The organism is Enterobacter sp. WPR_3_1, from assembly GCF_003635055.1.
Classification (GTDB): Bacteria; Pseudomonadota; Gammaproteobacteria; order Enterobacterales; family Enterobacteriaceae; genus Enterobacter; species Enterobacter ludwigii.
The window spans coordinates 115,343-346,028 of the sequence record NZ_RBXU01000010.1; the positions used below are offsets into that span (position 1 = coordinate 115,343).

At 54.8% G+C, this 230,686-nt stretch carries 223 protein-coding genes, 3 tRNA genes, 3 pseudogenes, 1 riboswitch and 1 other annotated feature (2 of these 231 cut by a window edge); of the genes and pseudogenes, 110 read left to right on the forward strand and 119 right to left on the reverse strand.

Features of this window, described 5'->3' with window-relative positions; genetic code table 11:
- The 14 genes from murG to leuO all read right to left on the reverse strand — a co-directional run.
- Positions 1–270: the 5' portion of an undecaprenyldiphospho-muramoylpentapeptide beta-N-acetylglucosaminyltransferase gene (murG, locus tag BJ887_RS12160; protein ID WP_121339914.1), read on the reverse strand. The gene continues 795 nt to the left of window position 1, outside the view; the window shows 270 of its 1,065 coding nt (coding positions 1–270); its start codon is at positions 268–270; its stop codon lies off the left edge, out of view.
- Positions 267–1,511 carry a cell division protein FtsW gene (gene ftsW / locus BJ887_RS12165; protein ID WP_014168628.1) on the reverse strand — a complete coding sequence of 415 codons (1,245 nt, stop codon included), beginning with the start codon at positions 1,509–1,511 and terminating at the stop codon, positions 267–269. The genes murG and ftsW overlap by 4 nt, the downstream gene beginning before the upstream one ends.
- A complete protein-coding gene (murD, locus tag BJ887_RS12170; protein ID WP_025205419.1) occupies positions 1,511–2,827 on the reverse strand; it encodes a UDP-N-acetylmuramoyl-L-alanine--D-glutamate ligase in 1,317 nt (438 codons plus the stop codon). Before murD ends, ftsW begins: the two co-directional genes overlap by 1 nt.
- Positions 2,828–2,829: 2 nt before the next feature.
- Positions 2,830–3,912, reverse strand: a complete 1,083-nt coding sequence (gene mraY, locus BJ887_RS12175; RefSeq protein WP_008501985.1) for a phospho-N-acetylmuramoyl-pentapeptide-transferase — start codon at positions 3,910–3,912, stop codon at positions 2,830–2,832.
- Complete coding sequence (gene murF / locus BJ887_RS12180) at positions 3,906–5,264, reverse strand: UDP-N-acetylmuramoyl-tripeptide--D-alanyl-D-alanine ligase (RefSeq protein WP_044857284.1); 1,359 nt, start codon at positions 5,262–5,264, stop codon at positions 3,906–3,908. The genes mraY and murF overlap by 7 nt, the downstream gene beginning before the upstream one ends.
- Entirely contained in the window at positions 5,261–6,748 is a 1,488-nt protein-coding gene (gene murE / locus BJ887_RS12185; protein ID WP_032679622.1) for a UDP-N-acetylmuramoyl-L-alanyl-D-glutamate--2,6-diaminopimelate ligase, read from the reverse strand. The genes murF and murE overlap by 4 nt, the downstream gene beginning before the upstream one ends.
- Positions 6,735–8,501: a peptidoglycan glycosyltransferase FtsI gene (locus tag BJ887_RS12190; RefSeq protein ID WP_014168624.1), complete on the reverse strand. Its 1,767-nt coding sequence runs from the start codon at positions 8,499–8,501 to the stop codon at positions 6,735–6,737. Before BJ887_RS12190 ends, murE begins: the two co-directional genes overlap by 14 nt.
- 15 nt (positions 8,502–8,516) lie before the next feature.
- Positions 8,517–8,882 carry a cell division protein FtsL gene (ftsL, locus tag BJ887_RS12195; protein ID WP_008501989.1) on the reverse strand — a complete coding sequence of 122 codons (366 nt, stop codon included), beginning with the start codon at positions 8,880–8,882 and terminating at the stop codon, positions 8,517–8,519.
- Complete coding sequence (rsmH, locus tag BJ887_RS12200) at positions 8,879–9,820, reverse strand: 16S rRNA (cytosine(1402)-N(4))-methyltransferase RsmH (RefSeq protein WP_014168623.1); 942 nt, start codon at positions 9,818–9,820, stop codon at positions 8,879–8,881. Before rsmH ends, ftsL begins: the two co-directional genes overlap by 4 nt.
- A 2-nt stretch (positions 9,821–9,822) precedes the next feature.
- On the reverse strand, positions 9,823–10,281 hold the full coding sequence (gene mraZ, locus BJ887_RS12205) for a division/cell wall cluster transcriptional repressor MraZ (protein WP_025205427.1): 459 nt from the start codon (positions 10,279–10,281) through the stop codon (positions 9,823–9,825).
- Between the two features lie 598 nt (positions 10,282–10,879).
- Positions 10,880–11,887 (reverse strand): catabolite repressor/activator, encoded by a 1,008-nt coding sequence (cra, locus tag BJ887_RS12210; RefSeq protein WP_014168621.1) that lies wholly within the window; start codon positions 11,885–11,887, stop codon positions 10,880–10,882.
- Between the two features lie 179 nt (positions 11,888–12,066).
- Entirely contained in the window at positions 12,067–12,558 is a 492-nt protein-coding gene (ilvN, locus tag BJ887_RS12215; protein ID WP_003856371.1) for an acetolactate synthase small subunit, read from the reverse strand.
- A gap of 1 nt (position 12,559) precedes the next feature.
- Positions 12,560–14,284 (reverse strand): acetolactate synthase 3 large subunit, encoded by a 1,725-nt coding sequence (gene ilvI / locus BJ887_RS12220; protein ID WP_014168620.1) that lies wholly within the window; start codon positions 14,282–14,284, stop codon positions 12,560–12,562.
- A 380-nt stretch (positions 14,285–14,664) separates the two neighbouring features.
- Positions 14,665–15,609, reverse strand: a complete 945-nt coding sequence (gene leuO / locus BJ887_RS12225) for a transcriptional regulator LeuO (protein WP_032669418.1) — start codon at positions 15,607–15,609, stop codon at positions 14,665–14,667.
- Between the two features lie 635 nt (positions 15,610–16,244).
- Between leuO and leuL the strand changes: the two genes are divergently transcribed.
- The 5 genes from leuL (at position 16,245) to leuD (ending at position 21,104) form a co-directional block, all read left to right on the forward strand.
- Positions 16,245–16,331 carry a leu operon leader peptide gene (gene leuL, locus BJ887_RS23335; protein WP_071530973.1) on the forward strand — a complete coding sequence of 29 codons (87 nt, stop codon included), beginning with the start codon at positions 16,245–16,247 and terminating at the stop codon, positions 16,329–16,331.
- Positions 16,332–16,422: 91 nt separating this feature from the next.
- Entirely contained in the window at positions 16,423–17,994 is a 1,572-nt protein-coding gene (gene leuA / locus BJ887_RS12235; protein ID WP_014168617.1) for a 2-isopropylmalate synthase, read from the forward strand.
- Positions 17,994–19,085, forward strand: coding sequence for a 3-isopropylmalate dehydrogenase (gene leuB, locus BJ887_RS12240; protein WP_020882572.1), 1,092 nt, complete (start codon positions 17,994–17,996; stop codon positions 19,083–19,085). The genes leuA and leuB overlap by 1 nt, the downstream gene beginning before the upstream one ends.
- 2 nt (positions 19,086–19,087) lie before the next feature.
- Positions 19,088–20,488, forward strand: coding sequence for a 3-isopropylmalate dehydratase large subunit (gene leuC / locus BJ887_RS12245; protein ID WP_020882571.1), 1,401 nt, complete (start codon positions 19,088–19,090; stop codon positions 20,486–20,488).
- A gap of 10 nt (positions 20,489–20,498) precedes the next feature.
- Positions 20,499–21,104 (forward strand): 3-isopropylmalate dehydratase small subunit, encoded by a 606-nt coding sequence (leuD, locus tag BJ887_RS12250; RefSeq protein ID WP_014168614.1) that lies wholly within the window; start codon positions 20,499–20,501, stop codon positions 21,102–21,104.
- 201 nt (positions 21,105–21,305) lie between these two features.
- On the opposite strand, the gene BJ887_RS12255 is transcribed toward leuD, so the two are convergent.
- Positions 21,306–22,484 (reverse strand): sugar efflux transporter, encoded by a 1,179-nt coding sequence (locus BJ887_RS12255; protein ID WP_020882570.1) that lies wholly within the window; start codon positions 22,482–22,484, stop codon positions 21,306–21,308.
- A gap of 119 nt (positions 22,485–22,603) precedes the next feature.
- Positions 22,604–22,756 carry a glucose uptake inhibitor SgrT gene (sgrT, locus tag BJ887_RS12260; protein WP_121339915.1) on the reverse strand — a complete coding sequence of 51 codons (153 nt, stop codon included), beginning with the start codon at positions 22,754–22,756 and terminating at the stop codon, positions 22,604–22,606.
- An 88-nt stretch (positions 22,757–22,844) separates the two neighbouring features.
- Here sgrT and sgrR point away from each other — a divergent pair, with 88 nt between their 5' ends.
- The 4 genes from sgrR to thiQ all read left to right on the forward strand — a co-directional run bounded on the left by sgrR (position 22,845) and on the right by thiQ (position 27,923).
- On the forward strand, positions 22,845–24,500 hold the full coding sequence (gene sgrR / locus BJ887_RS12265; protein WP_121339916.1) for an HTH-type transcriptional regulator SgrR: 1,656 nt from the start codon (positions 22,845–22,847) through the stop codon (positions 24,498–24,500).
- A gap of 36 nt (positions 24,501–24,536) precedes the next feature.
- Positions 24,537–24,637, forward strand: a riboswitch (TPP riboswitch).
- Between the two features lie 31 nt (positions 24,638–24,668).
- Complete coding sequence (gene thiB, locus BJ887_RS12270) at positions 24,669–25,652, forward strand: thiamine ABC transporter substrate binding subunit (protein ID WP_032679618.1); 984 nt, start codon at positions 24,669–24,671, stop codon at positions 25,650–25,652.
- The gene (thiP, locus tag BJ887_RS12275; protein ID WP_032679617.1) at positions 25,628–27,238 is read left to right on the forward strand and encodes a thiamine/thiamine pyrophosphate ABC transporter permease ThiP; all 1,611 of its coding nucleotides are present in this window, start codon (positions 25,628–25,630) and stop codon (positions 27,236–27,238) included. The genes thiB and thiP overlap by 25 nt, the downstream gene beginning before the upstream one ends.
- Positions 27,222–27,923, forward strand: coding sequence for a thiamine ABC transporter ATP-binding protein ThiQ (gene thiQ / locus BJ887_RS12280; protein ID WP_121339917.1), 702 nt, complete (start codon positions 27,222–27,224; stop codon positions 27,921–27,923). The genes thiP and thiQ overlap by 17 nt, the downstream gene beginning before the upstream one ends.
- A gap of 27 nt (positions 27,924–27,950) precedes the next feature.
- On the opposite strand, the gene BJ887_RS12285 is transcribed toward thiQ, so the two are convergent.
- On the reverse strand, positions 27,951–28,718 hold the full coding sequence (locus BJ887_RS12285; protein ID WP_014168607.1) for a DedA family protein: 768 nt from the start codon (positions 28,716–28,718) through the stop codon (positions 27,951–27,953).
- Between the two features lie 128 nt (positions 28,719–28,846).
- The gene (araC, locus tag BJ887_RS12290; RefSeq protein ID WP_025205437.1) at positions 28,847–29,692 is read right to left on the reverse strand and encodes an arabinose operon transcriptional regulator AraC; all 846 of its coding nucleotides are present in this window, start codon (positions 29,690–29,692) and stop codon (positions 28,847–28,849) included.
- A gap of 336 nt (positions 29,693–30,028) precedes the next feature.
- On the opposite strand from araC, the gene araB reads away from it, so the two are divergent.
- From araB to rluA, 6 genes are all read left to right on the forward strand, one after another.
- The gene (gene araB / locus BJ887_RS12295) at positions 30,029–31,738 is read left to right on the forward strand and encodes a ribulokinase (RefSeq protein ID WP_032681674.1); all 1,710 of its coding nucleotides are present in this window, start codon (positions 30,029–30,031) and stop codon (positions 31,736–31,738) included.
- A 10-nt stretch (positions 31,739–31,748) separates the two neighbouring features.
- Entirely contained in the window at positions 31,749–33,251 is a 1,503-nt protein-coding gene (araA, locus tag BJ887_RS12300; RefSeq protein WP_014168604.1) for an L-arabinose isomerase, read from the forward strand.
- A gap of 52 nt (positions 33,252–33,303) precedes the next feature.
- Entirely contained in the window at positions 33,304–33,999 is a 696-nt protein-coding gene (araD, locus tag BJ887_RS12305) for an L-ribulose-5-phosphate 4-epimerase (protein ID WP_047743399.1), read from the forward strand.
- Between the two features lie 74 nt (positions 34,000–34,073).
- Positions 34,074–36,431, forward strand: a complete 2,358-nt coding sequence (gene polB / locus BJ887_RS12310) for a DNA polymerase II (protein ID WP_032679614.1) — start codon at positions 34,074–34,076, stop codon at positions 36,429–36,431.
- A 128-nt stretch (positions 36,432–36,559) separates the two neighbouring features.
- Positions 36,560–39,466 (forward strand): RNA polymerase-associated protein RapA, encoded by a 2,907-nt coding sequence (rapA, locus tag BJ887_RS12315; protein WP_121339918.1) that lies wholly within the window; start codon positions 36,560–36,562, stop codon positions 39,464–39,466.
- A gap of 12 nt (positions 39,467–39,478) precedes the next feature.
- A complete protein-coding gene (gene rluA / locus BJ887_RS12320) occupies positions 39,479–40,138 on the forward strand; it encodes a bifunctional tRNA pseudouridine(32) synthase/23S rRNA pseudouridine(746) synthase RluA (RefSeq protein ID WP_014168600.1) in 660 nt (219 codons plus the stop codon).
- Between the two features lie 30 nt (positions 40,139–40,168).
- Here rluA and djlA read toward each other — a convergent pair whose 3' ends face one another.
- Complete coding sequence (gene djlA, locus BJ887_RS12325; protein WP_014168599.1) at positions 40,169–40,984, reverse strand: co-chaperone DjlA; 816 nt, start codon at positions 40,982–40,984, stop codon at positions 40,169–40,171.
- Positions 40,985–41,223: 239 nt separating this feature from the next.
- On the opposite strand from djlA, the gene lptD reads away from it, so the two are divergent.
- From lptD to apaH, 6 genes are read left to right on the forward strand one after another with little or no spacing between them, the layout of a single operon-like run.
- The gene (gene lptD / locus BJ887_RS12330; RefSeq protein WP_121339919.1) at positions 41,224–43,575 is read left to right on the forward strand and encodes an LPS assembly protein LptD; all 2,352 of its coding nucleotides are present in this window, start codon (positions 41,224–41,226) and stop codon (positions 43,573–43,575) included.
- A 53-nt stretch (positions 43,576–43,628) separates the two neighbouring features.
- Positions 43,629–44,915 (forward strand): peptidylprolyl isomerase SurA, encoded by a 1,287-nt coding sequence (gene surA / locus BJ887_RS12335; protein ID WP_014168597.1) that lies wholly within the window; start codon positions 43,629–43,631, stop codon positions 44,913–44,915.
- Positions 44,915–45,901, forward strand: coding sequence for a 4-hydroxythreonine-4-phosphate dehydrogenase PdxA (gene pdxA, locus BJ887_RS12340; protein WP_020882559.1), 987 nt, complete (start codon positions 44,915–44,917; stop codon positions 45,899–45,901). Before surA ends, pdxA begins: the two co-directional genes overlap by 1 nt.
- The gene (gene rsmA / locus BJ887_RS12345; RefSeq protein ID WP_014168595.1) at positions 45,898–46,719 is read left to right on the forward strand and encodes a 16S rRNA (adenine(1518)-N(6)/adenine(1519)-N(6))-dimethyltransferase RsmA; all 822 of its coding nucleotides are present in this window, start codon (positions 45,898–45,900) and stop codon (positions 46,717–46,719) included. Before pdxA ends, rsmA begins: the two co-directional genes overlap by 4 nt.
- Before the next feature lie 3 nt (positions 46,720–46,722).
- The gene (gene apaG / locus BJ887_RS12350; RefSeq protein ID WP_014168594.1) at positions 46,723–47,100 is read left to right on the forward strand and encodes a Co2+/Mg2+ efflux protein ApaG; all 378 of its coding nucleotides are present in this window, start codon (positions 46,723–46,725) and stop codon (positions 47,098–47,100) included.
- A 4-nt stretch (positions 47,101–47,104) separates the two neighbouring features.
- Positions 47,105–47,953, forward strand: coding sequence for a bis(5'-nucleosyl)-tetraphosphatase (symmetrical) ApaH (gene apaH, locus BJ887_RS12355; protein WP_121339920.1), 849 nt, complete (start codon positions 47,105–47,107; stop codon positions 47,951–47,953).
- A gap of 39 nt (positions 47,954–47,992) precedes the next feature.
- Here apaH and folA read toward each other — a convergent pair whose 3' ends face one another.
- The 8 genes from folA to BJ887_RS12400 all read right to left on the reverse strand — a co-directional run bounded on the left by folA (position 47,993) and on the right by BJ887_RS12400 (position 58,261).
- On the reverse strand, positions 47,993–48,472 hold the full coding sequence (gene folA / locus BJ887_RS12360; RefSeq protein WP_008502023.1) for a type 3 dihydrofolate reductase: 480 nt from the start codon (positions 48,470–48,472) through the stop codon (positions 47,993–47,995).
- A 114-nt stretch (positions 48,473–48,586) separates the two neighbouring features.
- On the reverse strand, positions 48,587–50,452 hold the full coding sequence (kefC, locus tag BJ887_RS12370; RefSeq protein ID WP_121339921.1) for a glutathione-regulated potassium-efflux system protein KefC: 1,866 nt from the start codon (positions 50,450–50,452) through the stop codon (positions 48,587–48,589).
- Positions 50,445–50,975, reverse strand: coding sequence for a glutathione-regulated potassium-efflux system oxidoreductase KefF (gene kefF, locus BJ887_RS12375; protein ID WP_020882557.1), 531 nt, complete (start codon positions 50,973–50,975; stop codon positions 50,445–50,447). Before kefF ends, kefC begins: the two co-directional genes overlap by 8 nt.
- A gap of 105 nt (positions 50,976–51,080) precedes the next feature.
- A complete protein-coding gene (locus BJ887_RS12380; RefSeq protein WP_010427047.1) occupies positions 51,081–51,314 on the reverse strand; it encodes a YgdI/YgdR family lipoprotein in 234 nt (77 codons plus the stop codon).
- Positions 51,315–51,452: 138 nt separating this feature from the next.
- Entirely contained in the window at positions 51,453–54,677 is a 3,225-nt protein-coding gene (gene carB, locus BJ887_RS12385) for a carbamoyl-phosphate synthase large subunit (protein WP_014168589.1), read from the reverse strand.
- Between the two features lie 18 nt (positions 54,678–54,695).
- Positions 54,696–55,844 carry a glutamine-hydrolyzing carbamoyl-phosphate synthase small subunit gene (gene carA, locus BJ887_RS12390; RefSeq protein WP_020882556.1) on the reverse strand — a complete coding sequence of 383 codons (1,149 nt, stop codon included), beginning with the start codon at positions 55,842–55,844 and terminating at the stop codon, positions 54,696–54,698.
- A gap of 454 nt (positions 55,845–56,298) precedes the next feature.
- Positions 56,299–57,120 (reverse strand): 4-hydroxy-tetrahydrodipicolinate reductase, encoded by an 822-nt coding sequence (gene dapB, locus BJ887_RS12395; RefSeq protein ID WP_121339922.1) that lies wholly within the window; start codon positions 57,118–57,120, stop codon positions 56,299–56,301.
- Between the two features lie 133 nt (positions 57,121–57,253).
- The gene (locus tag BJ887_RS12400) at positions 57,254–58,261 is read right to left on the reverse strand and encodes a LacI family DNA-binding transcriptional regulator (protein WP_121339923.1); all 1,008 of its coding nucleotides are present in this window, start codon (positions 58,259–58,261) and stop codon (positions 57,254–57,256) included.
- A 188-nt stretch (positions 58,262–58,449) separates the two neighbouring features.
- Between BJ887_RS12400 and BJ887_RS12405 the strand changes: the two genes are divergently transcribed.
- From BJ887_RS12405 to BJ887_RS12425, 5 genes are read left to right on the forward strand one after another with little or no spacing between them, the layout of a single operon-like run.
- The gene (locus tag BJ887_RS12405; protein ID WP_121339924.1) at positions 58,450–60,192 is read left to right on the forward strand and encodes a class I mannose-6-phosphate isomerase; all 1,743 of its coding nucleotides are present in this window, start codon (positions 58,450–58,452) and stop codon (positions 60,190–60,192) included.
- A gap of 2 nt (positions 60,193–60,194) precedes the next feature.
- A complete protein-coding gene (locus tag BJ887_RS12410; RefSeq protein WP_032681681.1) occupies positions 60,195–60,623 on the forward strand; it encodes a PTS sugar transporter subunit IIA in 429 nt (142 codons plus the stop codon).
- A 9-nt stretch (positions 60,624–60,632) separates the two neighbouring features.
- Entirely contained in the window at positions 60,633–61,127 is a 495-nt protein-coding gene (locus tag BJ887_RS12415; protein WP_032679607.1) for a PTS sugar transporter subunit IIB, read from the forward strand.
- 10 nt (positions 61,128–61,137) lie between these two features.
- Positions 61,138–61,935 (forward strand): PTS sugar transporter subunit IIC, encoded by a 798-nt coding sequence (locus BJ887_RS12420; protein ID WP_121339925.1) that lies wholly within the window; start codon positions 61,138–61,140, stop codon positions 61,933–61,935.
- Complete coding sequence (locus tag BJ887_RS12425; RefSeq protein ID WP_040018597.1) at positions 61,935–62,753, forward strand: PTS system mannose/fructose/sorbose family transporter subunit IID; 819 nt, start codon at positions 61,935–61,937, stop codon at positions 62,751–62,753. Before BJ887_RS12420 ends, BJ887_RS12425 begins: the two co-directional genes overlap by 1 nt.
- A gap of 26 nt (positions 62,754–62,779) precedes the next feature.
- Here the strand turns inward: BJ887_RS12425 and BJ887_RS12430 are convergent, their stop codons facing one another.
- From BJ887_RS12430 to BJ887_RS12465, 8 genes and pseudogenes are all read right to left on the reverse strand, one after another.
- Complete coding sequence (locus BJ887_RS12430) at positions 62,780–63,550, reverse strand: glucose-6-phosphate isomerase family protein (RefSeq protein WP_121339926.1); 771 nt, start codon at positions 63,548–63,550, stop codon at positions 62,780–62,782.
- Positions 63,543–64,097 (reverse strand): glucose-6-phosphate isomerase family protein, encoded by a 555-nt coding sequence (locus tag BJ887_RS12435; protein WP_121339927.1) that lies wholly within the window; start codon positions 64,095–64,097, stop codon positions 63,543–63,545. The genes BJ887_RS12430 and BJ887_RS12435 overlap by 8 nt, the downstream gene beginning before the upstream one ends.
- A gap of 158 nt (positions 64,098–64,255) precedes the next feature.
- A complete protein-coding gene (ispH, locus tag BJ887_RS12440) occupies positions 64,256–65,206 on the reverse strand; it encodes a 4-hydroxy-3-methylbut-2-enyl diphosphate reductase (protein ID WP_020882547.1) in 951 nt (316 codons plus the stop codon).
- Between the two features lies 1 nt (position 65,207).
- A complete protein-coding gene (gene fkpB, locus BJ887_RS12445) occupies positions 65,208–65,657 on the reverse strand; it encodes an FKBP-type peptidyl-prolyl cis-trans isomerase (protein WP_020882546.1) in 450 nt (149 codons plus the stop codon).
- 92 nt (positions 65,658–65,749) lie between these two features.
- On the reverse strand, positions 65,750–66,250 hold the full coding sequence (gene lspA, locus BJ887_RS12450; RefSeq protein ID WP_020882545.1) for a signal peptidase II: 501 nt from the start codon (positions 66,248–66,250) through the stop codon (positions 65,750–65,752).
- Positions 66,250–69,066 (reverse strand): isoleucine--tRNA ligase, encoded by a 2,817-nt coding sequence (gene ileS / locus BJ887_RS12455; protein WP_121339928.1) that lies wholly within the window; start codon positions 69,064–69,066, stop codon positions 66,250–66,252. Before ileS ends, lspA begins: the two co-directional genes overlap by 1 nt.
- Before the next feature lie 34 nt (positions 69,067–69,100).
- Complete coding sequence (ribF, locus tag BJ887_RS12460) at positions 69,101–70,039, reverse strand: bifunctional riboflavin kinase/FAD synthetase (protein ID WP_014168574.1); 939 nt, start codon at positions 70,037–70,039, stop codon at positions 69,101–69,103.
- Between the two features lie 7 nt (positions 70,040–70,046).
- Positions 70,047–70,265 (reverse strand): annotated as a pseudogene (locus BJ887_RS12465) (DUF2575 domain-containing protein).
- Positions 70,266–70,367: 102 nt separating this feature from the next.
- On the opposite strand from BJ887_RS12465, the gene rpsT reads away from it, so the two are divergent.
- A complete protein-coding gene (gene rpsT, locus BJ887_RS12470) occupies positions 70,368–70,631 on the forward strand; it encodes a 30S ribosomal protein S20 (protein ID WP_008502037.1) in 264 nt (87 codons plus the stop codon).
- Between the two features lie 59 nt (positions 70,632–70,690).
- Here the strand turns inward: rpsT and nhaR are convergent, their stop codons facing one another.
- From nhaR to dnaK, 4 genes are all read right to left on the reverse strand, one after another.
- Positions 70,691–71,590 carry a transcriptional activator NhaR gene (nhaR, locus tag BJ887_RS12475; RefSeq protein ID WP_014168572.1) on the reverse strand — a complete coding sequence of 300 codons (900 nt, stop codon included), beginning with the start codon at positions 71,588–71,590 and terminating at the stop codon, positions 70,691–70,693.
- Between the two features lie 57 nt (positions 71,591–71,647).
- Complete coding sequence (gene nhaA / locus BJ887_RS12480; protein WP_014168571.1) at positions 71,648–72,823, reverse strand: Na+/H+ antiporter NhaA; 1,176 nt, start codon at positions 72,821–72,823, stop codon at positions 71,648–71,650.
- Positions 72,824–73,005: 182 nt separating this feature from the next.
- The gene (gene dnaJ, locus BJ887_RS12485; RefSeq protein WP_020882543.1) at positions 73,006–74,151 is read right to left on the reverse strand and encodes a molecular chaperone DnaJ; all 1,146 of its coding nucleotides are present in this window, start codon (positions 74,149–74,151) and stop codon (positions 73,006–73,008) included.
- Positions 74,152–74,238: 87 nt separating this feature from the next.
- Positions 74,239–76,152, reverse strand: a complete 1,914-nt coding sequence (gene dnaK, locus BJ887_RS12490) for a molecular chaperone DnaK (RefSeq protein WP_014168568.1) — start codon at positions 76,150–76,152, stop codon at positions 74,239–74,241.
- A 297-nt stretch (positions 76,153–76,449) separates the two neighbouring features.
- On the opposite strand from dnaK, the gene satP reads away from it, so the two are divergent.
- Positions 76,450–77,016, forward strand: coding sequence for an acetate uptake transporter (gene satP / locus BJ887_RS12495; RefSeq protein ID WP_020882542.1), 567 nt, complete (start codon positions 76,450–76,452; stop codon positions 77,014–77,016).
- Here the strand turns inward: satP and BJ887_RS12500 are convergent.
- The 3 genes from BJ887_RS12500 to tal all read right to left on the reverse strand — a co-directional run bounded on the left by BJ887_RS12500 (position 76,993) and on the right by tal (position 80,090).
- Positions 76,993–78,315 carry an MFS transporter gene (locus BJ887_RS12500; RefSeq protein WP_121339929.1) on the reverse strand — a complete coding sequence of 441 codons (1,323 nt, stop codon included), beginning with the start codon at positions 78,313–78,315 and terminating at the stop codon, positions 76,993–76,995. The two genes, satP and BJ887_RS12500, sit on opposite strands and share 24 nt — an antisense overlap.
- Before the next feature lie 122 nt (positions 78,316–78,437).
- Positions 78,438–79,025: a molybdopterin adenylyltransferase gene (mog, locus tag BJ887_RS12505; protein WP_020882540.1), complete on the reverse strand. Its 588-nt coding sequence runs from the start codon at positions 79,023–79,025 to the stop codon at positions 78,438–78,440.
- A 111-nt stretch (positions 79,026–79,136) separates the two neighbouring features.
- Entirely contained in the window at positions 79,137–80,090 is a 954-nt protein-coding gene (gene tal, locus BJ887_RS12510) for a transaldolase (RefSeq protein WP_014168563.1), read from the reverse strand.
- Positions 80,091–80,352: 262 nt separating this feature from the next.
- On the opposite strand from tal, the gene BJ887_RS12515 reads away from it, so the two are divergent.
- Entirely contained in the window at positions 80,353–81,783 is a 1,431-nt protein-coding gene (locus BJ887_RS12515; protein ID WP_032681687.1) for a sodium:alanine symporter family protein, read from the forward strand.
- 66 nt (positions 81,784–81,849) lie between these two features.
- The gene (yaaA, locus tag BJ887_RS12520; protein WP_121339930.1) at positions 81,850–82,623 is read left to right on the forward strand and encodes a peroxide stress protein YaaA; all 774 of its coding nucleotides are present in this window, start codon (positions 81,850–81,852) and stop codon (positions 82,621–82,623) included.
- 31 nt (positions 82,624–82,654) lie between these two features.
- Here the strand turns inward: yaaA and BJ887_RS12525 are convergent, their stop codons facing one another.
- The 7 genes from BJ887_RS12525 to yjjY all read right to left on the reverse strand — a co-directional run bounded on the left by BJ887_RS12525 (position 82,655) and on the right by yjjY (position 89,439).
- A complete protein-coding gene (locus BJ887_RS12525; RefSeq protein WP_020882537.1) occupies positions 82,655–82,954 on the reverse strand; it encodes a DUF2502 domain-containing protein in 300 nt (99 codons plus the stop codon).
- A 211-nt stretch (positions 82,955–83,165) separates the two neighbouring features.
- Positions 83,166–84,452, reverse strand: a complete 1,287-nt coding sequence (gene thrC / locus BJ887_RS12530) for a threonine synthase (protein WP_050737513.1) — start codon at positions 84,450–84,452, stop codon at positions 83,166–83,168.
- Positions 84,453–84,455: 3 nt separating this feature from the next.
- Positions 84,456–85,385, reverse strand: coding sequence for a homoserine kinase (thrB, locus tag BJ887_RS12535; RefSeq protein WP_014168558.1), 930 nt, complete (start codon positions 85,383–85,385; stop codon positions 84,456–84,458).
- 1 nt (position 85,386) lies between these two features.
- On the reverse strand, positions 85,387–87,849 hold the full coding sequence (gene thrA, locus BJ887_RS12540) for a bifunctional aspartate kinase/homoserine dehydrogenase I (RefSeq protein ID WP_121339931.1): 2,463 nt from the start codon (positions 87,847–87,849) through the stop codon (positions 85,387–85,389).
- Positions 87,850–87,873: 24 nt separating this feature from the next.
- Positions 87,874–87,994: a sequence feature (Thr leader region), on the reverse strand.
- A complete protein-coding gene (thrL, locus tag BJ887_RS12545; protein ID WP_229216845.1) occupies positions 87,930–88,001 on the reverse strand; it encodes a thr operon leader peptide in 72 nt (23 codons plus the stop codon). (Overlaps the previous feature by 65 nt.)
- A 211-nt stretch (positions 88,002–88,212) precedes the next feature.
- Positions 88,213–88,899 carry a tRNA/rRNA methyltransferase gene (locus tag BJ887_RS12550; protein ID WP_032679596.1) on the reverse strand — a complete coding sequence of 229 codons (687 nt, stop codon included), beginning with the start codon at positions 88,897–88,899 and terminating at the stop codon, positions 88,213–88,215.
- 399 nt (positions 88,900–89,298) lie between these two features.
- Positions 89,299–89,439 carry a protein YjjY gene (gene yjjY / locus BJ887_RS12555; protein ID WP_001541509.1) on the reverse strand — a complete coding sequence of 47 codons (141 nt, stop codon included), beginning with the start codon at positions 89,437–89,439 and terminating at the stop codon, positions 89,299–89,301.
- 95 nt (positions 89,440–89,534) lie between these two features.
- Here yjjY and arcA point away from each other — a divergent pair, with 95 nt between their 5' ends.
- On the forward strand, positions 89,535–90,251 hold the full coding sequence (gene arcA / locus BJ887_RS12560) for a two-component system response regulator ArcA (protein ID WP_003856501.1): 717 nt from the start codon (positions 89,535–89,537) through the stop codon (positions 90,249–90,251).
- Between the two features lie 43 nt (positions 90,252–90,294).
- Here the strand turns inward: arcA and creD are convergent, their stop codons facing one another.
- The 4 genes from creD to creA are packed head-to-tail and all read right to left on the reverse strand — an operon-like array spanning position 90,295 to position 94,302.
- On the reverse strand, positions 90,295–91,647 hold the full coding sequence (gene creD / locus BJ887_RS12565; protein ID WP_050737516.1) for a cell envelope integrity protein CreD: 1,353 nt from the start codon (positions 91,645–91,647) through the stop codon (positions 90,295–90,297).
- A 56-nt stretch (positions 91,648–91,703) separates the two neighbouring features.
- Positions 91,704–93,128, reverse strand: a complete 1,425-nt coding sequence (creC, locus tag BJ887_RS12570) for a two-component system sensor histidine kinase CreC (RefSeq protein ID WP_049023052.1) — start codon at positions 93,126–93,128, stop codon at positions 91,704–91,706.
- A complete protein-coding gene (gene creB / locus BJ887_RS12575; protein ID WP_044857571.1) occupies positions 93,128–93,817 on the reverse strand; it encodes a two-component system response regulator CreB in 690 nt (229 codons plus the stop codon). Before creB ends, creC begins: the two co-directional genes overlap by 1 nt.
- A gap of 14 nt (positions 93,818–93,831) precedes the next feature.
- The gene (creA, locus tag BJ887_RS12580) at positions 93,832–94,302 is read right to left on the reverse strand and encodes a protein CreA (RefSeq protein ID WP_014168552.1); all 471 of its coding nucleotides are present in this window, start codon (positions 94,300–94,302) and stop codon (positions 93,832–93,834) included.
- A 211-nt stretch (positions 94,303–94,513) separates the two neighbouring features.
- Between creA and robA the strand changes: the two genes are divergently transcribed.
- Positions 94,514–95,383, forward strand: a complete 870-nt coding sequence (robA, locus tag BJ887_RS12585; protein ID WP_014168551.1) for an MDR efflux pump AcrAB transcriptional activator RobA — start codon at positions 94,514–94,516, stop codon at positions 95,381–95,383.
- Here the strand turns inward: robA and gpmB are convergent.
- Positions 95,380–96,027 carry a 2,3-diphosphoglycerate-dependent phosphoglycerate mutase GpmB gene (gpmB, locus tag BJ887_RS12590; protein ID WP_014168550.1) on the reverse strand — a complete coding sequence of 216 codons (648 nt, stop codon included), beginning with the start codon at positions 96,025–96,027 and terminating at the stop codon, positions 95,380–95,382. The two genes, robA and gpmB, sit on opposite strands and share 4 nt — an antisense overlap.
- A 49-nt stretch (positions 96,028–96,076) precedes the next feature.
- Between gpmB and yjjX the strand changes: the two genes are divergently transcribed.
- The gene (gene yjjX, locus BJ887_RS12595; RefSeq protein WP_014168549.1) at positions 96,077–96,592 is read left to right on the forward strand and encodes an inosine/xanthosine triphosphatase; all 516 of its coding nucleotides are present in this window, start codon (positions 96,077–96,079) and stop codon (positions 96,590–96,592) included.
- Here the strand turns inward: yjjX and trpR are convergent.
- Both trpR and sltY read right to left on the reverse strand, forming a co-directional pair.
- Positions 96,583–96,912 (reverse strand): trp operon repressor, encoded by a 330-nt coding sequence (trpR, locus tag BJ887_RS12600; protein ID WP_020885267.1) that lies wholly within the window; start codon positions 96,910–96,912, stop codon positions 96,583–96,585. The two genes, yjjX and trpR, sit on opposite strands and share 10 nt — an antisense overlap.
- A 54-nt stretch (positions 96,913–96,966) precedes the next feature.
- A complete protein-coding gene (gene sltY, locus BJ887_RS12605) occupies positions 96,967–98,904 on the reverse strand; it encodes a murein transglycosylase (protein WP_047356956.1) in 1,938 nt (645 codons plus the stop codon).
- A 227-nt stretch (positions 98,905–99,131) separates the two neighbouring features.
- Here sltY and ettA point away from each other — a divergent pair, with 227 nt between their 5' ends.
- Complete coding sequence (gene ettA, locus BJ887_RS12610) at positions 99,132–100,799, forward strand: energy-dependent translational throttle protein EttA (protein WP_014168546.1); 1,668 nt, start codon at positions 99,132–99,134, stop codon at positions 100,797–100,799.
- 67 nt (positions 100,800–100,866) lie between these two features.
- Here the strand turns inward: ettA and BJ887_RS12615 are convergent, their stop codons facing one another.
- Positions 100,867–101,766: a LysR family transcriptional regulator gene (locus tag BJ887_RS12615; protein ID WP_025205491.1), complete on the reverse strand. Its 900-nt coding sequence runs from the start codon at positions 101,764–101,766 to the stop codon at positions 100,867–100,869.
- 108 nt (positions 101,767–101,874) lie between these two features.
- On the opposite strand from BJ887_RS12615, the gene BJ887_RS12620 reads away from it, so the two are divergent.
- Positions 101,875–102,876, forward strand: coding sequence for a zinc-binding alcohol dehydrogenase family protein (locus tag BJ887_RS12620; protein WP_020885270.1), 1,002 nt, complete (start codon positions 101,875–101,877; stop codon positions 102,874–102,876).
- Positions 102,877–102,934: 58 nt separating this feature from the next.
- Here the strand turns inward: BJ887_RS12620 and nadR are convergent, their stop codons facing one another.
- Genes nadR through serB form a run of 3 tightly spaced genes read right to left on the reverse strand, consistent with a single transcriptional unit; the run spans position 102,935 to position 106,568 of the window.
- The gene (gene nadR, locus BJ887_RS12625) at positions 102,935–104,167 is read right to left on the reverse strand and encodes a multifunctional transcriptional regulator/nicotinamide-nucleotide adenylyltransferase/ribosylnicotinamide kinase NadR (protein ID WP_014168543.1); all 1,233 of its coding nucleotides are present in this window, start codon (positions 104,165–104,167) and stop codon (positions 102,935–102,937) included.
- Between the two features lie 35 nt (positions 104,168–104,202).
- Complete coding sequence (gene radA, locus BJ887_RS12630) at positions 104,203–105,588, reverse strand: DNA repair protein RadA (protein ID WP_014168542.1); 1,386 nt, start codon at positions 105,586–105,588, stop codon at positions 104,203–104,205.
- A gap of 11 nt (positions 105,589–105,599) precedes the next feature.
- Positions 105,600–106,568: a phosphoserine phosphatase gene (gene serB / locus BJ887_RS12635; protein ID WP_020885272.1), complete on the reverse strand. Its 969-nt coding sequence runs from the start codon at positions 106,566–106,568 to the stop codon at positions 105,600–105,602.
- A gap of 117 nt (positions 106,569–106,685) precedes the next feature.
- Here serB and BJ887_RS12640 point away from each other — a divergent pair, with 117 nt between their 5' ends.
- The 9 genes from BJ887_RS12640 to BJ887_RS12680 all read left to right on the forward strand — a co-directional run bounded on the left by BJ887_RS12640 (position 106,686) and on the right by BJ887_RS12680 (position 116,031).
- Positions 106,686–107,330, forward strand: a complete 645-nt coding sequence (locus BJ887_RS12640; RefSeq protein ID WP_121339933.1) for a YtjB family periplasmic protein — start codon at positions 106,686–106,688, stop codon at positions 107,328–107,330.
- A 39-nt stretch (positions 107,331–107,369) separates the two neighbouring features.
- Complete coding sequence (gene lplA / locus BJ887_RS12645; RefSeq protein ID WP_014168539.1) at positions 107,370–108,386, forward strand: lipoate--protein ligase LplA; 1,017 nt, start codon at positions 107,370–107,372, stop codon at positions 108,384–108,386.
- A 408-nt stretch (positions 108,387–108,794) separates the two neighbouring features.
- A complete protein-coding gene (locus BJ887_RS12650) occupies positions 108,795–109,487 on the forward strand; it encodes a DUF1120 domain-containing protein (protein ID WP_121339934.1) in 693 nt (230 codons plus the stop codon).
- Between the two features lie 271 nt (positions 109,488–109,758).
- Positions 109,759–110,469, forward strand: a complete 711-nt coding sequence (locus BJ887_RS12655; RefSeq protein ID WP_047743362.1) for a DUF1120 domain-containing protein — start codon at positions 109,759–109,761, stop codon at positions 110,467–110,469.
- 251 nt (positions 110,470–110,720) lie between these two features.
- Complete coding sequence (locus BJ887_RS12660; RefSeq protein ID WP_079231430.1) at positions 110,721–111,437, forward strand: DUF1120 domain-containing protein; 717 nt, start codon at positions 110,721–110,723, stop codon at positions 111,435–111,437.
- A 71-nt stretch (positions 111,438–111,508) separates the two neighbouring features.
- Positions 111,509–112,213: a fimbria/pilus chaperone family protein gene (locus tag BJ887_RS12665; protein ID WP_044867940.1), complete on the forward strand. Its 705-nt coding sequence runs from the start codon at positions 111,509–111,511 to the stop codon at positions 112,211–112,213.
- A gap of 15 nt (positions 112,214–112,228) precedes the next feature.
- Positions 112,229–114,643 carry a fimbrial biogenesis usher protein gene (locus BJ887_RS12670; protein WP_121339935.1) on the forward strand — a complete coding sequence of 805 codons (2,415 nt, stop codon included), beginning with the start codon at positions 112,229–112,231 and terminating at the stop codon, positions 114,641–114,643.
- A complete protein-coding gene (locus tag BJ887_RS12675) occupies positions 114,640–115,209 on the forward strand; it encodes a hypothetical protein (RefSeq protein WP_229216842.1) in 570 nt (189 codons plus the stop codon). The genes BJ887_RS12670 and BJ887_RS12675 overlap by 4 nt, the downstream gene beginning before the upstream one ends.
- A 117-nt stretch (positions 115,210–115,326) precedes the next feature.
- On the forward strand, positions 115,327–116,031 hold the full coding sequence (locus BJ887_RS12680) for a DUF1120 domain-containing protein (protein WP_068795231.1): 705 nt from the start codon (positions 115,327–115,329) through the stop codon (positions 116,029–116,031).
- Positions 116,032–116,077: 46 nt separating this feature from the next.
- Here BJ887_RS12680 and deoD read toward each other — a convergent pair whose 3' ends face one another.
- The 4 genes from deoD to deoC all read right to left on the reverse strand — a co-directional run bounded on the left by deoD (position 116,078) and on the right by deoC (position 120,340).
- Positions 116,078–116,800, reverse strand: a complete 723-nt coding sequence (gene deoD / locus BJ887_RS12685; RefSeq protein WP_013095492.1) for a purine-nucleoside phosphorylase — start codon at positions 116,798–116,800, stop codon at positions 116,078–116,080.
- A gap of 104 nt (positions 116,801–116,904) precedes the next feature.
- Positions 116,905–118,128, reverse strand: a complete 1,224-nt coding sequence (gene deoB, locus BJ887_RS12690; protein ID WP_020885280.1) for a phosphopentomutase — start codon at positions 118,126–118,128, stop codon at positions 116,905–116,907.
- A gap of 53 nt (positions 118,129–118,181) precedes the next feature.
- Positions 118,182–119,504 carry a thymidine phosphorylase gene (gene deoA, locus BJ887_RS12695; protein WP_020885281.1) on the reverse strand — a complete coding sequence of 441 codons (1,323 nt, stop codon included), beginning with the start codon at positions 119,502–119,504 and terminating at the stop codon, positions 118,182–118,184.
- Between the two features lie 56 nt (positions 119,505–119,560).
- Positions 119,561–120,340 (reverse strand): deoxyribose-phosphate aldolase, encoded by a 780-nt coding sequence (gene deoC / locus BJ887_RS12700; RefSeq protein WP_020885282.1) that lies wholly within the window; start codon positions 120,338–120,340, stop codon positions 119,561–119,563.
- A 261-nt stretch (positions 120,341–120,601) separates the two neighbouring features.
- On the opposite strand from deoC, the gene BJ887_RS12705 reads away from it, so the two are divergent.
- Both BJ887_RS12705 and BJ887_RS12710 read left to right on the forward strand, forming a co-directional pair.
- A complete protein-coding gene (locus tag BJ887_RS12705; protein ID WP_121339937.1) occupies positions 120,602–122,149 on the forward strand; it encodes a YjjI family glycine radical enzyme in 1,548 nt (515 codons plus the stop codon).
- On the forward strand, positions 122,124–122,984 hold the full coding sequence (locus BJ887_RS12710; protein ID WP_121339938.1) for a YjjW family glycine radical enzyme activase: 861 nt from the start codon (positions 122,124–122,126) through the stop codon (positions 122,982–122,984). The genes BJ887_RS12705 and BJ887_RS12710 overlap by 26 nt, the downstream gene beginning before the upstream one ends.
- On the opposite strand, the gene BJ887_RS12715 is transcribed toward BJ887_RS12710, so the two are convergent.
- The 8 genes from BJ887_RS12715 to BJ887_RS12750 form a co-directional block, all read right to left on the reverse strand.
- Positions 122,979–123,761, reverse strand: coding sequence for a TatD family hydrolase (locus BJ887_RS12715; RefSeq protein WP_047356946.1), 783 nt, complete (start codon positions 123,759–123,761; stop codon positions 122,979–122,981). The two genes, BJ887_RS12710 and BJ887_RS12715, sit on opposite strands and share 6 nt — an antisense overlap.
- Entirely contained in the window at positions 123,758–124,810 is a 1,053-nt protein-coding gene (locus BJ887_RS12720; RefSeq protein ID WP_020885286.1) for a patatin family protein, read from the reverse strand. Before BJ887_RS12720 ends, BJ887_RS12715 begins: the two co-directional genes overlap by 4 nt.
- 120 nt (positions 124,811–124,930) lie before the next feature.
- Positions 124,931–125,092, reverse strand: a complete 162-nt coding sequence (locus tag BJ887_RS12725; RefSeq protein WP_003856556.1) for a DUF1328 domain-containing protein — start codon at positions 125,090–125,092, stop codon at positions 124,931–124,933.
- Positions 125,093–125,221: 129 nt separating this feature from the next.
- A complete protein-coding gene (osmY, locus tag BJ887_RS12730) occupies positions 125,222–125,839 on the reverse strand; it encodes a molecular chaperone OsmY (RefSeq protein ID WP_020885287.1) in 618 nt (205 codons plus the stop codon).
- A gap of 303 nt (positions 125,840–126,142) precedes the next feature.
- Positions 126,143–127,732, reverse strand: a complete 1,590-nt coding sequence (gene prfC, locus BJ887_RS12735) for a peptide chain release factor 3 (protein ID WP_014168520.1) — start codon at positions 127,730–127,732, stop codon at positions 126,143–126,145.
- A gap of 91 nt (positions 127,733–127,823) precedes the next feature.
- A complete protein-coding gene (gene yjjG, locus BJ887_RS12740) occupies positions 127,824–128,501 on the reverse strand; it encodes a pyrimidine 5'-nucleotidase (protein ID WP_014168519.1) in 678 nt (225 codons plus the stop codon).
- A gap of 19 nt (positions 128,502–128,520) precedes the next feature.
- Positions 128,521–128,964, reverse strand: a complete 444-nt coding sequence (gene rimI / locus BJ887_RS12745; RefSeq protein WP_014168518.1) for a ribosomal protein S18-alanine N-acetyltransferase — start codon at positions 128,962–128,964, stop codon at positions 128,521–128,523.
- Positions 128,933–129,346 (reverse strand): DNA polymerase III subunit psi, encoded by a 414-nt coding sequence (locus BJ887_RS12750; RefSeq protein WP_014168517.1) that lies wholly within the window; start codon positions 129,344–129,346, stop codon positions 128,933–128,935. The genes rimI and BJ887_RS12750 overlap by 32 nt, the downstream gene beginning before the upstream one ends.
- 102 nt (positions 129,347–129,448) lie before the next feature.
- On the opposite strand from BJ887_RS12750, the gene rsmC reads away from it, so the two are divergent.
- From rsmC to BJ887_RS12770, 4 genes are all read left to right on the forward strand, one after another.
- Positions 129,449–130,477: a 16S rRNA (guanine(1207)-N(2))-methyltransferase RsmC gene (gene rsmC, locus BJ887_RS12755; protein WP_014168516.1), complete on the forward strand. Its 1,029-nt coding sequence runs from the start codon at positions 129,449–129,451 to the stop codon at positions 130,475–130,477.
- A 173-nt stretch (positions 130,478–130,650) separates the two neighbouring features.
- Positions 130,651–130,737, forward strand: a tRNA-Leu gene (locus tag BJ887_RS12760).
- Positions 130,738–130,765: 28 nt separating this feature from the next.
- Positions 130,766–130,852 (forward strand) — tRNA-Leu (locus BJ887_RS12765).
- A 32-nt stretch (positions 130,853–130,884) separates the two neighbouring features.
- Positions 130,885–130,971: transfer RNA gene (locus tag BJ887_RS12770), tRNA-Leu, on the forward strand.
- 40 nt (positions 130,972–131,011) lie between these two features.
- Here the strand turns inward: BJ887_RS12770 and BJ887_RS12775 are convergent.
- A complete protein-coding gene (locus BJ887_RS12775; RefSeq protein ID WP_229216843.1) occupies positions 131,012–131,281 on the reverse strand; it encodes a DUF1435 domain-containing protein in 270 nt (89 codons plus the stop codon).
- A gap of 215 nt (positions 131,282–131,496) precedes the next feature.
- On the opposite strand from BJ887_RS12775, the gene BJ887_RS12780 reads away from it, so the two are divergent.
- Together BJ887_RS12780 and fhuF are read left to right on the forward strand one after the other, a co-directional pair.
- Positions 131,497–132,561: a GGDEF domain-containing protein gene (locus tag BJ887_RS12780; protein WP_025205608.1), complete on the forward strand. Its 1,065-nt coding sequence runs from the start codon at positions 131,497–131,499 to the stop codon at positions 132,559–132,561.
- A gap of 94 nt (positions 132,562–132,655) precedes the next feature.
- The gene (gene fhuF / locus BJ887_RS12785; RefSeq protein WP_020885292.1) at positions 132,656–133,444 is read left to right on the forward strand and encodes a siderophore-iron reductase FhuF; all 789 of its coding nucleotides are present in this window, start codon (positions 132,656–132,658) and stop codon (positions 133,442–133,444) included.
- Positions 133,445–133,491: 47 nt separating this feature from the next.
- Here the strand turns inward: fhuF and BJ887_RS12790 are convergent, their stop codons facing one another.
- Positions 133,492–134,838 carry a PTS cellobiose transporter subunit IIC gene (locus tag BJ887_RS12790; RefSeq protein WP_014168512.1) on the reverse strand — a complete coding sequence of 449 codons (1,347 nt, stop codon included), beginning with the start codon at positions 134,836–134,838 and terminating at the stop codon, positions 133,492–133,494.
- A gap of 328 nt (positions 134,839–135,166) precedes the next feature.
- Here BJ887_RS12790 and BJ887_RS12795 point away from each other — a divergent pair, with 328 nt between their 5' ends.
- Positions 135,167–135,625, forward strand: coding sequence for a YbaK/EbsC family protein (locus BJ887_RS12795; protein ID WP_014168511.1), 459 nt, complete (start codon positions 135,167–135,169; stop codon positions 135,623–135,625).
- Between the two features lie 38 nt (positions 135,626–135,663).
- On the opposite strand, the gene bglJ is transcribed toward BJ887_RS12795, so the two are convergent.
- Entirely contained in the window at positions 135,664–136,299 is a 636-nt protein-coding gene (gene bglJ, locus BJ887_RS12800) for a DNA-binding transcriptional activator BglJ (protein WP_032681707.1), read from the reverse strand.
- The gene (locus BJ887_RS12805; protein WP_014168509.1) at positions 136,296–137,033 is read right to left on the reverse strand and encodes a LuxR C-terminal-related transcriptional regulator; all 738 of its coding nucleotides are present in this window, start codon (positions 137,031–137,033) and stop codon (positions 136,296–136,298) included. Before BJ887_RS12805 ends, bglJ begins: the two co-directional genes overlap by 4 nt.
- A 411-nt stretch (positions 137,034–137,444) precedes the next feature.
- On the opposite strand from BJ887_RS12805, the gene BJ887_RS12810 reads away from it, so the two are divergent.
- The 13 genes from BJ887_RS12810 (at position 137,445) to BJ887_RS12875 (ending at position 147,781) form a co-directional block, all read left to right on the forward strand.
- Complete coding sequence (locus BJ887_RS12810; protein WP_014168508.1) at positions 137,445–138,221, forward strand: threonine/serine exporter ThrE family protein; 777 nt, start codon at positions 137,445–137,447, stop codon at positions 138,219–138,221.
- On the forward strand, positions 138,212–138,685 hold the full coding sequence (locus BJ887_RS12815; protein WP_020885295.1) for a threonine/serine exporter: 474 nt from the start codon (positions 138,212–138,214) through the stop codon (positions 138,683–138,685). The genes BJ887_RS12810 and BJ887_RS12815 overlap by 10 nt, the downstream gene beginning before the upstream one ends.
- A 67-nt stretch (positions 138,686–138,752) precedes the next feature.
- On the forward strand, positions 138,753–139,394 hold the full coding sequence (locus BJ887_RS12820) for a TetR family transcriptional regulator (RefSeq protein ID WP_020885296.1): 642 nt from the start codon (positions 138,753–138,755) through the stop codon (positions 139,392–139,394).
- 41 nt (positions 139,395–139,435) lie between these two features.
- Entirely contained in the window at positions 139,436–139,888 is a 453-nt protein-coding gene (locus tag BJ887_RS12825) for a MarR family winged helix-turn-helix transcriptional regulator (protein WP_014168505.1), read from the forward strand.
- 84 nt (positions 139,889–139,972) lie between these two features.
- Positions 139,973–140,401, forward strand: a complete 429-nt coding sequence (locus tag BJ887_RS12830) for an organic hydroperoxide resistance protein (protein WP_032679577.1) — start codon at positions 139,973–139,975, stop codon at positions 140,399–140,401.
- A gap of 148 nt (positions 140,402–140,549) precedes the next feature.
- Positions 140,550–141,095, forward strand: coding sequence for a primosomal protein DnaT (gene dnaT / locus BJ887_RS12835; RefSeq protein WP_025205613.1), 546 nt, complete (start codon positions 140,550–140,552; stop codon positions 141,093–141,095).
- Positions 141,092–141,829, forward strand: a complete 738-nt coding sequence (dnaC, locus tag BJ887_RS12840; protein ID WP_014168503.1) for a DNA replication protein DnaC — start codon at positions 141,092–141,094, stop codon at positions 141,827–141,829. Before dnaT ends, dnaC begins: the two co-directional genes overlap by 4 nt.
- An 85-nt stretch (positions 141,830–141,914) precedes the next feature.
- Entirely contained in the window at positions 141,915–142,397 is a 483-nt protein-coding gene (locus BJ887_RS12845; RefSeq protein ID WP_020885299.1) for a DUF2501 domain-containing protein, read from the forward strand.
- A gap of 269 nt (positions 142,398–142,666) precedes the next feature.
- A complete protein-coding gene (opgB, locus tag BJ887_RS12850; RefSeq protein ID WP_014168500.1) occupies positions 142,667–144,958 on the forward strand; it encodes a phosphatidylglycerol--membrane-oligosaccharide glycerophosphotransferase in 2,292 nt (763 codons plus the stop codon).
- 261 nt (positions 144,959–145,219) lie between these two features.
- Positions 145,220–145,759: a helix-turn-helix transcriptional regulator gene (locus BJ887_RS12855; protein WP_040018564.1), complete on the forward strand. Its 540-nt coding sequence runs from the start codon at positions 145,220–145,222 to the stop codon at positions 145,757–145,759.
- Positions 145,760–146,029: 270 nt separating this feature from the next.
- Complete coding sequence (locus tag BJ887_RS12865) at positions 146,030–146,770, forward strand: winged helix-turn-helix domain-containing protein (protein WP_121339939.1); 741 nt, start codon at positions 146,030–146,032, stop codon at positions 146,768–146,770.
- A 1-nt stretch (position 146,771) separates the two neighbouring features.
- The gene (locus tag BJ887_RS12870) at positions 146,772–147,245 is read left to right on the forward strand and encodes a hypothetical protein (protein ID WP_020885303.1); all 474 of its coding nucleotides are present in this window, start codon (positions 146,772–146,774) and stop codon (positions 147,243–147,245) included.
- Between the two features lie 29 nt (positions 147,246–147,274).
- Complete coding sequence (locus BJ887_RS12875) at positions 147,275–147,781, forward strand: GNAT family N-acetyltransferase (protein ID WP_121339940.1); 507 nt, start codon at positions 147,275–147,277, stop codon at positions 147,779–147,781.
- 68 nt (positions 147,782–147,849) lie between these two features.
- Here the strand turns inward: BJ887_RS12875 and tsr are convergent, their stop codons facing one another.
- Both tsr and hpaR read right to left on the reverse strand, forming a co-directional pair.
- Positions 147,850–149,514 carry a methyl-accepting chemotaxis protein gene (tsr, locus tag BJ887_RS12880; protein ID WP_032682055.1) on the reverse strand — a complete coding sequence of 555 codons (1,665 nt, stop codon included), beginning with the start codon at positions 149,512–149,514 and terminating at the stop codon, positions 147,850–147,852.
- An 85-nt stretch (positions 149,515–149,599) separates the two neighbouring features.
- Positions 149,600–150,040, reverse strand: a complete 441-nt coding sequence (gene hpaR, locus BJ887_RS12885) for a homoprotocatechuate degradation operon regulator HpaR (RefSeq protein ID WP_014168494.1) — start codon at positions 150,038–150,040, stop codon at positions 149,600–149,602.
- A gap of 269 nt (positions 150,041–150,309) precedes the next feature.
- Here hpaR and hpaG point away from each other — a divergent pair, with 269 nt between their 5' ends.
- From hpaG to yjiA, 14 genes are all read left to right on the forward strand, one after another.
- The gene (gene hpaG / locus BJ887_RS12890) at positions 150,310–151,587 is read left to right on the forward strand and encodes a 4-hydroxyphenylacetate degradation bifunctional isomerase/decarboxylase (protein ID WP_121339941.1); all 1,278 of its coding nucleotides are present in this window, start codon (positions 150,310–150,312) and stop codon (positions 151,585–151,587) included.
- The gene (hpaE, locus tag BJ887_RS12895) at positions 151,584–153,050 is read left to right on the forward strand and encodes a 5-carboxymethyl-2-hydroxymuconate semialdehyde dehydrogenase (protein WP_014168491.1); all 1,467 of its coding nucleotides are present in this window, start codon (positions 151,584–151,586) and stop codon (positions 153,048–153,050) included. The genes hpaG and hpaE overlap by 4 nt, the downstream gene beginning before the upstream one ends.
- Positions 153,051–153,052: 2 nt before the next feature.
- The gene (gene hpaD / locus BJ887_RS12900; protein ID WP_020885307.1) at positions 153,053–153,910 is read left to right on the forward strand and encodes a 3,4-dihydroxyphenylacetate 2,3-dioxygenase; all 858 of its coding nucleotides are present in this window, start codon (positions 153,053–153,055) and stop codon (positions 153,908–153,910) included.
- A 9-nt stretch (positions 153,911–153,919) separates the two neighbouring features.
- Positions 153,920–154,300 (forward strand): 5-carboxymethyl-2-hydroxymuconate Delta-isomerase, encoded by a 381-nt coding sequence (locus BJ887_RS12905; RefSeq protein WP_059306539.1) that lies wholly within the window; start codon positions 153,920–153,922, stop codon positions 154,298–154,300.
- 78 nt (positions 154,301–154,378) lie between these two features.
- Positions 154,379–155,182, forward strand: coding sequence for a 2-oxo-hept-4-ene-1,7-dioate hydratase (gene hpaH / locus BJ887_RS12910; RefSeq protein ID WP_014168488.1), 804 nt, complete (start codon positions 154,379–154,381; stop codon positions 155,180–155,182).
- Positions 155,183–155,191: 9 nt separating this feature from the next.
- Complete coding sequence (gene hpaI / locus BJ887_RS12915; protein WP_032681713.1) at positions 155,192–155,989, forward strand: 4-hydroxy-2-oxoheptanedioate aldolase; 798 nt, start codon at positions 155,192–155,194, stop codon at positions 155,987–155,989.
- Between the two features lie 21 nt (positions 155,990–156,010).
- The gene (hpaX, locus tag BJ887_RS12920; protein ID WP_020885310.1) at positions 156,011–157,363 is read left to right on the forward strand and encodes a 4-hydroxyphenylacetate permease; all 1,353 of its coding nucleotides are present in this window, start codon (positions 156,011–156,013) and stop codon (positions 157,361–157,363) included.
- Between the two features lie 9 nt (positions 157,364–157,372).
- Positions 157,373–158,284, forward strand: coding sequence for a 4-hydroxyphenylacetate catabolism regulatory protein HpaA (gene hpaA / locus BJ887_RS12925; protein WP_121339942.1), 912 nt, complete (start codon positions 157,373–157,375; stop codon positions 158,282–158,284).
- Positions 158,285–158,448: 164 nt separating this feature from the next.
- Positions 158,449–160,011 carry a 4-hydroxyphenylacetate 3-monooxygenase, oxygenase component gene (gene hpaB / locus BJ887_RS12930; protein WP_121339943.1) on the forward strand — a complete coding sequence of 521 codons (1,563 nt, stop codon included), beginning with the start codon at positions 158,449–158,451 and terminating at the stop codon, positions 160,009–160,011.
- Positions 160,012–160,028: 17 nt separating this feature from the next.
- Positions 160,029–160,538, forward strand: coding sequence for a 4-hydroxyphenylacetate 3-monooxygenase reductase subunit (locus BJ887_RS12935; RefSeq protein WP_014168481.1), 510 nt, complete (start codon positions 160,029–160,031; stop codon positions 160,536–160,538).
- Between the two features lie 178 nt (positions 160,539–160,716).
- A complete protein-coding gene (locus tag BJ887_RS12940; protein WP_047955011.1) occupies positions 160,717–161,634 on the forward strand; it encodes a YafY family protein in 918 nt (305 codons plus the stop codon).
- A 190-nt stretch (positions 161,635–161,824) separates the two neighbouring features.
- A complete protein-coding gene (locus tag BJ887_RS12945; protein WP_020885314.1) occupies positions 161,825–163,978 on the forward strand; it encodes a carbon starvation CstA family protein in 2,154 nt (717 codons plus the stop codon).
- Between the two features lie 96 nt (positions 163,979–164,074).
- Positions 164,075–164,278: a YbdD/YjiX family protein gene (locus tag BJ887_RS12950; protein ID WP_003856610.1), complete on the forward strand. Its 204-nt coding sequence runs from the start codon at positions 164,075–164,077 to the stop codon at positions 164,276–164,278.
- A 10-nt stretch (positions 164,279–164,288) separates the two neighbouring features.
- Positions 164,289–165,242, forward strand: coding sequence for a GTPase (gene yjiA / locus BJ887_RS12955; RefSeq protein ID WP_121339944.1), 954 nt, complete (start codon positions 164,289–164,291; stop codon positions 165,240–165,242).
- 46 nt (positions 165,243–165,288) lie between these two features.
- Here yjiA and BJ887_RS12960 read toward each other — a convergent pair whose 3' ends face one another.
- Positions 165,289–166,647, reverse strand: a complete 1,359-nt coding sequence (locus BJ887_RS12960) for an esterase-like activity of phytase family protein (protein ID WP_229216844.1) — start codon at positions 166,645–166,647, stop codon at positions 165,289–165,291.
- 412 nt (positions 166,648–167,059) lie between these two features.
- Here BJ887_RS12960 and BJ887_RS12965 point away from each other — a divergent pair, with 412 nt between their 5' ends.
- Positions 167,060–167,605: a YfaZ family outer membrane protein gene (locus BJ887_RS12965; RefSeq protein ID WP_014168475.1), complete on the forward strand. Its 546-nt coding sequence runs from the start codon at positions 167,060–167,062 to the stop codon at positions 167,603–167,605.
- Positions 167,605–167,925, forward strand: coding sequence for a hypothetical protein (locus BJ887_RS12970; RefSeq protein ID WP_032679568.1), 321 nt, complete (start codon positions 167,605–167,607; stop codon positions 167,923–167,925). Before BJ887_RS12965 ends, BJ887_RS12970 begins: the two co-directional genes overlap by 1 nt.
- Positions 167,926–167,969: 44 nt before the next feature.
- Here BJ887_RS12970 and BJ887_RS12975 read toward each other — a convergent pair whose 3' ends face one another.
- On the reverse strand, positions 167,970–169,340 hold the full coding sequence (locus BJ887_RS12975) for an NAD-dependent succinate-semialdehyde dehydrogenase (RefSeq protein WP_121339946.1): 1,371 nt from the start codon (positions 169,338–169,340) through the stop codon (positions 167,970–167,972).
- Positions 169,341–169,494: 154 nt separating this feature from the next.
- Here BJ887_RS12975 and BJ887_RS12980 point away from each other — a divergent pair, with 154 nt between their 5' ends.
- From BJ887_RS12980 to BJ887_RS12990, 3 genes are read left to right on the forward strand one after another with little or no spacing between them, the layout of a single operon-like run.
- A complete protein-coding gene (locus BJ887_RS12980) occupies positions 169,495–170,247 on the forward strand; it encodes an AraC family transcriptional regulator (RefSeq protein WP_121339947.1) in 753 nt (250 codons plus the stop codon).
- Positions 170,248–170,286: 39 nt separating this feature from the next.
- Positions 170,287–170,940 carry a LysE family translocator gene (locus BJ887_RS12985; protein ID WP_047743322.1) on the forward strand — a complete coding sequence of 218 codons (654 nt, stop codon included), beginning with the start codon at positions 170,287–170,289 and terminating at the stop codon, positions 170,938–170,940.
- 3 nt (positions 170,941–170,943) lie between these two features.
- Positions 170,944–172,215, forward strand: coding sequence for a DUF445 domain-containing protein (locus BJ887_RS12990; RefSeq protein WP_014168469.1), 1,272 nt, complete (start codon positions 170,944–170,946; stop codon positions 172,213–172,215).
- Here the strand turns inward: BJ887_RS12990 and BJ887_RS12995 are convergent.
- The 7 genes from BJ887_RS12995 to BJ887_RS13025 form a co-directional block, all read right to left on the reverse strand.
- Positions 172,212–173,288: a DUF2955 domain-containing protein gene (locus tag BJ887_RS12995; RefSeq protein WP_025205646.1), complete on the reverse strand. Its 1,077-nt coding sequence runs from the start codon at positions 173,286–173,288 to the stop codon at positions 172,212–172,214. The genes BJ887_RS12990 and BJ887_RS12995 overlap by 4 nt on opposite strands.
- Positions 173,278–174,345: an HlyD family secretion protein gene (locus BJ887_RS13000; RefSeq protein WP_086533213.1), complete on the reverse strand. Its 1,068-nt coding sequence runs from the start codon at positions 174,343–174,345 to the stop codon at positions 173,278–173,280. Before BJ887_RS13000 ends, BJ887_RS12995 begins: the two co-directional genes overlap by 11 nt.
- Positions 174,342–174,812 carry a MarR family winged helix-turn-helix transcriptional regulator gene (locus BJ887_RS13005; protein WP_121339948.1) on the reverse strand — a complete coding sequence of 157 codons (471 nt, stop codon included), beginning with the start codon at positions 174,810–174,812 and terminating at the stop codon, positions 174,342–174,344. Before BJ887_RS13005 ends, BJ887_RS13000 begins: the two co-directional genes overlap by 4 nt.
- A gap of 135 nt (positions 174,813–174,947) precedes the next feature.
- Complete coding sequence (locus tag BJ887_RS13010; protein ID WP_047955002.1) at positions 174,948–175,643, reverse strand: helix-turn-helix transcriptional regulator; 696 nt, start codon at positions 175,641–175,643, stop codon at positions 174,948–174,950.
- Positions 175,636–176,013, reverse strand: coding sequence for a hypothetical protein (locus BJ887_RS13015; RefSeq protein ID WP_032679564.1), 378 nt, complete (start codon positions 176,011–176,013; stop codon positions 175,636–175,638). Before BJ887_RS13015 ends, BJ887_RS13010 begins: the two co-directional genes overlap by 8 nt.
- Entirely contained in the window at positions 176,006–176,329 is a 324-nt protein-coding gene (locus tag BJ887_RS13020; RefSeq protein ID WP_014168463.1) for an antibiotic biosynthesis monooxygenase, read from the reverse strand. Before BJ887_RS13020 ends, BJ887_RS13015 begins: the two co-directional genes overlap by 8 nt.
- A gap of 108 nt (positions 176,330–176,437) precedes the next feature.
- Positions 176,438–177,853 carry an aldehyde dehydrogenase family protein gene (locus tag BJ887_RS13025; RefSeq protein WP_121339949.1) on the reverse strand — a complete coding sequence of 472 codons (1,416 nt, stop codon included), beginning with the start codon at positions 177,851–177,853 and terminating at the stop codon, positions 176,438–176,440.
- A gap of 100 nt (positions 177,854–177,953) precedes the next feature.
- Here BJ887_RS13025 and BJ887_RS13030 point away from each other — a divergent pair, with 100 nt between their 5' ends.
- On the forward strand, positions 177,954–178,856 hold the full coding sequence (locus tag BJ887_RS13030) for a LysR family transcriptional regulator (protein ID WP_020885327.1): 903 nt from the start codon (positions 177,954–177,956) through the stop codon (positions 178,854–178,856).
- On the opposite strand, the gene BJ887_RS13035 is transcribed toward BJ887_RS13030, so the two are convergent.
- The gene (locus tag BJ887_RS13035) at positions 178,843–179,322 is read right to left on the reverse strand and encodes a carboxymuconolactone decarboxylase family protein (RefSeq protein WP_020885328.1); all 480 of its coding nucleotides are present in this window, start codon (positions 179,320–179,322) and stop codon (positions 178,843–178,845) included. The two genes, BJ887_RS13030 and BJ887_RS13035, sit on opposite strands and share 14 nt — an antisense overlap.
- Positions 179,323–179,424: 102 nt before the next feature.
- Here BJ887_RS13035 and BJ887_RS13040 point away from each other — a divergent pair, with 102 nt between their 5' ends.
- Both BJ887_RS13040 and BJ887_RS13045 read left to right on the forward strand, forming a co-directional pair.
- On the forward strand, positions 179,425–180,813 hold the full coding sequence (locus BJ887_RS13040; protein WP_014168459.1) for a PLP-dependent aminotransferase family protein: 1,389 nt from the start codon (positions 179,425–179,427) through the stop codon (positions 180,811–180,813).
- Positions 180,814–180,894: 81 nt separating this feature from the next.
- The gene (locus tag BJ887_RS13045) at positions 180,895–181,149 is read left to right on the forward strand and encodes a DUF4282 domain-containing protein (protein ID WP_020885330.1); all 255 of its coding nucleotides are present in this window, start codon (positions 180,895–180,897) and stop codon (positions 181,147–181,149) included.
- A gap of 59 nt (positions 181,150–181,208) precedes the next feature.
- Here BJ887_RS13045 and BJ887_RS13050 read toward each other — a convergent pair whose 3' ends face one another.
- A complete protein-coding gene (locus BJ887_RS13050) occupies positions 181,209–181,370 on the reverse strand; it encodes a DUF1127 domain-containing protein (RefSeq protein WP_014168457.1) in 162 nt (53 codons plus the stop codon).
- 176 nt (positions 181,371–181,546) lie between these two features.
- Here BJ887_RS13050 and BJ887_RS13055 point away from each other — a divergent pair, with 176 nt between their 5' ends.
- Positions 181,547–182,962 carry a PLP-dependent aminotransferase family protein gene (locus BJ887_RS13055; protein ID WP_121339950.1) on the forward strand — a complete coding sequence of 472 codons (1,416 nt, stop codon included), beginning with the start codon at positions 181,547–181,549 and terminating at the stop codon, positions 182,960–182,962.
- 66 nt (positions 182,963–183,028) lie between these two features.
- Here BJ887_RS13055 and foxA read toward each other — a convergent pair whose 3' ends face one another.
- From foxA to BJ887_RS13070, 3 genes are all read right to left on the reverse strand, one after another.
- Positions 183,029–185,137 (reverse strand): ferrioxamine B receptor FoxA, encoded by a 2,109-nt coding sequence (foxA, locus tag BJ887_RS13060; RefSeq protein ID WP_113656621.1) that lies wholly within the window; start codon positions 185,135–185,137, stop codon positions 183,029–183,031.
- 121 nt (positions 185,138–185,258) lie between these two features.
- Positions 185,259–186,212: an AraC family transcriptional regulator gene (locus tag BJ887_RS13065; RefSeq protein WP_121339951.1), complete on the reverse strand. Its 954-nt coding sequence runs from the start codon at positions 186,210–186,212 to the stop codon at positions 185,259–185,261.
- Between the two features lie 138 nt (positions 186,213–186,350).
- Complete coding sequence (locus BJ887_RS13070; protein ID WP_020885334.1) at positions 186,351–186,584, reverse strand: DUF2171 domain-containing protein; 234 nt, start codon at positions 186,582–186,584, stop codon at positions 186,351–186,353.
- Positions 186,585–186,813: 229 nt separating this feature from the next.
- Between BJ887_RS13070 and BJ887_RS13075 the strand changes: the two genes are divergently transcribed.
- Entirely contained in the window at positions 186,814–187,008 is a 195-nt protein-coding gene (locus BJ887_RS13075; RefSeq protein WP_014168453.1) for a DUF2767 family protein, read from the forward strand.
- Between the two features lie 38 nt (positions 187,009–187,046).
- Here BJ887_RS13075 and BJ887_RS13080 read toward each other — a convergent pair whose 3' ends face one another.
- The 3 genes from BJ887_RS13080 to BJ887_RS13090 form a co-directional block, all read right to left on the reverse strand.
- Entirely contained in the window at positions 187,047–188,168 is a 1,122-nt protein-coding gene (locus tag BJ887_RS13080) for a cupin domain-containing protein (protein ID WP_032679556.1), read from the reverse strand.
- A gap of 115 nt (positions 188,169–188,283) precedes the next feature.
- On the reverse strand, positions 188,284–188,886 hold the full coding sequence (locus BJ887_RS13085; protein WP_121339952.1) for an ATP-dependent Clp protease proteolytic subunit: 603 nt from the start codon (positions 188,884–188,886) through the stop codon (positions 188,284–188,286).
- A 63-nt stretch (positions 188,887–188,949) separates the two neighbouring features.
- On the reverse strand, positions 188,950–189,720 hold the full coding sequence (locus BJ887_RS13090) for a DeoR/GlpR family DNA-binding transcription regulator (protein ID WP_121339953.1): 771 nt from the start codon (positions 189,718–189,720) through the stop codon (positions 188,950–188,952).
- A gap of 93 nt (positions 189,721–189,813) precedes the next feature.
- Between BJ887_RS13090 and BJ887_RS13095 the strand changes: the two genes are divergently transcribed.
- Positions 189,814–190,200 (forward strand): VOC family protein, encoded by a 387-nt coding sequence (locus BJ887_RS13095; RefSeq protein ID WP_020885338.1) that lies wholly within the window; start codon positions 189,814–189,816, stop codon positions 190,198–190,200.
- A gap of 33 nt (positions 190,201–190,233) precedes the next feature.
- On the opposite strand, the gene BJ887_RS13100 is transcribed toward BJ887_RS13095, so the two are convergent.
- Positions 190,234–191,628 carry an MFS transporter gene (locus BJ887_RS13100; protein ID WP_020885339.1) on the reverse strand — a complete coding sequence of 465 codons (1,395 nt, stop codon included), beginning with the start codon at positions 191,626–191,628 and terminating at the stop codon, positions 190,234–190,236.
- A 45-nt stretch (positions 191,629–191,673) separates the two neighbouring features.
- Positions 191,674–192,762: a cellulase family glycosylhydrolase gene (locus tag BJ887_RS13105; RefSeq protein WP_032679554.1), complete on the reverse strand. Its 1,089-nt coding sequence runs from the start codon at positions 192,760–192,762 to the stop codon at positions 191,674–191,676.
- Between the two features lie 185 nt (positions 192,763–192,947).
- Here BJ887_RS13105 and BJ887_RS13110 point away from each other — a divergent pair, with 185 nt between their 5' ends.
- On the forward strand, positions 192,948–193,955 hold the full coding sequence (locus tag BJ887_RS13110; RefSeq protein WP_032679553.1) for a LacI family DNA-binding transcriptional regulator: 1,008 nt from the start codon (positions 192,948–192,950) through the stop codon (positions 193,953–193,955).
- Here the strand turns inward: BJ887_RS13110 and fosA are convergent.
- A complete protein-coding gene (gene fosA / locus BJ887_RS13115; protein WP_032679775.1) occupies positions 193,941–194,366 on the reverse strand; it encodes a FosA/FosA2 family fosfomycin resistance glutathione transferase in 426 nt (141 codons plus the stop codon). The genes BJ887_RS13110 and fosA overlap by 15 nt on opposite strands.
- Positions 194,367–194,565: 199 nt before the next feature.
- Between fosA and trpS the strand changes: the two genes are divergently transcribed.
- Entirely contained in the window at positions 194,566–195,567 is a 1,002-nt protein-coding gene (gene trpS, locus BJ887_RS13120) for a tryptophan--tRNA ligase (protein WP_032679552.1), read from the forward strand.
- A 209-nt stretch (positions 195,568–195,776) separates the two neighbouring features.
- Here trpS and BJ887_RS13125 read toward each other — a convergent pair whose 3' ends face one another.
- The 6 genes from BJ887_RS13125 to BJ887_RS13150 all read right to left on the reverse strand — a co-directional run bounded on the left by BJ887_RS13125 (position 195,777) and on the right by BJ887_RS13150 (position 203,419).
- Positions 195,777–196,727: an aminoimidazole riboside kinase gene (locus BJ887_RS13125; protein WP_032679551.1), complete on the reverse strand. Its 951-nt coding sequence runs from the start codon at positions 196,725–196,727 to the stop codon at positions 195,777–195,779.
- Positions 196,728–196,835: 108 nt separating this feature from the next.
- On the reverse strand, positions 196,836–197,849 hold the full coding sequence (locus BJ887_RS13130; protein WP_020885345.1) for an OmpG porin family protein: 1,014 nt from the start codon (positions 197,847–197,849) through the stop codon (positions 196,836–196,838).
- A gap of 12 nt (positions 197,850–197,861) precedes the next feature.
- Entirely contained in the window at positions 197,862–199,355 is a 1,494-nt protein-coding gene (locus BJ887_RS13135; RefSeq protein WP_121339954.1) for a glycoside hydrolase family 32 protein, read from the reverse strand.
- A 14-nt stretch (positions 199,356–199,369) separates the two neighbouring features.
- A complete protein-coding gene (locus BJ887_RS13140) occupies positions 199,370–200,635 on the reverse strand; it encodes an OmpG porin family protein (RefSeq protein ID WP_014168438.1) in 1,266 nt (421 codons plus the stop codon).
- A gap of 92 nt (positions 200,636–200,727) precedes the next feature.
- Positions 200,728–202,161 (reverse strand): glycoside hydrolase family 32 protein, encoded by a 1,434-nt coding sequence (locus tag BJ887_RS13145; protein ID WP_121339955.1) that lies wholly within the window; start codon positions 202,159–202,161, stop codon positions 200,728–200,730.
- A 19-nt stretch (positions 202,162–202,180) separates the two neighbouring features.
- A complete protein-coding gene (locus BJ887_RS13150; RefSeq protein ID WP_014168436.1) occupies positions 202,181–203,419 on the reverse strand; it encodes an MFS transporter in 1,239 nt (412 codons plus the stop codon).
- Positions 203,420–203,660: 241 nt separating this feature from the next.
- Here BJ887_RS13150 and BJ887_RS13155 point away from each other — a divergent pair, with 241 nt between their 5' ends.
- The 4 genes from BJ887_RS13155 to BJ887_RS13175 all read left to right on the forward strand — a co-directional run bounded on the left by BJ887_RS13155 (position 203,661) and on the right by BJ887_RS13175 (position 206,582).
- Positions 203,661–204,656: a LacI family DNA-binding transcriptional regulator gene (locus BJ887_RS13155; RefSeq protein ID WP_020885349.1), complete on the forward strand. Its 996-nt coding sequence runs from the start codon at positions 203,661–203,663 to the stop codon at positions 204,654–204,656.
- Positions 204,657–204,706: 50 nt separating this feature from the next.
- A complete protein-coding gene (locus BJ887_RS13160) occupies positions 204,707–205,279 on the forward strand; it encodes a DUF1349 domain-containing protein (RefSeq protein ID WP_032679548.1) in 573 nt (190 codons plus the stop codon).
- 288 nt (positions 205,280–205,567) lie between these two features.
- Positions 205,568–205,825: a YjhX family toxin gene (locus tag BJ887_RS13170; protein ID WP_014168433.1), complete on the forward strand. Its 258-nt coding sequence runs from the start codon at positions 205,568–205,570 to the stop codon at positions 205,823–205,825.
- A gap of 10 nt (positions 205,826–205,835) precedes the next feature.
- Positions 205,836–206,582: a cyclopropane-fatty-acyl-phospholipid synthase family protein gene (locus tag BJ887_RS13175; RefSeq protein WP_040018526.1), complete on the forward strand. Its 747-nt coding sequence runs from the start codon at positions 205,836–205,838 to the stop codon at positions 206,580–206,582.
- Between the two features lie 95 nt (positions 206,583–206,677).
- Here the strand turns inward: BJ887_RS13175 and BJ887_RS13180 are convergent, their stop codons facing one another.
- Positions 206,678–207,130 (reverse strand): SymE family type I addiction module toxin, encoded by a 453-nt coding sequence (locus tag BJ887_RS13180; RefSeq protein WP_074147066.1) that lies wholly within the window; start codon positions 207,128–207,130, stop codon positions 206,678–206,680.
- Positions 207,131–207,430: 300 nt separating this feature from the next.
- Between BJ887_RS13180 and BJ887_RS13185 the strand changes: the two genes are divergently transcribed.
- Positions 207,431–208,306 carry a phosphorothioated DNA-binding restriction endonuclease gene (locus BJ887_RS13185; RefSeq protein ID WP_121339956.1) on the forward strand — a complete coding sequence of 292 codons (876 nt, stop codon included), beginning with the start codon at positions 207,431–207,433 and terminating at the stop codon, positions 208,304–208,306.
- A 180-nt stretch (positions 208,307–208,486) separates the two neighbouring features.
- On the opposite strand, the gene BJ887_RS13190 is transcribed toward BJ887_RS13185, so the two are convergent.
- The 10 genes from BJ887_RS13190 to BJ887_RS13235 all read right to left on the reverse strand — a co-directional run bounded on the left by BJ887_RS13190 (position 208,487) and on the right by BJ887_RS13235 (position 215,297).
- Complete coding sequence (locus tag BJ887_RS13190) at positions 208,487–209,494, reverse strand: restriction endonuclease (protein ID WP_000528271.1); 1,008 nt, start codon at positions 209,492–209,494, stop codon at positions 208,487–208,489.
- A gap of 254 nt (positions 209,495–209,748) precedes the next feature.
- Positions 209,749–210,090 carry a TA system toxin CbtA family protein gene (locus BJ887_RS13195; protein ID WP_001616568.1) on the reverse strand — a complete coding sequence of 114 codons (342 nt, stop codon included), beginning with the start codon at positions 210,088–210,090 and terminating at the stop codon, positions 209,749–209,751.
- 20 nt (positions 210,091–210,110) lie between these two features.
- Complete coding sequence (locus BJ887_RS13200; RefSeq protein ID WP_053274373.1) at positions 210,111–210,452, reverse strand: type IV toxin-antitoxin system YeeU family antitoxin; 342 nt, start codon at positions 210,450–210,452, stop codon at positions 210,111–210,113.
- 10 nt (positions 210,453–210,462) lie between these two features.
- The gene (gene radC, locus BJ887_RS13205) at positions 210,463–211,005 is read right to left on the reverse strand and encodes a DNA repair protein RadC (protein WP_096002210.1); all 543 of its coding nucleotides are present in this window, start codon (positions 211,003–211,005) and stop codon (positions 210,463–210,465) included.
- Between the two features lie 12 nt (positions 211,006–211,017).
- Positions 211,018–211,458, reverse strand: a complete 441-nt coding sequence (locus BJ887_RS13210; RefSeq protein WP_121339957.1) for an antirestriction protein — start codon at positions 211,456–211,458, stop codon at positions 211,018–211,020.
- Between the two features lie 30 nt (positions 211,459–211,488).
- Positions 211,489–212,310 carry a DUF932 domain-containing protein gene (locus BJ887_RS13215; RefSeq protein ID WP_121339958.1) on the reverse strand — a complete coding sequence of 274 codons (822 nt, stop codon included), beginning with the start codon at positions 212,308–212,310 and terminating at the stop codon, positions 211,489–211,491.
- A 119-nt stretch (positions 212,311–212,429) separates the two neighbouring features.
- Positions 212,430–212,903, reverse strand: a complete 474-nt coding sequence (locus BJ887_RS13220) for a hypothetical protein (RefSeq protein WP_121339959.1) — start codon at positions 212,901–212,903, stop codon at positions 212,430–212,432.
- A gap of 70 nt (positions 212,904–212,973) precedes the next feature.
- Positions 212,974–213,426, reverse strand: coding sequence for a hypothetical protein (locus BJ887_RS13225; protein ID WP_121339960.1), 453 nt, complete (start codon positions 213,424–213,426; stop codon positions 212,974–212,976).
- A gap of 35 nt (positions 213,427–213,461) precedes the next feature.
- Positions 213,462–214,178, reverse strand: coding sequence for a YafY family protein (locus BJ887_RS13230; RefSeq protein WP_087696569.1), 717 nt, complete (start codon positions 214,176–214,178; stop codon positions 213,462–213,464).
- 243 nt (positions 214,179–214,421) lie between these two features.
- On the reverse strand, positions 214,422–215,297 hold the full coding sequence (locus BJ887_RS13235; protein WP_049594267.1) for a GTPase family protein: 876 nt from the start codon (positions 215,295–215,297) through the stop codon (positions 214,422–214,424).
- 471 nt (positions 215,298–215,768) lie between these two features.
- Between BJ887_RS13235 and BJ887_RS13240 the strand changes: the two genes are divergently transcribed.
- On the forward strand, positions 215,769–216,995 hold the full coding sequence (locus tag BJ887_RS13240) for a deoxyguanosinetriphosphate triphosphohydrolase family protein (RefSeq protein WP_074026065.1): 1,227 nt from the start codon (positions 215,769–215,771) through the stop codon (positions 216,993–216,995).
- Between the two features lie 417 nt (positions 216,996–217,412).
- Here the strand turns inward: BJ887_RS13240 and BJ887_RS13245 are convergent, their stop codons facing one another.
- Positions 217,413–218,462 carry a DUF6516 family protein gene (locus BJ887_RS13245; protein ID WP_121339961.1) on the reverse strand — a complete coding sequence of 350 codons (1,050 nt, stop codon included), beginning with the start codon at positions 218,460–218,462 and terminating at the stop codon, positions 217,413–217,415.
- Positions 218,463–218,793: 331 nt separating this feature from the next.
- On the reverse strand, positions 218,794–219,711 hold the full coding sequence (locus BJ887_RS13250; RefSeq protein ID WP_121339962.1) for a hypothetical protein: 918 nt from the start codon (positions 219,709–219,711) through the stop codon (positions 218,794–218,796).
- A 416-nt stretch (positions 219,712–220,127) separates the two neighbouring features.
- Here BJ887_RS13250 and BJ887_RS13255 point away from each other — a divergent pair, with 416 nt between their 5' ends.
- Positions 220,128–220,706: an inovirus-type Gp2 protein gene (locus tag BJ887_RS13255; protein ID WP_121339963.1), complete on the forward strand. Its 579-nt coding sequence runs from the start codon at positions 220,128–220,130 to the stop codon at positions 220,704–220,706.
- A 107-nt stretch (positions 220,707–220,813) separates the two neighbouring features.
- A complete protein-coding gene (locus BJ887_RS13260; protein ID WP_072123577.1) occupies positions 220,814–221,023 on the forward strand; it encodes an AlpA family transcriptional regulator in 210 nt (69 codons plus the stop codon).
- 219 nt (positions 221,024–221,242) lie between these two features.
- Here BJ887_RS13260 and BJ887_RS13265 read toward each other — a convergent pair whose 3' ends face one another.
- Positions 221,243–221,851 (reverse strand): DUF1062 domain-containing protein, encoded by a 609-nt coding sequence (locus BJ887_RS13265; protein WP_121339964.1) that lies wholly within the window; start codon positions 221,849–221,851, stop codon positions 221,243–221,245.
- 295 nt (positions 221,852–222,146) lie between these two features.
- Between BJ887_RS13265 and BJ887_RS13270 the strand changes: the two genes are divergently transcribed.
- From BJ887_RS13270 to BJ887_RS13305, 7 genes and pseudogenes are all read left to right on the forward strand, one after another.
- Complete coding sequence (locus BJ887_RS13270) at positions 222,147–222,398, forward strand: zinc ribbon domain-containing protein (RefSeq protein WP_121339965.1); 252 nt, start codon at positions 222,147–222,149, stop codon at positions 222,396–222,398.
- Positions 222,399–222,478: 80 nt separating this feature from the next.
- Complete coding sequence (locus BJ887_RS13275; protein ID WP_121339966.1) at positions 222,479–223,735, forward strand: MFS transporter; 1,257 nt, start codon at positions 222,479–222,481, stop codon at positions 223,733–223,735.
- Between the two features lie 24 nt (positions 223,736–223,759).
- Positions 223,760–224,176, forward strand: a pseudogene (locus tag BJ887_RS13280) (VOC family protein).
- Between the two features lie 280 nt (positions 224,177–224,456).
- Positions 224,457–224,714: a YjhX family toxin gene (locus BJ887_RS13290; protein WP_121339967.1), complete on the forward strand. Its 258-nt coding sequence runs from the start codon at positions 224,457–224,459 to the stop codon at positions 224,712–224,714.
- A 7-nt stretch (positions 224,715–224,721) separates the two neighbouring features.
- Positions 224,722–226,362 (forward strand): class I SAM-dependent methyltransferase, encoded by a 1,641-nt coding sequence (locus BJ887_RS13295; RefSeq protein WP_121339968.1) that lies wholly within the window; start codon positions 224,722–224,724, stop codon positions 226,360–226,362.
- A gap of 127 nt (positions 226,363–226,489) precedes the next feature.
- A complete protein-coding gene (locus BJ887_RS13300; RefSeq protein ID WP_121339969.1) occupies positions 226,490–226,747 on the forward strand; it encodes a zinc ribbon domain-containing protein in 258 nt (85 codons plus the stop codon).
- Positions 226,748–226,793: 46 nt separating this feature from the next.
- A pseudogene (locus tag BJ887_RS13305) lies at positions 226,794–227,165 on the forward strand (VOC family protein).
- Positions 227,166–227,426: 261 nt separating this feature from the next.
- Here the strand turns inward: BJ887_RS13305 and BJ887_RS13310 are convergent.
- On the reverse strand, positions 227,427–228,434 hold the full coding sequence (locus BJ887_RS13310; protein WP_096927839.1) for a DUF4917 family protein: 1,008 nt from the start codon (positions 228,432–228,434) through the stop codon (positions 227,427–227,429).
- 278 nt (positions 228,435–228,712) lie between these two features.
- On the opposite strand from BJ887_RS13310, the gene BJ887_RS13315 reads away from it, so the two are divergent.
- On the forward strand, positions 228,713–229,930 hold the full coding sequence (locus tag BJ887_RS13315) for a DNA cytosine methyltransferase (RefSeq protein ID WP_096927840.1): 1,218 nt from the start codon (positions 228,713–228,715) through the stop codon (positions 229,928–229,930).
- Between the two features lie 17 nt (positions 229,931–229,947).
- On the forward strand, positions 229,948–230,686 hold the 5' end (the start) of the coding sequence (locus BJ887_RS13320; protein WP_121339970.1) for a hypothetical protein. 1,820 nt of this gene lie beyond the right edge of the window; 739 of the gene's 2,559 nt are visible here — the first part of the coding sequence; the start codon lies at positions 229,948–229,950; its stop codon lies off the right edge, out of view.

Here is a 230,686-nt window from a genome sequence, read left to right on the forward strand (position 1 = left end):
CATGATGGCGCGCGCCTGACGCCAGGCGTTGAAAATACGCACCGGTGCCAGAAGCTGGGCCTTAATGCCTTTTCCGCGTAAGCCGGAAATGCGAATAAAGTCGATCTCAATACCGTGCTTCGGTACCAGGTCGGCTTCCATGCGGTCCGCGGTTCCCAGCCAGCGTACCTGCCAGCCCTGATCCATTAAATGGTGCGCAACTGCGAGCCCCGGGAACACATGTCCACCGGTACCGCCTGCCATCACCATTAACCGCTTCGGTTGATTCATCGTGAACCTCGTGTAAACGCCTGGGCTTTTTCCAGACGCGTTTCATAATCTATGCGTAACAACATCATGATGGCCGTCGACATAATCAGCAGACTGGAACCACCATAACTGATCAACGGCAACGTCAGGCCTTTGGTCGGCAGCATACCCGCTGCGGCCCCGACGTTAACCAATGCCTGGAAACTAAACCAGATACCTATTGAGCAGGCTAAGAAACCTGAAAAGCGGTGATCGATCTCCAGCGCTTTTCGCCCAATCGACATGGCGCGGAAAGCGACGAAGAATACCATTAATAGCGCTAATACCACACCGATATAACCCAGTTCTTCCCCAATAATGGAGAAGATGAAGTCAGTGTGCGCTTCGGGTAAATACTCCAGTTTCTGTACCGAGTTGCCCAGCCCCTGACCCCAGACTTCACCGCGACCAAAAGCCATCAGCGACTGCGTCAGCTGATAACCGCTGCCAAACGGGTCTTCCCACGGGTTCCAGAATGAGGTCACACGGCGGATACGGTAAGGCTCGGCGAGGATCAGCAGCACAACCGCTGAGATACCCATTCCGATGATGGCGATGAACTGCCACAGCTTCGCCCCGGCCAGGAACAGCATTGCCAGCGTGGTGACAAACAGCACGACCACGGTACCAAGGTCAGGCTGCGCCAGCAGTAAGACCGCCAGCACCAGAATAACGCCCATGGGTTTTAAGAAGCCGCGCAGGTTATTACGCACTTCATCCACTTTACGTACCAGGTAGTTAGCCAGGTAGCAGAACAGGGAGAGCTTGGTAAATTCCGCGGGCTGAATACGCAGTGGGCCAAAGGCAATCCAGCGCGATGCCCCGTTTACGGAGCTCCCCACCACCAGTACGATCAGCAGCATAATGATGGAGGCGATCAGCATCGCGGTACTGTGCCGCTGCCAGAACTCCATCGGCAGACGTAATGTCACCAGCGCCAGACAGAATGCCAGGATGATGTACAGGCCATCACGTTTCGCAAACAGGAACGGATCGTTCGCCAGTCGCTGCCCGACAGGCATGGACGCCGAGGTCACCATGATAAAACCAACCGCCGCCAGCCCCAGAGTGAGCCAGAAGAGCGTACGGTCGTACATGACCAGGCTGTCGTTATCTTTTTGACGAGAGCCCATCACCCAGCCTTTGAGTGCCGCAAACACCCACGCCAGAACGCCAAATCCTGGCAGGCGCGGCATTTTCAGGCGAGGGAGAGATAAACGCATCAGCCTAACTCCTTCGCCAGACGGGTAAAGAGATCGCCACGCTGTTCGAAATTCTTGAATTGATCGAGGCTGGCGCAGGCCGGAGAGAGCAGCACCATATCACCCGGCTTCACGCGAGGGGCAATCAGCCGCATCGCCTGCTCCATGGTCTCGGTTTGCTCGGCAATGTCAGGACGCAGCTCAGCCAGCTCACTGCCGTCGCGACCAAAGCAGTACAAGCGGATATTATTCCCGGCGAGATACGGTTTCAGCGTGGAGAAATCCGCCGATTTACCGTCGCCGCCCAGCAGTAAATGCAGGGTACCTTCAACGTGCAGGCCGTTCAGGGCGGCCTCGGTACTGCCGACGTTGGTGGCTTTTGAGTCGTTAATCCAGCGCACACCGTTGTGCTCCAGCGCCAGCTGGAAACGGTGCGCCAGGCCGGTAAAGGTGGTCAATGCTTGCAGGCTGGACGAACGCGGCAGCCCTACGGCATCCGCCAGCGCCAGCGCCGCCAGAGCATTGGTGTAGTTATGCTGGCCGGTAAGCTTCATCTCTTTCACGTTCAGCACTTTCTCACCCTTCACGCGCAGCCAGGTTTCGCCCAACTGACGGTTAAGATGATAGTCACCCATGGTGATGCCAAAGCTAATGCAGCGATCGTCCGCCCCGCGCACCGGCATGGTCAGGGCGTCATCCGCGTTGACGACGCAGACCTTCGCATTTTCATAAATGCGCAGTTTGGCGGCGCGGTACTGCTGCAGACCAAACGGATAGCGATCCATATGATCTTCAGTAACGTTAAGGATCGTCGCCGCGGCCGCACGAAGGCTGGAGGTCGTTTCCAGCTGGAAGCTGGAAAGCTCGAGGACGTACAATTCACAGCCCTTATCCAGCAGCATTAGCGCTGGCAGGCCAATATTGCCTCCCACGCCCACGTTCATGCCCGCCGCTTTCGCCATCTCACCCACAAGGGTGGTGACGGTGCTTTTACCGTTAGAGCCGGTAATCGCGATAACGGGTGCCTGCGCTTCACGGCAGAACAACTCAATATCACCGACAATCTCAACGCCCGCATCGGCCGCGGCGCTGAGTGAAGGATGCGCCAGCGCCATACCGGGGCTGGCGACAATCAGATCGGCTGCCAGCAGCCAGTCATCATTCAGACCACCAAGGTGGCGTTCAACCTGTTCCGGCAGTTTATCCAGACCCGGCGGAGAAACACGCGTATCCATTACGCGCGGCGTCACGCCGCGCGCGAGGAAAAAGTCCACGCAGGAGAGGCCTGTCAGCCCCAACCCGATGATAACGACTTTTTTGCCCTGGTAATCTGCCATGATTAACGTACCTTCAGCGTTGCCAGGCCAATCAGCACCAGCATCAGCGAAATAATCCAGAAGCGCACAATCACGCGCGGTTCCGGCCAGCCTTTCAGTTCATAGTGATGGTGAATCGGTGCCATACGGAAGATGCGCTGACCGCGCAGCTTGAAGGACCCGACCTGCAAAATCACTGAAAGGGTTTCAACCACAAATACCCCACCCATAATCACCAGCAGGAACTCCTGGCGCAGCAGTACGGCAATAATGCCCAGCGCGCCGCCCAGAGCCAGTGAACCGACGTCACCCATAAAGACCTGCGCCGGGTAGGTGTTGAACCACAGGAAGCCCAGTCCCGCCCCGACAATCGCCGTACAGACGATAACCAGTTCGCCTGCGTGTCGCAGGTATGGAATGTGCAAATAGTTAGCAAAGTTCATGTTACCGGTGGCCCACGCCACCAGCGCAAAACCGGCGGCGACGAAGACGGTTGGCATAATCGCCAGGCCATCCAGACCGTCGGTCAGGTTTACGGCGTTACCGGTGCCCACGATGACGAAGTAGGCCAGCAGAATGTAGAACAGCCCCAGTTGCGGCATCACATCTTTAAAGAACGGCACCACCAGCTCGGTGGCGGGTGTGTCTTTTCCTGCCAGATACAGCGCGAAGGCCACACCCAGCGCAATCACCGACATCCAGAAGTATTTCCAGCGGGCGATCAGACCTTTGGTGTCTTTACGCACGACCTTGCGGTAATCATCAACAAACCCAATGATGCCGTAGCCCACCAGCACGGTAAGTACGCACCAGACGTACGGGTTAGAGGGATAAGCCCACAGCAGTACGGAAACAACGATCGCGGTCAGGATCATGATCCCGCCCATGGTCGGCGTACCCCGCTTGCTGAAGTGCGACTCCGGACCGTCGTTACGCACAACCTGACCGAAGGAGAGTTTTTGCAGACGGGCAATCATGCGCGGGCCCATCCACAAAGAGATGAACAGCGCAGTCAGCAGGCTGACAATGGCGCGAAACGTCAGATAGGAAAAGACGTTAAAGCCTGAATAATATTTGACCAAATGTTCGGCCAGCCAAACTAACATGTCCCGTTCTCCTGTAATGCGTGCACAACCTCTTCCATGGCGGCACTACGTGAACCTTTCACTAACACAGTCACAATTTGTTTTTCTGTCATCAATGCCTTAAGGCGTTCAATCAGCGCGGCTTTATCGGCAAAGTGCTCGCCAACACCGCTGGCATGGCTAATCGCCTGGCTCAGTTTTCCGGCGCTCAGCACGCAATCAATACCTGCCGCTTTCGCCGCGTCCCCCACCTGGACATGACACGCTTCGCTTTCATCACCCAGCTCAGCCATATCGCCCACCACCAGCACGCGATAACCTGGCATCTCAGACAACACCTGCACCGCCGCGGTCATTGAGCCGACGTTCGCGTTATAGGAGTCATCCAGAAGCAGTTTGTTTTCCGCAAGCTGGATCGGGAACAGACGCCCCGGCACGGCTTTTAAATTTGCCAGACCGGTTTTAATCGCCTGATGCGACGCACCAACCGCCATCGACAGCGCCGCTGCCGCGAGCGCATTGGCGATATTATGACGACCCGGCAATGGCAGAAGCACCTCAATGCCCCCGGTTGGGGTATTAAGGGTGAATTCCGTGCCATGCGAAGTCACATGAATATTGGTCGCGGTAAAATCACTGTTGGCCGCATTCGGCGAGAAGCGCCAGGTCTTGCGGGAACCAATGATCTGTTGCCAGTTCAGCCAGTCATTGTTGTCGGCATTCATAATGGCGATACCGTCTTCCGGCAGGCCGGTATAGATCTCGCCTTTAGCTTTCGCCACGCCTTCCAGCGAACCAAAACCTTCCAGATGTGCAGCGGCCAGGTTATTCACCAGCGCTGCTTCCGGGCGCGTCAGGCTCACGGTCCAGGCGATTTCGCCCTGGTGGTTTGCCCCTAACTCGATCACGGCAAATTCATGCTCTTTGGTCAGGCGAAGTAATGTCATCGGCACGCCGATATCATTGTTAAGGTTGCCTGCCGTATAAAGCGTATTTCCGCACTGGCTCAGGATGGCCGCAGTCATCTCTTTCACAGAGGTTTTGCCTGATGAACCGGTCAGCGCGACGACGCGCGTCGGCACCTGCTGACGAACCCAGGCCGCCAGCTCGCCGAATGCCAGACGGGTATCTTTCACCACGATCTGCGGCAGATCGACAGCGAGTTTACGGCTGACCAGCAGCGCCCCTGCACCATTCTCCCTGGCCTGTTGTGCAAAATCATGCGCGTCAAAACGTTCGCCCTTCAGCGCCACAAACAGACAACCCGGGGTCACTTTGCGGGTATCGGTCGTTACGGCATCGATGGTCAAATCGTGACCCAGCAGCTCGCCCTGCAGTACCGCAGCGGCCTGACTTAAGGTGATGCTAATCATGCCACGACTCCCAGCAGACGCGCGGCCGTGACGCGGTCCGAATAATCGAGACGACGGTTGCCAACAATCTGATAATCCTCATGGCCTTTCCCGGCCAGCAGCACAACGTCGTTTTCCTGAGCCTGCATGATGGCGTTGGTCACGGCTTCCGCACGGCCTTCCACCACGCGAGCGCGGCCTGCATCCAGCATGCCCGACAGAATGTCGTTAATAATGGCGCGCGGCTCTTCAGTACGCGGGTTGTCATCGGTTACAACCGGAATATCCGCGAACTGTTCAGCAATGGCACCCATCAGTGGACGTTTGCCCTTATCACGGTCGCCACCGCAGCCAAACACACACCAGAGCTTACCGGTGCAGTGCAGACGCGCCGCTTCCAGTGCTTTTTCCAGTGCGTCCGGCGTGTGGGCATAATCGACCACCACGGTCGGTTTGCCCGGTGCGCTGAACACTTCCATACGGCCACATACCGGCTGCAGACGCTCGGCCGTTTCCAGCAGCGCGTTCATCGGATAACCCAGCGCCAGCAGCGTCGCCAGCGCCAGCAGCAGGTTGCTGACGTTAAACGCGCCCATCAGACGGCTTTCAATTTCACCGTCACCCCATGAGGAGGTAAAACGAATGGTGGCGCCACTGTCGTGATAATCCACCGCAACCGCCTTCAGCCAGCGGCCGTGGCAGTTCGGGTTGATATGGTCTTCCATCGACACCGCAACCGCATCCGGCAGCTTCGCCAGCCAGCGGCGACCGACTTCGTCGTCAGCGTTGATAATGGCCTGTCCGCTATGGTGGGTGGAGTAGAGCAGCCATTTCGCCGCTTCGTAATGCTCCATATCACCATGATAATCAAGGTGATCGCGGCTCAGGTTAGTGAATACTGAGGCGGCAAACTTCAGCGCCGCCACGCGGTGCTGCACCAGACCGTGGGAAGAGACTTCCATCGCGGCAAAGGTTGCCCCCTGCCCTGCCAGGCCGGCCAGCACGTGCTGTACGTCGACTGCGGAGCCGGTGGTGTTTTCGGTCGGGCTCACTTTGCCCAACAGACCGTTACCGACAGTTCCCATGACCGCACCGGTTTCACCCAGCAGCTGCGCCCACTGCGCCATGAGCTGCGTGGTTGTGGTTTTGCCGTTTGTACCTGTCACGCCCACCAGACGCAGCCGATCGGACGGTTCGTGATAGAAACGTCCGGCCAGCGCAGAGAGACGCTCGTTTAACTGGCTGAGATAGATGACCGGCACCCCGTGCATTTCACGGATTTCACCGTCGGTTGCCTCATCTTTGGCCTCAGCAATAATGGCAGCAACACCTTGCGCAATCGCCTGCGGGATATAACGACGCCCGTCCGCCTGATGACCGACCACCGCCACAAAAAGATCGCCAGAAGCAGCCGCACGGCTGTCCAGTACCATCTCTCGCAGTGCTCGCTCCGGTGCATTAGGCACCCACGGAGCGAGAAGGTCGCGCAAATTACGATCTGCCACCTGTACCCTCGCCTTGATTAATTACAAATTCACTTTTCTCACCCGTTGCCAGCGCATCCGGTTCGATGTTCATGGTGCGCAACACGCCGCCCATGATGGCCCCGAACACAGGCGCGGAAACGGCGCCGCCGTAGTATTTACCCGCCTGTGGATCGTTAATGACGACCACCAGCGCAAAACGCGGATTACTGGCAGGCGCAACGCCTGCGGTATAGGCAATGTATTTGTTGATGTAACGGCCGTCTGGCCCCACTTTTTTCGCGGTACCGGTTTTGATGGCGATGCGATAGCCTTTAATCGCTGCCTTCACGCCGCCGCCGCCAGGCAGCGCCACGCTTTCCATCATATGAACGACGGTACGCACGATGGATTCCGGGAAGATACGCTCACCTGGAACCGGTGGATCAACTTTGGTAATGGACAGCGGACGATAGACGCCATAGCTGCCAATCGTTGCGTAGACTCGCGCTAACTGTAACGGCGTTACCATTAGCCCGTAGCCGAAAGAGAAGGTGGCCCTCTCTATGTCAGACCACCGTTGTTTTTGAGGATATAAGCCACTGCGTTCTCCGACCAACCCCAAATTGGTCGCCTTTCCAAGCCCAAAACGTGAGTAAGTCTCTACTAACGCTGAGGACGGCATCGCTAACGCCAGCTTTGAAACGCCAACGTTACTCGACTTCTGTAAAACCCCGGTCAGGGTCAATTCGCTGTAGCGCGCCACGTCTTTAATCTCGTGGCCGTTAATACGGTAAGGGATCGTGTTCAGAACCGTGTTTTCATTGACGATGCCACGTTGGAGCGCCGTCATGACCACCATCGGTTTTACCGTGGAGCCCGGTTCGAACACGTCGGTAATTGCCCGGTTACGCATCGCATCTTTTGCGGTGCCGGTAAAGTTGTTCGGGTTATAGGACGGACTGTTGGCCATCGCCAGCACTTCGCCCGTACTGACGTCCACCAGCACGGCGCTGCCGGATTCCGCCTTGTTGAAGGCGACGGCGTTGTTCAGCTCGCGGTAGACCAATGCCTGCAGACGCTCATCAATACTCAGCGCCAGGTTGTGTGCCGCCTGACTGTCCGTGGAAGAGATATCTTCGATAACGCGGCCGTAGCGGTCTTTACGAACAATTCGCTCGCCAGGCTGGCCGGTGAGCCATTTATCGAAGCTTTTTTCAACGCCCTCAATCCCCTGGCTATCAACGTTGGTAAAGCCAATGAGGTGAGCGGTTACTTCGCCGGAAGGATAGTAGCGGCGGGATTCTTCACGAAGGTGAATACCCGGCAGCTTCAGCTTACGAATGTAGTCCGCCATGTCAGGGTTGACCTGACGCGCCAGATAGATAAAACGCCCTTTTGGATTGGCGTTGACGCGGGAAGCGAGCTGATCCAGCGGCATTTTCAGGGCATCCGAGAGCGCCTTCCAGCGGTTATCAAGCGTAATGCCACCCGCATCGTGCAGCTCTTTCGGATCGGCCCAGATGGCTTTAACCGGTACGCTCACGGCCAGTGGACGGCCTGATCGGTCGGTGATCATCCCGCGGGACGTCGACACTTCCTGAACGCGAAGGGAACGCATGTCGCCCTGTCGAACCAGCATGTCAGGGGCGATGATTTGCAACCACGCCACGCGTCCCAGCAGGAAACCCAGCGCCAGTAAAATGCAGCCGCAAAGCAACGCAAAACGCCAACTGATAAAGTTGGCCTGTTCTTCCTGACGTTTTGGTTTAAGCGTTTTTGCCGCTGCTCTCATGCGTCGCGTTTTCCCTTATTTTTGTACTACAATATTTTCCTGAGAAGGATCAACATGCTGCAATTGCAGCTTTTCCGTTGCGATCCGTTCAACCCGGCTGTGATCGCCGAGCGCATTTTCTTCAAGGATCAGGTTTCGCCATTCAATATCCAGCGCATCGCGTTCCAGTACCATCTGCTCGCGTTGCGCAGTTAATAAGCGTGTGTGGTGGGCAGTCGTGACCACCGTGACGGCCGTGACAATGATGCAAATGAACAGACAGAGTGGCAGTTTCCCAAACCGCAAAAGATCGTCGCCGATCACGCCAGGCAAGGCATGGCGCTCGTTGCTTCCTAACGAATCCTTAACTTTGCTTAGGGTCTCTGTCACTCTGCCGATCATGCGTTCGTCCTCTCTGCAACACGCAGCACTGAACTACGGGCGCGTGGATTCTGTGCCACTTCTTCTTCGCCCGGCATCAACTTGCCTAATGCTCGCAACTGACGGCCACCCAGCTTCCTGAGTTGTTCTTCCGTCATCGGCAGCCCCGCTGGAACCTGTGGACCGCGGCTTTGTTCACGCATAAAGCGCTTCACAATGCGGTCTTCCAGCGAATGGAAGCTGATGATGGATAACCGCCCACCCGGGGCCAGCACGTCGAGCGAGCTTTTTAGCGCCAGCTCTATTTCCTCCAGTTCACTGTTTACCCAGATGCGAACCGCCTGGAAGGTACGGGTCGCGGGATGTTTGTGCTTATCCTTCACCGGCGTCGCCGCCGCGATCACCTCGGCCAGCTCTTTCGTGCGGGTCATCGGCTCAATGCGATTACGCTCAACGATGGCGCGCGCGATACGCTTGCCAAAACGCTCCTCGCCGAAGGTTTTGATCACCCAGGCAATATCCGCTTCGTCCGCGGTTTGTAACCACTCGGCGGCAGACTGACCGCGAGTCGGATCCATGCGCATGTCCAGTGGACCATCGCGCATAAAGGAGAAGCCGCGTTCAGCATCATCAAGCTGGGGTGAAGAGACGCCAAGATCGAGAAGGATTCCGTCGATCTTGCCCGTCAGGCCGCGCTCGGCAACATAATCAGCAAGCGCAGAGAAAGGTCCATGCACGATGGAAAAGCGTGGGTCATCGATGGTTTGCGCAACGGCAATCGCCTGCGGATCGCGATCGATTGCCAGCAGACGCCCTTCCGCTCCAAGCTGGGAGAGGATTAAACGCGAGTGGCCACCGCGACCAAAAGTGCCATCAATGTAGATGCCGTCCGGACGAATATTCAGGCCGTTAACGGCCTCATCCAGCAGCACCGTTTTATGTTTGTAATTTTCCATCATATTTATAGAGACAAGTCCTGCAGCCGTTCCGATAATGTCGCGGAATCAGACTGCTCAGCGTCGATATCTTCCTTGACCTGTTGATACCAGGTCGTTTCATCCCACAGTTCAAACTTGTTGAACTGCCCGACCAGCATCACTTCTTTGGTCAGACCGGCATGTTGCCGTAACACAGGGGCAATCAGTAACCGGCCTGCGCTATCCATCTGACATTCACTGGCATGTCCCAATAACAACCGCTGCACGCGGCGTTCCTGCGGGTTCATGCTCGACAGTCGCGACAGCTTTTGCTCAATAATTTCCCATTCAGGTAAGGGGTAAAGCAGCAGGCAGGGGGAGTTGATGTCAATGGTGCAAACCATTTGACCCGTAGCGTTCTCAATCAGCTGGTCGCGGTATCGGGTTGGTACCGATAAACGCCCTTTGCTGTCGAGATTGACTAACGTAGCTCCACGGAACATGCCAGTCTCACCCCTCCTCACCACTTTAACCCACAAATTCCCACCTAAAGGAGTTTACGGAGCGAGGGAAAAGCTTGTCAAGCCAGGACTCTCCCTATACAGGCCCGAAAGGCCTCTATTTACAGAGATAAACAGTCCTGGTTAATAACTGCACAACTGGCGAGGCAAAATTAACGTTATGAATATTTGTAAGAAAAAAACCGAATATGCACACTAGCGTTAAGGCTCACTCAATATCATCGCAGATAAATATAAAGTGTCAGTTTGCGACGCGGGCAGCATTTTATGACAGATTCTCAGGGGATAACAGCGCCAGATTCACCCCAGGGCTCGCGAAACGCGGCGGTTGCCGTGCAAGCTGGCACAGGAGAAGGAAAAACGTCTGAATATTCATCGCCGGAAGAGGGTTTGTAACAAAATAATACAAAGACAGGCATTTAAAATCGTTTAAACGTCCTTTAAAGGAACCATTAAACGCCAAAATGAATTAAGAAAAATAGCAGAAAGTAAATTCGCAAGAATTATCCTAATTTCTCTACGGGAATTATCCCGGCGAATTATTTCGTCAAAAGGGGGCAGATTTCTCCGCCCCGTCATTTCATTTATGGCGGCTCAAAATTCCGCGATGGTAAAGATTACGTTTAATACGCGTCAGACCCGGCTTCGGTTTACGCGGCTCGTCCAGACTTGCCAGCACAATTTCCAGCACGCGTTCAGCCACATCACGATGGCGTTGAGCCACCGCCAGAACCGGGCACTGGAGGAAGTCGAGCAGCTCGTTATCACCGAAGGTCGCGATGGCCAGGTCGGAAGGCAGCTTACCCTCACGGCGTAAGGTCACATCCATCACCCCCTGCAGCAGAGCAAATGAGGTGGTGAATAGCGCCTGCGGCATCGGGTGCGTTTCCAGCCATTTCTCGAAAAGCTGTGCGGCCGCTTCACGTTCATAGCTGTTGGCATAGAGGTAGTGCACCTCACGGGGATCGTCTTTCCAGGCGGTTCTGAACCCCTGTTCACGCAGGAAGCTGACTGACAGTTCAGGCAGCGCCCCCAGATACAGCACCGTTTCAGCCGGGAAGGTTCTCAGCTCTGCCGCCAGCATCTCGGCATCATCCTGATCGGCACCGACGACGCTCGTGAAATGCTCCCTGTCGAGCGCACGATCCAGCGCCACAATCGGGAATGGGTCGTTCGCCCAGCGCTGATAAAACGGGTGTTCAGGCGGTAAAGAGGTGGAGACGATGATGGCATCGACCTGACGCTGGAGCAGATGCTCAATACAGCGCATCTCGTTGTCGGGCTGGTCTTCCGAGCAGGCAATCAGCAACTGATAGCCACGCTGGCGCGCCTGACGTTCAAGATAGTTGGCGATACGGGTATAGCTGGTGTTTTCCAGATCCGGGATCACCAGGCCAATAGAGCGGGTGCGTCCGGCACGCAGGCCAGCTGCGACAGCATTCGGATGGTAGTTATGTTCACGAACCACCGCCATAACTTTTTCAACGGTCTTATCGCTGACACGGTACTGCTTTGCTTTACCGTTAATCACATAGCTGGCCGTTGTTCGTGACACGCCGGCTAGCCGGGCGATTTCATCCAGTTTCACAATTGCCCCTTAAAAAATGAAAAGAGTCCATGGCCTTGGCAAGGTTATGGTTAAATCTTTTAACATCTAAACGCAGAATAGCCTTCGCGGCAACCGCTTTTATCTCTGTTGTCGGCTGATTACACAAAAAAAAGCCCGGCTTTGGTGACCGGGCAGAAAGAGGCGAACCTTTTAGACAACTAACGCATGATCTTATCGCCGCGTGACAGGCCAACAACACCCGATCTCGCAACCTCAACAATTTTTGCCACATCCCGCACAGATGCCAGGAAGGCATCCAGCTTGTCACTCGTTCCGGCCAGCTGAACCGTATATATAGAAGGCGTGACGTCTATAATCTGCCCACGGAAGATATCCGTGTTACGTTTCACTTCCTCACGCCCGTAACCGCTGGCCTGGATTTTCACCAACATGACCTCTCGCTCAACGTAGGCACCCTGCCCCAGCTCGCTGACGCGCAGAACATCGACCAGCTTATGCAGCTGTTTCTCGATCTGCTCAAGCACTTTGGCATCGCCGACGGTCTGGATGGTCATGCGCGACAGCGTCGGATCGTCAGTCGGCGCAACGGTCAGGCTTTCAATGTTATAGCCGCGCTGTGCAAAAAGGCCAATGACGCGCGACAGTGCGCCAGACTCGTTTTCCAGTAAAACAGATAATATCCGGCGCATATCAGGTTCTCTCCGTTTTGCTTAACCACATTTCATCCATACCACCACCGCGAATATGCATCGGGTATACGTGCTCGGTGCCATCAACAATGACATCCATAAAAACGAGGCGGTTATTTTTAACGTGCTCAAGCGCTTCACCGAGCTTCGTTTCCAGCTCTGCCGGATCGGTTACTCGCATCCCAATATGGCCGTAGGCTTCAGCCAGACGAACAAAGTCCGGCAGTGACGTCATGTAGGACTGAGAGTGACGACCAGAGTAGATCATATCCTGCCACTGCTTCACCATCCCGAGATAACCATTATTCAGGTTCAGCACCAGTACCGGCAGCTCATACTGAAGGGCCGTCGACAGCTCCTGGATGTTCATCTGAATACTGCCGTCTCCCGTCACGCAGACGACGGTTTCGTCAGGCAGAGCCAGCTTGACGCCCAGTGCGGCAGGCAAGCCAAAGCCCATCGTTCCTAACCCTCCGGAGTTAATCCAGTGGCGCGGTTTATCAAACGGATAATAAAGGGCGGCAAACATCTGATGCTGACCCACGTCAGACGTCACGTATGCCTCGCCTTTCGTCAGCCGCCAGATAGTTTCGATCACCGCCTGCGGCTTAATGCTGTCGCTTTGCGTGTCATACTTCAGGCACTGACGCGCGCGCCATTGTTCGATCTGCTGCCACCAGTCACGGATCTCATCCAGCGGCTGGGAAGGCGGCTCCTGTGCCAGCAGATCCAGCATTTGCTCCAGCACCTGGCGGGCATCACCGACGATCGGCACATCCGCAGACACCGTTTTCGAAATCGAGGTGGGATCGATATCAATATGAAGCACGGTGGCGTTCGGGCAGTATTTCGCCAGATTGTTGGTGGTGCGATCGTCAAAGCGCACGCCGACGGCAAAGATCACATCGGAATGGTGCATCGTCATGTTGGCTTCATAGGTACCGTGCATACCCAGCATACCCAGAGCCTGACGGTGAGTTGCCGGGAAAGCACCCAGCCCCATCAGCGACGACGCAACGGGAAGATTGAGTTTCTCGATAAGCTCCCGAAGCTGCCCTTCACAGGCAGAATTGATTGCCCCGCCACCGACATAGACTACCGGTTTTTTGGCGGCCAGCAGCGTTTGCAAGGCACGTTTGATCTGCCCCTTGTGGCCCTGCGTCGTTGGGTTGTATGAGCGCATGCTCACCGACTCCGGCCAGACATAAGGAAGCTTGTTCGCCGGGTTCAAGATATCTTTCGGCAGATCGACCACCACCGGGCCGGGACGCCCGCTTGCTGCCAGCCAGAAGGCTTTTTTCAATATCCCCGGGATGTCTTCAGTTTGCTTAACCAGGAAGCTGTGCTTCACAACGGGACGTGAAATTCCCACCATGTCGCACTCCTGGAACGCGTCGTAGCCGATCAGTGACGTCGCCACCTGGCCGGAAAGAATAACCAGCGGGATAGAGTCCATATACGCCGTGGCAATGCCGGTGATGGCGTTTGTCGCGCCGGGACCGGACGTCACTAATACCACGCCTACTTCACCTGTCGCACGGGCCAGCCCGTCAGCCATATGCACCGCCGCCTGCTCGTGGCGTACTAAAACATGGTCAATGCCGCCTACCGTATGAAGCGCATCATAAATATCCAGGACTGCGCCTCCGGGATAACCGAACACTTGCTTCACGCCCTGATCGATTAACGATCGGACGACCATTTCCGCGCCAGACAACATCTCCATGCTTTGCCTCCAGGCATTTTGTTATAGACGAGCTGCAGAATTCATTTCCGCACCGTCTTACGACTGGGTTAAACCAATCTTATATTTTGCAGAGTGATCGTTACCTTAACCGCTCGTTATGAGGCAGGCAATTAGCAGACCGGGTGAGCTAAACGGTTCGCAAAGCAGAAAAAACAGGTATTAAGGAAGGATATGGTCAATTCATCTGGTATTAGAGGATGAGATGATTAATCATCGCTGAAAAGCGCGTCGATTCAGGAAATCATCTATTTTTGCGAGCCAGAGAGCAGTAAGAAAAAATTCACAACAGAATAAAATAACAATAATAGAGAAAAAACCAGGATAAATCACACGCGAAGATGCAATTTATCCTGATGCGCTTATCGACGGCAAATACTGATCAGCAACTCTTCCATCCACTGGTGCCCTTTATCCCGACCGGCGGCTTCATGCCAGGAGAGATAGCAGGTACGGCTATTCAGCTTGAGCGGCAACGGCAACATTTGCAGTTGTAGTTGACCGGAAAACTCTTCAGCCAGCCAGCGTGGTGCAATAGCCACCAGATGTGTCTGCGAGACCACGTTCAATACGCTGACCATTGCCATTCCCTGATAAGCAACGCTTGCCTGTTTATCCGCCGTGTCATACCACGGCAGGCTAAAGGAAGCATATCTGTCGAGCGCAACAACAGCATGCTGCTCGCTATAAACATCACTTTCCCGAAGCGGAGAATTGAGTCGGGGGTGTTTTTTACTGGCGACCAACACCATTTCATCTTTAAACAGCGGAACGCAAGAAAATTCAGGACGTCGAAATTCTTCATATCCCAGAACGAACTCGGTCTCCTGATAGCGTAACTGATGCTCTGTGTTTTGATTTAAGGATGATTTAAAAACCAGATGGATATTGGGAGCGATCTCTTCAACTTTATTATAAATAATCGACGTCAAATAATTATCTAACGGACTGCAAACACAAAGATTGAATACACGCTCACTGCTTAAAGGTTCAAAGCCTGACCCTGGCAGCTCGTTCTGAACCAGCTGCAACGCCTGACGGATAGAGCCGAATAACTGGAATGCCCGTGCGGTAGGCTGTATTCCTCTCCCGTAACGAACGAATAACTCGTCGTTAAACATAACCTTAAGTCTGGCGACAGCATTACTGACCGCGGGCTGAGACATCCCCAACGTATGGGCCGCCCGGGTGATATTCTGCTCCTGCATGACAGCATCAAATACCGTGAGCAGATTAAGGTCCACCGTACGTAACTGCGGTTTAATCCCATCAGTAGTTTGAGGTTGTTTAATATTAATTTCTGGCACTTCTGACTCCACTGTCACGCTACACTCCCTTTGCCAACGTACTGTAATAATTCCGAAGAATATGATTTACCATGCATATACGATCAGCGAAAGAGAATTATTTTAAATTCGGAAAATATAAAGAACAGTTTAGCGAAAATGACTTTTCGCCACTGACAAACGATAAAATAAACACCACTGCAAATGATATGCTTCACTTTAGGATTTGAATGAAACCATAAACTAGACCAATATACAATCGCCAGCGGGTTAATGATGTCTTAAGTATTATTAAACTGTTATTGCAACCCCGATTAAATAAGTTAACAATCTGTAATAACCATTAGACATCCGAAGTGATAAAAAACATTCACCGCATTTATAACTTAATGATATCAAACCCATTTGCGTCCCATACAATTGGGTAGCGAACTTTTAATTTATTCATCACAATTATATTCAATTATTTCTGCAACCTTTTTCTCAGTCCAAAATTAGACAATTTGTAGGGTCGGAAAAGCAAAACCCAGCACAATTAGCTAAAGCACATATCCTGTCAACCAGGCCAGCCGGGTGCGTTTTTGCCTGCAGGGGTTGACATGCACAGTCGTATCCAGTACCACTAAAAGCATATTGAATTTAACGGAGCACGATTCATGATTCGCACCATTCGTTTCACCGGTCTACTACTACTAAACGCATCCACTGTGCGCGGTAGACTGGCGGGCGAAATTCAGCGTTGAATCGTCACCAGTAAGACTAAAAACCCGCGCCACTGCGCGGGTTTTTTTATGCTCGTAGCAAGGCGCCCTAAGACTGACAAGGACCTAACCCATGAGCCAGCAAGTCATTATTTTCGATACAACTTTACGTGACGGTGAACAGGCATTACAGGCAAGCCTGAGTGTGAAAGAGAAACTGCAGATCGCGCTGGCTCTCGAACGTATGGGTGTCGACGTGATGGAGGTCGGTTTCCCTGTCTCTTCTCCGGGTGACTTCGAATCCGTGCAGACCATAGCGCGTACCATCAAGAACAGCCGCGTCTGTGGCCTGGCACGCTGTGTGGAAAAAGATATCGATGTTGCAGCCGAGTCGTTGAAGGTTGCCGAAGCATTCCGTATTCATACCTTTATTGCTACCTCTCCTATGCACATTGCCACCAAGCTGCGCAGCACGCTGGATGAGGTCATTGAGCGCGCGGTCTACATGGTCAAACGTGCCCGTAACTACACGGATGACGTTGAATTCTCCTGTGAAGATGCTGGCCGTACGCCGATTGAAGATTTGGCGCGCGTGGTGGAAGCTGCCATCAATGCGGGCGCTAAAACCATCAATATCCCGGACACTGTCGGCTACACCATGCCGTTTGAGTTCTCCAACATCATTACCGGTCTGTATGAACGCGTACCAAACATTGATCAAGCGATTATCTCCGTACATACCCACGACGACCTGGGGCTGGCCGTTGGCAACGCCATCGCGGCGGTGCACGCCGGTGCACGTCAGGTAGAAGGCGCGATGAACGGCATCGGTGAACGTGCAGGTAACTGTTCACTGGAAGAAGTGATCATGGCGATCAAAGTGCGCAAAGACATCATGAATGTGCATACCCGCATCAATCACAACGAAATCTGGCGTACCAGCCAGACCGTCAGCCAGATCTGCAACATGCCCATCCCGGCTAACAAGGCGATTGTGGGTACCGGCGCTTTTGCGCACTCCTCAGGTATTCATCAGGATGGCGTGCTGAAAAACCGTGAAAACTACGAAATCATGACCCCGGAATCCATCGGCCTGAACCAGGTTCAGTTGAACCTGACCTCCCGTTCCGGTCGTGCGGCGGTGAAACACCGTATGGAAGAGATGGGTTATAAGGACAGCGATTACAACATGGATCAGCTGTACGACGCCTTCCTGAAGCTGGCCGATAAAAAAGGTCAGGTATTCGACTATGACCTGGAAGCGCTGGCCTTCATCAATAAACAGCAGGAAGAGCCTGAGCACTTCCGCCTCGATTACTTCAGCGTGCAGTCAGGCTCCAGCGACATTGCGACTGCCTCGGTCAAACTGGCCTGTGGCGAAGACATTAAGGCCGAAGCGGCAAACGGCAATGGCCCGGTTGATGCCATTTACCGCGCAATTAACCGCGTCACCGAATACGACGTAGAGCTGGTGAAATATGACCTGACAGCCAAGGGCCACGGTGAGAATGCCCTGGGTCAGGTTGATATCGTGGTCACCCACAATGGCCGTCGTTTCCACGGTGTGGGCCTGGCGACGGATATTGTTGAATCCTCCGCGAAGGCGATGGTCCACGTGCTGAACAACATCTGGCGCGCCGCTGAAGTTGAAAAAGAGTTGCAACGCAAAGCTCAGAATAAAGAGAACAACAAGGAAACCGTGTAATGTCGAAGAATTACCATATTGCTGTGTTACCGGGTGACGGTATTGGCCCGGAAGTGATGGCACAGGCGCTGAAAGTACTGGAAGCCGTTCGTTCACGTTTTGCGATGAAAATCTCCACCAGCCACTATGATGTGGGCGGTATCGCCATCGATAATCACGGTACTCCGCTGCCAAAAGCGACCGTTGAAGGGTGTGAAAATGCGGATGCAGTGCTGTTTGGCTCCGTGGGTGGCCCTAAATGGGAACACCTGCCGCCCGCCGGGCAGCCTGAGCGCGGCGCGCTGCTGCCACTGCGTAAACATTTTAAATTGTTCAGCAACCTGCGTCCGGCGAAGCTGTACCAGGGGCTGGAAACGTTCTGTCCGCTGCGTGCAGATATCGCGGCTAACGGCTTTGACATCCTGTGCGTGCGTGAACTGACCGGCGGGATCTACTTCGGGCAGCCTAAAGGGCGCGAAGGCAGCGGTCAGCATGAAAAAGCCTTTGATACTGAGGTCTATCACCGATTTGAAATTGAACGTATCGCCCATATCGCCTTTGAGTCGGCGCGCAAACGTCGTCATAAAGTGACGTCTATCGATAAAGCGAACGTTCTGCAGTCTTCTATTTTGTGGCGTGAAATCGTCAGTGAAGTCGCGAAACAGTATCCGGATGTCGAACTGTCCCATATGTACATCGACAACGCGACCATGCAGCTGATTAAAGATCCGTCGCAGTTTGACGTTCTGCTGTGTTCCAACCTGTTCGGCGATATTCTCTCGGACGAGTGCGCAATGATCACAGGCTCTATGGGGATGTTGCCATCAGCCAGCCTCAATGAAGAGGGATTTGGCCTGTACGAACCTGCAGGCGGCTCCGCGCCCGATATCGCCGGCAAAAACATTGCCAACCCGATTGCGCAGATCCTCTCCCTGGCCTTGCTGTTGCGCTACAGCCTTGATGCCGGTGATGCAGCAACCGCAATTGAAAACGCCATTAACCGTGCGTTAGAAGAAGGTGTCCGTACCGGTGATTTAGCACGCGGCACGGCGGCAGTCAGTACCGATGAAATGGGCGACATTATTGCCCGCTATGTCGCTGAAGGGGTGTAATCATGGCGAAAACGTTATATGAAAAATTGTTTGATGCGCACGTAGTTTACGAGGCACCAAACGAAACCCCACTGTTGTATATCGATCGCCATCTGGTGCACGAGGTTACCTCCCCTCAGGCATTCGACGGACTGCGTGCGCATAAGCGCCCGGTGCGCCAGCCAGGTAAAACCTTCGCGACAATGGATCACAACGTCTCCACGCAAACCAAAGATATCAATGCGTCGGGTGAAATGGCGCGTATCCAGATGCAGGAGCTGATCAAAAACTGCAATGAATTTGGCGTCGAGCTCTACGATCTGAACCACCCGTATCAGGGTATCGTCCACGTGATGGGGCCAGAACAGGGCATCACCCTGCCAGGCATGACCATTGTCTGCGGTGACTCCCACACGGCCACCCACGGCGCGTTTGGGGCCCTGGCGTTCGGTATTGGTACCTCTGAAGTTGAACATGTTCTGGCGACGCAGACCCTGAAACAGGGCCGCGCCAAAACCATGAAGATTGAAGTGAAAGGCAAAGCGGCCCCGGGCATTACCGCCAAAGACATCGTGCTGGCCATCATCGGTAAAACCGGCAGCGCAGGCGGCACCGGTCACGTGGTTGAATTCTGCGGTGAAGCCATCCAGGCACTGAGCATGGAGGGCCGAATGACGCTCTGCAACATGGCCATTGAGATGGGGGCAAAAGCGGGCCTGGTTGCGCCAGACGAAACAACCTTCAGCTATGTGAAGGGCCGTCTGCACGCGCCGAAAGACCAGGATTTTATTGAGGCGGTTGCGTACTGGAAAACCCTGAAAACCGACGATGGTGCGACGTTTGACACCGTGGTTACGCTGCAGGCGGAAGACATTGCGCCACAGGTCACCTGGGGAACCAACCCGGGCCAGGTGATTTCCGTTAACGATAATATTCCTGACCCGGCCTCTTTCAGCGATCCGGTCGAGCGCGCCAGTGCGGAAAAAGCGCTGGCCTATATGGGTCTGAAGCCAGGCATTCCGTTGACTGACGTGACCATTGATAAAGTGTTTATCGGCTCCTGCACCAACTCCCGTATCGAAGATTTACGCGCGGCGGCCGAGATTGCCAAAGGCCGTAAAGTGGCACCGGGCGTTCAGGCGCTGGTCGTGCCGGGTTCCGGCCCGGTGAAAGCCCAGGCGGAAGCCGAAGGCCTGGATAAGATCTTTATCGAAGCGGGCTTCGAATGGCGCCTGCCTGGCTGCTCCATGTGCCTGGCCATGAACAATGACCGCCTGAATCCTGGCGAGCGTTGTGCCTCCACCAGTAACCGTAACTTTGAAGGCCGCCAGGGCCGCGGTGGGCGTACTCACCTGGTCAGCCCGGCAATGGCCGCCGCTGCGGCAGTGACCGGTCATTTCGCCGATATTCGCAGCCTGAAATAAGGAGACAATCATGGCAGAGAAATTTACCCAACATACGGGCCGGGTTGTCCCACTGGACGCCGCTAACGTCGACACTGACGCCATCATTCCAAAGCAGTTTTTGCAGAAGGTGACCCGTACCGGGTTTGGCGCGCATCTGTTTAACGACTGGCGCTTCCTGGACGACAAAGGCGAAGTGCCCAATCCCGAGTTCGTGCTGAACTTCCCGGAATTTAAAGGCGCATCGATTCTGCTGGCGCGTGAAAACTTTGGCTGCGGCTCTTCCCGTGAACATGCACCCTGGGCGCTCACCGACTACGGGTTCAAAGTGGTTATCGCCCCAAGCTTTGCCGATATCTTCTACGGCAACAGCTTCAATAACCAGCTGCTGCCGGTGACGCTGAGCGATGCGCAGGTGGACGAATTGTTCGCCCTGGTGAAGGCAAATCCTGGGATTTCGTTTGAAGTGGATCTGGAAGCGGAAGTGGTGAAAGCGGGTGATAAATCCTACAGCTTCAGCATTGACGCCTTTCGTCGTCACTGCATGCTGAATGGCCTGGACAGTATTGGCCTGACGCTGCAGCACGAAGATGCCATCTCCGCTTATGAGCAAAAACAGCCTGCGTTTATGGGGTAGGCTGCGTACCATCCCGGTGAAGATCAACATCGTCCAACAAAATGGTGCAGTACACCATCAGTGTTAATTGATGTGGGCCTCATCACTGTTTGCCTCTTGCGTCAGCCTGAGGCAAACAGCCTCGGCTCCCGCCACGCACTTTATGCGCCTTCTCAGACCCTGTCAGAAAATCGTTTTATTTCGTGAAGCAGCCTTTCAGAATCACACATCTTTTACCCGGCAGGTTAGCACCAGCGTCACCACGGAAATGGCCGCAATCATCCAGTACACTGACGCGTGACCGTAGGTTTGTGACAACGCCCCCTGAATCACCCCTGCCAGAATAACGCCCGTTGAAATGCTGTTGGTAAAGAGCGTAGTGGCAGAGCCTGCCCGTCCCGGCATTAAGTCCTGGAACCAGAGCATCCCAATCCCGGCCACGATGCCAATAAACACGGCGTTAAACAGCTGCAACGCAAGCAGTGCTTCGCGCGAATGGAAGACGATCAGCCCCAGATAAAAAAGCACTCCCGCCGCCACGGCGACGATCATCATGCGGCGCTTTCCAAAACGCTTAACGTAATAACCCGCCAGGATCATCGCCGGAATTTCCAGGCCGGCAGCCGTCCCCATCAGGATCCCCGCAAGCTTGTCCGGCAACCCCAGATCGCTGCTGATCCACAGCGGCATATCAATGATGTACATGGTGTTGCAGGTCCACATCAGCATGGACGCGATAAACAGCATGCGGACGTTTTTATCCTGCCAGCCGCTCACCTGGGTGATGGGTTTATCGGTCGTCTGCTCCACTCGCGCCACCGAGGGTAGCGCAAAGGCAATCAGTATCAGGCTGATGACAAAAATGCCGGCAGCGATGGAAAACATGGTGGTAAAGCCATAGTTCAGCGCCAACATAAACGCCAGCGGCGGGCCGATCACCCAGGCCAGAGAGAGCTGCGCACGCATGACCGAGCTGAACATCACCACTTCCCGCGCCGAGTTATCCGCGTATTCACGGGCCAGCGCGAACAGCTGCGGCATGGCGGTATTGGCGAGCGACGCCAGAAGCACGCCGCAGGTAATCAGCGTCAGGTAATGGCGATTGAAGGCAAACAGCAGCGCGTTACCCACGGCCATGGCGCAGCAAAAGAGGATCAGTTTGCGACGATCGCCCCGATTGTCCGATCGTTTTGCCAGTGCCAGACTGACCAGGATCCCGGCGATGGCGTTCACGGTATAAAACAGCCCCACCCAAAACGGCTGCGCCCCCACCTCACGGCTGAGAAACAGACTCAGCGTCGGAGCCTGCAATGCCCCCGCCACGCCCATCATAAAGGCCACCAGCATAAAAGCGGCATACACGCCGTTCAGGCGTCGCCCCATCGTCATCAACCAGAGCATGCGCAAGTCCTTGTGAAAGCGAATCGAAAGTGGGTGAATAGTAAACGAAAAAAGCCAGCAAAAACATTTTGCTGGCGGGTGATAAGCACCAATACTCAGTCACACATGATCGAGGCGAGTTAGCAAGAAGAGGTCGGTTTCGTAACGTCCCACTGCATCAGATCTTCCAGGATTTTCAACCGTTGCTCTGCACACTGGCGGTCCAGCCAGGACGCTCCCTGCGTCGCTGAAAAATAACGCTGATAAAACTGACGTGCGGTAGACCTCTTCATAATTTACCTCCTCACTTCATCGGGAAGAATTATTGGCCTAATATAGGGATTAATAAATTGCTGATTTTTTGTCAGGAGTTCCCCTTTTATGCCATCTGGTCGTCTGCAACAACAATTTATCCGCCTCTGGCAATGCTGCGAGGGGCGATCGCAGGAGACCACGCTGAACGAGCTGGCGGACCTGCTCAGCTGTTCGCGCCGGCACATGCGCACGCTGCTTAATACCATGCAGAAGCAGGGCTGGCTCAACTGGGAGGCCGAGGCGGGTCGCGGAAAACGCTCCCGCCTGACCTTCCTGTATACCGGGCTGGCGTTGCAGCAGCAGCGAGCGGAAGACCTGCTGGAACAGGACCGCATCGACCAGCTGGTGCAGCTGGTGGGGGACAAAGCGGCAGTACGTCAGATGCTGGTGTCGCATCTCGGGCGCAGCTTTCGTCAGGGTCGCCACATTCTGCGGGTGCTCTACTATCGACCGATGAAAAACCTGTTACCCGGCACGGCGTTACGCCGCTCTGAAACCCATATGGCCCGACAAATATTCAGCGGCCTGACGCGCATAAATGAGGAAAATGGGGAACTGGAAGCGGATATTGCGCACCACTGGCAGCAACTTTCTCCTCTTCACTGGCGCTTCTTTCTACGTCCTGGTATTCATTTCCATCACGGCCGCGAGCTGGAGATGGTCGATGTGATTGCCTCTTTAGAGCGCGCCTGCACGCTACCGCTCTATTCCCATATTTCACGCGTTCACTCCCCTACGGCATGGACACTGGATGTTGAACTGTCTCAGCCGGACAAATGGCTTCCGTGGCTGCTGGGCTATGTACCGTCGATGATTTTGCCCGGTGAATGGGAGTCGATGAATAATTTTGCCAGCCTGCCGATTGGCACCGGCCCCTACTCTGTATCGCGCAATAACAACAACCAGCTGAAAATCCGCGCTTTTGATGACTATTTTGGCTACCGGGCGCTGATCGACGAAGTGAACGTGTGGGTATTACCGGATCTCAACGAAGAGCTGAGCGCCGGGCTGACGCTGGAAGGGCCTACCACGGGCGAAAAGGCCGTGGAGAGCCGGCTCGAAGAAGGGTGCTACTACCTGCTGTTCGACAGCCGTACCCATCGCGGGGCAAACCATGAAGTGCGCAAATGGATAAGCCACGTGTTGTCGCCCTCCAGCCTGATTTATCATGCGGAGGAGCAGTACCAGACCTACTGGTTCCCGGCGTATGGTCTGCTTCCTCGCTGGCATCACGCCCGTCCGACATACTGCGACAAGCCCGCCGGACTGGAGTCCATCACCCTGACCTACTATCGCGAGCACGTTGAACACCGCTTTATCGCCAGAATCATGACCCGACTGCTGGCCGCCGTTGGGGTGAGGCTGGATGTCAAAGAGGTGGATTACGATGAATGGCATCAGGGGGAGATCGTCAGCGACATCTGGCTCAACAGCGCCAACTTTACCCTGCCGCTTGATTTCTCGCTCTTCTCTCACCTGTATGAGGTCCCGCTTATCCAGCACTGCATAGACCGGGACTGGCAGCAGGACGCGGCCCGCTGGCGCGCCGGCGACATGAATCTGGCCTCATGGTGCCAGCAGTTGCTGGCTGAACAAGCGATCGTGCCGTTGATCCATCACTGGCTGATGATCCAGGGGCAGCGTAGTATGCGCGGTGTCAGAATGAATACGCTGGGCTGGTTTGATTTTAAATCCGCCTGGTTTTCCCCGCCGGAGCCATAACACTTTCGTAATATTTGCCAAATCATTACAATAGCGCCGTTCTCAACGGGGTGCTGCATCACTGATGTGCGCTGAGATAATACCCGTCGAACCTGATCCGGATAACGCCGGCGAAGGGATTTGAGGCTGTCACTCAAAATCCTTTGCCACTCAACCTTGAGGTGCAAAGTGTTAAAAAAAGTTCTCCCCCTTCTGGCGCTGTTTGCGCTGCCTGCCGTCGCGAAGCCCGTCCTGACGGTCTACACCTACGACTCCTTCTCAGCCGACTGGGGTCCGGGTCCGGTGGTGAAAAAAGCCTTTGAAGCTGACTGTCAGTGCGAACTGAAGTTCGTGGCGCTAGAAGATGGCGTCTCTCTGCTTAACCGCCTGCGCATGGAAGGCAAAAACAGTAAAGCCGATGTGGTGCTTGGGCTGGATAACAACCTGCTGGAGGCCGCCTCGAAAACCAAACTGTTTGCCAAAAGCGGCGTCGCCACCGATGCCGTCAGCGTCCCGGGCGGCTGGCAGAACGACACCTTTGTGCCGTTCGATTACGGTTACTTCGCGTTTGTTTACGACAAAAACAAGCTTAAAAACCCGCCGAAAAGCCTGAAGGAACTGGTCGAAAGCGAGCAGAAATGGCGCGTTATTTATGAAGATCCTCGCACCAGTACGCCAGGCCTGGGGCTGCTGCTGTGGATGCAGAAAGTCTACGGCGATGACGCTCCGCAAGCGTGGCAGAAGCTGGCCGCCAAAACCGTCACCGTGACAAAAGGCTGGAGCGAAGCCTACGGTCTGTTCCTGAAAGGGGAAAGTGATCTGGTTCTGAGCTACACCACCTCCCCGGCTTACCACATCATCGCCGAGAAAAAAGACAATTACGCCGCCGCCAGTTTTGCTGAAGGGCACTATCTGCAGGTCGAAGTGGCAGCCCGCACGGCATCCAGCAAACAGCCCGAACTGGCCGAGAAGTTCCTGAAATTTATGGTCTCCCCGGCATTCCAGAACGCTATTCCAGCGGGTAACTGGATGTACCCCGTGACCAGCGTGGCGTTGCCAGCGGGCTTTGAGAAACTGACCAAACCGCAAACCTCGCTGGAGTTTACGCCTCAGCAGGTTGCCGCGCAGCGAGCAGCATGGGTAAGTGAATGGCAACGCGCCGTCAGCCGTTAATTCCCGGCTGGTTAATTCCTGGGCTGCTCGCCGCCGTATTGATGGTGGCGGTCAGTCTGGGCGCATTCCTTGCCTTGTGGTTTAACGCGCCAGAGAGCGACCTGTTCGCGCTCTGGCACGACAGTTATCTCTGGCACGTTATCCGTTTCTCTTTCTGGCAGGCCTTTCTCTCTGCGCTGCTGTCGGTTATCCCCGCCATTTTCCTGGCACGCGCGCTTTATCGCCGCCGTTTCCCCGGCAGGCAGGCCCTGCTGCGCCTGTGCGCCATGACGCTGATCCTGCCGGTCCTGGTGGCCGTGTTTGGCATCCTGAGCGTCTATGGCCGTCAGGGGTGGCTGGCTTCACTTTTCAGCCTGCTGGGTCTGGAGTGGCGCTTCTCGCCCTACGGACTGAAGGGCATTCTGCTGGCGCACGTCTTTTTCAATATGCCGATGGCGACCAGACTCTTTCTACAGGCACTGGAAAACATCCCCGGTGAACAGCGCCAGCTTGCCGCCCAGTTGGGCATGCGCGGCGTATCCTTCTTCCGCCTGGTCGAATGGCCGTGGCTGCGTCGTCAGATCCCGCCGGTTGCGGCTCTGATCTTTATGCTCTGTTTCGCCAGTTTTGCCACCGTGCTTTCACTCGGCGGCGGCCCGCAGGCCACCACCATCGAACTGGCAATTTACCAGGCGCTCAGTTACGACTATGACCCCGGCCGCGCCGCGCTGCTGGCGATGGTGCAGATGGTTTGCTGCCTGTGCCTTGTGCTGCTGAGCCAGCGTCTGAGCAAAGCCATCCCGCCGGGCAGTAATCAGATAACCGGCTGGCGCGACCCGCAGGACAGCATGCATAGCCGAATTGCTGACCTGCTGCTTATCACGCTGGCGCTGCTGCTTCTGCTTCCGCCACTGATGGCCGTCATCGTCGATGGCCTGAACCTGAATCTCGTTACCGTGTTGCAGCAGCCCGTTCTCTGGCAGGCAACGTGGACCTCGTTACGGATCGCGCTGGCCGCCGGGCTGCTGTGTGTCATGCTGACCATGATGCTTTTATGGAGCAGCCGCGAGCTTTACGCGCGTCAGGCCCGTAAAGCCGGGCATGCCCTGGAGCTGACAGGCATGCTGATCCTGGCGATGCCCGGCATTGTACTGGCGACGGGGTTCTTTTTACTGTTCAACAGCACTATTGGCCTGCCGGAAAACGCCGACGGCATCGTGATTTTCACCAATGCCCTGATGGCGATCCCCTACGCGCTGAAGGTGCTGGAAAATCCGATGCGAGACATCAACAGCCGCTACGCGCTGCTGTGCCAGTCGCTCGGTCTGCAGGGCTGGCAGCGGCTAAAGATTATCGAACTGCGTGCGCTGAAACGCCCGCTGGCCCAGGCCCTGGCCTTCGCCTGTGTGCTCTCAATTGGTGATTTTGGTGTCGTGGCGCTCTTCGGTAATGAAGATTTCCGCACCCTCCCGTACTGGCTGTACCAGCAAATTGGCTCCTATCGTAGCCAGGAGGGAGCCGTCACGGCGCTGCTGTTACTGGTGCTCTGCTTTGCCTTATTTACCGTTATCGAAAAACTTCCGGGGCGTAATGTTAAAACTGACTGATGTAACCTGGCTCTACCAGCATCTGCCAATGCGCTTCTCCCTTTCGGTTCGTCAGGGAGAGATGATTGCGGTTCTGGGTCCGAGCGGGGCCGGAAAGAGTACTTTGCTCAATCTGATTGCCGGTTTTCTGCAACCGGCCAGCGGGTCGATAGTGATTGAAAACAGCGACCATACGCGCACGCCACCCGCCCGACGTCCGGTGTCGATGCTGTTCCAGGAAAATAATCTGTTCATGCATCTGACGGTGCGGCAAAACATCGCCCTGGGTATGGATCCTGGCCTGAAACTCAACGACGGTCAGCGCCAGAAGCTGGAGCTGATTGCCGCTCAGATGGGCATTACCGCGTTTATTGACCGCCTCCCCGAAGCCCTCTCCGGCGGGCAGCGTCAGCGGGTGGCGCTGGCGCGCTGCCTGGTGCGCGAGCAGCCCATACTGCTTCTGGATGAGCCCTTCTCTGCACTCGATCCTGCCTTGCGCCAGGAGATGCTTACCCTGGTGCAGGACGTGTGCCAGCGTCAGCAACTGACAATGCTGATGGTTTCGCACAGCATTGAGGATGCCGCGCGGATTGCGCCACGATCGGTGGTCATTGCAGAAGGGCGAATTGCCTGGGATGGCGGCACTGAGGAACTGCTCAGCGGTCACGCAGGGGCGTCTTCATTGTTGGGCATTAGTGCGGGCTGACCCTCTCCCACGGGAGAGGGAAACAGATTAACGGCTCACCACCTTCAAGAGGATTTCACCGTACACCGGCATCAGCGGGTGGCGAATCAGGGCGACCAGCGCCACCACGGCAACCCCCAGCATTAACGGCGCGAGCCACAACAGGCGCGAGCGTGGCAGATAACGCGTCAGGCGATCAACATTCGCTTTCGCGCTGCGCCACAGTCGCCAGCACAACCAGGCAGCGATCCACAACAGCAGGGCCGTAGCCAGCAACAACCACTTAAACTCACCGCTTTGCATTCCGTCAGGAATATCAACGGTGGCCCCAGCCAGGATCCCCGGCAGAAAGTAGAACGGCGGCCAGAAAACACAGCCGATGATGTTCGGCACCACGAATTTCGCAACAGGCAGATCCAGCATCCCCGCGACCATCGGCACCAGCGGACGCGTTGGTCCAACAAAGCGACCCACGAGGATCGTGAACATGCTGTGTTGATGCAGCGCGTGTTCGGTTTTATCCAGCAAGGCTTTGTTCTTTTTCATGAACGACCAGCGGTGAAGCGGTTTCTTAAAGCGCCAGCCCAGCCAGAAGGAGATCCAGTCGCCAAGTAAACAGCCGATAATCCCCGCCATCCACGCCTGCCAGAAATTCACTTCACCGCTGCCAATCAACGCGCCCAGCCCCGCCATCATCACCGTGCCGGGGAGGATCAACCCAACAAGTGCAAGCGATTCCAGAAACGCCACCAGCGCAACGGCGATAAGCGAATACATAACGGACTGGGTGATAAAATGTTCCAGCAATGCCTGCATAACTATTCCGGTCAGAAAACGAATCAGGGATTCTGCTTAGCGCCCTGCACCGCGTCAAGACAACAATTGTCTGAATAGTTTACAGGTTGCTTCCACAGTTCACCTGCTTGTTTATCTTTTTTTACCGTTTATTCACATCCTGCCCGGAATTCACTGGGGCTGGCACCGGTGCATTTTTTAAATACCCGGGAGAAATAGAGCTGATCTTCAAAGCCCACATTGCGCCCCACGGTGGCAATGGGCATGCGGGTGGTGCTGAGCAGGAGCTTCGCCTGGCTGATACGCTGGTCCTCACGCCAGCTCAGGACGCTAACGCCCAACTGCTGACGGAACAGATGTGACAGCCGCGACGGTGAGAGACACACATGCTGGGCGACGCTGGCGATATCGAACTGGCTGTCGGCCAGATGGTCGCTGATGTACTGGCAGGCGTCGCGCACGCGGTTGTCCAGCGGAGGATTAAGTGACGCGTTTATCGCCTCCATCCGGCGCAACAGCACCTGTTCAAGCAGGTTAATCGCCAGCAGTTCGGCATACCGGCCACCCGCCTGCCCCGCTTCAATAATTTGGGCAAAGAGTTCGCGGAACTGCGCCAGATGAACCTCGTCCGGGCGATAAAAACCGGTGTGCGCAAAAATAGCCGGCCACGAGAGCCACTCCTGCCAGTAGGCGCGCGGGCGGAAGTAGACCCACTGGTGATACCACTCTTTGGCCTCCGGGTGGCGCCCGTAGTGGTGGATCTCCCCCGGCGGAAACAGCAGCATATCGCCCGGACGGCAGACAAACTGCTGATCGTTATTTTTGATAATCCCTTCCCCACGCACCGTCAGGTTCAGAATATACCCTTTCATCCCGAGCGGTCGGTCGACGTAAAAATCGAGATATCCCTCAGCCTCGATAGGGGTCAGCCCCGCCACCAGGTGAGCATTAAACGAGTAGCCCGGTAATAAGGGATCGTTTTGCGTTTCGGCCATAGATTCAGTTCTCCCAAGGGTCCTGAAGGAAACCAATTGTCCATATCGATAAAAGCAGTATAAAAATGGCCCGCGAAAAGATCCAAAAAGCATCACGCCTCTTTTACGTCCGCCATGTTTCAGCCTTTCCCCCTGATTTGTCCGCCCACGGGGGCAGATCAGCAGTAACAAAAGTGTCTATAAGTGCGGCAGAAATGTCCACATTGATTATTTGCACGGCGTCACACTTTCTATTGCAACAGCAATTTAGTCCATAAGATTAGCGGATCCTGCCTGACGATTTTCGCCTCCAGTCTCTAATGTTCTCTCATACCTGTTTTTTGATGGAGCAACACCATGGCAATTGCGATTGGCCTCGATTTTGGCAGCGACTCGGTTCGCGCTCTGGCAGTGGACTGTACAAGCGGCCAGGAAATAGCAACCAGCGTTGAGTGGTACCCACGCTGGCAAGAGGGGCGCTACTGCGATGCGCCAAATAACCAGTTCCGTCACCATCCACGTGACTACATTGAGTCGATGGAAGCGGCAATCAAAACCGTGCTGGCTGAACTGACCGACGCCCAGCGGGCAGAGATCGTCGGGATTGGCGTCGACAGTACCGGCTCAACGCCTGCCCCTGTGGATGCCGAAGGCCATGTTCTGGCGCTGCGTCCGGAGTTTGCTGATAACCCAAACGCCATGTTCGTGCTGTGGAAAGATCACACCGCCGTTGAAGAGGCCGAAGCCATTACCCGCTTGTGTCACCAGCCAGGGAAAACGGACTACTCGCGCTACATCGGCGGTATTTACTCCAGTGAATGGTTCTGGGCCAAGATCCTCCACGTAACCCGCGCGGACGCATCCGTTGCGCAGGCCGCGGTATCGTGGATTGAACTGTGCGACTGGGTACCAGCCCTGCTCTCCGGTACCACGCGTCCGCAGGATATCCGCCGCGGACGCTGCAGCGCCGGACACAAATCCCTGTGGCATGAAAGCTGGGGTGGCCTGCCACCGGCGGCGTTCTTCGATGAACTCGATCCCGTCATCAACAAGAGTCTGCAATACCCGCTGTTCACCGACACCTTCACCGCCGATATTCCGGTGGGTACGCTTTGTGAAGAGTGGGCGACGCGCCTGGGTCTGCCGCAAAACGTGGCCATCTCCGGCGGGGCGTTTGACTGTCACATGGGCGCGGTGGGTGCCGGTGCCCAGCCAAACACGCTGGTGAAGGTAATCGGCACCTCCACCTGCGACATTCTTACCGCGGATAAAGCCAGCGTAGGCGATCGGGCGGTAAAAGGCATCTGCGGCCAGGTTGACGGTAGCGTCGTACCGGAGTTTATCGGTCTGGAAGCGGGTCAGTCCGCCTTTGGCGATATCTACGCCTGGTTTGGCCGCGTGCTGGGCTGGCCGCTGGATCAGCTGGCGGCGGCGCATCCTGAGCTGAAGACCCAGATTGCCGAAAGTAAAAAGCAGCTTTTGCCGCAGCTCACCGCCGCGTGGGCAAAGAATCCTTCTCTCGATCACCTGCCGGTAGTGCTCGACTGGTTCAACGGTCGCCGTACGCCATTTGCCAACCAGCGCCTGAAAGGGGTGATCACCGATCTTAACCTCGCTACCGACGCGCCAGCGCTGTTTGGCGGCCTGATTGCCGCAACTGCTTTTGGGGCGCGCGCCATTATGGAGTGCTTCACCGAGCAGGGCATCGACGTCAACAACGTGATGGCACTGGGCGGCATCGCCCGTAAAAACCCGGTAATCATGCAAGCCTGTTGTGACGTGCTGAACCGTCCGCTGCAGATTGTCGCCTCCGATCAGTGCTGTGCCCTCGGGGCAGCGATCTTCGCGGCCGTTGCGGCAGGCGTTCATGCCGATATCCCGACCGCGCAGCAGCACATGGCGAGCGCTGTCGAAAATACCCTCCAGCCGCGTGCTCAGCAGGCGCAGCGTTTTGAACAGCTTTATCAGCGCTATCAGCAATGGGCAAAAAGCGCCGAACTTCACTATCTCCCTGTCGCCGCCCCGGCCAAACACACCGCGGACACTACGGCAACCCTGACACATTAAGGACACAATAATGACCATTTTTAATAATTATGAAGTGTGGTTTGTCATTGGCAGCCAACATCTGTACGGGCCGGAAGCGCTGCAACAGGTGACGAAACATGCTGAGCACGTGGTCAACGCGCTCAATGCAGAGGCTAAACTGCCGTGCAAACTGGTGCTCAAACCGCTCGGCACGACCCCGGATGAGATCACGAACATCTGCCGCGACGCGAACTACGACGATAAATGCGCTGGCATGGTGGTGTGGCTGCACACCTTCTCGCCGGCCAAAATGTGGATCAACGGTCTGGCCATCCTCAATAAACCACTGATGCAGTTCCATACCCAGTTCAACGCGTCCCTGCCGTGGGACAGCATTGATATGGACTTTATGAACCTGAACCAGACCGCGCACGGCGGCCGCGAGTTCGGCTTTATCGGCGCACGTATGCGCCAGCAGCATGCGGTCGTTACCGGCCACTGGCAGGATCAGCATGCGCAAAAACGTATCGGCTCCTGGATGCGCCAGGCGGTGTCCCGACAAGATACTCGTCACCTGAAAGTGGTGCGTTTCGGCGACAACATGCGTGAAGTGGCGGTCACCGACGGCGATAAAGTTGCCGCACAGATTAAATTTGGTTTCTCGGTGAATACCTGGGCCGTGGGCGACCTGGTGCAGGTGGTGAATGAAATCAGCGATGGCGACGTAAGCGCGCTGGTCGACGAATACGAAAGCAGCTACCGTCTGACCCCTGCGGCACAAATTCACGGTGACAAACGCCAGAACGTGCTGGATGCAGCACGTATCGAGCTGGGCATGAAACGCTTCCTGGAACAGGGTGGCTTCCATGCCTTTACCACCACCTTTGAAGACCTCCACGGCCTGAAACAACTGCCCGGCCTGGCGGTACAACGTCTGATGCAGCAGGGCTACGGCTTTGCCGGCGAAGGCGACTGGAAAACTGCCGCTCTGCTTCGCATTATGAAAGTGATGTCAACCGGTCTGCAGGGCGGCACCTCCTTTATGGAGGACTACACCTACCACTTCGAAAACGGCAACGACCTGGTACTGGGCTCGCATATGCTGGAAGTGTGTCCTTCCATTGCCGTTGAAGAGAAACCGATCCTCGACGTGCAGTACCTTGGCATTGGCGGAAAAGCCGACCCGGCACGTCTGATCTTCAACACCCGTACCGGTCCTGCCATCAACGCCAGCCTCATTGACCTGGGCGACCGTTTCCGCCTGCTGGTGAACTGTGTGGATGCGGTTGAAACCCCGCATTCTCTGCCAAAACTGCCGGTCGCCAACGCCCTGTGGAAAGCGCAGCCTGACCTGCCAACCGCCTCGGAAGCCTGGATCCTGGCCGGTGGCGCGCACCACACCGTCTTCAGCCACGCGCTGGATCTGAACGACATGCGTCAGTTCGCCGAACTGCACGACATCGAACTGACCGTCATTGATAACGATACCCGCCTGCCCGCGTTCAAAGACGCGCTGCGCTGGAACGAAGTCTATTACGGTTCAAAACGTTAACAGGGGAACCTTTGGCCTGCCGCAGGGCGGGCCTCTTTTCCTGGAGGATTGCATGTTAGAAGATCTCAAACGTCAGGTACTGGAAGCCAACCTGGCGCTGCCCAAACACAATCTGGTGACGCTGACCTGGGGCAACGTCAGCGCCGTTGATCGCGAGCACGGCGTCTTCGTGATAAAGCCGTCAGGGGTGGATTACACGGTAATGACCGCAGAAGATATGGTTGTCGTCAGCATCGCCACGGGCGAAGTGGTGGAAGGAAAGAAAAAACCCTCCTCCGACACGCCAACGCATCGCCTGCTCTACCAGGCCTTCCCGACCATTGGCGGTATTGTGCATACCCATTCGCGTCATGCGACCATCTGGGCGCAGGCCGGCCAGTCCATTCCGGCGACCGGAACCACGCACGCAGACTACTTTTACGGCACCATTCCCTGCACCCGTTTGATGACTGATGAAGAGATCAACGGCGAGTATGAGTGGGAAACCGGCAACGTTATCGTCGAAACGTTTGAAAAACAGGGTATCGACGCTGCGCAAATGCCCGGCGTGCTGGTGCACTCCCATGGACCTTTTGCCTGGGGCAAAAACGCCGAAGATGCGGTACATAACGCGATTGTGCTGGAAGAGGTCGCGTATATGGGCATTTTCTGCCGCCAGCTGTCTCCGCAACTTCCGGATATGCAGCCAACCCTGCTGGATAAACACTACCTGCGTAAACATGGCGCAAAAGCCTATTACGGGCAGTAAACTGTATATATACCCAGCATAAAATATTCAACCAGGCTATAATCAAGCCTGGTTTTGTTTTATGGGATAGCGGCGTGGCGCAGGCGCAAGAAGGTTTTTTACTTACCCGACACTGGCGGGATACTCCTCAGGGCACCGAGGTGGCATTCTGGCTGGCGACGGACAACGGCCCGCTGCACGTGACCCTGCCGCCGCAGGAGTCCGTGGCTTTTATCCCGAACGATCACGTTGAGAAAGTAAAGCAACTGCTGCGCGGTGAAAATGGCTGGCGCCTGACGCCGCTTGAACTGAAAGATTTCCACCGTCAGCCCGTACATGGCCTTTACTGCCGCGCCCATCGCCAGCTGATGCGTTATGAAAAACTGCTGCGCGACGCTGGCGTGACGCTGTACGAAGCCGATATCCGCCCGCCAGAACGTTTTCTGATGGAGCGGTTTATTACTGCCCCCGTCTGGGTCGACGGCACCGCGCAAAACGGCAGCCTTATTAACGCCCGTCTCAAACCCAACCCCACCTACCGGCCGCCGTTGAAATGGGTCTCGCTGGATATCGAAACCACTCGCCACGGTGAGCTGTACTGTATCGGCCTTGAAGGCTGCGGGGATCGGGTTGTTTATATGCTTGGCCCCCCGAATGGCAACGCGTCCGCGCTGGATTTCCGGCTGGAGTATGTCAACAGCCGGCCACAGCTTCTGGAAAAGCTAAACCAGTGGTTTGCCGATCGCGATCCCGATGTGTTGATCGGCTGGAACGTGGTGCAGTTCGATCTGCGCGTGCTGCAAAAACATGCTGAACGTTACCGCATCCCCCTGATGCTGGGGCGCGGAAACAGCGAGCTGGAATGGCGCGAGCACGGTTTTAAAAACGGTGTGTTTTTCGCGCAGGCCAATGGCCGCCTGATTATCGACGGCATTGAGGCGCTCAAATCTGCCTTCTGGAATTTTTCCTCTTTCTCTCTGGAAGCGGTGGCGCAGGAGCTGCTCGGCGAAGGGAAATCCATCGACAATCCGTGGGACAGGATGGATGAAATCGACCGGCGCTTTAACGAAGACAAACCGGCGCTCGCCACCTACAACCTGAAAGATTGTGAGCTGGTGACGCAGATTTTCCACAAAACGGAGATCATGCCCTTCCTGCTCGAGCGCGCGACGGTGAACGGCCTCGCCGCTGACCGGCACGGTGGCTCCGTGGCCGCCTTTAGCCACCTCTATTTCCCGCGTATGCACCGGGCGGGCTATGTCGCCCCCAACCTCGGTGATGTGCCGCCGCAGGCAAGCCCAGGCGGTTACGTGATGGATTCCCGGCCCGGGTTGTATGACTCCGTGCTGGTGCTGGACTACAAAAGCCTCTATCCGTCCATTATTCGCACCTTCCTGATCGATCCCGTTGGGCTGGTGGAAGGGATGGCGCAGCCTGACGATTTGCACAGCACAGAAGGTTTTCTCGGGGCCCGCTTCTCACGGGAAAAGCACTGTCTGCCGGAAATCGTGGGAAACATCTGGCACGGTCGCGACGAGGCTAAGCGTCATGGCAACAAGCCCCTTTCTCAGGCGCTGAAAATTATCATGAACGCGTTTTACGGGGTTCTGGGGACCAGCGCCTGCCGCTTCTTCGACCCACGACTGGCGTCATCTATCACCATGCGCGGGCACGACATCATGCGCCAGACCAAAGCGTTGATTGAATCCCAGGGTTATGACGTTATTTACGGCGATACGGATTCCACCTTTGTCTGGCTTAAGGGCGCGCATTCAGAAGAGGATGCCGCGCGAATCGGCAAATCACTGGTGACTTTTGTGAACGCCTGGTGGCAGGAAAGTTTGCAAAAAGAGCGGTTAAGCAGCGCGTTAGAACTGGAGTTTGAAACCCATTTCAGCCGCTTTTTAATGCCCACCATTCGCGGTACCGACCAGGGCAGTAAGAAGCGCTACGCCGGTCTTATTCAGGAAGGTGATAAGCAGCGAATGGTCTTTAAAGGGCTGGAAACCGTACGCACCGACTGGACGCCACTGGCACAGCAGTTTCAGCAAACGCTTTATCTGCGTATCTTTCGCAACGAGCCTTATCAGGACTACGTGCGTGAAACAATTGCCAGTCTGATGGCCGGTGAACTCGACGCCCAGCTGGTGTACCGCAAGCGCCTGCGCCGCCCGCTGGCGGAATACCAGCGCAACGTTCCGCCGCACGTCCGCGCGGCGCGTCTGGCGGATGAGGAGAACGTGCGCCGGGGGCGTGCCCCACAGTATCAGAACCGGGGAACCATCAAATACCTCTGGACCACCAGCGGCCCGGAACCCGTGGATTACCAGCACTCGCCTCTGGATTACGAGCACTATCTTACGCGTCAGCTTCAGCCGGTCGCGGACGGAATTTTGCCCTTCATCGACGACGACTTTGCTACACTAGTGACAGGGCAACTTGGCCTATTTTGACACGTGACGAAATGGCTGCCATCCAGTACCATAGCGCCCTTTCCATTCCCGGACCCATTTTTCAATGACTGTCTTTTTTGACGGTGGTTGAACTATTGCCTGCAATTTACGATTAGAGCCGAACAAATATGCCTTTTACACTTGGTCAACGCTGGATCAGCGATACAGAAAGCGAACTTGGATTAGGAACCGTGGTTGCCGTGGATGCACGAATGGTTACCCTCCTTTTCCCTGCTACCGGTGAAAACCGCCTGTACGCCCGCAATGATTCCCCTGTGACCCGCGTGATGTTCAACCCGGGTGACACCGTGACCAGCCACGACGGCTGGCAGCTAAAGGTCGAAGACGTAAAAGAAGAGAATGGACTGCTCGCCTACATCGGGACTCGCCTGGACACCGACGAGGCCAATGTTCTCCTGCGTGAGGTGCTGCTCGACAGCAAACTGGTATTCAGTAAGCCGCAGGATCGCCTGTTTGCCGGGCAAATCGACCGTATGGATCGCTTCTCCCTGCGCTATCGCGCACGCAAGTTCCAGAGTGAACAGTACCGTATGCCGTGGAGCGGCCTGCGCGGTCAGCGTACCAGTCTTATTCCCCACCAGCTGAACATCGCCCATGACGTGGGCCGCCGTCACGCACCTCGCGTTCTGCTGGCAGATGAAGTGGGCCTGGGGAAAACCATTGAAGCGGGCATGATCCTGCATCAACAGCTGCTTTCCGGCGCAGCCGAACGCGTACTGATTGTGGTACCCGAAACCCTGCAGCATCAATGGCTGGTCGAGATGCTGCGCCGCTTTAACCTGCGTTTCGCTCTGTTTGATGACGAGCGCTATGCAGAAGCCCAGCACGATGCGGACAACCCGTTTGAAACGGAACAGCTGGTGATCTGCTCTCTGGATTTCGTACGCCGCAGCAAGCAACGTCTTGAGCATCTGTGCGACGCCGAATGGGACCTGATGGTGGTCGATGAAGCGCACCATCTGGTCTGGAGCGAAGATGCACCAAGCCGGGAATACATGGCTATCGAACAGCTTGCCGAGCGCGTGCCAGGCGTCCTGCTGCTGACCGCAACGCCGGAGCAATTAGGTCTGGAGAGCCACTTCGCCCGTTTGCGCCTGCTCGATCCAAACCGCTTCCATGACTTTGAGCAGTTCGTTGAAGAGCAAAATAACTACCGTCCGGTCGCCGATGCCGTTGCCCTGCTGCTGGCGGGTAAACATCTCTCGAATGACGAGCTCAACACCCTGAGCGATCTGATTGGCGAGCAGGATATTGAGCCTCTGCTGCAGGCGGCCAACAGCGACAGTGACAACGCGGATTCCGCGCGTAAAGAACTGATCGATATGCTGATGGATCGCCACGGCACCAGCCGCGTCCTGTTCCGTAACACCCGTAACGGGGTGAAAGGTTTCCCGAAACGCGAACTGCATACCATCAAATTGCCACTGCCGACGCAGTACCAGACGGCCATTAAAGTTTCCGGCATTATGGGCGCGCGCAAAACTGCAGAAGAGCGTGCACGCGACATGCTCTACCCGGAACAGATTTACCAGGAATTTGAAGGCGATACCGGCACCTGGTGGAACTTCGACCCGCGTGTTGAGTGGCTGATGGGCTATTTGACCGCGCACCGTTCTCAGAAAGTGCTGGTGATCTGCGCCAAAGCAGCCACCGCACTGCAGCTGGAGCAGGTCCTGCGCGAACGCGAAGGTATTCGCGCCGCCGTGTTCCACGAAGGGATGTCCATCGTCGAGCGTGACCGTGCCGCGGCATGGTTTGCAGAAGAGGACAGCGGTGCCCAGGTTCTGCTGTGCTCTGAAATCGGGTCTGAAGGCCGTAACTTCCAGTTTGCCAGCAACCTGGTGATGTTCGATTTGCCGTTCAATCCGGATCTGCTGGAACAGCGTATCGGCCGTCTGGATCGTATTGGCCAGGCGCATGATATTCAGATCCATGTTCCTTACCTGGAAAAAACCGCTCAGTCCGTACTGGTGCGTTGGTTCCACGAAGGTCTGGATGCGTTTGAGCATACCTGTCCGACCGGTCGCCCGATTTACGATCAGGTGCACGCCGATCTGATCGGCTATCTGGCTGCGCCAGAGAACACCGACGGGTTTGATGAACTGATCAAAGCCTGCCGTGATAAGCATGAAGCGCTGAAATCTCAGCTGGAACAGGGCCGTGACCGCCTGCTGGAGATCCACTCCAATGGCGGTGAAAAAGCCCAGGCGCTCGCTGAAAGCATTGAAGAGCAGGATGATGACACCAGCCTGATCAGCTTCTCCATGAACCTGTTCGACATCGTTGGCATAAATCAGGACGATCGTGGCGAGAATTTGATTGTCCTGACCCCGTCCGACCATATGCTGGTCCCGGATTTCCCTGGCCTGCCGGAAGATGGATGCACCATCACCTTTGAACGTGATGTGGCGCTGTCGCGCGAAGATGCACAGTTCATCACCTGGGAGCACCCGCTGATCCGCAACGGTCTGGATTTGATCCTCTCAGGCGATACCGGCAGCAGCACCATCTCGTTGTTGAAAAACAAAGCGCTGCCAGTGGGTACTCTGTTGCTGGAACTGATTTACGTTGTCGAAGCGCAGGCGCCGAAACAGCTGCAGCTCAACCGCTTCCTGCCGTCAACGCCTGTGCGTCTGCTGCTGGACAAAAACGGCACGAACCTCGCCGCTCAGGTTGAATTCGAGAGCTTTAACCGCCAGCTGAGCGCCGTGAACCGTCATACCGGCAGTAAGCTGGTCAACGCGGTACAGCAGGATGTGCACGCTATTCTGCAGCTGGGTGAAACGCAGATCGAAAAAGCGGCCCGGGCGCTGATTGATGCCGCACGTCAAGAAGCCGACGACAAACTGTCCGCGGAACTCTCCCGTCTGGAAGCGTTGAAAGCGGTAAACCCAAACATCCGCGATGACGAACTGGCGGCGATCGAGAGCAACCGTCAGCAGGTGCTGGAAAGCCTTAATCAGGCTGGCTGGCGTCTGGATGCCCTGCGTCTTATCGTTGTGACGCATCAGTAAACGGAGCGCAAGATGGTGATGGAGCCTTACAATCCACCTCAGGATCCCTGGCTGGTGGTGCTTTATCAGGATGAGCACATTATGGTGGTCAACAAGCCCAGCGGCTTGTTGTCCGTGCCAGGGCGTCTGGATGAGCACAAAGACAGTGTGATGACGCGTATTCAGCGCGATTATCCTCAGGCGGAGTCTGTCCATCGTCTGGACATGGCCACCAGCGGTGTGATTGTAGTGGCGCTGAATAAAGCGGCGGAACGCGAACTGAAACGCCAGTTCCGCGATCGCGAGCCGAAAAAACAGTATGTCGCACGTGTCTGGGGGCATCCTCAACCGGCGGAAGGTCTGGTGGATTTACCGCTGATCTGCGACTGGCCAAACCGACCAAAACAAAAGGTCTGTTACGAAACCGGCAAAGCAGCGCAAACCGAGTATGAAGTGCTGGAGTACGCGCCAGATAACACTGCGCGCGTGCTGCTTAAGCCGATTACCGGGCGCTCGCACCAGCTGCGTGTCCATATGCTTGCGCTGGGGCACCCGATTCTGGGGGACAGATTTTACGCGCCGCCCGATGCACTGGCGCTGGCGCCACGCCTGCAGCTGCATGCGCAGACGCTCACCATCACCCATCCGGTTTTTGGCAATGCAATGACGTTTAAAGCCCCAGTCGACTTCTGAAAAAAAGGCCCGACAGTGTCGGGCCTTTTTTTATTTGAAACTTTTCTTCTCTTTAATCAACTCGTACGCTTTCTGAATTTCCTGCGCTTTTTGCTTCGCCATCTCCATCATCTCCGGCGGTAAGCCTTTCGCGACCAGTTTGTCCGGGTGGTGCTCACTCATCAGCTTACGATAGGCACGCTTGATGGTGGTTACATCGTCCGATGGCTTCACCCCCAGCACGTTACAGGCATCCTCCAGCGTCGGCCCCCGCTGCGCCTGCTGCCAGGCACCGCCAGAGGACTGCTGGTGATAGCCGCCGCCAAACTGCGCACCGCCCTGCATCATGCGCAGGAACTGGTCGAACTGCATACGGGAGATGCCCAGTTCTTCCGCAATAACGTATAAAACATCGCGTTCATTCGGATGAAGTGAACCATCGGCAAACGCCGCCTGGATTTGGATCTCCAGAAACATCCGAATTAAATCAAAACGGCCGAAGCAGATGCTGCGGAACTGACGCATTTTATCGCGCAGCGGATAATTATCCGCTTTACCGATGCGAAACGCATTTTGTGCCGCGAGACGGGAGTCACCATGCAGATTCATGCGGTCCATAAAGACGCTGGCTATCTGAATATCGGCTTCCGTCACACGCCCTTTTGATTTGGTTAAGTGCCCCATCACCTCAAACGTGGTGGAGAAAAAGAGGGACTGACGCTCACGCTGATTGGCAAACCAGGCCATTTTGCGGCTGCGAGCCTTATCAAACATATGGCCGATAATAAGCCCCAGTACGATCCCCCAGAACCCGGCACCCATGATGATGGCGAACGCAACGCCGATTATTTTACCCCAATACTGCATATACTCCCCGGTTAGTCATGTTCCTGGCCGACGCAACGTCATCATCACAGTGTTCAAGCCACGGTCAATTGAAGGACATCGCCTATAATTTGCTTTATCATACTCGTCATTCGATAGCGAGCCTAACACTCTGGCGCGCAAACGGGCAGGATTAACGCTGGTACTGCGCTGATGAGTAAGATAGTCTCTGAGCGTTTGTAAGCCGTAGCCACTGATGACGGAACAATAAAATACAACGTATGAAAAAACGTATCCCCACCCTCCTGGCCACAATGATTGGCACCGCCCTGTACAGCCAACAGGGACTGGCGGCCGATCTCGCCTCGCAGTGTATGCTTGGCGTCCCAAGTTATAATCGTCCACTGGTAAAGGGCGATACGAATAGCTTGCCGGTAACCATTACTGCCGATAGCTCTAAAGGCACATATCCTGACAATGCGACATTTACTGGCAATGTGGATATTAACCAGGGCAACAGCCGTCTGCAGGCAGATGAAGTGCAATTACACCAGAAGCAGCCGGAAGGTGCGGCCGAGCCGGTACGAACGGTGGATGCGCTGGGTAATGTGCACTATGACGACAATCAGGTCATCCTGAAAGGTCCGAAAGCCTGGTCAAACCTGAATACTAAAGACACTAACGTCTGGGAAGGTGATTACCAGATGGTAGGTCGCCAGGGGCGCGGTGATGCAGACCTGATGAAACAGCGCGGCGAAAACCGCTATACGATTCTCGAAAACGGCTCCTTCACGTCCTGTCTGCCCGGGTCTAATACCTGGAGCGTGGTCGGAAGTGAAGTCATCCATGATCGTGAAGAGCAGGTTGCCGAGATCTGGAACGCCCGCTTTAAGCTCGGTCCGGTACCTGTTTTCTACAGCCCTTACCTGCAGCTTCCTGTGGGTGACAAACGCCGCTCAGGTTTCCTGATCCCGAATGCCAAATACAGCACCACGAACTACTTTGAGTTCTATCTGCCGTATTACTGGAACATCGCGCCCAACATGGACGCCACGATCACGCCGCACTATATCCATAAGCGCGGCAACGTTATGTGGGAAAACGAGTTCCGCTACCTGACGCAGGCGGGTACTGGCCTGATGGAACTGGATTATCTGCCGTCGGACAAAGTCTTCCAGGATGAGCATCCAACAGAAGGTGATAAACACCGCTGGTTGTTCTACTGGCAACATGCCGGGGTAATGGACCAGGTCTGGCGGTTTAACGTCGACTACACCAAAGTCAGCGACCCTTACTATTTCAACGACTTTGACTCCAAATACGGGTCCAGTACCGATGGCTACGCCACGCAGAAATTCAGCGTGGGATACGCTATTCAGAACTTCAACGCCACGGTCTCTACCAAGCAGTTCCAGGTCTTTGATACCCAGACGAGAAGCACTTATGGTGCAGAACCGCAGCTGGACGTTAACTGGTACCAGAACGATGTTGGTCCGTTTGACACCCGCGTGTACGCCCAGGCCGTGCACTTCGTTAACACCAACTCGGATATGCCGGAATCCACGCGTGTTCACCTCGAGCCAACCATCAATTTGCCGGTGTCAAATGACTGGTCGAGCCTGAATACCGAGGCCAAACTGATGGCCACCCATTACCAGCAGAAGAATCTTGACTGGTATAACACCCGTTACGGCACCGATCTCGAAGAATCCGTGAACCGCGTCCTGCCGCAGTTCAAAATGGACGGAAAACTGATCTTCGAACGCGATATGGGTCTTCTGGCGGAGGGTTATACCCAGACGCTTGAGCCACGTATGCAGTATCTGTACGTCCCGTATCGCGATCAGAGCAACATTCAGAACTATGACTCCTCATTCCTGCAGTCTGACTACAGCGGTCTGTTCCGCGACCGTACCTACGGTGGCCTCGACCGTATTGCGTCAGCAAACCAGTTAACGACCGGCGTCACAACACGCGTTTATGATGATGCCGCCGTTGAACGTTTTAACGTTTCTGTTGGTCAAATCTACTATTTCACCGAGTCCCGGACCGGTGATGACAACATTAACTGGGAGAAAGACGACAAAACGGGTTCTCTGGTGTGGGCGGGTGATACCTACTGGCGTATGAGCGATCGCTGGGGTTTACGCGGGGGTGTGCAGTACGATACGCGTCTCAACAACGTTGCGACAAGCAGTGCGGCGATTGAATACCGTCGTGATGAAGACCGTATGCTGCAGTTGACCTATCGTTACGCCAGCCCGGAATATATTCAGGCCACGTTGCCAAACTATGCAACCGCGGAACAGTACAAAGACGGCATCTCGCAGGTGGGTGGCGCAGCGAGCTGGCCAATCGCCGATCGCTGGTCAATCGTCGGTGCTTACTACTTTGACACCAACACCAGTAAACCTGCTGACCAGATGGTTGGTCTGCAATATAACTCCTGCTGCTACGCGCTGCGTGTCGGTTACGAACGTAAGCTTAACGGCTGGAATACTGAGAATAATCAGAGCAAATACGATAACGTGATTGGCTTTAATGTCGAACTGCGCGGCCTGAGCTCCAACTACGGCCTGGGCACGCAGCAGATGCTGCGCTCGAACATTCTGCCGTACCGCAGTTCCTTGTAATGTGCTTAATTTGCAACGTAATCCGCTTTGCGGTTAATTGAAATGGAAAAAGTATGAAGAACTGGAAAACGCTGCTGCTCGGTGTCGCTATGGTTGCGAATACCAGCTTCGCGGCCCCCCAGGTTGTTGATAAGGTCGCCGCTGTGGTTAACAACGGCGTCGTGCTCGAAAGCGACGTTGACGGTTTGATGAAATCTGTGAAGCTCAATTCGGGTGAAGCAGGTCAGCAACTTCCGGATGACGCAACCCTGCGCCATCAGATCCTGGAACGTCTGATCATGGATCAGATTGTCCTGCAAATGGGTCAGAAAATGGGTGTGAAGGTCACTGACGAGCAGCTCGATCAGGCCATTGCTAACATCGCGAAGCAGAACAACATGAGCCTGGACCAGATGCGCAGCCGTCTGGCCTATGATGGCATCAGCTATGCAACGTACCGTAATCAGATCCGTAAAGAGATGCTGATTTCGGAAGTGCGTAACAATGAAGTCCGCCGCCGCGTCACGATCCTGCCTCAGGAAGTGGACGCGCTGGCAAAACAGGTGGGTAACCAGAACGACGCCAGCACCGAACTGAACCTGAGCCACATTCTGATCCCGCTGCCAGAGAACCCAACCTCCGACCAGGCTGCGGAAGCTGAAAGCCAGGCGCGTTCGATTGTCGAGCAGGCACGTAACGGCGGTGACTTTGGCAAACTGGCCATCACCTACTCCGCTGACCAACAGGCGCTGAAAGGCGGCCAGATGGGCTGGGGACGTATCCAGGAGCTGCCTTCCATCTTTGCCCAGGCGCTGAGCACGGCGAAGAAAGGTGACATCGTGGGTCCCATTCGTTCAGGCGTGGGCTTCCACATCCTGAAAGTGAACGATCTGCGCGGTCAGAGTCAGAACATTTCGGTTACCGAAGTTCACGCTCGCCATATTCTCCTCAAGCCGTCACCTATCATGACTGACGATCAGGCGCGCGTGAAACTGCAACAGATTGCTGCAGACATCAAGAGCGGAAAAACCTCGTTTGCGAATGCCGCGAAAGAGTTCTCTCAGGATCCCGGCTCTGCTAATCAGGGCGGCGATCTGGGCTGGGCGGCCGCGGATATCTACGATCCTGCGTTCCGTGACGCACTGATGAAGCTGAACAAAGGCCAGATGAGCGCCCCGGTGCACTCCTCCTTCGGCTGGCATCTGATCGAACTGTTGGATACCCGCAATGTTGATAAAACGGACGCGGCGCAGAAAGACAGAGCCTACCGCATGCTGTTTAACCGTAAGTTCTCTGAAGAAGCAGCAACCTGGATGCAGGAACAACGCGCCAGCGCTTATGTGAAAGTACTGAGCAACTAATGAAACAGCATCGTGTTGTGATCACTCCCGGCGAACCTGCCGGGATTGGGCCTGACCTCGTTGTCCAGCTCGCCCAGCGCAGCTGGCCGGTGGAACTGGTTGTCTGTGCTGATGCAACACTGTTACAAGACCGGGCAACGCTGCTCGGTCTGCCTTTAACGCTCATCCCCTACGTTGAAGGCCAGCAGCCTGCACCACAGCAAGCCGGCACGCTTACGCTTCTTCCTGTTCCACTTCGTACTCCCGTCATCCCGGGTCAGCTCAGTACCGAAAACGGCCACTATGTTGTAGAGACGCTGGCGCGTGCCTGCGACGGTTGCCTGAAGGGCGAATTTGCCGCCCTGATCACCGGTCCCGTGCACAAAGGCGTTATCAACGAGGCGGGGATACCGTTTACCGGGCACACGGAGTTCTTTGAAGAGCGCTCGCACAGCCCGAAAGTGGTCATGATGCTGGCGACAGAAGCAATGCGCGTTGCCCTCGTGACGACCCATTTGCCCATCAGGGCCATTCCGGATGCCATTACTCCGTCTCTTTTACGGGAGATCATTGGGATCCTGCATCACGACCTGCAAACCAAATTCGGCATCAAACAGCCGCACGTCCTGGTCTGCGGCCTGAACCCGCACGCCGGTGAAGGCGGACATATGGGTACCGAAGAGATCGACACCATTATTCCGGTGCTTGAAGAAATGCGGGCAAAAGGGATGAACTTAAGCGGGCCGTTGCCTGCCGATACCCTTTTCCAGCCAAAATACCTGGATAATGCGGACGCCGTGCTCGCGATGTACCACGATCAAGGCCTGCCCGTGCTAAAATACCAGGGCTTTGGCCGCGGGGTGAATATCACCCTCGGTTTACCTTTTATTCGAACGTCCGTTGACCACGGTACTGCGCTGGATCTGGCAGGCCAGGGGAAAGCGGATGTCGGCAGTTTTATTACGGCGCTTAATCTCGCCATCAAAATGATTGTTAATACTCAATGACTAATCGAGTCCATCAGGGCCACTTAGCCCGAAAACGCTTCGGGCAAAACTTCCTCAACGATCAGTTCGTGATCGACAGTATCGTGTCTGCCATTAATCCGCAGAAAGGTCAGGCTATGGTCGAAATCGGCCCGGGTCTTGCCGCTCTGACTGAACCCGTAGGCGAACGCCTGGACGAACTGACCGTTATCGAACTCGATCGCGATCTCGCCGCACGCCTGCAAACTCATCCGTTCCTGGGGCCAAAGCTGACGATTTATCAGCAGGATGCCATGACCATGAACTTTGGTGAGCTGTCGGAAAAAATGGGCCAACCGCTGCGCGTGTTCGGTAACCTGCCGTACAACATTTCCACACCGCTAATGTTCCACCTGTTTAGCTATACTGATGCCATTGCCGACATGCACTTCATGTTGCAAAAAGAGGTGGTTAACCGTCTGGTTGCAGGGCCGAACAGTAAAGCGTATGGTCGTTTGAGCGTGATGGCGCAATATTTCTGCAACGTGATCCCGGTGCTCGAAGTACCGCCAACCGCCTTTACGCCGCCACCAAAAGTGGACTCTGCGGTAGTGCGTCTTGTACCGCATAAAATAATGCCGTACCCGGTGAAAGACCTGCGCGTGCTGAGCCGCATTACTACGGAAGCGTTTAACCAGCGCCGTAAAACGATCCGTAACAGCCTGGGCAATCTGTTTACCGTTGAAGTGCTGACTGAGTTGGGTATTGACCCGGCAATGCGTGCAGAAAATATTTCCGTAGAACAGTACTGCAAGCTGGCTAATTACATCAGCGAAAATGCGCCGCCGAAGGAGAGTTAAGCCATGATTGATTCGCCCCGCGTATGTGTCCATGTACAAAGCGTTTATGTTGAATCCCAGTCCTCACCGGATGAAGAACGTTTTGTCTTCGCTTACACCGTGACCATTCGCAATCTGGGGCGGATGCCTGTGCAACTGCTTGGGCGCTACTGGCTTATCACCAACGGCAACGGCCGCGAAATCGAAGTTCAGGGTGAAGGTGTGGTTGGTGAACAGCCCCACATCGACCCTGGCGAAGAGTATCAATATACCAGCGGTGCCGTGATCGAAACGCCGCTGGGCACCATGCAGGGCCATTACGAAATGGTCGACGTCGATGGCAATGTGTTCCGCGTTGCTATTCCTGTGTTCCGTCTCGCCGTTACAACACTCATTCATTAATCTAATGTTTACATATCTGATTGGCGACGTTCACGGTTGCTACGATGAACTGATCGCATTGTTAAAACAGGTCGACTTTACGCCTGGACAAGATACGCTCTGGCTGACGGGCGATTTAGTGGCGCGTGGCCCTGGCTCGCTGGACGTTCTACGCTTCGTCAAATCACTGGGCGACAGCGTGCGCATGGTACTGGGCAATCACGATCTGCATTTGCTGGCCGTCTTTGCCGGGATCAGTCGCAACAAACCCAAAGATCGTCTCTCGCCTTTGCTGGAAGCCCCGGACGCGGATGTTCTCATCAACTGGCTACGCCGCCAGCCGCTGCTGCAGATCGATGAAGAGAAAAAACTGGTCATGGCGCATGCCGGGATCACCCCTCAGTGGGATCTTGAGACGGCGAAAACCTGTGCGCGTGACGTTGAAGCGGTGCTGGCAAGCGACTCGTATCCTTTCTTCCTCGACGCGATGTACGGCGATATGCCGAATCACTGGAGCGAAGATCTTAGCGGTCTGGCCCGCCTGCGCTTTATTACGAACGCTTTCACCCGCATGCGTTTTTGCTTCCCGAACGGGCAACTGGATATGTATTGCAAAGAGACACCGGAAAGCGCCCCTGCGCCTCTTAAACCGTGGTTTGCCATTCCCGGTCCGGTGACCAACGCCTATAACGTGGTGTTTGGCCACTGGGCGTCGCTTGAAGGAAAAGGCACACCGGAGGGGATCTACGGTCTCGATACCGGCTGCTGCTGGGGTGGAGAGTTAACCTGCTTGCGCTGGGAAGATAAAACGTACTTTGTTCAGCCATCCAACCGACAGCTGGACTTAGGGGAAGACGAGGCCGTTGCCTCCTGATGAGGATTTCCCTCCCCCGGACGGGAGAGGGAAATTCACTTAGCGACGTTCCAGAATTTCGAAGCAGTAGCTGTGGGAGTTCTGCGCATCCGCGTCGTGGAATTCACTGAAGACAGATTCCCACTCATCAGGATCGTAGTCCGGGAAATGCGTATCCCCTTCCACTTCCGCATCAATGTGGGTCAGATACAGCTTCTGTGCTTTCGGCAGGAACTGTTCGTACACACGCCCACCGCCAATCACCATGATCTCTTCGGCATTACCGCATGCGGCAATGGCCTCGTCTACGGACTTCACCCATTCGACGCGATCGTCAGTGCCAGGCTGGCTACTGATAACGATATTTTTACGGCCCGGTAATGGACGACCAATCGACTCCCAGGTCAGGCGGCCCATCACTACCGGCTTGTTTAACGTAGTACGTTTAAACCATGCGAGATCGGCAGGCAGGTTCCACGGCATGGCATTTTCCATACCGATAACACGGTCCACCGCCAGCGCTGCAATCAGACTGATCATTGAAAATTTCCCGGATGCAAAAAATTGCCGCCACTATACGGAAAGCTTAATCTTTCGTCGACTGGCGGCTGAGTAAAGATAGAGAAATTTTTTAATATTGCTGGCAACTCCACTTCACGCGGAAGGTTTACTCTCCGGTTCGTCCGCCGGATCGCCGGTATGCTTGCCCTCTTCCGTGCCCTGCCAGCCGTGACGCTGGATAAGCGACAGGTGATTGCGGTCCTCGTTAATGATTTCCGTCAGCATCGCGCTGGTGCGTTTAAACACCGCTGCACGCTCGGTGGCTGTGCTGCCCGCCATCGCCGCCATCTCTTCCACCATCTCGGTGTTAAAGCGGCGGAACAGGTCCGCACGTTCACGGGCTTCATAGGCCCCTAGCCCCAGATTTTCCAGCGCCATCCGGCCAGACTTGAGCGCACCTTCGAACGTTTCACGCTCTGGCGCCTCCACACCTGCCTGACGCAGCCGGATGTAGTGATCCACATCGCGGGCGCGAGAGATAATGGTCAGCTCGGGGAAGTGTTCCTTGACCAGCTCCACCATCTGCATGCTGGTCTCCGGATCGTCGATCGCGTTAATCAACACTTCCGCTTTCGCCGCCCCGGCGGATTCCAGCAGATCGACACGGGTCGCATCCCCGTAAAACACTTTCATGTCGAATTTCCGCAGGGTCTCAACATGGTCGGGATCGTGGTCGAGGATCACCATTTTGACCCCGCTCGACAACAGCAAACGGCCCACGATCTGCCCGAAGCGACCAAACCCGGCGATGATCACCCGCGGCTGCTCCTCGTCGATCTCATCGGCTTCGCGTTCTTGCTCGCTCCCCGTTTTTTCCAGACGCGCCAGCACCACCAGCAGAACAGGCGTTGCGGCCATCGACAGTGCGACGGCAAGCGTCAGCGCTTTCGCCCACTCAGCATCCAGTACGTAGGCCATCTGTGCCGCGCCAAAGACCACGAATGCAAACTCACTCCCCTGCCCCAGCAGTACGGCAAACCAACGACGCTGCTTGTTGGGCACCTTTAATGGACGCGCTATCAGCCACAACATGCCCATCTTAATGACCAGGAAACCGACCAGCAGGATGAGGATCCGCAGCGGATGCGTTACCAGAGTGCCAAAGTCGATAGACATCCCCACGCCGATGAAAAACAGCCCCAGCAATAATCCCTTAAACGGCTCGATATCACTTTCCAGCGCATGGCGATATTCAGAACTGGCCAGCAGCACCCCTGCCAGGAACGCCCCCATAGCCATCGATAGGCCGGCTTCCTCGAGCAGCAAACCAAAGCCAAACACCAGGAACAGCGCAACGGCACTGAAAACTTCACGCAGGCCGGAGCGAGCGACAAAGCGCAGCAACGGACGGGTCACGTAGCGGCCAAGCAGAATAACCAGCGCCAGGGCACCAACCACTTTCAGCGCAGAAAGCGCAAAAGCCCCCATGGTCGTTGAAGCACCGCTTGCGGCCAGCAGCGGGATCATCGCCACCAGCGGGATGGCGGCAATATCCTGGAACAGCAGCACCGAAAACGCGCTGCGCCCCATCTGAGAGACCGTCAGGTTGCGCTCGTTCATTGCCTGCATGGCAATGGCCGTAGAAGAGAGTGCCAGCGTCAGGCCGATGAGTGTCGCGACTTTCCAGTCCATGCCCAGCAGGATACAGAACCCACCCAGCAGCAGACCACAGGCCACCATCTGCAACGCTCCCCCACCAAATACCGAAGCACGCAGTTTCCATAACCGCCGGGGATCCAACTCCAGGCCAATTACAAACAGCATCAGCACGACGCCGATCTCAGCGAAATGGAGAATCGCCTCGGCATCGGTCACCAGACGGAAGCCCCACGGTCCAATGACACAGCCGGCAATGAGGTAACCCAGCACCGAACCCAGCCCCAGACGTACCGCCACGGGCACAATCAGCGCAGCCGCGCCGAGGTAAATCAGCGCCTGTATCAGCGTATGGCTATCCATTGTTCGCCTCCTGCCACTCAAGTAACCGTTGTTTATAATGGCGTGCCTGCGCCTGCAACGTCTCATCATCGCAAACGAACGTACAGTGCATCGCAAAAGGAGGGAGCCAGTTCAGCCCACAATAGAGCGCCGTCGCCTGCAGCGGCTGTGACAGCACCTCAAAGCCCGGGAAAGCACCAATATCGAAGTGGCTTTCTCCCCCGCCGGTGGTCACGGCCCACATCAGGCTTTTACCTTTAAGCGCGTGACCGTTGTGGCCGTACGCCCAGCCGTGGGAAAAGACTTTATCGATCCACAGCTTGAGGAGCGGAGGGGTGCTGTACCATTGCATCGGATGCTGCCAGATAATTAAATCGGCACGAGAGAGCGCCTCCTGTTCGGCGGCGATATCGATATTAAAATCGGGATAAAGTTGATAGAGGGAACGTATCTCTACGTTATCAAGCGTCCTTACCTGCTCAAGCATCCGTTTATTTGCATGCGAGTGATGCGGATACGGATGTGCGTAAATTATCAGAATCATTAATTAGCCTGTTGTTTTACTGCCTTCTTTTACCAAAAGAGTGTAGTCAGTAATTCAACAGGCTAATAGTGAATATTATTGACGGGCTAACGTCAGAAATCTGAACTAGTTATCCAGTTCGCCCATGGATTTCACCTGGTCACGGTTGATCTGTTCAGTTTGACCCGTTTCGGCGTTTTTATAGGAAACCAGACCGGTGTCATCATCGACCTGCGGCTTACCGTCAGTCACTATCGTACGGCCATCCGTGGTTTTTACTGCCTGATTAGATGAACAGCCCGCAACGGTAAACATGGCGGTGGCAGCCAGAACGGACGCGATCAGAAGTTTATTTTGCATGGTGTTTTCCCCTGCTCTCAGTTGAATTTCGTTATCGACCTAACCATTTTAGGCTAACTGACTGAATGCGGTTGGAAAACCAGAAGGTTCTGAAGGTGGGAATAATACCCGGCAGCGAATACTGCCGGGTATGTTGGCTTACTTGTTAATCTGAGCGTGCATTTCCTGAACGGAAATCACCTTCTCGGTGGCATCGGCGTTCAGTGCCATCGCGGTGGCGAAACCACCGTTAAGGGTGGTGTCGTAATGCACTTTGTACTGCAGCGCGCTGCGGCGAATCAGCTTGGAGTCTTCAATCGCCTGACGACCTGCGGTGGTGTTAATGATGTAGGTGTATTCGCCATTCTTGATGCGATCCTGAATGTGCGGACGACCTTCATGCACCTTGTTCACCAGACGCGGATTAATGCCCGCTTCACCCAGCACAATGGCCGTGCCGTGGGTGGCATCCAGCTCGAAGCCCTGTTTCAGCAGCTTAGCCGCAAGGTCAACCACGCGCTCTTTATCACCTTCGCGAACAGAGAGCAGCGCACGGCCAGATTTTTTCATGGTGGAGTTACTGCCTAACTGCGCCTTCGCGAACGCTTCTGCGAAGGTGCGGCCCACGCCCATCACTTCCCCGGTAGAACGCATTTCTGGCCCTAACAGCGGGTCGACGCCCGGGAATTTGTTGAACGGCAGTACCACTTCTTTCACCGAGTAGTACGGTGGGATAATTTCTTTCGTCACGCCCTGCTGTGCCAGCGTCTGGCCCGCCATCACGCGCGCCGCCACTTTCGCCAGCGGAACACCGGTAGCTTTAGAGACGAACGGTACGGTACGTGCTGCACGCGGGTTCACTTCAATCAGGTAGACTTCGTTGTCTTTGACAGCGAACTGGACGTTCATCAGACCGCGAACCTGCAGTTCGAAGGCCAGCTTCTGCACCTGCTGGCGCATCACGTCCTGAATTTCCTGGCTCAGGGTGTACGCTGGCAGGGAACATGCGGAGTCACCGGAGTGAACGCCTGCCTGTTCGATGTGCTCCATGATACCGCCAATCAGCACCATTTCGCCGTCACAGATGGCATCCACATCCACTTCAACGGCATCGTCGAGGAAGCGGTCGAGCAGAACCGGCGCATCGTTGGACACGCTCACTGCCGTCTGGAAGTAGCGACGCAGGTCAGCTTCGTCGTAGACGATTTCCATCGCGCGGCCGCCCAGCACGTACGAAGGACGTACCACCAGCGGGTAGCCAATCTCTTTCGCCTTCTCAACAGCCATCTCGATAGCGGTGACGGTGGCATTGGCCGGCTGTTTCAGCTTCAGACGGTCAACCGCCTGCTGGAAACGTTCACGGTCTTCTGCACGGTCGATTGCATCCGGGCTGGTACCGATTACCGGCACACCAGCGGCTTCCAGCGCGCGCGCCAGTTTCAGTGGGGTCTGGCCACCGTATTGCACGATAACGCCTTTAGGCTTCTCGATACGCACGATTTCCAGCACATCTTCCAGCGTTACCGGCTCAAAGTAGAGGCGGTCGGAGGTATCGTAGTCGGTCGACACGGTTTCCGGGTTACAGTTGACCATGATGGTCTCGTAACCGTCTTCGCGCAGTGCCAGGGAGGCGTGAACGCAGCAGTAGTCAAACTCGATGCCCTGGCCGATACGGTTAGGACCGCCGCCCAGCACCATAATCTTGTCGCGGTCGACGGACGGATTCGCTTCACACTCATCTTCATACGTGGAGTACATGTAAGCGGTGTCGGTCGCGAACTCCGCTGCACAGGTATCCACGCGTTTGTAGACCGGGTGCAAGTCATACTGGTCACGCAGCTTGCGGATTTCCGCTTCACGTACGCCCGCCAGTTTGGCCAGACGCGCATCGGCGAAGCCTTTACGCTTCAGTACGCGCAGGAAGTCAGCGTCCAGGCCATTGATGCCCAGGTCCGCGACTCTTTCTTCCAGACGTACCAGCTCTTCAATCTGCACCAGGAACCAGCGGTCGATGTTGGTCAGGTTGAACACGCCATCAACAGAGAGGCCCGCACGGAACGCATCGGCGATGTACCAGATACGCTCTGCGCCTGCGTCTTTCAGCTCGCGGCGAATTTTGGTCAGCGCTTCAGGGTCTTCCAGGCTCACTTTCGGGTCAAAACCCGTGGCTCCCACTTCCAGGCCGCGCAGCGCTTTCTGCAGGGATTCCTGCTGAGTACGCCCAATCGCCATCACTTCGCCAACAGATTTCATCTGCGTGGTCAGACGGTCGTTTGCGCCAGCGAACTTCTCGAAGTTAAAGCGAGGGATCTTGGTCACGACGTAGTCGATGGACGGCTCGAAGGACGCTGGAGTGCGGCCACCGGTGATGTCGTTCATCAGCTCATCGAGGGTATATCCCACCGCCAGTTTCGCGGCCACTTTCGCAATCGGGAAGCCGGTGGCTTTCGAGGCCAGCGCGGAGGAACGAGAAACACGCGGGTTCATTTCGATAACAATCAGGCGACCGTTTTTCGGGTTCACCGCAAACTGAACGTTAGAGCCACCCGTTTCTACGCCGATTTCACGCAGTACCGCCATCGAGGCGTTACGCATGATTTGATACTCTTTGTCGGTCAGCGTCTGGGCTGGCGCTACGGTGATGGAGTCGCCGGTGTGGATACCCATCGCATCGAAGTTTTCGATGGAGCAGACGATGATGCAGTTGTCGTTTTTATCACGCACCACTTCCATCTCGTACTCTTTCCAGCCAATCAGCGATTCATCAATCAGCAGCTCTTTGGTGGGGGAGAGATCCAGACCGCGTTCACAAATCTCTTCGAACTCTTCGCGGTTGTAGGCGATACCGCCGCCGGTGCCACCCATGGTGAAGGATGGACGGATGATGCACGGATAACCAACGTCAGCCGCCACAGCCAGCGCTTCTTCCATGGTATGTGCGATACCGGAACGCGCAGTGTCGAGGCCGATTTTCTTCATCGCCACGTCGAAGCGACGACGGTCTTCAGCTTTATCAATGGCATCGGCTGTCGCACCAATCATGGTCACGCCGAACTCTTCCAGCACGCCCTGACGCTCCAGCTCCAGCGCGCAGTTCAGCGCCGTCTGGCCGCCCATGGTAGGCAGAACCGCGTCCGGACGCTCTTTTTCGATGATTTTGCGTACCACTTCCCAGTGAATCGGCTCGATGTAGGTTGCATCAGCCATTTCCGGGTCGGTCATGATGGTGGCCGGGTTAGAGTTCACCAGAATAACGCGGTAACCCTCTTCGCGCAGGGCTTTACACGCCTGGGCACCGGAGTAGTCGAATTCGCAGGCCTGGCCGATCACAATCGGGCCAGCGCCAAGGATCAGGATGCTTTTTATGTCTGTACGTTTTGGCATGGTCTTCTCGGCTCCTGATTATTTAGCGGTCTTACGGTATTGCTCAATAAGTTCGATGAAGTGATCGAACAGCGGTGCGGCATCGTGCGGGCCCGGGCTGGCTTCAGGGTGGCCCTGGAAGCTGAACGCTGGCTTATCGGTACGATGAATCCCCTGCAGGGTGCCATCGAACAGAGACTTGTGGGTCACGCGCAGGTTAGCCGGCATTGACGCCTCATCCACTGCGAAGCCGTGGTTCTGTGCCGTAATCATTACCGTGTTGTTATCGATATCTTTCACCGGGTGGTTCCCACCGTGGTGACCGAACTTCATCTTCACTGTGTTAGCACCGCTCGCCAGCGCCAGCAGCTGATGACCCAGACAAATGCCGAATACCGGGATATCGGTTTCCAGGAAGGATTTGATGGCGTCGATAGCGTAATCGCACGGTGCCGGGTCGCCAGGACCGTTGGACAGGAAGATACCGTCCGGATTCATCTTCAGTACCTCTTCAGCAGAGGTTTTCGCCGGGACGACCGTCAGGCGGCAGCCGCGGTCGACCAGCATACGCAGGATGTTGCGCTTGGCACCAAAATCGTACGCCACCACGTGGAATGGCAGGTCGCTCTCTTTTTTCGCTTCCGGCAGGTCTCCCGCCAGCGTCCAGCTTCCCTGCGTCCAGCTGTAGGCTTCTGCTGTGGTCACTTCTTTCGCCAGGTCCATGCCGTTCAGACCCGGGAAAGCTTTCGCTTTTTCCAGCGCCAGGGCTGCATCGAGGTTATCTCCTGCGATGATACAACCGTTTTGTGCACCCTTCTCGCGCAGCAGACGCGTCAGCTTACGGGTATCGATATCAGCAATCGCCACGATGTTATGGCGCTTCAGGTAGGAAGAGAGGTCCTCGGTATTGCGGTAGTTGCTGGCAATCAGCGGCAGGTCGCGAATGACCAGGCCTTGCGCATGTACCTGAGAGGATTCTTCGTCAGCAGCATTGGTGCCGACATTGCCGATATGAGGATAAGTAAGAGTAACGATTTGGCGAGAATAGGAAGGATCAGTGAGGATTTCTTGATAACCGGTCATTGAAGTATTGAAAACGACTTCCCCAACCGCCGAACCCGTTGCCCCTATGGCCCGACCGATAAACTGGGTTCCGTCTTCCAGAACCAATAGCGCTGACTTAATCAAAACACCCTCCAGAGAATATTCACTCACTTTATTTGCATATTAATTCATAACCGCGTCATGAATCAATGCAAATGTGTTGCCAGCGGATTTTTGGCAAACGGCGGCATTCTGGGGATTTGGTGGCTAAAAGTCAACTTAAAAGGGAGATTTGTCATATTCTTTTGCGAGCCTGAGAGAGCCAGGAGAGCTTAAGCGGCAAAAAGATCAGGTAAATCACTGCGGGAAACGCTTGCGCGGCAAGTTTAATGGGAAAGGCCGCTTCGTGGCATCAAAAAGTGGACCAGACGGTCAAAATTTACATTCAGATAACACAAAACACGTGGAAGAGATGAACTTTAGTGTAAAAATTAATAAAATTACCATGAAATACATAAAATAAAAGGGCAATAAAATATTGCCCTATGCAATCAAAGCCTTACGACTGCAATAACCACATCACGATGGGTAATAACGATTACAAATTGTTGAGATCGAGCACATCTCGCATATCAAAAAGACCCTCTTTCTTGCCTTTTAACCACAAGGCGGAGCGTACAGCGCCATTTGCAAACGTCATCCGGCTGGATGCCTTATGCGTAATCTCGACGCGTTCCCCAATATCGGCGAACATCGCCGTATGTTCGCCGACGATATCGCCCGCGCGGACGGTAGCAAAACCAATCGTGCCGGGAACACGTTCACCGGTGTACCCTTCACGGGTGTAGACCGCGCAGTCTTTCAAATCTTTATCCAGTGCATGAGCAATCGCTTCCCCCATCGCCAGCGCCGTACCAGATGGCGCGTCGACTTTATAACGATGGTGCGCTTCAACAATCTCAATGTCGGTATAACTGCCCATGACCTTCGCTGCCTTCTCCAGCAGCTTCAGCATGACGTTCACCCCCACGCTAAAGTTTGCGGCGAAGACAATCGCAATCTCGTGTGAGGCATCCTGAATGGCCTGCTTCCCGGCATCATCAAAACCGGTGGTGCCGATCACCATTCCTTTACCGTGCTGACGGCAAAATGCCAGATGCGTGAGCGTGCCTTCCGGACGGGTAAAATCGATGAACACATCAAAGTCATCTTTTACCGCCTCCAGGCTGCTCTGCACGGTAACGCCTGTCTTACCCGCGCCCGCCAGCTCACCCGCGTCAGCGCCAAGCAACGATGAGCCGTCACGCTCCAGCGCCGCGCCCAGTGCCACGCCATCCATCTGTAGTGCCGCCTGAATCAGCTGGCGACCCATACGTCCACCCGCGCCCGCAATGGCGACACGGATCTGTGCATCATGCATAGTTATTCTCTTACGTTAAAATGATGTAAACCGTTTTCAGATTAACCAGCCTTTGCAGATGCTGCCAACTGAAAACGACGATAATTAGAATTTAATGATAAACAGGAAGAAATATCAGCAAAAGGCATAATCTTCAGCGAAAACCGCACGATTCGCGGACCACCAGCGCGGGCGGTAAAATAATGCGTTTCGCCGGCTCCCGGTTCCCCTGTATCCGGCTGAAAAGCAACTCGCCGGCCTTACGCCCTATCTCCTTCGCGGCAACGGAGACGGTAGTCAGTGCAGGCTGTACCAGCCCGGCCTCGGTAATATCGTCAAAGCCCACCAGGGCAAAATGGCGTCCCGGCTCGCGCCCCATTTTGCGTATACACTGCATAACGCCAAGGGCAACAATGTCCTGATAACACACTGCCGCGGTAATCTGCGGATGGTTCATCAACAACGCTTCCGCCACGCGCGCGCCATCACTCTGGCTTGCCTGTGAGGTGACGATCCATTCGGGATTCGGCGTTACACCATACTCCAGTAATTTACTGGTAAATCCGCCGATACGCTGAGCGCGAGACCCCGAATTCAGGCTACCGCCGATAAAGGCAATCTGACGATGCCCCATCCTCAGAAGATGCTCTGTCGCCATTTGGGTGCCAAGGAAGTTATCGGTTCCCACAAAATCAAAGTCCGGATCGTTTAGCGGTCGCACGACCATAATTGCCGGAATATTGCGTCGCTTAAGACCATCGAAAAAGGCCTGCGGAGTTTCTCGCGCGGCACACAGCACCATGCCACAGACGTTGTTACGCATCAGCGAATCCACAAACTTTTGCTGTCGCTCGGACGACTCTTCGCTGTTTGCCAGAAACAGCAGAAGGTCGTGGCGTTCCATCTCATGGCTTAGACCTGCCGTCATTTCGCCATAAAAAGGGTTCGTGATGTCATGCAACAGGAGCCCCACCTGATTACTGCTGCGGTTTCGCAGGTTGGCTGCCGTCTGATTGTAAACATAGCCCGATTCATCCAGCGCCTGAAGTACGCGCTCCCGGGTCCGTTGCGAGATCCGCCCTTTATTACACAGCACCATTGATACGGTGGCGGTTGAAACCCCGGCGCGTTTTGCCACATCAGCCAGCGTGATACCCGTCATGATCGCTCCTTGTCGTTCACATCAGATTAATCGAATAACCTTAATTTTGCACTTTTGCGCGTGAGCCTCTTCACATAATGGCCGCCTTTTCGCCACTTATCGCCAGAACTGGCGGGTTAATCGCGTTAATCACCCTTCCCAAACAAGGTTAATCGAATAACCTTAAGCAACGAAGACGGAGAGAAAAGATGGCAACTTACGATAAATTCCCGGAAGTCGCAGTAGAGGGGTATGACGATTGTGCCTGGCAGGGCTGGGACGCGATTGTGCGCGAGCTTACCCACAGAGCGGGTCAATATACACGCACCGTGCTGGTCATTGACTGCTACCCCGGCGTCAGGCTGGAGGAACTGGAGACAAAACTGCTGCCAGCATTGGGGGCCACGCTGACGCTCAATGCCGAACAGATGCGTCTCGACGAACATGCTTTAAGCGGGTTGCTGGCCCGACATCTCACTGACGACCGCGTCTTCGGCGTGCTCTCCTGCCACCAGCTCGAGGAATTCATCGACCCGGTGAAACGCGAGGCGTTGCAGGCGCAGGTCGAACTGTGCCGCGAAGGGATAATCGTTATTTACGGGCCGGGTGCCGCGCTGGTTAATGCAGGCGATATTCTGGTCTACGCCGATTTACCGCGCTGGGAGATCCAGCAGCGCATGCGCAGCGGTGAACTGGCTAACTGGGGCGCAGCGAACCAACACGAGGATATTCTGCGTCGCTACAAACGCGCCTTTTTCATTGAGTGGCGCGTATTCGATCGTCACAAAACCCCGCTGCTACGGCGTACTGATTATCTCCTGGATACCACCCAGGCGGATGATCCGGCGATGGTCGGCGGCGATGCGCTGCGCGCCGGGTTGCAACACACCACTCAACGTCCTTTTCGTGTAGTGCCCTTTTTCGACCCCGGCGTCTGGGGCGGACAATGGATGAAACAGAAATTCGATCTCGATCCCTCTGCGCCTAACTACGCATGGTGTTTTGACTGCGTGCCCGAGGAAAACAGCCTGTTGCTTCGTTACGGCGCGGTGCGGATCGAGATCCCCTCTCAGGATTTGGTGCTGCTGCACCCCCGGGCGCTGCTGGGTGAAAAAGTGCATGCCCGTTTTGGCGCGGAATTTCCCATCCGCTTTGATCTGCTAGATACCTTCGGCGGGCAGAACCTGAGTTTTCAGGTGCATCCGACCACGGAGTACATACAGCAGCATTTTGGTATGCATTACACCCAGGATGAGAGCTATTACATCCTTGAGGCAGAGCCAGGGGCTCAGGTGTATCTGGGGACCCGAACGGGTACCCGGCCCGAAGCGATGATGGACGACCTCAGACGGGCCAGCCGCGGTGAAAAGCCGTTCGACGACGCCCGCTTCGTCAATCATCTTGCGGCGAACAAGCACGATCATTTTTTGATCCCCGCCGGTACGGTTCACTGTTCTGGAGCAGGAACCGTGGTACTTGAGATCAGCGCCACGCCTTACATTTTCACCTTCAAGCTCTGGGACTGGGGACGGCTGGGGATGGATGGGCAGCCCCGCCCGGTTCATCTGGCGCATGGCGAAAAGGTGATCGACTGGCAACGCGATACGCAGTGGGTCGAACAGCATCTTGTGAATCAGTGTGAACCCCTCGGCGAAGGCACCGGCTGGCGCGAAGAGCGGACCGGGCTTCACGAACGTGAATTCATCGAAACGCGTCGCCACTGGTTCAGTGAACCGGTGACGCACTCCCCCCACGGAGGCATGAATGTCCTTAATCTTGTTGAAGGTGAAGAGGCGACGGTAGACAGCCCCGGCGGCGCATTCGCCCCCTTCGTCGTGCACTACGCAGAAACGTTTATCGTCCCTGCTGACGCAGGCGAATACCGTATTTCTCCGTCAGGGCCGAGCTGCGGTAAATCCATTGCCACCATTAAAGCCTGGGTAAGAGGTTAACCATGATTCACATTATTGTGGCGACACACGGCCCGCTGGCCACCGCCCTGCTGGAAAGCGGAAAAATGGTGTATGGCGATCTTCCTCATCGACAGGCGGTATGTCTGAACGCACAGGCTGGCATAGCGGGGTTTCGCCGTGATTTCGCTGCGGCATACCACCGCGCAGATGCGGGCGCAGACGGCATCGTCGTCCTGTGCGATATGCAGAGCGGAACGCCCTGGAATGTGGCCTGCGAATACGCGTTTAATCCCCAGACGCACCCGCCGGTCGCCGTGGTGGCAGGAGTCAACTTCCCCATGCTCTTGCTCACCGACGACATCCTGATGGCCCGGGATGTCCATGCCGCCGCCGCGCAGCTCATCGAATTAACGCAGCCCACCCTGGTTCAGGCAAAACGGGTGGAATCCGCCCAGAACGACGATTTCTAAGGAGCTTATATGAGCATTTCGTTTGTACGTATTGACGACCGGGTGATCCACGGGCAGCTCGTCACACGCTGGGCCAAAGAGCTGCCCTGTGATGGCATCGTGGCAATTGACGATGCCGTCGCGGCCGATCCGCTGCTCTCGTCGGTAATGAAAGGCGCGGTGTCAGATACCAGAGTGTGGCTGTTCGATACCCTGACCGCCATCGAAAAGCTGCCGAAAGTGATTGCCAGCGATAAGCGCTACTTCGTGATTGGCAAATCGCCTGTCACCCTGCAACGTCTTGAACAGGCAGGCATAAGCCTGAAGAACGGCAATGGCAAAATTAACGTCGGGCCAATGAGTGCCCGCGCCAATACCACCACCATTGGCCCTAATCAGTCCGTAACGCCAGAGGAGGCAGCAGCCTTTGACTGGCTGACTGAACAGGGGCATGCCATCGAGTTTCGTCTGGTGCCCGATGCCAGTTTTTACAACTGGCAGGACGCCCGGCAAAAACTGAAATAAGGAGCGCATGATGATTTTCGAAGCTTCTCTCATCGGTCTGCTTTGCTATCTCGGTGCACTCAGTAGTCCCTGGCTGTTTGGCCTGACGGGCGGCTGGTATCTCATCTCCCGCCCGCTGGTTTCGGGGATGCTGGTGGGCCTGATTCTGGGCGACGTTAAAACCGGGATCATGATTGGTGTGGCGGTGCAGGCCGTTTATATCGCGATGGTCACCCCCGGCGGTTCAATGCCTGCCGATCTCAATTTTGTCGCTTATCCTGCTATCGCGCTGGGGATTCTGTCGGGCAAAGGGCCAGAGGTGGCCGTGGCGCTGGCGGCGACCATTGGCATTGCCGGAACGATACTGTTTAACGCCATGATGGTATTGAACTCGTTCTGGAACCACCGCGCCGACGTGGCGCTTGAGCTCGGGGATGAGCGCGGAATTTATTTTAACAGCGCGGTCTGGCCGCAGGTGATGAACTTTGTTCTGCGCTTTGTGCCGACGTTTATCGCCGTCTATTTTGGCGCACAGTACATCAGCGGGTTTATGGACAGTCTGCCCGGCATCGTGCTTTCGACCATGAACGTGCTGGGGGGCATCTTACCGGCCGTTGGGATCGCCATCCTGCTTAAGCAGATCATCAAAAGCTACAGCATGCTGATCTACTTCCTGGTGGGCTTCATATGCATTGTGTTCCTGAAGCTCAACATGGTGGCGCTGGTGATTGTGGGCACCCTGCTGGCGTTAATTCATTACAACTACAAGCCGGAAGCGCCGCAGGCTGTCACGCCGGGTAGGCCCGCCGACGATGAGGATGAATTCTGATGGAAGACCGTAAACTGACCCGAAAAGATCTGCGCCGCTGCTGGCGAGCGTGGATGATGCATAACCTCTCTTCGATGAGCTTCGAGCGTCTGGAATCGTTCGGCTTCTGTCTGAGCATGTTACCGGTCGCCAAAAAACTCTACCCGGATGCCGCCCAGCGCACCGAGATGCTGCGCCGCCACGCCTCGTTTTACAACACGGAGCCGCAGATCGGTGCCATCGTAAACGGTATGGCGCTTGGGCTGGAAGAGAAAAAAGCCAACGGCGAGCCCATTGATGGCGAAACGATCAATACCCTGAAGGTGGGGCTGATGGGACCAATCGCGGGGATTGGTGACTCAATGATCCCCGGCATGCTGATCCCCATTTTGCTGAGCATCGGTATGGCGCTTGCCGCCGGAGGAAATGTTCTTGGCCCGTTGTTCTACACCGTCGCCTGGCTGGCCATCATTATCCCGGGATCCTGGTTTCTGTTTCTGAAAGGCTACCAGATGGGCTCAGGGTCGGTCGAGATGCTGGTGAGCAGCAAGTCAACGCGACTGCGCGAAGCTTTGTCTCTGCTGGGTGTATTTGTGATGGGCGGCGTGGCGGCAAGCTACGTTAAGCTGGGCACCGGACTGGAATTTATCACCCGTGACGGGGTTAACATCCATGTTCAGCAGATGCTTGACGGTATCTTCCCGCAGCTATTACCGCTTCTGGTGGTTCTGGGCACCTGGTATCTGATGGCGAAACGTGGCGTCTCCCCGGTCAGGGCCATGATTGTGTTGCTTGCGCTGGCGGCGCTGGGCGTCGCATCAGGTCTGTTTGCCGGATAAGACAGCCGGGGCAATGCCCCGGTTTTTTATGGGTGGAAGTTATGCCACAGTTCGGCCACTTTATCCGGGCGAGAGATAAACTGAAAGCGAGCAGGATCGGCAATAAATTGCGTATAGACAGGCTCATCCGTCAGGCCGAATTCGCTGTAGCGACGCGGTGTAATTATCTGTAGCCGCCCCGGCAGATAATGCGTGTTGTGCTGCCAGATGATATGGCTCCCCTGCAGCAGCGGATACCAGGCCAGTCCTTTACGCGCCCGCACGGCATCATATTCAAAACCATATTCCCTGTCGCACCACGCACCGAAGGTCAGCGGTTCATCCGGCGAGGCAGAGATAGTGGCATGCCCCCAGCCGGGCGGAACCAGCACCTTTTCACCCGGCCCGGCCAGTACGGCGAAACAGCGCCCGGGATCGTCCGCAACATACTCCTGCATATAGATAATGGCGCGCCCCTGCCAGATTTCATACAGCTCGGGCGGAGACCAGCCGCTGTGACGGCTTTTACGGTGAACATGCCCCTGGCTGCGGATCGGCTCTTCACCCAGCGTTCCCGTCGCGTAGGTCACGACCCCAAACAGCAGCATGCGTTTTTTCAGCTCCTGCCGGTCTGCCAGACGGGCGACATCCATCGCAATAGCATAAACGTCTTCCGGCCCTGAGCAGTCAGGGTCCCGTAACGACGCGCGGATCTCATCAAGCTTACGGATCTCTGGCATCGGGCCAGTGACGTCCTCACCGTAGCTGAACCCCAGCGGGTGCCGGGTGATGGTCATGTCGAGTCCAAAGTTATCCATTCTGAACCTCCCAGCCACCGTCAGTGGCCAATACCCGCACGGCAAAACCGTGGGGTAACGCGGCATAGTCGTGTCCGGCGACGGCGGGCCAGACCGCGAGTGAAGAGAGCGTGGTCTCACCGGTATTGATTAAACGGTGGGCGGTAAAAGGCGCAATAATATGGACGGATCCCGGCATCACGCACTCCAGATGGGTTTCGCCGGATGTCGTCTGGAGTAAAAGCAGGCCACTTCCCCGCAGTCCAAAATAGACTTCGCCCTGTTCACGACGTTGATGAAAATGGCCGCGGGTCATAAAAAATTCCCGGCCAATTTTACCTGCATGTAAATGGGTAACGCCGACAAACAACGCCCCTTCTTGTGCAGGCGATTCCAGCATTTCGACGTCATACACCGTCTGATGCGGATCGCATTGTGCCCAGGCGTCTCGATCGGCAAACAAACCATTGAGATCGGCAAGGCGTGTGGATTTGAGAATAAGTGCGCCGCGGGCAAGTGTACTACTGGCCCAGGCCACCAGAGGCGGCAGGATAATATCTGAAGTCATCGTCTTCTCCGGCCCGAGGAGAACAACCCGCCCAGCATAACAATTTAAACGATTAACCTGCGCATCAAAGGCGCAATGTGTCAGGTGAATCACAGTTAATCAGCAATAAAAATGCCGGCCACTGACGTGGCCGGCATTCGGGTCATGTGCGAGGAAACTTACTCGACTTCGCGTGCGTCGATACGCAGCTCTTTCGGGACCTCGAAAACAATGTTCTCTTCGCGTCCTTCCAGCGGGACCGCTTCGCCGCCGCCCAGTTCCTGCAGACGGGAAATCACGTTCTGCACCAGGATATCAGGTGCCGAGGCGCCGGCGGTTACCCCGACACAGGCCACGTTTTTCACCCACGCTTCCTGGATATCGCTGGAATCATCAATCAGATAGGCCGCTTTCCCCATTCGCTGCGCAAGTTCAGCCAGACGGTTGGAGTTAGAGGAGTTTTTCGAACCGACAACCAGCACCACGTCCGCCTGTTCAGCCAGAGCACGCACCGCTTCCTGGCGATTGGTGGTGGCGTAGCAAATGTCGTCCTTACGCGGGCCGACGATTTTCGGGAAGCGCTGGCGCAGGGCGTCAATCACGTCCGACGTATCGTCAACGGAGAGCGTCGTCTGGGTCATAAACGAGAGACGCGTTTCATTTTTGACGTTCAGCGTAAACACATCTTCCGGCGACTCCACCAGGTACATCCCCCCTTCCGGGTTGCTGTACTGGCCCATGGTACCTTCGACTTCCGGGTGGCCGGCATGGCCAATCAGGATCGACTCTTCACCACGACGGCTGGCGCGCGCCACTTCCATGTGCACTTTGGTCACTAATGGGCAGGTGGCGTCGAACACGGTCAGATCGCGGCTTTTCGCTTCGTTACGCACCGCCTGAGAAACCCCGTGCGCGGAGAAAATCAGGATCGCGCCGTCAGGCACTTCGCTGATCTGCTCAATGAAGATCGCGCCACGCTCGCGCAGGCTGTCGACGACATAACGGTTATGCACCACTTCGTGACGCACATAAATCGGCGCGCCGTAAATCTCGAGCGCGTTTTCAACAATGCTGATAGCGCGGTCTACACCGGCGCAAAAGCCGCGCGGGTTAGCCAACAGGATCTGCATTTCAGGCCTCCAGTACCGGATCGATCTCCAGCACTTCAATATCAAAATGGACGGTGCGCCCGGCAAGCGGATGGTTGAAGTCAACGGTGATGGAGTCACCATTGATTTCGCGGATCACGCCAGGCATTTCGCTGCCATCCATAGCGGTAAAGAGCATGATCGCCCCGATTTCCGGCTCACCTGCATCCATAAACTCGCGGCGCGAGAAGTACTGAACAAGGTCCGGGCTTGGCACGCCAAACGCGGCATCCGGCTCCAGCGAAAATGCCTTTTTCTCGCCTTCTTTCAGGCCAAGCAGCTGTTGCTCAAGACCTTCAGACAAAGAGGTGTCGCCGAGACGAAACAGGGCGGGTTTGCCGTTATTGCGGGTGGATTCAGCCGTGGAGCCATCATCCAGTTTCAGCGTGAAATGAACGAGAACCGCGCTGTTGCTCTGTACGGATTTAGACATGCAAATTGCTCGCTTGTTTTGACCCACCGGTGAGAGACGGGAGGCCAGACATTCTGTAGGCCGGGGGCGCATGCGCCACCCGGCATTTACATTTAAGCCTGTTTCTTCGCGGCCGCGTTCGGCAAGAAGCCTTCCAGCACGATTAACGCCGCGCCGATGCAAATTGCGCTGTCGGCGAGGTTAAAGGTCGCGAAGTGCCAGTCGCCGACATAGAAGTCGATCATATCGACCACAAAGCCGTGCCACAGGCGATCAAACAGGTTGCCCAGCGCGCCACCGATAATCAGCGCATAGGCGATGTTATTTAGCTTTTGTGTTGCCTTCGAACGGTACATCAGCAGCGATAGCACCACACAGATACCGATAGCGATACCTGCAAAGAACCAGCGCTGCCAGCCACCGCTGTCAGCAAGGAAACTAAACGCCGCACCGTAGTTACGTGCGTAATGCAGGTTAAGCGACGGGAACAGCGACACCGTCTCCCCCAGAGCAAAATTCTGGAGGATCAGGAACTTGCTGCCCAGATCGATAATCAGCACTACCACCACCAGCCACAGCCAGCGCAGTCCTGTTGAACAGAGAGTTTTACTCATCAGGCAAACTTACGTTTCTCGCCGTCACCGGCGACGTTGCTGACACAGCGTCCGCAGATATCTGCGTGTTCCGCCACCTGGCCGACATCAGTGGTGTAATGCCAGCAACGCGGGCATTTATCACCTTCGGCTTTGCTCAGTGCGACTTTCAGTCCTTTGAGCAGTTCGCTCTGCTGTGCATCAGCAGACGCCTGGGCATAATCCGCAACTTTCGCACCGGAGGTCAACAGGACAAATCGTAATTCATCGCCCAGCGCCGTCAGTTTCGCCGCCAGCTCTGGCTCGGCGTACAGGGTAACTGCCGCTTCCAGCGAGCCGCCGACTTTCTTGTCAGCACGCGCCTGCTCGATAACCTTGTTCACTTCGCCACGCACTTTCAGCAGATCGTCCCAGAAGGCATCGTTCATCGCTTCGGTGCTGGAGAGATCGAACAGACCTTCATACCACTCGCCGGTGAAGACATACTTCTCACGGTCGCCTGGCAGGTAACCCCAGATTTCATCTGCGGTGAAGGACATGATCGGTGCCATCCAGCGAACCAGCGCTTCTGCGATGTGGAACAGCGCAGTCTGGCAGCTACGACGCGCCACGCTGTCCGCTTTCGCGGTGTACTGGCGGTCTTTGATGATGTCGAGGTAGAACGAGCCCATCTCAATGGAGCAGAAGCGCATCAGACGCTGCACCACTTCGTGGAAATCGTAAGATTCGTAAGCCTTCAGGATATCTTCCTGTGCCGCTTTCGCGCAGCCTACTGCCCAGCGATCCAGCACCACCATCTCTTCCGGTTTCACCATATCTTTTACCGGATCGAACCCGTTCAGGTTCGCCAGCAGGAAGCGCGCGGTGTTACGGATACGACGATAGCTGTCGGCAGCACGTTTCAGGATCTCGTCCGACACCGCCATTTCGCCGGTATAGTCGGTAGAAGCAACCCACAGACGCAGAATGTCCGCGCCCAGTTTGTTCATCACATCCTGCGGAGAGACGGTGTTACCGATCGATTTAGACATCTTACGGCCCTGACCATCCACGGTGAAACCGTGGGTCAGCACCTGGCGATACGGTGCTTTACCTTTCATGGCGGTGGAAATCATCAGCGATGACATGAACCAGCCACGGTGTTGGTCAGAACCTTCCAGGTACATATCTGCCGCGTGGCCGGCAAATTCCGGACGCACGTCAACAACAGACGCGTGCGTTGAACCGGAGTCAAACCACACGTCCAGGGTATCAGGCACTTTCTCGTAGTTGTCTGCATCAGCGCCCAGGATGTCGCGGGAATCGAGATCCCACCATGCCTGAATGCCGTCAACTTCAACACGCTTCGCGACTTCTTCCATCAGTGCCAGGGTGTTCGGGTGCAGTTCCTGTGTCTCTTTGTGCACGAACAGAGACATTGGTACGCCCCAAGTACGCTGACGGGAGATACACCAGTCAGGACGGTTAGCGACCATGGATTCGATACGCGCCTGACCCCAGTCCGGGATCCACTGCACGCCTTTGATCTCTTTCAGGGACTGCTCGCGCAGGCCTTTCTGATCCATGCTGATGAACCACTGTGGGGTCGCACGGAAGATGATCGGTGATTTGTGACGCCAGCAGCACGGATAGCTGTGCTGCATTTTCTCAACGTGCAGCAGCGCGCCGCTGGTGCGCAGCATGTCAACGATGATGTCGTTTGCTTTGAAGACGTTGATACCGTCCAGCGCCGGGTAGGTACCAGGCAGGTAAGAGCCGTCAGGACCCACCGGGTTCGCGATTTCAAGACCGTATTTCAGGCTGATGCTGTAGTCGTCAGGACCGTGGCCACCGGCGGTATGTACCGCACCGGTACCCGCATCCAGCGTCACGTGATCGCCCAGGATCGCCGGCACATTGAAGTCAAGGAACGGGTGTTTGAAGCGCATCAGCTCCAGCGCGTCACCTTTCACGGTGCCCAGCACGGTGTAGTCGGCGATGTTCGCGCGTTTCAGCACGCTTTCGACCAGATCTTTCGCCAGGATCAGCGCCTGACCGTCAACCTGCACCAGCGCGTACTCGAACTCACCGGACAGGGAGATCGCGCGGTTTGCTGGCAGCGTCCACGGGGTGGTGGTCCAGATAACCAGCGAGATGGGGCCGTTGACAGAGGTCACGCCAAATTTGGCTTTCACCGCCTCCTGATCGACCGCGTGGAAGGCCACGTCGATAGACGGAGAGGTTTTGTCGTAATACTCCACTTCCGCTTCTGCCAGCGCAGAACGGCAGTCCACGCACCAGTGCACCGGCTTCGCGCCTTTGTGCAGATGGCCGTTACCGATGATTTTACCCAGCGCACGGATGATGTTGGCTTCGGTTTTGAAGTCCATGGTCAGGTACGGACGTGACCAGTCACCCAGCACGCCCAGGCGGATAAAGTCCTGACGCTGACCGTCAACCTGCGTAGCCGCGTATTCGCGACATTTTGCGCGGAATTCTGCCGCGGTGAACTTCTCACCCGGCTTACCAAACTCTTGCTCAACTTTCAGTTCGATTGGCAGACCATGGCAGTCCCAGCCCGGAACGTAAGGCGAGTCATATCCCGCGAGGCCTTTGGACTTCACGATAATGTCTTTCAGAATCTTGTTTACAGAGTGACCAATATGAATGCTGCCATTCGCATATGGAGGGCCATCATGCAGAATGAAGGTTTTTTTGCCTTTTTTGGCTGCACGGATGATGCCGTACAGGTCATCATCGGTCCAACGCGCCAGCATTCCCGGTTCGCGCTTGGCGAGATCGCCGCGCATCGGGAACCCTGTTTCCGGCAAATTCAGGGTTGATTTATAGTCACTCATCAGATTCTCGGTTCCGTATTTTTCACGTAGGCATTTAAGCCGGGTTTACTCGCCCAAAAAACTCGCGGGCCGTTAATTCATCTCGCGCGATTTGCGCCTTTAGTTCATCCAGCGAAGCAAATCGCTGCTCATTGCGTATTTTTTTACGCAGTATCACATCTATATGGCGACCATAAAGGTCCATTACAACGTCCAGTAGGTGCACTTCTAATTGTTGACGGACACCGGCGACTGTAGGACGTGTGCCAATATTGGCGACACCGAAATACGGTTTATCGCCCAGACCAGCCACTTCCACCGCATATACCCCTTTAACCGGGGAGACCTGACGACGTAGCGGTATATTCGCCGTCGGGAAACCTATGGTGCGGCCCAGCGCATCGCCATGGACCACACGGCCTGAAATGCTAAACGGATGTCCCAGCAGCGTTTCCGCCGTATCCAGTTCATCGTTGGCCAGCGCCTGACGCACCGCAGTGCTGCTAACCCGGACGCCGCCTTCGCAAAAGGTCATTGCGCTGGTGACATCAAAGCCGTACTCGAGGCCAGCCTTCTGTAATAGCAAGAAATCGCCCTGACGACCAGCGCCAAAGCGGAAATCATCCCCCACGGCCAGAAACTGCACGCCAAGGCGCCTGACCAGCAGGTCACTGACGAAATTTTGTGCTGTGAGCGCGGCAAAGCGGCGATCGAAACGCACGCACAATACGTAGTCCACCCCGGACTCTGCCAGGTAGCGCAACTTCTCGCGCAGGCGAGTGAGGCGAGCCGGTGATTTATCGCCGGCAAACAGCTCCAGCGGCTGCGGCTCAAAAATCATCACTACAACGGGCAGGCCACGCGCCTCCCCTTCTTTACGCAATCCCTGCAGCAGCGCCTGATGACCACGATGCACGCCGTCGAAATTACCAATGGTCAGCACGCACCCGTGCGGTGCTCTGCTGAGATTATGTATGCCGCGTATCAGCTTCATGTCTGGCTCAAAACAGTGAAAATCGCCAAAGTATACCTTGTACAGCGGTTAAGGTTAACCGGCGATTGTTCGCGCAAAACAGAAAGCCGTAATGATTTCATCAGGCTGACCTTTCACAGCAAAAAAATCTGCCCGTGAACTGCGTTTTTTGTGCCGAAAAGCTGTATTCACGAGCGACAAGCTGGTAGAATCCTGCGCCATCACTACGTAACGTAGCGTCGCCAATCAACGGCGCTTATTTGCACAAATCCATTGACAAAAGAAGGTATAGAGGGCATATTCCTCGGCCTTTGAATTGTCCACATAGATCATATTTGGGAGTTGGACCTTGGCTAATATCAAATCAGCTAAGAAACGTGCTATCCAGTCTGAAAAGGCTCGTAAGCACAATGCAAGCCGTCGCTCTATGATGCGTACTTTCATCAAGAAAGTATACGCAGCTATCGAAGCTGGCGACAAAGCTGCTGCGCAGAACGCATTTAATGAAATGCAACCAATCGTGGATCGTCAGGCTGCTAAAGGTCTGATCCACAAAAACAAAGCAGCGCGTCATAAAGCAAACCTGACCGCGCAGATCAACAAACTGGCTTAATCGCCACTTGTTGTTGCTTGTTTTAAAAGAACCCGCTTAACGCGGGTTTTTTTATATCTTCAGATTGCCGGTGGCGTAAACAGCGCCGAGTAGTCGCGGTTACAGATGCGCTGTACTGCCGGATGTTGAATCATCCTTTCTGCAAATATCGCGTGATACTCCTCCATCACGTTATCGACCCGGCCAATCTCCGTAATCTTGTTATCTGAATAGAGATCGTGCACGTACAGCGTCGGTGCAACGAAGATGGCGTTATGCGCCTCACCAAAGGCTTTCATTAGCGCCGCATCGTCAAACTCGCCGAGGATCTCCACCTTCAGTCCCTGAGAGTTAAACCAGTTCAGCAGTTTGCGCCCAAGCATGGAGCGCCGGCCTGGCACCAGCAAACGACGCTCCTCCAGACAGGCAGGAAACGGTTTTTCCGGCGGCGGGTTAATGCACCAGAAGCTGACCCCGCATTCGCCAATCTTCACCGAGAACAGCCCTTCCTGCTGCGTAGAGTCGATCGGGCAGTCCGAGATAATCATATCCAGCTTATGCTGGCTCAGCTGCTCCAGCAGCATCTCGTGCGTGGATTCAAAACAGCGCAGATGGATTTGCTCATCTTCGACCACCGCCGCATCCAGCACGCCGCTGACCAGCCGTTTTGACAACGCATCCGCCACGCCGACGTCAAAGAGCAGGTTTGACTCTTTGCGGTAGTTAACGATATCCAGCATCTCCTGACTTAAGGTAAACATCTTATCCGCGTAGCGGAAAACCAGTTCGCCCAGCTCACTTGGCTCAATCCCACGGCCCTTGCGCTTAAAGAGCTTGCCCTGTAGCCGCTCTTCCAGCGCCTTGATTTGCCCGGTGATGGTCTGCGGCGTCAGGTAGAGCGCCTCTGCCGCCCCCACGACCGAGCCCTGCTTATAGACGTGCCAGAAGTAGTAAAGGTGGTTGTAATTCAAATGAGACATCGTGTCTTCGCTCCCTGATCGTGTAGCGGGAGAAGGTGTTCTTCTCCCGGTTTCCTGTTATGCCTGAACGACCGGTCCGGACAGTTTGACCTTCAATAAGGTATAGCCAGTGACTGCGGCCAGTAACGATCCGATAAGGATGCCCAGCTTCGCCCAGACGATAAGCTCAGGCGCATGGGCACCAAAAGCCAGCGTTGAGATAAAGATCGACATGGTAAACCCAATGCCGCACAGCACGCCCACCGCCATGATCTGCTTAAACGTAGTACCGTGCGGCAGTGACGCCAGCTTCAGCTTCAGCGCCAGCCAGCAGAACAGGCTAATGCCCAGCGGTTTACCAATAAACAGTCCGGCAATAATGCCCAGCGGCAACATTGAGGTCAGTCCCTCAAGGGTTACCCCTTCCAGCGAAACGCCTGCATTAGCGAAAGCAAACAGCGGCAGGATCATAAAGGCGACCCACGGGTGCAGTACATGCTCCAGCTGTTTAGCAGGCGATTTCCCCTCCTGCGGCTTAAGCGGAACGAAGAAGCCGACGATGACCCCGGCGAGCGTAGCGTGCACGCCTGATTTCAGTACCGCGGTCCACAGCACCATCCCCACCAGCACGTAGATCCCGATGCGGCGCACGTTGCAAATGTTCAACAGCGCCAGTACCGCAATCGCTCCTGCGGCAACGCTCAACGACAGGATCGACAGGTCGCTGGTGTAGAACAGCGCAATAATGACAATCGCGCCCAGGTCATCAATGATCGCCAGCGCCATCAGGAAGATTTTCAGTGCCACCGGCACGCGGCTTCCCAGCAAGGCCAGCACACCCAGGGCAAACGCGATATCCGTTGCCGCCGGAATGGCCCAGCCGTGACGCGATACTGGATCCTGCCAGGTGAACGCCAGGAAGAGCAACGCCGGAATGACCATCCCCCCGAATGCGGCAATCACCGGGAACGCGGCACGCTGACGGCTGGCAAGCGAGCCCAGGACCAGCTCACGCTTAACCTCCAGCCCTACCAGCAGGAAAAACACGGCCATCAGTGCATCGTTGATCCACAGCAGCATGTTCTTATTAATTTCCAGCGCCCCGACTTTCAGCTCGACGGGAGTTTCCAGAAACGCGTGGTAAAAGTCGCGTGTGAAACCCATATTGGCCAGCGCCATCGCGGCCGCAGCGGCAATAATCAGGATGATGCCGCCTGATGCTTCACTGCTAAAAAAACGGTGTATTAATTTCACGTAGGCTCTCTCTTACAGCAATACTTCGGTAAAACCATAATACCAGGCCAAACAGCTCGGCAAAAGCAGATTAATGTTGAGTATATATTCAGTTTTACCGAATGATAGCCATGAGGACAGCTACAAAAAGAAAAAGCCCGAAATCGCTTCCGGGCTTTTTGAGATGAACACCAGCTAACGGATCAGCGGGTCAAATCGTCGAAGAATTTTTTGACGCCATCGAAGAAGCTTTTGGAGCGCGGGCTGTTTTTCTCACCCGTCGGGCCGCCAAAACTTTCCTGCAGCTCTTTCAGCAGCTGTTTCTGCTTGTCGTTCAGGCCAACCGGGGTTTCAACCACCACGCGGCACAGCAGGTCGCCCTGCGCACCACCGCGAACGGATTTAACACCTTTACCACGCATGCGGAACAGCTTGCCGGTCTGGGTTTCGCCTGGAACCTTCAGATTGACGCGACCATCAAGCGTTGGCACTTCAATTTCGCCACCGAGTGCCGCCATGGCGAAGTTGATGGGCACTTCACAGTACAGGTTGTTGCCTTCACGCTCAAAGATGGCGTGCTGCTTGACCTGAACCTGAACGTACAGATCGCCTGCTGGTGCACCGTGCTCGCCGGCCTCACCTTCACCTGCCAGACGGATACGGTCGCCCGTGTCCACGCCTGCCGGGATTTTAACGGACAGCGTCTTGGTTTTCTCAACGCGACCATGGCCGTGGCATTTTGTGCAGGGGTCTTTAATCAGCGTACCGCGACCATGACAGTGCGGACACGCCTGCTGCACGGCGAAGAAGCCCTGACGCATCTGTACCTGACCGGAACCGTGACAGGTTGGACAGGTTTGCGGCTGGGTGCCTGCTTTCGCGCCGCTGCCGTGGCAAACGTCACACTCTTCCAGCGTCGGAATACGGATCTCTTTGGTGACGCCGCGTACGGCCTCTTCCAGCGTCAGATCCATGTTGTAGCGCAGGTCGGCGCCGCGCGCCGCGCGCTGACGGCCACGACCGCCGCCAAAAATGTCGCCGAAAACATCGCCAAAGATATCGCTGAAGTCAGCGCCGCCGCCAAAGCCGCCGCCACCGAATCCACCGCCGCCCATGCCGCCTTGTTCGAAGGCTGCGTGACCGTACTGGTCATAGGCCGCACGTTTCTGTGCATCGGTCAGGACTTCGTAGGCTTCTTTGATCTCTTTAAATTTGGCTTCAGCCTCTTTGTCACCCTGGTTGCGGTCCGGGTGGAATTTCATGGCCAGGCGCTTATACGCCTTTTTGATTTCACGCTCTTCCGCAGTTTTCGGAACGCCTAAAATCTCGTAATAGTCTTGCTTTGCCATTGGTTTTTTTAAGCCCCTTAACATGCGAGCACGGGCGTGGAGAGTTCTCCTACGCCCGTGCCGATTAATTACCCTGCATCAGGGCGATTATTTTTTGTCTTTCACTTCTTCGAACTCAGCGTCGACAACGTCGTCGTCTTTCGCGTTGTTCTGAGAAGCGTCAGCGCCAGCCTGCTGTTGGGCGTGCTGCTGCTGAGCGATTTCCATCAGCTTCTGAGAAGCCTGTGCCAGCTCCTGCATCTTCGCTTCGATATCCGCTTTATCTTCGCCTTTCAGAGACGTTTCCAGCGCGCTCAGTGCAGCTTCGATAGCCGTTTTGTCTTCAGCTGGCAGTTTATCGCCGGCTTCTTCAACCTGCTTACGGGTGCTGTGCAGCAGATGGTCGCCCTGGTTGCGGGTCTGAACCAGCTCTTCGAACTTACGGTCAGATTCCGCGTTTGCTTCTGCTTCACGAACCATTTTCTGGATCTCTTCTTCGTTCAGACCGGAAGAGGCCTTAATGGTGATCTTCTGCTCTTTACCGCTGTTTTTGTCTTTCGCGGAAACGTGCAGGATACCATCAGCATCGATATCGAAGGTTACTTCGATCTGCGGCATACCGCGTGGCGCCGGGTTGATGCCATCCAGGTTGAACTGACCCAGTGACTTGTTATCCGCCGCACGCTTACGCTCACCCTGCAGCACATGGATGGTTACTGCAGACTGGTTGTCTTCAGCTGTAGAGAACACCTGGCTGTGCTTAGTAGGGATAGTGGTGTTTTTGGTGATAAGCGCCGTCATCACACCGCCCATGGTTTCGATACCCAGAGACAGCGGGGTAACGTCCAGCAGCAGAACGTCTTTCACATCACCCGTCAACACACCACCCTGAACGGCAGCACCGATAGCCACTGCTTCGTCCGGGTTAACGTCTTTACGTGGCTCTTTACCAAAGAATTCAGCCACTTTCTTCTGAACCATTGGCATACGGGTCTGGCCACCGACGAGGATAACGTCGTTGATATCAGACACGGACAGGCCAGCATCCTGCAGAGCAACTTTCAGTGGCTCGATGGAACGGTTCACCAGGTCTTCTACCAGGCTTTCCAGTTTCGCACGGGTCACTTTAATGTTCATGTGTTTAGGACCGGTCGCGTCTGCAGTGATATACGGCAGGTTCACGTCGGTCTGCTGAGCGGAAGACAGTTCGATCTTCGCTTTCTCAGCGGCTTCTTTCAGGCGCTGCATTGCCAGCGGGTCGTTACGCAGGTCAATGCCCTGATCTTTCTTAAACTCGTCAACGAGGTAGTTGATCAGACGGGTATCGAAGTCTTCACCACCCAGGTGGGTATCACCGTTGGTTGCCAGAACTTCGAAGGTTTTTTCGCCATCAACTTCGTCGATTTCGATAATAGAGATATCGAAAGTACCACCACCCAGGTCGTAAACCGCGATAGTACGGTTGCCAACTTCTTTATCCAGACCGTAAGCCAGTGCCGCTGCGGTTGGTTCGTTGATGATACGTTTTACTTCCAGACCTGCGATACGGCCAGCATCTTTCGTTGCCTGACGCTGAGCATCGTTGAAGTAAGCAGGAACGGTGATAACAGCTTCAGTTACCGGTTCACCCAGGTAATCTTCTGCGGTTTTCTTCATTTTTTTCAGCACTTCAGCAGAGATCTGCGGTGGTGCCGTTTTGGTGCCTTTCACATCAAGCCATGCATCGCCGTTATCTGCTGCGATGATTTTGTAAGGCATGATAGAAACGTCACGCTGAACTTCTTCGTCCTGGAAGCGGCGGCCAATCAGGCGTTTAATCGCAAACAGGGTATTTTGCGGGTTTGTCACTGCCTGACGTTTAGCCGGCTGACCAACCAGAGTTTCACCATCCTGGGTATAAGCAATGATAGAAGGCGTGGTGCGATCGCCCTCGGCGTTCTCCAGCACGCGTGCGGTAGTGCCATCCATAATCGCTACACAAGAGTTGGTAGTACCCAGGTCGATACCAATAATTTTACCCATCTAAACGTCTCCACTTAAAATTCAGTCAACATGTGGTTGTGTACCTGTAATAAGGGCAGAACGTGCTTTTTCAACTGCCCACAATTGATTTTTTTCAGGTCCACACACTGCGGTTGACTACAAGATGGGGTCGCGCCAGCGTCCATCAAGGGGGAACGGTAAAAAAAATTTTTAATTTCACCCTGATGAGATCATAGACGGCATTGATTGCGCCCATTATGATGCCGCGCCCCGTCAGGGAGAACTGACGCGGGTTTAACCATTTCACCATATTAATGATGATTTTTTTGAGGACTTATGGGCAACACTAAGTTGGCTAATCCGGCTCCGCTGGGCCTGATGGGTTTTGGCATGACCACTATCCTGCTGAACCTGCACAACATCGGGATGTTCCCGATGGATGGCATTATCCTGGCGATGGGCATTTTTTACGGCGGTATCGCGCAAATCTTCGCGGGCCTGCTGGAATATAAGAAAGGCAACACCTTCGGCTTAACCGCATTCACCTCTTATGGTTCTTTCTGGCTGACCCTGGTCGCGATCCTGCTGATGCCTAAAATGGGCCTGGCAGACGCGGCAAACGCACATTTCCTGGGCGTTTACCTCGGTCTGTGGGGCGTCTTCACGCTGTTTATGTTCTTCGGCACCCTGAAAGGCAACCGCGCACTGCAGTTTGTTTTCCTGAGCCTGACCGTGCTGTTCGCCCTGCTGGCGATCGGCCACCTCGTGGATAACGAAAGCATCGTGCATATTGCCGGCTGGATTGGTCTGGTGTGCGGCGCAAGCGCTATCTACCTGGCAATGGGTGAAGTGCTGAACGAGCAGTTTGACCGCACCATCCTACCGATTGGTGAAAAACACTGATCCATCTGTCGTGTCCGCCTCGCGGGCACGACATCCCTGTTTCTGCCGAAGCCAAATGCCTAACACCAGCCCCATCACCGACAGCGCGAGCACATACCAGGCGGGTGCCATCGGGGATACTCCCATCAACACCGTGACCGCAATCGGCGTCAGCCCGCCAAAGATGGCGTAAGAGACGTTATAGGAAAAAGAGATCCCGGTGAAGCGGACCTCTGGCGGAAAAGCTCGCACCATCACATACGGCACTGCACCGACAACCCCCACGCACAGCCCGACCGTACCGTAGAGCAGGAACAGCTGTTCAGGATGGCTGCCTGCCAGGTGGTAAAACGCCCAGCTCGACGCAGCCAGCAGCAGACTGCCGATGATGAAAGTCAGGCCGGCACCGATACGATCAACGGCCAGCCCCGCGGCCAGACAGCCAAAGCAGAGCATAATGGTGGCGATACTGTTTGCCTGCAACGTTACCGCCGGCGCAAAACCGTACTGCTTTTGCAGCCATACCGGAGACATTAAGATAACGACCACGATGCCCGCCGACAGCAGCCAGGTGAGCAGCATCGACACCACAACCGCGCTCCGGTGGCGCACCACCACGGCTTTTACCGGCAACTCCTGTGCCAGCGCCTTGCGCTGCTGCATCTCAAGGAAAATAGGTGTCTCCTGCAGCCAGCGGCGAAGATACATCGCCACCAGGCCAAACGCCCCGCCGAGCAGGAACGGTACGCGCCATCCCCAGTCGTGAACCGCCTGTTGCGTCATGCTGGTATTCACGATAGTGGCCACCACTGAACCGAGGAGGATACCGACAGTCAGCCCCGCCGTTAAGGTTCCACAAGCGATGCCGATGCGGCGCGCCGGCACATGCTCCGCCACAAACACCCAGGCCCCCGGCACTTCGCCGCCAATTGCCGCCCCCTGAAGAATGCGCATCAGCAACAGCAGCAGCGGAGCAACAATGCCCATTGAGGCGTAAGTGGGCAGCAGACCAATGGCCAGCGTCGGCACGGCCATCAGTAAAATGCTGAGCGTGAACATCTTCTTACGCCCGACCAGGTCACCAAAGTGGGCCATCACAATGCCACCCAGCGGTCGCGCCAGATACCCGGCGGCAAAAATGCCGAAGGTTTGCACCTGGCGCAACCACTCCGGGATATCTGCCGGGAAGAAAAGCTCCCCCACCACGGCGGCGAAGAAGACGAAGATGATAAAGTCGTAAAACTCCAGCGCACCGCCTAAGGCCGCGAGCGTGAGGGTTTTATAGTCCTGTCGATTCAGAAGTCGGGTGTTATGTGACATAGCGAACCATTTGGCTTATGTTGTGGATTTATTTTTACAGCAAACGTAAAGAAAAAATTACTATACCGTAAAACCCTTACCACGCCACCGTCGCTTCAGCTAATGTCACATATTGATTAATTTCAGGAGATTGTCTCGCGACGGGCGTTTTTCGGACGAAAAGCTGCTACCACTTTCTCATCGGTTTCTACATACGGGCCGTCAAGTAACTGTATACAATACGGTACACTTGCAAAAATCCCGTGCACGATCACGCTGCCATCTTCCGCTTTCAGTCCTTCAAGCGTCTCTTTGATGGACTTCGGCTGGCCCGGCAAATTCAGAATCAATGCCTGCTTGCGGATTACCCCGACCTGACGGGAGAGGATCGCCGTCGGGACAAAGTGTAGACTGATCTGGCGCATCTGCTCACCGAAGCCAGGCATCTCACGATCGGCAACCGCCAGCGTGGCATCCGGAGTGACGTCCCGGCGCGCAGGCCCGGTGCCTCCCGTGGTCAATACCAGGTGGCAGCTCATCTCATCCACCAGCTCACAGAGTGTCTGTTCGATAATTGGCTGTTCGTCAGGGATCAGGCGGGTCTGGATCTCAAAGGGGGTTGTCAACGCACTGCCCAGCCATTCTTCCAGCGCGGGGATGCCTTTATCCTGATAAACACCGCTGGAGGCGCGGTCAGAAATCGACACTAAGCCGATGCGTAAGGTATTCATATCCATTCCATTCAAAAAAGTACTGATTAAAGGGAATGATACACGCAGAGGGGAAATTCAGACAGAGTACGAAAGAAGTAGCGTGACCGGGAACCCGGTCACGCAGAATGATTACAGCAGGTCGCCGATCATTTTTTCCAGTTTTTCCTGGTCGATAGCAAACTTACGGATACCGTCCGCCAGTTTATCTACAGCCATTGGATCCTGGTTATGCTGCCACAGGAACTCAGATTCAGTGATGCGCTCCGGACGCGCTTTCACTTCACCGGTGTAGGACAGTTTACGCTCGATAGCACCTTCGCTTTCAGCCAGCTCTTTCAGCAGTGCCGGGGCGATGGTCAGGCGGTCACAGCCAGCCAGTTCGATGATTTCACCTACGTTACGGAAGCTTGCGCCCATCACCACAGTCTCATAACCGTGCTGTTTGTAGTATTCGTAGATTTCGGTCACGGAAACGACGCCTGGATCTTCAGATGCCGCGTACTCTTTCTTATCCGTGTTGGCTTTGTACCAGTCCAGAATACGGCCAACGAATGGAGAAATCAGGTATACGCCGGCTTCCGCACATGCACGCGCCTGTGCGAAGGAGAACAGCAGCGTCAGGTTACAGTTGATACCGTCTTTTTCCAGCTGTTCAGCTGCACGAATACCCTGCCAGGTTGACGCCAGTTTGATCAGGATGCGGTCATTGCTGATGCCGGCATCGTTGTACATTTTGATCAGACGTTTTGCTTTGGCGATAGACGCTTCGGTGTCGTAGGAGAGACGTGCGTCAACTTCGGTAGAGATGCGGCCAGGAACCAGTTTCAGAATTTCCAGACCAATGTTCACGGCCAGTTTATCAGTGGCATCAACAACCTGCTGCGCGCGGTCGTTGCTCTGTGCTTTCGCCCAGGTCACTGCGTCGTCAATCAGTTTGCGATACTCAGGGATCTGTGCGGCGTTAAGGATCAGAGAAGGGTTGGTGGTGGCATCCTGCGGCTGGTACAGCTTCATTGCCGCGATATCTCCGGTGTCAGCTACGACAGTGGTGAACTGACGAAGGGAGGTCAATTTATCCGTCATGATAGTGTTTCTCTTTTAACGTGCCCTGGATAATTCACGCTACCGACAGCATGCCTGCAGCGGAAAAATGACAGGTTTACTTGTTAGGGGGATGTAACCGGTCTGCCCTGATGATAACACGACGGAGGGGTAGCGCAACCGCAGACAGTGCGCTTAGACAGAGTATGATAAACTCAGAATATTAACAGGCTGCTAAGTAACAGCATGTCCAATCAGTGGTAGCGCTTACATATTCATTTTGGCATCAACAAGAGGGACGTTAATGCCTGATTTCCTTTTCTTTATTAATGAAGTCCTTTGGGGTTCGATAATGATATACCTGCTGCTGGGTGCAGGTATTTGGTTTACGCTACGCAGCGGGTTTATCCAGTTTCGTTATATTCGCAAATTTGGCAGAAGTCTGAAAAACAGCGTCACGCCCCAGCCGGGCGGATTAACCTCTTTCCAGGCCCTCTGCACCAGCATTGCCGCACGCCTCGGCAGCGGTAATATGGCGGGGGTGGCACTGGCCATCAGCGCCGGTGGCCCGGGCGCCGTTTTCTGGATGTGGGTCACGGCGCTTATCGGGATGGCCACCTCCTTTGCCGAGAGCGCCCTCGCCCAACTCTACAAAGAAAAAGATAAAAACGGACAGTTTCGCGGCGGCCCGGCCTGGTACATGGCACGTGGCTTAGGAATGCGCTGGATGGGCGTGCTGTTTTCGCTGTTTTTACTGCTCGCGTACGGTCTGATTTTCAATACCGTTCAGGCGAATTCTGTCGCCCATGCCTTGCGCTATGCCTTTGCGTGTCCGGAGTGGATCACCGGGCTTGTTTTAGCCCTCTGTATCCTGCTGACGATTTCGACCGGCCTAAAAGGTGTCGCCCGCCTGATGCAGTGGCTGGTGCCTGTCATGGCGCTGCTGTGGGTTGCCGCCAGCCTGTTCGTCGCCGCACGGCATATCGAGCAGGTGCCGGAAGTGATTGCAACCATCTTCAAAAGCGCATTTGGCTGGCGCGAGGCGGCATCGGGCGCACTGGGCTATACCTTCAGCCAGGCGCTGATGTCGGGCTTTCAGCGCGGAATGTTCTCCAATGAAGCCGGTATGGGGTCAACCCCCAATGCCGCCGCCGCCGCCGCGTCCTGGCCGCCCCACCCGGCGGCACAAGGCATTGTTCAGATGATTGGCGTTTTTACGGACACCATTATTATCTGTTCCGCCAGCGCCATGATCCTGCTGCTGGCCGGCCCGGTACCTCACTCATCGGAAACAGCCGGCATACAACTGCTTCAGCAGGCACTGGTGAATCTGACGGGCGGCTGGGGAGCCGGGTTTGTCTCGCTCATCCTGCTGTTATTCGCCTTCAGCTCGATTGTTGTGAATTACCTCTACGCCGAAAATAATCTTATTTTCCTGAAAGTGGACTCCCGCCGTATGATCACGCTGCTGCGCCTCGGGGTGATACTGATGGTGTTAGCAGGTTCGCTGCTCAGCATGCCGCTGGTCTGGCAACTGGCGGATGTCTTTATGGCGCTCATGGCCATCACTAACCTGACGGCGATTCTGCTGCTCTCACCCGTGGTTACGCTTATCGCACGGGACTATCTTCGTCAGCGCAAACTGGGCGTACCGCCGGTCTTTGATGCCTCGCGCTATCCCGACATCCAGGCGCAAATTGCGCCCGGCACCTGGGATGATTTGCCACGGCAATAACAGCTATCGATCAATTGAGGGCGATTTTTTGCTAAAGTCGCTCTAAATTTCCTGCAAGGACTGGATATGCTGATTCTGATTTCACCTGCTAAAACGCTCGATTACCAGAGCCCGCTCGCCACCGAGCGCTATACCCAGCCTGAACTGCTGGACTATTCGCAACAGCTGATTCACATCGCGCGTAAGCTCTCTGCGCCACAAATTGCCTCGCTGATGAGCATCAGCGACAAACTGGCGGATCTTAACGCGACCCGTTTCCACGAGTGGCACCCGGACTTCACGCCGAACAACGCCCGCCAGGCGCTTCTGGCGTTTAAAGGTGATGTGTATACCGGCCTGCAGGCGGAAGATTTTAGCGAAGCCGATTTCGACTTCGCCCAGCAGCATCTGCGCATGTTGTCAGGTCTGTACGGCGTGCTGCGCCCGTTGGACCTGATGCAGCCGTATCGTCTGGAGATGGGTATCCGCCTGGAAAACCCTAAAGGCAAAGATCTGTACCATTTCTGGGGCGATATCATCACCGACAAACTGAACGCTGCGCTGCGTGCTCAGGGCGATAATGTGGTGATCAATCTGGCCTCCGATGAATACTACAAATCGGTGAAGCCGAAAAAGCTGGATGCGGAAATTATTAAGCCCGTTTTCCTCGATGAGAAAAACGGCAAGTTCAAGGTCATCAGCTTCTACGCCAAAAAAGCGCGTGGGTTGATGAGCCGCTACATCATTCAGAACCGCCTGACGAAGCCGGAGCAACTGACCGCCTTCAACAGCGAAGGCTACTTCTTCGATGAAGAAGCGTCAGGGAAAGGCGAACTGGTGTTTAAGCGCCACGAGCAGTAAAACAAACCCCGCCAGATGGCGGGGTTTTGCATTAATGGTGTTTCCAGTCCGGGCCAGGACGCGGGTCGTCGTGACGATCGTGATGGTGGTCATCATGATGACGATCGTGATGCTCGTCATGTGGGCGCCAGTGATTATCGCGCCAGTCATAGTGAGCCTTCCACCAGTCATGGTCGCGCCAGCGGCCACCATCCCAGTAGTGACCACGATTATCCTGATCGCCAATCTGCAGTTTTACCGCAGGGACGAGGGTGATTTCAGAGGCCTGAACCGCCATCGGAGCGACCAGCATCATTGAAAGCACCAGCAGAGCAGGTTTCAGTTTAGACATAGGTGACTCCTTATTCATTTACCCGATGTGGGCCGATGTAAGGAGAATACGTGAGGAGGACGGGGGATGTTATTCTCTGCAATCCTAATCGCTAAGTGACCGCATTTATTGGGAATTTCTGCTTTTTTACTGCTATTTTTCTCCTTAATTTCTCCATAAAAAAAGCCGGGTAAGTTTCACCTTACCCGGCCTGCATAGGGTGACAGAATCGTTATCCGCGCGTCATCATCAACTTACGCAGCGCGGCGAAATCCGCGGGCAATTCATGCGAAAGCAGCGGCAGGTCCGCACGCTCGGCCAGCTCTTTTGGCAGCGGCAGCGTTTCACCCAGAATCACTTCCACGCTCTCTTTGAACTTCGCCGGATGAGCCGTTCCCAGGAACAGGCCATACTCCCCCGGATTCAGCTGATCGCGCAGCGCACGGTAAGCGATCGCCGCATGCGGTTCAGAGGTGTACCCCGCCGCTTTCAGCTCACGCAGGGTGGCTTTGGTGGTCTCATCCGTCACCGCGGCGTAACCCAGATCGCCCAGACGCCAGACCTTACGGCGGAAAAGCTCTTCCACACGCGGCCAGTTGTTTGGCTGGCTTACGTCCATCGCATTCGAAAGCGTCGCCTGCGTGACGTTCGGCGCCCATTTACCGTCTTTCAGGAAGCGCGGCACGGTGTCGTTGGCGTTGGTGGCGGCGATAAAGCGTTTTACCGGCAGGCCGAGCGATTTCGCCAGCAGGCCCGCCGTCAGGTCACCAAAGTTGCCGCTTGGTACGGAGACGACCAGCTGATTGCGCGCCTCCTGTGGCAGCTGTGCAACCGCTTCGAAGTAGTAGCAGATCTGCGCCAGCAGACGGCTGATGTTAATGGAGTTCGCCGAGTTCAGACCCAGCGCCACTTTCAGCTCTTCATCATCGAAGGCCTGCTTGACCAGCGCCTGACAGGCATCGAAATCGCCGTCAATCGCCACGGTTTCAATGTTGCCCCCGAGCGTACAGAACAGTTTTTCCTGCAGCGGACTGATTTTGCCTTTCGGGTAGAGGATCACCACGCGAACGTTCTTCAGACCATAGAACGCATGGGCAACGGCCGCACCGGTATCGCCGGAGGTCGCCGTCAGAATCGTTACCGGTTTGTCGCCGCTGATGTGGGTCAGCATCTGCGCCATAAAGCGGCCACCGAAGTCTTTAAACGCCAGGGTTGGACCGTGGAACAGCTCAAGGCAGCCGACATCCGGCTCAACCTGCTTAACCGGTGCCGGGAAAGCGAACGCTGCACGCACGCGCTCTTCCAGCAGCTCCTGCGGGATTTCATCGCCGATAAAGGCAGAGAGAATTTTAGTGCTGCGGGTGACAAAGTCCTGCTTCAGCAGTTCATCAATGTCGGTCAGCTGAAATTCCGGCAGGTCATGGGGGAAGAACAGCCCCTGATTTTTGCCCAGTCCCTGAGTCACCGCCTGCGCGAAGCTGACCTGCTCGTTATGATCTTTAAGGTTGTAGAGTTTCATTCGTTATCCCAGTACTCGTGCGCCAGCCGTGTCCAGACGGCAAATATGAACAAAGCCTTCCTGATTTTGCAGGTAGTGTTTAGAGAGCCAGTCCGCCACGCGCTGCGCCGTGTCTGGCTTATCGCACAGGGCGAACAGCGTCGGGCCGGAGCCGGAGATACCGCACGCCAGTGCGCCGGTATCCATTGACGCCTGTCGCGCCTCGTTAAAGCCAGGCAGCAGCTTAGTGCGGTACGGCTCGGCGATAACGTCTTTCATTAATTTTGCTGCCAGCTGCGGCTGACGGGTGTAGCAGGCGTGAATAAAGCCGGCCAGATGACGTCCGTGAGCGATACAGTCCTGACGACGATACTGCGCAGGCAGGATCGCACGCGCTTCAGCGGTGGATACCTTAATGCCGGGATAGGCCAGCACCCACAGCCACTCATCAAACCCTGGCACCTGCTGGCTGATGATGCCATTTTCTTCAATCATCAGTTGCATACCACCGAGGAAGCAGGGGGCGACGTTGTCATAATGAATGCTGCCGGAGATGCGCCCTTCCAGCTCGCCCATTAACCCGAGCAGACGGTTATTATTCAGCGGCTTGCCGCAGTGCTCATTCATGGCCACCAGTCCGGCGACCACGGAGCAAGCGCTGGAACCCAGGCCAGAGCCAATCGGCATACTTTTTTCCAGCGTCATGGCGACCGGCACATTTTTGCCGATCTCCTGACAGAACCGCTCCCAGCACTGATAAACGATATTCTCGCGCGGGTCTGTCGGCAGTTTGCTGGCGAAGCGGCCCACGTTATTCAGGCTAAAGCTCTCTGCCGCTTCAACCGTTACCGTATCGCCCAGCAGCGAACCATCCACCGGCGTCACCGCCGCACCCAGCACATCAAATCCGACGCTCATATTGGCGCTGGAAGCCGGGGCATAAACTTTCACCATGTTAAACTCCTAACTTCCATGACAGGGTACGCAGCAAATCGGCAAATACACCCGCCGCGGTAACATCATTCCCTGCGCCATAGCCGCGAAGCACCAGCGGCAGTGGCTGATAATAGTGGCTGTAAAACGCGAGGGCGTTTTCGCCGTTTTTTACTTTGAACAGCGGGTCGTTGCCATCCACTTCAGCAATCTTCACGCGGCACATACCATCGTCTTCAATATTGCCAACATAGCGCAATACCTTACCTTCATCACGGGCTTTCGCAACGCGTGCGGCAAAGGCGTCGTCTAGCTGCGCTAAATTGGCCATAAAGGTGTTCACGTCACCGCTGTCGTCAAACCCGGCAGGCAGAACAGGCTCAATCACGATATCGGAAAGCTCCAGCTCACGGCCCGTTTCACGCACCAGTATGAGCAACTTACGCGCCACATCCATACCGGAGAGATCGTCTCGCGGATCCGGCTCGGTGTACCCCAGTTCACGCGCGGCACGGGTCGCTTCCGACAGGCTCATGCCCTCATCCAGCTTGCCGAAGATAAACGACAGCGAGCCGGAAAGAATGCCGGAGAAACGCTGCAGTTCATCCCCCGCGTTCAGCAGGTTTTGCAGGTTCTCGATCACCGGCAGGCCCGCGCCCACGTTGGTGTCGTAGAGGAACTTACGCCGTGACTTGCTCGCCGCCAGACGCAGCTGGTGATAGTAATCCATCGACGAGGTGTTGGCCTTTTTGTTCGGCGTCACCACGTGGAAACCTTCGCGCAGGAAATCGGCGTACTGATCGGCCACCGCCTGGTTCGAGGTACAGTCGACAATGACCGGGTTAAGCAGGTGATACTCTTTCACCAGACGGATTAACCGGCCCAGATTAAAGGGCTCTTTGGCATCATTCAGCTCAGTCTGCCAGTTTTCCAGGTTCAGACCATGAACGTTGGTCAGCAGCGCTTTTGAGTTCGCGATACCGCACACGCGCAGATCAATGTGCTTTTTCTTCAACCACTCCTGCTGACGCTTCACCTGCTCCAGCAGCGCGCCACCCACACCGCCCACGCCAATCAGGAACAGCTCAATCACCTGATCGGTGTTGAACAGCATCTGATGAACCACGCGAACGCCGGTTGTTGCATCGTCGTTATCAACAACCACCGAGATTGAACGCTCAGATGATCCCTGGGCAATGGCCACAATGTTGATGTTGGCCCTGGCCAGCGCGGCAAAGAATTTGGCCGAGATACCGCGCAGCGTACGCATACCGTCGCCCACCACCGAGATAACCGCCAGGCGTTCCTGGATAGAAAGCGGCTCCAGCAGCTCTTCTTTCAGCTCAAGGTAAAACTCTTCTTCCAGCGCACGACGGGCGCGCAGACAATCCCCCTGCGGTACGCAGAAGCTGATGCTGTATTCAGAAGAGGACTGAGTGATCAGTACAACCGAGATACCGTTGCGGGACATGGCCGCGAAAACGCGGGCCGCCATACCGACCATGCCTTTCATTCCCGGGCCGGAAACGCTGAACATGGCCATATTGTTCAGGTTAGAAATGCCTTTCACCGGCAGGCCGTCTTCATCGGTACTGGCACCAATCAGCGTGCCTGGCGCTTGCGGGTTACCGGTGTTTTTAATCAGGCAAGGGATCTGGAACTGGGCAATGGGAGAGATGGTGCGAGGGTGGAGAACTTTAGCGCCGAAGTAGGAAAGCTCCATCGCTTCCTGGTATGACATCGACTTCAGCAGCCTGGCGTCCGGCACCTGGCGCGGATCGCAGGTGTATACACCGTCGACGTCAGTCCAGATCTCACAACAGTCGGCGCGCAAACAGGCTGCCAGCACGGCAGCAGAGTAGTCGGAGCCGTTACGGCCCAGTACGACAAGTTCACCCTTCTCGTTTCCGGCGGTGAAGCCCGCCATCAGGATCATATGGTCAGACGGAATTTTGCTCGCGGCAATGCGACGGGTTGATTCGGCTATATCAACGGTAGACTCGAGGTAGTGACCCACTGCCAGCAGTTTTTCAACGGGATCGATAACCGACACATTGTGGCCACGCGCTTCCAGCAGGCCCGCCATGATTGCAATCGACAATTTTTCACCACGGCAGATTAACGCCGCGTTGATGCTATCCGGGCACTGACTTAAAAGGCTGATACCGTGCAGCACGTGTTTGATTTGGGCGAACTCTTGCTCAACAAACGATTTCAGCTGGGCGAGCGGGAAACCCGGCTGCGCCTCCGCCAGTCCCTGCAGCAGCTCAGCGAAGATACGCTCGGCGTCGCTCAAGTTCGGGAGTGCATCCTGGCCACCGATGGTCTTTTCAATCATCGCCACCAGGTGGTTGGTGATTTTTGCCGGGGCAGAGAGCACGGTCGCGACCTGCCCCTGCCTGGCGTTGCTCTCCAGGATATCGGCAACACGCAGAAAACGTTCTGCATTTGCCACTGATGTACCGCCGAACTTCAACACTCGCATGGTTCTACCTCGTTTCCTTTAGCCGAAAAAAAAGCCCGCACTGTTTGGGTGCGGGCTTTTTTCTGTTTTTCCTGTACGCGTCAGCCCGCATCATTTCCTGTGGTAATGATGATGGTTGTTGTTGTAATGGTGGTGATGCTGATGCGTTTCATGGATGTTGTGTACTCTGTCATTATTATCTGTCTGTGCTGTATTCTTTTAGGGTTAAAGGATTGGGCACCTTAAGTCAATGAATTTTTAATTTGATCACAATTCGGGACGCTCTCACGTCCCGCTGCTTGCAGATTTATTTTCATCCGATTCCCCCAGACGCACCCCACCCAGACAGACGGATACGCCATAGTAAAAACTTATGACAGCATTTTACTCGGCCAATTTTTTTTCAATATCATGCAGCAAACGGTGCAACATTGCCGTGTCTCGCTGCTCAAGGCGCCCAAGTCGCTGATGCAGCCAGTCCGCCATTTTTTGATCTTCCGCGACACCGAGTTGTAATAACAGATGGTCAACGCGAGCGCGCAGCGCGGCCAGCTGGTTTTCATCTGCCCCTTCAGCCTGGGGTTGAGGAATTTGTATTAGGGAGGCTAATTGATAGCAATACACCATTACCGCCTGGCCTAAATTCAGCGACGGATAATCCGCCACCATCGGCGCACCGGTCAGGACGTCCGCCAACGCCAGCTCCTCGTTCGTCAGACCGGAATCTTCCCGCCCAAAGACCAGCGCGGCCTTCGTCAGCCACTGGCTTTTCTCCGTTAACATCGGCACCAGTTCCGCCGGCGTGGCGTAATAGTGGAACTTTGCCCGGCTGCGTGCCGTGGTCGCCACGGTAAAGGAAATGTCGTGCAGCGCAGCGGCGAGCGTGTCGTAAGTGGTTATATTATCGAGAATATCCCCTGAACCGTGCGCCACCCAACGGGCCGCGGGCTCTAGGTGCGCCTGGCTGTCCACGATGCGAAGATCGGTAAACCCCATGGTCTTCATAGCACGCGCCGCAGCGCCTATATTTTCGGCTCTGGCTGGGGCGACCAGTACAATCGACAGATGCATTTATGCTCTCTTTTTAATCAGTTAGCGGGTGAAAATGTGATGCACTTCAACATATTACGCGGCGCGAATTTACAAAAATGCAACACAAATCACCGAAATAGCGTTTCAGAACAAATTAAAAACGCTAAACTATTTTGTGGCTGAACAATCAGTTAGAATGTTAACAGAAGGCTATTATCCTTATGTTTTATAATGGTAATGACCTCATGAATACTCTTTTCTGATTGGATTCGTATCGTTTATAAATCAAGGTACGCAACTAGTTGGTTTATTGAAAAATTGTGACAAAGGCTAGCATTCGGCTACGATGATTTCATCAAACTGTTAACGTGCTACAATTGAACTTGATATATGTCAACGAAGCGTAGTTTTATTGGGTGTCTGGTGTCACTTAGCCTGTTATGTTGCTGTTAAAATGGTTAGGATGACAGCCGTTTTTGACACTGTCGGGTCCAAAGGGAAAGTACCCACGACCAAGCTAATGATGTTGTTGACGTTGATGGAAAGTGCATCAAGAACGCAATTACGTACTTTAGTCACGTTAGGCCGGTCATGTTAATTTGCGACATGCATCAGGCAGGTCAGGGACTTTTGTACTTCCTGTTTCGATTTAGTTGGCAATTTAGGTAGCAAACATGCAGACCCCGCACATTCTTATCGTTGAAGACGAGTTGGTAACACGCAACACGTTAAAGAGCATTTTCGAAGCAGAAGGCTACGATGTCTTTGAAGCGACCGATGGCGCAGAGATGCATCAGATCCTTTCTGAAAATGATATCAACCTGGTGATCATGGATATCAACCTGCCGGGCAAAAACGGCCTTCTTCTGGCGCGCGAACTGCGTGAACAGGCGAACGTCGCGTTAATGTTCCTGACAGGCCGTGATAACGAAGTTGATAAAATCCTTGGCCTGGAAATCGGTGCGGATGACTACATCACTAAACCGTTTAATCCACGCGAGTTAACCATTCGTGCACGCAACCTGCTGTCGCGCACCATGAACCTGGGCACGGTCAGCGAAGAGCGTCGTAGCGTAGACAGCTACAAGTTCAACGGCTGGGAACTTGATATCAATAGCCGTTCACTGATTAGCCCGAACGGTGAGCAGTATAAACTGCCGCGCAGTGAATTCCGCGCGATGCTGCACTTCTGTGAAAATCCGGGCAAAATTCAGTCCCGTGCAGAACTGCTGAAGAAAATGACCGGCCGTGAGCTGAAGCCGCACGACCGTACCGTAGACGTGACCATCCGTCGTATCCGTAAACATTTCGAATCTACGCCTGATACGCCGGAAATTATCGCCACTATTCACGGTGAAGGTTATCGTTTCTGCGGCGACCTGCAGGAGTAATCCGGCAACTGAAGTAAAAAAAACGGCGCTTTCGCGCCGTTTTTTATTTCCAGACTCGCATCGTATCCGCATCAGGTTCAACGGGGGGGACGGGACGCTTCGGCTGAGAGAGCGAATACCAGTCAAGGTGACGCGTCAGGTACATGACCGCAAACAGTGCCATCGCCAGTACGGCAGCTCCCAGCAGCAACGCGCTGTCCTCAGAACGCAGCAGGAACCACATCACGACATCCAGCCCCAGCAGCGCCAGAATAAACACCCCGCTTCGCCTCCAGCTTTTCAGTACCGCCTGCAGGTACACACCATTCATCATCGCGCCGACAAGGCTTGCAATAATCCAGGCCGGCGTAAACCCGACATGCTCAGACAGGGCAAGTAAGACGAGATAGAAGAGGACCAGCGACAACCCTACCAGCAGATACTGCATTGGGTGCAGACGCAATCCGGTGAGGGTTTCGAACACGAAGAAGGCCATAAACGTCAGGGCAATCAGTAAAATAGCGTACTTGATCGCGCGGTCTGTCAGCTGGTACTGATCCGCTGGCGTGGCAACCGTCACGCTAAAGGCCGGGATAGAACTCCACTCCGGTGACTCGCCCTCGGCGAACCAGCTTTGCATGTTGTTAGCAAACCAGCTGCTCTGCCAGTTTGCCTGGAAACCAGACTCGCTAATCTGATGTTTAACAGGCAAGTAGTATCCCATAAATCCCGGGTGCGGCCAGTTACTGCTCAGCGTCATTTCGCTGTTACGCCCGACAGGCACCACCGCAAAACTGCCCGTCCCCGCCAGGTTAAACGACATATCAAGGGCGAGCGTTTTCGGCTCAAGGGCTTTATCACTCAGCGGAATATGAATACCGGCAAGTGTGCCATACACGCCGGTTCCCGGTTCTACGCTGAGCGTCTCACCGTTGATTTTTGCGACCTTCACCGTACCAATGCCCCGGGCATCACCCACGCCAATCACCAGGAATGGCTGCCCCAGCGTCATGGTTTCGCCCTTCAGCTGCGCCATTTTCTCCGTCGAAAACTGCGCTTTTATTTTGAGATCGGTGTTCCAGATTTGCCCGTCATAAATACCGATGCTTCTGGACTCCACGTGCTGATTTCCCTCAACGAGCAGAGATTCCGGCAGGATAAAGTGCAGGTAGCTTTTTTTGTATTCGACCTTTTTCTCATCCTCAAGTTTGTAAAAAACCTCTGTGACAGGAATGGCAATCAGCGGTCCTACCAGCTTTTGCGGCCCGCTGGTGCTTTGACGAAGCGAGTGTTCAACATCGTTACGGTAGCTCTCACGCTCCGAAATCAGGTTACTGACCATAAAGAGCGGGACTAACAACAGCAGAATGCACCCCAGCAGGGTGCTTACTTTCCAGAACAGGGGGGATTTCATCATTACGTCTCCTTTGTGATGAGGAGAGCGTACCGGGGCTATGTGGGGCCAGTTTGAAGTTATGTGAAGTGACGGTGAAGTGTCAGCGTGGCTTTCACGCCGCCTTCTGGCTGGTTATGCAGAGCAATGTCCCCCTGATGCAGACGCGCCACCTCCTGCACGAATGCCAGACCCAGCCCGCTGCTTTTCAACCCGTTCTCGCGGGGGAGCGAGTAAAAACGTTCAAAAATACGCGCCATGGCATAGTCCGGTATCCCGCTTCCGCTATCGCTTACGGTAAGCCGGATCTCGGTTGGCGTCTCCTCGGCAGCCAGCTGAAGCGTCCCGCCCTGCGGGGTAAAATCGATGGCATTATCCAGCAAATTACCCAGCGCCTGTTCAAGCAGCTCGGGGTCGCCCTGCACCTGCAGCGAAGTGGGCTGGCAGGTCAGGATGATATTTTTCGCCGTGATAACGGCGGAGCGTGAATCCGCAAGCCGTGAAAACAGCGTGCTGACACTCACGCTCACCGGCTCTATCTCTACCCGGTTTTCAAGACGCGCCTGAGAGAGCAGTTTTTCCACCAGCGACTGCATACGCGCGTTTTGCACCAGAATATTATCGATAAACCGCGCGGCCACCGCCGGCGGCGGCTGCTCATTAAGGATCTCTGCCGCGCCGCGGATTGCCGCCAGCGGGCTTTTGAGTTCGTGAGTAAGCGCATGCACATAATGCTCGATGTAATTCTTACCCTCGAGGCGAATGCGCATATTTTCCAGCGCCTGCGCCAGCTTTCGTAGCTCACTGCTGCCGGGGTTAGGCAGCGGGAGAGGCGTGTCCGTGGTCACCGCATCGGCGTAGCGCGACAATCTGCCAATGGAACGATTGATCCATCCCGCCACCAGCAGACCAATCAGCAGGGCAATGCCGAGCAGTGCCCCACCCGCCCACAGGATCCGCCGCTCGCTACGGTGAATAACCGGCGCCATGGCGCTGTTAGGTTTTCCGACCGACAGCACGCCGATAATGTTGCCCCTGTCCATCACCGGTGCGGCAACATACATCACCGTACTTTCCGGATCGTCAGGGTTGCTCTGGGTGCTGCGCGCGCCATATTCCCCGCGAAGCGTCAGCCAGACGTCATTCCAGCGGGAGTAGTCTTTTCCTACCGCCAGGCCCGCCGAATCAAACACCACCTTGCCCGTGGCGTCGGTCATGTAGACGTGGTACTCGTTGCGGACTTTATGAATGCCGCCAATGTTGGCGCGAAACGGCCGCTGATGGAGCCGTGAAAAGGCCTGAGCCAGCTGGCCCTGCTGCGGATTGCCTGCGAGCAGGTCGTCTCGCCCCACTTCCGCCAGCAGGGTCGCGGTGTCAATCAGCGTGCCTTCGGTGGCTCTGCGCACGCCGGGCTTGACCTCCTGCACGAAGATAGACAGCACAAACCACGCGGCGATAGCGACAATCAGGAAATAGCCCAGCAGCAGACGCATGCCAATACGCATTAATAAAGCCCCAGACTGTAACCCATCCCGCGATGGGTACTGATGGGCGAAAGCCCGTCATTGACCGCGCGCAGCTTGGCGCGCAAGGTTTTGATATGCGTATCCACGGTACGATCGAAGCTATCGCCGTCTTCACCCCACACTTTGTCCATAAGCTGCTGGCGAGAAAAGACCCTGCCCGGCGCCTGCAACAATGTTTTGAGCAGCAGGAATTCATAGCGCGTGAGCGGTAAAGGCTCCCCATACCAGCTGATTCTGGCGGCGGGTTCATTCAGTTCAAACTGCCCGATACGCACGATCTCGGTGGGGGCGGTGGATTTTTGTAACCGCCGTAGAATAGTCCTCACCCGGGCACAGACTTCACGCGGGGAGAAGGGTTTAGCGACATAATCATCCGCGCCCATCTCCAGTCCGAGCAGCTTATCCACCTCGTCACTTCGCGCCGTCAGAAACAGGATCGGCAGTGACGGATGCTGCGCCAGAAGCTGACGGCAGAGTTCAAAGCCGCTGATGTCAGGCAACCCGACATCCAGAATCGCCAGCGCGGGGACCTGCCGCCGCGCCTCTTCCAGTACCGGTAACCCACGCCCGAAAGCCTTCACCGCAAACCCCTCCTGCTGAAGCATGTAGAGTAGCGTGTCGGCGATACTGATTTCGTCCTCAACCAGCCAGACCAGAGGTTGCTGCATGATTCATCCCTGAATTAGTGCCATGGCATGATCGGCACGGCGCTGATGGCGTTTTTCGGTGAGCCTTCAACCACTTTGTCGGAATAGGCCAGATAGGCGAGCGTGTTGCGTTTGGCGTCATAAAAACGCACCACCTGCAGCTTTTTAAACACCAGCGAGGTCCGTTTCTGGAAAACCACGTCGCCCTGCGCTTTGCCGTTTTTGATTTTGTCACTCAGCTCCACCGGGCCGACCTGCTGGCAGGAGATTGCCGCATCGGAGGTATCTTCAGCCAGCCCAAGCCCGCCTTTAATGCCCCCGGTTTTCGCCCGACTAACGTAGCAGGTGACGTTTTTCACGTCCGGATCGTCAAACGCCTCCACCACAATCTTGTGGTCCGGGCCGAACACTTTGAAAACGGTATCGACAGAACCAATCTGTTCCGCCTGCGCGGCGTGCCCCACCGTCAACATCAGGGCAGTGAAGATCAAAGTCTTGTATTTCATATTGTTACCATTTTTAAGAATTACGCTGAGCGATTATTCAACACTGTAGACAAAAATGTAGCAAGATCACAGGATTAGAATATATTCACCCAAAACGAGGAACAAAAGGCATTAATGAGCAAAAAAAACACTGAATGCTAAAACATCAAAAAATGCTATTATCCGCTAACCTGTTATCAGGCACCTGCTGTTTTAAGGATGAGGATAGTATATGGATCAGGCTGGAATTATTCGCGACCTGCTCACCTGGCTGGAAGGTCACCTCGACCAGCCTTTGTCACTGGATAATGTGGCGGCTAAAGCAGGCTATTCCAAGTGGCATCTGCAAAGGATGTTCAAGGATGTCACCGGTCATGCTATCGGGGCCTATATCCGCGCACGTCGTCTGTCAAAATCAGCGGTGGCATTACGCCTGACCGCGCGGCCGATTCTGGATATTGCACTGCAATATCGTTTCGACTCGCAGCAAACCTTTACCCGCGCCTTTAAAAAACAGTTCTCGTTAACGCCAGCGCTCTATCGCCGCTCGCCTGACTGGAGCTCGTTTGGCATGCGTCCGCCGCTGCGTCTGGGTGAGTTTGCAATGCCGAAATATGAATTTATCACCCTGCCAGAAACGCACCTGATTGGTACGACGCAAAGCTACTCCTGTTCGCTGGAGCAGATTTCCGAATTCCGTCATCAGATGCGCGTTCAGTTCTGGCGCGACTTCCTGAGCCATGCGCCGGCGATCCCGCCCATCCTGTATGGTCTCAACGAAACGCACCCAAGCCAGGAAAAAGACGACGAGCAGGAGGTGTTCTACACCACCGCGTTAACGCCAGAACTGGCGAATGGCTATATTCAGGGTTCAAAGCCCGTGGTGCTGGAAGGCGGCGAATACGTGATGTTCGCTTATGAAGGGCTGGGAACGGGTGTACAGGAATTTATCCTGACCGTTTACGGAACCTGCATGCCAATGCTGAACCTGAATCGCCGTAAAGGTCAGGATATTGAGCGCTACTATCCGGCAAGCGATGCTAAACCGGAAGAAGGCCCAATCAATCTGCGTATGGAATTCTTAATTCCGATACGTCGTTAACGCTGAAGTTCGTCAAGTGCAGGGGCATCAAGATGCGAAATGTCCCCTGCCATCTCTACGACCCAACCTGACGCCAGCCACGCGCTTTCCTGATAGTCGATACGGGAAATAGAGCAGTTGCGCAGACGCAAACGGCGCTCTGCATACGCAGGTAACCCCAGAATCGTGCTCACAAGGCAGCCCAGCGCAATACCGTGACTCACCAGCAGCGGACGGCTCCCGGCCGGAAGCTTCAGGCATTCCGCCAGCGCGGCATGCATGCGCACGCTCAGCTCCTGCATGGATTCGCCTTCCGGAATACGGCCATCTTCGGTGCCGTTGACCAGCGTGCGACGCCAGCCCTCTTCCGTTTCCGTCAGCGTATCGATATGCCGTTTTTCCAGCACGCCCATATCCAGCTCGCGCAGACGCGGCTCGATCATGACATCACAACCACAGGCATCGGCAATGATGCGCGCCGTCTGCTGTGTGCGACCTAAGTCGCTGGTGATAACATGCGTAATGCCCAGCGTTCTGGCGCGTTCTGCCACCTGCCACGCCTGCTGCACACCCTTTTCAGTAAGAGGACTGTCTGACTGGCCTTGAATACGTCGCTCGGCGTTCCACTGCGTCTCACCGTGGCGAACAAGGTATACCTGTAACATGCTTTTTTTCCGTTATACTGCGATGAGTTTTTTTGAATCGAGCTTAATTATGCACCATGTTGTCTCTGCTACCACCAATCCTGCCAAAATTCAGGCAATTCTAAGGGCATTCGAAGAGATTTTCGGCGAAGGATCCTGCCATATTGATGCCATCGGCGTCGAGAGCGGCGTGCCTGAACAGCCGTTTGGCAGCGAGGAAACGCGCGCTGGCGCACGAAATCGCGTGGCAAACGCCAGGGCTGCCGCACCGGATGCTGACTTCTGGGTGGCAATTGAAGCGGGTATCGACGAAGGCGCGACGTTCAGCTGGGTGGTCATCGAGAACCGTGAACAGCGTGGAGAAGCGCGTTCAGCAACCCTGCCGCTGCCAAAAATCATTCTGGAAAAAGTGTCCGCGGGTGAAGCGCTCGGGCCGGTGATGTCTCAGTACACCGGCATCGATGAAATTGGCCGCAAAGAAGGCGCGATTGGCGTCTTTACCGCTGGCGCGCTGACGCGTTCAGGCGTTTACCACCAGGCGGTGATTCTGGCCCTGAGCCCGTTCCATAACGCGATTTATCGCTGAGCGCCCAGCAGCACAGACTCCAGCCACTGACGCAGCTCCACCGGCGCGGATTTCAGGCTGTTCGATCCGCGGGTGATCGTCGCGATACCCGCGCCCAGCTCATTTTTAAGCTCACGCTGGCTCATCTCACCGCGCAACAGCTCTTCGATGATCCGCACGCGTGTGCCCAGGGCTTCACGCTCATCCGGCGTCAGCATCAGCTGCAATAAAGGCAAATGCAGATCCTGGTCGTAAGACTGGCGGAGCAACTCCACAAAACGAAGCCACTCCTGATGACGTTGTTCGGCCATTGCCGAGGAATACGGGGAATGCTGGGTCATGTTATGCCGCCTGTTGTACTCATTAACGAGTACAGCATAACACAACCCGCCCCATCAGTAACGTCTCTGCCACTCAGCATCGCTCATCAGGGTATCTTTTTGTCCCATGAAATAGCGATAGTAGGCGTCATAAGCCAATACGTTCTTCACATAGCCGCGGGTTTCCGAGAACGGAATACTTTCCACAAACGCGACGGCGTCAATGCGCCCGGCGCTGTTGCCAAGCCAGGTGCGCACGCGGCCCGGGCCTGCGTTATACGCCGCCGAGGAGAAGATGCGGTTATTGCCGAACTGCTGATAAACATACTGCAGGTAGCTGGTACCGATATTGATGTTGGTCTCCGGATCCAGCAGCTGCGACGGACTGCTGTATCCCGGGATGTTAAACATCTTCACCGTGTGCGTCGCGGTTCCCGGCATCACCTGCATCAGGCCGCTGGCCCCGACCGGGGAACGGACTTTCGGGTTCCACGCACTCTCCTGACGGGCAATGGCCATGGCGTAGCTTTGCGGAATGTCTTTACCGCTGGTGTAGCGCTCAAACAGATCTTTATAGGCCAGCGGGAAACGCTCTTCGAGATGATCCCACAGCTTGCCGGCGATCGTTGCCTGCACGCTCAGATCCCACCAGTGGTTATCAAAGGCATAGCGGGCAAGCTGTGCCTTCTCATCGGTCGTACGGCTGGTCACCAGATTCGCCCATTCGCTACGGGCGGTATTGTCCATGTTCCAGTACATCAGCTCGCGAACGCGCGCCATTTCTGGCCCCTGAGTCAACGCCGGGTTGGCGTTAGCAGGGGCTTTATCAATGCGGAACGTGTACTCCTCACCCAGACGCTGCGCGGCCGCCATCGGATAGAACCCACGCTGCTGCATCAGCGCATGAAGGATCTCTTTGGCTTCATCGTCACGCCCGCGCTCCATCAGCAGATCCGCCTGCCAGTAACGCCATTCGTCTTTCTCTTTGGCATCCATTGGCAGACGCGCAAGCCAGGTATTCAGCCCCCGGCGATCGCCCGTCCCCAGCGCCATACGCACGCGGCGCTCCACCAGCGACGTGGAGTTCGAACGCATAATCGCATCGTCTCGCCAGCGCGCCTGCTCGTCGGTTACATCGGTGCTCATCAGTCGCCACGCCACAATGTCGCGCAGCTCCTGAGTTTGATCTTCATTGAGCTGCTGCGCCTGCACCAGCTGCGGGATCATCAGCCGCGCATTTTCCACGTCGTCACGCGCCACGCTGGCAAAAGCCACCGCGGCCATCTGGCGGGTAAAGTCGGTTGCGCCGGTGTTGCGGGCAAAGGTCAGTACGCTGTTCGGATCGTTCGCCAGGGCGATGACGGCGGTTGAGATCGTCTGATAATCAGACGGCATTTGTCCCGCAAGCGTGGTAACCAGCCGCGTGTTTCCGGCTTTCATCGCCAGGCGAATACGTTCAAGGTACGCCAGCGGATCCTGCTTACCTGACGCACGCCATGCGCCAAAGAGGGAATCACAGGCATTTGGCTGGCTTTTTCCGGTCAACCACAGATCTTTCGCGCCCGCCCAGGCCTCTTCCTGCTGTCCGGTAACCCACTTCGCATAGTAGTAGTTACACTGGGCTTCGGTGGTGTTCGGTTTTTCCGGGCTAAACGCCAGCAGCCCACGCCAGTCTTCACGACGTGCCAGTTCGTTCACAAAACGAGACTGCAGCGTCCGCGCGGGTGGCAGCGTCGGGTTCGCCTGAATAAAGTTATTCACGGTGACCGTGGGTTGATTCATGAGATCGTCAGTGATCTGCCGATACTCCAGATACGGATAGAGAGGATACGCTTTTAAGGTCGGCATCAGCGCCTGCACGGTATCCATCTGCTTATTGTCCCACGCCTGTTTAATCTGGGCGTAGCGATTACGTTGTTCATCCAGTGAATCGGCATGCACCGCCTGGCTTGCCGCCATCACGCATACGCTGGCAGCCAGCAGACGCCAGACCACCTGTTTGGCTTTTCCCACAAGCTCTTCCTCATTGTTTTTTCGTCAATTGCAGCGTCTTGCCACGTCAAAGTCTAATTAACTTATGCTAACCAGGCATCCTGCAACGCGCCACGTCGCGGACACTTTTTTACCTTTCTTGCGCGTTTTAACACTCCCGACGTTCCTGGCTGGGATTAGGACGGGAAAAAGGCTACACTTCGAGGCTGATATTCTTTCTCATCACGATAAAAGAGGCGAAGTCCAACGTGGCTCAATTCGTTTATACCATGCATCGTGTCGGCAAAGTTGTCCCGCCGAAACGTCATATTCTTAAAAATATCTCGCTGAGCTTCTTCCCGGGCGCAAAAATCGGTGTTCTGGGTCTCAACGGTGCCGGTAAGTCCACCCTGCTGCGCATCATGGCCGGCATCGATACAGACATCGAAGGTGAAGCCCGTCCGCAGCCTGGCATCAAAATTGGCTACCTGCCGCAGGAGCCTCAGCTCAACCCGGAACACACCGTTCGTGAATCCGTTGAAGAGGCGGTTTCTGACGTCGTTAACGCACTGAAAGGTCTGGATGAAGTGTATGCCAAATATGCTGAACCGGATGCGGACTTCGATAAACTGGCCGCTCAGCAAGGCAAGTTTGAAGAGATTATCCAGGCACATGACGGCCACAACCTGAACGTGCAGCTTGAGCGCGCCGCTGACGCCCTGCGTCTGCCAGACTGGGATGCGAAAATCGCGAACCTCTCCGGGGGTGAACGCCGCCGCGTGGCGCTGTGCCGTCTGCTGCTGGAAAAGCCAGACATGCTGCTGCTCGACGAACCGACCAACCACCTGGATGCGGAATCCGTGGCATGGCTGGAGCGTTTCCTGCACGACTTCGAAGGTACCGTTGTGGCGATCACCCACGACCGTTACTTCCTCGACAACGTTGCAGGCTGGATCCTGGAGCTTGACCGTGGTGAAGGCATTCCATGGGAAGGCAACTACTCCTCCTGGCTGGAGCAGAAAGACCAGCGTCTGGCGCAGGAAGCCTCTCAGGAAGCCGCGCGTCGTAAGTCTATCGAGAAAGAGCTGGAGTGGGTTCGTCAGGGCGCTAAAGGCCGTCAGTCTAAGGGCAAAGCCCGTCTGGCACGCTTTGAAGAGCTGAACAACACCGAATACCAGAAACGTAACGAGACCAACGAACTGTTTATTCCGCCTGGCGCACGTCTGGGGGATAAAGTGGTTGAAGTCACCAATCTGCGTAAGTCTTATGGCGATCGCCTGCTGATTGACGACCTGACCTTCTCCGTACCGAAAGGTGCCATCGTGGGGATCATCGGTCCGAACGGCGCGGGTAAATCCACCCTGTTCCGCATGATGTCCGGTCAGGAACAGCCAGACAGTGGTTCAATCACTCTGGGTGAAACCGTGAAACTGGCTTCCGTTGACCAGTTCCGTGACGCCATGGATAACAGCAAAACCGTGTGGGAAGAAGTCTCCGGCGGCCTGGATATCATGCGTATCGGTAACACCGAAATGCCAAGCCGCGCTTACGTTGGCCGCTTTAACTTCAAAGGCACCGACCAGGGTAAACGCGTGGGCGAGCTCTCCGGTGGTGAACGTGGTCGTCTGCACCTGGCCAAACTGCTGCAGGTTGGCGGTAACGTGCTGCTGCTCGATGAACCGACCAACGACCTGGACATTGAAACCCTGCGCGCACTGGAAAACGCCCTGCTGGAGTTCCCGGGCTGTGCAATGGTTATCTCGCACGACCGTTGGTTCCTTGACCGTATCGCAACCCACATCCTGGACTACCAGGACGAAGGGAAAGTGGAGTTCTTCGAAGGTAACTTCACCGAATACGAAGAGTACAAGAAACGTACGCTGGGCGCGGATGCGCTGGAGCCGAAACGTATTAAGTACAAACGTATCGCGAAATAAATGTAAAACGGCAACGTCAGTTGCCGTTTTTTTTGTTTGTTCCTACACCCTGTGAGTGACGCACCGTTCACCCCCCCACGTAAAACCGCTTCACCTCATCACACTGCATCGCAAAGTCGATATAACGCATCAGCGCCGGCGAGTTCAGCTTGCGGCTCGGGTAAGCCAGCCACAGATCGTTCCCCTCGACGTTCCACTCCGGCAGCACCTTCACCAGCGCGCCCTTTTCAACCTTATCCTCAAGCAAAAAAGCGGGAAGCAGCGTGATCCCGGCGCCGGCGATGGCACATTCGCGCGCATACACCAGATTATCCGTCAGATGGGCGTTATCCGGCAGATAACGGTAATCCTCACTTTCGCTTTGCAGCAGCCACTCAGACCACGCCTTGTGGGTAATACAGCGGTGATCCACCAGCTGCCGGGGATGCGTCAGCGGCTCCCGGCGCGCCAGGTAAGTCGGTGAGGCCAGCATATAGCGCGGGCAATGACCGATCATACGGCCAATCAGGGAGGAGTCCTGCGGCTTACCGGTACGCAGCGCCACGTCAAAACCTGACTCGACCAGGTCGAGCACGTCGTCAGAAATAGACACGTCAAGCGAAACGTCCGGATAGCGGAGCTGGAACTCCGCATTCAAATGCGCCAGCAGCGTCGCGCCGATCCCGGCCGGGCAGGTGATGCGCAGCCGACCGCTGGGGTTTTCACGCAGCCTCTGAATGGCGTACTCCGCCCGTTCACTTGCCGCCAGCATCTCGCGGCAGTGAACCAGATAGTGCTCGCCGGCGAACGTCAGGTTCAGCCTGCGCGTAGTACGGTTGAGCAAGCGGATCCCCACCTGCTGCTCAAGCTGACTGATTCGCTGGCTGACGCTGGATTTCGGCAGCTCAGCTTTCTGCGCCGCCGCGGTAAAGCTGCCCAGCTCTGCCACCAGCGCAAACAGCGCCATATCCTGAAGTTGTTTAAACATGATTGTTCATCCTGTACGAACACTTCGTTCTTAATTGTCCATCTTATCACGCGGCTGAGCACTTAATAGACTAGTCTCAACAACACGCTTTCCATTAAGGAGCTCACCATGTCAGTTAAAGCCATTGCCGTTAATCCAGACAGTCCTGCTGATTTCATTGAAATTACCCAACCGATGCCGCAGCCCGGCGAGCACGATCTGCTGGTTGAGGTAAAAGCCGTTTCCATCAACCCGGTCGATACCAAAGTTCACGCGGGCATCGTCAGAAGCGGCCTGACGGAACCACGCGTTCTCGGCTGGGACGCCAGCGGCATTGTGAAAGCCGTGGGTGCAGGCGTTAGCGGTTTTAAACCGGGGGATGAAGTGTGGTACGCGGGCGATATTACCCGCCCGGGCAGCAATACCACCCATCAGCTGATCGATGCGCGCATTGTCGGGCATAAGCCGGTAAGCCTCGGCTGGGCTGCCGCAGCCGCCTTGCCGTTAACCGCCCTCACCGCCTGGGAAGGATTGTTTGAACGGCTGAATATCCAGGATGCCGGCCCGGACAAAACGCTGCTCATTATTGGCGGCGCGGGGGGCGTAGGATCGCTGGCGATCCCGTTTGCGAAACATCGCAGCAACGTGAAGATCGTCGCGACCGCCTCGCGGGAAGATTCTGCTCAGTGGTGTCGCGATCGCGGTGCCGATCACGTGGTGAATTACCGTGACCTGAAAGGTGAACTGGCTAAACAGGGCCTGACGTTTGTGGATTACATTTTCATTCTCAATGATACCGACGGCCACTGGGATGCCGTCAGTGAACTGATCGCACCGCAGGGGCATATCTGCTCCATCGTTGAGAACGCACATCCGCTGAACCAGGACAAGCTGAAATCCAAATCTGCCGCGCTGCACTGGGAGTTTATGTACACCCGCAGCATGTACCAGACCGCCGACATGGCGCGTCAGGGCGAGATCTTAAACGAGGTTGCGAAGCTGGTGGATAACGGCGTGGTGGAAAGCTCACTGAGCGAAACGCTACACGGGCTGAGCGTCGAAAGCATCACCGAAGCGCACCGAAAAGTGCTGGACGGGCATATGCGTGGCAAAGTGGTGGTGGAGTATTGAGGGGGGTGTTCCCCCTCACACCGGCCCTCTCCCTCAGGAGAGGGTGAGGATGAGGGAATTACCCCTGCTCCCCCATCATCTCTTTCACCAGCTCTACGCAGCGCAGGAAACGGCTGTCGTAATCTGACTCCTCCACATGCACAAACTCCACGTTATTTTCGTGCAGCATGTCGATGAGCATGCTCTGGAACTCTTTTCTGTCGACGGAACTGCCGAGGCTGCGGATCCCGTCGGCAACCCACGGGGTGTTGTTTTCGAGCAAAATCACCAGGTCAAAGCGGTATTCGTCTATCAGCGCCTGCACAAACGGATGCTCGCGTCCCTCGTATTTTTTGCAAAACGCCTGGGTGGTGACGAAATCGGTATCAATGAAGGCCACTTTATTGGCGTATTTCACCGCGAAATCAATGTACTGCGCATGACCCAGCGCGATTTTATCGTAGTCGGAGTACTGCAACGCCATCTCGTCACCGCCCAGATGTGAGAAGACGTAATCACGCCCGTACTCCCACGCACTGGTGGTGTTAAAGATGTTGGCCAGCTTGTTGACCAGCGTCGATTTCCCGCTCGACTCGCCGCCCAGAATCGCAACGGTGCGCACAAAGAACGGTTTTACCTCGGTTGGGATGTAATCCCAGTAGCGGAACGGGTTTTCGCGGATCAGCGCCCCGCTGATGTTCATAAAGGTACGCTTTGGATCGATCAGCACGGTTTCAATGCCCAGATGCTCGCGGAACTGCGGCGCATCGGACTCTTCAGAGGTGTAGATCCAGTTCGGGGTGATCCCCTTTTCGTCCATGAACGCTTTGACGCCATTGCTCCACACATCCCAGCCGTGCGGATACGGCTCCATGCCCTCTTCATTAAAAGCATGAATACGAATGTTTTTCTGGTACTTAAAGGTCTGCAGCAGCCAGCGCAGGCGGTCCGGCACGGTCGGCTGCTGCGACATGGCGCTGTCCTCGAACAGCTGACGGTCGCGGGTTTCATCGTAACCCATGATGATATGCAGCTCGTCCACCTGGCTACAGGCACGCTGGATCAGATAGATGTGCCCGGTATGCAGCGGGTAAAACTTGCCAAATACCACGCCGACGTTCTTTTGCATACGCGGGAATTCAAGCCCCAGAAAGCGGTGCAACGCTTCCAGCTTTTGTGCGCTGGGGCTTTTGATTTTGGCGTTCAGCAGTTGGCTCAGGTAGCCTTTGGTCATGCCGCTGGCATCCGCCACCTGCTGCAGCGTGCAGCCTTTCTGGCGGATTGCGGTCTTGATGTAGTCAAATGATGACATAAATTACGGTGCCTCCTGCAAAATCGAATACGTAATTATAAGTCGTCAAAGACATTTAACGCATCTGCGAGTTTCTTCACGCCAAAGACCTGCATCCCTTCCGGGATTTTTTTCGGCACGTTGGCGGCGGGCACAATGGCGCGGCGAAAGCCGTGCTTCGCCGCCTCGGAGATGCGCTCCTGGCCGCTTGGCACCGGGCGGATCTCCCCGGCCAGACCCACTTCACCAAACACCACCAGGTCCTGCGGCAGCGGTCTGTCACGCAGGCTGGAGACCATTGCCAGCAGCAGCGCCAGATCCGCACTGGTCTCAGTGACTTTGACCCCGCCGACCACGTTGACGAACACGTCCTGATCCGCCATCTGCAGGCCGCCGTGGCGGTGCAGTACGGCCAACAGGATCGCCAGGCGGTTTTGTTCCAGGCCAACGGCCACACGCCGTGGGTTACCCATCATTGAGTGATCCACCAGCGCCTGAATTTCCACGAGCAGCGGACGCGTCCCTTCCCAGAGCACCATCACCGAGCTACCGGAGGTCACTTCATCGCCCCGGCTGAGAAAGATGGCAGACGGGTTGCTGACTTCACGCAGCCCCTGCTCGGTCATGGCAAACACGCCCAACTCGTTCACCGCACCAAAACGGTTTTTGTGGCTGCGCAACGTGCGGAAACGGGAATCGGCATCGCCGTCGAGCATGACGGAGCAGTCGATACAGTGCTCCAGCACTTTCGGCCCCGCCAGCGAGCCATCTTTCGTGACGTGGCCGACCATCACAATCGCCACACCGCGCGTTTTGGCAAAGCGCGTGAGATAGGCGGCGGTTTCACGCACCTGCGCCACGCTCCCCGGTGAAGACTGGATATCCGCCATGTGCATCACCTGAATGGAGTCGATAACCATCAGCTTCGGCTGCTCTTCTTCGGCAATCATGCAGATTTGCTCGATGCTGGTTTCCGAAAGCATGTTGAGGTTGCCGGTTGGCAGGCCAAGACGGTGCGCACGCATCGCCACCTGCTGCAGGGACTCTTCACCGGTGACGTACAGGGTTTTCATCTGTTCGGCGAGCTTGCAGAGCGTTTGCAACAGCAGTGTTGATTTACCCGCTCCCGGGTTACCGCCGATCAGGATCGCACTGCCCGGCACCACTCCCCCGCCGAGCACACGGTCAAACTCTTTGAATCCGGTCGAGAAACGCGGCAGCTCTTCGAGGCTAATATCCGAGAGCTTTTGCACTTTCGCGACACCGGCGTTGCCGGCATAACCGCTCAGGCGTTCATTGCGGGCCACGCTCGGCGAAGCCGCCACACCACGCACTTCGGTGATGGTGTTCCAGGCATGACAGGCGCTACATTGCCCCTGCCAGCGCGGATAATCCGCACCACATTCATTACAGACAAATGCGCGTTTTGGAGCTTTCGCCACGGTTTACCTCGTTATTTCTGATTCACGCTGCCGGAGAGAATGCAGAACACCCCCATCAGGTCAGCATGACGGATGGTGACTTCCGTCTTTTCATTCACTTTAGGCTTGGCATGGTAGGCAATGCCAAGGCCTGCCGCTTTGATCATCGGCAGGTCGTTCGCGCCATCACCGATGGCAACGGTCTGGACGACAGGAATTTCATATTTTTCCGCCAGACGGGTCAGGGTATTGGCTTTGTACTGGGCATCCACGATATCGCCGATCACCTGGCCGGTCAGCTTGCCGTCCATGATTTCCAGCTCATTCGCCACCACGGTGGTCAGGCGCAACGTGTCGCGAAGGTAGTCGGCGAAGAAGGTGAACCCGCCCGAGGCGATAGCCACTTTCCAGCCCAGCGTTTCTAACTTCAGCACCAGCTGCGTCAGCCCCGGCATTAACGGCAGCTCATCACGCACCTGGCGCAGGATGTTCGCGTCGGCCCCTTTCAGGGTCGCCACGCGCTGTCTCAGACTGGCGGTGAAATCCAGCTCGCCGCGCATCGCGCGTTCGGTCACATCGGCCACCAGCTCGCCGCTACCGGCAAGCCTGGCGATCTCGTCGATGCACTCGATCTGGATGGCGGTGGAATCCATGTCCATCACCAGCAGACCCGGCGTTTTCAGGTGTGGAATTTTGCCGAGAGGCGCCACGTCCAGGCCGGCATCATGCGCCAGGCGGGTCGCGCGCTGCGTCAGGGAACCTGCCAGGCGGATGACCTGATAATCCTCTACGCACCAGGCCGCCACGATGACCATCGCTGCACCCAGTTTGGTTTGATATTGGGTCAGGCGTTGCTTGTCCAGGCCGCGTCCGTACAGCAGCCAGCCGCTACGGCCAGCGTGGTAATCCAGAGGCATCACCTCATCACCACTTAAAGAGAGCGGCAATCCTGGCCATAAAGAGACATCCGTAGGCAGGTCGCACCAGGTAATGTTCGGCATTGAAGCTCCTGTGAATTCGTTCGCGCCGGAAGGTTCCAGAGGGAAAATAACGCATGAGGCTACCTTGTAACCATCACTTCTGGCAACATTAAGCCGTAAATTTTCAGCAGGTGGAATATGGCTCGCGCAAAACTGAAATTCCGACTTCATCGTGCCGTGATTGTCCTGATATGTCTCGCACTCTTGGTCGCGCTGATGCAAGGAGCATCGTGGTTCAGCCAGAATCACCAGCGGCAACGTAACCCGCAGTTTGAGGAACTGGCGCGTACTCTGGCGCGTCAGGTCACGCTCAACATCGCCCCGGTGATGCGCACCGAAACGCCGGACGAGAAGCGCATAGGTCAGATATTACGCCAGTTAACCGAAAACAGCCGCATTCTTGATGCCGGTGTCTACGACGAACAGGGCGACTTGATCGCCCGTGCCGGTGAGCACGTTGACGTCCGTGACAGGCTGGCGCTGGACGGCAAAAAAGCCGGCGGCTATTTCAATCAGCAGATCGTCGAACCCGTGCAGGGGAAAAATGGTCCGCTCGGGTATTTGCGCCTGACGCTCGACACCCACACCCTGCCCACAGAAGCAAAACAGGTGGACAACACCACCAATATTTTGCGCCTGATGCTGCTGCTCTCGTTGGCCATCGGTGTGGTGCTGGCACGCACGCTGCTGCAGGGTAAACGCACCCGCTGGCAGCAATCGCCTTTCCTCCTGACCGCCAGTAAATCGGTGCCCGAAGAGGACGAGGGCGATAAGAAAGAATAGTGATAAAGTAGGCTTACGATTCGGAAAAGGAACTTTGCCATGACGACGTTACGCCTGCTTATCTCTGACTCTCACGATCCCTGGTTCAATCTCGCGGTAGAAGAGTGCATCTTCCGTCAGATGCCAGCCACTCAACGGGTGTTATTTTTATGGCGCAACGCCGATACGGTGGTGATTGGCCGTGCGCAGAATCCCTGGAAAGAGTGTAATACCCGGCGTATGGAAGAGGATAACGTCCGCCTGGCGCGACGCAGCAGCGGCGGCGGCGCGGTATTTCACGACCTCGGCAATACCTGCTTTACCTTTATGGCGGGCAAACCTGAATACGATAAAACCATTTCCACCGCGATTGTGCTTAACGCCCTGACATCGCTGGGCGTGACTGCCGAAGCGTCAGGCCGCAACGATCTGGTCGTCAAAACCCCCGACGGGGATCGCAAAGTCTCCGGCTCCGCCTACCGTGAAACCCTGGACCGGGGATTCCATCACGGGACATTGTTGCTGAATGCCGACCTCAGCCGTCTTGCGAATTACCTTAATCCTGATAAGAAAAAGCTGCAGGCCAAAGGTATCACCTCCGTGCGAGGCCGTGTCGCCAACCTGATCGAATTACTGCCGGGCATCACCCACGAACAGATCTGCGATGCTATCCGCGAAGCGTTTTTCGATCACTACGGTGAGCGGGTCGAAGCCGAAGTGATCTCCCCGGATAACACCCCTGACCTGCCAAACTTTGCAGAAACCTTTGCCCGTCAGAGCAGCTGGGAGTGGAACTTTGGTCAGGCGCCGGCCTTCTCGCACCTGCTGGACGAGCGCTTCACCTGGGGCGGCGTGGAGCTTCATTTTGACGTGGAAAAAGGCCACATTACCCGGGCGCAGGTCTTTACGGACAGCCTGAACCCTGCGCCGCTGGAGGCGCTGGCCAGCCGCTTACAGGGCTGCCTGTATCGTGCCGACACGGTGCAGCTGACATGTGAGGCGTTACGTGGCGAGTTCCCCGATCAGGCAATCGAGCTGGGCGAGCTTTCTGCCTGGCTTTCGCAGGCCGTACGCTAAACTATGTTGCCCGGCGTGCTTCGCCGGGTGAGTGATGTAACCTGTTTACGCGATAACCTCTTATTCTTATTTTTTAAGCAGGCTTCAGGGATCCAGCCTGCCCCATCTTATTAAAAAATATTATATTATCGTCGGGAAGGGCATTGAATGCTTCCCGGCCTTACGAAAACCGCTAATAACTTTCAATAATAAATTGAACAATAAAAGCGGAAATATGCCCGTAAAATGCGTGAAAATATTCACACCATCTATGCTTTTATATTTTCATTACTGCCCGTTTAGAAATTCTAAATACACCATTTAGAGCAGCCACAATATACTACTGCCCGTGGTTACACCCATATATAAAACCTATTGATTACATTACTAGTCGACAGCTCTATAATTTCTCTTCGTTAAGGAACAACAATGAAAAAAATTCTTCTTGTCGCGGCCATCGCTGCGGCAACGTCCATGACCGCAGCCCATGCGGCTAACACCGCCGTCATGAAAGTGCAAGGCAAACTGACCAACGCGTCATGTACTCCTACAATGAGCAACGGCGGCGCAGTGGATTATGGCAAAATATCAATGGGCTCACTGAGCGCGACTGAGGATAACCAGCTCGGCCAGCGTGATATCACCATGACAATTACCTGTAATTCTGCGACCAAAGTCGGCTGGACAATGTACGACAACCGCAAAGACAGTCTGGCTGACGGCCATTATATTGAAGTCGATGATTCTGCCGTTGATGGCAGCTCGACATTCAGCCCCCAGTACACAAGCGGTTTAGGTTTTACCAAAGAAGGTCAGAAGATTGGCGGATGGTCAGTGTATACCAACCTGCCATATGTCACGGTAGACGGCGCACCTGCTGATGCGATTACCGCGGGAGGCACTAATCTGACTAAATGGAAAAAAAATACGACGGGTCGTCTTGTTCTGGATGACTACGAAACCATGTCCGTCGCCAAACCGGGTGAACTCGTGCCGATGGCCTTTACCGAAGCCGTATTCCCAATGAAAGTCTCCATGGCAATCAGGAATACCAACAGACTGAGCATTACCGAAGATACCGAACTGGATGGTCAGGCGACCATTACGCTGAAATACCTCTAATTAAATTATCGCTCAGGCGATAACGTATCTCTGACGGCGAATTTAATTCGCCGTTTTTTATTCCTTTATTCATACTGCATCCATCATATTATTCGCAAGACGTAAATACATACATGATTGTATTTACAGCCCTTAATTAAACTCACAACCGAGTGTAGAATTTCTCATTTCACAAATAACTCTGACCATTAATAGAATTCCCGCGCTTGTGAATCAATACGTTAATTACACGCACACAAGAAAATGTCCACTTTTTGGTTAAGGAATAACAGTGAAAAAACTTCTTCTCGCCACTCTGATTGCCGTGGCTTCTCACGCTGCGCTCGCCGACTCTACCGTTGTGATGAAGGTGAAGGGCAAAATGAATAATGCGTCCTGTACGCCTGAATTAAGCAATGGCGGTTCTATCGATTTTGGCACCATTGCCCTGGATCAACTTTCGCCTACCCAGACGAATCAGATGGGTCAAAAGGACATGTCGTTAACCATTACCTGCCCTTCAGCGACCAAAGTGGCCTGGAGCATCGCGGACAATAAAGAAGATACCAATGCGGCAAATGACCTGACGTCCAGCCAGTTCTACATCCGCGATGCGGCGGATAACGGGGGTGATGCCTGGGGCGCTGGTACGACCTATGGCGTTGGCACCACGGCGGCGGGCGAAAAGATTGGGGCGTATGCCATCGCAACGCGCGTGAATGAAATTACCGCCAATGGTCTTCCGGCTCAGGCCATTTATGCCCCGGCGTACGTCAACAGCAATGGCGAATACATGTGGCGTAACCTGAGTACCGGTATTATTGCCAACGGTAACGCAGAAATTATGACGGCGACCACCCCAGGCAAATCTTCTCCGCTGGCGATTACCAACGTCGTCTTCCCGTTTAAAGTCTCGATGGCCATTGTGAATACCGATCGCCTGACCACGACCGATGAAGCTCAACTGAGCGGCGAAACCACCATTACGCTGGTTTATCTCTGATACGTTAAGGTCATGTTTTCTTTTCTCCGGCGGGATATTCCGCCGTTTTAAAGCAGAATATAAATCCATTCATATCTGATTGTAATGACTTAATAAAATCTCAATGTGCTCGTTAGAAAATCTAATTATTGCATTCTGTGAATCATTAATAGAATCAGCGGCGCTTGTTATTTAACACGTGTATTCATGCAAGCACTTTGCGGACTAAAAATATCTTTTTTAGTCACTCTCTTTCAGGTTAAGGAATAACAATGAAAAAGCTTCTTCTTACCACCGTGCTATCCATGGCGGCAACAGCCGTTTGCGCAGAACCGACCGCCATGCTCAAAGTACAGGGCTCACTGACCAGCGCAGGCTGCGTGCCGGAAATCAGCAACGGGGGTCTGGCCAACTTCGGTGAAATCGGTCTGGACTCCCTCTCCTCCAGCGTGCCATATCAGGCAGGCCATAAAGATGTCACCCTGACCATCAAGTGCCAGTCCGCCACACGCGTGGGCTGGACGCTTCACGACGATCGCGCGGACTCCAACGCCGGTGCCAGCCTGCCAGCTAACCAGTTCCACGTGGATAACGCTACCGCAAACGGTGGCCAGGCATCTGGCTCCAGCCAACTGAACGGCGTAGGTAAAACCAGCGCCGGCGAGAACATCGGTGCGTATGCCATTTCTACCTACCTGACCTCCGTTACCGCAGACGGCGCGGCGGTACAGCCTATCGCGGCTACCCTGTATACCGGCGGCACGATCAGCAGCAGAAGCTGGATGAACATGTGGACCAGCGGCATCCTCTCCAACGATGGCACCGACGTCATGACCGTTTCCAAAAGCGGCCAGCGTGCACCTTTAGCCTTCATGAGCGCGGCATTCCCGCTGAAGATTGCGCTGGCCGTAGCCCCAAGCGACAAGCTGACCCTGACCGACAAAACCGAGCTTGAAGGCCAGTCAACGATCACCCTGGTTTACCTCTAATCCAGCCCCCTGACGCAAAACTCTCCAGTTACATGGGGAGTTTTTTTCCTGACCAGCGAATGAAACCCACTATGTCTACGATCCACACATCAACACGTTTGATCTGCTCACTGTGCCTCGCCCTTCCGGCTTCGCTTTTTGCCGCCGGAATGGTGCCTGAAACCACCCTGCTGCTGATTGACGAAGCGAACCACGGCGGCGTCATGAGCGTGAAAAACACCGACAGCATTCCCACCCTGCTTTACACCTCCATCCGGGATATCGGGGGCGACCAGGGGGTAAAACTCAACGTCACCCAGCCGGTGGTGCGCCTCGAGCCAGGCCAGGAGCAACAGGTTCGCTTTATTCTTGAAACCGACAAACCGCTTAGCGTTGAACAGTACAAACGCGTGGTGTTCGAAGGTATTCCGCCCAAGAGCACGGATAAAAACGTGAAGGTCGGGATCAACCTGCGTCAGGATTTACCGGTCCTGATCCATCCCAAAGATCTGCCGGTGGTCACCGACGCCTGGAAATTACTGACCTGGTCAGTCACCGGGAAAGAGGTCAAGGTGCAGAATCCGTCCGCCTACGTGGTCCGTTTCTCCACCTCTGTCACCTTACTGCCTTCGCATACGGAAGGTCTGGTCAACAAGACGTTTATCCTGCCGGGAGAGACCATGACGGTGCAGACCGACACCCCGGTTAATGGCACCGATAACGCCATTGAGTTCAATCCGGCCAGCCGCTACGGGATTGAAGTTGAGAGCTTTACCGCTTCCCTGACGCGCCAGTAAGACAGGGATGTTTTGGTGATTGAGTTCTCTTTGCGTAATCAGACGCTTCGCGCCGCCATACTGGGGGCTTTGACTTTGCCCGCCCAGTCGGTATCGGCGGCCGGTATGGATTTTAATACCGATATTCTGGCGACCCGCGGTATTAGCACCAACCTCGCCCACTACTTCTCCCAGGCCCAGCGATACCTGCCGGGGCCGCATGCCGTGCAGGTAAAAATTAACGGTGTCGATAAAGGTACGCTTGCGATCCGCGTGGGAGAGGAAGGGCAACTGTGTCTGGATGATGACTTTACCCGTGCGGCAGGTCTTCTCCCGCTGAATATCGATGCAAAAGAGCCCTGCCATAATCTTCTGCAAGATTACCCGACGGCCACCGTCACGCTGCTGCCCAACGCGGAGTCGCTTGAGATTTATGTTCCCGCAGAGGCGATGGACAATGGTTTTTATGCCGCGAAATACTACGCGCACGGCGGTGCGGCGGGTCTTATCAATTACAGTGCGTTCAGCAACTACAACGAGTACGGCAGCGGCGGAAACAGTACCTTTTCCCAGGGCAATATTGGCGCCGGTCTCAACGTGGCGAACTGGACGCTGCGCAGCAACTTTATCCTGACCGACGATAACGGAACCCGCAGCACAGAGAATCTCTATACCTACGCGGAACACGTCTTCGAAGAACGGAAACTTCGCATTCAGGCGGGGCAGATTAACGTCAACTCGGCGCTGTTCAGTGGCGCACAAATTAATGGCGTACAGTTCATGCCGGAAACGGGCCTGCAACCGAATATTCCGGCGACGACCATTTCCGGCATCGCCCGCACCAACCAGGCGCGCGTTGACGTTCGTCAGTCCGGGCAGGTTATCTACTCTTCGCTGGTGAATGCCGGTCCGTTTACTCTGACCGATGTCCCGGTGGTGCGTGGCAACATGGATTTGGACATCAGCGTGGTCGAAACCGACGGTTCCACCACGACGTTTACGGTTCCCTCCTCCTCACTGAACGTGAGCGGGATGACGCGCACTGAAGGGCTCAGCGTCTCGTTGGGTAAAGTTCGCGATACCGGGGATGAACAAGGGTCGCCCTGGGTATTTAATTTTTCTGACGGAACCCGGTTTACGCCCCAGCTCACCGGCGTCACGGCGGGCGTGCTGGCAGAGCAGTATCAGGCCCTCGGGGCGATGCTGGAATGGTCGCCAGCCGAATACTGGCTGCTTTCTCCCAGCGTTCAGATGAGCCGCGCGCAGTTCTACGGTCAACAAAATGGCCGCAAGATAGAATTGCAAAGTCACCTTTCCCTGCCCGAGCAACTCACGCTTGGGGTCAGCGCATCAACCTACAGCACCGGCTACCGGGAGTTAAACGAGGCGATGGACGCTGAATCCCAGCGCTATCAAAGCGCCTGGAATACCAGCCTCAACTGGAACAACGCGTGGGTTGGCTCGCTTTCATTCCAGTACAGCGAGAATGCCGGGGATGAAGAGAGCAGTAGCTCCCGCTACCTGATGGTCTCCTGGGGCAAGAGTCTGGGGCACACGTCGCTCTCAGTGAACTGGCAGCACGCCCTCAGCAGCAGTGAGACGGAGAAGGGCGGCACAAGTGATGGCGACCTGCTCTATCTTAATCTGGTCATTCCGTTTGGCACTGAGCGCATCAGTACCTATATGCGCAGCCAGGGTGAAAAACAAAACCTCGGTATTCAGGATAGCGGATCGTGGGGTCAAAACACCAATTACAACCTCTCGGTCGATCGCGACAATCAGGACAAGACCCAGTCGTTTAACGGCAATGTCAGCACCAACCTGCACTACGCACAGCTGGGCATGGCCGCAGGGCTGAATGACGGGAACCAGCATAATTACAGCACCTCCCTCAGCGGCGGCATCGCCCTGCATGGTCATGGCATTACGTTTGCACCCTACCCGATTAAAGACACCTTTGGCATTGCGCGATTAAGCGAGCCGGAAAGCGGTATTCAAATCACCACGCCCGATGGAACCGTCTGGACCGATGCGTGGGGACAAGCCGTGGTGCCGGGTCTGCGCGAGTGGCAAACCTCTCAGATTGTCATTGATGCCAGCTCCCTGCCACAGGGAATGGATTTATCGAACGGGATACAGACCGTTTCCGCAGCTTACGGCTCATTCGCGCAGGTGGATTTCCACGTGCTGAACACGCGTCGTCTAATGCTGAGCGTGAAACGCCCTGACGGGTCATGGCTCGCCAGAGGGCTTAGCGTGGTGGATAAAGACAGCCGTTATATCGTCAGCGTAATGGATAACGGCAGCGTGTTTATTCCCGACGCCACGGATGCGCCCGCCCTGTATGTGGTGGACGACAACATGGCAAAAATTTGCCACATCACGTATTCGCTCAGCGAAGACAAAAATACCGAGTCCTATTACGAAAAAGCAGAAGGAATGTGCCAGTGAAAACCTGTTATTCCCTTTTATTCGCGGCGTTTGCCAGCATGATTTTGCTCTTCTCCGCACGCGCGTCCAGTGAAGAGTGTCAGGTTACGTTTTCGCAGCCTGTTGTCTCGTTTGGACAACTCAAACCGTCGGATATCGCCGCCTCGCAGAAGAACTGGAACCGAATGCCGGCCAAAGAAATTACGGCCAACGTTTTCTGCCCGGAGCCGAGAGTGATGGCCTTGTTTGTACAGTCCACTGCCGGCGTCAACGGGGGGGTTCTCTTTGGTCAGGACGGGCGACTGGCCATTATTGCCGACAGTATGGTGGTTGACGGGCATGCCTGCACGCTGGCGAAAACGACGGACCGTATCGGTTTTACGCCCTCCTCCAGCCCGACGCAACGCGCGTTTATCAAAAATAATGAAGGTCTCGTTGCCCGGCAAAATGCCGCGCCGGTGCGGGGTAAACACATGAGCTTCACCCTTAAGATTGTTCCCGTCATTAATAACAGCCAGCTTCGTCATGTTGCTGACAATACCCTTCTTGAGAGCAATATGGCCTGGGAATTATTAACACAGGAATAACCCCATTCACGCGTCAGGTACCTGCCTGCGTGAAGCGTAGAAAAGCACTACCGTTACAAATACTGACGGGTTAATACCCCGCAATGTCATGCTTTTTATTTATGTTAAGGATTAACAATGAAAAAATGTTTACTCGTTGTCGCGCTGGCCCTGGCGGCCACATCCGCACACGCGGGCGATACCGCCGTACTGAAAGTCAAAGCCTCGCTTGCCGGTGCCTCGTGTGTACCGGAGCTGAGCAATAATGGCGTGATCGATTTTGGCAGGATTCAGATTGGCGATTTGTCGCAAACCCAGGCTACGCAGCTGGGCGAAAAAGGGGTGATGCTGACGATCAACTGCCCAACGCCAACAAAGGTGGGCTGGAGCATTGCGGATAACCGTACCGATTCCAACGCCAGCACGGGCAGCAGCAGTAACCTGAAGGTGAAAAACGCCAATGCTAACGGCGGTGAGCTTCGCGGTGCGATGAGCACCTTTGGGCTGGGCAAAACGCACGATGGTAAAAACATCGGCGCGTACTCCATTTACACCACGCCAGGCGATGTGACGGCGAACGGCAATAACGCTGAGCCTATCCGTACGGCCGTGACCGCGGGAGCGGGCGTGAGCCGCTGGCAGAAAGCCAACGGTGGTACCATCGCCAATAAAGATTTGGGTCTGATGAGCGTTGCACCGGCGGGCAAAAACGACCCGATGGCGGTCACCAGCGTCTCTTTCCCGCTGAACGTGTCGCTGGCGGTCGAGAATCTGAAGAATCTGTCTTTAACGGAAGATACGGAGTTTGACGGTCAGGCGACCATCAGCGTGGTGTATTTGTAACCGGGAAGAGCATGCCGGGCAGCGAACGCCGCCCGGCAGTACAACATTACTCTTTGTCGCCCAGCAGAACGGATTCCAGCGCGATTTTGATCATGTCGTTGAAGGTGGTCTGACGCTCAGCAGCGGTCGTCTGCTCGTGCGTACGGATATGGTCAGACACGGTGCAGATGGTCAGTGCTTTCGCGCCAAACTCAGCCGCAACACCGTAGATCCCAGCCGCTTCCATTTCCACACCCAGGATGCCGTACTTTTCCATCACGTCGAACATCTCGCCGCCGTCTGGTGCATAGAACAGGTCAGCAGAGAACAGGTTACCCACGCGTGCGTCTACGCCCAGCGCTTTTGCGGCGTCAACCGCGTTACGCACCATGCCGAAGTCAGCGATGGCGGCAAAGTCGTGGTCTTTGAAACGCATACGGTTAACTTTAGAGTCCGTGCACGCGCCCATGCCGATAACCACATCACGCAGCTTAACGTCCATACGTACTGCACCGCAGGAGCCTACGCGAATGATTTTCTTCACGCCGAAATCGGTGATCAGCTCTTTGGTGTAGATGGAGCAGGATGGGATACCCATACCGTGACCCATCACGGAGATTTTGCGGCCTTTGTACGTACCGGTGAAGCCCAGCATGCCGCGAACGTTGTTCACTTCACGCACGTCTTCGAGGAAAGTTTCTGCAATGTGCTTCGCGCGCAGCGGGTCGCCCGGCATCAATACGACGTCAGCGAAATCACCCATTTCGGCATTAATGTGAGGAGTTGCCATCTTCAGTTCCTTTTATCGTGTTTTTGCCGGGTGGCGGCGGCGCCTGCCCGGCCTGCATGGTGTTCTCCCTCTCCCGGAGGGAGAGGGGATACGCCCGGATGTGTTTAGAACATGGCCTTGCCATATTCCATGTCGGACGTACCAAAGTATTTCGCAATAGTCTGACCGATATCGGCGAAGGTTTCACGGTGGCCCAGTGAGCCAGGTTTCACTTTCGGGCCGTACACCAGCACAGGAATGTGCTCGCGCGTGTGATCGGTACCGGTCCAGGTTGGGTCGCAGCCGTGGTCGGCGGTCAGGATCAGAATGTCATCTTCCCCCACCAGCTCCATCAGCTCCGGCAGACGGCGGTCAAACAGTTCCAGTCCCGCGGCATAACCGGCCACGTCACGACGGTGGCCCCAGGAGGAGTCGAAGTCCACGAAGTTGGTGAAGACGATAGTCTTGTCACCCGCTTCTTTCATCTCTTTGATGGTGGCGTCAAACAGCGCATCCAGACCAGTGGCTTTCACTTTTTTGGTGATACCGCAGTTGGCATAGATGTCTGCAATTTTCCCCACGGACACCACGTGGCCGTCTTTCTCGTCAACCAGCTTCTGCAGTACGGTCGGTGCCGGTGGTTCAACGGCCAGGTCATGACGGTTACCGGTGCGCTGGAAGTTACCCGCTTTATCACCGATAAACGGACGTGCAATCACGCGACCGATGTTATAGCCGCCTTCGGTCAGCTCTTCACGTGCGATTTCGCACAGCTCGTAAAGCTTATCCAGGCCAAAGGTCTCTTCGTGGCAGGCAATCTGGAACACGGAGTCGGCAGAGGTGTAGAAAATCGGCTTGCCGGTTTTCATGTGCTCTTCACCGAGTTCGTCCAGAATCACGGTACCGGAAGAGTGGCAGTTACCGAGGTAGCCCGGCAGATTGGCACGCTTAACCAGCTTGTCCAGCAGCTCCTGCGGGAAGCTGTTCTCGTGATCGGAGAAGTAACCCCAGTCGAAGAGAACCGGCACGCCGGCGATTTCCCAGTGGCCAGACGGGGTATCTTTACCGGAAGAGAGCTCGTGCGCCCAGGCGTACGCGCCTACCACTTCCGCATTGCCGTCCATACCGGCTGCAATTTTACCGGTAGAACCTTCATGGGCTTTCACCAGACCCAGACGGGTCAGGTTTGGCAGAGTCAGAGGGCCTTTACGACCGTTGTCCGCTTCGCCTTTCGCACAGGCTTCAGCGATGTGACCCATGGTATCGGAACCCACGTCACCAAAACGTTCTGCATCTTCGGTTGCGCCGATGCCGAATGAGTCCAGCACCATAATAAATGCACGTTTCATAATTGTTCTCCGTACGTAGTGCTTCAAAAATTATCGATCAGATCAGTATACCGCTATTCGGTGATACGGCGATAGACAGTCGGTGTGCTTTGCGGTGCTTTATCATCAAGCGTAATGGCCGCTTTCACCGCCTTCGCCGCTTCCTGCCAGCTGGCTTCATCTTTCGCGTGGATCACGGCCAGCGGACGTTGACCATCGACGCTGTCACCCAGACGCGCCATATCGGTAAAGCCGACGCTGTAATCAATGGTGTCCGAGGCCTGACGACGACCGCCGCCCATCGACACGACCGCCATGCCGAGCGCGCGCGTATCCATCGCCGAGACAAAGCCTTCGGTATCGGCGTAGACCGCTTTGCTGAGCGTCGCCGTTGGCAGGTATTTCGCGTAGTGTTCAACGAAGTCGGTCGGGCCTTTCTGCGCTGCTACCATGCGGCCGAAGATCTCTGCCGCTTTGCCGTTATCCAGCACCGCCTGAAGTTTGGCGCGTGCGTCGGCATCATCGCTGGCGAGCTTGCCGGAGATCAGCATCTCCACGCACAGGGCCATGGTGACATCGAGCAGACGCGGGTTCCGGTATTCACCGGTGAGGAACTGCACGGCTTCACGCACTTCCACGGCGTTGCCTGCGCTGGACGCCAGCACCTGGTTCATGTCCGTCAGCAGGGCGGTAGTACGCACGCCCGCTCCGTTGGAGACGCCCACAATGGCTTCTGCCAGCGCCGCGGAAAGTTCATAGGTCGGCATAAATGCGCCGCTGCCCACTTTCACATCCATGACCAGCGCATCCAGGCCTTCCGCCAGTTTCTTGGCGAGGATAGAGGCGGTAATCAGGGGAATAGAGTCAACGGTCGCGGTGATATCGCGGGTCGCGTAGAAGCGCTTGTCGGCAGGAGCAAGAGAGCTGGTCTGGCCGATAATCGCCACACCAACGTCTTTAATAATGTCGCGGAAGCGATTGTCATCCGGGAAGATATCGAAGCCCGGGATGGCTTCCAGTTTGTCGAGCGTACCGCCGGTATGTCCCAGGCCACGCCCGGAGATCATGGGGATATAACCACCACAGGCCGCCACCATTGGGCCCAGCATCAATGACGTCACGTCACCTACACCGCCGGTTGAGTGTTTATCCACAATCGGGCCGTTGAGGTTCAGGCTTTTCCAGTCCAGAACGGTTCCTGAATCTCGCATCGCCATGGTCAGCGATACACGCTCAGGCATCGACATATCGTGGAAGAAAATGGTCATCGCCAGAGCAGCAATCTGCCCTTCAGAGATGGTGTTATCACGAATGCCATTGATAAAGAAGCGGATCTCTTCGTCGCTTAATGCATGACCATCACGTTTTTTACGAATAATTTCTTGTGCGAGAAACACGGTAACCCCCGAGAAAACAGGTTAAATGCGGCGGATGGCCCGCCGCAGGATAAAAATCAGTAGCTGCTTGCGCTCTTACCGTCGCCGTGACCCAGCGCTTTCAGCAGGCTCGCCAGCAGGCTGGATGCACCAAAGCGATAGTGACGGGAATCCGCCCACGCCGGGCCGAACAGTTCGTCGGCAATCGCCAGGAACTGCTGCGCATCTTCAGCCGTGCGCACGCCGCCCGCAGGTTTGAAGCCTACGGTTTTTTCCACGCCCATATCACGGATCACTTCCATCATGATGCGCGCGCTTTCCGGCGTTGCGTTCACCGGCACTTTACCGGTAGAGGTTTTGATGAAATCCGCACCCGCGTTGATGGAGATTTCAGACGCTTTACGGATCAGCGCTTCTTCTTTCAGCTCACCGGTTTCGATGATCACTTTCAGCAGCACGTTTGCCGCAGCACAAGCGTCTTTACACGCTTTCACCAGGTCAAAACCAACCTGCTCGTTACCGGCGATCAGCGCACGGTACGGGAATACCACGTCCACTTCGTCAGCACCGTACGCGATGGCCGCGCGGGTTTCAGCCAGCGCAATCTCGATGTCGTCATTGCCGTGCGGGAAGTTAGTCACGGTTGCAATGCGTACATCCGGCGTGCCCTGCTCTTTCAGCGTCTTACGGGCAATGGGGATAAAGCGCGGGTAGATACAGACGGCTGCAGTGTTCCCGACGGGCGTTTTCGCCTGATGGCACAGGGCGATGACTTTCTCATTGGTGTCGTCATCATTCAGGGTGGTCAGGTCCATCAGTTTCAACGCGCGCAGGCTGCTTGCAGTTAAATCGGTCATAACATTCTCCAACGGCATCGCCGTATAAATTTCACCTTGCGGTCTGTGACTATTCTAACATTCAGCCGCACTTACACTTCGACATTCATCACAGTTAATGAAAACTGCGTACAAATTTGCATTACTGTAATGAGATGAACTTCAAATTTTACTGCTGTCGCTGCTGATTAAAGCAGCGATACCCGGTGTGGGATCAAAAGTCCCCCCGGGATGACTTCCTACAATTCGGTCATCATCCGCAGAACCATAAAGGAAGCGAATATGTCCCACGCCAGCCCTCACGCACTGCAACAACGTTGCCAGCAAATTGTGACAAGCCCGGTATTGACCCCCGAGCAAAAACGTCATTTTCTGGCGCTGGAAGCGGAGAACCATCTTCCCTACCCCGCGCTGCCTCAGGCCGCTCGCACCGCGCTGGAAGAGGGATTTATCTGCGACATGTTCGAAGGCCATGCGCCTTATAAACCGCGCTATGTTCTGCCTGATTACGCCAGATTCCTCGCCAACGGCTCGGCATGGCTGGAACTGGAAGGGGCAAAGGATCTGGATGACGCGCTCTCACTGCTGACCATCCTGTACCACCATGTTCCTTCTGTCACATCGATGCCGGTCTTCCTCGGTCATCTTGATGCATTACTGCAACCGTATGTTAATATTCTAACACAAGAAGAAATCGATAGCCGAATAAAACGTTTCTGGCGCTATCTCGACAGAACGCTTCCGGATGCGTTTATGCATGCCAATATTGGTCCGGCGGACACGCCCGTTACCCGCGCGATTTTACGCGCTGATGCAGAGCTGAAGCAGGTCGCACCGAATCTGACCTTTATTTATGATCCCGATATCACGCCAGACTCGCTGCTGCTCAGGGTGGCCGAAAACCTCTGTGAATGCAGCAAACCCCATATTTCTAACGGCCCGGTGAATGATAAAATTTTCACAAAAGGCCGTTATGGCATCGTGAGTTGTTACAACTCCCTGCCGCTGGCAGGCGGCGGCAGCACGCTGGTGCGCCTGAACCTGAAGGCCATTGCCGAACATAGCGACTCGCCCGAAGACTTTTTTAGCCGTACGTTGCCCCACTACTGCCAGCAGCAACTGGCCGTCATCAATGCCCGCTGCGAGTTCCTGTATCAAAAATCCGGCTTCTTTGAGAATAGCTTCCTCGTCAAAGAGGGACTGATTGATCCCGACCGCTTTGTGCCGATGTTCGGCATGTACGGCCTGGCCGAAGCGGTGAACGTGCTGTGTGAGAAAGCGGGTTCCCCGGGCCGTTACGGTAAAGACGACCAGGCCAACGCGCTGGGGTATCGCATCAGCGAGCAGCTCGCGGCGTTTGTTGAAAACACGCCGGTGAAATACGGCTGGAAAAAGCGTGCGATGCTGCATGCCCAGTCCGGAATAAGCTCTGATATCGGTACGACGCCGGGCGCGCGGTTGCCTTACGGGGAGGAGCCGGACCCGATTAGCCACCTGCTGAGCGTGGCGCCACACCACAAGCACTATCACGCCGGGATTAGCGACATCCTGACGCTGGACGAGACGGTCAAACGCAACCCGCAGGCCGTGGTGCAACTGTGTCTGGGTGCGTTCAACGCGGGAATGCGGGAGTTCACCGCCAACGTGGCCGGTAACGATCTGGTACGCGTGACCGGATATATGGTGCGGTTGTCCGACCTGGAGAAATACCGTGAAACAGGGTCACGCACTAACACCACCTGGCTTGGAGAAGAAGCCGCCCGACACACCCGCATCCTGGAGCGCCAGCCACGCGTGATAAGCCATGAACAGCAGATGCGCTTTAGTTAGTCAGGTGATCCCCTTCTCCTGCGTGGACGGGCCGGGCAGCCGCCTGGCTCTGTTTCTCCAGGGGTGCAACCTGCGCTGCAAAACCTGCCACAATCCGTGGACCATCGGACGCTGCAACGACTGCGGCGACTGCGTACCCCACTGTCCGCACGATGCACTGAATATACAGGCCGGGCGGGTCTGGTGGCAGGAGAGTCAGTGTCAGCAGTGTGATACCTGCCTGCATTTGTGCCAGCAGCAGGCAACGCCAATGGCGCACCGTTTTAGCGTCGACGAGATCCTCACTCAGCTCTCTAAATCCGCACCCTTTATTGAAGGCATTACCGTGAGCGGCGGTGAAGCGACAACGCAGCTACCGTTCCTGGTGGCGCTCTTCACGGCGATCAAAGCCGATCCCGCCCTGCAACACCTGACGTGCCTGGTGGACAGCAACGGTCTGTTAGGGGAAACCGGCTGGCAAAAACTGCTGCCGGTATTCGACGGGGCAATGGTGGATTTGAAGGCCTGGGGGAACGAACACCATCGCTTCCTGACCGGACGCGAAAATCCGCAGATTAAGCACAGTATCCGCTGGCTGGCACACCACCAGCGGCTGGCGGAACTGCGATTACTGGTGATCCCGGAGCAGTGTGATTATCTGGAGCATCTCAAAGCACTGACGGCGTTTATCCACGCGTTGGGCAATGTCCCGGTACGCATTAACGCCTTTCATGCTCACGGCGTTTACGGTGAAGCGGCGTCCTGGCGCAGCGCCACGCCCGAAGATATTGAGCCGCTGGCGCGGGCGCTGGAACAACAGCAAATCGTGGTGATCCGACCGGCGCTTTATCTATAACGTAATACCAAATACCGCGCGGGTATTCTCCAGCAGGGCATGCGCAATCACCTCTTCCGGCTCCTCGCGCAGCTCACAGAGCGTGTCAAAGACCCGAGCGGCCTGCTCCGGGCGATTTGGCTGCCCCTGAAAACCGTTGAGCGGCATATCCGGTGCGTCGGTTTCCAGTAATAATGCTTCGAGCGGCAGCTGCGCCATCACATCGCGGGTTTTACTGGCGCGTGGATAGGTGATGGTACCCCCGACGCCAATTTTATAGCCCAGCGCAATAAAGCGCTGCGCCTGCTGCAGGCTCCCTGAAAAACCGTGCACAACGCCCCTTCGCGGAAGATCGATACGCTTCAGATGCATTGCCAGTTTGTCATGGGTTCGACGGGAGTGAAGGATCACCGGCAGATCGTGGCGCTTCGCCAGACGCAGCTGCGCATCAAGGATCGTCTGCTGGCGCGCAAACTGCGGATCGTCGCGATAGAGATCGAGGCCGATCTCACCGATGGCGACGAGTTTGTCGCCAGCCGTCTGCACAATGGCGTCCAGCGCGTCGATATGCTCATCAAGATGGTGTTCAATCACAATGGGATGCAGGCCGAGCGCGGCGTACAGCGCCTGGTGCCGCCTTGAGAGATCCAGTACCCGCTCAAAGTATGCCGCTTCAACCGCCGGCACAATTATCGCCTCTACGCCGGCTTGTGCAGCTCGCGTGATGCTTTGCTCTTCATCCCCCGTAAACGGTGGAAAATCAAAATGACAGTGGGTATCGATAAACCGGTACGTCACGCCAGATCCTCATTATCTAACAATGCGTCATTCGCCTGCGGAGCATCCACCAGCGGCATCGCCAGCGCATCATTCGCCACCACCGCCGGTGGGGTAATAATGGCTTTATGACGATGTATAGGCGGTTGTTCAGCCAGCAGTTTGCCTATTGTCGCCAGGAAGTAACGTCCGCACAGACGCCCCGTTTTGTAATCGGTACGCAGCGCAGGAACGCGGCTGCCCAGCGCCATGCTGACCAGCGGTTTAGGCGGATAAATTTCAAATATACGCAACTTACCCGGCGGTTTTTCAATAAAGCGCTGCATAGCGCCGTAGGTCGTTTCATGCTGCTTCGCGATGTTGACCAGGTGTTGCAGGCTGCTGTCGCCTAACCAGCGCTCCATGCGTTTAAACCATTGCGGGGTATAGTACATTTGCGACGGGACGGTGCGGATCACCACAATGGTGTTTGCCCCGCGTCGCGCAGCTTCCTGTACCGGCACCGCGTCACTGATGCCGCCGTCCAGATAGCTGATGCCGTCCAGCAGTGCGCCGGAACGATAGAAACCGGGAATGGCGCTGGAGGCGCGAATGATATCCAGCCAGTTCTCTTTTTGAGGAGAGAAATACCCCGGCGTGTAGTCATCACCACGGCTGGCGCACATCCAGAACTCTTTTCCGCTGTCGAACAGGCGCGCCGCCGTATCCATTGCCAGCGGCATCTGGCTTGAGGTCGAATCCAGTAGCCAGTCGAGGTCAATCAGGTTCCCGCCGCGCACAAAGCGCACCGGGTTGAAAAATTCTTTCGCCGTGGTGTAGCGCATGATCACTTTTCGCGCGTAGCCGGGCTGGTTACAGACATAAGCAGAGAGGTTTTGCGCCCCGGCAGAGGTCCCGAAGTACAGGTCAAACGGGTTGAATTGCGCGCGCATAAACTCGTCCAGCACACCGGCCGTAAAAATGCCGCGCTGTCCGCCACCTTCACACACCAGCGCAAGCGGGCCTGCGCGAAACGGCTTTAACGCCAGCGGCGCAATATTGCCGAGCGTAACGGGAATTCGTTGCCCCACCTCTGCTTTCCTGTTTTCATTTTTCTGTTATGACACAGTAGCGCACCCGACCAGCGACTGAAACAAGAAAAAGCCAGTCACGAGGACTGGCTTTTTTTTGTTGAAGGAATATTGCGTTTGCTACGGACGTCGACGACCCGTAAACAGGCTGACCAGGAACAGAATAATACCCACGACAAAGACAATTTTTGCTGCCCATGCCGCTGTACCTGCCAGACCACCAAAGCCCAATGCGGCGGCAATTAACGCGATAACCAGAAATATAATGCCCCAACGAAACATAAGCTTCTCCTTTACCATAGTTAATGTCGGCCGCTAAATGTGAGCGCGCTCAGGTCACTCACCGGCGATTTTCCAGAGTCATTTTTATTTCGCCCGCTGACGTTAGCCAGACGGGCGAATGGTGCAGATTTACTTCGTTTTCAGATCGTTTTTAACGCTTTTAACACCATCGATCGCTTTCGCGATGGACTCGGCGCGCTCACTTTGCGCCTGAGAATCGACCGTACCGGAAAGCTGAACCACGCCATCGGTGGTTTCCACTTTCACTTTACGAGATGGCACGATGTCATCTGCTAAAAGTTTAGCTTTGATTTCGCTGGTGGTGGCTGCATCTCCGGCATACCCTTTCACCGACGCGTTTTTGCTGTCCCGAACGTGCAGTTTGTCGCTCACGGACGCTACACCTTCAACACCCTTCGCCACTTTTACCGCCTGTTCGGCCTGGGCCTGGCTTTCTACAAAACCACTCAGGGTGACAACTTTCTTGTCAGTTTTAACGGAAATATCGGTGCTCTTGATAGCTTCATCATCCACCAGTGCGGCTTTCACTTTTGCTGTGATTGAGCTGTCATCCATGAAATTACCGACTTTATTCATAGAGCTATCGATTTTTTGCCCTGCGGTATCGGCGGTGGACTGCGCTTTATCCATAGTGCTGGTTTCAGCCAGAGCAGAACCACTTACCAGGATGCTACCCAGTGTCACAGCCAGCAGAGTTTTAGAAATCTTCAGTCTTGTCATATTCATCGATGTATTCCTGTGTATACCCGTCATTCGGGCGACATACTTCCCTAATTGCTAGTTTTATATATTGCGAATGAACACACGGGCAAAATGGAGAACCCAAAGTCATGCATTGAACAGTTAATTCATCCACGCCCGGTGTTAAACACTGAGTTAAATATAGATCACTCTCACAGTGCCGCTTTCAGATTTGGGTAAAAAACGAACAAAATACGCGAAATAATGTTGAATTAAGAACATTCCGCAAGAGATTAATAAGACAGGAAATAAAGAAGAGCACGGCGATTGCCGTGCTCTGAGAGGGGATCAATGTTCGCGCGTTTTGCGGAACTGGACATCAGGATAACGTTCCTGAGTCAGGTTCAGGTTGACCATGGTTGGGGCGATATACGTCAGGTTATCACCGCCATCCAGCGCCAGCTGCACTTCGTTCTTACGTTTAAATTCTTCGAATTTCTTCACGTCAGAACACTCTACCCAGCGCGCGGTCGCCACGTTAACCGATTCATAGATCGCTTCCACGTTGTACTCGCTCTTCAGACGCGCAACGACCACGTCGAACTGCAGCACACCGACAGCGCCTACGATCAGATCGTTGTTAGCGATTGGGCGGAACACCTGGACAGCGCCCTCTTCGGAAAGCTGAACCAGCCCTTTCAGCAGCTGTTTCTGCTTCAGCGGATCGCGCAGGCGAATACGACGGAACAGTTCCGGTGCGAAGTTTGGAATACCGGTGAATTTCATCATTTCACCCTGGGTGAAGGTATCGCCGATCTGAATCGTACCGTGGTTGTGCAGACCGATGATGTCGCCCGGATAGGCCTCTTCAACGTGCGAACGGTCGCCCGCCATAAAGGTCAGCGCGTCGGAGATCACCACATCTTTACCGATACGTACCTGACGCAGCTTCATGCCCTTTTCATACTTACCGGACACCACGCGCATAAAGGCGACGCGGTCACGGTGTTTCGGGTCCATGTTGGCCTGAATTTTAAAGACGAAACCGGTGAACTTCTCTTCTTTCGCTTCCACTTCACGGGTGTCAGTTTTACGTGACATCGGTTGTGGCGCCCACTCCACCAGGCCGTCAAGCATATGGTCAACGCCGAAGTTACCCAGCGCGGTACCAAAGAAGACCGGGGTGATTTCACCGCTCAGGAACAGCTCTCTGTCGAATTCGTGAGATGCACCTTGAACCAGCTCCAGCTCGTCACGCAGCTGCGCGGCCAGCTCTTCACCCACAGCCGCATCCAGCTCCGGGTTATCCAGACCTTTTACGATACGGACTTCCTGAATGGTATGGCCTTTACCGGTCTGGTAGAGATAGGTTTCGTCTTTATAAAGGTGGTAGACACCCTTGAACAGCTTGCCGCAGCCAATGGGCCAGGTGATAGGCGCACAGGCAATTTTCAGCTCGTTTTCCACTTCATCCATCAGCTCCATCGGGTCGCGGATGTCACGGTCGAGTTTGTTCATAAAGGTGAGGATCGGCGTATCGCGCAGACGGGTAACTTCCATCAGCTTACGGGTACGATCTTCTACCCCTTTCGCGGCGTCGATGACCATCAGACAGCAGTCCACCGCCGTCAGCGTACGGTAGGTATCTTCCGAGAAGTCTTCGTGCCCCGGGGTATCCAGCAGGTTGACCAGGCAATCATGATACGGGAACTGCATCACGGAGGTGGTAATGGAAATACCACGCTGCTTTTCCATCTCCATCCAGTCAGATTTTGCATGCTGGTTGGAACCACGACCTTTTACGGTACCCGCAGTCTGAATCGCCTGTCCGAACAGTAACACCTTCTCGGTGATGGTCGTTTTACCGGCATCCGGGTGAGAGATAATGGCAAAAGTACGGCGCCTGGCCACCTCTTGCAGATAAGGAGACAACGTCATAATGAAATCTTCTATATAAGCGCGGCGTCAGGCCGCGCATCATGGGATACGAAAAATGCGGCTATTTTACCCATCAATGGGGGGCAGGCAATCATTGTTTACACAGGAGCTGCTCCAGTTCGTTCAATGACGTGACGGTCCAGGTCGGCTGGATACCTTCCGGCAACGTGCGACCGTGTGCATTCAGCCAGACGGTCGACAGGCCGGCGTTCATCCCGCCACGAATATCCGACTCCGCGGTGTCCCCGACCATCAGCACTCGTTCACGATCGGGATTGCCCGCTTGTTCCAGCGCATAATCAAAAATACGCGGATCCGGCTTAGGTACGCCCACCTCTTCAGAGATCACCAGCGCGTCAAAATGATCGCGCAGGCCCGTACGCTCAAGGCGGATCTGCTGCAGGGCGGTAAACCCGTTGGTAATAATGCCCAGCTTCGCCTTGCCCTTCAGGGCGTCCAGCAGGGAAACCGCGCCCGGCAACGGCGCGCAGATATCCGCCATGGCATTAAGGAAGGCATCGTTAAGCGCACCCGGGCTGACGTTTAACCGCTCGGCCCAGACATCAAAGCGCTGGTGCTGCAGCTGTAACGCGGTGATGGCACCGTTCTGGTAATCCACCCACAGCGGTTTGTTTACCGCCTGATAGTCCTGAAAGTCTTCAGCGGTGAAGGTAACGCTATAATCGAGAAACATCCGCTGTAGGCCGCCAAACGAGTCAAACGTAAACAGCGTTTCGTCGGCATCAAAGAAAATCCAGTCCCATTTCATCGTTACAACCTTATTTTAGTTATCCAAGCGGCAGAGCCATTATGATGGCGTCTTCACGTCCCTCTGCGGTGGGGTAGTAGTTACGGCGGATAGTCGCCTCGTTAAAGCCTAAGCTTTCATAGAGTGCGATGGCGGCGACATTCGACGCGCGCACCTCCAGCCACAGGGTGAAAACGTCACGGGTTTCGAGCTCGCGAATGAGATACTCAAGCAGTTCTCTTCCCAGCCCCCGGCGCTGATACGCGGGATCAACCGCGATATTAAACAGCGTCGCTTCGTCCAGAACGACCTGCGTGATGGCAAAAGCGGCCATCGTGCCGTCGACGTCCAGACGGTAATTCAGATACCGCTCGCCCTGATTGCTGGCGAGGGTTTTTTCGCTCCATGGAAAAGCATGGGCGCGCGTTTCAATCGCGTACGCCGCGGTCAGATCAGGCGTCGTGAGGGAAGAAATCGTGTTCATATTCGCAGATTTGTTGCCATAGCGCGCTGCGCGCTTTTGGGTTGGCTTTCAGTTCGTCCAGCGCTGGCGAGCAGATCTGGCTCCCTTCCAGGGAGACCTCATCGATGTCTCCCATACGCCAGCTGTTGCAGCGGCTGTCGGATGGCAGCATGGTGACCCTGTCTGGCGTAAGCTGTAAAACCTGTTCAGTGGTCAACTTCAGGCTACGAAGGACATCACCAATAAGGGGTTCATTCAGGGCAGGCAGTTCCTCCGCCACCATCACCAGCCGGACGTGCGCAGGGATGGAGATGGCGATTTCGCCCTGCAACGCCGTCGGGCGACGCAAGGCCCACTGGGTGATGCCCAGTTGCTGCAACTGCCAGTCTCGTCGGGATGTCATAGGGAAAACTCCTGTCTCTCAGGCGCGCAAATATAGCAAATGTGTCGAAACTGCGCCATCTACCTACTATAATCCCCGCCTGAGTTAATTGAGGAACAATTCATGTCTGCATTTACCCCGGCAAGTGAAGTCTTGCTGCGTCACAGTGATGATTTCGAAGAAAGCCGTATTCTGTTTGCCGGAGATATGCAGGATGACCTGCCCGCACGTTTCGACTGTGCTGAAAGCCGTGCCCACACCCAATACTACCACCACTGGCAGGTACTGAGCCGCCAGATGGACGACCGCGCGCGCTTTAGCCTGGTCGCTGAACAGAGCGACATCGCCGACTGCGACACGCTCATCTACTACTGGCCGAAGAACAAGCCAGAAGCCCAGTTCCAGCTGATGAACCTGCTTTCTCTGCTGCCCGTTGGCTGCGATATTTTCGTGGTCGGTGAGAACCGCAGCGGCGTTCGTAGCGCAGAACAGATGCTGGAAGGCTATGCGCAGCTGAATAAAATCGACAGCGCCCGTCGCTGTGGCCTGTATCACGGCCGTCTGGAAAAACAGGCGACCTTTGATGCTGAGAAATTCTGGGATGAGTATCAGCTTGACGGTCTGACCATTAAAACTCTGCCAGGCGTCTTCAGCCGCGACGGTCTGGACGTGGGCAGCCAGCTGCTGCTCTCCACCCTGACGCCGCATACGAAAGGCAAAGTGCTGGACGTCGGCTGTGGCGCGGGTGTACTGGCGACCGTACTGGCGAGCCATTCGCCAAAAGTGCGCTTAACCCTGTGCGATGTGAGCGCCCCGGCGGTTGAAGCAAGCCGCGCAACGCTTGCCGCAAACGGCCTGGAAGGCGACGTGTTTGCCAGCAACGTCTTCTCTGATGTGAATGGCCGTTTCGACATGATCATCTCCAACCCACCGTTCCACGATGGTATGGAAACCAGCCTTGAAGCGGCGCAAACGCTGATCCGTGGTGCAGTACGTCATCTGAACAGCGGGGGTGAACTGCGTATCGTGGCTAACGCCTTCTTGCCGTACCCGAAAGTGCTGGATGAAACCTTTGGCTTCCATGAAGTCATCGCCCAGACGGGTCGCTTTAAGGTTTACCGCACCGTGATGACGCGTCAGGCTAAGAAGTAATCCCCTTATCTGGCAGGCCGGATACGCGTAACCGCTATCCGGCAAAACCTGGCGCCACCATCGGCCATTTTTGCAGCAATCAAAACAGCGTGCGCATTTTTCTGTTGACGTAATGCTGAAAACATCTAGAATGCGCCTCCGTGGTTACGATACTTTTACAGTGTCGATGGTATGCGAAGGTGGCGGAATTGGTAGACGCGCTAGCTTCAGGTGTTAGTGTCCTTACGGACGTGGGGGTTCAAGTCCCCCCCCTCGCACCATAAATCACGTTGATATTGCTCGCACTGGGCGAAGGTGGCGGAATTGGTAGACGCGCTAGCTTCAGGTGTTAGTGTTCTTACGGACGTGGGGGTTCAAGTCCCCCCCCTCGCACCAACGAGGCGATATCAAAAAAGTAAGATGACTGTGCGAAGGTGGCGGAATTGGTAGACGCGCTAGCTTCAGGTGTTAGTGTCCTTACGGACGTGGGGGTTCAAGTCCCCCCCCTCGCACCAATTATCTTACATCCTTTCTGACGTTCTTCTCACTTTCCGCTTATTTCAAACTCATCAGTATCACCAGAATTCCACTGACCAGTGCTACGCATGACGGCAGTAACACAAAGTGGCGTAGCTGTTTATGCCAGATCATCCCTGACGTCACTAACAGTCCTGACACAATGAGCGCTTTCCAGACATCAATGGAGAGATCGGCAAACATCAGACCGCCAAGAATCGCCCCCGGCAGTAACACTCCCCAACCACTTCCCAGCGCCCTGTTCAACATGGTTCGCCCTCCCCCACTGATAATGATAACCAATATCATATGATATCAATTATCATTTGTCAGCACGATTAATCAAAAACTCTCCCCCTTTACCTTTCCTGTAATGACAGGAAATGCCTAAGGTGATAAATTGCTCACCTGTTAACTAGACCTAAAGATTTTCTGATAATTACTCTTTGAGTTTTTTGCATCTTTCATTGCGAAACAACACCTATTTACCTGTTTTAATTAAATATTAATAAAAACGCACTACTATGACATCACAATCCTGGCGGTCTTTGGTCCACAGTAAATATCAATTATCGTTACGTTTATTTTTATTTCTGAACGCGACCTCTGCTGTGTTCTCGGTAACAAACCCGCTCTATTCTATTCGCCTGTTATCAGTCCCCCTGATTTCTATTTTTGTTATCAGCACCGGGCTGCTCGTCTGGCACTGGAAAAAGAGAACGCGCAAGGTAAATATTCCTGCCGTTTCAGCGATCTTCGGTATTTTATGGGCGTGGCAGGTGGCCTCGAAATTTTCGTTAATTACCCACGATCAGGCGACCTATTTGATCATGGCATTATTAACGGTACTGTTTATTGGTACGCTGGCCTTCGCCAGTAATATCAAAGCATTTACGCTGCACTCCTTCCCCACCTTTATTGTCTGCCTGTGGTTAAGTAATCATGATATATGGCTGAGAATGACCTATTCTTTCGCACTTCCTGTGGTAGCAATTGCGATTCATAACATTTTGCAAAGACGTAACGATCGCTTCGCGCAGGAACTGCTCTCCCGTTTGCTGGAGGAGCGTGAGACCCTCACCGATCTCAGCATGATGGACCCGCTTACCGGCCTTTATAACCGTCGCGGACTGCAAAGCCGGCTGGAGAATCTTCCGGCAGTGGAGAACGGCGAGCACTTTGTCCTGCTGATGGATATCGACCACTTTAAAGCCTACAATGACCACTACGGCCATATGATGGGCGACCAGGCGCTGATCCGGGTCTCTGCTGCCATCCGTGATGCCGTGCGTTCACGTGATATTGTGGCGCGCTTCGGCGGGGAAGAATTTATGGTTCTGCTGACCAATATTTCTCTCGAGCATGCCCGCCAGACGGCAGAGCGGATCCGCCAGAAAGTCTACGATTTAAAAATCCCGCATATGTTCAATGAAAGCGTGGCGACAAACGTCACCATCAGCATTGGAATTGCCATTTTTGAGGATGAAGACGCCGAAGGCGCACTGGAGAAAGCGGACAAAGCCCTCTACGAAGCAAAGCATATGGGGCGCAATAACATCCTGCTGAGCGAAGAGCTTCAGACCGCGTAAGCGCGGCGTCATATAACGAGGACAAAAGTCTTGCCATCGGTATGAGCAATAGTTAGGATTGGCAATCATTATCATTTAGATTTGTATCTCTACTATGGCCACTCATACCGCACAAATCGTTGAACCACTTCTCTGGAGAGCCCGCCTCCCCACCGGGAATGTTTCGCTTGCGGATGCCATCAGGGATAAGATCGCTAAAACCCGCGCCCACCTGCTGGACTTTATCAGGCTGGATGAAGCGCACCCGCACCACGCCATGACGCTGGAAGAGTGGCGACAGCCGTCGACACTGCAGTCGTTGCTGGCAACCTATTCCGACCATATCTATCGCAATCAACCGACCCTTACGCGGGAAAACAAACCCCTGCTCTCCCTCTGGGCGCAGTGGTATATCGGGCTGATGGTGCCCCCACTCATGCTGGCGCTGCTCACTCAAAAGGGCATGCTTGAACTCTCCCCGGAATATTTTCATGTCGAGTTCCACGAGACCGGCCGAGCGGCCTGTTTCTGGATTGATCTCCACGAAGACCAGAACGCGGAGCACCTCTCTGCTCAGGAACGTATGGAGCAGCTCATAACTCGCGCCCTGATCCCGGTAGTGGATGCGCTGGAAGAGACGGGGGAAATCAACGGGAAGCTTATCTGGAGCAATACCGGGTATTTAATCCACTGGTATTTGACGGAAATGAAACCTCTGCTCGGTGATGAGAAGGTCGAGGCCCTGCGCCAGTCCTGTTTCTTTGCAAAACAGCTTTCCGATGGTCGCGATAACCCGTTATTCCGCACCGTGGTCCTTCGTGACGGGCTTCTGGTTCGTCGCACCTGCTGCCAGCGTTATCGCCTGCCGGACGTTCAGCAGTGTGGAGATTGTACGCTCAAGTAAGGTCAGGTGTTGCCGGGCCGCATTAACGCTGACCCGGCACCCGTTTCTCACGCTATCTGCTGATTTTCCTCTTCCGCATTACGTTGCGCTTCTTCCGCTTCCTGCTCCAGCAGTTGCTTCTCGTACACTTTAAAGAACGGGAAGTAGATGATGGCCGATACGCACGCCAGGACCACCACCAGAATGGCTGCACGGAAATCCCAGCCCAGCGCCCATGCGGCACCTACCGGTGCAGGTGCCGTCCACGGCACAACGGAGATCACGCGGCCAATCAAATCGAACTTCATCGCCGACCAGGCCAGCACGGCGTTAACCATGGGTGCCAGCAGGAACGGAATAAAGAACACCGGGTTCATGACAATCGGCGTACCGAATATAACGGGTTCGTTGATGTTAAACAGGCTTGGCACCACGCTCAGACGGCCGATAGAACGCAGATGAGCGGAGCGGCTGCGCAGGTAGCAGAACACCAGCCCCATCGTGGCACCTGACCCCCCGATGACGATAAAGAATGTCCAGAACGCTTCCATAAAAATATGCGGCAGCGGCTGGCTGGCGGCCAGCGCGGTCTGGTTAGCGCCCAGGTTGGTCAGCCAGAACATCTGCAACATCCCGGAGACAATCGCGGCGCCGTGAATCCCGGCGAACCACAGCAAATGCCCAATCAACACCGCCAGCAGGATTGCCGGCAGGGAGTCTGCGGCTGAAACCAGCGGTTTGAAAACAGACATAATCGCCTGCGGAATCAGCATGCCAAACTCAGACTGAATCACCAGACTCAGCGGGTAGAGCGTCAACACCACCACCAGCACCGGGATCAACAGGTCAAAGGAGTTTTTGATCATCGGCGGAACCTGGTCCGGCAGACGGATCCCGATGTTATGCGCTTTCAGAAAACGCATCATCTCAACGCAGTAGATAGCCACCAGAATCGCGGTAAAAATGCCAGTCCCACCGAGGCTGTCGACCGGAAGCGTGCCTTTGGTTTTCGGCGCCGCGACCAGCAGAAACGCCATCAGCGACAGCATGGCGCACATGAACGGGTCTAACTGATGCGATTTGACATAGTGTTTGCCAAGGTTATAGGCAATGGCCGCGCAGATATACAGGGACATAACGCCCATGGTCATATCAAACGGCGTGAGGATCTGACCTTCAAATTGCTTCGCCATGTCCAGCCAGGCGCGCGCGAAACCCCAGGTGGTATCAGGCGAAAACGGTGGATACGCGAAGACGAGTAAAAATGAACCCACAATCATGAACGGCATCGCGGAGATAAAGCCATCACGAATAGCCATAACATGACGCTGGGAGGAGATCCGCCCGGCAATCGGGCTGACGTAATTTTCTACAAAACGAAATATCAGATTAAACGCAGCATGGTTGGCAGACATAGCAGATCTCCTTTCAGACGTTTATGACGGGCGCATACACGCCATACGTTGGTCCATACATCACCTTCACAACCTTGCCGGCGCGTTTACCAGCGGTACTGCTCAGACGGAATGGTTTCATATTTAGCTCTTATTATTGGATACAGGGGACGTTACATAGTCAGTATTAATCTCTCACTCACGGTCTGCAACCGGTTACTGTAACCGGTTTCCGTGAATGTGAAGGCGATCCAGAAATCGGCCGTGTGGGATATTTGTTACTGAAGAGATATTTACAGAGCATAAATTCTTATGACAGATTACGCGGGATATTTGTCAGGAGGAAACAATGAGTTTGCAGTCTGTACAGCAGTTTTTTGCCGACAACGCTCCGGATATAGAGGTTATTGAACTTAGCCAGAGTACCGCAACCGTTGCGTTGGCTGCTGCCGCCCATCGTGTTGAGCCGGGACAAATCGCCAAAACGCTGTCGTTGAAGGTTAAAAATGACGTCATTCTGGTGGTCGCGAAAGGGGATGCGCGTCTGGATAATAAAAAACTGAAAGACACGTTTGGCGCAAAAGCACGCATGCTCAGTTGTGATGAAGTGGTGACCATCACGGGTCATCCTGTTGGCGGCGTGTGCCCGTTTGGGCTGGAAAATCCGCTCGCGGTTTATTGCGATATTTCACTGAAGCAGTATGCTGAAGTGCTGCCGGCCGCGGGTGCAATTCACAGTGCCGTGCGTATTTCACCAGACAGAATGGCAGAACTGACGTCCGCAAAATGGGTAGATGTTTGCATCTGAATGAGGCGCCAGAGCCTGTCTGGCGCACAGATATCAGCTTATAAAAATGTCGGCTGGCTTAATACTGATGTTCGCGGATCCCGGGCCGGGAGATGAGTCAGAATATCTGCCGCATCAAGCAGCCCCACGTCAGAATTGACCCCAAGCTTCACCATCGCATTAAACTTGTGCGCCCGGATGGTCTTAATATTGCGCTCAAGCTGCGCGGCGATTTCAGGAATAGAAAACCCGCAGGACATATACCGCAAAATCGCCCGCTCCGTTGGACTTAACATCCTGTTTTGACTCTTGTACCAGTGGTTGAGCATATTGTCATTGATGTGCAGCGTTTCACTCAGCAACACCAGCAGTTCCTCCTGCAGGCGGTCGAGCGACACCGATTTACTGACGACACCGTGAAGGCGTGAAGGGGAAAGATGGCTGATTAACCGCGCTTCCATTTCATCTGCCGCCAGGATGATGCGCTGAATATGATTATGCGTAAACGCGAGATCCCGCAGGGATGCCAGACAGTTTCGACGCTCTTCTCGCGCATCAGAAAGTGAATAGATCAGCGAGAAAAAAGAGACATGAGGAAGCGCCTTCTTAAAGCTGTCAAATTCACTGAACATGTGCAGTTGATAATGGCTGAGCGTGGGCAGTGCAAACAGATGCTCCAGCCCGACGGCACTCATCGCGCAATTTTCGATGACGGCAATATGTCTTGTTGAACCGGTTTTATCCATTCCTCGAACTCTCCATAGGCTGACATTAAACTCAGCTCTCTCAATCCCTGAGTACTGTTGATCCAGGCGTACAGATCGGCATTACTCCGTAATGACAACCGTCGCATCGCACTGTTTTTCTGTGCACTGATCGTTTTATTGCTCTTCTTGAGCAAAGTGGCAATTTGGTTAATCCCCCAGCCCTTGCCTAACAGACGCAATACCTTGCGTTCAGAGTGGGTGAGCGCAATGACGCGGTCGTCTTCATCATCGTTACAGGCAGGCTCGGGCGTTAATAACGTCTGGCTTATCCGCTCTGCCCGTTCACTGCCTGCACGGATGGCGTTAATTACGCCTTCTATCGGCTCCATATCAGAAAGCAACGTGCTTTCCGGACGCATCAGCAGCTCAACGGCAATAGGGTAAAGCGGTCGGGAGACTAAAAAAATCCAGTGAATATCCCGATATTGATTTAATAAACCGTAATATTCTTCGAGCGTGCCCCGGGGATTCCTGTATTCACCTGAAATATCAGCGATAATGACGTCTGCACGCCTTAACTGCAGCAGGGTTAATTCCTGCAGCGAACGGCAAAACGTTAAATCAAAATCGGCAAAATGGCGTGTCATCACGCCCCCCAACCCGTTTTGCATTACGGGTATCCTGCTAATGACGACGCCATGTTTACCATTCAATGACGACATAGACCCTCCGTGTCCATTTTCATATGATGAGTAACGTTAAAACGCATCAAGGTATAAGTGTATTCGTCCCTGAGTGTAAAACTGATTAATACAAGCAGAAGATGAGATGTGTGCTTCATTTAAGAAATGCCTAAAACAGCGGTAATATCTCACAAAGCACAGATAAATTTAATTATAAAGGCCTTAAAATAATTAAAATATAAACTTAGTAAAACTAAATATAAATATCTTATATTTCTCAATTAATAATTCATCATATTTATGGCCCAAAACCGCATCTCGCCGTCAGACAGCCCGCAACTGTTTGCATAAAGCTTGATCTGACCCACAGCTAGAGGCACTGCAGTTTGTGCTAAAAGTAAGCATGACGGGCCAACAGGCAAGCTATTCACCTTCTCTTCAGGACATGACATGCAGGCAGATCGATCAACGCAGCGTGCCATCACGCGGCTCTGTATTCAGTGCGGTCTTTTTCTGCTCCAGCACGGGGCGGAAAGCGCGCTGGTCGAGGAACTCTCCACCCGGTTGGGGCTGGCGCTGGGTATGGACAGCGTTGAGAGCGCCATTTCATCCAATGCTATCGTGTTGACCACCATAAAAGACGGTCAGTGCCTGACCTCCACCCGCAAAAACCACGACCGCGGCATCAATATGCACGTTGTAACCGAGGTTCAGCATATCGTCATTCTTGCTGAGCATAAGCTTCTCGACCTGCACGACATTGAAAAACGGTTCAACCAGATTAAGCCCTTACGTTATCCCCGCTGGCTGGTGGTGTTAATGGTCGGGCTGTCCTGCGCCTGTTTTTGTAAGCTCAACAAAGGCGGCTGGGACGGCGCGGTCATCACCTTTTTCGCCAGCAGCATCGCCATGTACGTGCGCCAGCTCCTGACGCACCGCCAACTCCACCCGCAAATTAATTTCTGCATTACCGCTTTTGTCGCCACCACGGTTTCTGGCCTGCTGCTTCGTCTGCCGCAGTTTGCCAACACGCCGACGATTGCCATGGCGGCCAGCGTGCTTCTGCTGGTGCCCGGCTTCCCGTTGATTAACGCCGTAGCCGATATGTTTAAGGGGCACATCAATACCGGTCTGGCACGCTGGGCGATTGCCAGCCTGCTGACGCTTGCAACCTGCATTGGTGTGGTAATGGCCATGACACTCTGGGGGTTACGCGGATGGGCGTGATCGATTTTCTGCTGGCGCTGGCGCAGGATATGCTGCTGGCCGCGATCCCTGCCGTCGGTTTTGCGATGGTCTTTAACGTTCCGCAACGCGCGTTACCGTGGTGCGCGCTATTGGGTGCTATTGGTCATGGCTCGCGAATGGTGATGATGACGGCGGGATTCAACATTGAATGGTCAACATTTATGGCCTCAATGCTGGTCGGTAGCATCGGAATTCAGTGGTCGCGCTGGTATCTGGCGCATCCCAAGGTGTTCACCGTCGCCGCCGTTATCCCGATGTTCCCCGGCATATCTGCCTATACGGCCATGATTTCCGCGGTGAAAATCAGCCATTTCGGCTACACCGAACCGCAAATGATCCTCCTTCTGAGCAACTTTCTTAAGGCCTCGTCCATTGTCGGTGCGCTCTCTATCGGACTGTCGATCCCCGGACTGTGGCTGTACCGCAAACGTCCACGGGTTTGAGATTTGTATTATTACGCTGCCGTGAGGATAATCACTCCAATCCGTTTGGTGACGATAAGGAAAGGATGTGGCTAACCCAGGCAGCGAACTCCCCGAGCACAATGAAGAATCCAGCCTGAAAGAGAAAATCTTTCAGAGCGCTATCACGCTGTTTGCCGAATACGGGTTGAACGGTGCCCGCATGGAACAAATTGCGGAGAAAGCCGGCACCACCAAACGCATGGTTGTTTACCACTTCAAAAACAAAGAGAACCTGTATCTTCTCGTACTGGAGTATGTTTACACCCAGATCCGCGCCAGTGAACAGGCGCTCAGCCTGGCGGGAATGCCCCCTGTCGAAGCGCTGGTTCATCTGGTTGAAGCCACCTTTGACTACCATGCCGACCATCCGGATTACATCCGCATTATCTGCATGGAAAACATGCAGCGTGGCCGTTTTATGCAGCAGTCCAGCTACCTCCGCCAGGTCAACCGCAGCGCGCTTGATCTGCTGGAAGCGATCCTCCGTCGCGGGAAAGAAAAGCAGTTGTTCAATCAGACGGTTGAAGCCCGCGATCTGCATCGTTTGATCAGCAGTTTCAGCTTCCACTACGTTGCCAACAGCTACACCTTCACCCTGCTGTTTGAAGAGGGTGCGGACGAACAGGCACAGCGCCAGCACTACCGTAAAATGGCCGTTCAGGTGGCGCTCCGCTATACCTGCCCATAAAATAGCTTGCAATTAAATCGCGCACTATCTATATTCATCTCATGAACGCGAAAACGAACGACACGACCGCTGCGCTCCTGCTGGATAACCAGCTCTGCTTTGCTCTCTATTCAGCAAATCTGGCGCTGAACAAGCTGTACCGGCAACTGCTGGCACCGCTGAACCTGACTTACCCGCAATACCTGGTGATGCTGGTGCTGTGGGAGCAGGATGACATTACGGTGTCGGACATCGGTGAACGGTTGTTCCTTGACTCTGCCACGCTGACGCCGCTGTTGAAGCGTCTGGAAAGCGCGGGGCTGATAAACCGCCACCGCTCACGTAAAGACGAGCGTCAGGTCGCCGTCACCCTGAGCGATGCGGGACGCCATCTCCAGCAGCAGGCTTCCGGGATCCCCCATGCAGTGGGATGCGCCGCCCAGTGTGATACTGAGACCATGCTGTCACTTAAGCAGCAGCTGGAACGTTTGCGACAACAGATCCAACGCGCGTAAGGCTATACTTTACGCGTATTTATTTACCCATATATATCGCACGCTATTTAATAGCGCACATTAATGTAAGATGAGGAATCTGCCATGTCTTTAGAAAAAGTTGTCTACACTGCCAAAGCAAAAGCAACCGGAGGCCGTGATGGCCGTGCGACCTCTTCCGACGGCGTACTGGACGTTAAACTCGGCGTGCCAAAAGAGATGGGCGGCATGGGCGGTGACGCCACCAACCCTGAGCAGCTGTTTGCTGCCGGCTACTCTGCCTGCTTCCTGGGTGCCATGAAGTTTGTAGCCGCTCGCGACAAATTTACCCTGCCGAAAGAGGCCTTTATTGAAGGCGAAGTGGGGATTGGGCCGCTGCCAACCGGTTTTGGTATCGAAGCAAAACTGAACATCCACGTTGAAGGTATGGATCCTGCAGAAGCCAAAAAACTGGTCGATGCAGCACACATTGTGTGTCCGTACTCTAACGCGACCCGCGGTAACATCGACGTAACGCTGAACATTATCGCCTGATAACTGCCTGATGGCGTTACGCTTATCAGGCCAGCCGTTGTCGCCCCGGCAGGCATCGCGCCGCCGGGGAAAACCCCTCCTTCCCTTCCCGCTCTCTGTGCTACCATAAGCCCATATCACGCCCGTAGTTATCAGTAGAGTAAGCGTTATGTCCTCCAGAATTCTGACCACCAGCATTGCTGGTATTGATGCCTTTATGCGCGATCCCCGCGGTGTGCTGACCCACGCCGAAGGCGGCACGGTTGCGGTATTTGCTGACAACGCTCCGGCGTTTTATGCCATCACACCGGAACGTCTGGCACAGCTTCTGGAGATTGAAGCGCAGTTGTCCCGCCCGGCGAGCGACGTAACCCTCGATAACCAGTTCTTTGACGAGCCGGTTAACGTCCCCATGGCCGTTCCCATGGGAAAATTTGCCCTGTATGCGGGCTGGCAACCAGATGCTGATTTTCAACGGCAGGCGGCATTGTGGGGCATAGCGTTAACGCAACCGGCTACCCCCGAAGAGCTGGCCGCGTTTACCGCCTGGTGGCAGGCGGAAGGCAAAGTATTCACTCATATTCAGTGGCAACAGAAGCTCGCGCGTCATCTGCAAATTAATCGCGCCAGCAATAACGGCCAGCCAAAACGTGATATCAACGCGTTTTCCGAACCGGATAAACAGATCCCTAATGGATTCCGAGGTGCGAAATGAAGAACGTCGGCGACCTGATGAAACGTCTGCAAAAGATGATGCCAGCCAACGTGAAGCCCGCCTTCACGACGGGTGAAGAACTCCTGGCGTGGCAAAAAGAGCAGGGTAAGATCCGCGCCGCCGCGCTGGCCCGCGAAAACCGGGCGATGAAAATGCAGCGCACCTTTAACCGTTCCGGTATTCGCCCCCTGCACCAGAACTGCTCATTTGATAACTATAAAATTGAGACCAACGGGCAGATGAATGCACTCGCTGCCGCGCGTCAGTACGTGGATGAATTCGACGGCAATATCGCCAGCTTCATTTTTAGCGGCAAGCCTGGCACGGGGAAAAACCACCTGGCGGCCGCTATCTGTAACGAGCTGCTGCTGCGCGGGAAATCGGTGCTGATCATCACCGTGGCCGATATCATGTCCGCCATGAAAGACACCTTCAGCAACCGCGAAACCAGCGAAGAGCAACTGCTTAACGACCTGAGTAATGTCGATTTACTGGTTATTGATGAGATTGGCGTCCAGACCGAATCCCGCTATGAAAAAGTGATCATTAACCAGATTGTCGATCGCCGCTCTTCCTCCAAACGCCCCACCGGCATGCTGACTAACCACAACATCGACGAAATGACCCGCTTGCTGGGCGAACGCGTCATGGATCGCATGAAGCTCGGGAACAGTCTGTATGTCATCTTCGACTGGGAAAGTTACCGCAGCCGTGTCACCGGTAAAGAGTATTAAGATATTTCCAGGAAAGACCGGTGGCCCGGAGGTATATACTGACTCCACTTTCGCCCCAAAACGGACCTTTTTTGAGTAAGCCATTATGAAAAAACAGTTTCTTTTCAGCACCGTATTAGGCGCCCTGCTGGTTACCGGCGCGGCACAGGCCGCATCCTGGCAGGATTCGCTGTCCAGCGCAGCGAGCGAACTGACCAAAGAGAGCAGCAGCACCCAGGGCGGGCTGTCAGCCTCTTCCCTTACCGGCCTGCTGGGTAACAGCACCCAGAGCCTGAGCGCAGGCACAATGAACAACGCCGCGGGGATTCTGGAATATTGCGCGAAGCAAAAACTGGCCTCCGTGACCGACGCGCAAAACGTGAAAAATCAGGTGCTGGGCAAACTCGGTCTGGATACACAGGAGCAGAAACAGGACACCAACTATATGGATGGTATTCAGGGCCTGCTGAATGCGCAAAACGGTCAACAGCTCAACCTGAGCACCATCGGCAACTCCTCGCTGGCGAAACAGGTGAAAACCAAAGCCTGCGATCTGGTGCTGAAACAAGGCGTTAATTTCATCTCCTGATCCCCGCCTGTATTGCCATTACACGCCGCGTTTAAGACGTTATTCTTTTAACGCGGCGTTAAAGCCGTCTTTTTCCTGCCTGCCACCGTCTGAGCGTCCGTATGTCAGGATGCGACCCCCTTCAAAAAAACGATTTTCTAAACCAAATCCTAACAACAGCACACTTTCGTGACACTAAAATTGCAGCTACACGACAACGCAATTACATTGTATAACCCAAAAAATAATCAGTTAGCCAGCTAAGCGCCTGGCGTCATGAGGATAGACTGTTGTCAGAGTTAATGTCCCTTGTCCTTTTTCTGGCCTCTGTCGGCGTTTACGCCTGCAAAGCGGGCCGTAACACCTGGTGGTTTATCGCCACGCTGGTGGTGCTCGGCATTTTTATTATTTTAAACATTACCTTATACGCCAGCGATTACTTTACCGGTGACGGCATTAACGATGCGGTGCTCTACACGCTGACGAATAGCCTGACGGGCGCGGGCGTGGGTAAATACATTCTTCCCGGGCTTGGGCTGATTGCGGCGCTGGTGATTATTTTTGGTGCCCTGGCCTGGGTGCTGCGCCGCCGTCGACATCTTCCGCATCATGGCGGCTACAGCCTGCTGGCACTCTGTCTGGCGCTGGCGTCCGTGGATGCCAGCCCGGCGTTTCATCAGATAACCGAGCTGGTAAAGTCACAGTCGCGCGACGGCGACCCGGATTTCATGGCCTGGTATAAAGAGCCGTCCAAAAAAATAGCCAACCCGAAGCTTAACCTGGTGTATATCTACGGCGAGAGTCTGGAACGCACCTGGTTTGATAACAATGCTTTTCCGAACCTGACGCCGGAGCTGGGCGCGCTGAAAAACGAAAGCCTTGATTTCAGCCACACCGCGCAGCTGCCCGGTACGGATTACACCATCGCCGGGATGGTTGCTTCGCAATGCGGTATCCCGCTCTTCGCCCCCTTTGAGGGTAATGCCTCGGCCTCAATGTCGAGCTTCTTCCCGCAGAACGTTTGCCTCGGCGATATCCTGAAAAACTCCGGCTACGAAAACTACTTCGTACAGGGGGCCAACCTGCGCTTTGCCGGAAAAGACGTGTTCCTGAAATCCCACGGTTTTGACCATCTGTATGGCTCAGAAGAGTTAAAAACGACCGTTGCCGACCCGCATTACCGCAACGACTGGGGCTTTTACGACGACACGGTACTGGACGAAACCTGGAAAAAGTTCGAGGAACTGTCCCGCGCCGGCAAGCGTTTCTCCCTCTTTGCCCTGACGGTAGATACCCACCATCCGGACGGGTTTGTCTCGCGCACCTGTAAGCGCAAACGCTATGAGATTGACGGCAAAAACAACACGTCGTTCAGCGCGGTAACCTGCAGCCAGGAGCATATCGCCGCTCTGGTCGAGAAAATCAAAGCCTCGCCGTATTTTAAAAACACGGTCATCGTCGTCTCATCTGACCATCTGGCGATGAAAAACAGCGCCTGGGATCAGCTCAGCAAACAGGATCGCAGCAATCTGTTCTTCATTCTGCGCGGCGACCAGCCGCAACAGGACGTGATCGCCACCAAACGCAACTCCATGGATAACGGCGCAACCGTGCTGGACATTCTGGGCGGGGATAACTTTATTGGCCTTGGCCGCAGTACGCTCTCGGGGCAGTCACTGTCGGAAGTGTTCCTCAACATGAAGGAGAAAATCCTTGCGTGGAAGCCGGACATCATCCGCCTGTGGAACTTCCCGAAAGAGATGAAAGACTTCACCATCGATCAGGATAAAAACACCATCGCCTTCTCCGGCAGCCATTTCCGTCTGCCGCTGCTGCTGCGCGTGTCGGATACGCGCGTCGAACCGCTGCCGGAAAGCGAATACTCTGCGCCGCTGCGTTTCCAGCTGGCCGACTTCGCCCCTCGCGATAATTTTGTCTGGGTCGACAGGTGCTACAAAATGGGCCAGCTCTGGTCCCAGCCACTGGCTCTCTCAACCGACTGGTGCGTTTCTCAGGGACAGCTTGGCGGGGAGCAAACCGTGCAGCATGTCGATAAAGCGCAGTGGAAAGGCAAAACCGCATTCAACGATACGGTCATCGATACCGCGCGCTATCAGCGAAATGTCGACATGCTGAAGATCGTGGATAACGATATTCGCTATAAAGCAGACAGCTTTATCTTCAACGTGGCCGGGGCACCGGAAGAGGTCAAACAGTTCAGCGGCATCTCGCGTCCGGAATCCTGGGGGCGCTGGTCTAATGCGCAGCTGGGCAGTGAAGTGAAGATTGAGTACGCGCATCCTCTGCCGGAAAAATTCGACCTGGTGATCACCGCCCGGGCCTATGGTCCAAACGCGAACCGTCCCATCCCGGTGCGTGTGGGCGATAAAGAGCAAACGCTGACGCTGGGAAATGACGTCACCACCACCACGCTGCATTTTGATAATCCTTCCCGCAGCAATACGCTGGTGATTGTTCCGCCGGACCCGCAGCCGACGAATGAGGGAAATATTCTTGGCCATTCACCGCGCGAGCTCGGCATCGGGATGGTAGAGATTAAAATTGTCAGTAAAGAGAGCTGATCCCTTCTGCGCCCGGCGTTCTGTCGGGCGCTTTATGTAAATATATAATCCTATAAAACCATTAAAAATAAGACAGAGACACCATATATCTCTCATTTCTATTTATAAATTCACCAGAACGACATCATATCCCAGAATGTGTAACTCCTTACACCCTGAGCGAGTTACCCACTTTTTATCATGCTAACCGGCAATACGTTCGAATCCACCCTGGCACAGCGCAGCGGAGTACGACCAGCGCTATCAGGGGAAAAAACCCTGATGCCGCAGACACTGAATGCCGACTATAAGGTCATCGTTTTAAGCGGCAATGCCTTCTTGTGGCTGGGCCTGAAGACGTTCATCTCGCAGAGTGTGGACCCCTGCCCTGAAATTTTCTGGATTAACGACGTGAGCCCTGAGGGGATCCTACCCCTGCGGCAACTGATGTTGAATATCCGCGTCAAAAAAGGGTGGCTGGTATTCACCGATGCGTCCCGCGTCAACGATATTAAAATCATTCTGGGGGGTGAGCGTGTCCACGTGGTGGCGGGAAACCTGTCACTCGCGCAGCTCAGCCGCTGTTTTCAGAACACGCCGTTCGCAAGCGTAAAAAACGCCACGCTCACCTGCCAGGAGCTTCGGGTTTGCATGCTGTTCCGCAACGGGTTCAGCCCGGTTCGCATCGCGCAGATCCTGAATAAATCCCCGAAAACGATCTACACCCACAAGCGTAACGCGATGAACAAATTTCACTGCCAGAACCTGGCGGAATTCCATCGCAAACTCTTCCTGCTCGACTACCCGGCATCGTGTTTGTAACTGCACGGCTAATCACGTCGGGAAATAAGATCATGCGGCGTCATCTTCCCTGTCTCATTCTCTGGCTGTTGATGCTGGCGCTGCTGTCTCGCTATGCCCTTCCCGCCACGTTGGGATGACGTGGTAATCCGACTGCACGAGTAAATTGCCTTAAATCTTGTCTGGATCAATGTTATCGGTAACAATGACGCTAAAATAGCCAGCGTGTTATGTCCGACAAGGCACAGCCTTATCTTCTTTTTTGTTATTTTTTCTGTATTACAATAACTTATGAAATACCTGCTTGCTGACGCCATCGTCTATAACGACGAAGACGGTTCTGTTTCTCTTATCAATGCACCCGATCTGGACAGACAAATCCTCACCTGTACCGCCAACGCCATCATGAAGCTGCTGGTTCAGCATCACGGCAACGTCGTCGAACGTGACACCTTTCTGAGTGATGTCTGGGATCAACGTGGGCTCCAGGGGTCCAACAATTCGTTAAATCAATACATCAGTATTGTGCGCAAAATGCTGTCGAGCCTGCTGCCCGACACCCTGTTTATCGTCACCGTGCCGAAAACGGGCTTTATGCTCAGTGCTGATATCGCGGTAACGCCCCTGGAGGACGATTTTCCCGTCGTGGAGTCGGTCCCGGCCTCACGACGCATTCAGCCAGAATGGCTATTCTGCGGTGTACTTACGCTGATGGTCGTGGCGCTGTGCATCGGCGCCTGTTTGACGAAACAGGCGCACCAGTACAGTGACACTCATCTGCTCACCCACATTGGCACCTGTCCGGTCTACACCTTCGCCCCGCTGGCAGATGTGTTTCACTCTAAGGCCATGGCGCTGGCGCAGACGCTTCAGCGCGAAGGTAATCTGCCCTGCCTGAAAAACTCTATTTTCTATATGCACATCCAGAGAACACTTTTCTATGGCCACGAAGGGCGGCTGGTCCTTTCCCAGTGTTCTCTCACGGACGGTAAAGCCAGCGCCTGCCGAACGCTTTACTTTTACGAGTGGTGATATGAAACAAAAAAAAGTGTGGCTTATTCTGGCGCTCAATCTGTTGCTGATTGGCGTGACGCTGGCGTGGTACGTCTACACGCCTCCGCTGTCCGGAACCTGTGCAGGAAACCTGACATTTTCAGCCCGACATGACGATCATGATTTCTCCTTTGAAGGGGAGGTTACGCTGCGCTTTCAGCCCGACAACACAGGGTACCTTACGCTTAACGGCGACGTGGTTAACGAGCCACATCACTGGGATGTTTCCCGCCAGGAGATGTTCACGTGGCGGCACGTTGAGGGCTCACTCTATGAAATATTCATACAAAGCGTGGCGCGCTTTAGCCATGACACCCTGCCACCGGGGGTCTTTGAAAAGTACGTCGCCGGCCTGACGCCGGGGAACAAAAGACTTCTGAAGATTGAACGCACGCCGGAAGACGCGCTGGTGATCAGCAATTTCTATGCGCCGGTCCTGATTTGTTCAGAATAGGCACGGCTGGTCGGGGTATACTTTCCGCCATGAACATTCTCTTTCGATCGACGACGCCCAAAGATGTTGCTGCCCTGCCCGCCATCGAGCGCGCGGCAGGCGAGCGTTTTCGGGACGTCCCCGAACTGGCCTGGCTTGCTGACGCCGACGTCATTTGCGCGGAACATCATCTTGATTACGCGAAACGCGGGTTAAGCTGGCTGGCGCTGGCAAACGACCTGCCCGTCGGGTTTATTCTTGCAGAAGCCCATCCGTCATCGCTGTTTATTGTCGAACTCTCGGTTCATCGGGAGTGGCAGGGAAGAGGAATAGGTCGGCGACTTATCGCCTGCGTCGCAGACCATGCCCGCACGCTGGGGCTGACATCGCTGACGCTGACCACCTTTTGCGAGGTGCCGTGGAATGCGCCGTTTTATGCGCGACTCGGGTTTGAAACGGTGACGATGCTAACGCCTGAACTGCGTCAGAAAAGAGAGGAAGAAGCGGCGCACGGTTTCGCGTATGACTCCCGCTGTGCCATGCGCCTGCCTCTGTGATATCGGCCTGCAAAACGCCCCATTACAGGCCGGGTCAGGCGTAGCCGCCCCCCGGCACTGTGGCAGGATTAAAACGTTTCCCAGTTTTCGCCCGCATCGGTGGTCGCGGCTTTACGCGCCATCATAGGGGCTGCAGCGGTTTTCGCTGAAGCCTGCTCGCGGGCTTTCATCTGCTCCTGCTGAATGCGGAACACGGCCACGGCCTGAGTCAGACGGCTCGCCTGCTCTTCCAGTGCCGCCGCCGCCGCGGCAGACTCTTCCACCAGCGAGGCGTTCTGCTGGGTCACGCGATCCATCTCAGCCACCGCCAGACCCACCTGATCGATACCGCGGCTCTGCTCATCAGACGCAGAGGCGATTTCGCCCATGATGTCCGTCACGCGGGTTACCGCATTAACGATTTCACCCATGGTTTCGCCGGCGCTTTCTACCAGGGTAGACCCGACTTCCACGCGGCCAACAGAGTCTTCAATCAGGCTCTTGATCTCACGTGCTGCCTGGGCGCTGCGCTGTGCCAGGTTACGGACTTCCCCCGCAACAACGGCAAATCCGCGGCCCTGCTCGCCCGCACGTGCCGCTTCTACCGCGGCGTTCAGTGCCAGGATGTTGGTCTGGAACGCGATGCCGTCGATCACGCTGATAATGTCGGCAATTTTCTGCGAACTGCCCGCGATGTCACGCATGGTTTGCACCACGTTATCCACCACTTTACCGCCCTTCTGCGCGGTTTCGGACGCGCTCAGCGCCAGGTTGCTCGCCTGACGGGCGTTCTCGGCGTTCTGCTTAACGGTCGCCGTCAGCTGCTCCATGCTGGCAGCGGTCTCTTCCAGGGATGCGGCCTGCTGTTCCGTACGGGAAGAGAGATCGTTGTTACCCATCGCGATTTCACTCGCGCCGCTGTAGATGGCATTAGCACCGTTACGCACATCACCAACGGTACGGACCAGCTCGCCCTGCATATGACGCAGCGAGTCGGCCAGTTCACCCATCTCGTTAGCGCCCTGCACCTCGATGCGCTTCACCAGATCGCCGCTGGCGATATGACGAATGTTGTCGATAAGACGGGTAAGTGGCGAAATCAGCGCCTGCTTGATACCCAGCCACACGGCCACGATCACCACCAGCACCGCAATCAGTACGCTAATCAGCACCCAGATTGCCTGGCTGTAGGAGCTATTGCTGTTTTCCACCGCCATCTGATACAGCTTGTCGTTCTGCTGCAGATAGTTCACGTACTGCTTCTCAAAACCATCCTGATAGCTCTGGGTAGGTTGATCGAAGAAGGCGTTGATTTTGCCCGCGCCCAGCAGCTGGATCAGCTCCGCCAGTGCACCGTGGTAGATATCGTAGTTACGCTTGATCTCCGTCGCGTCGGCGTCGTTTTGACGCGGATCGCGTGGCAGGGCTTCGTATTCAGCCCAGTTTTTTTCTGCCTGTTTCAGAGAAGCCGCCGCAATTTGCATCAGATCGTTCACGGTCGCGCCGCTGCCGATATTGCTCTGATCCATCATGTAGCGGATACCCGCACGGTTCAGGGTATTACGGGTTTGCAGCAGGGCAACCCAGCTGGCGTTCAGCGTGGACTGTTGCTGGCGAATGGTTTGCAGGACGGTGAAATTCTCTTTGTCATGCTTGAGGGCATTGAAGAAAAGACCACCGGATGTGAGTTGTAAAAGGCCAAATATCGCTAATACCAGCATTAAGCTGGTGACAATCTTGATACGGTTTAACATGTTTTCGCTTTCCATCAGACAGATAACAGGATTTTCGGCCTGGAAAGGGAAAACTTTACGAAAATCATCCTTAAATTTGTGGTTTTTACTCTTCTTCGCGCGCTGTGATATGCCGGTTCCCCAGTTCAATAAACTCTTCCAGCAGCGCTGTCAGCTGTTGCATCTTCGCCGGCGTATATTCGGCCTCGATTTGCTGATACGCCTCTTCCACCTGCGCCTGGGCACGCTCGTATAGCCTGTTCCCCTCTTTGGTCAGCGACACGTACAGCTTGCGCTGATCGTTTACGGGCTTAAGGCGCAGCACCAGACCGTCACGCTCCATGCGCGTCAGAATGCCCGTCAGGCTGGGACGCAAGATACAGGTGCGAAACGCCAGATCGTGAAAATCCATCGACGGATGTTCGGCCAGCACGCGCACGATGCGCCACTGCTGCTCGGTCAGGTTATGCCGTTTCACAATTGGGCGGAAGTAAGACATCGCCGCTTCCCGCGCCTGTAACAGGGCGATAGTTAATGAATCATGCATAGCCTCTCCCGGTAATCATTAACACATGAACAATTCAGTTCTGCTGGTTTTACACACAACGCGTTTTACGACAAAAAGTCTAACAGAAACAAGCCTGATATTTTAACGCAATGATAAATATAGCCTTTAATCTCTTTATGTAAATTTATTGTTATTCATATCACAAATTATTCACTTCTGGTTGCGAAATAAACAGCAAAGGCATACAACCTGATCATTAACATATTAATGAAATCACAGGCCGGACGTCCGGCCTGAGGAGTAAGTGAATGAAAGGTACTGTTTTTGCCGTAGCGCTGAACCACCAGAGCCAGCGCGATGCCTGGCGCGACGCGTTTGAAAAAGCCCCCTACCACACGCCGCCAAAAACCGCCGTGTGGTTTATCAAACCGCATAACACCGTGATCCGCACGGGCGACCCCATTCCCTTCCCGCAGGGAGAAACCGTGTTAAGCGGTGCCACGGTTGCGCTGGTTGTGGGCAAAACGGCGCGTAACGTTCCCGTGGACGAGGCGGCGGAGTTCATCGCCGGTTACGCGCTTGCCAACGAGGTGAGCCTGCCGGAAGAGAGTTTTTATCGCCCGGCGATCAAGGCCAAATGCCGTGACGGCTTTTGTCCGCTGGGAGAGCTGGCCGCCGTCGACCACGTTGATAACCTGACCATCGTCACCGAAATTAACGGCCGGGAAGCGGACCACTGGAACACCGCTGACCTGCAGCGCAATGCCGCCGAACTGCTGAGCGCCCTGAGCGAGTTCGCCACCCTCAGTCCGGGCGATGCCATTCTGCTCGGCACCCCACACTCGCGCGTCCCGCTGCAGCCGGGCGATCGCGTACGCATTCTGGCGAAAGGCTTCCCGTCCCTGGAAAACCCGGTGGTTGATGAACGCGAGGTCGCCCATGCGCAAGGCCCACATCCGCACGCCACGCTGTTCGCGCTTGGTCTGAACTACGCCGATCACGCCAGTGAGCTGGCGTTTACGCCGCCAACGGAACCGCTGGTGTTTATCAAAGCCCCCAACACCGTGACCGGCGATAACCAGACCTCGGTCCGCCCGAACAACATTGAGTACATGCACTACGAGGCGGAGCTGGTGGTGGTCATCGGCAAAACGGCGCACAAGGTCAGTGAGCGCGAGGCGATGGACTATGTCGCGGGCTATACCGTCTGCAACGATTACGCCATCCGTGACTACCTGGAAAACTACTACCGCCCGAACCTGCGGGTGAAAAGCCGCGACGGGTTGACCCCCCTCAGCCCGCATATCGTGCCGAAAGAGGCCATTCCCGACCCGCATAACTTAACCCTGCGCACCTTCGTGAACGGTGAATTGCGCCAGCAAGGGACCACTGCCGATCTGATCTTCAGCATCCCGTTTCTGATTGCCTATCTCAGCGAGTTTATGACCCTGCAGCCCGGCGACATGATTGCCACCGGCACGCCAAAGGGTCTGTCTGACGTACAGCCTGGCGACGAAGTGGTCGTGGAAGTAGAGGGCGTGGGCCGCCTGGTGAACCGCATTGTCAGTGAGGAGACTGCAAAATGAAAAAAATAAACCATTGGATTAACGGTAAAAACGTCGCAGGAAGTGATTACTTCCACACCACTAACCCGGCCACCGGAGAGGTGCTGGCGGAGGTCGCGTCCGGCGGTGAAGCTGAAATTCATCAGGCCGTGGCGGCGGCCAAAGAGGCATTCCCGACGTGGGCTAACCTGCCGATGAAAGAGCGCGCACGCCTGATGCGTCGCCTCGGGGATCTTATCGATCAACACGTTCCGGAGATTGCGGCCCTCGAGACCGCCGACACCGGCCTGCCGATCCACCAGACCAAAAACGTGCTTATACCACGCGCGTCGCACAACTTCGCGTTCTTCGCCGAAGTGTGCCAGCAGATGAACGGTAAAACCTACCCGGTCGACGACAAGATGCTCAACTACACCCTGGTGCAGCCGGTGGGGGTCTGCGCGCTGGTGTCGCCGTGGAACGTGCCGTTTATGACCGCCACCTGGAAGGTTGCGCCGTGCCTGGCGCTGGGCAACACCGCGGTGCTGAAGATGTCTGAGCTCTCCCCGCTGACCGCCGACCGTCTGGGCGAGCTGGCGCTGGAGGCCGGTATTCCGGCGGGCGTGCTGAACGTGGTGCAGGGCTATGGCGCAACGGCGGGCGATGCGCTGGTACGTCACCACGACGTGCGCGCCGTCTCCTTTACCGGCGGCACCGCCACCGGGCGCAACATCATGAAAAACGCCGGACTGAAGAAATACTCCATGGAGCTGGGAGGGAAATCTCCGGTGCTGATTTTTGAAGATGCGGATATCGAACGCGCGCTGGACGCCGCCCTGTTCACCATCTTTTCCATCAACGGCGAGCGTTGCACTGCTGGCTCACGCATTTTCATTCAGCAGAGCATCTACCCGGAATTCGTCAGGCGCTTTGCCGAGCGCGCGAACCGTCTGCGCGTGGGTGACCCGACCGATCCGAACACTCAGGTTGGCGCGCTGATCAGCCAACAGCACTGGGAAAAAGTCTCCGGCTATATCCGTCTTGGCATTGAAGAGGGTGCGACCCTGCTGGCGGGCGGCCCTGACAAACCCACCGATCTCCCTGCTCACCTGAAAAACGGCAACTTCCTGCGCCCGACCGTGCTGGCAGACGTCGACAACCGGATGCGCGTGGCCCAGGAAGAGATCTTCGGGCCGGTTGCCTGCCTGCTGCCGTTTAAGGACGAAGCCGAAGGGTTGCGTCTGGCTAACGACGTGGAGTACGGCCTGGCGTCATACATCTGGACCCAGGACGTCAGCAAAGTGCTGCGCCTGGCGCGCAATATCGAAGCCGGAATGGTGTTTGTAAACACCCAGAACGTGCGCGATCTGCGTCAGCCGTTTGGCGGCGTGAAGGCTTCCGGTACCGGGCGCGAAGGGGGCGAATACAGCTTCGAGGTGTTCGCTGAAATGAAAAACGTCTGCATCTCCATGGGCGACCATCCGATTCCAAAATGGGGGATCTGAGTATGGGCAAGTTAGCGTTAGCGGCAAAAATTACCCACGTTCCATCAATGTACCTCTCTGAGTTGCCGGGAAAAAACCACGGCTGCCGCCAGTCCGCCATCGACGGACATAAAGAAATCAGCAAGCGCTGCCGGGAGCTGGGCGTCGACACCATTATTGTGTTCGATACCCACTGGCTGGTGAACAGCGCCTACCACATCAACTGCGCGGATCATTTCTCCGGCATCTACACCAGCAACGAGCTGCCGCATTTTATCCGCGACATGACCTACGACTACGACGGTAACCCGGCGCTCGGCCAGCTTATCGCCGACGAAGCGGTGAAACTCGGTGTACGTGCCAAAGCGCACAACATCCCGAGCCTCAAGCTGGAGTACGGCACGCTGGTGCCAATGCGCTACATGAACAGCGATAAGCACTTCAAAGTGATCTCTATCGCCGCGTTCTGCACCGTCCACGACTTCGCCGACAGCCGCAGGCTGGGCGAGGCCATCGTCAGCGCGATTCAGAAATACGACGGCACCGTGGCGGTGCTCGCCAGCGGTTCGCTGTCGCACCGTTTTATCGACGACCAGCGCGCCGAAGAGGGAATGAACAGCTACACCCGCGAGTTCGACCGTCAGATGGACGAACGCGTGGTGAAGCTGTGGCGTGAAGGCAAGTTCAGGGAGTTCTGCAGCATGTTGCCGGAATATGCCCACTACTGCTACGGCGAGGGCAACATGCACGACACGGTGATGCTGCTGGGGATGCTCGGCTGGGACACATACGACGGCAAGGTGGAGTTCCTCACCGAGCTGTTCCCCAGCTCCGGCACCGGCCAGGTTAACGCCGTTTTCCCCCTGCCCGCGTCCGCGTAAGGAGCCACCATGCCGCACTTTATTGCTGAATGCACTGACAACATCCGCGAGCAGGCGGACCTGCCTGGACTGTTCGCCAAAGTGAACGACGCGCTTGCCGCCACGGGAATCTTCCCACTCGGCGGTATCCGTAGCCGCGCGCACTGGCTGGACACCTGGCAGATGGCCGACGGTAAGCACGATTACGCCTTTGTGCATATGACGCTGAAGATTGGCGCCGGGCGCAGTCTGGAGAGCCGGGAGGCGGTGGGAAAGGCACTGTTTGAGCTGATTAAAACCCACTTCGCCGACCTGATGGCATCGCGCTATCTGGCGCTCTCTTTTGAAATAGACGAGCTGCACCCGACGCTCAATTACAAACAAAACAACGTGCACGCTTTGTTTAAGTAGCGCCCTTACCGGGCCGACAACGGCTTTGAACGCAAGCCGGGTGAGCAGCACGCCACCCGGCAACAACAGGAAATCGCCATGCTCGATAAACACACCCATACCCTGATCGCCCATCGTCTGCATCAGGCGGAGCAGTCCCGGGAGCAGATCCGCCAGATCTCGCTCGACTACCCGACGATCACCCTTGACGACGCCTACGCCGTACAGCGCGAATGGGTGAGCCTGAAAATCGCCGAAGGTCGCGTGCTGAAAGGCCACAAGATTGGCCTCACCTCCAAAGCGATGCAGGCCAGCTCGCAGATTAGCGAGCCGGACTACGGCGCTCTGCTCGACGACATGTTCTTCCACGACGGCAGTGATATCCCTGCCGACCGCTTTATCGTCCCGCGCATCGAAGTGGAGCTGGCCTTCGTGCTGGCAAAACCCCTGCGCGGCCCAAACTGCACCCTGTTCGACGTCTACAACGCCACGGATTACGTCATCCCCGCGCTGGAGCTGATCGACGCCCGCTGCCACAACATCGATCCCGAGACCCAGCGTCCACGCAAGGTGTTCGATACCATCTCCGATAACGCCGCCAACGCAGGTGTGATCCTTGGCGGTCGCCCGATTAAGCCCGACGAGCTGGATCTGCGCTGGATCTCCGCCCTGCTCTACCGCAACGGCGTCATTGAAGAGACCGGGGTCGCCGCGGGCGTGCTCAACCACCCGGCCAACGGTGTGGCATGGCTTGCTAATAAACTCGCGCCGTACGACGTTCAGCTGGAGCCTGGCCAAATCATCCTCGGCGGTTCGTTTACCCGCCCGGTGCCGGCCAGCAAGGGCGATACCTTCCACGTGGACTACGGCAAGATGGGCTCCATCAGCTGCCGTTTTGTTTAGGAGACCACCATGGAAAACAGATTCAAAGCGGCGCTCAGCGCCGGAAAACCGCAAATCGGCCTCTGGCTGGGGCTGACCAGCAGTTACAGCGCCGAGCTGCTGGCCGGTGCGGGTTTCGACTGGCTGCTGATCGACGCAGAGCACGCGCCCAATAACGTGCAAACCGTCCTGACCCAGCTGCAGGCGATCGCGCCTTACGCCAGCCAGCCGGTGGTACGCCCGTCGTGGAACGATCCGGTCCAGATCAAACAGCTGCTGGACGTCGGGGCGCAAACCCTGCTGGTGCCGATGGTACAAAACGCCGATGAAGCCCGGCTGGCGGTGCGCGCCACGCGTTATCCACCGGCGGGGATCCGCGGCGTGGGCAGCGCGCTGGCTCGCGCCTCGCGCTGGAACCGCACGCCTGATTACCTGCAGCGCGCTAACGATGCCATGTGCGTGCTGGTGCAGATTGAAACGCGCGAGGCGCTGAAAAATCTGCCGCACATCCTCGATGTGGAAGGCGTGGACGGGGTGTTTATTGGCCCGGCGGATCTGAGCGCCGACATGGGCTTTGCCGGAAATCCGCAGCACCCGGAAGTCCAGGCCGCCATCGAGAAGGCCATTGCGCAGATCCGTGCGGCAGGCAAAGCGCCCGGCATCCTGATGGCTAACGAGCCGCTGGCAAAACGCTACCTCGAGCTTGGCGCGCTGTTTGTCGCCGTCGGGGTCGACACAACCCTGCTTGCACGCAGCGCCGAGGCGCTGGCGGCACGTTTTATCGATATCCCGGTTACGTCAGTAAATAACAATAAATCCGTCTACTAAACGTACGATGTGGAGCGCAACATGACGACCTCTACCCTGCAAACCCATGATAATAAAGCTGTAGAACACCGCGTTATTCAGAAGCTGTTTCGTCGTTTGATCGTGTTTCTCTTTATCCTGTTTGTCTTCTCGTTTCTTGACCGCATAAACATCGGCTTTGCCGGGCTGACGATGGGCAAAGATCTGGGCCTCACCTCGACCATGTTTGGCCTGGCCGCCACCCTGTTTTACGTCACCTACGTGATATGTGGGATCCCCAGCAACATCATGCTGGCGAAGGTCGGCGCCCGGCGCTGGATCGCCGGGATCATGGTGGTGTGGGGCATCGCTTCCACCTGCACCATGTTCGCCACCAGCCCGCACACGCTCTATGTGCTGCGCATGCTGGTGGGCATTGCCGAGGCCGGATTCCTGCCGGGGATCCTCGTCTATCTCACCTGGTGGTTCCCTGCCTACCACCGCGCCCGCGCCAATGCGTTGTTTATGATCGCCATGCCGGTGACCATGATGCTCGGCTCGATCCTCTCCGGTTATATTCTGGCCATGGACGGGCTGTGGAACCTGAAAGGCTGGCAATGGCTGTTCCTGCTGGAGGGGCTACCGTCCGTAGTGCTCGGCGTAGTGACGTGGTTCTACCTGAACGACACGCCGGATCAGGCCAGCTGGCTGGATGACGACGAAAAGCAGGCGCTTAAAACAATGATCGCCCGCGAGCAGGAGTCGGCCATCGCCCGCCCCGTCACGCCGCGTTCGACGCTGCGCGAAGTGTTTACCCCGGCCGTGCTGCTCTATACCCTGGCCTATTTCTGCCTCACGAACACCCTGAGCGCGATTAATATCTGGACGCCGCAGATCCTGCAAAGCTTCAACACCGGCAGCAGCAACATTGTGATTGGCCTGCTGGCGGCGATCCCGCAGTTTTGCACCATCCTCGGGATGATCTGGTGGAGCCGCCGCTCCGACAGGCTGAAAGAGCGAAAAAAGCACACCATTCTGCCGTACCTCTTTGCGGCGGCAGGATGGCTGCTGGCCTCAGCGACCCACCACAGCCTGATCCAGCTGCTTGGCATCATCATGGCCTCAACCGGATCGTTTACCGCCATGGCGATCTTCTGGACCACGCCGGATCGGGTTATTAGCCTGCAGTCGCGGGCGGTCGCACTGGCGGTGATCAATGCCATCGGTAACGTCGGATCCGCCGTCAGCCCGCTGTTGATCGGCATTCTGCGTGACAGCACCGGCAGCTTCAGCTCCGGGTTGTGGTTTGTTGCCGGCTTGCTGGTGGTCGGCGCGCTGGTGCTGACACGTATCCCGATGACGCAGCGGGAAAGCCTTGAGCACGAGCCGGGTATGGCGGCGCAGAAAATCCCGTAAGGAGCGGCTATGTGCCAGAACCCGATCGCGAATATCGACATCAGCAAAGAGTACGACGAAAGTCTGGGAACGGATGATGTTCACTATCAGTCGTTCGCCCGCATGGCGGCCTTTTTTGGCCGCGACATGCAGGCTCACCGTCACGACCAGTATTTTCAGATGCACTTTCTGGATACCGGACAGATCGAACTGCAGCTCGACGATCACCGCTACTCGGTGCAGGCTCCGCTATTTGTGCTCACGCCCCCGTCGGTGCCGCACGCGTTTATTACCGAATCCGACAGCGACGGGCACGTTCTGACGGTGCGCGAGGATCTGATCTGGCCGCTGCTGGAAGTGCTCTACCCCGGCACGCGGGAAGCCTTTGGCCTGCCGGGGATCTGCCTCTCGCTGGCCGATAAGCCGGACGAACTGGCGGCACTGAAGCACTACTGGCCGCTGATTGCCCGGGAATCTACGGAACAACTGCCCGGGCGCGAACACATGCTGGTTCTGTTAGCCCAGGCGGTGTTCACCCTGCTGCTGCGCAACGCGAAGCTCGACGATCACGCCGCCAGCGGCATGCGCGGCGAGCTGAAACTGTTCCAGCGCTTTACCCAGTTGATTGACGTCCATTTTCATGAGCACTGGACGGTGCCGGAATATGCCAGCGAGCTGCACCTGACCGAATCGCGTCTGACCGATATCTGCCGGCGCTTCGCCAACCGCCCGCCGAAGCGGCTGATTTTTGACCGTCAGCTGCGTGAAGCGAGGCGGATGCTGCTCTTCTCCGACAGCGCGGTCAGCGAAATCGCCTGGCAGCTGGGGTTTAAAGACCCGGCCTATTTTGCCCGGTTTTTTAATCGGTTAGTGGGGTGTTCGCCGAGCGCGTATCGGGCGCAAAAAGTGCCGGTGTCGTCTGTTACCCCACCCCAGCCCTGACCCTCGCCCGGGTTCAGGGTGAGGGAAATCACACTCTGCGATCATATGCGAAAAGTACCAGCCGTTGTCCCAATCGTCCCTTCACGTTCCCCCCCGCTCAGGCTTCAATTAAACAACAAAAACAAAACATAAATTTAACATCACTGTTCCGATACGAGGTCCCTATGAAGCCTGAAGATTTCCGCGCTGATGCCAAACGTCCGTTAACCGGTGAAGAGTATTTAAAAAGCCTGCAGGATGGCCGTGAGATTTATATCTACGGCGAGCGCGTCAAAGACGTGACCACTCATCCGGCGTTTCGCAATGCGGCAGCCTCCATCGCGCAGATGTACGATGCGCTGCACAAGCCTGACATGCAGGACACGCTGTGCTGGGGCACCGATACCGGCAGCGGCGGCTACACCCATAAGTTTTTCCGCGTGGCAAAAAGTGCCGACGACCTGCGTCAGCAGCGTGACGCCATCGCCGAGTGGTCGCGCCTGAGTTACGGCTGGATGGGCCGCACCCCGGACTACAAGGCGGCGTTTGGCTGCGCGCTCGGTGCCAATCCGGCGTTCTACGGCCAGTTCGAACAGAACGCCCGCAACTGGTACACCCGTATTCAGGAAACCGGGCTTTACTTCAACCACGCCATCGTTAACCCCCCCATCGACCGTCACAAACCGGCAGACGAAGTAAAAGACGTCTACATCAAGCTGGAAAAAGAGACCGACGCCGGGATCATCGTTAGCGGCGCAAAAGTGGTGGCAACCAACTCGGCGCTGACTCACTACAACATGATCGGTTTTGGCTCCGCGCAGGTCATGGGCGAAAACCCGGACTTCGCGCTGATGTTCGTTGCGCCAATGGACGCCGAAGGCGTGAAGCTGATCTCTCGCGCCTCTTACGAAATGGTGGCAGGTGCGACCGGCTCTCCGTACGACTACCCGCTCTCCAGCCGTTTCGACGAAAACGACGCGATCCTGGTGATGGATCATGTGTTGATCCCCTGGGAAAACGTGCTGATCTACCGCGATTTCGATCGCTGCCGTCGCTGGACCATGGAAGGCGGTTTTGCCCGCATGTACCCGCTGCAGGCCTGCGTACGTCTGGCGGTGAAGCTCGATTTCATTACCGCGCTGCTGAAGAAATCGCTGGAGTGTACCGGCACCCTGGAGTTCCGCGGCGTGCAGGCGGATCTCGGGGAAGTGGTGGCCTGGCGCAACATGTTCTGGGCGCTGAGCGACTCCATGTGTTATGAAGCCACGCCGTGGGTGAATGGCGCGTACCTGCCGGATCACGCGGCGCTGCAGACCTACCGCGTCATGGCCCCGATGGCCTATGCGAAGATCAAGAACATCATCGAGCGTAACGTCACCAGCGGCCTGATCTATCTGCCGTCCAGCGCGCGAGACCTGAACAATCCGCAGATCGACCAGTATCTGGCGAAATACGTGCGCGGCTCCAACGGCATGGATCACGTGGAACGTATTAAGATTTTGAAACTGATGTGGGATGCCATCGGCAGCGAGTTTGGTGGTCGTCACGAGCTGTATGAGATCAACTACTCCGGCAGCCAGGACGAAATCCGTCTGCAGTGTCTGCGTCAGGCACAGAGCTCTGGCAACATGGACAAAATGATGGCAATGGTCGACCGCTGCATGTCCGAGTACGACCAGCATGGCTGGACGGTGCCGCACCTGCACAATAATTCCGATATCAACATGCTGTATAAGCTGCTGAAATAACGCAGCGGGAGGTTTCAATGCATACAGAACAACGCCTGCGTTTTCGCGATGCGATGGCCAGCCTGTCGGCGGCGGTTAACGTTGTCACCACCGAGGGCGATGCAGGACGCTGCGGTATCACCGCCACCGCCGTCTGTTCGGTCACGGACACCCCGCCATCGCTGATGGTCTGCATCAATGCCAACAGCGCCATGAACCCGGTTTTCCAGGGTAACGGTAAGCTGTGCGTCAACGTGCTGAACCATGAGCAGGAGATCATGGCCCGCCACTTCGCCGGGATGACCGGCATGGCAATGGACGATCGCTTTGCCCTCTCCTGCTGGCAGAAAGGTCCGCAGGGGCAACCGGTGCTGAAGGGCGCGCTGGCAAGCCTTGAAGGCGAGATTAGCCAGGTGCAAACCATCGGCACCCATCTGGTTTATCTCGTTGAAATTAAAAATATCATTCTGAGCGAAGCGGGACACGGCCTGATCTATTTTAAACGCCGTTTCCACCCCGTCATGATGGAGACTGAAGCCGCAGTATGACCCCCTCCTGCGCTGGCCGTTTCCCGGCCAGCGCCAATTTCCACAAAAATTCCTAAGGTTTCCGCTTAATCACGCCGTTATATAGCCATAAGAGAAATTTTCTGTGTCTGAATACTGACAATACATGTCAGTGCGACCCGCATCATTCAGCGCATACCCTAATATACAGGAAGACCTTATGGCTAAATCGACGCGGAGCCGCTCGGCTGAACGTCTGGTCGATATTCTGGTTGAGTTACATTTAAATGGTGTGGTAAACCGCAGTGCGCTCATGGAAAAATTTAAAATTACCGAGCGCACCGTCTACCGGGATTTAAATGCGCTTTCACCTATTGTGGAACATACCGGTAACGGACTGTATCGTCTGATCCACTCCGCACAATCTCCCGGTGGACAAGGATTACATCACACGATTGCTAACTTCCTGAATGCCGATAGCTTTTTCCCGGAAAGAAATACGGAATTCTGGCAGAAACTTGAGACACGCGTTGACGAAAATCATATTCTTATTCTTGGCAACGAAGCAGAGCACACGGTAGAACGTGATATTCGTCGCTATTTATCGAAAATCGAGAAATCGATTAAGAATCGTAATGTATGCCAGATCGTTTATAAGGGTAAAACCCGCCTGATTAATCCCTATAAACTCATTAACAATAAAAATATATGGTATTTACAAGCCACCGAGAATAGCCGGCTAAAATCCTTCTCGTTGAGTCAGATTAGCTGGTTTGATATTCAACAAAAAACCTTCACGCCGGAAGAAAATGCGCTCGAACTGCTGGAAAAAAGCCTTGATCCGTGGGTGTCGGAAGACACTTTCGAAGTGAAAATATTCATTAAAGATACTATTTCACATTACTTTATGCGCCGCGACCTGCTGCCAGAACAAGAGCTTGTCGGTGAGCAGCACAACGGCGTCACGCTGCGCTGTCAGGCGGCACACGAGAACCAGATCCTGCCGCTGCTGTTCTACTGGCTGCCGAACATTCAAATTCTGGAGCCCAACTGGCTAAAAGAGAAGCTGCTTAAAACGCTGGAAAATTATCTGGCGGTAGAGCGCACAGCAGATAACCACGTGATCTCAATCACATAATTTCTCCCGGCGGCGGCGAGACGGAACCACTCGCCGCCCTCTTTGACCGCTCACCTGGCCCTTTCAACCGCTCATTCATTTACCTGTCTTTACACGCGCGTGGTTCTGGCACGATCGCTCCAGCATTAATCAATACCTCCTCATAACGAACCCTGACCCTTTTTCATTACATAAAAAACCAGGTCTTACTATGGATACGAAAAAACTACTGAAGCACGTGCCCTGGGCGTTACTCGGGATCCTCGGCGCTTTTTGTCTGGCGGTTGTCGCACTACGCCGGGGCGAACACGTAAGCGCCCTGTGGATCGTCGTTGCGTCTGTCTCCGTCTATCTTGTTGCTTATCGCTACTACAGCTTATACATCGCGCAGAAGGTCATGAAACTCGACCCAACGCGTGCCACTCCGGCGGTCATTAATAATGACGGCCTCAACTACGTGCCCACCAACCGCTACGTGTTGTTTGGTCACCACTTTGCCGCTATCGCCGGTGCGGGTCCGCTGGTCGGCCCGGTTCTGGCCGCGCAGATGGGCTACCTGCCTGGTACCCTGTGGCTGCTCGCGGGCGTAGTGCTGGCCGGGGCGGTGCAGGACTTTATGGTGCTGTTTATCTCTTCTCGCCGTAACGGCGCCTCTCTGGGTGAGATGGTGAAAGAGGAGATGGGCCGCGTGCCGGGGACCATCGCGCTGTTCGGCTGCTTCCTGATTATGATCATCATCCTCGCGGTGCTGGCATTAATCGTGGTGAAAGCGCTGGCCGAAAGTCCGTGGGGGGTCTTCACCGTCTGCTCTACCGTGCCGATTGCGCTGTTCATGGGTATCTACATGCGCTTTATCCGCCCGGGTCGCGTGGGTGAAGTGTCGGTGATTGGTATTGTGCTGCTGGTTGCATCCATCTACTTCGGTGGCGTGATTGCGCACGACCCGTACTGGGGCCCGGCGCTGACCTTCAAGGACACCACCATCACCTTCGCGTTGATTGGGTATGCGTTTGTCTCCGCTCTGCTGCCGGTCTGGCTGATCCTGGCACCGCGTGACTACCTGGCGACCTTCCTGAAAATCGGCGTTATTGTCGGTCTGGCGATCGGCATCCTGGTGATTAACCCGGATCTGAAAATGCCGGCAGTGACCCAGTACATCGACGGTACCGGTCCTCTGTGGAAAGGTGCGCTGTTCCCGTTCCTGTTTATCACCATTGCCTGCGGTGCGGTCTCTGGCTTCCACGCCCTGATTGCTTCCGGTACCACACCGAAGCTGCTGGCTAACGAAAAAGACGCGCGTCTGATTGGCTACGGCGCAATGCTGATGGAGTCTTTCGTGGCGATCATGGCGCTGGTTGCCGCGTCCATCATCGAACCGGGTCTCTACTTCGCGATGAACACCCCTCCGGCAGGCCTGGGCATTACCATGCCAAACCTGCATGAGATGGGCGGTGATAACGCGGCGCTGATCATGGCACAGTTGAAAGATGCGAGCGCACATGCTGCTGCAACCGTCAGCTCCTGGGGCTTCGTGATTTCGCCTGAGCAGATCATGCAGACTGCGAAAGACATTGGCGAACCGTCAGTCCTGAACCGCGCCGGTGGCGCACCGACGCTGGCAGTGGGTATCGCACACGTGTTCCACAAAGTGCTGCCGTGGGCGGACATGGGCTTCTGGTACCACTTCGGTATTCTCTTTGAAGCGCTGTTCATCCTCACCGCGCTGGACGCCGGTACCCGTGCGGGACGCTTTATGCTGCAAGACCTGCTGGGTAACTTCGTGCCGTTCCTGAAGAAAACCGACTCTCTGGTGGCGGGTATTCTGGGAACCGCGGGCTGCGTGGGTCTGTGGGGCTACCTGCTGTATCAGGGCGTTGTCGACCCGCTGGGCGGCGTGAAGAGCCTGTGGCCGCTGTTCGGTATCTCTAACCAGATGCTGGCCGCTGTCGCCCTGGTTCTTGGCACCGTTGTACTGGTGAAGATGAAACGCACCAAATACATCTGGGTCACCGTGATCCCTGCGCTGTGGCTGCTGCTCTGCACCACCTGGGCGCTTGGTCTGAAACTGTTCAGCGCCAATCCGCAGCTGGAAGGCTTCTTCTTCATGGCTAACCAGTACAAAGAGAAAATTGCCGCAGGCGGCGCGGACCTCACTGCCCAGCAGATTGCCAACATGAACCATATCGTGGTGAACAACTACACCAACGCAGGTCTGAGCATTCTGTTCCTGGTGGTGGTGTACAGCATCATCTTCTACGGCATTAAAACCTGGCTGAACGTGCGTAACGCCGAGGGTCGTACGGATAAAGAAACCCCGTATGTCCCGGTACCGGAAGGCGGCGTGAAGACCTCTTCACACCACTAATCCGCCCTCGCATCCCTCTCCCTGCGGGAGAGGGTTAGGGTGAAGGGAAACAACGCCCGGCAGCCCCTGCCGGGCTTTTTCTATCTGGAAGGCACAATGTTTGGTAACTTAGGCGAAGCGAAAAAATACCTCGGTCAGGCGGCGAAAATGCTGATTGGCATTCCGGACTATGACAACTACGTTGAGCATATGAAGACCAACCATCCGGATAAACCGTACATGACCTATACCGAATTCTTCCGCGAGCGTCAGGAAGCGCGCTACGGCGGGAGTGGAGAAGGCGGCGTACGCTGCTGCTAAAGGAGAGACCATGACCCCGATTGCCGTCACCCTGCTGACCGGTTTCCTTGGCGCCGGTAAAACCACCCTGCTGCGCCACATTCTGAACGCGCAGCACGGCTTCAAAATCGCCGTGATCGAAAACGAATTCGGCGAAGTCTCGGTCGACGATCAGCTGATTGGCGATCGCGCCACGCAGATCAAAACCCTGACTAACGGCTGTATCTGCTGCACCCGCTCGAATGAATTAGAAGATGCCCTGCTGGATCTGCTCGACAGCCGCGATCGCGGTGAAATCGATTTTGACCGCCTGGTGATTGAATGCACCGGTATGGCCGACCCCGGCCCGATTATTCAGACCTTTTTCGCCCATGAGATCCTCTGCCAGCGCTACCTGCTGGACGGCGTCATTGCGCTGGTCGACGCGGTTCATGCCGACGAACAGATGAACCAGTTCACCCTCGCCCAGTCGCAGGTGGGCTACGCCGATCGCATCCTGCTGACCAAAACCGACGTGGCGGGCGACAGCGAAAAACTGCGCGAGCGCCTGACGCATATCAACTCGCGCGCGCCGATTTACATCGCGACGCACGGTGATATCGACCTCTCGCAACTGTTCAACACCAACGGCTTTATGCTGGAAGAGCATGTCACCTCGACGCCGCGCTTCCACTTTATGGCAGATAAGCAAAACGACGTCTCGTCGATTGTGGTCGAGCTGGATTACCCGGTGGACATCAGCGACGTCTCCCGCGTCATGGAAAACCTGCTGCTCTCTTTTGCCGACAGGCTGCTGCGCTACAAAGGGATGCTGTGGATTGATGGCGAACCGAACCGCCTGCTGTTCCAGGGCGTACAGCGGCTGTACAGCGCGGACTGGGACAGACCGTGGGGAGATGAAACGCCGCGAAGCGTCATGGTGTTTATTGGGCTACAGCTGCCGGAAGATGAGATCCGGACAGCGTTTGCAGCACTGCGCAAATAACCGTACGAACGCAGCCCTCTCCGCAGTTGCGGAGAGGGCTGGGAGATTATTTCAGCGCCTCGGGCAGCGTCACAATCCACAGTTCGCTTTCTGACGCCGGCTTCGCCAGCGGCTTCACGGCGAGGGTGGTCGCAACCGGTTTATCATCAATCGTGAGCGCGCCTTGCGAATTCACCCGATAATCCTTGAGCTTCTTGCCCTCGACCGGATTTTCCATCGCCACCTTCACGCCAAAGTCGTTATCGTTCGCGACCGCCAGCGTGTTGTTGTCAATCAGCGCTAGTCCTTCGGCCTTTTCCTGCTGCCAGCCAAGCGCGCGCAAATCCACGACCTGGGTTTTAGCCGCCAGCGTAATGCCGCGCTGGGCCAGCGTCTTCTCGTCATCAAACTCCGGGTATTCGCCCGGCTTATCGAAGCGTGTCAGATCGCTCGCCTTGCTGAGGTCCACCCTGTAGATGAGGTTGCGCATGCCATCGTTTTTATCGCTGCCCTGCTCAATCAGCAGCAGGTGCTGGTTATCAAGCGCCACAATATCGCCAATTTTGGCGTCACTGTTTTTGCTGTAGGCCGCGCTGTCGATGGGATAACCGTACATCGCGGTTTTCCCGGTCGCCGGGTCGAAGCTCACCAGGCGGGTAAACAGCGCCTGTTTTTTGCTTTTGCCGTCGATATCCAGCGTGCTTTGCACCGCGGCAATGATACGCCCGTCCGGCATACGGGTCAGGCCTTCAAAGCCCCGGTTTGGTTGACGCCATTTAATAATATTCGGCAAGCCGCCCGCGATGGATTTCTCGCCTTGCGCCGCCTGCGGACCCTGAATCGCCAGGATCTTGCCTTTGCTGTCGACGTTAATCAGGAACGGACCGTATTCGTCACACAGCCAGTAACCGCCTTTACCGTCCGGCGTGATACCTTCCGTATCCAGCCCGCGATTGTCGCCCTTCAGCACCTTTAATGTGTCACTGAACGCCACTTCATTGGTCGAGCCAATCACGCCGCTTTGCAGCGGCAGACCGTTGATCTCGCCTTTATCATCATGCAGAGGGCGCGCATCGACGGCCTCCGCTTTGCCATTTTGTACGCGAATCGTCATCAGCAGCGGAGCGAAATCGGGCGTGACAAAGATTTTGGCTTCATCTTTCCCCACTTTCGGCGAATCCGCATTCGGACCGCGATCGGTCACGGTCGCAAACGTCAGGGTATCGCCCTGTTTACCGGTAAACAGCAGGCCAGAGCCAATCCCGACCGGGAGCCCCTTCGGGAACGCACCGGCAAACGCGCCGCTGTAGCTCACGCGCGTGCCTTCGGGGAAGCTGACAACATAGTGTTCGGCCGTGGGCTGCGCCGCCAGGCCAGAGAAAGAGAGCGCACAACCGATAAGCACAGGAATAATTTTTCTTTTCATATTGTTAGTATCCAGAAAGTGAAGCCAACAACGTAAAGAACAAACGTGTCAGGAAAATGACACCGCAGAGAGACGCGGGCAGGCAATTGCAGGCGCATGAACCGCCATAAATGTAAAACTAAACCACAAAGTGTAAAATTTGAAATGTTTCTGGAAATTATTAGAAAGCCAATTAATTCATGTCAAACGGTTATCCTCTGTCTCGTTCAGTGTCTATTTAGTCAAAAAACTAAACCTGTCCTAAACGTCCAGGTAATACATATTGACCCGGCGATAACTAAACATGAAAGCAACATTTCAAAATCCAGCCATTAACAAAAACAGCATAAAAACACGACCTTAATCACATTTGCAGTCATAAACTTCGCTTGTTAAGGTGGCCTCAGATGAAATTAATGACGAGGCACAAAACATGAAAAAACTGAATGTTCTTCTTCTTTCTGCTCTGACCGTCCTGTCGGGTTCTGCACTGGCTATGGGCGGCACGATTGAGCAAGGTAAAAACTTTACTAACCTTAATCTGGAAATGGGTAAATCCTCATCCGGTGTGTACCTTGAAAGCAACTGGCTCAAAAACACTGACGACGGCACGCAAACAGGTGGCGTTGGCGCCGGTTACAACCTGGAAGTGGGCCCGGTGATGCTGAATGCCGGTGCCAAAGCAATCTACCTTGGCCCGAAAAAAGGCGATAACGGCGTGGCATTCCCCATCGGTGGCGGTATTAACGTTGCGCTGACCGACAGCATCCACGTGTTTGGCGAAGGGTATGCCGCACCAGAAGGTCTGAACAACAGCGTGAAAAACTACGTGGAAGCCAACGGCGGTGTGAGCTGGACGCCAATCACGCCTGTGACGCTGAAAGTGGGTTATCGTCACGTAAGCGTTGACGGCAAAGACGGTCGCCCTGGCCACACGCTGATCGACGGCGCATATGTAGGCGGTGGAGTCACCTTCTGATGAAACACCGCATTACCGCGCTTTGCGTTCTGAGCATCACGCTTCTGCTCACCGGTTGCGTCCAGTATAAATGGGTGAAACCGGGAGTCAGTGACGCTGAGATGAATAAAAGGCTCACGGAATGCGAAGCACAGGCCCTGATTGATCTGCCCCCGGACAATGTTGTGACCGGTTCGAGCTCGGAAAAAATGGACAAATCGAAAAAGAAAAAGGATATTTCCACGAGCTACACGGTTGAAGACGCGAATGAATATCGCCGGGATACCTTAGTCGACAGCTGCATGTTCAAAAGCGGCTGGGACAAGATTGAAGTGCAATAACCCCAAAAAAAACCTGCCGGATGGCAGGTTTTTTATTCGCGGAGTTACTTACGCACCACCACCAGCTTCTGGTTCACAAACTCTTTGATCCCCAGGTCCGACAGTTCGCGTCCGTAACCGGATCGCTTCACGCCGCCAAACGGCAGCTCTGGCGCGGTATCGGTGAGCCAGTTGATATACACCATGCCGGTCTCAATACGCGACGCCATTTTCTTCGCCCGCTCGATATCCTTGCTGAACACCGCGCCGCCCAGACCATAGTGGGAATCGTTCGCCAGTGCGACCGCTTCGTCATCATTTTTCACCACATAGATCTGCGCCACCGGGCCGAAGAACTCCTCAAAGTAGGCCGGGTTGTCGCGCGAGATATGCGTCAGGATCGTCGGCTCAAAGAAGCACCCGTCACGCTGCACCGGTTTGCCACCGTAATGCAGCGTCGCGCCGTTTTTCACCGCCTCGTTGACCTGTCTGGTCAACGTGTCCAGCGCATCCTGAGAGGACAGCGGCCCCAGGGTGGTGCTCTCGTCCAGCGGATCGCCAATCTTCACCTGCTTAAATGCCTCGGTGAATTTCGCGAGGAAGGCATCCGCAATCTTCTCATGCAGGATGAAACGCTTCGCCGCCGTACAGACCTGGCCGGCGTTATTGAGTCGGGCATTCACGCCCGTCTTCACGGCCTTCTCCAGATCGGCATCATCCAGCACCACAAAGACGTCGTTACCGCCCAGCTCCAGGGTCGATTTTTTGATGTGCTTCGCCGCCTGCGCCGCGACCACGCTGCCCGCTTTTTCGGAACCGGTCAGCGCGGCACCCTGTACACGATCGTCGGCGATGATGTTCGCCACCTGATCCGACGAAATAAACAGGTTGGTCCACGCCCCTTCCGGTGCACCGGCCTCACGCACCAGATGTGCAAACGTCTCTGCACAGTGCGGCACGATGCTGGCGTGTTTGGCGATCACCGGGTTACCGGCCGCCAGGTTCGGGGCGAGGACACGCATCAGCTGGTAATAAGGGAAGTTCCACGGCTCAACGGCCATCAGCACGCCAATAGGGTGGTGCTCGACCCACGCTTCCCCGAGTTCGGAGTTGTACTTCACCGGGGCGAGGAACCGTTGGGCATTATCCGCGTAGTAGCGGGCGATTTGCGCGCACAGTTTCACTTCACCGCGGCTCTGCTCAATGAGCTTACCCATCTCCTTGCTGGCAATTTTGGCCAGATCCTCCGTACGTTCGTCGATGAGGTCCGCAAGTTTACGCAGTACCGGCAGGCGCTGGTTAATGTCGCCTTTTGCCCAGTCCGAATGGTAAAGCGCATCGGCCGCCTTCAGCGCCGCTTCAACATCCGCGTCGGTATGGGAGGGATATTCTTTGATGAGCTGGTTTGTGGCAGGATTTACTGTCTGGTAAGCCATGTCGAATCTCCTTGTTTTACCGCTTAGGGTATTAAGGGTAGACAATATGACTGGCGATGGACGTAAAGTTGGGTATATCCGGAAGGTTCTTAGCGTGGTACTGCAACATGTCGCGCGGGCATGGTATAAAAAACGTTCCTGACAGGAGTCCCCCATGACCGAGACCCGACACATCCGCCAGACCTTTCATCGCGCCTGCGGCCACGAGCTGCGCAGCACGTGGCAGAGCACCCAGGCGTATAAACGTCATTGTCACCCACAGCTCTCTATTGGCGCGATCCTGGAAGGCCAGACGTGCTGCACAATCCATGACAGGGAGTATATCCTGACCCCTGGCGACATCATCGTCATCCCGGCGCATGCTCCCCACAGCTGCAACCCGGTGGCGGGGCAACCACGCAGCTACCATATGCTGTATATCGACACTGACCTTTCGCTGGCACTGCAGATCATTCGCGACCAAGCGCTGTTTAATCATTATCTTGACGTGGTTGAGAACATGACCGCGGCCTCCCTGAACGCACTGCTTTGCGCCCTTCCTCCCTCTACAGGCCGTACAGATAAGCCCCATTCATTGAGTCAGCAGGTGCAAGAGGCGTTTCTGTCGAACCTCACCGCCCCGCCTTCCCTTGACGACCTTGCCCGGCGGTTTTCACTGCGCAAAGAGACGTTAATCCGCACCTTTAAACAGGACACCGGCCTGACGCCAGGACGCTTTCTCAGCATCTCTCGCGTGGAATACGCCAAAGCGCGACTGCGTGCGGGAGATGATCTCGCCGATGTCGGTTACCAGAGCGGGTTTGCCGACCAGAGCCATTTCCATAAAACCTTCGTCAGCTACACGGCCGCCACGCCTCGCCAGTACGCGACGGGCCGATCAATATCAGACAATAATCAGGATACGTAACGCCGTAAGGTGATCTCCGTTTTTGCTCTGGAGGTCACGATGGAACTGTTCTTCCCTTCCGCTTTTCTCGCCCTGGCGCTGGCGCATTTTGTAGCCCTGTTAAGCCCCGGTCCGGATTTCTTTTTGCTGGTCGGTTACGCCGCGCGTTACCGGCTGCGCGGCAGTGCCGGGTTGTGCCTCGGTATCGCCGCGGGTAACGCGCTCTATATTGTGCTGGTGATTATCGGCTGGAGTGCCCTGCGCACGTTTTCGTGGCTGTTCACCCTTATCGAATTATCCGGCGCGCTCTACCTGCTCTGGATTGGATCGCGGCTGGCGCGCAGCCGCCCGCAGACGCTTGCGCTCAATGAGACTCATCAGCGGTGCCCCTCATTGCGTAAGCAAATCCTGCTGGGGCTTGGTTCGGCACTGTTAAACCCGAAGAATGCGCTTTTTTATCTGGCGCTCATGACGGCGCTGTTAGGGCCGGATGTCACGCTGCTTCAGCAGTCAACCTGCGGTGTCTGGATGGTAATGGTGGTGCTGGTCTGGGATTTAGCGCTGGTGTCGCTGATGGGCTTGCCCGTGGTTCAGCGGACGCTCAGCCGTTCACTCTGGCTGATTGAGCGAACCGCTGGCATGGTGCTGATGGCGTTTGGTGGGTGGGTCGTGTGGCGTTTTTTGCATTTTCTTCCCGCCTCCCTCTATTCTTAAGCCATGGAAAAAATAGCTGAACTTAAACGCGCCAAGCTGCTGGCGCTGTCGCTGCTGCTGATTGCCGCCGCGGCGTTTATCACCACCCTGTTCCTGCCGCAAACCTTCTGGGTGCGCGGCGTAAAGGCCATTGCCGAGGCGGCGATGGTCGGCGCACTGGCGGACTGGTTTGCCGTCGTCGCGCTGTTTCGCCGGGTGCCTATCCCGTTTATCTCACGCCATACGGCGATCATTCCGCGCAACAAAGACCGCATTGGCGACAATCTGGGTCAGTTCGTGCAGGAAAAGTTTCTCGATACCCAGTCGCTGGTGGCATTGATCCGCCGCTATGAACCGGCACAAATGATTGGCACCTGGTTCAGCCAGCCCGACAACGCCCGGCGCGTCGGGCTGCATCTGATTCAGGTGATGAGCGGTTTTCTTGAACTGACCGACGACGGACGCATTCAGCGGCTGCTCAAACGGGCGGTGCATAAGGCCATCGACAAGGTCGACTTCACCGAAACCAGCGCGGTGATGCTGGAGAGCATGACCCGGAACAATCGCCATCAGGTGCTGCTGGACGCCATCATCAACCGCCTGATCGCGCTTATCCAGCGTGACAGCACGCGGGACTTTATCGCCGACCAGATTGTGCACTGGCTGAAGACCGAGCATCCGCGCAAGGCCATGGTGCTGCCTACCGAGTGGCTCGGCGATCAGAGTGCGGAGATGGTGTCGAATGCGGTGAATACGCTGCTGGATGATATCAGCCACGACCGCACGCACCAGATCCGCCAGGCGTTTGACCGCGCCACGCTGAAGTTTATCGACAACCTGAAAAACGATCCGGAAATGGCCGCCAAAGCCGATAACATCAAGCACTACCTGAAGAACGACGAGGCGTTTAACCGTTATCTGGGCGAGATGTGGGCCGACCTGCGTCAGTGGCTGAAAGCGGATATGCAAAGCGAGGACTCGCGCGTCAGGCAGCGCATCGCCAACGCCGGACTGTGGTTTGGTGAAACGCTGTCGAACGATGCCAGCCTGCAGGCATCGCTGAACGAGCATCTGGAGCAGGCGGCGCACCGCGTAGCACCGGATTTTGCCGCGTTCCTCACGCGGCATATCAGCGACACGGTCAAGAGCTGGGATGCCAAAGATATGTCGCGCCAGATTGAGCTTAACATCGGCAAAGACCTGCAGTTCATCCGTGTGAACGGCACGCTGGTGGGCGGGACCATTGGCCTGATCCTGTTTTTACTCTCGCAATTGCCTGCCGTGCTCGCGCATTAATTCGCCTCAGGCGGCGCGATCACATAGCGCGTAGGGGCAAAGCGATTGAGGATCATATGCACCAGAAAGACCATTGTCAGGGTCGCCACCAGCGCAAAGGTCACCGAGGTAATGCGATAGAGATCGCTGAACACCAGGTCGCTGTCCGGGTGCATGTTCTGCCCGAACATAATGCCGATGGTGGTGATGCTGGAAAACCCGACCCCGGCGCCAACCTTCTCCATCACGTGCAGCCGCGCGCCAAATGCCAGCCCAAGGCCGATAAGCGGCATCATCAGCAGCATATGGCTGCTGTGATCGTAAAGGATAAGCTGGACGACCAGAATGTAGAGGCAGCCCAGCACCACGCCGACCACGCGCCAGAGGGAACTCATCACGGCGCCGCGATAGTGCATGGGAAACAGAATCAATACCCCGGCCATCAGCGCGGAAAGTGAGTCGCTCAGGTCGCTTATCTGGAAGATGACGAAAATCAGGGTGGCAACGGTCCCGGAAAGCAGCGACTCGTGGCGCACACGGGCGTCATCTTTTTCAATCAGCGGCGGCGGCTTGCGCGGCTCCACGTCCGGCAGCAGGTAATTCATCAGCGCGCTCAGGCACACCGCCATAACGCTCGCTTCGATATTGGAAAACAGCAACGTATGCCAGTCGGTGGTGGGATAGCTCATAAAGTTGAGCATCACGCTCTGGCAGACCACGCCCATCGAACCAAACAGAAACAGCGGTCCCTTACTCATAAAGCGAAAACGCATGACGTACAGGGCGAACACGACTAACGTCATGATCACCGGCCATTGCGACAGATAGCCGATGATAATGACCATTTCAACGCAGTTAAGCGAGGCGCTAAAGATAAATTGCTTCGCCACGTGGCGGTTAAAGACCGGTACCAGCGACAGCAGCATGATGGGGTAGACCACGAAAAACACGCCGTAGTGAGTGTTGTAAAAACTCGAAATGCTCAGCGCAATCATGCCGGCAAAGACGATGCGCAGGGTCTGGCGAAAGTCGTTTGCCGTATAGACGATGTTGCCGTGCGGGGTAAACACCCGCGCCAGAGTGTTAATAGACATAGTGCAGCAGGCTCACCAGGTGGATCTGCATCCCGGAGAAGAAGCGCGCAAACGGCCCTTCGCTGTTATAGAGCTGCACGGTGGCACGCGCACCGGTCGGAAGCTGCTTCGGTAGCGCCTCGTCCAGCGCCACGTGGATTCGCATACGCTGGGCATCACGAACCCACCGGTTGGAGGTTTCTGGCTCGGACAGCTCGCCGTTCACCGCCTCCTGTCCGGCGAGGATCCCCGCATCGCTGCTGGTCACATGCGCACGGAAGACGTGTCCCGGGAAGGCGTCAAACACCACGGCGGCATCGGTTCCCTGATGGGTATGGCGCAGGCTCTTCTCGCGGAAGTCGGCCACGATATCGGCCTGATTATTCACCAGCGCCAGCGCGGCCGAGCCGGAGGAGGCGTAATAACCCGGGCTAAGCTGCAGGTTACTGACCGTGCCGTCCGCCTGGGCGTAAACCTTCGTCCAGCCAAGATTCAGTTCCGCTTCATCCAGCGCGTTGCGGTATTTCTGCAGGGTGACGTTGCGGTGTTCTTCCCGCTCACCGCGCTGAATGCGCAGGTTACGGATGTTCGCCTGCAGCGAACTGACGGACTGCTCGCTGCTCTGCCAGGTGGTCCGGACTTTATCCAGATCCGCCTGCGACACGTTCTGCAGCGTGCTGAGTTTCTGATAACGATCGTAGGTCACCTTGTCGTTACGCGCGGTCAGCACGGCGGTTTTCAGGCTGGCCTGTGCGGCTGCGATCTGCGCATCCAGCTGTTCGTTAGAAAGACGTGCCTGCTCCAGCGCGATTTGCGCTGCTTCCACTTTATTGCGAAACGGCGTGTCATCCAGCTCAAACAGCAGGTCGCCTCGCTTCACCTGGCTGTTGTTGTGTACATGGACAGCCGCCACGTAGCCGGAAACGCGCGGAGAAACCGGTGTCACCACGCGCATGACGGTGGAGTCCGGCGTCAGCGGGATCCAGATGTCCGCGACGACAAAGTAGACAAACATCAGCAGGAAAGAGGCAATACTTACCCTTACCCAGCGGGCAAACTTTTGTTCAGGAGTCATTATTTTTCGGTCTTGTTATCTTCTTCGCGGATTTTCCGCAAATTGCAGGCGATTTGATTCAATGTGGCGCTGAAAATATCGAGATGCTCCGGCGCGATGTTTTGCGATACGCGCGCCTGAAATGTCTCGATCACCCGGGAGAGCGTCCTGAGTACGGCGTTCCCCGCCGGCGTCAGCGTGAGTAGCCGGATACGCTTGTCATAAGGCGATACAGTGCGTAACAGGTAACCCTGTTTTTCCAGCTGTGTCAGCGTGCGCATCAGCGGCGGCAGTTCAATACCCTGCACCTCCGCCAGTTCACTCACCGAGACGTTATCCCCAAGCTGTTGAAGCTGCATCATCACCGTCCAGCTCGACTGGGTTAACCCGGTCTCGAGAATGGCGTCGTCAATCACGGCGCGCCACTGACGCACGATCATGGCCATCCGCATCCCCATCGGTCTGCGGCTAAACAGTTCTTCTTCACGCATGGGATATCCTCTCGTAACACGCGGTCAAGATAATAGTTACCAGGGTAAGTATCAAGAAACGAGAGACAAAAGAGCAGGAATTGCGAAAGACGAATGCCCTCTCCCGGTGGGAAAGGGCATCAGACCGCCGAGAATTTAGCGGCTAAAACGTTTTTTAATCGCAACGTTTCCCGACGCGGTGACCACCACGTCCCGATATCCCGCCACCCGCTGGATCCAGCCGTTGCTGTCCAGATACGCGAGGAGCGCCGCGCCCGCCTCGCCCCCAAGGTGAAACCGCCGCTCGCTCCAGTCAAGACAGGCACAGCAGGCCTTACGGCGCGGATTGGCGCTTAATGAAATACCGAGCGTCAGGAACTGTTCGCGTCCATACACGGTCAGGGCCGACCCGTCCGTCTCCAGCCAGCCCTGCGCCTGCATAAAATCATAGATTTGAACGGCCACCGTCCCTGCCAGATGGTCGTAACAGGTGCGGGCTTCACGCAGGGCTTTCGGGGCGGAGGTTTCCGGCGGGGTGATGCGGCTCCACGACAGCCCCATCATCTGCTCGACCAGTTCCGCCACATCGTGTCCTGCCAGGCGGTAATAGCGATGCCGCCCCTGTGACAGACAGGTAATCAGCTTGCCGTCCAGCAGACGGGTCAGGTGCCCGCTGGCAGTGGAGGGGGCGATATCCGCCGCCGCGCTCAGCTCGGTGGCGGTCCATGCCCTGCCATCCATCAGCGCACAGAGCATTTTCACACGCGACGGATCCGCCATGGCGGCGGCCACTGCCGCCATGGCCTGTTCCAGCAGCGCGCTGTTGTCAGGGGGTAAACGGGTCTTAAGCATGGACTGCCCATGGTCTGGTGATCTCTGCCGCCAGCTTATCATTATCCGTCAGCAGAATGAGGTGATTCGCATGGTCGCTGTACTGGGTCAGTACAGACACACCGTGAGCCGCTAACGCCGCGGCAATCTCGCCCAGCTCACCGGGGCGCGCCTGCTGCAGTTTTCTGATCAGCGGTTTACGGACTGACCGGACGTTAAACCCGCCCTCAAGCAGCACGCGACGGGCTTTTTCGCCCTCTTCCACCAGGAAATGGGCTTCGGTACCAAACACGCCGCCGCCCTCCAGCCCCACACCATTGCGCCCCAACAGCTGGCCAAATCGCGCCAGTTCCCCTGGCGTAGCGTCGAAAATCACATGAACGTCATACATCCGCATGCCCTCCGGTTTCTGAGGCGTATTCCCGCACCACCTGCGCCACCCGAATGCGGTAGTACGTAAAGATAGCCTCCCGCCCCTCCCTCTGCGCCGCCTGATGAAAGACGTTCTGCTTCCAGCGGCGGACCGCTTCTTCATCCCGCCACCAGGAGAGGGAGAGAATTTTGCCGTCGGTGGTCAGGCTCTGAAAACGCTCGATATCAATAAACCCGTCGATATCCGCCAGCAGGGGCTTGAGTTCGGCTGCGAGCTGCAGGTAACGCGCCTGGTGGGCAGGCGCGGCCTGGGCTTCGAAAAGGACTGCAATCATGGTTGTCTCTCCGTTGTGAGGGTGCGAAGAGCATGCAGGAAAGAAAATGCGGATGCTTCGGTGAAGGGCGAAGTATTGTCGCCCTCTTTTCGGGAGGGCGACAAACGGTTATCCCAGAATCGACTTCGGCTCCATAAACGCGCGGATCCCCCACTCGCCCATCTCACGCCCCACGCCGGAGTGCCTGAACCCGCCAAACGGCGCTTTAGGCTCATGGGCCAGCGTGTTCACCAGCACGCGGCCCGCGACAATCTGCTGCGCCACGCGACGCGCACGTTCGACATCCCTGCCCAGCACCATCGCACTCAGGCCATACTCGGTGTCGTTGGCAATGGCGACGGCTTCGGCCTCGTCCTGATAAGCGATCACACACAGTACCGGGCCGAAGATCTCTTCCCGGGCAATCGCCATCTGATTTGTGACATCAGCAAACAGCGTCGGGCGCACAAACCAGCCGTCCTGCGTGCCTTCCGGACGCCCTTCGCCCCCCACCAGCAGGTTTGCCCCCTCGTCGAGACCTTTACGGATATAGCCCTGCACCCGCAGCCACTGTTTTTCACTGACCATCGGGCCAATTTCTGTCGCGTTATCCCGCGGATCGCCGGATTTCACGGCCGCGACGGCCTGCGCCAGCGCAGTTTCGATTTCCGCCTTACGCGACCGCGGTACCAGAATGCGCGTTCCGGCCACGCACGCCTGCCCGCTGTTCATAAACCCGGCCTGCACCACCAGCGGGATAGCCTGCGCCAAATCGACATCATCAAGCAGGATCGTCGGCGATTTACCGCCTAACTCCAGCGTCACCCGCTTAACACTCTGCGCCGCGTTGCGCAGTATCGCTTTGCCGGTAACGGTCGAACCGGTAAACGAAATTTTCGCCACGTCCGGATGGCGGCTGATGGTCTCACCGACCGTATCACCCCGTCCGGTGACAATGTTAAACACGCCCGGCGGTAACCCGGCATCGCGCAGCGCCTCGGTGACAATGCGGGTTTGCAATGCGCTCATCTCGCTCGGTTTAATCACCGCCGTGCAGCCCGCCGCGAGCGCAGCCGCCAGTTTGCCGCAGATAAACCCCGCGTCGCTGTTCCACGGGGTAATAAGCCCGGCGACACCAAGCGGCGTCATCTGCACCGTTGCCGCCCCCGCTGTGGTCACAAACTCAAAGGCTTCCAGCGCCTCGATGGCCTGGGCAATGACATCTGCCGGGTAGCGGGCCATCCACGCCGAGCGCGAGGCTGGCGCGCCGTACTCTTCAATCACCGCGTCCAGCAGCGCGTCATGACGGGCGGCCACGGCGGCATGCATGCGTTTCAGCGCGGCAATACGTTCCTGTCGGGGGGTTTGCGACCATGCCGGAAATGCCGCTTTCGCGGCCGCGATGGCATGCTCAGCGTCTACCTCATCGGCCAGGCGAACCTGGCCAATCACCCGCGCCGTCGCCGGATTGTATAAATCAAAACGTTCGGTGCCGTGCGGGGTAACAAATTCGCCGTTGATAAAGATCTGTTCGATGTTGTGCATATAAACCTCCTCAGGCTGTATGGACACAGTCTGGCACGGCTTCTCCGTTGCGATAATCCACGCTATGCTGCAAGGGTTGTTTCGATTTTCAGGATAATCTATGCATCGTTCGGGTCTGACAGAGCTGGAAGTGGTTATGGCGGTGGTGCGGCGCGGCAGTTTTCGCGGTGCGGCACAGGAGCTGGGCATGTCCGCCACGGCGGTAAGTAACGCTATCGCCGGGCTGGAGAGCCGCCTGGAGACGCGCCTGTTTAACCGCACGACCCGCAGCGTGGCGCTTACCGACGCCGGGCAGCGCTACGTGGCCCGTATCGGCCCGGCACTGCAGGCGATACGCCAGGCCAGCGAAGAGATCCACAGTGATACCGGCGAACCTGCCGGCACCCTGCGCTTAAACGTACCGAACCATATCGGTGCGCTCTTTCTGGATCAATTGCTGATCGACTTTATGATCCGCTACCCGAAAATGCGCGTCGAGACGCTAAGCGAAGCACGGATGATCGACATCGTCGCAGAAGGTTACGACGCCGGGATCCGTCTTGAAGAATCCGTGCCACAGGACATGATCGCCGTGCCGCTGACCGGTGAAATCCGCCAGCTTGTCACCGCCACGCCGGATTACTTTGCCCGCCACGGCACGCCGCACACGCCGGAGGATCTGCTCTTACATCAGGGGATCGGTATGCGCATGGCGCACGGTGGGATCTACCGCTGGGAGCTGGCGCGTCACGGGGAACAGTACGCCCTGGCGGTACCGCCGCGCTTTGCCACGTCCGATCTTTTCGCCTCGATCCGGGCCGTGAAGGCGGGATTAGGGATAGGGTTTTTACCGGAACTGTATATCCGGGAAGAGCTTGAAAGCGGGGAACTGGTGAGCGTGTTAAACGACTGGACGCAGCCGTTTGCCGGGCTGCGTTTGTACTATCCGGGGCATCGCCACGTCCCGCCAGGGTTACGGGCGCTGGTGGCGATGATCCGTGAGCGCGGGGTTATTCGAGGTTAGCTTTGTTCAGCCCGTAAGCCGCGTCCAGCGAGCCCGGCTCCATGCGGGACGTGATCCCCAGACGGTTCCAGGCGTTGATCGCCACAATGGCAAAGTTCAGCTCTGAAATCTCCACGTCCGAGAAGTGCTCCGCCACGCTGCGGTAGAGCGCATCGCTCACGCCATGCACGCTAATTTGCGTCAGCGCTTCGGCGAAGGCCAGCGCCGCTTTCTCACGGGCGCTGAACAGCGGGGACTCGCGCCATGCCGCCAGATGGTACAGGCGCAGCTCGCGTTCTCCGGCGATTTTGGCCTCTTTCGAGTGCATATCCAGGCAGAAGGTACAGCCGTTCAGCTGTGAGACACGAATGTCGATCAGGTGCTTCAGCGCCGGGTCGAGAGAGGTTTTCGCCACTTCCATGCTCAGGTTGGACAGCGCGTTGGCGAGGGCAGGTGTGATCTTATGGTGGTTTACGCGAGTGCTCATTGTCTTTCCTCTTTTTTGTGCGGCATATGTCATGCGATGAGGACAATCTACGCGGATAATGACATAGTAAAAAGACACAAAAACCGTCAAACTAGGTAGGACATGAAACCGGGCTATCACGCTATTTATACCCGCTATCGCGACAACATCACGCGTGGCGTGCTAAAGCCTGGCGACAAAGTCCCCGCCATTCGCGTGCTGGCGGAAGAGCTGAAGGTGGCGCGCAAAACCGTTGAAACCGCTTACGCCATCCTGACGGGCGAAGGGTATCTGGTAAGCCAGGGGGCACGCGGCACGCGGGTCAATCCGGACCTGTTACTGCCTGCGCAGCACGCCCCTGCGGAGCAGACCACCGGCACGCTTCCGGCCTCGCTGATCGGCCAGCGCGAACGGGCAGGTTTTCTGCGCCCCGGCATTCCCTCCCTCGACAGCTTTCCCTATAAAAAATGGCTGCTGCTTTCAGGCCAGGCGACGCGCGCCATGCGCCAGGAAGAGATGCTGAATCCGCCCGTGCTGGGCTGGTATCCCCTGCGCCAGGCGATTGCCAGCTACCTTAATATTTCACGCGGGCTCGCCTGCACCGCCGAGCAGGTGCTGATCACCAGCGGCTACAGCGGTAGCCTGCGCCTGATCCTCGATACGCTGGCCAGCCGCAGCGACAAGGTGGTGTTTGAAGATCCGGGCTACTTTATGGGCCAGCAGTTGCTCAAGCGGATCGTGCCGCGCCTGCACACCGTGCCGGTCGATCGCGCCGGGATCGATACGGAATACCTGCTGCGCCACCATCGCGATGCCCGCTTCGCCATCGTCACCCCGTCGCACCAGAGCCCGCTGGCGGTCACCCTCTCTCTGCCGCGTAAACAACAGCTTCTCGACTGGGCGAGTCAGAACGAGGCCTGGATTATTGAGGATGACTACGACGGGGAATTTCACTACACCCGCAAGGTGCTGCCGTCGCTAAAAAGCCTCGACCGGCACGACCGGGTCATTTTTATGGGCACCTTCAGCAAAACCATTATGCCGTCGCTGCGCATGGGCTACGTGGTGATGCCCGCCAGCACCCTCGGGGCGTTTACCGACTGCGCGGACATCGTTACCAGCGGCCAGCCGGTGCTGACGCAAAAGATCCTCACCGCCTTTCTCAACGAAGGCCATTTTTTCCGACATCTTAAGAAGATGCGGGCCCTGTATCAGACCCGGCGGGAGTGGATGATTAAGGCTTTACAGGAGGTGTATGGCGACCTGTTTTTCACCGAGCAAAACGACGGTGGGATGCACATCGTGGCATTCCTTTCGAAGGGGAGTTGTGACCGGGAAATCGCACACTGCTGGCAAGCGCAGCAGCTGCAGGTTAACGCGCTCTCGGAGTGGTATCGCGGCTCCGGCAAGCGTTACGGACTGGTGATGGGCTATAACAACGTGCGCACGTATCAGGAGGCGGTGGCACTACTTGAAAGGCCAAAACAAGAAACGCTGGAATTACTACTCTGAAATCAGATAGCTATCCACGCCATAAAAGAACGTGATAAAGATACAATCTTGAGCCTTTTTTATATTTCTAAGGAAAAGAAAATGAAAGCCATTCTGGGATTTGACTACTTATTAACGCCACGCGTGCTGGTCTTCTTCTACTGGATCGTCATGCTGGTGATTTTGATTGCCGGCGTGTATTCCATGTTTACCGACCATCTGATCACCGGATTTATCGGGATGATTTTCAGCCTGATCGGCTGTCGCGTGACGTTCGAACTGATCATGGTTGCGTTTAAGAATAACGAATATCTGCGCCGCATCGCTGAAAACACCGCGGTGAAATCAGTCGAATAATCTCTCCGTTGCGCCGGGTAGGGGTTTCTCCTTACCCGGCCAGCGCCGACCCTGCCCGCTTACACATCATAGCGCGACAACCCGACATCCTTGAGCTGCTCGTCACTCATCTTGCTCAGGATGCGACGCGTGCGGTGAATACGGTACCAGTTGCGTAGCGTTTTGCCGATCCAGACAAAAACAATAAACGGACGTTTTGAACGGTTCTCGTAAAATTCCATGATGCTCTCCTCACTGTGCCAGTAGCGTTATCATCATGGAATTCAGGGCGTACAATACAGATTCAAAAACATCTTTTGTTTAACATACAGATCCGCTAAAACTGTATCTGCATGCCGTTTTTTGCGGCAATCTGTACTGGTTTTACAATCTGTATGGTGAAAACAAAGGATACAGCATGACGCGCTACCAACATCTCGCCAATCTTCTGGCGGAACGCATTCAACAAGGGCTGTATCGCAGCGGTGAACGTCTGCCGTCGGTGCGCGCGCTGAGCCAGGAGCATGGCGTTAGCATCAGCACCATACAGCAGGCCTACCAGATCCTCGAAAATCTGCAGCTGATCACGCCTCAGCCACGCTCCGGCTATTTTGTCTCGCAACGTATGGCCATGCCGCCCGTACCGGCAATGACGCGTCCGGTGCAGCGTCCGGTAGACGTCACCCAGTGGGATGAAGTGATGATGCTGCTGGATGCCCGTGCCGACAAAGAGATGATCTCCTTTGGCGGCGGCTCGCCGGACGTCAATCAACCGAGCCTGAAACCGCTGTGGCGTGAAATGAGCCGCATCGCGCAGCACAACCCGGGCGAGATGCTGAGCTATGACGTGCTCGACGGTCGGCTCGAGTTGCGCGAGCAGATCGCACGGCTGATGCTGGACGGCGGCTCTACCGTGGCTGCGAATGAGATTGTCATCACCAATGGCTGCCACGGCGCGCTGTCGATTGCCCTGCTCTCGATATGCAAACCGGGCGATATTGTGGCCGTGGAATCCCCGTCGTTTCACGGCACCATGCAGATGCTGCGCGGGTTCAACATCAAAGCCATCGAAATTCCCACCGATCCCGAAACCGGGATCAGCATTGAAGCGTTAGAGCTGGCGCTGGAGCAGTGGCCCATTAAAGCGGTGATCCTGGTGCCCAACTGCAATAACCCGCTGGGTTTTATCATGCCGGAAGCGCGGAAGAAGCAGGTGCTGGCTCTCGCCCAGCGGCACGATATCGTGATCGTGGAGGATGATATTTACGGCGAGCTGGCGGCGGAATACCCGCGCCCGCGCACCATTCACTCCATGGACATTGATGGCCGCGTGCTCCTGTGCAGCTCGTTTACCAAGACCGTGGCACCGGGCCTGCGCGTCGGCTGGATTGTGCCGGGGCGCTATTACGACCGGGTGATGCACATGAAATACGCCGCAGGCGGCTTTAACGTGCCGGGAACGCAGATGGCGGTGGCGGCGTTTATTCGCGACGGCCATTATCATCGTCACGTTCGCCGTATGCGCCAGATTTATCAGCAGAATATGGAAACCTATACCTGCTGGGTGCGGCAGTATTTCCCGGCGGAGATCTGCGTGACGCGCCCGCAGGGCAGTTTTTTACTGTGGGTGGAGTTACCGGAAAACGTCGACATGGTGTGCGTCAGCAAGCAGCTGTGCCGGCTGAAGATCCAGGCGGCAGCCGGGTCGCTGTTCTCTGCGTCCGGCAAGTACCGCAACTGCCTGCGGATCAACGTTGCGTTACCGCCAACGGAGAAGCATCGCGAGGCGCTGAAGAAGATGGGTGAGGCAATTGTGATTGCGATGGAGGAGTAGTGCGGCCTGATGCCCTCCACCGCCAGGCCGGGCAAGGCGTCACCGCCGCCCGGCACTGTCACCGACTCAAAACGTCCATGAAACGCTGCCAACGATACTGCGTTCCGCGCCGAAATAGCAGTAGGAGAGTGAGTTACACGCCGCCACATAGCGTTTATCGGTCAGATTATTGACGTTCAGCTGCGCGCTCATGCCCGTGAGCCCCACCTTCGACAGGTCATACCCCACCACCATATCCACCAGCGTATACGACGGCAGCGTATGGGTGTTCTGGCGATCGCTGGTAATGCCGTTGACGTAACGAACGCCGGAGCCGACGGTCAGGCCGTCCAGCGGGCCCGTTTTCACGTCGTAGCTGAGCCAGGCACTGGCCATATTCCGCGGCGCATAGACGGCGCGCTTGCCCTCCTCTTCCGGGCTGCTCTTCTTGTAGCGAATGTCGGTATAGGTGTACGCCGCCTGCATGCGCAGGCTGTCGGTCAGTTGACCCACCGCTTCCAGCTCAACGCCCTCGGACTCGATTTCACCGATGGAACGGTACGGATCGGTCGGCTCCTCTTTGGTGGCGATATTCTTCTGGTTGATGCGGAACACCGAGGCGCTGAACTGGCTGTTCATCCCCTCGGGTTCATACTTCACGCCCGCTTCCCACTGCTTGCCTTTCATCGGGTCCAGAATGTTGCCCTGCTCATCGGCGAAGCTGGTCGGCGTAAAGGCCGTGGAGTAGCTGACGTACGGCGCGACACCGTTATCAAACAGATACAGCAACGCCGCGCGGCTGCTGACGTTGTTCTTATCCAGGTCGCTGCGGGTATGGTTAACGTTATCAACGTTCGACACGCTTACCTGGTCATAACGCCCGCCCAGCGTCAGGCGCCAGCGGTCAATGGACATCTGATCCTGCAGGTAGTACCCGGTCTGGCGCAGCTTATGTTTTTCCTTGCTGTACTGGGTGATGTAATCCGGTTTCGCACCGTAAACCGGGTGGAACGCGTCGATGGGCGGGAAACCGCCGTAGTAGCCGGTCACGTTATTGGTACGGTCCTGATAATCCAGGCCGATCAGCACACGGTGGTTAACTGCCCCGGTATCGAAACTGCCGTCGACCTGGTTATCCAGCGTGATGGCATTCATCTTCTCGTCAGAACCGGAATAGCCGCGGTTGAGCTCGGTATCGTTCAGCCAGCCCGCGGCATATACCTGATTCAGCTCCACTTTGGTGTGCAGATAGCGCAGCTTCTGGCGCACCGTCCAGCCGCTGTCGAACATGTGCTCAATGTTGTAGCCCACCATGTTTTCCCGACGATCGTACTTGTCGTAATCATCCTCACCTTCAAAGAAGGTGTTGGTGATTTTCTTACCGTTATGCGGCACCACGGTGCCGTCATAAGGCAGGCCGGAGTGGCTCCCCCCCTCCGGATCGCGGTGCAGATAGGCCATCAGATCCAGACGCGTGTTATCAGTGATGCGCCAGGTCAGGCTCGGCATCAGCGCGTAGCGCTCTTCCTTCAGCGGATCAAACTGGGAATCGGCATAGCGGGTCATCCCGCTGAGGCGCACCGCCACGCGGTCGTTATCATCGACCGGACCGGTAACGTCGAACATCGCCCCGCGCTGGTTATTGTTCCCGGCAAATAGCTTAATCTCCCCGCCCGGATCGAACGACGGCTTGCGGGAGGTCAGCGCCACGATACCGCCCGGCGATGAACGGCCGTACAGCACGGAGGCCGGGCCACGCACCACCTCGATATTGTCGAGGAACCAGGGATCCACCACCAGCGAGCTGTGAGAGTTGGTGTCTCCCATCATCTTCAGGCCGTCGAGGTAGACGTTATCCAGACTGCCGTCGGAGAAACCGCGCAGCACCATGTAGTCGAAGCGGTTTGACGCGCCAATCTGGTTGCTGTAAACCCCCGGCGTGTAGCTCACCGCCTGGCGCACGCTGGTCGCGCCCTGCTCTTCAAACTGCTCGCGGGTAACGATTGAGACCGACTGCGGAGTCTCTATATCCGGCGTTTCAAGCTTGGTGGCAGCAGATTGCATCTGCGACGTGACCACAACGGTGTCCGTTTGTTGTGCATCCTGCGCCAGTAAAGGAAAAGCGACGCTACCGGTAACCCATCCCACCAGCAGTGCCAGACGTGACTTAGCAAACATAACCCTCTCCAAAGGTATTTCTTATTGTTAATAAGAATTATTACCTTTTTGAGAGGGCAAACAGCTATGCGCGCCGCCAGGATACGTATGCGCGGTGCTAAACCGCACGGGTTGCGTTCGCGTGAAGAGAAAAAGTAGGTTAGCGGCGTTTGCGCACGTCGCCCGGTGCAATACCGTAATGGCGACGAAACGCGGTAGCGAAATTGGTGGCGTGCTGATAGCCACACATCCACGCCGCCTGCTGCACGCTGTAGCCTTCAAGCAGATAGCGACGCGCCTGCGCGAGCCGACATTCGCGCAGGTAATCGAAAAGGGTACAGCCGTAGCGTTGACGAAACTTGCTGCGCAGGCTGCTCGGGCTCATGGCGGCGAGGGCGGCCAGCTGCGCAAGAGTATGATCCTGCTCCGGAGACTGTTCCAGCCTGCTGCGCACGCGTTCAAGACGCGCATGCTCTGGCCGGCACGGGAAGGATTGCTGGCGCTGCGCCAAACCCTGGCCCAGAAGCTGATACATCAGCCCTTCCAGCAACAGCTGACGGGATAACGCGCTTAGACCCTGCTGCTGAGCATGCTGGATCCCCGCAAGGACAAACTCAGGAACGTGCCAGACCAGGGTGGGCGCATTCAGGCTTTGCCATTCCTGGAGCAGCGACTCAAGCAGGGTCTCGCGCCTGGCATCGTGTGGGAACAGACCAAACGAGAGCGTTTTCAGCGTGCTGTCGGCATCGTGACGCGCGCACATTATCTGCTCTTCACTCAGGCGGGAGCTGAAGGCCATGCCGGATCGTACGACATATTCAACGCCATTGAGCGCGATCGTGACGCCGCCTTCCAGCACCACCAGCATATAGAGTGGGCTGCTATGGCGAGAGGTGGTTTCGTAAGGTTGTAAAACGCGAACGTTGGAGTGGGTCAGTGAAATGCCGGATGAAAGCGTCATCTCTTCCACATTCCCCTGCAGCACGGCGCGGTTGTTGACCTGCGCATCTTTTAACTGCGGGAACCGGTAGTCGATGCCGTAGCGCTCACCGAATATCTGAAAATCCTCAACAAAAAACAGGCGTTTCGCTGATCTATTTTCACGCTGGAGCATATGACGGTGCCTGCATCGGGGAAAGGACAAACGAAACAGTACCATTCATTGGTGGTGGCAGCAATCACCGGGCATAAAACGTATTACGCTCCGGTCTGAGCCGGAGCGAAGAAATATATTTCAGTTAAAGAGATATATTTATGCTTGCTGCCACTCAGCAAAAACCTCTTTATGGTTTTTGGTCAGGACAACTTTATTATCATCCACTTTGTCCACCCAGCCGAGCGGTATAAAGTGGTGCTTCCCACCGGATTCCGGATCGCTTTTCGCAAGCTTGATGCGCTCACCATCCAGATGGTCCACAACACCGACGTGTGTTCCGCAGCTGGCGACAACCTGAGCGTGATCCATAATTGCGTTTTTATCTACCATAATAATTCTCCCGTTTTGGTTATTTGGCCGTTGCACGGAATTAACTGTAGCGCATAAATTTGGCTTACGGCCGCTTATTAGCATTTTGAAACATCATTGACACAACAGGATATTATGACTACCGCGAGGCATAGCGAAGCATAATGAAAAAATAAGAATAAGATGAATTATTCTCGATGTTTATTTTTTATTTCATAATTACATTATCGCAACCAACGAGGAGGCATTAATGACGATTCATAATATTCGTAATAATCGTACAGAAATTTCACTGGCTCTTGGTGAGGCGGTTTTAGACATTGTGCAAAAAGGCCACGAGCTGTCGCGTGAAAATCTGGCGCAGGCGATGAAAACAAAAGCAGAGAAGGAGCGCGACGATGAGCGGCTCCTGAATTACTGGAAAGCCTGTAATATGCTGGTCTGAACGAGGCGGCGTTTAGCCTGGCTAAACGCCGCCAGCCATTACTCGTCGAAGAACCAGTAGCCCTGGTTAATCAGTCCGGTCAGTTCGTCAATAAACGCCGGATTGTTCAGCGCCTCGCCCAGCTCAGCCTGGCCGAGTTCCGTGTAGCGACACAGCACGTCCGCAGCCTTCGCATCTACCGTTTCCAGCAGTTCGCTGTTGATGAAGACGCTGCCGTTGATATTCAACACGCGCAGACCGCTCAGGCGAGACAGCGTTTCGCCCCCCTGCAATGCATCAAGCACTTCTTCTGCCGTGTACGGCGGTTCCGCGGTGGCAATATCCAGCTCATGGCGCGGCGTCGAGACAAAGCTACCGAACCATTTCGTGAAATCATCAGGCTTGCTGATCATGTCGATCATCATCTGGCGAATACGATCCAGTTCGTACTGTTCCACGCGTCCTGGATGTTCGCGGCAGGTCAGATCCGGATCGCTGTAGTGCTCGCCGCCCAGATCGTTTTCCAGCGCGTAATCGGCAAAGCTGCTGATCAGATCGCGGCCGTTCGGCCCGCGGAAACCGACGGAGTAGTTGAGCGCCGTTTCGTGGGTAAAGCCGTCGTGCGGGAAGCCAGGTGGAATGTAGAGGATATCGCCCGGGGCCAGATCTTCGTCGATGATCGGCTCAAACGGATCAACGTGCAGCAGTGCCGGATGCGGGCAGAACTGGCGCATTGGCAGCTTGTCACCCACGCGCCAGCGGCGGCTTCCCATCCCCTGAATGATAAACACATCGTACTGATCGATATGCGGACCCACGCCGCCGCCAGGGACAGAGAAGGAGATCATCAGGTCATCCAGACGCCAGTCTGGCAAGACGCGGAACGGGCGCACCAGCTCCGCTGCAGGCATGTGCCAGTGGTTTACCGCCTGCGCCAGCAGCGACCAGCCGGTTTCGCCCAGGCCATCGAAGTGCTCAAACGGACCATTGCTGGCCTGCCATTTACCGTTGGAATGGCTGACCAGACGGCTATCGACTTCAGGCTCCATCGCCAGCCCTGCCAGTTCATCCGGGGTAATCGGGTCAACAAAATTGGGGAAGGCATTTTTCAGCACTACGGGTTGTTTCTGCCAGTATTTCTCAAGAAATTCCGGCCAGTTCAGGTTCAGTTGATACGCCATGGGTAGCACCAGTGAGAGGGTAAACAGGCGCGATTATAGGGGAGACGGTCAAGGGGGAACTTGTCATGGGTCAAACGAGAGGAGAAGGCCGGCTCAAACGTCCGGCCCTGAGGGATCAATCCAGCTTCAGATCGTCATAATGCGTAATCAGTTTACCCACAATGCCGTAGTCCAGCGCTTCTGCCGGAGACATCCAGAAGTTGCGGTCGGTGTCTTTTTTCACTTTTTCCAGCGGCTGGCCGGTGGCGTCAGCAATCAGCTTGTTCACGCGATCCAGCATGCGGATGATCTCGCGCGCTTCAATCTCAATATCCGTCGCCTGACCACGCACGCCACCCAGCGGCTGGTGGATCATAAAGCGGGTGTTGGGCAGAGAGTAGCGGTGCTCTTTTTTCGCCGCCAGGAAGATGGTGATCCCGGCGCTCGCCACCCAGCCGGTGCCGATGATGTGTACGTCCGGACGGATGAACTTGATGAAGTCATGGATGGTATCACCCGCTTCCACGTGGCCACCCTGGCTGTTGATGTACAGCTTGATCGGATCGGTGCTCACGCTTTGCAGCAGGATCAGCTGGGTAATGACTTTTTGCGCCAGTTCCTGGTTGATCTCACCGGAGATAACAATCGAGCGGGACTCGAGCAGTTTTTGCTGCAGCGCGCCCGCGCCGTTTGACCCTTCCGCTTTATCCTTATCGCCTTCTTTCAGTGTGTAGTGCATTGTTATGTCCTCAGCATTTAGCGCTCAAAACCAGAGTGTAGCCTGTTTTACCGGTCAAAGTCCTCAGGCGCACACAATGCGAACATCCTGCGCTGCAAACGCGTCGATAACGTCCTGTTTAATATTCGCGGCCACCACCAGCACATCAATGTCGCGGCTCTTTGCCACGACAAAGCGCGCCACGCCGGGAAGCTTGTCAGCAGTCAACGCCACGATGGTCTGGTTGCTCTGGGCGATCACTGCTTTTTTGAACGCACAGTCGGCAAAATCAAAGCCGGTCAGCCCCATCTCAGGATCCATCGCACAGCCACCGATAAAGGCCTGATCAAAGATAATCCCCTCAAGCTGGCTCGCTGCCGTGGCACCCACCGTCGCGCCGGACGCCCGCTGGATCTGCCCGCCAGTGATGATCACCTCACACAGCGGATGTTGCAGCAGCGCGGTCGCGATGGCCGGGGAGTTGGTCACCACCGTCACGCTGAGTTCGGCAGGAAGGGCTTTCGCCAGCGCCAGGTTGGTGATGCCCGTATCCATAAAGATACAGCCACCTGCCTTGATCAGCGTTGCCGCTTTCTGCGCGATTGTGGCTTTTTGTGCACTGTTTTCCTGCTCGCGGCGGCTAAATGTCCCCGCATCCGGCAGCTGAAGTACCGCGCCACCGTAGACCTTTTTACAGAAGCCCTCTTTGCTAAGCTCATGTAAATCACGGCGAATGGTGTGCTCGGAGACCTTCATTTGTGTCGCCAGTTCGGTGCACACCACCCTTCCGCTCTCCTGAAGGATCTGACGGATCAGCGCTTGTCGTTGCTCCGGAAAAGCAGCATAATCGAGCATTATAAGTCCTTTAAAATAACAAAACCGAGCATCAAAGCGCATAATGTTGCACTGCGCGTGCTCTGTCAATCAGCACTCACCGCGAGGATAACAATGAACATTGCCCATGTTGCACTCTGGACCCGACACCTTGATGCACAGGTACAGTTCTGGGAAACGGTTTTTGGCGGACGCCGTAATGAACGCTACCTCAGCAAAAATCGCCCGGGCTTTGCGTCACATTTTATTACCCTGGATGGCGGGCCAACCCTTGAACTGATGACGGTTCCGGACCTGCCCGACGCCCCGGCTCATCCGGAGTTTATTGGCTGGGCGCATATCGCCATTCACGTCGGCAGCCAGGCAGATGTGGACCGTATGGCGGCGCAGGCGCAGTCAAACGGCACCCTGCTCAGCGCCCCCCGCATGACCGGGGATGGGTTTTATGAGGCGGTGATTGCGGACCCGGACGGCAACCGGATTGAGCTCACAGGAGAGTAAAAGACATAACGCCTGCCATGCAGGCGTTAATGTTTAATTCACCGTGGCCGGGCGCGCCAGATTTTCCTCGCCCTCACGTTGCTGCGCTTTCTCGTGCTGACGTTCCGCCAGCAACCGGCAAATCTCCGCATGCTTCTCCTCGGTAAAGGTAAAGCGCGACATAAACCCAAGCCGGATCAGCGAGCCGATGGCCGGCAGCAGACAGATACCAAAGAACAGCCCCGACAGCACGCCGTCACTCTGGGTTTGCGCCTGCGGGACATAACCGATCATCGTCAGAAACACGCCGATTAACCCACCGCCGACCGCCACCGACATCTTGCCGGTAAAGGTCTGTCCGGAGAAGGTGATCGCCGCACAGCGCTTGTGGGTGTGGTACTCCGCATACTCAATGGTGTCGGCAATCATCGACGAGGTGAGGATGTTGGACATCATCACAAACAGCGTACTCAGGCCAAGCAGGATAAACAGCATCGCCGTCTGCTGATAGCCCACAAACCACATCACCACGCGTACCGCAACATCCAGCCCGCAGAGGATCATAAACAGCTTCCGCTTCTGCATCCTGCGCGTCAGCATTGGGGCGACGAGACACACCACCGCCGCCATAATCCCCATCACGCCGATCGCCATCTGCAGGCTGCCGTCACCCATATTGTTGATAAAGAAATAGATGTAGAGGCCGCCGGCCACGTTATGGAACACGCAGAAGAAGAACGACAGCAGAACGATAAACAGCGGCTTGTTCTGGCGCAGGTTATGGAAGGTGTCACGTATCGTCACCTTTTCCGGACTCGGCGGCACACGCTCCTTAATCTGCATAAAGCCGTTGAGCATCAGCGGCAGGCCGACCAGCATCATCACCAGCGCCGCCATAAAATAGCCTTTGTCGTTGCTGTACTGGGCGAAGAACGCCGCCAGTTTCGGGAAGAAAATGTTGGCGCAGGCGATCCCGGCGTTAACCCCCAGCATGGCCGCCGTCACCGCGCGGGTGCGCTGCCCGGAGTCGTTAGTCATCACCGACGACATCGACCAGAACGGGATATCAGAGATGGCGTACAGAGTTCCCCACAGAATGTACGTCACCCCGGCGTAGAGAATTTTGGTGGTCATGTCCGCTTCGATTTTATAGAACGACAGCAGCGTGACGCCGGTAATGAGTAATGGGGCGATCAGCAAAAAGTGGCGAAACTTGCCGAACCGGGTGTTAATGGTGTCCATTATGCTGGCAAATAGCGGGTCGTGAACCGCATCCCACGCGCGGGCAATCAGGAAGATGGTACTCGCCGCCAGCGCCGAAATCCCCAGCACGTCGGTGTAAAAATAGTTAATAAACGAACCCACTAAACCAAAGCTAAAACACTGACCTAATCCATAACCAAAATAAGACCACAATTCGCGAGACGGTATTTTCATTGTCATTGCCATAGTGCGTACCTGGTTGCCCGGCGGCAGGCCGCCGGGTCGATATTATTAGCCCTGCGCTTTCGGGGCGATCTTACGGAGCTTCTTCATTAAGGCCATTTCACTGCGCGAGAACGGGATACCGTTCTCCTCAAAGACGTCGTGGAACCAGAGGCGGCAGTAGTCCGTAGACTCCTTCATCACCACCGGCCACGGCAGCCACGTCTGGGTTTTACCGCGCACCAGCCCCCACTGATACGGCGCGACCTTCGCCGTGTACATCAACGGGAGCTGCTCCTCGAGGGTGCTGCCCACGTGCCGGGCCAGCCATTCGGTGCAGAAGATTGGCCGCCCAAGCGCCTGCAGCTGCTGGATAATCGCGGTCATGCGTCCGGTGTTGGTGTAAGCGTGGAAGCTCACCACGTCGGATAGCGCCAGCGCGGTTTGATCCAGCGGATGCTGATAAAACGTCTCGCCCTCCTCTTCCGCCGGCAGACGCCACGCGCAGACGGTGAGCGGCTGAGTGGGATCCTCTTCACGCACCCACCGGAACGCCAGCTTCATCAGCTCATGCGCGCAGGTCTCCAGCTTCGCGTCGTACTGCACCTCCTGCGTACCGGTCGCAAAAATGCCGCGGTTGCCCGGCTCGTTATACAGATCCCACAGCAGTACGCGCTCATCGTCGCGGAACTGGCGGATAACGTCGCGGATATAGCGCTCAATCTGCGGCCAGCAGTCGGGATCGCAGACTTTATCGCGCCCCGGGCTCGCTGCCGCCTGGCTGTTGTGCTTGCCCGGCACCGGCGGCTTTTGCGGCCCCAGATACGGTTCATCGCCGGAGAAACCGCAGTCGTCCATCAGGGTCAGCATGGTGCTGAACCCGTGGCTGTCGGCCATCGCCAGAAACGCGTCGATGCGCGCCATCAGGCCGTCGCGATCGTGTTCCCAGACAATAAACGGCAGGTTGATGCGCAGGGTGTTGTAGCCCGCCTCCGCCGCCCAGCCCAGTTCGCGGTCAATGGTATCGGCATCGAAGGTCTCTTCCTGCCAGATATCGGTCCAGTTCACCGCCGTCGACGGTAAATAGTTAAACCCACACAGCCAGCCTTTTTGCTGATACCACGCCTGTGCCTGCTCCCTGCTCCACTGCTCTTTCATTACGCGTCCTCTTACTGATAATATTTAGCTAATAAATATTAGCTGCGGGATAAATGCGCAATTCATGACGCTCCGAAAAGCGACAGCCTTCACAAAGTTCATGCAGGCGCGAATAAGAAACGTGATCGACGGCGCGTAAGCGAACAGTTAGGGTATGATGCGGTGTCGCGAGAGGGAGAGGACGGATGAAGCGAAAAACAAAAGTCACGATGAACGATATTGCGCGGGCGGCGGGGGTGTCGCAGGCGACGGTATCGCTGGTGCTCAACCAGTCCCGTAACATCAAGCTCAGCGACGAGACCCGCCAGCGGGTGATCGGCGTGGCGACCGAGCTCGGTTATGACCGCCTGCCTGCCATTCACGCCCCGCGCAACCAGGAGGAAATCGCCCTGCTGGTCAGTTCCCTGCAAAGCTTTGATCCCTTTATCGATGCCATCAGCCAGGCGCGGGAAGCCGCATGGCGCAACGAAGCGCTGCTGACGGTGTACGACTACGGTGATGACGTAGAGCTGGCGCTGAACATTATCCGCCAGCTGGAGAAGCGCAACTGCGTGGGGATTATCCTCGCCTCCCCCGTTACCACCCTTGTCGACATGACCGCTTTTCAGGACTGCACCCGCATTCCACTGGTGCTGCTCAATCAGCGCGACCCCGGTTCGCCGCTGCTGCCGTCGTTTATTCCGGACGACTACGCCAACGCCTTCCAGGTGACCAAACACCTGATCGCCTGCGGTGCAACGCGTATCGCCCACATCACCGGCGAGAGCTGGATGGAGGCCTCCCGCCAGCGGCTGGCCGGCTATCAGGCCGCTTTACAGCAGGCCGGTTTAGCCTGTGACGAGAGTCTGGTGCGCCAGACCAACTGGCAGTTCAGCGAATCCTTTACCGCCACCACCTCTCTGTTGTCGCTGGTCGAACGCCCGGACGCCATCTTCTGCGCCAGCGACTGGCTGGCGATCGGCTGCTATCAGGCGCTGGCGGTAAACGGCGTGCGCATCCCGCAGGATATGCTGCTGGCGGGCTACGACGACCAGAAGATCTCCGAGCAACTCACCCCACCGCTGACCAGTATCCAGCTCCCCTACAGCGAACTGGGACGGCTGGCGGTGGAGTACCTGTGCAATCAGGAAGATGCCGCCACCCACGTGACGCTGGCGGGCAGGCTGAAGGTACGGACATCAAGCCTCGTCTGAGGTGAAGACCATTCCGGCATAGGGTTTCTCCCGGCACGCCGCCAGCCGCGCGGCGAGGCTGCCCACGTGCAGCTCCAGCTTGTGCCCGTCCGGGTCGAGAAAATAGAACGATGCCCCCTCACTTTTGTTCTGCTTCCAGACGGTAACGCCTGCCTGCTCCAGCTTGTGCGAGAACGGTTCAAAATCTTCCGTCGCAATGGTAAACGCGTAATGGGTATAGTCGCTCTCCTGCGGCGGCACATACTGGCGCGCCTCGTCGTACGACAGGCAGACCCACAGATCGCCGCAGGTAAGATAGGCCCCGGTATTCCAGCGGGCGTGCAGCGTCAGCCCCAGCAGCTCGTGCCAGAAGGTAACGCTTTTTTGCAGGTCGCTGACCGCGAGGGTCAGATGGTTGAGTGATTGCAGCATGACGTGCCCTTTTGTTTTTTGCGCCAGACGTGGTACGGTAACTTTATGAACATAAACCACGCCGTGCTCACCGTAAACCGCTGGTGGCTGCCTTCTTAAAGGCGGCACGGAGTAGTTTTCCCCATTTTCAGATAGCCGCCGAAAGGCGGCTTTCACATTTCTAAGACCCCTTTCGGCACTTGCACATTAAGGAGTCTTTATGAACGTTCAAACCATCCTCACCGGCGACCGCCCAACCGGCCCACTGCACCTGGGCCATTTCGTCGGTTCGCTGCGCCAGCGCGTGGCGCTACAGCAGACGCATAACCAGTATGTCTTGATTGCCGACCTGCAGGGGCTGACCGACAACGGCAGCAACCCACAAAAAATCCGCGACAACATCCCTGAAGTGCTCGCCGACTACCTCGCCGCCGGCATCGACCCGAACCTGACGACACTCTGCCTGCAGTCCGCCCTGCCCGCTCTCGCCGAGCTGACAATGTTGTATATGAACATCGTCACCGTCGCCCGCGTCGAGCGTAACCCGACGGTGAAAAATGAGATTGCGCAGAAAGGCTTTGCCCGCTCGCTGCCGGTCGGTTTTATGGCCTACCCCATCAGCCAGGCGGCGGACATCACTGCGTTCAAAGCCGAGTGCGTCCCCGTCGGCGACGACCAACTGCCGATGATTGAGCAGACCAATGAGATTGTGCACAAGATGAACAGCCTCTTGCCTGCCCCGGTGCTGCGCCACTGCAAAGCGATGCTCAGCGACACCGGCCGCCTGCCCGGCATCGACGGCAGCGCCAAGATGTCAAAATCACTGGGCAACACCCTGCACCTTTCCGCCAGTGAAGAGACGATTCACCGTGCGGTCAGCGCCATGTACACCGACCCGAACCACCTGAAGGTGAGCGACCCGGGGCAGATTGAGGGAAACGTGGTGTTTACCTACCTCGACGCGTTTCATCCGGACAAAGCCAAAGTGGCAGCGATGAAGGCGCATTATCAGGCGGGCGGACTGGGTGACCGGGCATGCAAGAATGAGCTGGAGGCGTGCCTGCAGGAGCTGATTGCACCGATGCGGGAACGGAGGGCGATGTACATGCAGGATAAAGGGGAGCTGATGGCGATGCTGAAGCGCGGGACCGAACGGGCGCAGGCGGTGACGCAGGGGACGCTGAAAGAGGTGAAGGTTGGGCTGGGGGTGCCGGTGTTTTGAACTCGCGATTACAGTCGTCTTCTCCTCAGTCGGCGCCGCATCTGTGGCCTTCACAACCAGAGCCACCGCACTCTCGCAGCAGTGGCGGCGGTAGTAAGTCTGGAGGGATAGCGTCAGGGGATATCTCTACGGATGCGGCTAGCCGCCCTGCTCAATGGTCTGGACGGCGCTGATATCCAGGATGAGAACAAAACATGTTCTCATCCTGTTTAGCCCTTTTTCACCTCGTAATCCGGTAGCGAGAATCGAGTGATAAAGGTATTAAGTGCGTTGGTATCAGGTAGCGCGGTCAGCGCCCCTTTGCGCGTTGTCGCGAGGGCACCGCAGGCGCTGGCCTGAGCCATGGCCTGGTGGAGTTGTTCAACATTCTGCGGCATCCCGCGATGTGCAATCCAGGCCAGCAACCCTGCGACAAACGCGTCGCCAGCCCCGGTTGTATCAACACTGTTGACGGTATAACCGTCGAAATGAATAACGCTGTTGCGCCACAGCACCATGGCACCTTGCTCACCGTAGGTCACGACTTTGAGTTGCGCGGGCAGAGCATTGAGAGCGTTAAGCGCATGGGAAAAATCGTGAGAGCCGGTCATCCAGTGCCACTCTTCTTCCGAGAGTTTAAGAATGTCGGCCTGGGCGGCAAAATGGCGCACCGTCTCGAGCATTTCATGCTTATCGGGCCACATTTGCTCCCGTAAATTCACGTCGAAACTCAGTAATCCTCCACGCTGTTTTACATGGTTGATGGCGGTGACGAGCGTATGACGACACGTTTCGGCGACCAGGGCCAGAGAGCAGAAGTGCAGAATATCGTCGCTAAAACCGGGCAGCGCATCGGGCGTTAAAAATTGATCCGCGGAAGGGTTGGTTAAAAACGTAAATCCACGCTCGCCAGCGCGGCCCAGAGAGACCAATACCGTGCTGGTTCTGTGCTGATTATCCAACTGCAGACTTTCGGTTGAAACGCCTGCGTCAGACAGCGTTTTCTTCAGAAAATAACCAAAGTCATCCTCACCGACCCGGCCAATAAAACCACTCTGGCAGCCCAGACGCGCAGCGCCAATTGCCACATTGAACGGGGCTCCTCCTGCGCAGGCCTGATATTGCATGTCTGAAAGCGGTAGAAGATCCACCACTGCATCGCCAAGAGTCCAGATATTCATGACATTTCCTCAATAATAATTAACTTTTTAAATGCGACCTGCGGGAAGGTCAGTTTTTTAATAGCGCTTAAGCGTGAACAGGTGCCATGGATTATCCAGGCATACGGGTTAAAAGTTATAATCCAGCATCAGCTTATATTCGGTGGTAACAGCCTCACCGTGGGTCACCCAGCTTCCGTCCTGTTTTATCAACGAGCCAGTAACTTCTCCGGACACGGTAAAGCGAGAGGTCAACGGATAATTCGCCGATACCTTCAGGAAGCGGTTGCGGGTATTCTGGAAGACTTCGCCATCTTCAGGCTGCGCATTGTATTTCTTATAATGGCCATACCCGCCGCTGAGCGTTGTGGATAATTTCCCCCAGTTGCGCCAGACGCCGACAGACGTGGTCCAGCTTTTTTCGTCAATATCGCCCCACTGCGCCCTGTCTAAAATGGCAGAGGCAAATTGCTGGCGGAACCAGACGCCGGTGGTGTTATTAATAATATATTGCACGCCAGGCTCAATCTGAAATGAACGCACGTCGCGGTCATTTTGCGATCCACCGCTGCGGCGGTGATCGATCTGCTGATACAAATAGTTAAAGAATGAGAAATTGTCCGTAACCCGAAGATCGGTAAAGAACTTAACGCGGCCTTGCCAGCGGTCCTCGATTGAGGCGCTTCCACCCATGACATCCCAGCCATAGCGCAGACGTTTGTAAAAATATTCATGGCCGATGATCAACTGAGTCCACTGGTTTTGGCTGAGGTAAGACTGATCCTCCCACGTCCCGTTATAGTGGGTGGTTCTGCCCTCAGAAAAAGCCAGATACCAACCGGGTAACGCATCGTGTCGCATCACGCCTTGTACAAACGTCAGTGAATCATTCCCGTTGTGGAAATGGCTGTTACGCCAGTTATTGTCCTCAATGGCATATTTCATCTTCAGTTGGCCATGAACGCGGCCACCGGCAGGATTGGAGGAGCGGGCTGAGGTCCACATAACCTCTTCATCCAGATAGGACCACGGGTCCACGGCAACAACCTTTCCCGAGGGGTCCTTCATGATGCTCATGCTCGCATTCGCCAGCGCGGGAAACAGAAGAGCAAAAATAACAGACAGGGCATGATAGTTTTTCATAATAATATCCCGTTAAATCATTTCTTTTATTTTCAACGTCGCGTGAAAATGGTCGTTTTGAGGCAGGCTAATACTCCACGGCTTCTCCTGCATGGAATACATCCGGGTACTGAATGCCGCTTTATTGTTTATATAAAAAACAGCAATTGAGTTTTGAATGAGAACGCGTAACTCAATTTTTTCCCCGATCGGAACATCCACCCAGGATTCCGCGTTAGCCTGATGAATCGACGCGAGCGGCGCGTTGAAAAAATAGACTTTTCCTTTGCTCTTATTGAACACAACGTTCAGCATCGCATCACTGACTCTGTCGTCGGTCAGACCAAAGCTCATCACCATTCCGGCAGAAGGAACATCAATGGTTGCGCTCAACTCACCACGTTCAGGCAAGGCCGGGTACAGCGCCGACTGTAAGGGGCCGAACGACGTGGCCGTTTTAAGCGTTTTGGTGCTCGTTAAGGTGGTCACCGGACCAGGATTCTCACTGATGACCTGCTGAAGCTCCTGGGGCAGGATGCTGTTGAGCTGGCCCTGCTCATCTGCGGTGAGCTCATGAGCAACCAGATTCCCTGCCCAGTCAATGTTGCCGCTGTCACGGTTACCGGCTTTCGTCGGGATCCAGCCGAAAACAAACAGCCGATCGTTTTTGAGTACCAGTTTACCCGCGTAAAAACCCGAGCCGTCGACCACATAATTGCCCAGTTTCCGCCACGGCCCCTCCGGATTATCCGCAACCCGGTATTGTGTCAGGCGTAACGGCCATTGATCGCTAAAGCTGAGATACCAGCGTCCGTTGAAGTAAACCAGTGTCGGGCATTCGAGGTTGGCATTGCTGGTGATGGTGTCGTTATCAAAAAATACGCCGCGATCTTCCCAGTGCGTTAAATCCGTTGAACTGTACCGGGCAATAACCCCACGACCGTTACTGCGCGTAGTAATTAACATCCAGTATTCTTTCTTTTCCTCAATCCAAACGACGTGAGGGTCCCGGAAATCATTACCCCGATAGTTACCGCCGGGTAAAATGGTGTCTTGCGGGTGTTTCACCCAGTGAAGGCGGTCCTTGCTGGTCGCGTGCATAATAGACTCAACCGGGAACACATTTTCATTGTGCGCGGTGTACCAGGCATGCCAGGTATCGCCTACTTTAATAATCGAACCGGTTCCCAATAACAGTTCAGGATCGTCAACGTCGTTAACGTAGGGGATCACTTCGGAATGGTTCTGATAATCATACAAGTTGGCACTCGATAAGAGATGAAAAGCATGTACCCCCAAATCGCTGCCGCCGCGGACATCATTAAGATAATAAATATCAAATTTGCCATCGTTAAACACGGGCATAGGGTCGCCCACAAATGAACCGTCAACCCGCGGGAAAAAGCCATTAATATGGGTGATACTTTTATTCTGTAATGTTTCTTTCGAAGGCTGCGACCAGGCAGGATTATTGCCGAGTGAAAGCGCAAGCAGCGCGACAGATGCCGCGACTATTAATTTTTTCATGCTACACCTGAATGTCAGAAGTTATAATTCACGCCAACCACGGTAAACGGGTTCCATGAGTGACCGGTCGATGTCCAAAGCCCGGTTTCTTTCGTAAATTGTGCTTTGAATTCACCGTATAATCGCACTTCACCAAATACCGGATAACTCAGCGTGCCACCGATAAACTTATACCGACCGTCATAGAAAACTTCGCTGGCATTGCTGGCGTTATCTATTTTGTCCTGGCCAAATCCAACATACAGGGAGGTTAATAATGGATACCAGTTTCGCCAGAGTCCGGCCGTGACTTTCCATTCTTCTTCGACAATATCGCCCCAGCTCTGACGCTCCTGACGGTTATGATAATAATAGGGTCGCAAATAGAGTCCGAGATCCGGATTCACGCGGTATTGAATGGCTGGCTCAATTTCGAAAATGTACTGTTCCAGATCGCCATTCCCCGGTTCGTTCCCCTGAGGCTGGTATTCGCCATACGCGTATCCGGCCAGGCTCCATTTGCTGGACAGTCGCAGGTCCTGCCAGACTTTGAACCGGTTTTTCCAGCGTTTCGTTGCCGTTTCGGAGCCGACCATAACTTCCGTACCGATATTCCCTCGCCAGGTTTCGAAAATATGGCCCACAAAAAATTCATTGATGGTATTGGTGCCTTGATAGTCCTGATTACTAAACTGTCCTTTATAACTGTCTTCTCTGGCATTCCAGAAACCGAAATACCAGTTAGGCAATTCATCGTGCCTTAAAAAAGCCTGAATGGTGGCGAGTTTAAACTTGCCGCTGTTTTTCTTATTATTGCTCCAGCGAACATCGTCAATTTCTATCTGAGACCCGATGTTTCCATGCAGGCCACCCACTTCCATATTACGACCGATACTGTTCCAGTGAACCGGTGGATCTTCCTGCCTTAAACGCAACAGACTGACGTCTTCGGGGTTATCCCCTTTAGGACGCTTTTTCACTTCCGCTTTTTTATTCTCCGTTTGCGCCGATAACGTCACGGGCTTTGACGAGGTCGTGAGTTCAGGTTTTTGACCTGCAGCAACCGGAGAAGACGAAGCACGAAGGGACGATTGTTCTTTGCCGTTATTGGCTGATGATACACTCGTACCGTTGGTGTCTGATTCATCCTGAAAATAGCTTTGATAGTTTCCTGTAACGTCTTCAGCAATGGCAGGAAATGCCGCTAATGTCACCATTAATGCCAGCGTCTGTTTTCCTGGAACAAATATGTTTTTATCTTTCGCGGTAATGCAATTTTGAGGTATTACGCTTTCATCCATTTTGCTCTCTCATTATTCCAGACAATAACATGCCAGCCAGAGACTGGCAGAAATAAAAACTCACCCTGCAAGAAACAGGTCGGAACGGAGAATTATTTATCTAAAGACCAGTATCCCGCATCGTATAATGAGGCCACACCCTGATGTGCAAACAATGAAATATCGCGCTCGCCCGGCTGCGGATAAATACGACTGCTTAAGCAAGCGTCACCATCGTTAACAAAAACTTCCACCGATGAGCGGTCAATAAAAATTCGCAGTGACAGAACGCTGTCTGCTGGCAGCGGAATACTGCGCGTGCCTTCCAGCGAATATTCCGGATAGCGACGCTCCACCACCAGACGCCCGGCCTGATCGTCGACGTAAATTCTCAGCCCGTCGCCCAATGCGATACCAAACTGTTCAGCCGTCGATGCGCTCAAATCCCATGCCAGCTGAACTTCGACCGCGTCGGCATCTGCCGCGACAAGGACGTTCTGATTGTTCAGGCAGCGGACGGGCGTGGGATAATAGCTGCCACGCAGCGCGGTCACTTCGGCAGCCGGTTTCATTCTCACCCGGCCATCGACAAGGCTTAATTCGCGTGGAAGCGAGAGCATTCCGGCCCAGCCATCCTGCTGTTCGGGCATCGGTGATTCCCACATATCGAGCCACCCGATGACAATGCGTCGGCCATCCGGGGTCACGAAACTCTGCGGGGCATAAAAGTCGTGGCCGTGGTCCAGCTCAGTAAATTGTCCGCTGTGGGTGAACGGTTGACCTGGCTGCCAGTCCCCAAGTAAATAGCCACTCTGGAACAGGTTGCGATAGTGATACCCTTCCGCCGCCATGCCCTGCGGCGAGAACATCAGGACACGCTTCTCTCCCAGGGTAAAGAAATCCGGGCATTCCCACATAAAGCCCTTGCCTGCATCAGCCTCGGCGAAAATACCTTCGTCATGCCATTCGCGGAGATCGGTGGAACGGTACAGGCGCACCTGGCCGGTATTTTCCACGCGGGAGCCGACAACCATGTACCAGAACTCACCTTCGCGCCACACCTTCGGATCGCGAAAGTGATGCAGTCCGGGCGGTGTATCAATCACCCTGCCGTGCCGTTCAAAATGGATGCCGTCACGACTGGTCGCCAGACACTGCACCTGGTAGAGGTTGTCGTCTGTGTCCGACGGGCCGTGAAATTTATGTCCGGTGTAGATGAGCGCCAGCGTATCGCCGTCCACCACGGCGGAGCCGGAGAAACAGCCGTCTTTGTCCGCCGGGCCTTCTGGTGCTAGCGCGACGGGCAGATGTTCCCAATGCACCAGATCTTTGCTTCGGGCGTGCCCCCAGTGCATCGGACCCCATTTCGGGGAATAGGGATGGTGTTGATAAAAGGCGTGATACCAGCCGTCAAACCATACCAGGCCATTAGGATCATTCATCCAGCCTGCGCGAGGGGCGAGGTGATAGCGCGGATACCAGCGCGGATTAATCCCGGATTGTGCTTTTTCAAGCACCTGTTCAGCCAGTTCTAATAAGGATGTCATCGTCTTTATTCTCAGTACATTACACAGCGTTTTGCTGCAGAAAAGATGGCTCAGATGAGGATTTAGTTGAGCGCAAAAGGAAAATGGAAATAAACGTGGTGCTGAATACCATGATGCCCATGATCAGATAGGATTGGGCGAAGCCAAATCTCTCATAGCTAAAGCCTGCCAGCGGGGACAAGACGGTGCCAATGACGGAGCTGGTGCAGGCAAATCCCACCAGATAAATGGTGGAGGAGAGACGTTTGTCGAAATTCAGGCTGTTGTATTTAAATATGGCGACTAACAATATTGGCAGTTCGACCGCGTGAAGCAGTTTGGTAATGGAGATAAGCAAGGGGCCTTCCACCAGCCCGGAAGCAATCATGCGCAGCGCCATTACCATACCTGCGAATATCAGACCATTTTTAGCGCCAATGCGATTAACCAGCCACGGCGCACAAAACATACCCGCGGCCTCGAGAAAGACCTGGAAAGAGTTTAAATAGCCAAACATCTCGTTCCCTTCTCGTAATGTCGGGAACTGTGACGAGAAATAGACCGGGAATTGCTGATCGTATACGCCGTAAATGCAGGTTCCGACCACGAAGAATATCAGCGCCCAGAAGCGCGGCAGAGTCAGCAGACGCAGGGCGTCCTCCAGAGAAACTTTTTTAGCGCCAATTTCGAGTTTCTCCATGCTTGCCGGCGCGGCCACCTTTAAGCGGGCCAGCAGACAGAAGAAGATTAACCCTGAGCATGACGCCACCAGGAAGTTAAGGTCAGGGTTGATATTAAACAGTAACCCGGCAAAAAACGTGGCGACCGCCCAGCCCAGAGACCCCCACATGCGTGCCCGCCCAAACTCAAAGGTACTCTGACGCGCAACGCGCTCGGTATAGGACTCCAGAACGCCGATACCGCCATTAAACGTCAGCCCGATAAATAAACCCCCGAATACGCTGCCCAGCAGAATATTAACGCTCAGCAGGTAGCTAAAAAGCAGATAAGCCGGGCCGGAGAGGATCAACAACGCGGTGATAAACCATAACAAATGTTTGCGCAGACCGAGTCGGTCCTGGATAAAGCCATAACAGACCTGCGCGAAGAGCGCGGAGACAGATAACACGGAAAAAATAATGCCGGTTTCCGATGCCTTTAGCCCCACTTCCTGGTGAAGCCAGATTGAGAGAAGTGAACTTGATGAGGACCAGGTCACAAAGAAAAAGAACAGCAGAGCGCTGAGCAGCATGTAACTTCGAGTAGGCCGTTTTTTCATCTACGTAATCTCGCAAGAAGGATATGCTAAGATGGTAACGTTAACATTTCAGGCGTACACTCGATTTTGATGTGATACTCGATGTTAATCACAAAAGTTAACGTTAACATTAATGTGTTGAGATCGCGCTCAAACTTTTGAGTGTGACTTGCGTAACCCTGGGTGTCGGTGCCTAGAATAGGACATTCGCATTGGCTCACAACACCTTACCGGGTCGAATGCATTCAGATAATGGAAAGCTATGGCGTCTTTAAAAGATGTGGCCAAACTGGCCAATGTATCGCTCATGACGGTTTCCCGGGTGCTCAATGACCCGAAACGCGTAAAGCCTGAAACCCTGTCCCGGGTGCAGGAGGCGATCCTGCAGTTAAATTACGTGCCTGACCTCTCAGCCCGGCAGGTTCGTCGTGTCGGCTCCCGGAACAAAACCATCGGCGTGCTGGCGCTGGATACCGTCACCACCCCTTTTTCGGTAGAAATCACGCTATCTATCGAAGAAACCGCACGGGCGTACGGCTGGAACAGCTTCGTGGTGAATATGTTTACCGATGATAACCCTGACGATATTGTCGACCTGCTGCTCGCCCACCGGCCCGGGGGGATCATTTTCACCACCATGGGGCTGCGTGAAGTGAGCATCCCGCCCCGACTACTGGAGCACCCTTGCGTTCTGGCCAACTGCGAGAACATGGGAGAACCGGTTGCCAGCTATATACCTGACGATGAACAAGGCCAGTATACGGCCGTACAGGCCTTGCTGGCGGCGGGATACAGCCGCCCTCTCTGCCTGCATTTACCTGTCAACCATCTGGCGACGCGTCGCCGCCGTCAGGGGCTTGATCGCGCCTGCCGTGAAGCCGGTATCGATCCTGATACGCTTGAACACTGCTATATGCAATTTGGCGATGAGCACTACCGGGATATTCCGGAGATGCTGCTGGCGCATATCGTTCAGGGGAAACCGCAATTTGATTCGGTCATCTGTGGTAACGACCGTATTGCCTTCATGGTGTATCAGACGCTGTTAACGCAGGGGATCCGAATCCCACAGGATATTGCCGTTCTTGGCTACGATAATCTTGTCGGCATCGGAAATTTGTTTTTACCCCCGCTATCCACGGTCCAGCTGCCGCATTATGAGATTGGGCGCTTAAGTACACTGCACATTATCAATGGCGACACCCACCGGGATAAGGTGCTGGTCGAGAGCCCCTGGCTCAGGCGCGAATCCTGCTGAGCAAGAGAGGCCGAATACCGACGACCTTTTGACAGTCACCTGGGGACATTATGCAAAACGAATTTTACTGGATAAACGAACCTGCCGAATGGCATAGCGAGAACAACACGTTATCGGTCGTGACCGACGACCACACCGATTTCTGGCGCCATACGTGGTACGGATTCGAGCGTTTCTCGGGCCACATCTACGCGACTGACGCGGCAGGTGATTTCACGTTTCAGACTAACATCCGCGCTGAGTTCAGCACGCTCTATGACCAGGCGGGAATCATGCTGATGTCGGACGAGCAACACTGGCTCAAGGCCGGGATTGAATACAATGATGGCGCGCCGGCCATTGGCAGCGTACTGACGTTACAGGCCTCCGACTGGGCAACCGGTATCTTCCCGGGTAACCCCCGGGAGTTCTGGCTTCGCCTGACCCGCAAGGGAGACGCGTTGCGGTTACAGTACTCAGCAGACGGGCTGTCGTGGCCTTTGCTGCGTTTATGCCATTTCCCGTCGGGGCCAGTGAAAGTCGGTGTCATGTGCTGCACGCCTGAACGCAGCGGCTTAGCCGTCGAGTTTAGTGATTTCAGTCTCGCGCCGGCCATGGATAAAGCGCTGCACGATCTCAGCTGATTTACATCGCGCCATCCGGTTCTACGATCCGTTGATGGCGCAGCCTGAGCTTCCACCTGGATCACACTTTTCCCCCCCGACCATTCCCTTAAAATAAACAGGTGATATTATTCACCCCGTAAATACCTCTCAACTCAACCCGAGGCTTTGATGCTGGAGAATGTCATCATCCGATAATCAGCTCCCCGACCTTTCAGGCCGGACTGATTATCAATGCGCCGAAATCGAATGCGGACACCGCGGTGTGTTTGCACGTTTTGCACATGATGATTAAACAGGTTTTCCAGTATGAATTTATCCCGTCAGGAACAACGTACCTTACACGTTCTCGCCAAAGGTGGACGTATTGCGCACGTCCGCGATAGCTCAGGCCGCGTCACCGCCGTTGAATGCTACAGCCGCGAAGGGCTGTTGCTCGCCGACTGCACGCTCGCCGTCTTCAAAAAACTCAAAACCAAAAAGCTGATCAAGTCCGTCAACGGTCAGCCCTACCGCATTAACACGACCGGGCTGAACAGCGTTCGTGCCCAGCCAGATAATCGTTAAGGAGAGGATGATGGATATCCCACGTATTTTTACCGTCAGCGAAAGCGAACACCGCATTCATAACCCGTTCACCCCGGAAAAGTACGCCACGCTGGGCCGCGTGTTACGCATGAAGCCAGGCACGCGCATTCTCGATCTCGGCAGCGGCTCGGGGGAGATGCTCTGCACCTGGGCGCGCGATCACGGCATTACCGGCACCGGCATCGACATGAGCCGACTTTTCACCGAACAGGCAACGCGCCGTGCTGATGAACTCGGCGTCAGCGAGCGCGTGCGTTTTATTCATGACGATGCGGCCGGATACGTCGCAGATGAAAAATGTGATGTGGCGGCCTGCGTAGGCGCCACCTGGATTGCCGGCGGCGTCGCCGGAACAATGGCGCTGCTGGCAAAAAGCCTCCGGCCTGGCGGGATGATACTCATCGGTGAACCCTACTGGCGTCAGGTTCCTGCGAGCGATGAGGTAGCCCAGGCCTGCGGCGTCTCGTCCATCGCAGACTTTCTCACCCTGCCCGACCTGGTCGCCTCGTTCGACGCGCAGGGCTATGACCTGGTGGAAATGGTCCTCGCAGACCAGGAAGGCTGGGACAGATACGAAGCGGCGAAATGGATGACCCTGCGTCGCTGGCTGGCGGAAAACCCTGACGATGACTTTGCACAAGAAGTTCGGGCGGAGCTGACAATTGCGCCCAAACGCCACGTCACCTACACACGAGAGTACTTTGGCTGGGGGGTGTTTGCGTTGATTGCCCGATAGCCTGAAACAGGCGGTATAGCCTTAACGACTATACCGCCTTCACGCATCAGGTATTAAGGCGGCTCAGAATAATATGAACGCGGATTCCGTCACGTTTACCCGCGCTTAATCACCGGGATATCGCCCGTATCATTTAACGCCCCTGGAAATGTTTTTAACCACTGAGCGACTTTTTGTTTATTGATATTCACCACACTCATCCCTTCCAGGCATCCCCATAATTCTCTTGTATGCTGCGGCGTGATCACAATACAGTCTTTCATCACCCGGATTTTAACCGGCATACCGCTGATAAACCCTGCTCGTGTTAGCCAGTCTCCCCCCAGCGGAAGATATTTATTATCTATCCGGGCATAGAGTTCACAGCAGGCAGAGCTTGCTTCCGGCGTTTCTGCGCGGGGATGAACAGGCGCGGCACTGGTCTGGTTGCCGTGAAGTCGGCGGGTACTGTTTTTGCGTACCAGCTCGCGGTTTTCAATCATGCCGGTGAAAGCATCTGATTCTGTTTTGCAAACCGTAAACTCTGGCATAAAATTCGGCGCAGCCATTTTCAACTCCTTTTCAGTTGCTTGTGGTTAGCGGTATGGGGGTGTTGCAGCACCTTCATATCGCGTCTCGTTGTAAATAATTCCTGTGAAACTCACTCTGCCGTTCGGCGTTATTTCTGATGCGTATTATACCAGGCTGAATATAAATACAGCGGTTTTGGGTGGGGTAAATTTGGAATTTGCGAGGGGGATTCAGGAAAAAGGTTAGCATGCGGTAAGGTCATGTTTTTGCTGATTGCGGGTTGATTGGTCTGGGTTTTGCGAGCATCATCGCAATTATTTACCTTCTTCCGTAACGCGATGGCTTCCAGCAAAACACTCGAACAGGCAATTGCCGACATCACCATCTGGCGCAAAGGCGAACAACGTGCGCCACATAAACCCTTATTGCTTCTGTACGTGCTGGCGAACTATCAGCAGGGGCATGCACGATTGTTTGACTACGGTACCGAGGTACATGCTCAACTGCTAAGCCTGTTAGAACGCTTTGGTCCAGACAGGAAAGAACATTACCCGAACATGCCCTTCTGGCGACTCAAACGGGATGGATTCTGGGATCTTGAGAACAGTGAACTCTGTTCCACCACTGGCAGCAAACAGCCACCGGTAAAAGAGCTTGTTGAACATAAGGTCGCTGGCGGTTTTGATGAAGAACACTATGCGCTACTGAGAAAGAACAAGAAGCTGATCGGCTCGCTGGCACAGAAGATCCTTGAGGCGCATTTCCCGGAAAGCATCCAGGAAGAGATCGCAGATGAGATGGGTTTTGATATTCAACAGATCCGTAAGGTTCGCGATCCGTTGTTTCGCCAGCAAGTGCTTCGCGCCTATAACTATGAATGTGCAATCTGCGGATTCAACATGCGACATGATAACACCTCCGTTGCGCTTGAAGCCGCGCATATCAAGTGGAAACAGTTTGGCGGGCCGTGTGAAATCCCGAACGGGCTGGCGCTGTGTGCAATTCATCATAAAGCGTTTGATAAGGGATCGATTGGGCTGGATGACAGTTTGCGGGTTCTGGTGTCTGAGGCGGTAAATGGCAACGGGAATGGGATTGTAGGAAGACTGTTCTGGGATTTCGCCGGGAAGCAGATAGCACTGCCAATGGTGAAAGGGAATTATCCAGGGGAGGGGTTTGTGGAATGGCATCGGAGGGAGGTGTATAGGGGGTGAGTGCGAAGGCCGGACTCGAATTTCACACCTAATAGACTGATATCAATGTAGTTTATAGGCAGGGATAAATAGTTATACCCGCACTTGTACCCACAAGTTAAAATCTGTATAAAAAATAGACCTTACTAATGGGTATAAAGCCATATCAGTAGAACACCGATATGGCTATCAAAGCAAGGTTCAGGCAGGTAGGAAAGTTTTCTTTAGAGGCACCAAAAGTTTGGTCTCGATATCGACTTGCTCATAGTTCTCAATAAGAGCACGGACGAGATCATCAAGCGTCCAGAGCGTCAGTGGTATCGTCGAACGATCGGCCTCATAGCGAGCATCTTTTGTAAAACCACCGGTACTGACATAAAGCCCGCGATCGTCTTTATGGCGACCGCCAATAAAGCTACGGATCTGTTGGCTTCCCATTTGCTCCCTGCGATGTTTTACCTCAACGATAATACGTGGATTTTCAAAGCCGAATCCATCAGGTGAAGCAATGATATCTTTACCCCGATCGGCTCCCGCTGGTGAAACCTGCGTTTTATAGCCCATACTGCGTAAAACTCCGGCAACCAGATTTTGCATCTCGTCCCAATCAAGAGAGTTGATGCGATCTTTGATACCCTCAAACGCCAGCATTTCCATATCGCGGAGCGGATCAGAAACGACCTCATCTTCATCTATTACAATTGGATTCTGAGTAATTACATCTGCAGTGGGTTTCTTATCCTGCAAAAGCTCTTCTAGAGCATATTCTGGAAGCTGGAAAACCGTCAGCGTGGAGCCCAATGTGTTTTTGGTAGCAACAGACAATCGATCGCGATCGATTTCTTCAGTATTCCATTTTACCTGTCGAGCGATTCCCATCCCCTCTTCCACCCATTCAGGGTGGTACTGGAAATCAGATGTAACTTTACCTAGCAGATAAGTACGGTTGGCTGGCGAATAGGTAATAACCCAATCACCCTTTTGGATTTCGTTCACAAAACGCCAGACCTGCGATGCACCAGAACGCGCAGTACCCAGCTTTGTTAATGGATCTGCCTCCTGGTATAAGGCGAGTAACTGAGCTCGGGACAGGCCGGGTTTGACTAATGGAGCCAGCTGAGACCAGCCGATGCCTACAATTTGCTTATCGCGAAAATCGTCATAGAGCTTGCCGCCGTCACCACGGATCATCCACATTCTGTTGCCCATAGCCGTCCCTTCATGAGGAAAAGAAATTATGCTGGATCATAAGCTTGTTCGTAGTATGCGTCAAAACCATCAACAACGACGGCCCAGCATTCCCGGATTGTGCTTGCGATAATGTGCCCAGTTAAAATTACAGCTTCAATTTGCATGATGTTTCGTCCATATAAGTAAAAGCACCAACCAGCATCGGCAGGTGCTTTTTGGAGTGAGTAAATAAGTAAGACTGCAATGTGAATCAGGGAGGCTATTCCCAATGTTCACCGTGCCGCGCTAATACGATTTCTTTTTAATAAACCAGTTGCCTGTCGCGCCCGCAGAATATCGACCGCCCGCAGATATGGGGACTGTTCTTGCCAGTTGAATCCCCTGCGATCAATACGAACCAGCCCGTACTTTTCCACCAGAAAATTAACGGCATCGGCCAAAGATATACCGGCATCGATATGTTCCTGAATTACCGTTTCATCACTGAATGGCGTGTCGTTGAGTGTCAGGCCATAATGTTGTTCCAGCAGGCGTGCAAGCAGCATTTGCCACACTGCCACGGGCGACAGACATAGCTTCGCCGCCTGCGGAGTTGTTGCAGGTAGAGTTTTCATATTTGCTCTTGTGGAGTTAGTTAACGTTGAGTGGGGTAAACGGCGATGTATACGTAGCCGTAACTGCCAAGGGTATCGGCTTCGCAGGTGAAACCATTGTGGTACAGGGTGACACAGTGGGCATGGCGAGGATTCATTTCACCAGTAGTCAACATCGACTCCATCTGGCTGATAAAATGTGGGAATGCCACATCCAGCTTAAGACATTCTGCTTCGCTGAACTTACCGGTGATACTGGCCCGGTCAGCCAGATAGTGCAGCCGGTTTCCCTCCTGTACCAGACGAGCGCCAAAGCAAGGTGTTACATTACGATTCAGACCCCACTTGAGAAATGAATCGTTCTCTGAGTCAGTAGATTTCATTGAAGTGCCCTCATATCCAGCCTCGCTCTGCAAACGACACAATTCCATCTGAACCGATAACCAGATGATCGAGAGTGTTCACATCAACCAGTGCCAGCGCTTCTTTAAGCCTGCCCGTAATGTTGCGATCACATTGGCTGGGCTCCGGATCACCGGATGGATGGTTATGCGCCAGCACAACAGCAGCAGCATTGAAGCGAAGCGCTGACTTCACCACCTCACGGGGATGGACCTGGACATGGTTAACCGAACCGGCAAATAGCGTTTCACTCTCCAGTAAACGGTGCTGGTTATCGAGATAGAGCACCATAAACACTTCTCGTTCTTGTCCTGCCAGCTGTAACCGAAGCCAGTCACGGGCAGCCGTGCTTGAGGTAAAGGACATGCCGGGCTGGCGCAGATATTTATCCAGCAGGTTGATAGCACGTCGAATGGTCCGTTGGGCATAAGGTGTCAATCCGGAGGTCGCGGGGAGCAGGCAACTATGCTGGGCCATAACCGCCAGCGGAAAGAGTTCAGGCTGCGATGACTCTGGGGATAATACAGTATTCATGTCAGGCATTCCTTAGTCGATAAGATGCATAATGGCGCTGCATTCCGGATGGTTTAGCGCGTAGTCGCGTAAGCGATAATAGTGTCCAGTCATAGCGTCACACTCGGTGCGACAGGCGTGGTGGTTGTAAGCCATCAGACAGGCGACCATCCCTGCAGCTTCACTGGTAAGCTCTGCGCCATTGCCGTTCATGCTGTTGAAGAATGTCCATTTCTCACCGTCGGGCTCTGGAACCATAAATGCTCCGCCGTTGCTGAGTGTATAAAAACTCCAGACGCCGCCGCTGTAATCAGCACACAGCCGATCCATCCAGGCGAAAATGCGAGGTTCAAGGGTTATCCATTGTGGGATGGAGCCAAAGTGCTGCGGCCAGAAGCCGATGCGTAACTCGTCCGGGACCACTGAGGCAGTAATTGCGGTATGCTCCGCGAACTGATGATTTTGTGTATTCATTAAACTATCTCCTTATGCCGGAACGGTTGTTTAACGCCCGAAAAACTCGAGCATGTTTTCTGCCATCACCCACAGGGCGCGATTGAGCTTCACATCGCCATCAATACCGGTAACAGCACGGGTGCGGCTGCTTTTCCCCTGTGCGGTTCGCCCTGACAGACCACCTTTCATCAGGTTCTCCTGCACGCGCTGGTAGACGGTCCACAGGTCATCGCTGTAGTCCTCCCGGCGACGTGGGGTCAGCAACTGCGATACCGTGACCGGCTGGTGGTCCTCACCAAATCGATACTTCAGTGCAGCATTCGCCAGTGCGTGACGGGCGGGTACAGGTAGCGCCAGTGACTGCATTGCATCGCGCTTCTCCTCCACCCAGTCAAACACCCCGAGCACTTCGTAAGCCCCTTCAATCACCTTCTCAACGACATTGCCTTTATGTGGCACCCGTACCTCCCCGAACGACTGACCGCAGACCAGGCCGTTGGTACAGACGCCACGAAATAGCCCCGGCAGCATCTGGTAGCTTGATGAGCCGTCGTGGCTGTTAAGCAGAATGATTTCCGGTACCTGATGCCCGGTAAGTTGACCGGCACGACGCAGGCGAAGCATGTGTTTGGTGTGTTCCCGCTTGCTCTGGTCACGGACCTTTGTCTGGCAGGCAAAGAACGGCTCAAAGCCTTCACGCTGCAGGCTTTCGAGGATGGTGATGGTCGGGATGTAGGCGTACCTGTCTGAACGAGATTCATGCTTGTCACTCCCGAACACGCTGGGTACATGACTCATCTGCTCTTCATGGGTCAGAGGCCGGTCACGGCGTATCTGGTTTATACGACCAAAGCGGCTGGCTAATCGCATAGCTAACTCCTTATCTGATAATGAATTAAAAACAAAAAGGCCATGTTCCCGAAGGAGCATGGCCTGTTGCTATCTGGTGTTGGTATGTTGTGGGGTGGAGAGGTCTGAAATGTAAGTAACTAATCGCTGTAGTGTGTGGTCCGGCACTCACTGAGGTCAGACAGCTCTTTTTGCGTATTCTTCAGACCCGGACTGAAAGTGCCTACTTTTTTATCGCTGACATAAACATCGAAATTTGCTGCCTGCCCCAGTGCGTCAATAAATGACACCCAGGCATTATCGCCATTCCTCCAGCCGAGGGATGAAGGTAATGAGAACTGACTGTTATCAATGACGACCGTTATTTCCGTCCCGTCGTCATGAGAACTTACTGATGTTCCATCTGGCAGAGTGAGATCAACACCATGTTGCAGAATATTCTGCGCATCCGGATTGCCAGTACAGTTCAGATTAAACACCATCTTCTCCGGGCTGGTAATGATATATTCGGTCACGCCCATCCCAAAACCACTCGTCCACATATTGGGAATAGCCTGTGCTGTTGATACAGAAGCCAGCATAGCTAATGTAAATATTACGTAAGGCAGTCGCATAATGTTGTCCTCAAATCATGTAATAAAGCTTTTGTTGTTTAAAACAAAAAGTAATGAAAAAACAGTTGGATTATTTTATTTGTTTGTAGCGAAACGCTTCTTTCCCGGCATAAATCCCGACAAGATCGTCATAACGAGGGTCCTTTTTATTCGGGCGGAACGTTACTTTCATATCGGGACTGCACATTTCCTTCATGGTGAGATTGAATTCTTTACCTGGCGTAATGGTATACCCTGTTGCCACATCGTCTTTACTGGGAGTAATCCACCCCCATATTCCCCCCGGACAATCTCTGGAAGGTTTCGAGCGAACAACAATAAACCATCCCATTGAATCTACCTCCGTCGCTGTACACAGTTTTCTGACCTGTCGATGGGCATCACACCAGAATATATTCCCACTTTTATTATTCACTGCCGCAGGCAGGAATCCGCTATAAGGACGTGCTGCGTGAGCATTACCTATGATGAGTAAGGGGAACAACATGACTGGCAGTAAAGACAACAATTTCAATATTTTCATTAGATTAACCTTACATTCAATTGTGGAGACCATCTCTAATCAGTTTGTCCGGATTGCCCCCGATTTTCTGATGGAGAAAATGAATTCAGCGACTGCTGAATAAAACGGAAATGAGGTAAGGCAGAGATAAAATGCTTATCCTCCGACAACTGATAGAGAAGCTCACTGCGAATAAATGTTTCCCGGGATGGCCTTACCAGATGAATCTCATCCAGCCGGAAGACACGTAATTGCCTGTTATGTTCAGCGACAAGGTACCAGTAACCGTCAAGGGCGATTAGCCGGTAAGGTGCGATGGCCTCATGACGCTCCCCTTCAGTCAGAATGGTGATGCGCTGACATCCAGAAATAGCTCTGACCAGCCTGTAGAAGCAGAGCTTTCCTGCCGGGGGATGAGGTCTGTCCTGATGCCATACCAGACAGGGTCGATCATCACAGTCCAGCAGGCTGCTGACCAGTCGCCGGTCAAAGCCCGGGAAAACCCCGGCCAGCCCCGTGCGGTGAGCAAAGGTCAGAATATCTATTTCCTGCCGCGTACTGTGAATATCCGAGCGCAAACTGCACTGCCCCTGGTAATAATCCAGGTCGAGATACATCAGACGTTCCCGAAAGTCACGACGTAACGTGCGCTCTGACACCCCGAATTCAGTTGCCAGTTTGCGAATAAACAGAGTTTCACCGGACACCAGGCGGCTGATAATCAACGACAACCTGACGGCAAGCCGGTCATGTCGCCGCTCCTGAAGCGTCATGAAAGATTTCTCCTGCGAAGTTAACTCTCTGAATTAATAATGATTACTTTAAAGGAAGGGGTGGACAGGGTATGGACAACATCGGAACTATTTTTTATGCGCAGTCCGGGCTTGTGAGCGCTCGTCTGACAGATAATGATGCTTCGCCTGATTTAATGGATGATAAAACGCAGTGGAAAGGACGTGTCCACAATCAACACATCATTAACAACCCGTTCATCATTCGCAGAAAAAATTGCGATATCAGAAGAATATCCAGTCCCAGACGGCCCGTGCGACCGACACCACCGCATCACGCACGCTACGAATCACCGTTTTCAGCGATGCAGGCATGAACGAAGATGATTCTGCGGTATCGAAAACCCGGCCCACAGCTTCGCCGAAACTGTCACGGGCCTGCGACTTTACCGGCTCTGTGCAGAGTCTCCCGTGCAGTTGTGTCACCACCGGACTGGTGGCGCGGTCAGGCAGACAGCGCATCATGGCTGCCACCATCTCCTCAATGCCCCATCCAGTGCGGGCTGACACCACGCAGACCGGATGATGCGGTTTAAACATCGCCATAATCGCAGCCTGCTTCGCTTTAAGATTTCCCAGTTGGTGCGGTGAAGGCTTGCTGGTGAGAGTATCCCATTCATGACAGGGTTCGATTTTGTCGGCCTGGTTAATCACAAACTGTACCTTTTGCCTGTAAGGTTGCATCACACCGTGCCAGAACTGCTCGTCCACGGTCAGAGCCCGATCATCGGCCTTAATGACCCACAGCACCAGGTCCAGCTCCGGCAGCATTCGACGGTACAGGGCACGGTATTCGTGATCCCGCCACCCGTTTTCACCTACCCCCGGTAAATCGACAATCACCAGACTGTGACGACCGCTGCGCAACCGGAAGCGCAGTACGTCGCGAGTACAGGAATTCACGTCACTCACCGGGGACACCTCGCCCCGGAAAAGTTCGTTGCAGAGAGAGGATTTACCAGCACCACTTTTGCCCATGATGCCAATCACCGGCTCGTAGTGAGTCAGGTTCTGGATACGTTCAAGAATAAGCTGGCGAAGCGTGCGCGGAAGCGACGCAAGCGGTTGTTCAAAGGCCTGAAGGCCATCAGGTTTATTCATACAGTAGTCTCAGCGTGAAAAATTAAAAATCCCGCGTTCCAGTCAGGAAGGCGGGGATTCACTGAGATAATATCTGTCTGAAATAATTTGGAATTTTAGATTAATACGTAAAGGACCTTGTGTAGCCCAGGACTAAACGAGGTCCGCTTCGTGCCAAAAGCGGAAACCGTTAACTCAACAAATTTTCAAAATTAGGGCAGCTCACCAGAACAATAGAAAATCTCTCAAATCCCGTTCTACACCGATGTATCAGGCAATCGTATACGCAAAACATGGCGATAAAAACTGATTCTTAGGGCTAATTGCTGGGCTTTTGGCAGACCGCATACAAAAGAGCACAAAACGCAGTTGATAAAAATATAAAGAATTATGTAAAACACTCATTATGCATTTCAACTTCACCCGCCACCCTTTTCGAACAGAGAGGGGAAGTTATCTGTTGAGATTTTTCAAATACAGCAAGGATGTAATATGTACGATGACAAAACAATAGCTTTTGCGAAGAAGCAAGAGCAAAAACTGATTGATGCGCTGGGACATAGCCGTGAGCATACTGATGTCAGCTCTGAAGCCCGAAACAGAGATGATTACCAGCGAGACTATGCACGAATTCTTTACTCATCCTCATTCCGACGGCTTCAGGGGAAAATGCAGCTTTTTGAAGTAGATCCTGAGAAATTTAACCGAAACCGCTTAACCCACAGCCTTGAAGTCGCACAGATAGCACGCAGTATTGCATCAGATCTTAAATTGCAATTCCCCGTTGTTGTTGAGCTGGCAGCACTGGCCCATGATATTGGGAACCCTCCATTCGGGCACTCAGGGGAAAAAAAGCTTAACAACTTATCTGCTGAAATCGGCGGATATGAAGGAAATGCCCAAGCGCTTCGTATCTTGAGAAAACTCGAGAAAAAATATGCTCGCTGTGCAGGTTTAGATCTCACCTACCGCAGCTTATTGTCTGTCATCAAGTATCCAAATACAAAATCCACTTCAGATAAATTCATTTATGATGATGACTATGCCTTCTATACGCAGTTGCTGAAAGATAAACAACTAGACATGAAGGCGGGTGAAAAAACCATTGATGCACAGATTATGGATCTCGCCGATGAAATCGCCTATGCAGCGCATGACCTGGAAGATGCGTTGAGCAGGAACATGGTGACTATCGAAGATATTGAGTATGAATTTCTCAAGTCACCAGACTACAACGTTGCTCTTAAACACTTCAATGAGATTGTCAGTACGTCCAAGAAAACTGCATCTGAGGCAACATTACTGAAGTCATCAGAAGAATTTGCCATAATTTTTCGAAAAGAGCTGACGTCCAATATCGTTAACCGCTTGGTCATGGATATTGGCGTCGTTGAAAGTAAAAATGGTTATGAAGAGCTTGGGTACAAAACGTTACAGGAACTTGCTGAAGGTCTTAAAAAGCTGCTCTTCAGAGTCATCATGCGCAAAAGAAACATACTGACTTACGAGTTTGAAGGAAATAAGATCATCAGTGATTTATATGCGTTTTATAATTCCGGTGACAACTATAAGTTTCTGTCACCTGAGCTCAAGTCTTCGTTATCTGAAACAGAGCCGAATGAGTTAAAAACCAAAAAAGCGCGGGCTGTGGTTGACTACATTTCAGGCATGATGGACACATTCGCCGTCAAGGAATGGGAAACTCATTGTAAGAAATAACACCAACGATAGACGTCTATACTGCATGAATTACTTTCAACTACAGTGCAGCGTTCTGTTTTAAGACCGTTTTGATAGCCTGCCGGAACAGCATCTTTTGCATCCTGGCAGGCTTTTCAATACGTTTGGTAACCGCTTTTGTATTACCTCACGCTGATTTTCGGCCTGACAGCCGCTAAGCCCGTAACATATGCTCTTAGTGAATGGCTGAGGTTAATAGATAGTGCATTTAGTCAAAACGATCCGTCCTCCGGGGCAGTTTAAAAGGAGCGTCACGAATGAGAGTAATGACTGCTGTGTGCCAGGAGCGGAAGCTGGAGTTGCTAACTTCCGATCCTCGCTGACAACGGACCTGATAGCCACGCAGCCTATCGGCTGCGAGCCTGTAGCGGACATTACTAACATCATTAGATCATCTTATAATTTATCTTCAGCCTCTTGGATCAGTTTTAAAAGTAGTTTCATATCTAGACAAATATGTCCGTATGTAAAGCTTGTCTCGACGACATTTTTTGTAGATTTACGCAGATCAGAATGTACATGATCAGGGCCGTAAGGTACTTTGTGATGATCGGCTGAATCGACCCTAGACACCTGTTTTCCTTCAGGGGTCATTATTATATAGGCATAATTCGACGGAGATTGGTGTCTGATTACTATTGTGATCCCCGACTGTCTTCGGGCGGTTACAGTTTCCCCTACAACTTTCATGATAGTGCATTTAAAATTTACTTTAAGTATTTCGCAGGTCTGCTCAAGCATTTCTTCAGTAGTCAGAGGACGCATATTTGAGAACATAACTATTCCACCCAAATGATTCGAGAGATAGTTGAGAAGAATTGATTGCTTCTGAGATTCCTCTTCATGTATCAAACATAGCTGCATACCAATCATCATCCCTGACTTTCCCCAAACAGTACTGGTCGCCATGCGATCGGCTTTTTCACCGCAAACCAAGCACTTTCCACCGGTGGACAGCCATATAGCTTGATCTACAGCAGTATTCTTAATCCGCCCTCCTAGCAGACCATCGAATAATCTCGAGTCAGCTTTCCTTTTTTCGTACCACGGCTTATAACGTTGTACATACCCCGTATCATCAATGAGCTTTGAGAAGCTGGCATCATCTACTGGAATGAGTTTGATTCCGTGTTGTTCGAGATAAACACCAATATGGCCAAACCAGAAAAGGTCTTTTGATTTCATAAAATAAATTCTGGCTGCTGGAAAGCGGACAGTTGGTGCATACATTGCATTTATATAAAAAGTACCTGCGCTGATATAAACATGTGCATTCGTTGCTCCTTGCATCATCCAAAGCAATATTTCTTTACTCGAAACTTCAATTGCCAAAACTGGCTTTCCTTTTCTCAGTATATTGCCACCGAAGCATTGAATAACATTATCCGTTGCAGCTCCATTTAATTTAAGCTTGATGCAGTCAGTAATTACATCATTAAGTCTCAAAGTGTCATCCTTTATTATTCAAAATGGTACCGGCAGGGGCTGCGCCTAATTTTACCGGCCACTGATACACCAATACCACCTTGTTACCAGATAGTTTTTTACACCGCAAGGGAGACATGTCCGCTCCTCGCTCATAGCGGACCTTCAGATCAGCTAGCTTGCACGCTTCGAGCCAGAAGTAAACGTTCTAATTTTCATACCTCGACTATGTGCTCTGTACGTAACGGGACAAGGAGGAGATAGTGAGAGGACCCTATATCGACTCAAAGGGTCGACTCAGATTCATCACTACAATGAGAAATCAGACGAAGAAACCACTGAGATCACAACGCTATTTAGCAGATCGCCGATAAGATTTTGAAGCTTGCCAGGCATGTTTCATCTTCTCAATAAAATCCAGCTTCTCTTCAGGCTGGACGTTCCACACATCCATAGCCGCAATAATCATGTCATAACGCATGGACGTATTATAAGGGCGAAGATAGCCCGCTATTCGTTCTTTTCCTTTGAGATAGTCCCAGAGATAGACTAACTGAATTTCATCATCACGTGACATCCAGTCAAAATCTGTCAGAAAAAAATCATATTGCTCAAGCCAGCTCTCATGCAGTTTTTTGAAATAAGAGATCTTATCTCCAAGTGAGCATGGAGCTTCATCAATGTATCTCATCACACCATTGATGAGTTCACGCTCAGTTACCGGGGTGGGGTTGTACAGATCGGTACTTGCTCCCGCGTTCAGATAAAATCGGGAGAAAACACGTTTCGGTTTTTTCGAGGCTGTGGCCTTTGGATTGGTTATCAGGTCCCAATCGATATCGTCCAGGTCGATATTCAAATTAGGGAAATCAAGATTTGTGAAGATATTATTATCCATTAAAAGAGAATTAAATCTTCCTGAACAACCGACGTCATTCCCCAACCCACCAAGCGTCAGCCCTGCAGGTAATACTGGATATTCAAAAATATAATGGTGAGCAAACCACAATGCTCTTGGTGTACCTTTGAAACAATCAAAATAATCTTTATCAATTAGTAGCAGCTCAGCCCATTCTTTAAGAGTTTTCCGGCCAACTTTGATCCTGTCCTGATCGCCTAGGAAATGCCGTTCAAGGATCTGAGAGATTAAACGTCGAAACTGATCCGGCGAATCATAAGTACTCCACTGTAAGGAGTAATCAGTGTTGGAAAGCGCACCAAGCATTTTTAGATACATTATCTCGTAGCGGATCATATCGTAATGCAACATCGTCTCTTCCCTCTAACTCTGGCTCCTGAACACAGATTAGCATGAGCATCTTTTAGGTAGAGGGAGGCGGGTCACAGGCTGAGGAATGGCTGATTTTTTATTGATATCCTACTGATTTCATTGTGATAATACCATGACGCTTTACTGCATTATTCCTGTTGTTTTCACTCTACGCCCCTCCTCTGCTCACCTCATTAGAATCGTTCAACAACAGATATGAACATTTGGGTTTTTAGTATAATTAAGGGGGAACTCCCTGTTTCTATACCACCCTGGTCATAGCTCCTTCCCCCAACAAGCAACCCTGCCAGTCTTCCGCTGGATACACAGTTTCCTTTATCTGCTGCATCCCCGCTTCTCTTAAAAATTACACCTCATCCCAATCCTTTGTACTCCATTTGACAAAGGATGAATCAATGCACACACCTTACCCTTTTAATTCCAGATATACGATGAACTGGTTTCTACTGTCTCTACTCAATGACCACCTGAATCAGCTATTGAACCGATACTCGCGAATACAGGCACTCAGACTCGACCTGTTCTATCAGAAAGGTACAGAGCGTTATAAACGTCATTCATGGAATGAAACTGAGCAAGAAGTACGTATGCTGGTTGAACGCACCCTGCAGCACACAAATCTGGCTGGGTATTTCTGGGTACTCGAGAACTCTGTAGACCACGGCTGCCATGCCCATATCGTGTTCTATCTCGACAGGCACCTTAACCAGGCTACCTACCCAATAGCTGAGAGAGTAGGAACAATATGGCGGGAAATAACGCAACGAGAAGGCTATTACAACCGCTGCGAGTTCAAACCCACTTATGAAGTCAGTATTAATAGGCCGGTGAACTACGGTGATACCGAAGCCATCGATAACCTGCGCTACATTATCAGCTACCTCGCCAAAGAAGAGCAAAAGCACGGTCACTATTACTACGGAGCCAGTGAGGTACCGTCGCCCAGCGGACTGGGGCGTCCTCGCACGGTGTAACTCACGTTCTGCACTTTTTTACGTATCAATCCATTGATGTGGAAGGGCTGGTGGTAACGAGTAATCAGCCACCAGCTCAGGATAATCCCACAATGGAAGACTGCATCATGACAGAACAAATTTCTTTGCTTGATGACCAACTGGTGGATATGCGATTCATCACGAAGCTTACTGGGCTGACGGACAAGTGGTTTTACAAGCTGATAAAAGACGGACTATTCCCGAAGCCAATTAAGCTGGGCCGCAGCTCCCGCTGGAAGAAAAGCGAAGTCGAATTATGGTTACAACAACGCATTGCCGATTCACGCGGCCATTGATACAAACCATTCGTTATAAGCTACGCCTTTCCCGATATCCCAATCCTTAAAGCACCATTAGACTCGGCATAATTCAAACGATATGCTCTATCACCCCATTCACTAAAGTTCTCAATTCAGAAGCTGAAAAACAGAAGCCCACCCTATCCCTGGCCTATCCGTTATTATGTTGAACGGCTGCCATACTGACGTTTATTTCCTGGGGTGAGCTTCTTATTTTTAACAACGTGTCAGAACAATCCTGCGCCGGGCATACAACGTTTCCGCAGACAGCTGGAATTCATATTCCGCTGCCTTTAGCTTTCTCGATTTAAGCATCTTCATCGTAACGCCCCAAATCTGACCTGCTTCCACCTTTCTCTGAATTTCACCAGCGCTCAGCATGAGCTGTTGCTTCAAAATCGACAGCAGGCTGACCTGAAATGAACGGGAAGTCCTGACACGAACGCGGACCCGCTGGTGGGCAGTGATGCCTAGCGACGAGCGCTCATGAACGGTAAAGCCAGGCCGACCCGATAGCTCTGCGTTGTTTCGCTTCAGCATCGCGATATCATTTGCAAAGTGCTGTACCGTGGCGGCATCGTTTGTCATTAGCCGATGAAAAAGCTGGCGGTCAATTTTGCTGACGTGCAGGCGCGAAAACAGGGAGATATTCCAGGTGTAATCACAGTGTGTGCATTTATAAATACTCCATACATCCAGCAGCTTCTTTTGAGAATTAACCCGAAATGCACCTGACGGCGTGAAGTCCCGTTTAATCTTGCAAGAAGGGCATCGTTTCGCAATGCGCTGATACCCCACAGGCGTGACGGTCCATGTTACTTTCATAACGTACCTTTTTTAACCCATACAAGACCTAATCCGTACGAAACGGACTATGAATGTTTATGTATGAAAAATATTTAAGAGATATTTTTCAGCGGGTTAAAAAAAGATTTCCAACGCAAAAATCCTGTCGGCGTCCATAGTGATATGCCGAGACTAGCAAAGCGGCAATTATCCGGTAAATGAGTTCAATCAATATTCATGAAGTTTACCGCGGGTTCTATTGATCTGAACCACTGAATGTAGCGCGACAAATTTGTATATTTAGTAGACAAATAAACAACCGAAGGAGCGCGTTATGGAACAGAATGAAAGATTTTGTCAGGCTTGCGGAATGCCAATATCCGAACGGGATGTCAATGTAGCCAGCGAGCAATATTGCGCCTGGTGTAGCGATGCGGATGGTAACTTGAAACCATGGGAAGAGGCCGTAAATGGCCTGGCTGAGTTTCTCGACTCATGGCAAAAAGTCGGCCCGGAAGAAGCACAGAAGCGCGCAAAGCGTTATCTGACGGCAATGCCCGCCTGGGCTCATAAAGCGAACGAGTAAACCACACTTATTCGAAAGCCTGACCGGAAGGTGATTTACAGATAAAAAGACACAGGACGTGATATTAACCGGAGCCCCGCATGAACAGCCCAGCACGACGTTTAGTTCACTACGGCAGCGTGATGTTGTTTCCGCTGGCGATGATGATTTATGATTTTTCGGCCTACCTGACAACAGATCTTATTCAGCCAGGTATCATTAACATCATCAATGAGCTAGAGGCGGATGTGACGCTGGCACCGGCATCCGTCAGCCTGTACATGGCCGGTGGACTGGCGCTGCAATGGCTGTTGGGCCCCCTTTCAGATCGTATTGGCCGCCGGCCTGTGCTGTTAACCGGCGCGCTGGTTTTCGCCTTGTCCTGCCTGAGTATGCTGCTTGTCACCTCAATTGAGCAGTACTTTGTCGCCCGTGTTATTCAGGGCACCAGCATCTGCTTTATCTCGACCGTGGGCTACGTCTCGATTCAGGAAGTATTTGGTGAAAAGGACGCCATCAGGATCATGGCCATGCTGACATCCATCGTCCTGCTCGCGCCGGTTATCGGTCCGGTGGCTGGCGCCGCGCTGATGGCAGTCATGCACTGGAAGCTGCTCTTTGCCATTATTGGCGCGTTTGGTCTGGTCGCATGGGCCCTGCTATTCTTCAACATGCCGGAAACCGTCGTCTCTCGGGGACGCGGGTTTAAGCCGCGTGAAGTGCTGTCTGATTTCATCGCGGCGTTCCGCCATCCCGTGGTGCTGACCGGCTCACTGGCGGTGGCCTTTGGTAACCTGCCGATCATCACATGGGTGGCGCTCTCTCCTGTTATCCTGATTGAGCATAGCGGTATGTCTCCCGAAGCCTATGCCTGGACACAGGTGCCGGTGTTCAGCGGGATCATTATTGCCAGCGCAATCGTCGCAAATTTTATCAAAGATCCGACGTCGCCACGTTTTATCTGGTGTACCCTCCCAATACAACTGTCCGGCCTGCTGACGCTGCTGGTTGGCAATCTTCTATGGCCGCACGCCTGGGTATGGTCAGTACTGGGTACGAGTCTCTACGCTCTGGGGATTGGGCTGCTCTACCCCGTACTGTTCCGCTTCACGCTCTTTTCCCACAGCCTGCCGAAAGGTACCGTATCAGCCACGCTGAATATCCTGCTCTTGGGCACCTTTGCTGTTTCAATCGAAGCGACCCGCTGGATCTACGTTCATGCCGGCGGCAGGATAGCTTTTCACAGCATGGCGCTGATGGCCGGCATTGCCGTCGTTATTCTGGTATCCCGGCTTCTAAAACTAAGACTGCAGCAGCAGGTCCAGGCCGCATTACCGGCAAGTTGCCAGGAGCAATAAGGTAAGTAGGAGTGAGGAGGATATATGTTTTCCTACGTAATGCTGGGTACTAACGATCTACAGCGAGCCATAAGGTTCTACGATCCACTGATGGAATTGCTTGGATATCAAAAGGCTGGCCGTAATGAAGAGGGCGCATCCTGGGGGACGTTCAGTGATAACCATACCATCGGATTGTGCATCGGCAGGTCCTTTTAACCAGCAGGCGCTGGTAATGACACGATGGTTGCGCTGAATACCCGCTCGTTTGAACACATCCAGCAGTTGCATGCACTTGCCCTTCGTCTGGGAGGCGCAGATGAAGGTGCGCCGGATCACAGGCCGCAATACGGACAAGGATTCCATAGTGCTTATGTACGCGATCCGGACGGGAATAAGTTAGCATTTGTGTATTACGCTTTTAGGAGCAGAAGTGTTCATTTCCTGACAGTCTCTTTATAGCTAAGAATCTCTGTCGATTTAAAAAGTGAGCTCTCACTGGACCCTGTCTGGATCACACTTTTCAGCTCAGGATATTCACTTACAAAAATCAGGTGTTATTATTCACCGCGTAAATACCTTTCAACTCAACCCGAGGCTTTGATGCTGGAGAATGTAATCATCCGATAATCAGTTTCCCGACCTTTTCAGGCCGGACTGATTATCAATGCGCCGAAATCGAATGCGGACACCGCTGTGTGTTTGCACGTTTTGCATATGATGATTAAACAGGTTTTCCAGTATGAATTTATCCCGTCAGGAACAACGTACCTTACACGTTCTCGCCAAAGGTGGCCGTATTGCGCACGTCCGCGATGCGTCTGGCCGCGTCACCGCCGTTGAATGCTACAGCCGCGAAGGGCTGTTGCTCAGCGACTGCACCCTTGCCACCTTCAAAAAACTCAAAACCAAAAAGCTGATCAAGTCCGTCAACGGTCAGCCGTACCGCATCAACACCACCGGGCTGAATAACGTTCGTGCGCAGCTTGATAACCGCTAAGGAGAGCATGATGGATATCAGCACCCTTATTTCCTCATCCCGGCACATTCAACTGTCGGCAGAGGAGAGCAAAATCCCCTGGGACGAACCGGCCTTCAGCCAGCGCATGCTGGCGAACCATTTGTCGCAGGACCACGACTGGGCCAGCCGCAGGCAGGAGGTCATTGAGCTGCAGGTCGAGTGGATCGCCAGCCAGTTATCCCCTGGCGCACATATCCTCGATCTCGGCTGCGGACCCGGCTTTTATACCCAGCGCCTGGCGGAGCGCGGATTTCACTGCACCGGCGTGGATTTCTCACCGGCATCCGTGAGCTGGGCCCGTCAGCAGGCGCAGAAAGCCGGCTTGAATATCGACTATGTACAGCAGGATATCCGCGCATACTGCCCGGATAAATCGTTCGATTTCATCATGATAACGTTCGGGGAACTGAATGTATTTAGCACGGCAGATGCGCGCTCGCTCGTCAGCCGATGCGCGCTGTGGCTGGAGCCGGGTGGAAGGCTGCTCACTGAAGTCCATACTTTCGACGAAGTTAAACGTCAGGGAATGGCTGAAGCAAGCTGGCAACGCTGTCCGGACGGGCTGTTTCTGGGCGTCCCTCATCTGCTGCTGACTGAACATGACTGGGATGAAGAAGCCCAGACCAGCTCAACAAAGTTCTGGGCCATAGAGGCAAACGGCCAAACCACCCGTTTCGGCAGCCAGATGACGGCATGGCGCGATGACGAGTACGTCAGCCTGCTCGACAATGCCGGATTTAACCTGCTTCCTCCTCCTGAAAGCCACGACTGGCCAGTCAGCGAAACATTTGAAGGAAAGCTGTTTGCTCTGCTGGCTGAAAAAGCAAAAACCTCAGAGGAACTTCCTCTTAATACTCAACGCAATAAAAGGAATTCCAAATTGGATATCCCACGTATTTTTACCATCAGTGAAAGCGAACACCGCATCCACAACCCGTTCACAGAAGAGAAGTATGCCACGCTGGGTCGCGTGCTGCGCATGAAGCCGGGCACCCGCATTCTTGATCTCGGCAGCGGCTCGGGCGAGATGCTCTGCACCTGGGCCCGGGATCATGGCATTACGGGGACTGGCATCGACATGAGTTCGCTCTTCACCGCGCAGGCCAGACACCGCGCGGAAGAACTCGGCGTCAGCGAACGCGTACATTTTATTCATAATGATGCGGCGGGTTACGTCGCCAATGAAAAATGTGACGTGGCAGCCTGCGTCGGCGCGACCTGGATTGCCGGAGGCTTTGCCGGGTCAGTCGAACTGCTGGCGCAGAGCCTGAAACCGGGCGGGATCATGCTCATCGGTGAACCTTACTGGCGTCAGCTTCCGGCAACGGACGAGATTGCCCAGGCCTGCGGCGTCAGCTCGACAAGCGATTTCTTGACGCTTCCAGGGCTTGTCAGCGCGTTTGACGACCTCGGCTACGACGTGGTGGAAATGGTACTGGCGGACCAGGAAGGCTGGGACCGGTATGAGGCCGCGAAATGGCTGACCATGCGCCGCTGGCTGGAAGCCAATCCTGACGACGACTTCGCCGCCGAAGTCAGGGCCGAGCTAAACATCTCGCCAAAACGCCACGTAACGTACGCGCGGGAATACTTTGGCTGGGGCGTGTTCGCGCTCATCGCCAGGTAACAACAGGTTCCCGGTATTTCTGACTGGAGATACCGGGGGCTTCGCCTTGGCTTTGATCTGATGCATCACCTGCACAATACATACTCTGTATGTTTATTAATCAGCACGTCACCATAAGGAGCATCATATGTCACAACATGAACAGTTCTGTCAGGCTTGCGGGATGCCGATGTCGGCACCAGATGCACACAGTGCCAGTGATCAATATTGTGCGTACTGCAGCGACAGCAACGGCAATCTCAAACCCTGGGAAGAAGCGGTATCAGGTTTAGCCTGCTTCCTTGATTCCTGGCAAAAAGTCGGCCCGGAGGAAGCTCGGAAGCGAGCAAAGCGTTACCTGACGGCAATGCCCGCCTGGGCTCATAAAGCAACAAAGCCTGCATGATTTAGGCAGGCTATCTTCTCTCCCCTAGTTCCATAAAGGAGAGCAGATGTTTTCTTACATTATGCCAGGGACCAATGATCTGTCACGCGCCATCCGATTCTACGATCCGTTGATGGAATTGCTTGCACATCCAAAGGTAGGCCGGAATGAAGAAGGCGCATCTTGGGAACGTTCAGCGAAAATCATACCATCGGATTGTGCGTCGGCAGGCCCTTTGACAGACAACCCGCCGGGGTTGGTAATGGCACGATGGTGGCGCTGAACGCCCGTTCTATTGGACATATCAGATATCAGACAGTTGCATGCGCTTGCCCTTAGTCTGGGAGGCGCGGATGAAGATGCGCCGGATCACAGGCCGCATTACGGGCAAGGATTCCATAGTGCTTATGCAATCCACGTCAGAGAGAGTTGTTGTTGAGAATAACCTGACAAGTAAGTCTCTTATTGAAGTATATGCGTTAGCAGCCCCTGTAGGACAAGAGTGGCTTGTCCGGTTAGGTGGGATACTTACAAAATCAGCTCCTATTCCATGTCGAGATGCTCATAACGAATGTTTGAAGTATCCATTTGAAAAATAATAATTTTAATCTACTTAAATCTATATAAGGAACACAGTCTAGTAACGCGCCACTTTAGCCATGTCGCTACGTCGTTACTAGTTAGGGTTAGGGTCCCTGCATCAAATTTCGGGTGGCTTATTCCAGCAGCTCGGACTTTCACTGTCAAAAAACTCTATCAGAATATTTTGCCCAAGATTATCTTTGATTAATTGATTGGCTCTATTGCAATACGCCTGGTCTTTTCTGAAAACGGATACCGCAACTCGCTTTATGCCCGCTCCAGCCATTCGTTTTAGCAGATGTACATCATGTTCGCCTATGCCCCAGCCTAGAATCACAAGATTTTCACACTGTTCGACGAGAACTTCCCGGTAAACCGTTGAAAGATAGAAACTGCTCTGAATAGAGTTTACTTTTTGTTCATGCGTTCCTTCGCTCACAAACAGCGGAACGACCTCCTCGCTTTGCCAACGTTTCAGAATCGATTCAAGTAAGCCCGCATTCTGAATATGAATTTTACTCTCCTGTTCGATACGATTTCGACACAATATGAGGCTGCCATGTGGGTAAAAAACAAGCGTGTTAGATTGTTCATTTCCAAGCATTCCTCTTAACCGTTGCCAATCCTGCTCAAAACGACCTCTGGCAAGAAAGCAGTCCTTAAATCGATGATGATCGTTGATATCTAAACCATATGTCATTGTCCAGTAAACGATCAGATCATAGTTAAGAGAAATAACCTTATTGAATCTTTTCAGAAACTCGTAAATGTATGGCAGTTGTTCATCAACTTCATCATGCTCAGGATGCACATCTCGTACAGCCTGAATAAGGCATTCACGTATCCGGACGTACGCCTCATGGGTACGGGCATCCTCAATGTCTAAAGATTTATTGACGTTAGACGCCTGCCAAACAATACGCAGAATAAGTTCGAAATCTTTAGTATTAAAAAAATCAAAAAGTTTGCGTACATCCGCCTCCAGACTCTCTCTTTGTGTGACGCATTCAAGCAGAGATCCATATGCAAAACGAGGACTGACGGCGATGCTTGCGCCGTTGCCCAGCAAAATAGTCCCATCGTATCGTGGTGCTAGCTCAGACCAAGGGAGAATGGTAAACGACATTTTAGCTATCCGCTCCAGTAGTGAATTTTTAAAATAAAAAACATTTTACAGCGCAGGTGCTAACTATTTGCATTTTTTGTCGTCGTATCAACAACCTCACTTGCTGAAAGCAAAAGATTATCTTTGTTTTCAGTCAGTTTCTATACTTTGCCACGTAGACAGTACCTTTATCGATATAGATATTATCTTCATGATTTTATAGACTATCTAGTTAAGAATATCCCTTTCAGGAAATTGATCGATGCCCAGATTCAGCAATACTATTTTATGGTCAGGTCATGAGCACTAAAGCCGTCACGAGCCACAATCATTTAACGGAACCTAATGAGGCGGGATTCACTTTCTATGAGTTTTTCGCGGGGGGTGGTATGGCCAGGGCAGGGTTGGGAAAACAGTGGCAATGCCTGTTCGCCAACGATATGGACCCGATAAAAGCATCGACCTACATCGACAACTGGGGCGACGAACATTTCGACATACGCGATGTACGCGAAATTGCACCCGATGAACTGCCGCTTCACGCTGATTTAAGCTGGGCCTCATTTCCCTGTCAAGATTTATCACTGGCCGGCAACGGCTTGGGAATTGGCGAAAGAGATTCCAGCGCGGATGAAACCACCCGTTCAGGCGCGGTATGGCCGTTCCTCGATTTAATAAGCAGGCTCGGCGAGGAAAACCGTAAGCCGCCGATTCTTGTTCTTGAAAATGTTCTTGGGTTGCTGACGCTGGATCAAGGGAGCCATTTCGCCGCGATATGCCATCAATTAAGTAAAACGGGCTACCGATATGGTGCAATAATCATTGATGCAAAGTACTTTCTTCCACAGTCCAGGCCCCGCGTATTTCTTGTGGCGATTAGTCGTCATATTTCCATTCCCGAATATTTGGTTTCAGAAGAACCTTTGTCGCAATGGCATTCACCTTCACTCCTTCGCGCCTGCGATGCTCTATCGAAGCAAGATCGCAATGACTGGATCTGGTGGTCGCCTGGCAATATGCCAGACGCTAGAACGAAGGAGCTGGACGACTTAATCGATTTTGAAGACGAAAATGCGCTATGGCATTCTGTTGATGAAACACAACGGCTTATCAGTATGATGGCACCGGCAAACATGGCGCGCCTGGCGAACGCTCAGGCATCCGGCGCAACAATAATAGGCAGCCTTTATTTACGCATGCGCAAAGAAAAAGGTGTAAACAGGCAACGGACCGAAATTACGTTCTCGACCGTTCTTGGTTGCCTTAGAACGCCAAAAGGTGGAGCTTCTCGTCCTCGTATTATTGTTGTCAAGAATAATCAGGTGAAAACGCGTTTGTTGTCGGTTAAGGAAGCGGCAGCATTAATGGGTTTGCCAGATGATTTTATCCTCCCGGCGGCGTATCAGTCGGCGTTTAAAGTGATCGGCGACGGCCTCGCCGTTCCTTCTGTCCGTTTCCTGGCCGAACGTATTCTGGAGCCACTGGTGATGGCCGTCAGAATTAATAATACCCACTGAACGGAGGATATTCGCGAATGAACTGGACGTCACCGGTTACGCTCGATGGCTGGGAAAGTAAACTGATTGATTATTTTCTTCGGTTTGGTGCTGACGACGATGCGCAGGATATTCGCTGGTTTGAAGTTACGCCGGAGACGCTCGCGGCAGCATTCGCCGACAGCGGCGTTAGCGCGGATGATGTTGAGGAAGCGTTTCGAACCTGCATGTCGAAAATACGGGAGCTGCCGCAGCGCCTTGCAGGCGGCATGATGGAAAAGTCAACTCGTCGTTCGCCCGGATATTTTACTTATCTGGTCATGACGTTACTTATTAGCAGTAAATTCGACGTACAGGAAAAACGCAATGATTTTCGCCTGAAACTACAGAGCTGGTTGCAGACCACGCATAGTTTTCAGAACTTATCCGGCGTCAACAAGATGTGGGAGGCATTAACCGAATGGCTTGACCAACGTATTCAGGAAGGCGAGCCCTACAGGCGTCTTGTCCTGCCGCCGCGGGATGGCTGGGTCCAGATCGGTCACACACTGCGATTGGCATTCCCGAATAAAGCCGATCTACGCCTAATGAGAGAATGTCTTGAAAGCTATCCACAAGCTGGCGCGAACCCGCGCCAGCTAATTGAATACTTTCAAATCGTTATTCAGAGATACGGTGTTTCTCCTGCGCTGAAAGAGGCTTTTGCCGAATTCAGCGACGCTTGGTTGTTGGGTCATCGCGCGCTGTTCGATATGCCTTTCTGGCACCTGCGCCAAC

Excerpts from the sequence above, each read along its gene's own strand:
- BJ887_RS12975 (WP_121339946.1), bottom strand. The coding sequence starts at position 169,340 with ATGGCTTACCAGACAGTAAATCCTGCCACAAACCAGCTCATCAAAGAA.
- BJ887_RS12830 (WP_032679577.1), top strand. The coding sequence starts at position 139,973 with ATGTCTTTAGAAAAAGTTGTCTACACTGCCAAAGCAAAAGCAACCGGA.
- BJ887_RS13080 (WP_032679556.1), bottom strand. The coding sequence starts at position 188,168 with ATGGCGTATCAACTGAACCTGAACTGGCCGGAATTTCTTGAGAAATAC.
- thrC (WP_050737513.1), bottom strand. The coding sequence starts at position 84,452 with ATGAAACTCTACAACCTTAAAGATCATAACGAGCAGGTCAGCTTCGCG.
- rluA (WP_014168600.1), top strand. The coding sequence starts at position 39,479 with ATGGTGATGGAGCCTTACAATCCACCTCAGGATCCCTGGCTGGTGGTG.
- murF (WP_044857284.1), bottom strand. The coding sequence starts at position 5,264 with ATGATTAGCATCACCTTAAGTCAGGCCGCTGCGGTACTGCAGGGCGAG.
- serB (WP_020885272.1), bottom strand. The coding sequence starts at position 106,568 with ATGCCGAACATTACCTGGTGCGACCTGCCTACGGATGTCTCTTTATGG.
- BJ887_RS12935 (WP_014168481.1), top strand. The coding sequence starts at position 160,029 with ATGCATACAGAACAACGCCTGCGTTTTCGCGATGCGATGGCCAGCCTG.
- BJ887_RS12640 (WP_121339933.1), top strand. The coding sequence starts at position 106,686 with ATGGCTCGCGCAAAACTGAAATTCCGACTTCATCGTGCCGTGATTGTC.
- BJ887_RS12380 (WP_010427047.1), bottom strand. The coding sequence starts at position 51,314 with ATGCAAAATAAACTTCTGATCGCGTCCGTTCTGGCTGCCACCGCCATG.
- robA (WP_014168551.1), top strand. The coding sequence starts at position 94,514 with ATGGATCAGGCTGGAATTATTCGCGACCTGCTCACCTGGCTGGAAGGT.
- BJ887_RS12650 (WP_121339934.1), top strand. The coding sequence starts at position 108,795 with ATGAAAAAAATTCTTCTTGTCGCGGCCATCGCTGCGGCAACGTCCATG.
- yjiA (WP_121339944.1), top strand. The coding sequence starts at position 164,289 with ATGACCCCGATTGCCGTCACCCTGCTGACCGGTTTCCTTGGCGCCGGT.
- creD (WP_050737516.1), bottom strand. The coding sequence starts at position 91,647 with ATGATGAAATCCCCCCTGTTCTGGAAAGTAAGCACCCTGCTGGGGTGC.
- BJ887_RS13020 (WP_014168463.1), bottom strand. The coding sequence starts at position 176,329 with ATGATTGCAGTCCTTTTCGAAGCCCAGGCCGCGCCTGCCCACCAGGCG.
- BJ887_RS12255 (WP_020882570.1), bottom strand. The coding sequence starts at position 22,484 with ATGCTCTGGTTGATGACGATGGGGCGACGCCTGAACGGCGTGTATGCC.
- carB (WP_014168589.1), bottom strand. The coding sequence starts at position 54,677 with ATGCCAAAACGTACAGACATAAAAAGCATCCTGATCCTTGGCGCTGGC.
- BJ887_RS13130 (WP_020885345.1), bottom strand. The coding sequence starts at position 197,849 with ATGAAAAACTATCATGCCCTGTCTGTTATTTTTGCTCTTCTGTTTCCC.
- arcA (WP_003856501.1), top strand. The coding sequence starts at position 89,535 with ATGCAGACCCCGCACATTCTTATCGTTGAAGACGAGTTGGTAACACGC.
- deoD (WP_013095492.1), bottom strand. The coding sequence starts at position 116,800 with ATGGCAACTCCTCACATTAATGCCGAAATGGGTGATTTCGCTGACGTC.
- BJ887_RS12665 (WP_044867940.1), top strand. The coding sequence starts at position 111,509 with ATGTCTACGATCCACACATCAACACGTTTGATCTGCTCACTGTGCCTC.
- BJ887_RS12965 (WP_014168475.1), top strand. The coding sequence starts at position 167,060 with ATGAAAAAACTGAATGTTCTTCTTCTTTCTGCTCTGACCGTCCTGTCG.
- BJ887_RS12905 (WP_059306539.1), top strand. The coding sequence starts at position 153,920 with ATGCCGCACTTTATTGCTGAATGCACTGACAACATCCGCGAGCAGGCG.
- BJ887_RS12780 (WP_025205608.1), top strand. The coding sequence starts at position 131,497 with ATGACATCACAATCCTGGCGGTCTTTGGTCCACAGTAAATATCAATTA.
- BJ887_RS12525 (WP_020882537.1), bottom strand. The coding sequence starts at position 82,954 with ATGTCTAAACTGAAACCTGCTCTGCTGGTGCTTTCAATGATGCTGGTC.
- BJ887_RS12945 (WP_020885314.1), top strand. The coding sequence starts at position 161,825 with ATGGATACGAAAAAACTACTGAAGCACGTGCCCTGGGCGTTACTCGGG.
- gpmB (WP_014168550.1), bottom strand. The coding sequence starts at position 96,027 with ATGTTACAGGTATACCTTGTTCGCCACGGTGAGACGCAGTGGAACGCC.
- trpR (WP_020885267.1), bottom strand. The coding sequence starts at position 96,912 with ATGACCCAGCATTCCCCGTATTCCTCGGCAATGGCCGAACAACGTCAT.
- yaaA (WP_121339930.1), top strand. The coding sequence starts at position 81,850 with ATGCTGATTCTGATTTCACCTGCTAAAACGCTCGATTACCAGAGCCCG.
- BJ887_RS13090 (WP_121339953.1), bottom strand. The coding sequence starts at position 189,720 with ATGCTCGATTATGCTGCTTTTCCGGAGCAACGACAAGCGCTGATCCGT.
- rsmC (WP_014168516.1), top strand. The coding sequence starts at position 129,449 with ATGTCTGCATTTACCCCGGCAAGTGAAGTCTTGCTGCGTCACAGTGAT.
- BJ887_RS12750 (WP_014168517.1), bottom strand. The coding sequence starts at position 129,346 with ATGACATCCCGACGAGACTGGCAGTTGCAGCAACTGGGCATCACCCAG.
- leuL (WP_071530973.1), top strand. The coding sequence starts at position 16,245 with ATGATTCGCACCATTCGTTTCACCGGTCTACTACTACTAAACGCATCC.
- BJ887_RS13035 (WP_020885328.1), bottom strand. The coding sequence starts at position 179,322 with ATGAGCACTCGCGTAAACCACCATAAGATCACACCTGCCCTCGCCAAC.
- BJ887_RS12550 (WP_032679596.1), bottom strand. The coding sequence starts at position 88,899 with ATGCATCTGTCGATTGTACTGGTCGCCCCAGCCAGAGCCGAAAATATA.
- BJ887_RS13075 (WP_014168453.1), top strand. The coding sequence starts at position 186,814 with ATGACGATTCATAATATTCGTAATAATCGTACAGAAATTTCACTGGCT.
- bglJ (WP_032681707.1), bottom strand. The coding sequence starts at position 136,299 with ATGAGTGCCGTCGGGCTGGAGCATCTGTTTGCACTGCCCACGCTCAGC.
- djlA (WP_014168599.1), bottom strand. The coding sequence starts at position 40,984 with ATGCAGTATTGGGGTAAAATAATCGGCGTTGCGTTCGCCATCATCATG.
- surA (WP_014168597.1), top strand. The coding sequence starts at position 43,629 with ATGAAGAACTGGAAAACGCTGCTGCTCGGTGTCGCTATGGTTGCGAAT.
- deoB (WP_020885280.1), bottom strand. The coding sequence starts at position 118,128 with ATGAAACGTGCATTTATTATGGTGCTGGACTCATTCGGCATCGGCGCA.
- rsmA (WP_014168595.1), top strand. The coding sequence starts at position 45,898 with ATGACTAATCGAGTCCATCAGGGCCACTTAGCCCGAAAACGCTTCGGG.
- BJ887_RS12190 (WP_014168624.1), bottom strand. The coding sequence starts at position 8,501 with ATGAGAGCAGCGGCAAAAACGCTTAAACCAAAACGTCAGGAAGAACAG.
- nadR (WP_014168543.1), bottom strand. The coding sequence starts at position 104,167 with ATGTCATCATTTGACTACATCAAGACCGCAATCCGCCAGAAAGGCTGC.
- BJ887_RS12870 (WP_020885303.1), top strand. The coding sequence starts at position 146,772 with ATGAAACAAAAAAAAGTGTGGCTTATTCTGGCGCTCAATCTGTTGCTG.
- BJ887_RS13085 (WP_121339952.1), bottom strand. The coding sequence starts at position 188,886 with ATGCACTACACACTGAAAGAAGGCGATAAGGATAAAGCGGAAGGGTCA.
- folA (WP_008502023.1), bottom strand. The coding sequence starts at position 48,472 with ATGATCAGTCTGATTGCAGCGCTGGCGGTGGACCGTGTTATCGGTATG.
- BJ887_RS13300 (WP_121339969.1), top strand. The coding sequence starts at position 226,490 with ATGTCACAACATGAACAGTTCTGTCAGGCTTGCGGGATGCCGATGTCG.
- BJ887_RS13050 (WP_014168457.1), bottom strand. The coding sequence starts at position 181,370 with ATGGAATTTTACGAGAACCGTTCAAAACGTCCGTTTATTGTTTTTGTC.
- BJ887_RS12845 (WP_020885299.1), top strand. The coding sequence starts at position 141,915 with ATGAAAAAACAGTTTCTTTTCAGCACCGTATTAGGCGCCCTGCTGGTT.
- BJ887_RS12855 (WP_040018564.1), top strand. The coding sequence starts at position 145,220 with ATGCCGCAGACACTGAATGCCGACTATAAGGTCATCGTTTTAAGCGGC.
- dapB (WP_121339922.1), bottom strand. The coding sequence starts at position 57,120 with ATGCATGATGCACAGATCCGTGTCGCCATTGCGGGCGCGGGTGGACGT.
- BJ887_RS12680 (WP_068795231.1), top strand. The coding sequence starts at position 115,327 with ATGAAAAAATGTTTACTCGTTGTCGCGCTGGCCCTGGCGGCCACATCC.
- BJ887_RS12970 (WP_032679568.1), top strand. The coding sequence starts at position 167,605 with ATGAAACACCGCATTACCGCGCTTTGCGTTCTGAGCATCACGCTTCTG.
- BJ887_RS13270 (WP_121339965.1), top strand. The coding sequence starts at position 222,147 with ATGGAACAGAATGAAAGATTTTGTCAGGCTTGCGGAATGCCAATATCC.
- BJ887_RS13275 (WP_121339966.1), top strand. The coding sequence starts at position 222,479 with ATGAACAGCCCAGCACGACGTTTAGTTCACTACGGCAGCGTGATGTTG.
- BJ887_RS13290 (WP_121339967.1), top strand. The coding sequence starts at position 224,457 with ATGAATTTATCCCGTCAGGAACAACGTACCTTACACGTTCTCGCCAAA.
- BJ887_RS13055 (WP_121339950.1), top strand. The coding sequence starts at position 181,547 with ATGACGCGCTACCAACATCTCGCCAATCTTCTGGCGGAACGCATTCAA.
- BJ887_RS12410 (WP_032681681.1), top strand. The coding sequence starts at position 60,195 with ATGATTCACATTATTGTGGCGACACACGGCCCGCTGGCCACCGCCCTG.
- BJ887_RS12710 (WP_121339938.1), top strand. The coding sequence starts at position 122,124 with ATGAACAGCAGATGCGCTTTAGTTAGTCAGGTGATCCCCTTCTCCTGC.
- fosA (WP_032679775.1), bottom strand. The coding sequence starts at position 194,366 with ATGCTGCAATCACTCAACCATCTGACCCTCGCGGTCAGCGACCTGCAA.
- sgrT (WP_121339915.1), bottom strand. The coding sequence starts at position 22,756 with ATGAAGAGGTCTACCGCACGTCAGTTTTATCAGCGTTATTTTTCAGCG.
- BJ887_RS12405 (WP_121339924.1), top strand. The coding sequence starts at position 58,450 with ATGGCAACTTACGATAAATTCCCGGAAGTCGCAGTAGAGGGGTATGAC.
- dnaC (WP_014168503.1), top strand. The coding sequence starts at position 141,092 with ATGAAGAACGTCGGCGACCTGATGAAACGTCTGCAAAAGATGATGCCA.
- BJ887_RS12420 (WP_121339925.1), top strand. The coding sequence starts at position 61,138 with ATGATTTTCGAAGCTTCTCTCATCGGTCTGCTTTGCTATCTCGGTGCA.
- thrA (WP_121339931.1), bottom strand. The coding sequence starts at position 87,849 with ATGCGAGTGTTGAAGTTCGGCGGTACATCAGTGGCAAATGCAGAACGT.
- dnaK (WP_014168568.1), bottom strand. The coding sequence starts at position 76,152 with ATGGGTAAAATTATTGGTATCGACCTGGGTACTACCAACTCTTGTGTA.
- BJ887_RS13215 (WP_121339958.1), bottom strand. The coding sequence starts at position 212,310 with ATGCGATTAGCCAGCCGCTTTGGTCGTATAAACCAGATACGCCGTGAC.
- fhuF (WP_020885292.1), top strand. The coding sequence starts at position 132,656 with ATGGCCACTCATACCGCACAAATCGTTGAACCACTTCTCTGGAGAGCC.
- hpaG (WP_121339941.1), top strand. The coding sequence starts at position 150,310 with ATGAAAGGTACTGTTTTTGCCGTAGCGCTGAACCACCAGAGCCAGCGC.
- hpaX (WP_020885310.1), top strand. The coding sequence starts at position 156,011 with ATGACGACCTCTACCCTGCAAACCCATGATAATAAAGCTGTAGAACAC.
- BJ887_RS13195 (WP_001616568.1), bottom strand. The coding sequence starts at position 210,090 with ATGAAAACTCTACCTGCAACAACTCCGCAGGCGGCGAAGCTATGTCTG.
- BJ887_RS12985 (WP_047743322.1), top strand. The coding sequence starts at position 170,287 with ATGGAACTGTTCTTCCCTTCCGCTTTTCTCGCCCTGGCGCTGGCGCAT.
- fkpB (WP_020882546.1), bottom strand. The coding sequence starts at position 65,657 with ATGTCTAAATCCGTACAGAGCAACAGCGCGGTTCTCGTTCATTTCACG.
- BJ887_RS12960 (WP_229216844.1), bottom strand. The coding sequence starts at position 166,647 with ATGAAAAGAAAAATTATTCCTGTGCTTATCGGTTGTGCGCTCTCTTTC.
- BJ887_RS13240 (WP_074026065.1), top strand. The coding sequence starts at position 215,769 with ATGTACGATGACAAAACAATAGCTTTTGCGAAGAAGCAAGAGCAAAAA.
- BJ887_RS13040 (WP_014168459.1), top strand. The coding sequence starts at position 179,425 with ATGAAACCGGGCTATCACGCTATTTATACCCGCTATCGCGACAACATC.
- prfC (WP_014168520.1), bottom strand. The coding sequence starts at position 127,732 with ATGACGTTGTCTCCTTATCTGCAAGAGGTGGCCAGGCGCCGTACTTTT.
- BJ887_RS13065 (WP_121339951.1), bottom strand. The coding sequence starts at position 186,212 with ATGCTCCAGCGTGAAAATAGATCAGCGAAACGCCTGTTTTTTGTTGAG.
- BJ887_RS13180 (WP_074147066.1), bottom strand. The coding sequence starts at position 207,130 with ATGGCTGCGCCGAATTTTATGCCAGAGTTTACGGTTTGCAAAACAGAA.
- BJ887_RS13150 (WP_014168436.1), bottom strand. The coding sequence starts at position 203,419 with ATGAAAAAACGGCCTACTCGAAGTTACATGCTGCTCAGCGCTCTGCTG.
- ileS (WP_121339928.1), bottom strand. The coding sequence starts at position 69,066 with ATGAGTGACTATAAATCAACCCTGAATTTGCCGGAAACAGGGTTCCCG.
- BJ887_RS12950 (WP_003856610.1), top strand. The coding sequence starts at position 164,075 with ATGTTTGGTAACTTAGGCGAAGCGAAAAAATACCTCGGTCAGGCGGCG.
- satP (WP_020882542.1), top strand. The coding sequence starts at position 76,450 with ATGGGCAACACTAAGTTGGCTAATCCGGCTCCGCTGGGCCTGATGGGT.
- hpaB (WP_121339943.1), top strand. The coding sequence starts at position 158,449 with ATGAAGCCTGAAGATTTCCGCGCTGATGCCAAACGTCCGTTAACCGGT.
- hpaA (WP_121339942.1), top strand. The coding sequence starts at position 157,373 with ATGTGCCAGAACCCGATCGCGAATATCGACATCAGCAAAGAGTACGAC.
- BJ887_RS13170 (WP_014168433.1), top strand. The coding sequence starts at position 205,568 with ATGAATTTATCCCGTCAGGAACAACGTACCTTACACGTTCTCGCCAAA.
- BJ887_RS12620 (WP_020885270.1), top strand. The coding sequence starts at position 101,875 with ATGTCAGTTAAAGCCATTGCCGTTAATCCAGACAGTCCTGCTGATTTC.
- araC (WP_025205437.1), bottom strand. The coding sequence starts at position 29,692 with ATGGCCGAAACGCAAAACGATCCCTTATTACCGGGCTACTCGTTTAAT.
- araD (WP_047743399.1), top strand. The coding sequence starts at position 33,304 with ATGTTAGAAGATCTCAAACGTCAGGTACTGGAAGCCAACCTGGCGCTG.
- araA (WP_014168604.1), top strand. The coding sequence starts at position 31,749 with ATGACCATTTTTAATAATTATGAAGTGTGGTTTGTCATTGGCAGCCAA.
- BJ887_RS13045 (WP_020885330.1), top strand. The coding sequence starts at position 180,895 with ATGAAAGCCATTCTGGGATTTGACTACTTATTAACGCCACGCGTGCTG.
- hpaH (WP_014168488.1), top strand. The coding sequence starts at position 154,379 with ATGCTCGATAAACACACCCATACCCTGATCGCCCATCGTCTGCATCAG.
- BJ887_RS12875 (WP_121339940.1), top strand. The coding sequence starts at position 147,275 with ATGAACATTCTCTTTCGATCGACGACGCCCAAAGATGTTGCTGCCCTG.
- yjjX (WP_014168549.1), top strand. The coding sequence starts at position 96,077 with ATGCACCATGTTGTCTCTGCTACCACCAATCCTGCCAAAATTCAGGCA.
- mraZ (WP_025205427.1), bottom strand. The coding sequence starts at position 10,281 with ATGTTCCGTGGAGCTACGTTAGTCAATCTCGACAGCAAAGGGCGTTTA.
- kefF (WP_020882557.1), bottom strand. The coding sequence starts at position 50,975 with ATGATTCTGATAATTTACGCACATCCGTATCCGCATCACTCGCATGCA.
- BJ887_RS13250 (WP_121339962.1), bottom strand. The coding sequence starts at position 219,711 with ATGTTGCATTACGATATGATCCGCTACGAGATAATGTATCTAAAAATG.
- BJ887_RS13295 (WP_121339968.1), top strand. The coding sequence starts at position 224,722 with ATGATGGATATCAGCACCCTTATTTCCTCATCCCGGCACATTCAACTG.
- BJ887_RS12805 (WP_014168509.1), bottom strand. The coding sequence starts at position 137,033 with ATGTCGTCATTGAATGGTAAACATGGCGTCGTCATTAGCAGGATACCC.
- ribF (WP_014168574.1), bottom strand. The coding sequence starts at position 70,039 with ATGAAGCTGATACGCGGCATACATAATCTCAGCAGAGCACCGCACGGG.
- BJ887_RS13030 (WP_020885327.1), top strand. The coding sequence starts at position 177,954 with ATGCATCGTTCGGGTCTGACAGAGCTGGAAGTGGTTATGGCGGTGGTG.
- BJ887_RS13200 (WP_053274373.1), bottom strand. The coding sequence starts at position 210,452 with ATGAAATCTACTGACTCAGAGAACGATTCATTTCTCAAGTGGGGTCTG.
- BJ887_RS13265 (WP_121339964.1), bottom strand. The coding sequence starts at position 221,851 with ATGAAAGTAACATGGACCGTCACGCCTGTGGGGTATCAGCGCATTGCG.
- trpS (WP_032679552.1), top strand. The coding sequence starts at position 194,566 with ATGAACGTTCAAACCATCCTCACCGGCGACCGCCCAACCGGCCCACTG.
- BJ887_RS13105 (WP_032679554.1), bottom strand. The coding sequence starts at position 192,762 with ATGAAAGAGCAGTGGAGCAGGGAGCAGGCACAGGCGTGGTATCAGCAA.
- BJ887_RS13110 (WP_032679553.1), top strand. The coding sequence starts at position 192,948 with ATGAAGCGAAAAACAAAAGTCACGATGAACGATATTGCGCGGGCGGCG.
- BJ887_RS13025 (WP_121339949.1), bottom strand. The coding sequence starts at position 177,853 with ATGCACAACATCGAACAGATCTTTATCAACGGCGAATTTGTTACCCCG.
- BJ887_RS13185 (WP_121339956.1), top strand. The coding sequence starts at position 207,431 with ATGGCTTCCAGCAAAACACTCGAACAGGCAATTGCCGACATCACCATC.
- kefC (WP_121339921.1), bottom strand. The coding sequence starts at position 50,452 with ATGGATAGCCATACGCTGATACAGGCGCTGATTTACCTCGGCGCGGCT.
- ispH (WP_020882547.1), bottom strand. The coding sequence starts at position 65,206 with ATGCAGATCCTGTTGGCTAACCCGCGCGGCTTTTGCGCCGGTGTAGAC.
- BJ887_RS13160 (WP_032679548.1), top strand. The coding sequence starts at position 204,707 with ATGCAAAACGAATTTTACTGGATAAACGAACCTGCCGAATGGCATAGC.
- thiP (WP_032679617.1), top strand. The coding sequence starts at position 25,628 with ATGGCAACGCGCCGTCAGCCGTTAATTCCCGGCTGGTTAATTCCTGGG.
- apaH (WP_121339920.1), top strand. The coding sequence starts at position 47,105 with ATGTTTACATATCTGATTGGCGACGTTCACGGTTGCTACGATGAACTG.
- BJ887_RS13225 (WP_121339960.1), bottom strand. The coding sequence starts at position 213,426 with ATGAAAATATTGAAATTGTTGTCTTTACTGCCAGTCATGTTGTTCCCC.
- lplA (WP_014168539.1), top strand. The coding sequence starts at position 107,370 with ATGACGACGTTACGCCTGCTTATCTCTGACTCTCACGATCCCTGGTTC.
- hpaE (WP_014168491.1), top strand. The coding sequence starts at position 151,584 with ATGAAAAAAATAAACCATTGGATTAACGGTAAAAACGTCGCAGGAAGT.
- ilvN (WP_003856371.1), bottom strand. The coding sequence starts at position 12,558 with ATGCGCCGGATATTATCTGTTTTACTGGAAAACGAGTCTGGCGCACTG.
- yjjG (WP_014168519.1), bottom strand. The coding sequence starts at position 128,501 with ATGAAATGGGACTGGATTTTCTTTGATGCCGACGAAACGCTGTTTACG.
- BJ887_RS12415 (WP_032679607.1), top strand. The coding sequence starts at position 60,633 with ATGAGCATTTCGTTTGTACGTATTGACGACCGGGTGATCCACGGGCAG.
- BJ887_RS12940 (WP_047955011.1), top strand. The coding sequence starts at position 160,717 with ATGGCTAAATCGACGCGGAGCCGCTCGGCTGAACGTCTGGTCGATATT.
- BJ887_RS13010 (WP_047955002.1), bottom strand. The coding sequence starts at position 175,643 with ATGCTTAAGACCCGTTTACCCCCTGACAACAGCGCGCTGCTGGAACAG.
- BJ887_RS13210 (WP_121339957.1), bottom strand. The coding sequence starts at position 211,458 with ATGAATACACAAAATCATCAGTTCGCGGAGCATACCGCAATTACTGCC.
- BJ887_RS13015 (WP_032679564.1), bottom strand. The coding sequence starts at position 176,013 with ATGTATGACGTTCATGTGATTTTCGACGCTACGCCAGGGGAACTGGCG.
- BJ887_RS12500 (WP_121339929.1), bottom strand. The coding sequence starts at position 78,315 with ATGTCACATAACACCCGACTTCTGAATCGACAGGACTATAAAACCCTC.
- BJ887_RS12865 (WP_121339939.1), top strand. The coding sequence starts at position 146,030 with ATGAAATACCTGCTTGCTGACGCCATCGTCTATAACGACGAAGACGGT.
- BJ887_RS12615 (WP_025205491.1), bottom strand. The coding sequence starts at position 101,766 with ATGTTTAAACAACTTCAGGATATGGCGCTGTTTGCGCTGGTGGCAGAG.
- BJ887_RS13235 (WP_049594267.1), bottom strand. The coding sequence starts at position 215,297 with ATGAATAAACCTGATGGCCTTCAGGCCTTTGAACAACCGCTTGCGTCG.
- ftsW (WP_014168628.1), bottom strand. The coding sequence starts at position 1,511 with ATGCGTTTATCTCTCCCTCGCCTGAAAATGCCGCGCCTGCCAGGATTT.
- BJ887_RS12815 (WP_020885295.1), top strand. The coding sequence starts at position 138,212 with ATGGGCGTGATCGATTTTCTGCTGGCGCTGGCGCAGGATATGCTGCTG.
- BJ887_RS12795 (WP_014168511.1), top strand. The coding sequence starts at position 135,167 with ATGAGTTTGCAGTCTGTACAGCAGTTTTTTGCCGACAACGCTCCGGAT.
- creA (WP_014168552.1), bottom strand. The coding sequence starts at position 94,302 with ATGAAATACAAGACTTTGATCTTCACTGCCCTGATGTTGACGGTGGGG.
- BJ887_RS12790 (WP_014168512.1), bottom strand. The coding sequence starts at position 134,838 with ATGTCTGCCAACCATGCTGCGTTTAATCTGATATTTCGTTTTGTAGAA.
- BJ887_RS12400 (WP_121339923.1), bottom strand. The coding sequence starts at position 58,261 with ATGACGGGTATCACGCTGGCTGATGTGGCAAAACGCGCCGGGGTTTCA.
- BJ887_RS13260 (WP_072123577.1), top strand. The coding sequence starts at position 220,814 with ATGACAGAACAAATTTCTTTGCTTGATGACCAACTGGTGGATATGCGA.
- BJ887_RS12430 (WP_121339926.1), bottom strand. The coding sequence starts at position 63,550 with ATGGATAACTTTGGACTCGACATGACCATCACCCGGCACCCGCTGGGG.
- leuC (WP_020882571.1), top strand. The coding sequence starts at position 19,088 with ATGGCGAAAACGTTATATGAAAAATTGTTTGATGCGCACGTAGTTTAC.
- tal (WP_014168563.1), bottom strand. The coding sequence starts at position 80,090 with ATGACGGATAAATTGACCTCCCTTCGTCAGTTCACCACTGTCGTAGCT.
- radC (WP_096002210.1), bottom strand. The coding sequence starts at position 211,005 with ATGAATACTGTATTATCCCCAGAGTCATCGCAGCCTGAACTCTTTCCG.
- BJ887_RS12660 (WP_079231430.1), top strand. The coding sequence starts at position 110,721 with ATGAAAAAGCTTCTTCTTACCACCGTGCTATCCATGGCGGCAACAGCC.
- BJ887_RS13175 (WP_040018526.1), top strand. The coding sequence starts at position 205,836 with ATGGATATCCCACGTATTTTTACCGTCAGCGAAAGCGAACACCGCATT.
- ftsL (WP_008501989.1), bottom strand. The coding sequence starts at position 8,882 with ATGATCGGCAGAGTGACAGAGACCCTAAGCAAAGTTAAGGATTCGTTA.
- BJ887_RS12810 (WP_014168508.1), top strand. The coding sequence starts at position 137,445 with ATGCAGGCAGATCGATCAACGCAGCGTGCCATCACGCGGCTCTGTATT.
- creC (WP_049023052.1), bottom strand. The coding sequence starts at position 93,128 with ATGCGTATTGGCATGCGTCTGCTGCTGGGCTATTTCCTGATTGTCGCT.
- BJ887_RS12435 (WP_121339927.1), bottom strand. The coding sequence starts at position 64,097 with ATGACTTCAGATATTATCCTGCCGCCTCTGGTGGCCTGGGCCAGTAGT.
- dnaT (WP_025205613.1), top strand. The coding sequence starts at position 140,550 with ATGTCCTCCAGAATTCTGACCACCAGCATTGCTGGTATTGATGCCTTT.
- sgrR (WP_121339916.1), top strand. The coding sequence starts at position 22,845 with ATGCCATCTGGTCGTCTGCAACAACAATTTATCCGCCTCTGGCAATGC.
- apaG (WP_014168594.1), top strand. The coding sequence starts at position 46,723 with ATGATTGATTCGCCCCGCGTATGTGTCCATGTACAAAGCGTTTATGTT.
- BJ887_RS13230 (WP_087696569.1), bottom strand. The coding sequence starts at position 214,178 with ATGACGCTTCAGGAGCGGCGACATGACCGGCTTGCCGTCAGGTTGTCG.
- creB (WP_044857571.1), bottom strand. The coding sequence starts at position 93,817 with ATGCAGCAACCTCTGGTCTGGCTGGTTGAGGACGAAATCAGTATCGCC.
- BJ887_RS13095 (WP_020885338.1), top strand. The coding sequence starts at position 189,814 with ATGAACATTGCCCATGTTGCACTCTGGACCCGACACCTTGATGCACAG.
- leuA (WP_014168617.1), top strand. The coding sequence starts at position 16,423 with ATGAGCCAGCAAGTCATTATTTTCGATACAACTTTACGTGACGGTGAA.
- hpaI (WP_032681713.1), top strand. The coding sequence starts at position 155,192 with ATGGAAAACAGATTCAAAGCGGCGCTCAGCGCCGGAAAACCGCAAATC.
- BJ887_RS12425 (WP_040018597.1), top strand. The coding sequence starts at position 61,935 with ATGGAAGACCGTAAACTGACCCGAAAAGATCTGCGCCGCTGCTGGCGA.
- lptD (WP_121339919.1), top strand. The coding sequence starts at position 41,224 with ATGAAAAAACGTATCCCCACCCTCCTGGCCACAATGATTGGCACCGCC.
- BJ887_RS12285 (WP_014168607.1), bottom strand. The coding sequence starts at position 28,718 with ATGCAGGCATTGCTGGAACATTTTATCACCCAGTCCGTTATGTATTCG.
- dnaJ (WP_020882543.1), bottom strand. The coding sequence starts at position 74,151 with ATGGCAAAGCAAGACTATTACGAGATTTTAGGCGTTCCGAAAACTGCG.
- BJ887_RS13125 (WP_032679551.1), bottom strand. The coding sequence starts at position 196,727 with ATGAATATCTGGACTCTTGGCGATGCAGTGGTGGATCTTCTACCGCTT.
- pdxA (WP_020882559.1), top strand. The coding sequence starts at position 44,915 with ATGAAACAGCATCGTGTTGTGATCACTCCCGGCGAACCTGCCGGGATT.
- BJ887_RS13255 (WP_121339963.1), top strand. The coding sequence starts at position 220,128 with ATGCACACACCTTACCCTTTTAATTCCAGATATACGATGAACTGGTTT.
- rapA (WP_121339918.1), top strand. The coding sequence starts at position 36,560 with ATGCCTTTTACACTTGGTCAACGCTGGATCAGCGATACAGAAAGCGAA.
- araB (WP_032681674.1), top strand. The coding sequence starts at position 30,029 with ATGGCAATTGCGATTGGCCTCGATTTTGGCAGCGACTCGGTTCGCGCT.
- mog (WP_020882540.1), bottom strand. The coding sequence starts at position 79,025 with ATGAATACCTTACGCATCGGCTTAGTGTCGATTTCTGACCGCGCCTCC.
- BJ887_RS13100 (WP_020885339.1), bottom strand. The coding sequence starts at position 191,628 with ATGGCAATGACAATGAAAATACCGTCTCGCGAATTGTGGTCTTATTTT.
- BJ887_RS12980 (WP_121339947.1), top strand. The coding sequence starts at position 169,495 with ATGACCGAGACCCGACACATCCGCCAGACCTTTCATCGCGCCTGCGGC.
- murD (WP_025205419.1), bottom strand. The coding sequence starts at position 2,827 with ATGGCAGATTACCAGGGCAAAAAAGTCGTTATCATCGGGTTGGGGCTG.
- hpaD (WP_020885307.1), top strand. The coding sequence starts at position 153,053 with ATGGGCAAGTTAGCGTTAGCGGCAAAAATTACCCACGTTCCATCAATG.
- BJ887_RS13315 (WP_096927840.1), top strand. The coding sequence starts at position 228,713 with ATGAGCACTAAAGCCGTCACGAGCCACAATCATTTAACGGAACCTAAT.
- BJ887_RS12825 (WP_014168505.1), top strand. The coding sequence starts at position 139,436 with ATGAACGCGAAAACGAACGACACGACCGCTGCGCTCCTGCTGGATAAC.
- leuB (WP_020882572.1), top strand. The coding sequence starts at position 17,994 with ATGTCGAAGAATTACCATATTGCTGTGTTACCGGGTGACGGTATTGGC.
- hpaR (WP_014168494.1), bottom strand. The coding sequence starts at position 150,040 with ATGCATGATTCATTAACTATCGCCCTGTTACAGGCGCGGGAAGCGGCG.
- tsr (WP_032682055.1), bottom strand. The coding sequence starts at position 149,514 with ATGTTAAACCGTATCAAGATTGTCACCAGCTTAATGCTGGTATTAGCG.
- BJ887_RS13140 (WP_014168438.1), bottom strand. The coding sequence starts at position 200,635 with ATGGATGAAAGCGTAATACCTCAAAATTGCATTACCGCGAAAGATAAA.
- osmY (WP_020885287.1), bottom strand. The coding sequence starts at position 125,839 with ATGAATATGACAAGACTGAAGATTTCTAAAACTCTGCTGGCTGTGACA.
- ilvI (WP_014168620.1), bottom strand. The coding sequence starts at position 14,284 with ATGGAGATGTTGTCTGGCGCGGAAATGGTCGTCCGATCGTTAATCGAT.
- deoC (WP_020885282.1), bottom strand. The coding sequence starts at position 120,340 with ATGACCGATTTAACTGCAAGCAGCCTGCGCGCGTTGAAACTGATGGAC.
- nhaR (WP_014168572.1), bottom strand. The coding sequence starts at position 71,590 with ATGTCTCATTTGAATTACAACCACCTTTACTACTTCTGGCACGTCTAT.
- BJ887_RS13070 (WP_020885334.1), bottom strand. The coding sequence starts at position 186,584 with ATGGTAGATAAAAACGCAATTATGGATCACGCTCAGGTTGTCGCCAGC.
- BJ887_RS12725 (WP_003856556.1), bottom strand. The coding sequence starts at position 125,092 with ATGTTTCGTTGGGGCATTATATTTCTGGTTATCGCGTTAATTGCCGCC.
- thrB (WP_014168558.1), bottom strand. The coding sequence starts at position 85,385 with ATGGTGAAAGTTTATGCCCCGGCTTCCAGCGCCAATATGAGCGTCGGA.
- thiQ (WP_121339917.1), top strand. The coding sequence starts at position 27,222 with ATGTTAAAACTGACTGATGTAACCTGGCTCTACCAGCATCTGCCAATG.
- BJ887_RS13135 (WP_121339954.1), bottom strand. The coding sequence starts at position 199,355 with ATGAAAAAATTAATAGTCGCGGCATCTGTCGCGCTGCTTGCGCTTTCA.
- rimI (WP_014168518.1), bottom strand. The coding sequence starts at position 128,964 with ATGAACACGATTTCTTCCCTCACGACGCCTGATCTGACCGCGGCGTAC.
- BJ887_RS12705 (WP_121339937.1), top strand. The coding sequence starts at position 120,602 with ATGTCCCACGCCAGCCCTCACGCACTGCAACAACGTTGCCAGCAAATT.
- BJ887_RS13190 (WP_000528271.1), bottom strand. The coding sequence starts at position 209,494 with ATGGGCAACAGAATGTGGATGATCCGTGGTGACGGCGGCAAGCTCTAT.
- lspA (WP_020882545.1), bottom strand. The coding sequence starts at position 66,250 with ATGAGTAAAACTCTCTGTTCAACAGGACTGCGCTGGCTGTGGCTGGTG.
- rsmH (WP_014168623.1), bottom strand. The coding sequence starts at position 9,820 with ATGATGGAAAATTACAAACATAAAACGGTGCTGCTGGATGAGGCCGTT.
- BJ887_RS13155 (WP_020885349.1), top strand. The coding sequence starts at position 203,661 with ATGGCGTCTTTAAAAGATGTGGCCAAACTGGCCAATGTATCGCTCATG.
- BJ887_RS12775 (WP_229216843.1), bottom strand. The coding sequence starts at position 131,281 with ATGATATTGGTTATCATTATCAGTGGGGGAGGGCGAACCATGTTGAAC.
- BJ887_RS13005 (WP_121339948.1), bottom strand. The coding sequence starts at position 174,812 with ATGCGTGAAGAAGAACTGTTTAGCCGCAGACCGATGGGGATGCGGATG.
- BJ887_RS13310 (WP_096927839.1), bottom strand. The coding sequence starts at position 228,434 with ATGTCGTTTACCATTCTCCCTTGGTCTGAGCTAGCACCACGATACGAT.
- BJ887_RS13145 (WP_121339955.1), bottom strand. The coding sequence starts at position 202,161 with ATGACATCCTTATTAGAACTGGCTGAACAGGTGCTTGAAAAAGCACAA.
- mraY (WP_008501985.1), bottom strand. The coding sequence starts at position 3,912 with ATGTTAGTTTGGCTGGCCGAACATTTGGTCAAATATTATTCAGGCTTT.
- BJ887_RS12515 (WP_032681687.1), top strand. The coding sequence starts at position 80,353 with ATGCCTGATTTCCTTTTCTTTATTAATGAAGTCCTTTGGGGTTCGATA.
- BJ887_RS13220 (WP_121339959.1), bottom strand. The coding sequence starts at position 212,903 with ATGCGACTGCCTTACGTAATATTTACATTAGCTATGCTGGCTTCTGTA.
- BJ887_RS12990 (WP_014168469.1), top strand. The coding sequence starts at position 170,944 with ATGGAAAAAATAGCTGAACTTAAACGCGCCAAGCTGCTGGCGCTGTCG.
- BJ887_RS12995 (WP_025205646.1), bottom strand. The coding sequence starts at position 173,288 with ATGTCTATTAACACTCTGGCGCGGGTGTTTACCCCGCACGGCAACATC.
- leuD (WP_014168614.1), top strand. The coding sequence starts at position 20,499 with ATGGCAGAGAAATTTACCCAACATACGGGCCGGGTTGTCCCACTGGAC.